Raw genomic sequence first — 228,942 nt, forward strand, 5'->3', positions numbered from 1 at the left:
CGACAACATCCCCGCCGACGAGGTGGAACGCGAACTCAAACTGGGGCCGGGCGGGCTGCGGGACGTCGAGTTCGCCGTCCAGCTGCTCCAGCTGGTGCACGGCCGCAGCGACACCACCCTGCGCAGCGGATCGACCCTCCAGGCCCTCGCCGCCCTCGCCCGGGGCGGCTACGTCGGCCGCGTCGACGCCGCCCAGCTCGACGACGCGTACCGCTTCCTGCGCTCCATGGAGCACCGGATCCAGCTGTACCGGCTGCGCCGCACCCATCTGGTCCCCGAGGACCCGGCCGATCTGCGCCGCCTCGGCCGCTCCCTGGGGCTGCGGATGGACCCCGTCTTCGAACTGAACCGGGAGTGGCGCCGGCACGCGGCGGTGGTGCGCCGGCTGCACGAGAAGCTGTTCTACCGGCCGCTGCTGGACGCGGTGGCGCAGCTCGCCCCCGGCGAGGCCAGGCTCAGCACCCGGGCGGCGGGCCAGCGGCTCGAAGCCCTCGGGTACGCGGACCCGTCGGCGGCCCTGCGCCATCTGGAGGCGCTGGCCTCGGGCGTCACCCGCAAGGCCGCGATCCAGCGGACCCTGCTGCCGGTACTCCTCGGCTGGTTCGCGGACTCCGCCGACCCCGACGCCGGGCTGCTGGGCTTCCGCAAGGTGTCCGACGCGCTCGGCAAGACCCCCTGGTACCTGCGGCTGCTGCGGGACGAGGGCGCGGCGGCCGAGAACCTGGCCCGGGTGCTGTCGGCGGGCCGGTTCGCCCCCGATCTGCTGCTGCGGGCCCCGGAGGCCGTGGCCATCCTGGGCGACCCCGGCGGTCTCAAGCCGCGCGGCCGGGGCCATCTGGAGCCGGAGATCCTGGCCGCCGTCGGCCGGGCGCAGAGCGCGGAGGACGCCGTCGCGGTGGCCCGCGGGGTCCGCCGCCGGGAGCTGTTCCGTACCGCCGCCGCCGACCTCATCGGCTCGTACGGCACCGAGGACCGGCCGGCCGCGAGCGACACCGGGGCCCTGGTCGACCAGGTCGGCCAGGCGCTGACCGACCTCAACGCGGCCACCGTCGCGGGCGCGCTGCGGGCCGCCGTGCGCGAGCGCTGGGGCGACGAGCTGCCGACCCGGTTCGCCGTCATCGGCATGGGCCGCTTCGGCGGCCACGAACTGAACTACGGCTCCGACGCCGACGTGCTCTTCGTCCACGAGCCGAGGGAGGGCGTGGACGAGCAGGAGGCGGCCCGCGCCGCGAGCACCGTCGTCTCCGAGATGCGCCGGCTGCTCCAGCTGCCCACCGCCGATCCGCCGCTGCTGATCGACGCGGATCTGCGGCCCGAGGGCCGCAACGGCCCACTGGTGCGCACGCTCTCCTCGTACGAGGCGTACTACCGGCGCTGGTCGCTGGTGTGGGAGAGCCAGGCGCTGCTGCGGGCGGAGCCGATGGCCGGCGACCGGGAGCTGGGTGCCCGCTTCATCGAGCTGGCCGACCCGCTGCGGTATCCGGCGGAGGGCCTCGGGGAGGGCGCGGTGCGGGAGATCCGCCGGCTGAAGGCGCGCATGGAGTCCGAGCGGATGCCGCGCGGCGCCGACCCCACGCTCCACACCAAGCTGGGGCGCGGCGGGCTGAGCGACGTCGAATGGACCGTCCAGCTGATCCAGATGCGCCACGGCTGGGCGGAGCCGGGGCTGCGGACCACCCGTACCCGCCCGGCGCTGGCCGCCGCGCACCGCGCCGGTCTGATCGCCACCGAGGACGCGCAGATCCTGGACGAGGCGTGGGTGCTGGCGTCCCGGGTGCGCAACGCGGTGATGCTGGTACGCGGCCGGGCGGGGGACACCTTCCCCTCGGACGGGCGGGAGCTGGCGGCGGTGGGCCGCTATCTCGGGTACGAGCCCGGGCACGTCGGGGACATGCTGGACGACTACCGCCGGACCACCCGGCGGGCGCGGGCCGTGATGGAGACCCTGTTCTACGACGCGTGACCCCGTCCGCCGCGGCGCGCGCGGGCGGTCAGGACCCCTCGTCCAGCAGCGCCCGGAAACGGTCCAGACAGGCGCCGAGGGCCAGCTCGAAGGAGGCTTCGCGCCCCTCGGGACCGGCGGCGAGCGCCCGCGCCAGCAGCGGCGTCCGTGCGGTGTCGTCGCCCAGCTCCCACATGGTGTCCGGGGCCGCGAGGTCGAGCGCCGAGCCCAGGACCAGGTTCTCCAGGGCGATGATCACCGTCAGCACGTCCCGGGCGGCGAAACCGGCGTCCAGGAGCGCGCGGACGGCCGCCTCGTACTGGCCCAGCACCCGGGGCGCGCGCACCGGCGCCGCCATCAGCAGGGGGATCGCCCGGGGGTGCGCGGCGAAGGCGGCCCGGTAGGAGCGGGCCCAGGCGGCCAGGGCGGCGTCCCAGGGGAGCGCCCCGAGCGCCGAGGCGTCGATCGCGGCGCAGACCCGTTCCCGCAGCAGCTCCACGATCCCGTCCCGGCCGTCCACATGGTGGTACAGCGAGGCGGTCCGCACCCCCAGCTCCCGGGCGATCGCCGGGACGCTGAACTCTCCGTGCTCGTCGACGAGTCGAAGGGCGACGGTGGTGATGCGCTCCCGGTCGATCAGTGGTGTGCGCGGCCTTCCCATGTGCCGACTCTCTCCCCGCCTCTCCCCGCGTCCGTCCCCGCGAGGTCTTCCCTGTCCTGTCCCGCGGAGGTTACATTGCCCGAACCGAAAGCCTTTAGGTTTCCTGGTCCGCTCCGCCGTGCCCGGGGACCGCCGGCCCGCCCCGGCCCGAGGAGTGCACCCGTGCCCACAGCCGACACCGTCCTGACCGGAGCGAAGATCCGCACCCTGGACCCCGGCCGCCCGCACGCCACCGCCGTCGCCGTCAGGGACGGACTGATCGCGGCGGTCGGCGACGACCGGGACGCACGCGAATGGCGCGGCCCCGGCACCCGCCACCTCGACCTCGCCGGAGCCACCCTCACCCCCGGCTGGACCGACGCGCACAGCCACCCCGTCTGGGGACTCGAACTCGCCACCGGTACGGACCTCTCCGGCATCGACCGCCTGGAACCGCTGCGGGCCGCCCTGCGCACGGCCGAGCGCGTCGACGGCTGGATCCTCGCGTACGGTCTCGACCACAACGCCTTCGAGGGCCGCGAGCCCCACCACACCCTCATCGAGGACGCCGTCGGGGGAGCCCCCGCGTACATCCGGCTCTACGACGGACACTCCGCCCTCCTCAGCGAGCGGGCCCTGCGCCTCGCCCGGATCGACGGGCCCCACGCCTTCGACCAGCGGGCGAGCGTCGTGTGCGACCCGCAGGGCCGGCCCACCGGCCATCTGATCGAGCACGCCGCCATGGAGCTGGTCACCCCGGTCCTGCCCAAGACCCCCTGGCGCGAGCGCGCCGACCGGCTCACCGCCCTGCTCTCCTCGATGGCCGCGACCGGACTCACCTCGGCCCATGTCATGGACCTCGGCGGGGACGCGCTGCGGCTGCTCGCCGCCGTCGAGTCGGCGGGCGACCTGCCGCTGCGGCTGCGGCTCTCGCCGTGGTGCATGCCCGGCGCCGACGCCGCCGAACTGGCCTCCCTGGTCGCGCTCCAGCGGGAGCGGGGCCGCGACTGGTACGTGGACGGCGTGAAGTTCTTCATGGACGGCACCGTCGAGGGCGGCACCGCCTGGCTGGACCACCCGGACTGCCACGGCCGGGGCACGGAGGCGTTCTGGCCGGACCCCGGGGCGTACAGCGCGGCGGTACGGGTGCTGCACGGCGCGGGCGTCGCGACGGCGACCCACGCCATCGGGGACGCCGCCGTACGGCACGTCCTCGACACGGTCGCCTCGCTGCCCGAGGCCGCCGGCGGGCCGCTCCGGCACCGGATCGAGCACATCGAGACCGTGCCCGACGACCAGATCGGACGGTTCGCCCCGCTCGGCGTCGTGGCGTCGATGCAGCCGCCGCACGCCGCGTACACCCGGGCGGACCACAGCGACGCATGGTCCCGGCGGCTCGGGGACGAGCGGGCCGCGCGCGCCTGGCGCTGCCGTGATCTGCGGGACGCGGGCGCGGTGCTGGCACTCGGCTCGGACTGGCCGATCGCCGGCTACGACGCCCGGGGCATCCTCGCGACCGCGCGCGAACCCCGGGGCGCCTCGCCGGGCCCCGGGCTCACCGGCCTCATGGCCCTGGAGGGCCTGACCTCGCACGCCGCCCTCGCCGCGAACGAGCCGGAGCGCGCGGGCCGGATCGCCCCCGGGTTCCGCGCCGACTTCACGGCCCTGGCCGTCGACCCGGTAGGCGCCCCGGCGGACGAGGTGGCCTCGGCCCCGGTCACCCTGACCATGGCCTCGGGCCGCGTCACCCATCTCCTGGGACGACCTGTCTAGACGCGGGGCCTGGGCGGGGCGAGCTGACCCGTCGCGGTCAGCGCGAGACGGGAGAAGAGGGTCCCCGAGAAGCCGAAGAGCAGGGCGATCGCCAGCGCCAGCGGCCGGGTCGGGGCGTCCCAGGAGTTGGCGAGGAAGACCTCGCCCAGCAGATTCAGCTCCGGGTCGGACAGCATCCGCACCAGCAGCAGACCGCCCGACGCGGCCAGCGCGCCGCCGACCGGCGCGAGCACCAGGACACCCCACGACGAGGGGCGCTGGGACCGCAGCACACCGATCACCGGGGAGAGGAAGCCGCCCAGCGCGCCCATCAGCATGGTCAGCCGGTGGTCGAAGACGAGACCGAGGAGGAGCACCGCGCCCAGGCCGGTGATCGCGAGCCAGAGGGCGATGCGCTGCTGCTCGTACTCCTGCTCCGCCGCCGTGTCGTCCCGCCGGTGCACATGCTCCGTCGCGGCGATCAGCAGGGCCCGGGCGGCGGGCCCCTCGGCCGTGGCCAGGGACGCCGCCAGCTCCGCGTCGTCCCGCTCCGGCGACGCGGCCAGCCGCAGCCGCAGCGCCAGCACCCGGGCGGTGGTCTCCTCCGGCGGTTCGAGCCGCAGCAGCTGCCGTTCCGCCGCGTGCAGCACCCGCCAGGCCGCCGCCAGCTTCGACAGCGGGATCGCCACCACCAGCGCGTTGGGCCGCAGCCGCCAGACCACCATGTGGCCGCGCTCCAGGTCGTCCAGCCGGGCGTGGACGGCCGTCAGCGCCGCCGTCCGCGCCGGGTCCTGCTCCCCGCCCCCAGACGCGCCCAGCACGTCGGCCCGCGCCCGGCAGTCGCGTATCCGCCCCTGGAGCTGGCGGTAGCGGGGCGCCGCGATCAGCCCCCGGCTGGTGATGTACACGACGATCAGATAGCAGGCGCACACCAGCGCCAGGTCCCAGTCGCCGCCGCGCGGCAGTAACCCGCCCATCCCGAACCCCCGTTGTCCGAACCCCTGTTGGCTGAATCCCCGTGATGACCCCCCGGACGTCCCGGACCCGGACGTCCCCTGGCGCCCTACCCATTTCGGCGCATCCGCCATCGCTTCCCGGCCAAGGTGTTTCCGTGGATCAACCCCCGCCCGAGTGCCCACGGTCCTCTCTGGTGACATCCGATCGCGACCGCACCACCGGCATCAGGGGAGCAGCGATATGACGGCAGGACGACGGGTACGGCGTACACGGCGGGCAGGGCTGGTCGGGGTGGTCGCGGCGGCGGTGGCCGCCACGGTGTTCACCGTCCCCGCGCAGGCCCGCGACACCGGCGGCACCCGGGGCGGCGGCGGGGGACACGAGGCGACCCAGCGGGCCTTCGACACCCTGGTCGCGCAGGGCATCCCGGGGGTCACCGGCGAGGCGAGGGACTCGAAGGGGGTGTGGAAGGGCACGTCCGGGGTGGGCGACCTCGTGACGGGCACCCCGCGCGGGGCGCACGACAAGTACCGCGCCGGCAGCATCACCAAGACCTTCGTGGCGGTGGTGCTGCTCCAGATGGAGGCCGAGGGCCGGCTCGATCTGGACGACAGCGTCGAGAAGCATCTGCCGGGGCTGGTGCGCGGCAACGGCAACGACGGCCGGAAGATCACCGTACGGCAGCTGCTCAACCACACCAGCGGCCTCTTCAACTACACCAGCGACCCCGACTTCCGCGCGCGCAGCCTGCTCGCCCCCGGGTTCTTCCACTACCGCTACCACACGTACACCCCGCGTGACCTGGTACGGACCGCCCTGGCGCACCGGCCCGACTTCGCGCCCGGAACCCATCACTCCTACTCCAACACCGGTTATGTCCTGGCCGGGCTGATCATCGAGAAGGCCGGCGGGAACAGCTACGAGCACGAGATACGGGAGAGGATCATCGAGCCGCTGAAGCTGCGCGGCACCAGCCTCCCCGGGCGCGACCCCCGGATTCCGGCACCGAGCGCCCGCAACTACGCCACGATGAGCGACGACCCGGCCGCGACCAGGTACCACGAGGTGACCGAGAACAACATGTCGTGGGCGTGGGGGGTCGGGGACATCATCTCCACCACGGCCGATCTCAACCGCTTCCTGGGCACCCTGCTGCGGGGCGGGCTGCTGCCCGCGCGGCAGCTCGCCGCGATGAAGACCGCCGTCGCCACCCCCGGTGACGCCCTGTACTCCAGCTACGGCCTCGGGATCTACACCGTCCGCAACGGCTGCGGGGCCACGCTGTGGAGCCACAGCGGCGGTGTGAACGGAGCGGTGAGCGAGATGGTCGCCACTCCCGACGGCCGCCATCTGTTCAGCTACAACCTCAACGGGGTACGGGGGATGCCCACCGCGAACCCGGTGGACGCGGAGTTCTGCCCGCCCACGGGTGCCCCGGGAGGCACGGCGGGCACTGCGGCCACTGAGAGGGCACACCGGGAGCGGGACGCGGCCGCCGACCGCTGGGCGGCCCTGTCCCGCTGACGCCGGGGAGCCGAAGACCCCCTGTCGATTGCCGCATATCCCTGTGGCATATGCACACGCGCGCGGAACACTCCGGCCGGCAGGGCCTGTACGCGGGCCCCGCCGGCCGGAGTTCCGGTCTCAGGCGTGTGCCTTCTCACGCGCCTCGCGCGCCCCATTCGCCTCGGGCGCCCCGCCCGCGCGCTCCGCGCCGGGGGTCTTCGGCAGCCGGTGCGGCAGCGCGCGGTACCAGCCGTACGACAGTGCGAAACCGGCACCGAGGCAGAGAATTCCGCCCACCGCGTCCAACCAGAAATGATTCGCGGTGGCCACGATGACGACCAGGGTCGCCACCGGGTACAACAGGCCCAGAATCTTCGCCCAGGGCGCCGAGGCCAGCGCGAAAATGATGAGGCCGGACCAGAGCGACCAGCCGATGTGCATCGACGGCATGGCGGCGTATTGATTCGACATGTTCTTCAGGTCGCCGGAGGCCATGGAGCCCCAGGTCTCATGGACCAGAACGGTGTCGATGAAATGCACGCCCTCCATCAGCCGGGGCGGCGCGAGCGGGAAGAGGTAATAGCCGACGAGGGCCACCCCGGTCGTCGCGAAGAGCACCAGACGGCCCGCCGCGTAGCGCCCGGGATGCCAGCGGTAGAGCCAGACCAGGACACCGATCGTCACGATGAAGTGCAACGTCGCGTAGTAGTAGTTCATGGCCACGATCAGCCATGTGACCGAGTTCACGGCATGGTTGACCGTCTGCTCGAAAGCCAGGCCCAGGGATTTCTCGAACTCCCAGATCCAGTCGGCATTGCGCAGCGCGGCCACTTTCTGCTCGGGCACCGCGTTACGGATCAGTGAATAGGCCCAGTAACTGATCGCGATGAGCAGGATCTCGAACCAGATATGGGGCCGCCGGGGCGACCGCAATCCCTGGAAACGCTCCCGGAAAAGCCCCTGGAAAGAGGTGGGGCGACGGAGTCGCACGGAGCGGCGGGGGCCGGAGTTCGCGGACGTGGCAGGAGGGGAATCGACTGCGCCGTCCGCCATGAGTGAGGAGTCGATGGCCCTGCCATCCTTTGTCCGTGTGTTCGTCTCACCCATGGAACGAGAGTCTGCCAGACGCACGCTCACCCACCGATCATCCCCCGGGCTCGTCACCACCGCGACCGCTCCACCCCAAGGAGGATACGGCCTGCCCTTACGGAGGGTTTACAAGCGGTGGTAACGGGCACTGGAGCCGAGGCCGGTGCCGGTGCCGGGGCCGGACCGGATCCGACTCGGGGGCGCTCAGCCGCGCGGGGCCACCTTCGGACCCGACGCCGTGGAACCCCGGACCACCAGCTCCGGCATGAAGACGAACTCCCCGTACGTACCGGAATCCTCCCGGTCCGCCCCCGGGGCCGCCGACCCCGACCGGATCTCCTCCAGGAGCGCCCGCACCGCCGCCTGCCCCATCGCCGGCACCGGCTTGCGGACCGTGGTCAGCGGCGGATCGGTGAAGGCGATCAGCGGGGAGTCGTCGAACCCCACCACCGAGACGTCGTCCGGCACCTCCAGACCGCGCTGCCGCGCCGCCCGGATCGCCCCCAGCGCCATCATGTCGCTGGCGCACACCACCGCCGTGCACCCCCGGTCCAGCAGCGCCGACGCCGCCGCCTGCCCGCCCTCCAGCGAATACAGGGAGTGCTGGATCAACTCCGACTCCACGACCCCCGCCGCCAGCCCCAGCTGGTCCCGGACCACCGCCACGAAGCCCTCGATCTTCCGGACCACCGGCACGAACCGGCGCGGCCCGAGGGCCAGCCCGATCCGGGTGTGGCCGAGCGCCACCAGATGCGTCACGGCCAGCCTCATCGCCGCCCGGTCGTCCGGCGAGATGAAGGGCGCGCGCACCTTCGGCGAGAAGCCGTCGACCAGGACGAACGGCATGCCCTGGGCGCGCAGCTCCTCGTAGCGCCGCATGTCGGCGGTGGTGTCCGCGTGCAGCCCCGAGACAAAGATGATCCCCGAGACCCCCCGGTCCACCAGCATCTCCGTGAGCTGGTCCTCGGTGGCCCCGCCCGGCGTCTGCGTCGCCAGGATCGGCGTGTAGTCCTGCCGGGTCAGCGCCTGCTGGATCACCTGCGTCAGCGCCGGGAAGATCGGGTTGTCCAGCTCGGGGGTGATCAGGCCGACCAGCCCCGCGCTGCGCCGGCGCAGCCGCACGGGTCGCTCGTAGCCGAGTACGTCCAGGGCGGCGAGGACGGACTGACGGGTGGTCGCGGCGACACCGGGCTTGCCGTTGAGCACGCGGCTCACCGTCGCTTCGCTGACCCCCGCCTGGGCTGCTATGTCGGCCAGTCGTGCGGGTGCGGTCACAGGGGTGGACTGTACCCGCCGCATGTCAGACTGCCCACCAGACGCAGGTCTCGCCGGGGATACGGACCGAGCCGCCGCCGAACTCCAGCGCCGCCGAGGAGATCACCGGACGCCCCGGAACCGCCATCTCGGCCTCCGTGGCCAGGGTGTTCAGGGTGCAGACCAGGCCCGTGCGGCCGAAGGACAGCACGCCCTCGGGGGCCGCGAGCCACTCCAGCTCCCCGTCGCCGAGGCCCGGCAACTCCTTGCGCAGCGCCAGCGCCGAGCGGTACAGCTCCAGCGTGGAGCGCGGGTCGCCGCTCTGCGCCGCCACCGACAGGCCCCGCCAGGACTCCGGCTGCGGCAGCCAGCTCCCGCCGGGGCCGAAGCCGTACGGGGCCTCGGTGCCCGACCACGGCAGCGGCACCCGGCAGCCGTCCCGCATCCCGTCCTGGCCGTCGCCCCGGAAGAACGCCGGGTCCTGGCGGACCGCGTCCGGCAGCTCCTCGACCTCGGGCAGCCCCAGCTCCTCGCCCTGGTAGACATAGGCCGAGCCGGGCAGCGCCAGGGTCAGCAGCGCCGCCGCGCGGGCCCGGCGCAGCCCCTGCTCGCCGCCGCCGTAGCGGGTGGTGTGCCGGACCACGTCGTGGTTGGAGAGCACCCAGGTGGTGGGCGCGCCCACCGACGCGGTGGCCGCCAGCGACTCGTCGATCACCTTCCGCATGGCGGTGGCGTCCCAGTCGCACGTCAGGAACTGGAAGTTGAACGCCTGGTGCAGCTCGTCGGGGCGGACATAGAGCGCCAGCCGCTCGGAGGTGGGCGCCCAGGCCTCGGCGACGCCGATGCGCTCGCCCTCGTAACCGTCGAGCAGGGTCCGCCACGAGCGGTGGATCTCGTGCACACCGTCCTGGTCGAAGAAGGGCAGCACCTGGGCGCCGATCAGCTTGGCCTGCTCGCTCAGCCCGATGTCCGGCAGTCCTTCGGCCTTGACCATGCCGTGGGCGACGTCGATCCGGAAGCCGTCCACGCCCAGGTCCAGCCAGAAGCGGAGGATCGAGTCGAACTCCTCGCGGACCTCGGGCCGGTTCCAGTCGAGGTCCGGCTGCTCGGGTGCGAAGAGGTGCAGATACCAGTCGCCGGCCTCGGTGCGGGTCCACGCGGGGCCGCCGAAGACGGACTCCCAGTCGTTCGGCGGGAGTTCGCCGTGCTCGCCCTTGCCGGGCCGGAAGTGGTACAGCTCGCGCTCCGGGCCGCCGGCGAGGGCGGCGCGGAACCAGGCGTGCTGGTCGGAGGTGTGGTTGGGGACGATGTCGACGATGACCCGCAGCCCCAGCCGGTGGGCCTCGCGGACCAGGTCGTCGGCGTCGGCCAGGTCGCCGAAGAGCGGGTCGACCACCCGGTAGTCGGAGACGTCGTAGCCGCCGTCGGCCTGCGGCGAGGCGTAGAAGGGGGTGAGCCAGACGGCGTCGACGCCCAGCTCGGCGAGGTAGGGCAGCCGGCGCCGGACGCCGCGCAGATCCCCGATCCCGTCGCCGTCGCTGTCGGCGAAGGAGCGTACGTACACCTGGTAGATGACGGCGTCCCGCCACCAGCCGGCCTGCTGGGCGGCGGACTGGTCACGGAGGGTGGGAGCGAGCTCCTGGGTCATGTACGTTCCCTTGAAAGTCATCAAATACGTTGTTGTGCTGGCATCTGCTGGGAGTTGTCCGCTGCGATACCGTCTGCTACGGAGTTGTCCCCGTACAGGATGTTTTCCCGGTACGGGAGTGTTCTCCCCGGTGTCCCCGTGCTCAACGCTTCCGGTACGGCCCCGGACACCAGAGCGGGCCCCCGGCCCGGGCACACGGGCGGGCCCCCGCCCGCGCCGGGCGCCTCGCGGCTCAGCCCTTGGTGCCGCCCGCCGTCAGCCCCGCGACCAGATGCTTCTGCGCGAAGAAGAACAGCAGCGCCGCCGGCAGCATGATCAGTACCGAGGACGCGGTCATCAGACCCCATTCGGCGCGGTGCGGTCCGACGAAGGTCTGGAGCCCGACGGCCAGCGTGTACTTGGTCTCGCTGCTCATGAACTGGGTGGCGAAGGCGACCTCGCCCCAGGCGGTGAGGAAGGTGTAGAACGCGGTCACCGCGAGCCCCGGCCGGGCCAGCGGCACGATCAGCCGCCAGAACGTGCCGAACGGAGTGAGCCCGTCCACCCGGCCCGACTCGTCGATCTCGACCGGGACGGTGTCGAAGTACCCCTTCAGCATCCAGGCGCAGAACGGCACCGACACCGAGCAGTAGGTCAGGATCAGACCGCCGTAGCTGTCCAGCAGCCCCAGCGCGCCGAGGATGTTGTAGAGCGGCACGATCAGCACCGCCACCGGGAACATCTGGCAGATCAGGAAGGTCCACATCAGCGGCGCGTGCCCGGGGAACCGCATCCGGGACAGCGCGTACCCGGCGCTCGCCGAGATCAGCACGCCCACCAGCATGGTGCCGACGGCGATGACGACCGAGTTCAGCATCCAGGTCGCGAACTCGGTCTCGCCCAGCACATGCGTGTAGTTGGAGAGCGTGAAGCCCTCCATCTCCATGGGGTGGGTCCAGCCGTTCTCGCCCCGGATCGACACCAGGAAGATGAAGACGACGGGGAAGACGGCGATCAGGCTGGCGACGGCCAGGGTGGTGTGCAGGGCTATGGAGGCGCCCCGGGAGCGCTCGTCGCGGCCGCGCACCTGAAGCGGTACGACGTCCGTCGTCCGGGCCCGCTCCCGCTGTTGCAGGGTGGTCACTTGGCGGCCTCCTGACGCTTGAGCATCCCTCGGTAGAACACGGAGAAGACCAGGAGCAGGGAGAGGATCACGATGCCGTACGAGGCGGAGCCCGCGTAGTCCCGTACGCCCTGGAAGGCGAGCCGGTACGCGTAGGTCACCAGGATCTCGCTCTCGGTGCCACCGGCCTGGCCGATCACCAGGAAGATGATCGGGAACATGTTGAAGGTCCAGATGGTGCCCAGCAGCACGATCGTGGAGCTGACCGGCCGCAGCCCGGGCAGGGTCACGTTCCAGAACCGCTGCCAGGGCGAGGCGCCGTCCATCTCGGCGGCCTCGTACAGCTCGCGCGGGATGGACTGGAGGCCGCCGAGGATGGCGACCATCATGAACGGCACCCCCAGCCAGGTGTTCACCGCGATGACGGACAGCTTCTGGACGAAGGGGTCGCCCAGCCAGTCCACCGGGGCGACGCCGATCTTCCCCAGCAGGGCGTTGAACACACCGTTGTTGGTGTTGTACATCAGCTTCCAGGCGAACGCGGCGACGAACGCCGGGACCGCCCACGGCAGGATCAGCAGCACCCGGTAGACCGAGCGGCCCCGCAGCTTGCGGTTGAGCAGCAGCGCCAGGGCGAGACCGATGGTGTAGTGCAGGACGACACAGCTCGCCGTCCAGGCGATCGTCCAGGTCAGCCGGGGGTAGAAGGAGCCCTCCCGGCCGGAGAGGATGTGCCAGTAGTTGTCGAGTCCGACGTACTGGTAGGTCGCCGGGACGGTGAAGTCGCCGATCGTCCGGCCGATGTTGGCCTCGTTGGCGTCGGTGAACGAGAGATAGATGCCCCGGCCCAGCGGATAGCCGACGAGCACGGCGAGGACCACCACCACGGGCAGGACCATGGCCCACGCGTACCAGTGGGTGGCGAAGGACCGTCTGGTCCTGACTATGAGGGTGCTCATCATTCTCCGGTTGTCTCCGGGAGGTGGCTTGCGGGGTCGTACGGGTACGGGCCCGGGGGTCCGGGCCGGGGGCCGGACCGGCCGGCTGGGCGCGTGGGAATCCGTCCCACGCGATGGCGGGGCGGCTCCCCCAGCCGGCCGGACCGGGGCCTGGGGGCCGCGCGCGTGGCGGCGGCCCGGTGCCCTTCCGGTGCGGCCCCCTGCTCCGGTGCGGTCCGGTGCGGTGCTCCGGGGGCCGGGGCGGGTGGGGTCAGCCGACCGTGTAGTCCTTCAGGAGCTTGGTGTTCCACTCCTTGGCCAGCGCGTCCAGGCCGTCCTTCGGGGAGGTGTCGCCGCGCAGGATCTTCACGTAGTGCTGGTCGAAGGCGACGAAGAGGTCACCGACGCCGGGGATCACCGGGCGGGACTTGGAGACGGTCAGGGCCTGCTGGAACGCCTTCTTCACCGGGTCGGCCACCACCTCGGCCGTGTACGCGGACTTCCGCGTCGGCAGGGTGTTGATCTCCTTCGCGGTCAGCTCCTGGCTCTTCGCGGAGGACATGAACTTCACGAAGAGGTAGGAGGCGTCCTTGTTCTTCGAGCCCCGGTAGACCGAGTAGTTGTGGCCGCCGATCGGGGCCGCCGCCGTACCGGAGGAGCCGCCCGGGATGTTGGCGATGCCCAGGTTGGCCTTGTCCGTGAACGCCTTGCCGCCGTAGCTGTCGCTCACCGACCACGGCCCGTTGACGATCATGGCGACCTTGCCGTCCTTGAACGCCGTCTGCGCCGCGACATAGCCGTCGGTGGTGGCCGGCTTCAGGGCGACGTCGGACTTGGTCAGCTGGAGCGCGGTCTCCATGGCCTTCACGGCCTCCGGCGAGTTGACCGTGATCTTCTTCTGCTCGACGTCGAGCATGTCCGCGCCCTCGCCGTAGAGGAACGCCAGCGAGAAGTAGCCCTCGGGGTTGAGCATGGTGCCGGTGACACCGGTCTTCTTCTTGATCGTCTTCGCCGTGGCGATGAACTCGTCCCACGTCGCCGGCGGCTTGGCGATCCCGGCCTTCTCGAACAGCTCCTTGTTGTAGAGGAGCCCCAGGGTGTCGGTGACCTGCGGGACACCGACGGTCTCGTTGTTCCACTTCGCGGTGGACAGCGGGCCGGGCAGGAAGTCGGCCGCGTCGTCCAGGGCGGGGGTGCCGTCGAGCGGCTGGAGGTAGCCGAGGTTCGCGAACCCGGCGGACCAGCCCACGTCCGTGCGGATGACGTCAGGGGCGCCCTTGCCCGACTGCGCCGCCGTCTTGAACTTCTGCTCCGCCTGGTCGAAGGAGACCGAGGTGCGGTTCACCTTGATCTTCGGGTACTCGTCCTGGAAGGCCTCGACCAGCTTGTCGTACGTGGGGCCCTCGGCCTCGTTGGACGTGTCCCACCAGGTGATGGAACCGGACACGCTCTGCGGGTCCTCGGCGGCCTTCTTCCCACTGCTGTCGCCGCCGCCCTCGCTGCCGCCGCAGGCGGTGGCGGTCAGAGCCAGCACGCCGGCTATCGCGGCGACGGTGATGCCCCTGCGCATGGTGATCTCCTCATTGAGGTCAGGCGCCTGGCCTGTCCTCGGGCCGGGCTGCGGCGTGAAGTTAACAGTCCTGCAAGACTTTGCGAAAGACCTTGCAGAACAAAATCGGCAAGATTTCGATGTTGTGACCTCCTCGTGTCCTGCGGATGTCGTAGCAGCTACCAGGCGGTGTGCTGCGGGGGTTGACCTGCCGACCGGGCTCTTTTACGGTCTGCTGCCAGGCAGTGAAGGAAGGTTGCCGCACCATCCGGCGAGCCGCCCGGACATGACAGGAAACCGACGTAAACGGCAGGAACCCGACAGGGTGACCGGCTGTCCGGCAGTCGGCTTGCAGAAAAGTTCAAGAGCCTTTCAGGGCACGGCGCGTTGTCTGACGAGGCTGTCCGCCCCCGGCCGAGAGCCCTCACAGGGCCGGGGGTGCCGCACACATCCCCCACCCGTGCACAGCGTTGTGCAGGAGGAGATATGGCCAGCAGACCTCTGGCGGCCGCGCTCGCCCTCGTGGCAGCCGTGGCGGCCGCCGTCATGGCGCCCGCGGGCACCGCGCAGGCGGCCCCGCCCGGAACGAAGGACGTCACCGCCGTCCTCTTCGAGTGGCGCTTCGACTCGGTGGCGAAAGCCTGTACCGACACCCTCGGCCCGGCCGGCTACGGCCAGGTCCAGGTCTCCCCGCCGCAGGAACACATCCAGGGGCCCCAGTGGTGGACCTCGTACCAGCCCGTGAGCTACCGGATCGCCGGACGGCTCGGTGACCGGGCCGCCTTCGCCTCGATGGTGAACACCTGCCACACCGCCGGGGTGAAGGTCGTCGTGGACGCCGTCATCAACCACATGGCCGCGGGCGACGGCACCGGCACCGGCGGAACGGCGTACCGCAAGTACGACTATCCCGGGATCTACTCCGGCGCCGACCTGGACGACTGCCGCCACCCCATCGTCAACTACCAGGACCGCTGGCACGTCCAGCACTGCGAACTGGTCGGCCTCGCCGACCTCGACACCGGCGAGGAGTACGTCCGGGGCCGGATCGCCGGCTATCTGAACGACCTGCTCTCCCTCGGCGTCGACGGCTTCCGGATCGACGCCGCCAAGCACATGCCCGCCGCCGACCTCGCGAACATCAGGTCCCGGCTCACCCGGCCCGGCGTGTACTGGAAGCAGGAGGTCATCCACGGCGACGGCGAGCCGGTGGGCCCCGGCGAATACCTGGGGACCGGCGACGTCCAGGAGTTCCGCTACGCCCGCGACCTCAAACGCGTCTTCCACCACGAGAACCTGGCCTACCTGCGCAACTACGGCGAGGGCTGGGGCTATCTGCCCTCAGGGCAGGCCGGCGTCTTCGTCGACAACCACGACACCGAACGCCTCGGCGACACCCTCAGCTACAAGGACGGCGCCCTCTACACCCTCGCGAACGTCTTCATGCTGGCCTGGCCCTACGGCGCGCCCGATGTGCACTCCGGTTACGAGTGGACCGACAAGGACGCGGGCCCGCCCAACGGCGGCCGGGTCGACGCCTGCTGGCGCGACGGCTGGAAGTGCCAGCACGCCTGGCCCGAGATAGCCGCGATGGTCGGCTTCCGCAACGCCGTCCGGGGCGAGCCGGTCGCCCACTGGTGGGACAACGGCGCCGACCGCATCGCCTTCGGGCGCGGTACCAAGGGCTATGTGGCCATCAACCGCGAGGCCGGGACGCTGACCCGCGAATTCCAGACCGGGCTGCCGGCCGGGACGTACTGCGACGTCCAGTCGGGCCGCGGCGTCACCGTGAACCCGTCCGGCCGCTTCACGGCGAGCCTCGCCCCGAACACCGCCCTCGCTCTCCACGTGGCCAAACGTTCCTGCTCGTAGTCGTACCCCCATCGACAACCCTCCGCACACGGGAGACAACCGTGATACGCCCCAGAACGGCGGCGGCCACCCTGGCCGCCGCCCTCTGCGCCACCCTCCTGCCCGCCACGCCCGCCCTCGCGGCGGCGCCCGGCGCCAAGGCCCCCCGTCCCCCCTCCGACGCCCGGCTCGCCGCCGAGCCCACGCGCCACGACCGGACCCGGGAGCAGTTCTACTTCGTCCTGCCGGACCGGTTCGCCAACGGCGACACCCGCAACGACCGGGGCGGCCTCACCGGCTCCCGGCTCGCGACCGGCTTCGACCCCGCCGACAAGGGCTTCTACCAGGGCGGCGACCTCAAGGGCCTCACCGCGAAGCTCGACTACATCAAGGGCCTCGGCACCACCGCCATCTGGCTCGCCCCGATCTTCAAGAACCGGCCCGTGCAGGGCGAGGGCAAGGACGCCAGCGCCGGCTACCACGGCTACTGGATCACCGACTTCACCCAGGTCGACCCCCACTTCGGCACCAACGCCGACCTGGAGCGCCTGATCGACGCCGCCCACGCCAAGGGCATGAAGGTCTACTTCGACGTCATCACCAACCACACCGCCGACACCATCGACTACGCCGAGAAGAAGTACGGCTACAAGCCCAAGGGCGCCTTCCCCTACCTCGACCGCACCGGCCGGCCCTTCGACGACACGGCCGACCGCGACGGCGTCCCGGCCGTGGACGGCGACACGTTCCCGTACACCCCGAGCCCCCGTGACACCGGCAAGGTGCCCGCCTGGCTCAACGACCCCACGATGTACCACAACCGGGGCGATTCCACCTTCGCCGGGGAGAGCGCCGAGCACGGCGACTTCTCCGGTCTGGACGATCTGTGGACCGAGCGGCCCGAGGTCGTGCGGGGCATGGAGCGGATCTACCAGAAGTGGGTGCGGGACTTCGACATCGACGGTTTCCGGATCGACACCGTGAAACACGTCGACATGGAGTTCTGGACCCAGTGGGCGACCGCCCTCGACGCGTACGCGGCGAAGCAGGGCCGGGACGACTTCTTCATGTTCGGCGAGGTCTACTCCGCCGACCCGGCGCAGACCGCGCCCTACGTGACCCGGGGGCGGCTCGACTCGACCCTCGACTTCCCCCTCCAGGACGCCGCCCGCGCCTACGCCTCCCAGGGGGCGCCCGCCGACCGGCTGGCCAGGGTCTTCGCCCAGGACCACCGCTACACCACCGACCGGGCCAACGCGTACAGCCAGGTCAGCTTTCTCGGCAACCACGACATGGGCCGGATCGGGACCTTCCTGAAGCAGGACAACCCGAAGGCCACGGACGCCGAACTCGTCCGCCGGGCCCGGCTCGCCAACGAGCTGATGTTCCTCTCCCGGGGCAACCCCGTCGTCTACTCCGGCGACGAGCAGGGCTTCACGGGCGCCGGCGGCGACAAGGACGCCCGCCAGCCCCTGTTCGCGTCGGCGACCCCCGACTACCTGGACGACGACCAGCTGGGCACCGACCGCACCCACGCCGCCGACGCCTACGACACCGCCCACCCCCTCTACCGTTCGATCGCCGCGCTCTCCGAGCTGACCACGGCGCACCCGGCGCTCCGGGACGGCGTCCAGCAGCAGCGGTACGCCGAGGGCTCCGTGTACGCGCACTCGCGCACCGACGCCAAGCGGCGCGTCGAGTACGTCGTCGCTGTCAACAACGCCACCGGGCCCCGCACGGTGGAGCTGACCACCGGCACCGCCCACGCCTCCTTCCGCGGCCTCTACGGCGGCCACGCGCCCGTCCGCAGCGGCGCCGACCGCCGGATCACCGTCACCGTGCCCGCGCTCTCCACCGTCGTGCTCCGGGCGGACCGGCCCCAGCCGCTGCCCACGGAGAAGCCCGTGGTCAGCCTGCAGACCCCGGCCGCCGGGGCCAGCGGCACCGTGGAGATCGGCGCGGACGCGGACGGCGGACAGCTCGGCCGGGTCGTCTTCGCCGCGCAGGTGGGCAACGGCCCCTGGCGGACGCTGGGCACCGCCGACCACGCCCCCTACCGGGTCACGCAGTACCTCGGCCCCGAGGTGAAGGCCGGGACGCCGCTGCGGTACAAGGCCGTCGCCGTCGACGCCGCCGGACGCACCGATTCCGCGACCGGTTCCACCACCGCCGGAGCCACCCCGCCGCCGCAGAAGCCGGTCGCCGTCGAGCGCGCGTACGCGGTCGTCCACCACCGCCGCGCCGATGGGGAGTACGAGGGGCTGCGGCTGCGCACCCCGTACGGCGAGGCCGCCTTCACGGGCCGGGACGCGTACGGCGCGTTCGCCTGGGTGAAGCTCCCCGAGGGCGCCGCGACCGTCCCGTACACGATCATCGGCGGGGACGGGAGCGCGGACGGACCCGAGCGGACCGTCGACCTCTCCCGCACCGGGCAGGTCTGGACCGAGCAGGGCAAGGACGGCCAGGCCGACCGCGCGCCCGCCGGGGTCTACCCGCCGCAGGACAAGTCCAAGGCGCTCCTGCGCTACCACCGCCCCGGCGGCGACTACGACGGCTGGGGGCTGCACACCTGGACCGGGGCCGCGAACCCCACCGACTGGGCGAAGCCGCTGATGCCCGTCAGCAAGGACTCCTACGGTGTCACCTTCGAGGTCCCGCTCGCGCCCGGCGCCACCTCGCTCAGCTACATCCTCCACAAGGGCGACGAGAAGGACCTGCCCGCCGACCAGTCCCTCGACCTCGCCACCCACGGCAACGAGGTCCATCTGCTCGCCGGCCGGCCGGGCTATCTCCTGCCCCAGGCGGGGGCCGTGCCCGCGCTCGACCTCGGCAGGGCCGAGGCCCAGTGGATCGACCGGGACACCGTCGTCTGGAAGGTGCGGGCCACCGACGCCACCAGCCAGCAGCTCGTGTACGCGCCCGGCGGCATCGACGTCGTGGACGGCGCCCTCAGCGACGAGGGCCGCTGGCTCCGCCTCACGACCGGCACCCTGACCGACGCGCAGAAGGCGAAGTTCCCGCACCTCGCCCAGTACCCGGCGTTCACCGTCGACCCGCGCGACCGCGACCGCGTGAAGGACGCCCTGCGCGGCCAGATCGTCGCCACCCAGCGGGCCGCGAACGGGGCGCTCCTCGCCGCGACCGGGGTGCAGATCCCCGGCGTCCTGGACGACCTGTACGCGGGCAGGGCCACGAAGGCCGCCCTCGGCCCGGCCTTCGACCGGCGCGGCGTCACCCTCTCCGTGTGGGCTCCCACCGCCTCCGCCGTCCGTCTCGAACTCGGCGGCCGTACGGTCCCGATGCGCCGCGACGACGCCAGCGGCGTCTGGTCCGTGACCGGCCCCCAGAGCTGGCGGAACAAGGCGTACCGCTACCAGGTCTCCGTCTGGGCGCCCAGCGTCCGCAAGAACGTCGTCAACAAGGTCACCGACCCCTATTCCACGGCGCTGACCACCGACTCCGTCCAGAGCCTCGCCGTCGACCTGCGCGATCCGAAGCTGGCCCCGAAGGGCTGGCGCACCCTGCGCAAACCCGCCGCGACCCCGCTGCGGAACGCGCAGATCCAGGAGCTGCACATCCGTGACTTCTCCATCGCGGACCGCACGGCGAAGCACCCCGGCCGCTACCGGGCCTTCACCGACCGGGGCTCCGACGGCATGCGGCACCTGAAGAAGCTCGCGGACGCGGGCACCTCGTACGTCCATCTGCTGCCCGCCTTCGACATCGGCACCATCCCCGAGCGCGAGCGGGACCAGCAGCGGCCCGGCTGCGACCTCGCCTCCTACGCCCCCGACTCCGACCGGCAGCAGGAGTGCGTGGCGAAGGCCGCCGCGAAGGACGGCTACAACTGGGGCTACGACCCGCTGCACTACACCGTCCCCGAGGGCTCCTACGCCTCCGACCCCGAGGGCCCCCGCCGGACCGTCGAATTCCGGGAGATGGTCGCCGGGCTCAACGCCACCGGGCTGCGGACCGTGATGGACGTCGTCTACAACCACACCGTCGCCGCCGGCCAGTCCGACAAGTCCGTCCTGGACCGGATCGTCCCCGGCTACTACCAGCGGCTCCTGGCCGACGGCTCCGTCGCCACCTCCACCTGCTGCGCCAACACCGCGCCCGAGCACGCGATGATGGGCAAGCTCGTCGTGGACTCGATCGTCACCTGGGCGAAGGAGTACAAGGTCGACGGCTTCCGCTTCGATTTGATGGGCCACCACCCCAAGGCCAACATGCTCGCCGTGCGCGCGGCCCTGGACGCCCTGACGCCCGCGAAGGACGGCGTCGACGGAAAGAAGGTCATCCTGTACGGGGAAGGCTGGAACTTCGGCGAGATCGCCGACGACGCCCGCTTTATTCAGGCCACCCAGAAGCACATGGCCGGAACCGGTATTTCCACCTTCTCCGACCGGGCCCGCGACGCCGTGCGCGGCGGCGGCCCCTTCGACGAGGACCCCGGCGTCCAGGGCTTCGCCTCCGGTCTGCACACCGACCCCAACCCGGCCGCCGACAACGGCACCCCCGCCGAACAGAAGGCCCGGCTGCTGCACTATCAGGACCTCATCAAGGTCGGACTGACCGGAAATCTCGCCTCGTACACCTTCACCGACACCCGGGGCCGGACCGTCAAGGGCTCCGACGTCGACTACAACGGCGCCCCCGCCGGCTACGCGCGGGACCCGGGCGACGCGCTCGCCTATAGCGACGCCCACGACAACGAGACGCTGTACGACGCCCTCGCCTTCAAGCTCCCGAAGGGGACGACGGCGGCCGACCGGGCCCGCGCGCACGTCCTCGCGATGGCGACGGCGACCCTCTCGCAGGGGCCCGCGCTCTCCCAGGCGGGCACCGACCTGCTGCGTTCCAAGTCGCTCGACCGCAACTCGTACGACAGCGGCGACTGGTACAACGCCATCCAGTGGGACTGCCGCTCCGGCAACGGCTTCGGCCGGGGGCTGCCGCCCGCCGCCGACAACCGCCCCAAGTGGGAGTACGCCAAGCCGCTGCTGACCGCGCCGACCCTCACCCCGGGCTGTACGGAGATCAACGGCGCGGCCGCCGCCCACCGCGATCTGCTCCGGATCCGCACCACTGAGAAGGCCCTCGGCCTGAGCACGGCGGAGCAGGTGCGCTCCGAGGTCTCCTTCCCGCTCTCCGGACCGGACGAGACCCCCGGTGTGATCACCATGCGCGCCGGTGACCTGGTCGTCGTCTTCAACGCCACCCCGGAGCGGCAGGTCCAGCGGATCGACGCGCTCGCGGACACCGCGTACGCGCTCCACCCCGTGCAGGCCGGCGGCGCGGACCCGGTGGTGCGGACCGCGTCGTACCGGAAGGGGTCCTTCGAGGTCCCGCCGCGGACGGTCGCCGTCTTCCAGCGCCGCTGACGCCTCCCCCGCACGGCAGGGCCCCGGGGCCCCGCCGTGCGGGGGATCAGCCGCTGCGGGGCCTCGGCACCCGGGCCATGGGCGACAGGGCCGCCGGGGCGATGGCCATCAGCCGCGACACCAGCACCCCCAGCGGGCCCTCCAGCGGCTCGTCCGCCAGCATCCCGGCGACGATCCGGGCCATCTCGTCGTCGTACACCGCGCTCACCGCGCACAGCGCCGCGAAGTCGTGCACGAGCTGCAACTCCAGCTCCGCGCGCGGTATCCGCCGCCCGTCCAGCCAGATCAGCGCCGTGGACTCGGCCAGCGACACCCACGAGCGCACCACCAGCGACAGCCGCACCGGCGGGTCGTCCACGTCCAGATGGGCGAGGATCTGCTCGTACCCCGCCTGCCGGACCTCGTCGATCATCGCGTTGGTGGTGGTCGACCCGACGGCGGGCCCGCCGCGCATCAGCGCCGAGAAACCCGGCCCGTGCTCGTCCACGAAGTCGAAGTACCGCCGCATCACCCGCAGCAGCCGGGCGCCCAGCGGCCCCTCGCACGGCTCCTCGAACCGGGCGGCCAGATCGTCGGCCGCCCGCCGCAGCGCCGCCTCGTACAGGCTCTGCTTCCCGGGGAAGTAGTGGTAGACCAGCGGCCGGGAGATCCCGGCCGCCGTCGCGATCTCGTCGATCGACACCTCGTCGGGGGAGCGGGCGCTGAACAGGTCCAGCGCCACACCGATCAGCTGCTGTCTGCGCTCCTCGACGCCCATCCTGCGGCGAACCCCGGTCGTCATGGGAACAGCCTACCGAGACGGCTCCGCACACCTGTTCCCCGCGTCGCGTACCGGCCGCACCGGACCCTCACCCTCACGGGAATCAGCCGCCGCTCACCGCCCACCGGCTGAAACGGACCGTGCCACGCGCCCCGCTGCCCCCGTTTATGGCCGTCATGAACAGGCCCACGTCGGCGACGGCGGCGGCCCCGGGCGCCGTCACCGTGCCCACCGCCCGCCAGGTGACGCCGTCGTCCACGGAGAAGGCACCGGTGAAGGAGGCACCCGTGCCCCGCGTCAGCCGCAGCAGCAGCGGCGCGCGGAAGCCCGTCACCCGGCGGTAGGTGTCCAGCGAGCCGTCGCCGTTCGAGTCGTACGAGAACACCACGCCCTGGCCCGGGGTCACCGCCAGATTGACGAAACCCGCGTCCCCGGGCGCCGCCAGGTCGTTGCGGGCGACGATCCCCGCCCGCGCCCACGAACCCGTGTTGTCCTGCGCGTCGACCCGCAGCACCACCGAGGTTCCCGGCCTCAGCGCGCCCTTGCGGTACGCGGTCCCGAAGTGCGCGGTGCCGCGCCAGAGGTCGTTGCCGGAGCCGTTGACCGCGAGCACGCCGCCGAGCTGGCCAAAGACGGCCGCGTTGTTCGTGTACGTGCTCCAGCCGGCGTCCAGCGGCGCCGTCAGGTACAGCGCCCCCGGCTGCGCGACCTTCACCCGGTCGGCGCCCTCGGGCCCGTACTCCACGCTCAGCTCGTACGGGACGGCCCGCAGCGGCTCCGTGAGCGCGTCGGCGGGCGCGGTCACCCGCCAGGACACCGAGCCGGTGCCCCCGGCCGGGACCGACGGGATCGACACCGGGCCCTCCGGCTCCGGTGTCACCCCGGTCGCGGTCAGCGCCAGGTCCACGCGGCCCGTGGCCCGCAGCCCGCTGAGGTTGCGGAAGGTCGCCGTCACCGTCCCCCGGCTGCCGGGGCTGAAGGCCGGCGGGTCCACCGCGACCGTCGTCAGCCCCTGGTAGGGCGCCGCCGCCAGGGTGTCGTGCACCCGCTGCGCCACCCGGTGGGCGTCACCGGTGGGCCGCGTCGGATAGGTCCGCCGCTGCTTCGTCCACGCCTCCTCGCCCGGGTACCAGTCGATGGCCCGGGGCGCGCGGCCCTCCTCCAGCGCGGTCGCCACCTCGGTCAGGTACTGCTCCCACTGCGGTACGTGGACATCGCTGATCAGGCCCTGCCAGTCGCGGTTGGCGTAGTTGCTCAGGTCGGCGGCCGCCACCCGGTCGCCCCAGGTGGTGATCAGCACCCGGGCGGTGCGTTCCAGTTCGACGGCCTCGTCGGTGCTCGTGGCGAATCGTTTGGCGTCCTCCAGCCACGGCCCGAGGAGGAACGCCCGGTGGCAGCCCGCGACCGTGTCCGCGAGCCGCATCAGTTTCAGCCAGAGCGCCGACACCCCCCGGAACGCGGTCACGTCCCGGGAGGCGTACGCGGCCCGCAGCGCCAGTTGCAGGGTCCGGGAGCGCAGCGCCAGCGCCTGGCGGGCCAGGTCGGTGATGTCGTAGCGGTACGCGTCGGAGGCCCGCAGCCCCGCGTCGACCCGCAGCAGCGCGGCGAGCGCCCGGTCGAAGCCCGCCTGGTCGAAGGCGGTCGCCACCGACGACCCCATGCCGGGGCGGCGCAGGAAGAGCGAGTCGACGGGCCGGCCGTCGGTGCTGGTCAGCTTGTACGCGGTGGCGGCCAGCGCCGCGAACGCCTCCTCGGCGGCCGCGTCCCGGGCGCCGTAGCGGATCTGCGCGTACCGGGTGAACCACGCACCGCGGTCGATCTTCTCCCGGCGCCAGGCCAGCTCGGTGAAGAGTTCCAGCGCCGCCGGGTCGCGCTCGGCGGCCTCCGGCATGTACGCGGTGCCGGCCAGGGCGCTGCCCGGCTTGTCGCGCCAGGCGGTGAACTTCTCCGTCCAGCGGTCGGTGTTGGCCCCGAGGGTGGTGCGCCCGCCGAAGTTGGGGATGGTGCCGAACGCGTACGGGGCGCCGCCCCACTCGGTGTCCCGGTCCTTCACCGTGTCCAGGTCGGAGAGCCCGTCCACGATGAGCACCTTGGAGGTGTCGATGGAGTCGAGGAGCGCCGGGCGGGGGTTGGACTGCCAGCCGAGGATGACCCAGGTCGCCCCCGGCCGGGCGGTCTGGAGCGCCGTCTCGACCGCGCGGGCCGCGTCGGGCACCGGGACGTCGCCCGGGGTGCCGCCCTCGTGCAGCAGATCCATCTTGAAGTGGTCGATCCCGCCGAACAGCTCCTCCTCGTAGCGGTAGTACGCGGCGGCGACCTCGGCGAAGACGGGGGTGCGCGGGTCCAGCCAGTCGGGGCGGCGCAGCCCGTTCCAGATGCCCTGGGGGACGACCCGGGCGCCGGGGTTGCGGGCGGTGAAGCCGTCGGGGACGGTGCCGAAGTACCCGGGGACCACGGGCCGCATGCCCAGCCGGCGCATCCGGGTCACGATCCGCTGCCCCAGCTCGGTCCGCTTGTCCAGCAGGGCGGGGGAGAGGGGACCGCCGAACTCGCTCATGTTCTGGAGCAGCCACCACGGCTGGTGCGAGGGGGCGGGCAGCCAGGTGCGGGCCTCGGAGTCGGTGTAGCCGAAGTCGAGGAGCAGCCGGTGGTAGACGGCCTCCTGGCCGGGGGTGACGAGCACCTCGTTGCAGCCGTGCAGGGCCAGGACGTCGATGAGCCGCTCCCAGCGGGCCCAGTCGGCGTAGGGGCCGGTGTAGCCGTCGTGGGTGTCGTTGTACGCGAAGCGGTGCGGCACGGTCGCGGACCGCTCCAGGGCGGGCCCGGGGGCGGGCAGCCGGGCGGGCAGGTCGAGCTGGGAGCCCGCCCAGGAGATCACCGCGTGGCAGACGTACTTGAGGTACCAGTGGACCCCGGTGAGCAGGACGGCGGGCGAGGTCCCCGCGACCTCGATCCGGCCCGCGGAGCCGGTCACCCGGAACCGCTCGGCGCCGTCGAGGGCCCGCAGCCGGAACTGGTCCTCGTGGCGGGGGAGCAGCCGCCGCAGCGCGGCGCGCGCGGGTGCGGTGTCGAACGGGACGGCGGAAACCGCCGCGCCGCCCGCGATCGCTCCGGCCGGTGCGGCCGTCGCGGCGGAGGTGTGGCCGGCGAGGGCCGTGCCCACGCCGATCGCCCCCGCGGTGCCCAGGATTCTGCGTCTCGACAGCTCGTACATCAGCGCCTCCGTGTTACCCACGTCACAGCCGGTGCATGCGTGGCGCAGGTTACCCGCCGTTCGGCCCCGCCGAACCATGTCCCGGGGGCACGATGGCCGGATGCGGACAAAGGTGTACCCGGGTGCCCTCCGTACTTCCGTCGCGGCGGGGGCAGTTGTGCTGCTGACGCTCACCGCGGCGTGTTCCTCCGGCGGCGGTGGCGACGGGCGTGGCGCGGACCGGAGCGCCACCCCGCCGGGGCCCTCCGTACGGGCCCCGGCGGCCGGCACCCTGGAGGAGCTGGCGGCCCTGGCGGGGTGCGTACCCGATCTCCAGACCGACGCCGACGAGCTGCGGCAGGCGAACTGTGCCACGGACGACGGGAGATATGTCCTGGTCACCTTTGCCACCGAGCGGGGGCGGCGGGCCTGGCTCGATGAGGCCGACGACTACGGCGGGACCCATCTGGTCGGCGGGCGCTGGGTGGCGGCCGGTCCGGAGCGGACGCTGACGGCGGTCCGCGCCCGGCTCGGGGGCGCGCTGGAGCGGGCGGCGGGCCATGGGAGCCCTGGTACGGGCGGGGAGCACGAGGGGCACGGGAAGAGCTGACCCGTACACCTGGTGACCTCGGATGGGCGTCCCGGTGCGGCGGCCAGAGGTGACCGAGAACAGACCTCGGCTCTTTCCGCCACACCGGCCTGATCCGTGCCCTGCGGCGGCGGTGCGGGTGCCGGTGCGGGTGCCCTGCGGCGGAGGTGCGGGTGCCGGTGCGAGCGGGCGTCCGGTCCGCGCCGGACGCCCGCCCGCGGAGCGTTTCGGTGGGTCAGCGGCAGCGCCGGCCGCTGTTGACGCACCGCACCACGCGGTCCATCAGCTGCTCGTCGAAGACGTTGATGAAGTCGCCGTGGTCGGTCACCGGCTTGTGCAGCTGCTCCGGGAACGAGTCGACCGCGAAACCGGGCCCCGGCGGCACGTCGTAGACGATCCGCTGCACCAGCCGCGGGATCGCCCGGAAACCGTCCCCGCACCGGCCCTCCCGGTCCGCGAAGGCGACATGGGAGCGGTGGTCGGCGCTGTCGGTGTTCCGCCCGTCCCAGCAGCTCTGGAAGCGGAACGTGCGCACCACCCGGCTGCCCCCGGGGCAGATCGGGTACTTGTCCCGCAGCTGCCGGTCCTCGAACCCGGTGCAGCTCCACGACGCGTTGGCGTTCGCCGGGCCGTTCACGAACGCCTTGGCGTCACCGGTGATGATCCGCAGCAGCCGGGGCATGGCGGTCACCTCGCCGACGGGGCTGCCGGTGAACTCCAGGGTGACCTCGGCGGGTGTCCGGATCTCGCCCACGTTCCCGTCCCGGCCCCCGCCGTCGGCGTCGGCGTCGCGCTCGGCCCGGCCGTTCCGGAGCCGCAGCACCGGCCAGTAGTACGAGGAGCGGTCGCCCGGGTTGCGGCAGGTGGTGCGGGCGGCGGCGAGGTCGTCGTCGCCCGCGAAGGCGTCGTTGGCCTGGTTGCCGATGTAGTCGTGCATGTGGTGGGCGCCGTTGGACACGCCCGGGGCGACGATCACATTGTCGGGATTGCGCAGGCCGTTGGCGTTGACCCCGCAGTCGCTGGTGAAGCTGCCGGTGGAGGCGGAATCCCGGGGCCGGGGCGGGGCGTCGGCCTGCGGCGCGGTACGGATGTCGGCGAAGTCGGAGGGGCCGGGTCCGTTGCCCTGCCCGGACTGGTCCGCCGCGCCGCCCGGCCCAGGTGGCCCGCCCACGTCCCCGTCGCCGTCCCCGTCGCCGCCGTCGTCGCCCGTCCCCCGTAACGAACAGTCGCCGAGCGCGGTCAGTTCCCCGCCGCCACCTTGGCCCACGGCGGCGGCGATCCGCCCCAGGGCCGCCCGCCGCTCCTCGTCCAGCGGACCGAGGACCTCCCGTTCCACGCGCCCCGGGTCGTCCCGGAGCGGCCCCGCCCGGCCGGCCAGCCGCCGGTAGGCGTCGGCGACGGCCGTGTCGATCAGGGCCAGTTCGCGGTCGACGGCGGCCCGGGCCCCCGGCGGCAGCTCGCGGGGCAGCGCCCGCGCGGCCTCCGGACAGTCGACGGTGGCGGGCCCGGCGGCGGCCGCGTTCCGGAGCCCGCCGCCCGGCGGCCCCGCGCCGTCCTCCCCGGCCACCGCGTACACCTGGACCGCGACGAGCCCGCCGCCGCCCAGGGCCAGCGCCAGCGAGGCGACGACGAGCCGGTGGGCGAGCCGGGAGCGTTTTCTCGTTCGGTGTCCCATGGAACTCCTTGCTTCGTCGCCGGGCACAGGGCCCGGGCGGAGGGAGAAGCGCGCCGTTCCATACGGCCGGAAGCCCCCGGAGGTTCAACGGGGTCCCCGACAACACATCTGGGACCCCGGCTCACCCCCGGTCGAGATAGGCCAGGACCGCGAGCACCCGCCGGTTGTCGTCGTCGGAGACTTCGAGACCCAGCCTGGCGAAGATGTTCGACGTGTGCTTGGCCACCGCCCGCTCGGTCACCACCAGCCGTTCCGCGATCGCCGCGTTCGACCGCCCCTGCGCCATCAGCTCCATGACCTCCCGCTCGCGCGGCGTCAGCCCGCCCATCGGCCGGTCCCGCTCCCGCCGGGTCAGCAGCTGCGAGATGACCTGCGGATCCATCGCCGTACCGCCCCCGGCCACCCGCCGGACCGCGTCGATGAACTGATCCGCGTCGAAGACCCGGTCCTTCAGCAGATAGCCGACCCCGCCCGTGCCGTCCGCCAGCAGCTCCCGCGCGTACAACTGCTCCACATGCTGGGAGAGGACCAGCACCGGCAGACCCGGCCGCGCCCGGCGGGCCGCCAGCGCGCACTGGAGGCCCTCGTCGGTGTGGGACGGCGGCAGCCGCACATCCACCACGGCGACGTCCGGCTCCAGCTCGGCCAGCGCCTTGGACAGCTCGGGCCCGCTCTCGACGGCGGCCAGGATCTCGCAGCCGTACGCCTCCAGCAGCCGCACCAGCCCGTCCCGCAGCAGGAACAGGTCTTCGGCTAGGACAACACGCAAGGGATCTCCATGGTGACCATCGTGGGACCGCCGGCGGGCGAGCCGACGGCCAGGACGCCGTCGAATGTACCGAGCCTGCGTTCGACCCCGCGCAGCCCGGTTCCGGAACCGTCCGAGCGCTCCGGGCCGACGACCGCGCCGCCCCGCCCGTTGTCGGTGACCGAGATCCGCAGCGCGCCCTCCACGTACGTCATGTCCACCCAGATCCGGTCCCCGCCCCCGTGCCGGACCGCGTTGGCCAGCGTCTCGCTCACCGCGAAGTACGCCGCCGACTCCACCGGGGCGTCCGCCCGGCCCGGCAGCTCCACCGTCACCTCGCAGGACACCGGCAGCCGCAGCGCCAGCGCCCGGACCGCGTCCCCGAGACCCCGCTCGGCCAGCACCGGCGGATGGATGCCCCGGACCAGGTCGCGCAGCTCGGTCAGCGCCTCCGCCGACGACTCCCTGGCCTGGGTGAGCAGGGCCTTCGCCTGCGCCGGGTCCTTCTCGATCAGCGCCTCGACCACCCCCAGGTTCATCCCCACCGCCACCAGCCGGGCCTGGGCGCCATCGTGCAGATCACGCTCGATCCTGCGCAGCTCGGCGGCCGACGTGTCCAGGGCGTCGTGCCGGGTCTCGGTGAGCCGGTCGATCCGCTCCACCAGCTCGCCGCGCCGGCCCGGGTCCAGGACCGCCGCGGTGATCCTGAAGTGGAGCCGGACCAGCGCCGGGTTGGCGCGGAGCGTCACGGCCAGCAGGACGATGCCGACCAGCGCCGCCAGCACGGCGGTGACCCAGCTGTCCACCGGGACGAACAAGTACCAGTAGGCGGCGCCGTCCTGCGCGTCCACGATCGGCCGCCACACCCCCGCCAGCAGCACCAGAGCGAAGACACCCTGGAGGATCAGCCCCGGCGCGAGGACCGCGACCGCCGGGCCCGCCGTCATGTCCGTGCACAGCCACAGCAGATCCCGCCAGGTGGCCGGATCCTTCAGCATCACCGCACAGCGCTCGACCTGGCCGATGATCCCGCTCCGCACATCCCGGGGGAGGGGCCGGTACGCGACCGGGATCCGCAGCGACTCCCAGCGCTCCGCCAGCCCCCGGCGGGCCATCGCGTGCGCCCGCACCAGCCCCAGCAGCGACGGAGTGGAAAGGACACCGATCCCGATCGGGATCAGCGAGATGGACACCACGGTCAGCACGAACAGGGTCACCGACCCCACCCACCCCAGCAGCGCCAGCCCGAACCCCCGGGCGCCGGCCACCGCCGCCGCACGTACCTTCATCGTGTCCACTTCCGTCCCCCTGATGTCCCGCCCGATGTTCCGCCGCGACACCGCTGCCCGGCCCGTCGGTGCGCCCAGTCTCTCCCGGCCGCCCCGCGCCCACACGCCCGCCCGCCCCCGGGCGGGGGTGTACCCAGCACCACCGTCGAATGCTCGCCCTGACCCTCCTGAGCAGGGGGCTTCGACGGCTGGGGCCGACGGGCGCCGCTTCCTACGGTCGTTCTCGACACCGAACGGGGGCCACCCCGGACGGATCGGATCCGGGAACGGGGGGCCATGAAGGGGAACATCGCGGCGCGCGTGGGGATGTGGAGCGCGCGCCACCGCAGAACGGCGATCATCGGCTGGCTGCTGTTCGTCGCGCTGACAGCGGGCATCGGCGGTGCCGTGGGCACGGTCAACATGAGCACGTCCGAGATGGGCGCCGGCGACTCCGCCCGCGCCGACAGGATCCTGGAGGACGCCGGACTCGACCGCCCGGCGGGGGAACTCGTCCTCGTCGCCGCCGGCCGGGAAGGCGGCTGGCGGCAGGCCGCCGCGGAACTCGCCGACGTGGTCGAACGGACCGGCGCGGTCGCCGACATACCGCCGCCCGTGCCGTCGGCCGACGGCCGGGAAGCCCTCGTCAGCCTGGAGATCACGGGGGACGCCGACACCGCGCCCGACCGGGTGGGCCCGGTCCTCGACGCCGTCCGGGCGGTCGACCGGCGCCACGAGGACATCGAACTGCACCAGTTCGGCAGCGCCAGCTCCCAGAAGTGGGTGAACGACCTGCTCGCGGACGACCTGCTGAAGGCCGAACTCACCGCCGTCCCGCTCGCCCTCGGGATCCTGCTGGTCGCCTTCGGCGCCGTCGTCGCCGCCCTGCTGCCGGTCGGCCTCGCGCTCACCGCCTGCCTCGCCGCCTTCGGGGCGCTCTCGCTCATCAGCCACCAGCTGGCGCTGTCCCCGACGACGAACTCCGTGATGTTCCTGATGGGGCTCGCCGTCGGCGTCGACTACTGCCTCTTCTACCTGCGCCGCGAACGCGACGAACGGGCCGCCGGACGGGACGCGGACACCGCGCTGCGGATCGCCGCCGCCACCAGCGGCCGGGCCGTCCTGGTCTCCGGCGTCACCGTCATGGTCGCCATGGCCGGAATGTTCCTCTCCGGGCTGATGCTCTTCGAGGGCTTCGCCGTCGCCACCATCACCGTCGTCCTCATCGCGATGACCGGCTCGGTCACCGTGCTGCCCGCGCTGCTCGCCTCGCTGGGGGACCGGGTCGAAGCGGGCCGGATCCCCTTCCTGGGCCGCCCGCGCGGCAAACGGGCCAACGCCCCCGCCCGCTCCGGCCGGGAGAGCGGCGCCGTCGCCGGGGCCGTGCTCCGCCCGGTCCTCGCCCGCCCCCGGCTCTTCGCCGCCCTCGGTGCCGTCGTCCTCCTGGCACTCGCCGCGCCCGCCACCGGAATGCGCACCGAACAGCTCGGCTGGCAGAAGCAGTTCGGCGCCGACAACCGGATCGCGGTCGCCCACGAGCGGATCACGGACGCCTTCCCGGGCGGCCCCGAACCCGCGCGGGCCGTGGTCAGGGCCGACGACATCGACGCCGCACCGGTCCGCGACGCCCTCGCCGGCTTCGACAAGGACGACGTCACCGTCCACCCGCGGCACAACATCGCCGAGATCGAGATCAAACTCGCCGGGGACGGCACCGGACAGCGCTCCGTCGACGCGCTGACGAAGCTCCGCACGAAGACCCTCCCCGCCGCCTTCGACACCACCGGCGCCGAGGTCAGGGTCACCGGCGAACTCGCCAGGTCCGTCGACTTCAACGAACAGCTCCAGGACGGCATCGTCCCCGTCTTCGTCTTCATCACCGCCGTGACCTTCCTGCTGATGCTGTTCTGCTTCCGCTCCTATGTCATCGCGGTGACGTCGATCGTGCTCAACCTGCTCTCCGTGGGCGCCGCGTACGGGGTGATGGTCGCCGTCTTCCAGCACGGCTGGGGCGCGTCCCTGCTGGCCACGGAGAAGGTCGGCGCGGTCCAGAGCTGGCTGCCGCTCTTCGTCCTCGTGGTGCTCTTCGGACTCTCCATGGACTACCACGTCTTCGTGGTCTCCCGGATCCGCGAGGCCCGCGACCGGGGCGCCACCACCCGGGACGCGATCCGGGAGGGCGTGTGCCGCACGGCGGGCGCGGTCACCGGAGCTGCGGCGATCATGGTGGCGGTCTTCGCGGTCTTCGGCACGCTCTCCATGCAGGACATGAAGCAGATGGGGGTGGGGCTCGGGGTCGCGGTCCTGCTGGACGCGACGGTGGTCCGGATGGTGCTGCTGCCGTCGGTGATGGCGCTGCTGGGCGAACGCAACTGGCACACGCCGAGGGCGCTGCGACGGCTGCCGGCGCCGGGATCCCACTGAGCGGCGGGCCGCTTCCCCGGGGGAAGCGGCCCTGTCCTCACCCCTTTGTCCTCACCCCTTTGCCCTCACCCCTTTGCCCTCACTCCTTGTCCGCGAGGATGCGTTCCTCCACGGCCCGGTCCAGCCCCACGGTCCGGCGCGGGGCCCGCCGGGGCCGGTCCGGGTCCTCGGTCCGCATCCACGCCCAGGTGTCCGCGACCGTCTCCGCCACGGGCCGGCACCGCAGCCCGGCCGCGACCGCCTTGCTCACGTCCTGCCGGTAGACGGCGTTGAACAGCTCCGGCGTCTCCTCCCGGGGCACCCAGACCGGCAGCTCCGTCCACGGCTCGACCCCGGCGTCCAGAACCGTACGGGCGTCGACCCAGCGCAGCTCCGCGTCCGACCCGGTCACCCGGACACAGGCCGTCAGCAACTCCTCCATGGTGGCGTGCCCCTGTTCGCTCACCATGTTGTACGGGCCGTGCAGCCCCGCCGCGGCCGCGTCGAGCGTCCACGCCGCCAGGTCCCGGATGTCGATGTACTGGAGCGGATTGCCCCCCGGCCCCGGGGCGAGCACCGGCCCGCCCTCGGCGACCCGCCGCAGCCACCACGGCAACCGGTCCACGTTCTCCCACGGCCCCAGCAGCAGCCCGGCCCGCACCAGCAGCGAACGCTCCGCACCGAACACATCCAGCACGGCCAGCTCACCACCCCGCTTGGCCTGCGGATACTCCACCTCCCCCGCATCCGGGTCGCCCGCGACCAGCGGCGCCGACTCGTCGAACCCGACCGGCTGCGGAAACGCGTACACCGAACAGCTCGACACATACACATACCGCCCGACGCGCCCCTGCAGCAGCCGCGCGGTGTCCCGGACGGCCCGCGGCTGCGCCGCCCAGGTGTCCACGACGACATCCCACTCACCCGCTTCGAGCGCGGCGAGCCCACCCGGCTCCGTACGATCCCCGACGAGCGTCTCCACGCCCGCCGGGACGGGGCGCGTCCCCCGGTTGAAGACCGTCACCTCCCAGCCGCGCTCGACGCCCGCTGCGACGAGGGCCCTGCCCGCGAACTCGGTTCCACCCAGCACCAGTAGTCTCATGCGTCGAGCTTGCGTGTCGCGTCGCCGCGGGGCCAGTGGGTTTCGCTCGCGGACGAAGTAATCAGCTCTCGGGCGAACGGGGAACCACCCGTCTCCCCCGTCCCGGTGGTACGGGTCGCCCTTGCGGTGTCCGCCTGCGGCGGTTCGGGCGGGGCGCGCTCGTCCGGGCTCCCGGTGGCCCGCCCGCGTCGGTACGTTGGCCAGCACCCGCGCGAGGTGGCCTCGCCCTGCCTGGCCCGCGTCGGTACGAGGACGCCGCGCTCGTCCTGGGCCCCGCCCTGCCTACCCGTGTCGGTACGGGTTGCTCGCGCTCGTCCGGGGTCCCGGCTGCCTGGCCCGTGTCGGTACGGGGTCCCGCACCTTCCCTCCCCCCCCCCCCGCCGGGGGTACGGTCCGCCTTCGCTGACTGTGTGGGTGGGGGTGCAGGGTCGCCCCCGCAGGGGATCGGCGGAGGCCGACCCGCACAAAACCCCGTGAGTACGCTCGCCGACCCCGAGGAGGTGAGCCCGGAGGCCCCGCCAACCCGCACCACTACCCGGGCCGGGTCGACCCGCACAAACCCGTCTCGCCGTCGACCCGAGCAAAATCCAGCCTCTTGGGGGTCCCCCCGGACGAAGTCTGGGGGAGTTTGAGGCGCGGGGGCTCGGGGGCTGGCCCTCGACACGGGCCCGCACATGCCATGTGCCCGAGAACCTGTCCGCCCCTGCGGCAAGCTGGACAAAATTCAGCCCCGCAGGCGTTTGAGGCGCAGGGGTTCGGGGACTGGTCCCCGACGAGGGCCCGCAGGTTCGCCTGTGCGGCGGGGCAGGGTGCGGGTCCGTCCTCAATCGCCGGACGGGCTGGTTTTGCTCGGGTTGTCGTCGGGGGCCAGCCCCCGAGGCCCCCGCGCCTCAATCGCCGGCGAGGCTGGTTTTGTTCGGGTGGTTCCGGGACCGGGTGTGGTGCGGGTTGGTGGTGGCCTCCGGGCTCACCTCCTCGGGGTCGGCGGACCGAGGGCTTATGGTCAGCGCAAGCCGGACTTACCGCCGATCCCCTGCGGGGGCGACCCTGCACCCCCCACCCACGCAGCCAGCACAGGCGGACCGGTACCCCAAGCCGGGGGAAAAAGGGTGCGGCCCCCGTACCCACGGGCCAGGCAGCCGGGGCCCGGACGAGCGCGATGTACCCGTACCGACGCGGGCGGGCCACCGCAAGGCCCCGGACGAGCGCACCGCACACGTACCGACGCGGCCCGGACACCGCAAGTCCGAACCCGTACATGTGCGGGCAAACGGTCACCCCGGCCGGCGAGAGGCCCGGTCACCCCTCCCGCCCGCCCCCACCCAATGGCAACATGTCCGCACCATGACAGATGCCCGGTCGCCCCTGCGCACCCTCCGCGCCGCCCTCTTCGCGGCGATCTGCATCTCTCTGGCCGCGATGGGTCATTCGTACACATCCGGGCACGACCTCCCCCTCACCGTCCTCCTCCCCGCCTTCCCGGTGACGACCGCCCTCGCCTGGGTCGCCGCCCGCCGCCGCCGGGGAACGGCCACCATCGGCCTGGGGCTGCTCGCCGTCCAGGGCGGGCTGCACCTCGTCTTCGCCCGGGTCCAGAGCCACGGCCCGGCGCCGGCCGCGCATGGCGGCACCGGCCATGAGCCAGGTCCCGCCATGGACCTGCTCGGCCCGTCGCCCGTCGCCATGGTCACGGCCCATCTGCTCGGCGCCGCCTTCTGCGCCCTCTGGCTGGCCCGGGGCGAGGCCGCCTTCCTGCGGCTCGCCGGAGCCGTGGGCGCTCTCGCCTTCACCCCGCTGCGGCCGCCGGTCACCGCCGTGCCGCTGCCGGGTGCCCCCCGGCTCCCGGTGCGCACCCGGACCGCCGCCCGGCTCCGCCCCGGGGTGCTCCTCGGCCACACCCTGGTGCGCCGGGGTCCGCCCGCGTCCGCCGTATTCCGTGCCACGGTCCCCGGAGTGACTGTCTGACCTGGGGGCCGCTTCCCCATGTCGACCTCCCACACCGAGGACCACCATGTCCATCGACACGTCCGCCGACAGCGGACCCGCGAACGACGCGGACACCAGAGCCGGTATCAGGACCGAGACCGAGCAGGAGACCGCCCGGGAGACCGCCGGCTCCACCCGGCCGCCCGGCGTCTGGACCGCGCTGCGGCCCCTCGTCCTCCGTATCCACTTCTACGCCGGCCTGCTGGTCGGCCCGCTGCTGCTGATCGCGGCGGTCAGCGGACTGCTGTACGCCCTCTCCATCCCGGCCGAGAAGTTCGTCTACCGCGAGGAGCTGACCGTCTCCGCCGGGGAGCGCGCCCTGCCGCTCTCCGCGCAGGTGGACGCCGCCCGCGCGGCCCACCCCGACGGCACCGTCACCGCCGTCTGGCCCGCCGCGTCCGACGACGCCACCACCCGGGTGCTGATGAGCGCGCCCGGCGTCGAGGAGGGCAAGTCGCTCGCCGTCTTCGTCGACCCGTACACCGCCGAGATACGCGGCGAGCTGCCGTCCTTCGGCAGCTCCGGCGCCCTGCCGCTGCGCACCTGGCTGGACGAGCTGCACCGGGATCTCCACCTCGGCGAGTCCGGCCGTCTCTACAGCGAACTCGCCGCCAGCTGGCTGTGGATCGTCGCTCTCGGCGGTCTGCTGCTGTGGCTCGGCCGCCGGCGCGCGGCGAAGCGGGCCCTCGTCCTCCCGGACCGTTCCCTGCCGAAGGGCCGCCGCCGCACCCTGTCCTGGCACGGCTCCGTCGGTCTGTGGGCCGTGATCGGTCTGGTGCTGCTCTCGGCCACGGGCCTGACGTGGTCGAAGTACGCGGGGGAGAACATCGGCACCGTCCAGGACCGCCTCGGCGGGGCCACTCCGGTGCTGTCGGTCACCGTGGGCGACGCGCCCGCCGGTGCCGGGGGCGGCGGCGACCACGCGGAGCACGGCGCCGGGCACGGCGGCACCCACGAGGGCGCGGACATCGGGATCGACCGGGCGCTGGTGGCGGCGCGCGGCGCCGGGATCGACAGCGGCATGATCGCGATCTCGCTGCCCGCCGAGGGCACCGGCTATGTCGTCAAGGAGCGGGACTCCACCGTCCCGGTCGAGCTGGACGCGGTCACCGTCGACCCGGCGAACGGCAAGGTCGTCGACGAGCTGCGCTTCTCCGACTTCCCCGTCCTCGCCCAGCTGACCCGCTTCGGCATCGACGCGCACATGGGCCTGCTGCTGGGGCTGCCCAACCAGCTCGCCCTGGCCGCGCTCACGCTCGGACTGATCGTGCTGATCGTCTCCGGCTACCGGATGTGGTGGCTGCGGCGGCCGACCCGGGGCCGGGCGCTCGGCGGCCGGCCGGTGCCGCGCGGCGCCTGGCGCAGGGTCCCGGTGACGGCGCTGCTGCCGCTGGCGGCGGCGGCCGCGTTCGCGGGCTGGTTCGTCCCGCTGCTGGGGTGGTCGCTGCTGGCGTTCCTGGTGCTCGATCTGGCGCTCGGGGCGGTGGCCCGTTTCCGCGCCCGCGTGCCTGGGTGATCCGGCGGGGCCGATGACCGTGGCCCGGTCCACCCTCGGGGGTGGGCCGGGCCACGGCCGTTCTGCCAGGTGTCAGGGGGTGTACTTGTAGCCGACGCGCCGCACGGTCTGGATGGTATGCCGGTAGCGCTCGCCCAGTTTCCGCCGCAGCCGGGCGACATGGACGTCGACGGTCCGCCCGTCGCCCACGTGTCCGTACCCCCAGACCGTGGTCACCAGCTGGTCCCGGGTGTGCACCCGGTGCGGGTGGGCCACCAGGTGCGACAGCAGCTCGAATTCCAGGTAGGTCAGGTCCAGCGCCCGCCCGTCGACATGGGCGACCCGCTCGGCCGCGTCGATCCGTACCGGACCGGGGTCCGTGGCCTCCGCCGCCTCCGCCGCCTCCATGGACGGCCGCTCCACGACGGCGGTCGCGGCCGTGGCGGGGCGGACCGCCGGGACGAGGAGGAGATAGCCGAGCATCGGCGGCCGCCCCGGCAGGCTGGGCAGGTTGTGCTGGGGCGCGGGCACCCAGGTGGCCCCCGGCGGCAGCAGCTCGACCACGTCGGCGAGGCCGCCCGGCGGCACCACCTCGTCGCGGTCTATCGCGCGCAGCCGGTGCCGGCCGCGGTTCGGTGCCGCCGTGCCGCCGGCCGCCGTCGCGGTGGCGTGGGCCGCGTGGGTGGCCTGGGCGGGAACGGCGTGGAAGGGGCGGGAGTTCGCCATGAGAGGTCAGCTCTCTTTCGCGCTGAGGAGTCGTCGAACCGAGGAGGGCGGGACGTACGTCGTGCGCGCCGGGCCGAAGGCCGGTGGGTGACCGGCTTTAGTGGGCCCGCGCGTTCAGCGCGTGGCAACACTCACGGTCGAAATCATGGTGCTGACGGGAAGGCCAGAACGGCTCCAGGTCACAACGACCTGCCGCGGGGTTCTCATAGCCGACCATGGCCCTCATTGAAGCAGACCGGCCGGGCCGGAACGAGCCTTGCTCTCACGGTTCGAGACGGCGATCTCATCACACCGCACTCTTCCCGCACGGCGGCCGGGGGAAACGCCGGGAATGCCCGAGGGGCGCCCGCCGGGTCGGCGGGCGCCCCTCGGGGCCGTGCGGTCCGGTCCGGTGGTCAGACCTGGCCGGCCTTCTCCAGCGCGGTGCAGCAGGTGTCCACGATCAGCCGGGTCACGAGGTACGGGTCGACGTTGGCGTTGGGGCGGCGGTCCTCGATGTAGCCCTTGCCGTCCTGCTCCACCTGCCAGGGGATCCGGACCGAGGCACCCCGGTCGGAGACGCCGTAGCTGTACTCGTTCCACGGCGCCGTCTCGTGCAGCCCGGTGAGCCGGTCGTCGATGCCCGCGCCGTAGTTCTTGACGTGGTCCATCGGCTTGGAGCCCTCGCCCAGCGACTCGCAGGCGGTGATGATCGCCGGGTAGCTCTCCCGCATCGCCCGGGTGGAGAAGTTGGTGTGCGCGCCCGCGCCGTTCCAGTCGCCCTTCACCGGCTTCGGCTCCAGCGTGGCGGAGACGCCGAAGTCCTCGGCGGTGCGGTAGAGCAGCCAGCGGGCCACCCACAGCTGGTCGGCGACCTCCAGCGGGGAGAGCGGGCCGACCTGGAACTCCCACTGGCCGGGCATCACCTCGGCGTTGATGCCGGAGATCCCGAGACCCGCCGCGAGGCAGTTGTCGAGGTGCGCCTCGACCACGTCACGGCCGTGGATCTCGTCCACGCCGACGCCGCAGTAGTAGCCGCCCTGGGGCGCCGGGAAACCGCCGGCCGCCGGGAAGCCGAGCGGCCGCCCGTCCTTGAAGAAGGTGTACTCCTGCTCGATGCCGAAGATCGGCTCCTGGGCGGCGAACCGCTCCGCCACCTCGGCCAGCTCGGCGCGGGTGTTGGACTCGTGCGGGGTCATGTCCGTGTTGAGGACCTCGCACAGGACGAGGACGTCGCCCTCGCCGCCGCGGACCGGGTCCGGGCAGGAGAAGACCGGCTTGAGGACGCGGTCGGACGCGTGCCCCTTGGCCTGGTTGGTGCTGGACCCGTCGAAGCCCCAGATGGGCAGCTCCGCCCCGGCGGCGAGGATCTTCGTCTTGGAACGGAGCTTCGCCGTCGGCTCGGTGCCGTCGATCCAGATGTACTCAGCCTTGAAGGTCACGGGTCTCATCCTTTGCGGGTCGTGCGGTATGCCCCGCAGCTTCGCAATGCCCCATTTCCCGGCCGTTGCCCGTTTGTGAACCCTGTGTTACGAGGTACCTCAGGTGCTTGTGTGACGATCCGCTGTCTGCTGCCGACGGTGACGGTGTCGGCGACGGCGGCCCGCGGCTCAGCGGCCCGCGCCCGCGTCCGGCCTCAGCAGCTCCCCGAAGCCCGCGTCCCGCAGCCTGCGCACCAGCTCCGCCCGGTCCGTGCCGATCGCCTCCGCCGTCCGGTCCAGCCGCCAGTCGTGCTCGTGCAGCCGCCGCAGCAGATACGCCCGCCCCGTCTGCGCCTCCGACAACCGGAACGTCTTCAGATACGCCACCCGCCCCTTGTGGTCCGTGATCGTCTCCCCGATGTGCTGCTCCGGCTCCCCCCGCCGGAACGACGGCAGGAACCGCCACAGCGTGAACGACCCCAGCGCGTACACCCGCTCGAAGGCGTACGAGGGCTCCAGCAGCCGCCCCGCCATCAGCGTGTCGTGCCGCTCCCGCCACAGCCGCTCCTGGGCCACCGCCGCCGACCGCAGCTCCGCCACCGAACGGATGTACCGCCCGTCCCCCAGCGACGCCGTGAACTCCGCCACCGGCCGCCCGTAGTACGCGTACTGGTGCACCAGTTCCCCGTACAGATCCTCCACCAGCGACGGATGCAGAGCCCGGTAGTCCGCCGGATGCGGCACCACGAACGCCCCCGCGAGCGCGTCCGACACGTACACCAGCACCCCGCACTGCCGCGGATCGATCTCGAAGACCCGCAGCGCCTCGGCGAGACCCGGCACCGCACGGCCCGTGTACGCCGCCTCCGCGCGCGGCGACAGACCCCGCCGCACCGCCCGCCGGGTCCACGCGTCCCAGACCACCGACGGGCCCCTGAAGTGCAGCGACAGATAGCCCTCCAGCGCCAGATGGAGCGGCAGGAACCGCAGCCTCGGCTCCGGGGCGCCGGAGCGCGCCCGGCCGCGCTTCGCCAGCCGGTGGTGCTCCCGCAGCGGAATGCGCACCGGCGGCCCGCACCCGCCGGGGCCGTCGCCGCCGGCCTCGGCGAGCTGCGTCCCGTACACCGCCGTCGGAGCGCCGCCGCCCCCGGCACCCTCCCGCGGCCCCCAGTCCGCGACCAGGCCGTGCGGTACGTACGACACATAGCGCTCGCGCGGGCCGGTCCGCACCGACGCGTACTCCCGCCCGTACACCTCGGCCCGCAGCCGCAGCCCCGCGACCGGCTCCGAACGCAGCAGCGGCACCAGCCGCACACCGCCCCACACCTGCGCGGGACCGGCCGTCAGACCGGTCAGGTCCAGCTTGTTCACCGTGCCTCCCGCCGTCCGTGCCGGGCCAGGAAATCCGCCGTCCGGCGATCCAGATAGGCCCGCAGCCCGGCCGCCCCGGTCCGCCCCTCCGCGAACCGCGCGATCTCCACCAGCGCCGGCAGATCCTCCGCGTCCCGGATCCCCGCCGTCGGCACCCCGGGCGCCAGCCGGCGCACGTCAAAGCCCTCCGCGTCGTATACAGGGTTCAGATGCACTACGGCCGTACGCCGCAGCGGATCCAGCCGCGTCCGCCAGATCCGCAGCACCTCGCCCGCGAGCCCCGGCGGCGCGTTGTCCCAGCCGTCCGAGACGATCACCAGCCGCTCCGGGGAGCCCTCCAGCGCGTCCAGGACCCGCATCCCCAGCGGGGTCGCCCCCCACGGACGCACCAGCAGCGGATCCTTCGCACCGGACGTCCAGTACGCGCGGTACGACCCCGCCAGCGCCTCCAGCAGGAAATGCGCGCCCAGCGCCACCGCCAGCGGCCGGCGCCGCTTCACCGCCGAACCCGACGACGAACAGCTGTCGTCCAGCACCGCCGCCACCCGGCCCCAGCTCCCGGCGGCCGGACCCGCCGCCCGCCGCGCCGCCGACCGCAGCGCACCCGTCAGCTCCGCCCGCCGCTCCACCCGCTCCGCGTACGGCAGCGACAGCACATACAGCGCGAGACGGGTCAGCGGCATCACCGACAGATCCGTCCGGCCCGCCGGAACGGCACCGGCACGCTGGGTACGCAGCCGCTCCAGCCGCGTCATCCGGGGCGCGATCCGCTCCAGGAACTCCGCCCGGTCCACCCCGCGCCGGGCCGCGACCCCCTCGGCCACCGTGAACGGCAGCTCGTACAGGGCGTCCTTCTCGTAACGGCTCCGGCGGTACGCCTCCAGCAGCGGATGCCCGTAACGGGTCCGCGCCCCCGGCCGGAAGAGGAAATCACCCAGCTCCTCCGTGGCGGCCCGGTGGTGGCCGTGCCGCAGCGCCGACCGCAGCCCGCCCCGGTACTTCACCGCGTCCAGCGCCGGATCGGGCCGGGCCGCCAGCCACTCCCGCTGGATCGCCCGCGTCCGCCGGTTGTTGACCCCCGCCGCGCGCAACGCCCTGAAGAGCCGGTACACCCGCTGCGGCGGCAGCGCCGCCAGCCGGGCCGCGATCAGCGCACCCTCCCGGCGCCGCTGCTCCGGCCCCGCCTCGCCCGCCGCGCACAGCAGCCCCTCGACGATCAGGGCCGCGTTGTGGTCGTTGATGTCCAGGGCCAGCGCCGCCGCGTACAGCGGCCGGTGGTTGACCCGTACGTACTCGTGCAGGAAGGCCAGGGACAGCCGCTGCTCCCCGGCGCCGGAGCGGAACTCCCGCTGCCCGGTGGCGGTGACGGCCGCGTTCACGAACAGCAGGACGTCCTCGGCGGCCACCAGCTCCGCCCGGTCCCGATCCGCCCGGTCCCGACCGTGGCCCGTCCCCTCGACGTGCTCCATCGCTCTCCCCCCGGAAACCGTGAACCGGCCGGGGAATGAGGGCGCGAACAGCGAAATCGATTGCTGACAGGCAAGTCCCGGAAGTCGCGCCGGAGTCCCGCGGCCGGCCCGATGAACATAACACCCGGTCGGGTACGGCTCCCCGGGTTTTCCTGCCGTGCGCGGCCCACGGCGGCACACTGGGCCCATGACCACCCACACCCCTCCTCCGAAGCTGCGCTGCGGACTCTTCGGCGCCGGGCCGTGGGCGCGACAGGCCCAGGCCCCCGCGCTGAGCGCCCATGGCGGAGTGGCCTTCACCGGCGTCTGGGCCCGGCGGCCCGAGGCGGCGGCGGAGCTGGCCACCGCCCACGGCGTCACCGCCTACTCCGGCGAGGCCGGGGTGGCGGCGCTGCTCGCCGACTGCGAGGCCGTCGCCTTCGCCGTGCCCCCGGACATCCAGGCCCCGCTGGCGGCCCGCGCGGCGGCGGCCGGCCGCCATCTGCTGCTGGACAAGCCGGTCGCCACCACCGTGGCCGCCGCGCGCGCCACCGCCGACGCGGCCCGGGACGCGGGCGTCGCCTCGGTGGTCTTCTGCACGCTGCGGTTCGCACCCGACACGGAGGGCTGGATCGCCGAACAGATCGCGGCGGGCGGCTGGTTCACCGGGCACGTCCGCTGGCTGGGCGCACGGTACGCCCACGGCGTCGACAGCGCGGGCCCGCCCTCGCCCTGGCGGCAGGCGAAGGGCGGACTGTGGGACGTCGGGCCGCACGCCCTGTCCGTCCTGATCCCGGTCCTGGGCGACGTGACCTCGCTGACGGCCGTGCCGGGACCTGCGGACACCGTCCATCTGACGCTGCGGCACTCCTCGGGGGCGTCGAGCACGGTCACGCTGGGCCTGAGCGCACCGGCGGGCGCGGCCGGGACCCGGGTCGAGCTGGTGGGGGAGCACGGCAAGGCGGTGATGCCCCGGTGGAACGACCCCGTCACCTCCTTCCGGGGCGCCGTGGACGAACTGCGCGCCACGATCCGTACCGGGCGGGCCCATCCGTGCGACGCGCGGTTCGGGCTGCGGCTGACGGAGATCCTGGCGGAGGCGGAGGCGCAGCTCGGATGAGGCCGGGCCCCGGCCCCGGTTCCGGCTCCGGTTGCGGCCCGGGTGCGGTCGTACAGGTTTACGTACGGGTTTACGCACAGGCTTACGTACGGGCTTGTGTACGGGTGGCGACGCCCGCCGTCCCACACGCAGGGGCTCTCCCGCCCCGGGCCCGGCGGCCGGACGCAGGCCGGGAGGCAGGGCCCGCGGGTCAGCCGGGCGGCAGGGCCCGGCAGAGCGTGTCCAGGGCGTCCGGGTAGCCGTGGTCCGGCGGGGTCGCGTAGCCGACGACCAGCCCGTCCCGCTCCTTCGCGCACTCCGGGTGCCGGTACTCGCCCAGCCCTTCGACCGCGAGACCCTGCCAGGCCGCCGCCTTCACCACCGACCGCTCGGTGCCGGGCGGCAGCTCCAGGACGGCGTGCAGCCCGGCCGCGATCCCGCTGACGCGGACGCCCGGGGCCCGTTCCGCGAGTGCCTGCGTCAGCCGGTCCCGCCGCCGCCGGTAGCGCTGCCGCATCCGCCGCACATGCCGGTCGTACGAGCCGGAGGCGATGAAGTCGGCGAGCGTCAGCTGTTCCGTGGCGCTCGACCACTGCTCCCGCTCGCCCTTCGCCGCCACGACCGGCGCCACCAGCCGCTCCGGCAGCACCATCCACCCCAGGCGCAGCGTGGGGGAGAGGCTTTTGCTCACCGACCCCAGCAGGGCCACCGCCTCCGGGGCGAGGGACTGGACGGCCCCCACGGGCCGGCGGTCGTACCGGAACTCCCCGTCGTAGTCGTCCTCCACCACCAGCGCGCCCGTCGTCCGCGCCCACTCGACCACGGCCGCCCGCCGCCCCGGCCCCAGCGGTCCGCCGGTGGGGAACTGGTGGGCGGGGGTGAGCAGGACGGCGTGCTCCCGCCGCAGCGCGGAGACGTCCGCGCCGTGCGCGTCGACCGCCAGCGGCACGGTGGTCACCCCGGCGGACGTCAGCAGCCCCCGGTGGAAGGGGAGCCCGTACGCCTCCACCGCCCAGCGGCGGCCCAGCACCCCGGAGAGCAGCCGCAGCCCGTGGGCGGCGCCCGAGCAGACCACGATCCGCGCCGGGTCGGTCCGCACGCCCCGCACGCGGGCCAGATACTCCGCCAGCGCCTCGCGCAGCTCCGGGCGCCCGTGCGGATCGCCGGGGCCGAAGGCGTCATGGGGCGCCGACGACAGTGCGCGGCGGGCGGACGCGAGCCACGCGGAACGGGGGAAGGCGGACGGGTCCGGGTTCCCCTGCACCAGGTCGTGCGGGGGCCGCCGGGCCGGGGGCGGCAGCGGCACCGGGCGCGCGGGCGTGGACGCGGCGGATCCGGCGGATCCGGTGGATCCAGCGGGTCCGGAGGGTCCGGCGGGTCCGGCGGAATCGGTCCGCCGCGCGACCCGGGTGCCCGACCCCTGGCGGGCGGCGAGCCAGCCCTCGGCGACCAGTTCCGCGTACGCGTCGGCCACGGTGTTCCGGGCGATGCCGAGATCGGCGGCGAGCGAGCGGTACGGGGGCAGCCGGGAGCCCGGCGCGAGGCGGCCGCCGCGGATCGCGTCGCGCAGCACCCGGGTCAGGGCGGCCCGCCGGCTGCCGGCGCCCGACAGCTCCAGATGGAGGTCCGCGCCCAGGACCTCCGCCGAATTGACCCATGATTTCGCCATGGAAATGCACCCCCCTGACAGTCGCCCGCGATTCTAGAGTCGTACCCATGACGACGACAGAGCAGCCCGCACCGGCCGGACAGCAGCCGAAGGCCACGGCCCGGATCGACTTCGCCCGGCAGGCCCCCAAGGTGTTCCGCGCCGTGATCGGCCTGGACGCGGCCGCCCGCGAAGGGCTCGACCCGACCCTCGTGGAGCTGGTGCAGATCCGCTCCTCCCAGCTCAACCACTGCGCCTACTGCCTGCACATGCACACCACCGACGCCCGCGAGGCCGGCGAGAGCGAGGAGCGCCTGCACATGACCGGGGTGTGGCGGGAGGCCCCGCACTTCTTCACGGAGCGGGAGCGGGCCGCCCTGGCGCTGACCGAGGCGATCACCCTGATCGCGGACGGCGGCGTTCCGGACGCGGTGTACGCGCAGGCGGCCGCCCACTTCGAGGAGAAGGAACTGGCACAGCTGATCGCCCTGATCCTCACCATCAACACCTGGAACCGGATCGCCCTGGCGACGGGGAAGGTCGCGGGCACGGACGAGCGCTGAGAGCCGGGTGAGGGGACCGGCGGCCCCTGGCGTACCGTACGCGGGTGCAACTGCTGGAAATATCCGACCTGGTCGTCTCCCACGACCCGGTCACCCGTGAACGCCTCCCGGTCCGCCGTGACGCCGTCGTGGCCCGGCTGGCGGCGGCGGGCGACCGGCACGGCGCCCGGATCGCGGCCACGCTCCCCTGCGACGGGGACGGGGTGCTCGACCCCGTCGCCACCGACCGCCGGCTGGTCGCCGTCCACACCGAACTCCAGCGGCTCAACGAGGAGCTGCGCATCGGCGACCGCATCACCGAACTCCTCCGCCCGGTCCTGGCCGCCATCCGCGCCGCCGAACCCGGCCGGCCGCTCCGGGTCGTCGACATCGGCTGCGGCCTCGGCTATCTGATCCGCCGGCTCGCGGCCTCCGGTCCGCTCCTCGCCCCCGGTACGTCTGCCGCCCCCGGGACGCCCACGGCCCCGGGCGGCGGGCCCGGCGTCGAACTCGTCGGGGTGGACCACCACGCCGCCCTCGTCGCCGAGGCCGACCGCCTCGCCCGCGCCGAACACCTGCCGTGCCGCTTCGTCCGGGGGGACGCCTTCCGGCTCGACCAGCCCGCCACGGTCTACATCTCCAGCGGGGTGCTGCACCACTTCCGGGGGCCCGACCTGGACACCTTCTTCGCGGCGCAGTCCGTCACCGGGTCCGGGGCGGCGGCCTTCTGCCACTTCGACATCGCCGCCACCGGACTCGCCCCCGTCGGCGCGTGGATCTTCCACCGGGCGCGGATGCGGGATCCGCTGGGCCGCCACGACGGGGTGGTCTCGGCCCTGCGGGCGCACGACGACGGCACGCTGCTGCGCGCCGCCGCGCACGCGGAGGGAATGGTGCCGCTGGTGTACGAACCGCGCGCCCGCAGCAACCCCTTCTGCACCACGATCCGCCCGGTCCTGGGAATCCGTCCGGACCTCCTCCCGGCCCTGCGCACGGCCCTGGGCCGCCGCCCGTCGAACCGCCTGGCGACCCCGGACACCCTGCCGCCGCGCCCGCGCCCACCGTGGAACCCCTGGCTCCCGGGCACGCCCCGCCGCCGGGCCGCGACGGAGCCCGTGGAACGGTCGGCCGTACCGGAGGCGGCCGTACCGGAGCCCGTCGTACCGGGGCCGGGCGGCGACGGGGGCCGGCCCGCCCCCGTGGGTCCCGGCGTACAGGAGCCCGCCGTGGTGCGGCGGCCGCCGGGTGCGACAGGGGCCGGCCGGGCGCGGTCCGCACCGCCGCTGACGGCGGATGGTCCCAAGCCGGCCGTACCGGGTACTGGGCGTGCGGGGGAGAGCCGGACTGCGCCGGAGCCCGGCGTACGGTCCGGTACACCCCGGTCATCGGCGGCACCGGCCGCCACGGAGCCACGGTCCGCGCCGCGGCCCCTGGGCGCCGCCCCCGGTTCCGTACCCGCGCACGGCACCGCGGCGCCGGAACCGGCCGTACCGGACAGGGAGCCTCCGGGCGTCCCCGGTCGCGTCCCGCGCGGACGGAGCCCCCGGTGAGTGCCGTCCTGCTGCTGCTCCTCGGCCTCGCCGACGCCGCCTTCGCCGGGTTCCGGGCGTCGGCCGGCCGGGACGGGCGGATCCGCCGGGCCGCCGCCCACGCCCGGGCCGCCCGCCGGGGCGTCGCCCTCGGTGCCCCCGGGCTGCTGCTGACCGCGCTCGTCGCCGGGACGCTGCTGCTGACGGCCGGCAGCCCGGCGGACCGCTACGCCGAACTGGACGCGGCGGCCCGCCGGATGCTGCTCGTCCTCGCCCCGTACACCCTGGCCGTGGCCGTCTCGCTGGTCGCCTACCTCTGGGCCCCGCACCGGGTCGGCACCCTCGCCGTGGTCATCGGGCTCGGGCCGCTGACGCTGCTGCGTCCCCTGGTCGTCGCGGCCGGAGCCGTCGCCGCCGCCTGGGGTTCGCCCGCCGCCGGAGCGGTCGCGGTGACGGCGGCGGCGGGGGTGCTGCTCGTGGAGCCGCTGGTCCACCGCCGCTGGTACGCGACCCCGCTCTGACACCTCGCGGGCGGGCCCGCCGGTTCAGCGGCGGCCGAGCGCGTCCCGTACCGCCTCCTCCGTACGCGCCACCACCGCCGTCCCGTCGTCGGCGGTGATGATCGGCCGCTGGATCAGCTCGGGCCGCTCCGCCAGCGCCGCGATCCAGCGCTCGCGCGCGTCCGCGTCCCGGGGCCGGCCGGCGAGCCCCAGTTCGGCGGCGGCCGGCTCCTGGAGGCGGGTGATGTCCCAGGGCTCCAGGCCGAGCCGCCCCAGCAGCTCCCGGATCTCGCCCGCGCCCGGGGCGTCCGCCAGATAGTTCCGTACGGTGTACGTCGCGTCGGCCTCGTCCAGCAGCCGGAGCGCGCTCCGGGACTTGGAACAGGCCGGGTTAACCCAGATCTCCATGTCCCGACCCTACCGCCGCGACCCGCCCCGCTTACCCCGGTAAATACGGCCTGGCCAGGGCCGATTGTCAGTGCCGGGACCTAGAATGGGCAGTAGTTCGAGACGGTCCCGAGAGGGTCCGCGCAAGCCCGAGAAGAGCCAGCGAAGGGTCCGAGAAGAGCCCTGAGAAGGGTCCGCGAAGGCCCGCGAAGAGTCCGAGAAGGTTCCGCCACCGTGCCCGGAGGTTTGCCGATGGCCGCTGCCCACCTCACCACGATGCCCGCGTCCACCACCACCCGGCCGCGCCGGACCACCCGGTCCCGCCGGCCGGCCGAGACGGTCGTCACCGCCACCGTCTGCGCCCCGCTGCTGAAGCAGCCCCTCCCGCCGGGCCGGCCCCGGGAGTGGTACGTCACCCACAACCGGCGGCTGAAGGCGATGCGGCTGGCCATCGCCCTGCTCGACACGGGCGTCCACCACCCGGCCACCGCCGACAACGCCCGGATACGGGACACGGCGGAGCGGATCGGGATCCACCCGCCGTCCGACACCACCTGCCGGATGGTGCGGGCGCTGATCCGCTACGGCTGCTGATCGGGACCGGTGTGCCCGTACGGGTTCGCTCGTACGGGCACACCGGGCACACCGGGCATGACGGGTGTTCCTGCCCGTGTGCCCCGTACGGGGTTGCCGCGTGCCCGTATGGCGGCAGCCCGCCGTGTTGCGCACGGGCCGGGGCACCGCCCCGGGGCATCCTGGCCGCACCGGTCCACGCCACGCCACACCCCGGGGGTCCCATGCGGCTGACGCACCCTGCCCCACCGCCCGCCTCCCGGCACCGCAGCCCCGGCCGGCTCGCCGCCCTCGGGACGGCCGCGCTGCTGCTCGCCGCCTCGGGCCCGCCCGCCGCCGCGCAGCCGGCCACGTCCGTCGCCTACCCGGCGGGTGCGACCGCGACCCGGTTCACCGGCAGCGCCTTCGACACCTGCACCGCGCCCTCGCTCACCGCGATGCGGGCCTGGCGGGCGTCCCCGTACCGCGCCGTCGGCGTGTACGTCTCCGGCGTCAACCGCACCTGCGCCCAGCCCCGGCTGACGGCCTCCTGGGTGCGCTCCGTGTCCGCCGCCGGCTTCCGGCTGCTGCCGATCCACAAGGGGCTCCAGCCGCCCTGCGGGGCCCGCGCCCGCGACGCGAAGATCAGCCGGACCCCGGCGAAGGCCCGCGAACAGGGCACAGCGGCGGCGCAGGACGCGGTGGCCCGGGGCCGGGCGCTCGGGATGCGGCCGGGCAGCGCGTTCTACAACGACATCGAGCACTACGCCCAGACCGACACCGGCTGCCGTACCGCCGTGCTGTCGTACCTCTCCTCCTGGACGCGGGAACTCCACCGCACCGGCCATCTGTCGGGCGTCTACATGAACCTGGGCCAGGGCGCGAAGCAGCTCTCCGACGCGTACACCTCGACCCGGTACGCCCGCCCGGACGCCCTCTGGGTGGCGCGGTACGACAGGGTCGCGTCCCTCACCGGCTGGCGCGGCGTCCCCGCCACCCGGTGGGCTGCGCACCAGCGCGCCAAGCAGTACCGGGGGACGCACGACGAGCGCCACGGCGGGGTGACGATCAGCATCGACGGCAACCGGGTCGACGCGCCGGTCGCGACCGTCGCCCACACCTACCGGGTGACGGGCGCGGGCCCGCTGCTCGTGCGCTCCGGCCCGTCCCCCGCGTACACGGTGCTCCGCAGCCACGCGGCCGGGGCGTCGCTGGCGGTGGTCTGCCAGACACCGGGGCCGGCGGTGGGCCGCACCCGGGTCTGGAACCTGCTCGCCGGGGGCGGTTATGTCACCGACCACCAGGTCACCACACCGTCGGCCACCGGCTACAGCGCGCCGCTGCCGCGCTGCTCCCACCCGTACCAGACGACGGAGCCGGGCGGCGGTCTGGCGGAACGGACCGGTCCGGGGGTGTCGTACCCGGTCCGGGCGCGGCTGCCGCAGGGGTCGCTGGCCTGGGTGACCTGCCAGCGGACCGGATCGGATGTGGGCGGGACCCGGGTCTGGAACCGGCTGGCGAACGGCCGTTACGCGACCGACCGCCATGTGGCCACCCCCGGCACCACGGGCTTCAGCGCGCCGCTGCCCCGCTGCTGAGCCCCGTGAGGCCCGCGCTCCCCGCATGCCAGGCGACGGTGACGGTGTCGCCCACGGAGAGGACGCCGGGCCGGACGACGGCCGCCTTCGCCCCGAAGGTGACCTTGTTCTGGAGCCGGGCGTCGCGCCGGTAGGTGGAGAGGGTACGGACGGGCTCCGGCCCGTCCCGCTCGCCGGTGACCTGGTCCACCATCGGGACCGCGCACCGGGCCGCCGGGGTCGCGTGGGCGAAGGCGGCCGTACCGATCTCCATCCGCCGCATCACGTCCTCGGCGTGCGGCGCGGGGCAGCCGTCGAGCACGACGTTCGGCCGGAAGCGGTCCATGGGCACGGGCCGGCCGCCGTTCGCCGCGATCCGCGCGTTCAGGTCGTCCAGGGACTCCTGGGAGGCGACGAGGAGGGCGTGGGCGTCGGCGAAGGCGACCTTGCCCGGGGTCTCGCCCCAGCCGTCCCGGTCGAACCCGGGCACCACCCGCACCAGCCGGGCGCCGACCCCGAGCACGCCGGAGAACCACGCCGCGACCTCGTCGCCCTGGTCGACGGCCTCGCCGAGGGGCCTGCCGAAGAGGCTGACCGCACGCCGGGGCCCGTCCGGGACGACCGGCAGGAACAGGCTCTCCGTACCGTCGGCGGACAGCCGCAACCCGGCGCCGCCGTCCACGACCTCAGGCCGGACGGCGGCCATCCGGGGCAGCGTCCGCTGGCTGTGGAAGGTGCCCTCGGCCGGGTCCACGACCATGAAGGTCCGGTCGTGCTCCAGCCCGGTCTCCCCGACCCGCGCGGTGGGGACGTCCGTACCGGCGCAGCCCTTGACGGGGAAGTACGTCAGCCGCCGTACGGTGATCACGGCCTCGGCGCCCCTCATGCGGCCGCTCCCCGACGGCGGGCTTCCGCATCCAGCCGCTCCCTGACGGAGGGCCACTCGTCGGCGAGGACCGAGAAGTAGACGGTGTCCCGCCAGGTGCCGTCGGGCCGCCGCACATGCCGCCGCAGCACCCCCTCGCGCCGGCCGCCGATACGGGCGATGGCGGCCTGGGAACGCTCGTTGAGATGGTCGGTCTTCAGCTGCACCCGGCCCATGCCGAGTTCGTCGAAGGCGTGCGTGAGCAGCAGCAGCTTCGCCTCGGAGTTGACGGCGGTGCGCCAGTGGGCGCGGCCGTACCAGGTCCAGCCGATCTCCAGCCGCTCGTGCGCCGGGTCGATGTCGAGGAAGGTCGTCCAGCCGACGGCCCGGCCGGTCTCCAGCAGCACGACGGCGAAGGCGACGACCGCGCCCCGCTCGGACTCGGCCAGCAACTGCCGGACGGTTTCGGCCAGCTCCTCGGGCGTCCGGGGGGCCGGGGTGCTCAGCCAGCGCCAGACCTCCTCGTCGCCGCCGCCTGCGGCGAAGAGATCGGGGACGTGCGCCGGGGTGAGGGGTTCCAGCCGGATATGGCGTCCGGTGAGGACAACGGGCAGGGGAGTCTTCGCGGGCATGCTCCCGAAAGTAACCCGAATCTGCACTAGCCGCAACGATATTCGCACTAGTGCAAAGCTCTCACCTGGGGTGTCACCGTGTCGCCTCAGTGCGGGATGCCGTCGATCAGCTCGCGGGCGCCCTGGCGCAGCAGCGCCACCGCCACCGACGTCCCCAGGGTCGCGGGATCGAGCGGACCGGCCCACTCGTGGGCGTTCAGGACCCGCTTGCCGTCGGGCGTGAAGACCTTGGCGCGCAGCGACAGATCACCACTCGGCTCCGCCCGCGCGTACCCGGCGATGGGGGAGTTGCAGTGCCCCTGGAGCACATGGAGCAGCATCCGTTCGGCGGTGGTCTCCCGGTACGCGGCCCGGTCGCCGAGGGCGCTCACCGCCTCGATGGTGACCTCGTCGTCCTCCCGGCACTGGAGCGCCAGCACCCCGGCCCCGATCGGCGGGCACATCGCCTCGACGGACAGCACCTCGCTGACGACGTCCATGCGCCCGATCCGCTCCAGACCCGACACGGCGAGCAGCAGCGCGTCGGCGTCCCCGGCGGCCAGCTTCTCCAGCCGGCGGTTCGCGTTGCCCCGCATCGGCACGCACTCCAGCTCCGGATGGGAGGCGGCGAGCTGTGCCACCCTGCGCACGGACGAGGTCCCGATCCGGGTCCCGGCGGGCAGTTCGTCCAGGGTCAGCCCGCCGGGGTGCACGAGCGCGTCCCGGATGTCGTCCCGCCGCAGGAACGCGGCGAAGGTGGTCCCGGCGGGCAGCGGCCGGTCGGCGGGGATGTCCTTCACGCAGTGCACGGCGAGATCGGCTTCCCCGGCGAGCAGCGCCGCGTCCACCTCCTTGGTGAACGCCCCTTTCCCGCCGAGCGCGGCGAGGTCCCCCATCCACCGGTCCCCGGACGTGGTCACGGGCACCACCTCGGTCCTGACCCCGAGCCGCAGCACGGCCAACTCAGCGCGGACGCGCTCGACTTGGGCGAGGGCCATGGGGGACGACCGGGACACGATCCGCAGCACTTCAGCGTCAGACATGCCGAACACCCTAGAGGGTCCCCGGGCCCACTTCCGGCCCCCGCGCCGGGCCCCGGCCCGGGCCCGTCAACCTGGCGGTCCGCCTACCTCGGGCGATACGAAAGGACCGCTCTTACACGTGATTTCAGGACAATCTCGCGGGAGGGGTTCCGGGGGCGGTCGGTGCGTGCTGCTCGGTGCCCCAGGTCTCCCTGGCAACGCCGCGGATCCCCGTCCCCGGGCCTGGATCGATCACGCCGGTGGTGCCGACCACTCCTTGATCCGTTGTGCCAGACGGGCGATATTGGCCAGGGCGCTGTCACGGTCGGCAACGAGCTTGGCGAGGTACTCGTCGACCTGCTCGCGGTCGTAGCCCCGCCGCACCAGCTCGAACCCGAACCGGTCGGCACGGCTCCTATCCGCACGCTCGACCCGGTTGTTGACCTCGGCGATGATGTCCTCGACCTGGTGCCGTGCGTCCGCGTACCGGTCGTCGTTCTGCGCGACGTCCGGCGAGGCGAGTTGCAGCTCTTGCGTGAGCCTTTCCAACCTGTCGATCAGCACGAGCGCGGCGTCGCGGTCGCTGACGAGGAGGGTGATGTACTGGTCCACTTGCCCGCGGTCGTAGCCCCGCCGAACCAGCTCGAATCCGAAGGGTGAACTCCGGTCCCCGGTGGCACGGTCCATGCCGACCGTGCGCTGATGCCCGGCTTCGGCGCGGGGAGGGGCCGCCTTGGCGTCGGCCGCGACGATCTGTTCCGCCTGACGTCGCGCCGCCTCCACGGTCCTGCGTGCGTCCCGCTCGGCGTCGTTGCGCAGTTTCACGGCCTCCAGACGGAGCTCTTCGCACCGGTGCTCGACCTCGGCCAGCCTCTGCATGGCCTTGGCCTCCCGAGCGGCGAGGTCACGGGCGGTCTGTTCGCGGCGCTTGGCGAGGTTGGTCTCGAAGTCGGCGGCGGCTCGCGCCGCTTTGGCCCGGGTCTCCTCGAAGTGAGCGTCGGCGGCCTGTCGCCTGGCCGCGCCGTGCTCCTCCGTATCCCGCCAGACCTGCCATGACTTCCTGAGGATCCGACCGGCGAGGGAGTCCTCGTGCCCCAGGTGGACAACGTTCAGAACGTCTCCGCCGGACAGTGCGGCGGCGTGGTCGATCAAGAGCGTGGTCAGCACATCGTGGACGGCGGCGGCATCAGCCGGCCGGTCCTCCGGTCGCTTGGCGAGCAGGCCCATGATCAGATCGTTCAGCGCTCCGGGGATGCCCTCGGCCAGAGCGCTCGGCTCGACCGGTGTCTCCTGCACCTGCATGCGGAGCACCGCCAGCATGCTGGTCCCGGTGAAGGGCGGCCGACCGGTCACCGCGTGGTAGAGGAGGCAGCCCAGGGAGTAGAGGTCACTGCGGTGATCGATCTCCCGGACACCCTCGGCCTGTTCCGGAGACATGTACGGCGGGGAGCCGAGCAGGGCACCGGTGGCGGTGAGGTCGTGGGAGGACAGGGTGTCGCCGACGAACTTGGCGATACCGAAGTCGAGAACCTTGACCGTGCCCTCGGGGGTGAGCAGGACATTGGCCGGCTTGATGTCCCGGTGGACCACACCGTGGCCGTGCGCGGTGTGCAGGGCCTGGGTGATCTGCGCGGCCCATCCGACAGTGAGCGGCCAGGCGGGCACGGACGTCTTGAGCCGGTGGTGGAGAGAGGTACCGGGGACCAGCTCCATCACGAGGTAGAGGGTCTGGCGCCCGTTGACCGGGACCTCGCCCCAGTCGTGGACGGTCACGATGTTCCGGTGGGCGAACCGCCCCGCCGACTGCACCTCGCGCTGGAACCTGGCCTTCGTCCCCGCCTCGCTCGTGCGGGGCAGCGCGTCGACGAGTTTGACCGCCACGTCGCGCCGCATCCGCTCGTCCTGCGCGGACCAGACCTCGCCCATGCCGCCCGCACCGAGACGTTCCATGATCCGAAACCGTTCGGCGAGCAGAATGCCCCGCACGTGCGTCCTCCCCAGTCGGCCTTGTGTTCCCGCCGCGCGGCGGTCTGTGACGCGGAATCCCCTGGAAGGCGTCCGTTCGATGCCCCGGGAGTCAGTATCCCAACGAGTTGCCCGAGCTGCCGAAGGAGCCGCCCGCCACGCGGCGCAGGCGCCTGGCCTCCTCCTCGATGCGGTGGGCGACGCCGCCGGTGCCCGAGGCGTCGTCCAGCCCACTGGCGAGGAGCTGCGCGGCGAGGGCGGTGAAGTAGTGGGCGGTGGACAGGAGATGGCCGTCCGCGTCGAAGGGGCCCCCACTCGTGGAGAGGCCCTGGGCATCGTCGAGGACCCGGCCGATCTGCTGGGTGATCTCGTCCCGGGCATCCGGTGCCAGGTCCACCGCCCGGCCGACCTGGGAGAGGATGGAGTGGCAGGAACGGGTGAGCTCACGCAGCAGTCGGTGATCCCGGTTGAAAGCCGTCGTCCCCGCCGACCTGACATTTCCCTGGGCGATGCGATGGCTTGCCAGAAGCGGCTCGTAGCGGCGCAGATCGATCGCGCTGGTGGCACCGAGCGCCTCGCGGAAGCAAGGGTGGACGTGGAACTCCGGTTCGTGCGGCTGCACCGGCAGGTCGTCGTCGCCGGCGAACACCACGTCGTTTCCGCGCCGCACCCCGAGGAAGCCCACCCCATACAGGACGTCGATCACTCCGGAGAGCGTCAGCGCGTCGGCATACGCGGGAAACAGCCGGTGGAGCGTCTCGGCCGCCGCGTCGAAGCGGCTGCTGAGAGCCGAGCGGGTGACCACGTATCCGGTGTTCTGGAAGAGAGGGAAGAGATGCTTGAGGAACGGATGGGCGACCAGGTACTCCAGGGACAGATCCTTGAGCTTCCACGCGGAGAACTGCCGGCCGGCCTGGAGGACGTCGGCCTCCGTGATCCGGTCCCGGGCGTGGACCAGCCAGGCCGTCTCCTGGCAGAGGTTCAGGAACTGGATCGCGTCCCGCGGCCGGGGCAGACAGCGGCTGAAGAGGTACTGTGCGGTCTCCTCGCCCCGGACCCTCTCCGGGAAGATCTCCCGCCACAGCTGCCGCGCGGTCAGCTCCGCCCCGGCGGAGGCCCGCGCCCGGGCCAGGGCGAGATCGCGCAGGGTCTGTTCCGTCCAGGCGATCCGTAATTCGTCGCCGTGGAATTTGTCGCCTTCCCCGAACGACAGCGAATCGTAGATGTCGGAGCGCAGGAACAGCGACAACCGCACGTTCCGCCCGTAGACGCCCGCCGCGTACTTCGCCGCCAGCAGCAGTCCGATCACCATCGAGTTGCTGTCCGGCTCGGCGGACCACACCTGCTCCAATTGGTCGACCATGAGCAGCAGGGGCCCGTGGCTCTCGCAGCCCAATTCGACAAAGGCCCGCGCCGCCCCTTGCTCGACGACCTCCAGCTGCCGGGCGGCCCGTGCGCCCTCGGACAGCGGCTGTGCCATGTCCAGGCTGGCCTTGACGCCGAACGCCTCCAGCGACATGGAGGTCTGCAGGGCCCTCGCCCCCTGCGCCAGGCGGTCCCCCAGCCGTCCACCGGTCAGCTGCTCGTTCTGCTTGAGGAAACGCTCCAGCGCCTTCACCGATCCGGGCTTGCGGCCGTGCGCGGCCTTCGCGTGCGTCACCAGGTGGCGCGCGGCGTGCACGGCGAAGACGTAGCGCCAGATCAGTGCTCGCGCCGAGTCCCCGGGCAGCCCCTGGAGCTCGAACCGCCTGATCTCCTCCCCCGCGGCCTCGTCCGGAGTGACCAGGATTTTCCCCTCGTGGGGAACGCCGTCCGCCATCAATTGCATGCAGATGGCGCTCTTGCCGGAGCCCTTACGGCCGATGATCAGCATCTTCCGTCCGGTCACCGCCGCCCGGTAGGCGGCGGTGGACAGGAACCCGCCCCGTAACAGCAGCCCGTCCGTCACATCCCGCTCGGCGTCCTCGCGCCCGAAGTGCAAGTCCGCGAGAGCTGATCGCTCAGCCACCCTTGTCCCCCTGATGTCCTGCCACCGGCCCCGCACCGGTCCACAGCCCACACCGTATCCGTACGGACCGACACCGGAGTCCTGAACTCCCGCTCCAGGGGGTGGAGATGGTGGCAGAGGCCGTCGGCCGGCCCCCGTGTCCGGCACGATGAACCACGGAGAGTTCGGCTGCCGGCCGTCCGGCCCGGCCGGCGGGTGCGGGCCCCGGCCCCGGAATCCGTCCGCTTCGCCGGCACGGTCCGCACAGGAAATGACTCAGGAGGAAATGCGATGACCAGTTCCGTGCCATGGCAGGAGCGTCTGTCCACCGGTACCGAGGCGATCCAGGACGAGGTGGTCCGCCGGTACCAGGAGACGCGCGAGGGTGTGGCGTATGTGCCCGCCATGATCTGGGGGACGCTTCAGACGGAGGCGTACGCCACGGTGATCCTGGGCCAGGTGGTCGAATTCCTGGGAGTCCCGAACGACGTGCCGGCGGGTGTCGCCAAACGTATGCAGCGCCAGCAGGTGCTGTACGACGGTGAGCACAGCTACGACGTCGTTCTCGGGGAACAGGCGCTCTACACGGACATCGGCGGACCCGAGGTCATGTGCGAGCAGATCGACCGGATCCTCCGCGATATCGACCTGCCTTCGCTCACGCTCGGGATCGTTCCCGCGTCGGCCCGAGTGAACATGCATCCCGTCCACGCCTTCAACATGTACGGCGACGAGGTCCATGTGGAGTTGGTCTCCTCGGGCGTGACCGTCACCGAGCCGGACGAGCTGGCCCTCTACCGCAAGGCGTTCGCCAGGATGCGTGAAGCGGCCCTGCACGGCGATGCCGCCAAGGAACTCCTGCGGAAGGCCCTGTCCTTCTGGACCGGCGCCCCGTCCCGCGATCAGGGCATTCGCTAGAAAACATGGCACATGGCCTACAGGTCGCAGGGGGCGATCAGGGGCACTCAGCCTTGAGTGTGCCGGGCTGCGGCCAGTGCTGTCAGGAGTGCCTCCTGGTCTCCGGTGTGGACGATGACTTCCTCGTCCTCCGCCGGGGTGTCGAAGCGGGCGAAGAAGTCGTCGAGGGCTTCGGGAGTGACGGTGAGGGCGTTGGCGTCCTCGCGCTGGTTGCGTTCGGCCAGGCGTCGTAGCAGTTCGTCGCGGTCGGCGGGGAGATAGACGACGACGGGGTGGCCGCCTGCTTGACGGGCGGCCTCCCGCCATGCGTCCCGGTCGGTGCGGCGCCACAGCCCGTGGTCGAGGACGACGTCGTTCCCGGCCTGGAGTTCCTTGGTGAACCGTTCCCGGATGGTCTCGACGGCGGGTCGCTCGCGCTCGAAGTAGGTGTGCTCGGGGTAGTCCACGCCGTACCGGCCGTGGAGGCGGTGGACCTCTTCGTCCACGGACAGCCGGACGTAGCCGTGGCGGGTGAGCGTCTGGGCGACGGTGGTCTTGCCGGAGCCGGTGAGGCCGGCCAGGAGAACGGCGAGGGGCACGGGGTCATCCCTTCCGCGACGGGCGTGCACGAGCGCGGTCATTTTCCCCGATCCCGGGTGGAGCCGGCGGACGGCCGCCAGGCGGTGACGATGTCGCGGGCCTCGGCGGGCCAGGTGTCCGGCATCCGGTCCAGGCTCACCCGCCGGAACGCGAACCGTGGATCGCCGGTGTCGATCGAGCCGCTGTGCTGGCGAACGTGTGACAGGAGACGAGCGGCTTCGTCGCGTACAGCCGGGGTCTGCTCCTGCCAGGTGCCCGTCGAGAAGTGCTGGACCCTGCGGCGGAGGTCGTCCAGGACGCCGGAGCGCCACTTGAAGTGGTGAACGGCGCAGAGGCGGTCCGGGTCCGGTCGGTGTCCGGGGGATCGGTGGTTGCCGGAGGAGACGGGGATGTCGTGGCGGACCAGGACGATCTTGCGGGGGTCACCGTGCAGGAGCCGGTGGGTGAGATGGCCGCCGAGGGGGTACGCGTGATCCAGCCCGTCTTCGGGGCGCCAGCCGGTCAGATGCCCAGTCGCGGTGACGCGGTCGAGCATCAGCCCGCCCACGGCCCGGTGTCCGGAGTGTTCGGCCTGGTCGATTACCTCGGGGAGAGGTGCGGCGTACTGCTGGAATTCGTCGGCGTCAGCGAGCAGATGCCAGCCGCGTCCGGCGTGGTGCCGCAGGGCGTCGCGGAGCTGTGTGTTCGTGTGCTCGTGCCAAGGGCCGGTCGAGGTACCGGTGGGAACGATGCCCAGCTCCCGGCAGGCTGCCTGGAGCCGGTGCTGCTGGGCGTCGGGAACATGCTCGGGGAAGTGGAAGGCGATCAAGAAGCGTTCGGCGCCGAGCTTCCGGTAGTGGTGGACCCATGCCTCGAACAGAGAGGGCTCGACGGGCCCGACGACGGCGATCAGAGCCGGAGGTGTGTTCAGCATCGGGACTCCGTGCTCGTGAGCGAGGCGAACGTCCGAGTGAGGAAGTCGGCCTGATCTGCGCCGGTGGGCATCCCCAGAAGGCCAGGCGCCTCGGGGCCGGGGCGCTCGGGCGGGTGGCGGATGACGCTGTGCAGAGCGTGGGCGAGGCCGTCCGGGTCGCCCGTGGGGAACGTGAGGGCCCACGGCCGGCCCCGGAGCCGGCCGGTGAGCGCGGGGTCGTGATCAGAGACGATCAGTGGGACGCCGAGCCGGGCGGCGTCCATCACCAGGCCGGACTCCTTGCCGACCCCGGGGCGCCGCGCGACGAGGGCAGCGTCGGCCGCGCCGTAGACGAGCCGTAGCGCGCACTCCGCGACGGGTCCGGGGATCACGTGCAGGTGGAGGAAGGGGAGGCTCCGCCAGCGCGCGAGCACCGAATCGTCCAGCGGATCGCCCGTGACCACGAGGTGCAGCGGTTCCCTCAGCCGGGCCAGGGCGGTGTCGATGACATCGAGGTCCTTGTACGGCCACCAGCCGCCGACCAGGCAGACCACGGCACCGGTGCCCGGGATCCCGAAGGCCGTCCGACCACTTTCGCGTTCGGTATCGGTCAGACGGCGATCGTCATCGACCGCGAAGGGCCGGATCACGGCCAGCAGGCCGGGGAAGTCATCGGCGAACTGATCACAGACCGCCTGGGTCGGATACATGGCGATCACTCGCTGCTCGCCCCTGCGGGCCAAGCAGCCGATGAACCGCACGAAGGCGTCCTCCGTCGTCACAGCCTCATGAACGAATCGCAGATGCGGTTGGCCGCCGAGGAGCGCTGCCGCGCCGTGAAGGGCTTCGCTCGCGGTGAGGATCACGACCGCGCCGGCGTCATGCTGTAGCCGACGGGCGGTCCGCAGCGCTGAGGCTTCGGCCAGGCAGCGGGCGATGAGGGTGATCTGGTGTGGCAGCCGCCGCAGCCGGTCCGGCCATCGACGAGAGCGAAAGACCCGCCGGACGACCGTCGAAACACCAGCGAGGAGGCGTGATGCGGCGAAGAATCCGGCGGAGACACGCCCCACGGGCACGGTCACCGTTCGCGCTTCCGTCTCCCGGAGCGCGGCCACCACATCGGGTGCGATTCCGTTCAGGGCGACGACCAGGCTGCCGGGTCGTGCCTGGGCGAGCGCCACCAGAGTGCGCTGATGATGCCCTCCCAACCGATCGGCGTACGGCTCGATCAGGACGAGTGGCCTGGTCATCCGGAAATCGCCTGATCCCCGTGGTCCGTAGTGAACCTGTGCCGTAGCCACGACGGGTCGTTCAGCCGCTCGAACCGGTCCGGGTGACGGGCGGCCTCGTTCGCGAAGGCGACGCCCTCCCGAGCCCCTGCTGCGGCGAAGGCGGCGAACTCGCCGTCGCTGCTGCGCTGCCAGGCCTCCACCCGCCAGCGGGCGTCGCCGTCGGCCATGCCGTACTCGCTGCCGCGGGTGAGCATCGCGCACTCCCGGAAGCCCGCCTTCCAAGAGTGAAAAGGGCTCTGGTTGAAGCGGGTGACGCCGGCGGCCTGTTCGGCGAACTCGACGCGTCCGGGCAGTGCGGCGAGGACGTCCACCGCCTCGCCCATCTCCCGCAGAGCGCTGCGGCGGATGAGCTTGAGCCCGCCGTAGCCGTAGGTCAGGCCGTTGACGGGGTTGACCGCGCGCCACACGCGCATGGAGACGCCCTCGTCCAGGGGCTCCACAGCGGTCGGGGCGAAGCCCGGGTCGAGGGCGAAGTCGCCGTCGGCGAGGAAGAACTGCTCATGGTCGACGGCCTCGGCGCACAGTCGGTAGGCCCGACGCATCCCGTGCACTCCGTGTAGGCGCTTCACAGCGCCCCCGAGGGTCCGCTGGAGGCGGGAGTGGAGGGAGTCGGCCATCGGTTCGTCGTACGAGAGGAAGACGGCATCGAAGCCGGTCACGAGATCGCCTCCAGATAGCGGGCGGCGACCAGCTCGGGGGTGAAGTCGGCCGTGGAGGCATGGGCGCGCTTGGCATGCAGGGCGTGGAACGCGTCGTCGGAGGCCAGCCGCTCGGTCAGGGCGACCGCCTCGGACGTGGTGGTGAAGCACAGCTCGGGGTCGATGTGCTCGGCGAGCCAGCCCAGGCGGGGCGAGATGACGGGCAGGCCCATGCCCTGGCAGTCGATCACGCTCATCGACCACGGGCAGCCGGGCCGGAACGGAGCGATGCCGAAGCGCCCGCCGGCCAGCAGATCCCGGTAGCGGACCCGGTCGCCCCGGTCCGAGACGATCTGGACGTGGGGCAGGGCGGCCAGCTTCTCCCGCATCCTCTCGGGGCTGTCGTTCAGCCCCGTTCGGGCCGCGCTGCGCTGCCCGAACAGGTCCATGACCCGAAGCCGCACCGAGCCGGAGGCCGTGAGATCGCGCGCCAGGTCCACGAATTGTTCGGTGCCGTAGTGCGCGTACAGCCTGTGGTTGTAGATCCCGATGGACTCGCCGCCGCTGGTGGTGATGGGGGCCCGAACCAGACGCTCGTCACGCGGAGCTGGCACCTCCCGCAGCCGATCGCCCACGTCCACGGTCAATCGGTCAGCGGCGGCCGAGACCCAGGAGGCGGCCGTGGAGGAATGCACCAGGACTCGGTCACACGCGGCCAGGCCGGCGGCGAACGCGAGCAGCACCGGCCAGCCGAGCCCGGCGTCGTCCAGGGACGGGTCGGCCAGGAGCTGTCCGTCGTCGAAGGAGAACGGCAGATAGTGGCAGTACCCGGCCAGCAGCGCGCCGGAGCCCGCTTCCAGCAGGGCCGTACGGATCGCGGGTGCCTCCTCGACCTGGTTGGCCACCACGACATCCGGCTTCTCGGCCCGGATGAGGGCCACCAGCTCGTCGATGTCCGCCGAGAAGCGGGCGCGGTACTTCGTTCCGGGCAGCTTCGTCTGCCGGAAGCCGCACCGGTCGTCCCCGGCCGGTGCCGGCGCGGCGATTGTCACCTCGGCTCCGGCGTCCGCGAGCGCCGGGGCGAGCAGGTCGGCGAAGATCCAGCCGGAGTCCGAGGACAGCCGGTCGGGGTTGGAGATGTTCAGCAGGTACAGCACGCGCATGATGCGTCGCCTCCGTCATCCGCCCGGGGATCGATCCGGGCCGCTGAGGGAAGGAAAGCCGCGACGTGGCCCATGACGGGATGATGAAGTGGGATCACTCACGGTTCATTCATGCTCACCGAAGATGACACGGGGCGAGGGTTTGATGGACACCCAGGACGAGGAGATCACCGCCGAACAGGCAGCCGAGGACTTCGCAGCCGAGGTGGCCCGCTGGCGTGAGGTACGGGGTCTGTCCAAGCGGGCGTTAGCGCAGGCCATGGGTTTTGATCCCTCCTACGTCAGCCACGTGGAATCCGGTCGCCACAAGCCCAGCGCGGAGTTCGCCCGGCTCGCCGACGAGGTCATGAACTCGGGCAAGGCAATCTGGCGCCGCTGGCTCGACTACGAACAGGCGAAGTCCAGAGAGATCCGAGCACGGCGCCCACCCGCAGCCCCGCCGGCCCAGCGCAGGCCCGAGCAGCCATACGCCGCAGGCTCCGCCCTCGTCGTCGAACACGACGCCGCCCACCTCCACTACGACGGCCGCGCCTACCGGCTCACGATGCGACGACGGCTCCGGAACACAGGCACCGAACCGGTCACCCGCTACCTGATCCGCATCTCAGTCGACCGCTACCCCGGCGACCCGGAACAGTCCAACGCCCACTACCGAGCCCATCCGCTCACCTGGGACGAACTCGACCTCACCGCCACCTGCCGGGGTGAGGCAATGCGCTGGCAGGCCAAGCACGACCGCGATGCCTTCAAGGAGATCTGGCTGCTGTTCGACAACGAACACGGCCGCTTCCCCCTCTACCCCGGCGAATCCGTCTGGATCGAATACGCCTACACCGTCGGCGACGACAAATGGGGCAACTGGTTCCAGCGCGCCGTCCGCCTGCCCACCGAACAGCTCGAAGTCCAGCTCGCCTTCCCCGCCGCCCTTGACCCCGTGGTCTGGGGCACCGAGACCTCCATGACCGCCGAAGCCTCCCCGCTCCGCACCCCACCCGTCCGCCGTGACGATGGCGCGGAGCGGACTTTCACCTGGATCACGACCACACCCGCCTTGCACGCTCGGTACCGTCTGGAGTGGCGGTTCCGCGCGCGACCCGAACACGATATGGAACAAGGGGAGTTCAGTTGACGGACGTTCGACCCAGCCGACAGATGCGCGACCTTGGTGTTGTCCAGGAGGGTGCCGCCATCCTCGTAACCCCGGCCCGTCCCTTTGATCTGCCCGCCGAGCGCGACGAGGCCGAGCGCATCGTGGACGAACTGTTCGCCGCCCTCCACCGCATCAGCCAGGTCCACCCCTTCGCCAAGGGCATGGGCATCGCGGCCCCCCAGATCGGCATCGGCCGCGCCGCCGCCGTCGTTCAGCCGCCGGGAGTTGCGCCGGCGATCATCATGCTCAACCCACGGATCACAGCGCGCGTGGACGCGAGCGACGAGCAGTACGAGGGCTGCCTGAGCTTCTTCGACGTCCGCGGCCTCGTCCCCCGCCCCCTGGAGATCACGGCGGAGACCACGACCCTGAGCGGCGAGACCGTGACCACTGTGTACGAACGTGGCCTCGCCCGCCTGATCCACCACGAGATCGACCACCTTGACGGCCTGTTGTACACCGCCCACATGCGAGCCGGAGTGACGCCGATTCCCGTGGAGGAGTACCGGCAGGGCGGACAGGCGTGGTCGTACAGCCGGTCATGAAATGCGAGGGCGGAATCCGTCTGCTCGAACAGACGGAGGCGTACGCCACGGTGATCCTGGGGCAGGTGGTCGAAATCCTGGGCGTTCCGAACGACGTTCCGGCGGGGTCGCCAAGCGCATGCAAAGCGATGTTCTTCTGGACCGACACCCCACGCGGCTGACTGCACGACCGAGGGCCGCCACCTCCAAGAGACTAGGCGATGCCGACCGCGCTGGCACCTGGCGGAAGCCCCGCGCGCGGTGCATGATCCCGGCAAGGCGGTGCTGGATAGACAGGCAGGATGACTCATCCATGCACAACCACGACGCGCACGGGCAGGAGGGAGCCCGAATCGCTCAAGTCGTCACTAAAGCCGTCGGAATTATCGATTTGACGCTCAGGGTCGTAAACAAGCGCAAAGAGGCCTCGAACCTCAGAATGTCGTCCGTATCCGAAAATGTCATCGACAAGCTGTGTCTTCACCTTGGCCCGTGTCAACGAGCGATTCATCATCTTCGCTTCGACTGCAATGCCCTCTTTTCGCAGCAAGAAGTCGATCCGATAGGAATTACCGGCCCAGCTGGGAGTGGTTTCCTCCGCTCGCACGTCATCAAAATGGATCACCAGCAGGGCATGGAGGATCCGCTGAAGATCATACTCGTCACCCATGGGAAGACCTGGCCGGCCGTGAATGGGGCGTTGTAGGACGCTCATCGCGGCGGGGAGGCGGCGCGACATTTTGGATAGAGCTTCGAACGTGCCAAATGTCTCGGAGGGGTAAACCCGGCGACCAGAGGCTCGTTTGAGTATATTCTTTTGCTCTCGGAATGGCTCACGAAAGCACGTCTCGAACGGATATTGCCAGATGCCGTGACTCTTCAGAGGTCTGGGCATCCAATCGTAGAGCGCCCACTTTTTGTGCGGATCTTGCACGTATTGTTTAATGCGGGGTTTGATGAGGGTTCCTTCGTACTGCTCACGAAACCTCTCCAGGGATGAATCCGGAAGAAAGGTCAACGCTTCCGCGTACCACTGCTGATATCGATCCCGTAATTCAATCGCGCCCTCCTGTGTCGATTCCTCGCTCTGTGCGCGCTGTGCAATATTCTCCAAGGCGTCGCTTTCTCCGAGGAGATCATCAATCTTATTACTGCTCAACACGGCTATGTGTACTGCCTTTTACTTGAATACCCGTCGTCCAAGACGATTCGGGCACGAGGGCGGCGTAGAGGGATCCATCAAGGGCGACTCGATGGTGGAGGGTCAGCGCAGGTCAGGCAGAGTTGTGGTGCTCGATCGGGCGACGCCACCACTCCGTGGACTTGAAGCAGCTCATCAGCCAGTGGGCTTCCGCGGTATCCAGGATGATGTGGCCGATCGTCGCGATCGGATGGAAGCGGAGCATCCCTTCCTGGATACGTACCGGCTCCCAGTCCAAGTCGTGGTGCAGCAGGACGGCGTGCGGCTCCCCACGGCGCTGCCAGAAGACCATGGGCTCGGAGACTTCGTTCTCGAAGGGTTTGACGATGTCGCCCGGAGTGAACTCGACGTTCGCCATATCGGCCCATCTGCCGACTCCCTCGCGTTCCCGGATGAGATAGCCCCGCATGGCTTGCACGAACAGGTCGAGGCTCGTGTCGTCCAGCACGGACTCCCGGGAAACGACGATCGACCTGACCGTTTTACGCAGCGCCTGTGCCCGCCGGAGTTGACGGGTGGCATTTGCCCAGAAGAGACCGCCGCGCTCAGGGTCATGGATCACACAGAGCACCGGGAGGCTGCCGTCGCGCCAGTTCCCTCCATGGTCACCGACCTTGACCCGGTGCCCACGTCCAGTGCGAGTCGACGTCCCGCCTTTCACCTGCATGAACACGGAGTCCTCCGTGCGCTGCCCGTCATGGACGAACGTCACATGAAGGTCCTCGCCATGGTCATTACCGCCGTCGATCTCCTGCACGATGTGGCCGTGGCGTTCCAGCAGTGCACGTACCTCGTTCACCGCCATGCGTCCGATGCGACGGCTCTCGGTCACCTTTGGCACTGAATCCCCCTCGTAGTGAGCGACATTCAGGTTACCGCTGGCCACTGACAGACCAGGGGGCTTCGGTGAGTCATGGCTTGGCTCCGGGCCCCGCGGAGACTCTGTCCGGGCGCGAGCCGACCTTGATCGAATCGTCGCAGCCCGGACAGCCGACGAGGGCCGCTGCCCTCGTACGGGGTAGCGGCCCTCGTGGTGCGCTGGCGTGGCGTCAGGGAATCGGCCGGGCGGTGCACACGCGGTGCACAAGGGAGGTAGAAGTCAACGGTGACAGCGAGAACTGTTGAGAACAGTTTTCGCAGGTCAAAGCCCGTTTACAGGACTTCCGCCCAGGTCGTCCCGCCCTGCCTCTTAGATGTCGAAGTACAGCTCGAACTCGTGCGGGTGCGGACGCAGCTGGATCGGGGCGATCTCCTGCGTGCGCTTGAAGTCGATCCAGGTCTCGATCAGGTCGGCCGTGAAGACGCCGCCCGCCTGGAGGTACTCGTTGTCCGCCTCCAGGGCGTCGAGGACCGCCGGGAGGGAGGTCGGGACCTGCGGGACGCCCGCGTGCTCCTCCGGGGCCAGCTCGTAGAGGTCCTTGTCGATCGGCTCGGCCGGCTCGATCTTGTTCTTGACGCCGTCGAGGCCGGCCAGGAGCAGGGCCGAGAAGGCGAGGTAGGGGTTGGAGGACGGGTCCGGGGCGCGGAACTCGACGCGCTTGGCCTTCGGGTTGGAGCCCGTGATCGGGATGCGCATCGCGGCGGAGCGGTTGCGCTGCGAGTAGACCAGGTTGACCGGCGCCTCGAAGCCCGGGACCAGGCGGTGGTACGAGTTCACCGTCGGGTTGGTGAAGGCCAGCAGCGACGGGGCGTGCTTGAGGATGCCGCCGATGTAGTAGCGGGCGGTGTCCGAGAGGCCCGCGTAGCCCTGCTCGTCGTAGAAGAGCGGGAGGCCGCCCTGCCACAGCGACTGGTGGACGTGCATGCCCGAGCCGTTGTCACCGAAGATCGGCTTCGGCATGAAGGTCGCGGTCTTGCCGTTGCGCCAGGCGACGTTCTTCACGATGTACTTGAAGAGCATCAGGTCGTCGGCGGCGGCGAGCAGCGTGTTGAACTTGTAGTTGATCTCCGCCTGGCCGGCCGTGCCCACCTCGTGGTGCTGGCGCTCGACCTGGAGGCCCTGCTTGTCCAGTTCGAGGGAGATCTCGGCGCGCAGGTCGGCGAAGTGGTCGACCGGGGGAGCCGGGAAGTAGCCGCCCTTGTAGCGGACCTTGTAACCACGGTTGTCCTCGACCGCACCGGTGTTCCAGGCGCCCGCCTCGGAGTCGATGTGGTAGAAGCCCTCGTTCGCGGAGGTGTTGAAGCGCACGGAGTCGAAGACGTAGAACTCCGCCTCCGGGCCGAAGTACGCGGTGTCCGCGATGCCGGTGGAGGCGAGGTAGGTCTCGGCCTTCTTGGCGATGTTGCGCGGGTCACGGCTGTACTGCTCGCCGGTGATCGGGTCGTGGATGAAGAAGTTGATGTTGACCGTCTTGTCCCGGCGGAACGGGTCCAGGCGGGCGGTCGACAGGTCCGCGCGCAGCGCCATGTCGGACTCGTGGATCGCCTGGAAGCCACGGATCGACGAGCCGTCGAACGCCAGCTCCTCGTCCGGGTCGAACGCCGCGGCCGGGATCGTGAAGTGCTGCATCACACCGGGCAGGTCGCAGAACCGGACGTCGACGAACTTCACGTCCTCGTCGGCGATGTACTTCTTCGCGTCGTCGGCGTTCTGGAACATCCAACTCCTCCTACTCCCGTCCCCGGGTCGGTGGGGCGGGGTTGCGGCTGTCGCGGCCAGTGCGGTGGCACACGCGGGACCGACCTTAGGCAGACGGGATTTCTCCAGCATGACCCATTTGTTTCGCTCAGGTTAACCAGGAGGTCGGAGCCCTCGGCGACGCGGCCACCGGTACCGCCCGGGCCGCCGGAAAGATCCGAAACGGGCACAGTACCGTGGACGGGTGGACAACAGGCAAGCAATCGGATCGTGGCTCTCCGGGCCCCGTGCGGCGGCCGAGGACATGGGTGTCGAATTCGGACACCGGGGCAAGCGGCTCGGCCTGCCGGAGGCAGGACCGGGCTCCATCGCCCCCCTCGGACGGCGCTTCGGTGCCCTCTTCATCGATTGGGGGCTCTGCTTCCTGATCGCGTACGGGCTGCTCGCCCGCGGTGAACCCGCCCAGACGCAGTCCAACTGGGCGCTGGGCATCTTCCTCGCCCTCCATGTGCTGACCGTCGGCACCGTCGGCTTCACCCCCGGAAAGCGGCTGCTCGGCATCTGGGTCGTCGCCGCCGACGGGGGCCGGCTCACTCTCGGCCGGGCCGTGGTGCGGAGCGTTCTGCTCGCCCTGGCGCTCCCCGCCCTGATCTGGGACCGCGACGGGCGCGGTCTCCACGACCGCCTCTCCCGTTCCGTCCAGGTCCGGATGTAGAGAAAACTCCAGCGAGCAGAAGACAGCAAGACACGGCAGAGGGGCCTCCGGACGGAATCCGGAGGCCCCTCTGGCATGCAGTCTGCGTCGCGCGATCAGCGCATCTTCGGGCCGCCGCGCGGCATCCGCATGCCCTTCGGCATCGGACCCTTCGGCAGCGGCATGTTGCTCATCAGGTCGCCCAGCGCCTTCAGCCGGTCGTTCGCCGCCGCCACCTGCGCGCCCGAGAGGATCCGGGGCAGCTTCAGCATCGTCGTACGGACCTTCTTCAGCGGCACCTGGCCCTCGTCCGTGCCGACGACGATGTCGTGCACCGGTACGTCGTAGACGATGCGCGCCATCTTCTTCTTCTCGGCGGCCAGCATCGGCTTCAGCCGGTTCGGGTTGCCCTCGGCCACCAGCACGATGCCCGCCCGGCCGACGGCCCGGTGGATCACGTCCTGGCTGCGGTTCATCGCCACCGCCGGCGTCGTGGTCCAGCCGCGCCCCACGTTCTGGAGCACCGCGGCGGCCGCGCCCGGCTGGCCCTCCATCTGCCCGAAGGCCGCCCGCTCGGCGCGTCGTCCGAAGACGATCGCGACCGCGAGGAAGGCGATCAGGAAGCCCAGAATGCCCAGGTAGACCGGGTAGCCGAGCCAGAACCCCAGGCCGAGGAAGGCACCGAAGGTGACGATTCCCACAGCCGCGAGGATCAGCGCGACCTTGGGGTCGGCCTTCCGGGTCATCTTGTACGTCAGAGCGATCTGCTTCAGTCGCCCCGGATTCGCAGCGGCATCAGCGCTGTCAGAGTTAGCCTTCCTCGCCATAAAGCGAAGTTTACGTGGCCTTCGGGCCCCGGACAGCCACGGCCTCCAGTACGTGCTGGGTCTCGACCCGGTCCCTGGCCCGGCGCCGGTCCTCCAGGACCGCCGTCCAGGCGTTCCGCCGGGCGGTCCGCTGACCCCCGCCGAGCAGCAGGGACTCCATGGCGCGCAGTGCTCCGGTGACGGACGGGATGGCATGGGCGCGCACCAGGCGCGCCGAGCTGAGGGACGGACGGATCGGGCGTACTGGCGCCGCCTGCATGGCTGTGGCCCCCTCGGGACGGTCGGTCGGTCGACAGGTGGTGGGTGCTCTCCGCCCCGGCCGGTGCGGACGGCGTCGGGCGGGCGTGCGGTCCCCGGTGGTGCGAGGTGCAAAGCTCGGTGGTGCAAAGCTCAGTGGTGCGGCGGTGCGGCGTAGTGCGACGTGCGGCGGTGCGTGAAGCAACGGTTACTCGTCGGTGTTACCAGTGCGTGTCCGGGGGGTCAAACCCCAATGAAACCTATACGCGCCCCCGCTAAAGCCTGACGCGACCCGTACATCCCCCTCGACCTGCGGGGGAGTACGGGCCGCGCCGTGAGCAAGCGGTTACCGATGGGTAAGTGCTTGTGCTTCAATTCACAGACTGCCCGGGATCCGGGCGTACGCGGACGTCAGACCGCCTGCGCCGCCGCGACCTGCTCCGTGCGCCGCTCGATGGCCTGCCCGTAGAGCCGGCCCGCGCGGTACGAGGACCGCACCAGCGGCCCCGACATCACACCGGAGAAGCCGATCTGCTCGGCCTCGTCCTTCAGCTCCACGAACTCCATCGGCTTCACCCACCGCTCCACCGGGTGGTGCCGCACCGAGGGCCGCAGATACTGCGTGATCGTGATCAGCTCGCACCCCGCCTCGTGCAGCTGCCGCAGCGCCTCGCTGACCTCCGCGCGCTCCTCGCCCATGCCCAGGATCAGATTGGACTTGGTGACGAGCCCCGCCTCGCGGGCACGGGTGATGACGTCCAGCGAACGCTCGTAACGGAAACCGGGGCGGATCCGCTTGAAGATCCGGGGCACGGTCTCGACGTTGTGCGCGAAGACCTCGGGACGGGAGTCGAAGACCTCCGCCAGCAGCTCCGGCACCGCGTTGAAGTCGGGCGCCAGCAGCTCCACCTTGGTGCGGCCCTCCGCTCGCCCGGCGGTCTGCTGATGGATCTGCCGCACGGTCTCCGCGTACAGCCAGGCACCGCCGTCCGGGAGGTCGTCCCGGGCCACACCGGTGATCGTGGCGTAGTTCAGGTCCATCGTGACGACGGACTCGCCGACCCGGCGGGGCTCGTCACGGTCGAGCGCCTGGGGCTTGCCGGTGTCGATCTGGCAGAAGTCGCAGCGCCGGGTGCACTGGTCGCCACCGATGAGGAAGGTCGCCTCGCGGTCCTCCCAGCATTCGTAGATGTTGGGACAGCCCGCCTCCTGGCAGACGGTGTGCAGGCCCTCGCCCTTCACCAGATTCTGCATCTTGGTGTACTCGGGGCCCATCTTCGCCCGGGTCTTGATCCACTCGGGCTTGCGCTCGATGGGGGTCTGGGCGTTCCGGACCTCCAGGCGAAGCATCTTGCGTCCGTCGGGTGCGACAGCGGACACGTCGGCGCCCCTTTCTGCTATCGCGGCATTCGAATCTGCGGCGTCCACCAGGGTACGCCCGTCATTTGTTCGGCTTTCCCTCCGGCCAACCCGGGGACCTCGGGACCCATTCCCCCGAACGGCCCGGACTCCCGGCTGTGAAGGGGGGCTACGCCGGAGTGCCCACCGGGCGCGGCCTCAGATCCGCCGCCTCCAGGATCTCCCGCAGCCTGCGCTCCACCACCGGCAGCGTCTGTTCGATCGTGATCTCCCGCCCCAGCTCCGCCGAGAGCGACGTCACACCCGCGTCCCGGATTCCGCACGGCACGATCCGGTCGAACCAGGTGTTGTCCGGGTTCACATTGAGCGCGAAGCCGTGCATCGAGACGCCCTTCGCGATCCGGATCCCGATCGCGGCCAGCTTGCGGTCCTCCCGGCGCTGCCCGGCGTTGGACGGCGCGTACTCGGGACCGTTCAGCCGGGGGTCGAACTCCTCGTCGTGCAGACGCGGGTCGAAGTCGAGCGAGAGCCCGCCGGCCGCCGGCCGCTCCGCCACCGGGTCGCCCAGCACCCACACCCCGCTGCGGCCCTCCAGCCGGCTGGTCTCCAGGCCGAGGTCCGCGCAGGCGAGGATCAGCGCCTCCTCCAGCCTGCGGACATGGGCCACCACGTCCACCGGCCGGGGCAGCTTCATGATCGGGTAGCCGACGAGCTGGCCCGGACCGTGCCAGGTGATCTTGCCGCCCCGGTCCACGTCGATCACGGGGGTGCCGTCCAGGGGACGTTCGCTGTCCACCGTCCGCCGGCCCGCCGTGTACACCGGCGGGTGCTCCAGCAGCAGACAGGTGTCCGGGACCTCGTCCGCGAACCGGGCGGCGTGCACCTCGCGCTGCTTCTGCCACGCCTCCTGGTACTCGACCGCTTCCTCGCCGAAGCCCAGCCGGACGAACCGCAGCTCACTCACGGCACTGCCTCCCTAACGCGTTCACCATGCACTGATCGAGCCCCAGCCACTGTACGGCGGCACCGCCACGGACGACCGGCCGGAGTGGCCGGGAGACGACCCGGAGCCGGCCCCGGGGGACGACCCGGCGGCGAGCCGGAGCCGGCCGGGGGACGGCCGGGGGACGGATCACCCCGCAGGGCTGCGGCGCATCCCCCGCAGGAGGGGCGCGAACCGTCAGTACCACCCCCGATCCTCACACGATCGGATGAAAGTGGGGTCACGGCGGCGGTACTCACGGTAAGGGCCGCTACATTCACGCCGTTCCTTGAGGGCCACCAGGGCTGTGACCGGCCCGGAAGGCAGGAGACCGCATAGCTGATGACGGAACGACCCTCGCCGCGCATGCCCAACCGCCAGCTCGCCGCGCTCATCCAGGAAGCCGGATTCTCCCATGCGGGCCTGGCCCGGAGGGTGGATCAGCTCGGCCTGGAACACGGCCTGGACCTGCGCTACGACAAAACGTCCGTGACACGGTGGCTGCGGGGCCAGCAGCCGCGCGGGACCACGCCGGCGCTGATCGCCGAGGTCTTCACCCGCCGGCTGGGCCGCCGGCTCTCCGCCCAGGATCTCGGCCTCGACGCCTGTGCCCCCGTCTACGCGGGCCTGGAGTTCGCCGCCACCCCCGAGGAGGCCGTCGACATCGTCAGCGGACTGTGGCGGAAGGACTCCGGCAGCCACACCGAACTCCGCAAGATCGCTTTCACCCCGGCCGGTCTGGTGGTCCCCAGCCGGGACTGGCTGATCGGCCGGGCCGACGACCGCGTGGGCCGCAGCGAGGAGCGCTACGGCCGGGTCGGGCACACCGCGACCCGGGTACCCGCCCAGGGCCTCGGCAACGTCCCCCGGCAGCGCGATCGACTCCTTGAAGGCGCAGCAGGCGCAGCAGGTGCAGCCGGCGCAGCAGGTGTCGGCGGTGCCGCCGGACACGTCGGCCCGGCAGCGCCGGGGCTTGGCGCCGACCGGGGCCCCGGGCAGCGCGTCACCAGCGGTGACATCGCCGCGCTGCGCTCCGTCGGCGAACTCTTCCGCACCCTCGACCACGCCTACGGCGGCGGCCACGCCCGCCAGGCCCTGGTGCGCTACCTGGAGCACGAGGCCGAACCGATGCTCCGGGGCACCTACGGCGAGGCCGTCGGCCGCCGGCTCTTCGGCGCCGTCGCCGACCTCACCCGCCTCGCGGGCTGGACCTCGTACGACATCGCCGCCCACGGCCTCGCCCAGCGCTACTTCGTCCAGGCGCTGCGGCTGGCCCAGGCGGCGGGCGACCGGGCCTACGGCTCGTACGTCCTCGTCACCATGGCCCGCCAGGCCGTCCACCTCGGCCACGGCCGGGAGGCCGTCCAGCTCGCCCGGGTCGCCCAGCAGGGCGTCGGACCCGCCGCGCCCCCGGTGGTCCAGGCCCTCCTGCACGCCGTCGAGGCACGCGGGCACGGGGTCCTCGGCGAGGCCCGCGCCTGCACCGCGTCCCTGCTCCGCACCGAACGGGCCTTCGCCGCCGCCCGCCCCGCCGACGAGGCGCCCTCCTGGGCGCGCACGTTCGACGAGGCGCAGCTCAGCGACGAGTTCGGGCACTGCCACCGCGATCTCCAGCAGTACCGGCAGGCCGTCCAGTACGCCGAGCGCTCGCTCCAGCTGCGCCCGGTGGCGATGGCCCGCAGCCGGCTCTTCTGCCGGGTGGTCCTCGCCTCGTCCCGGCTCGCCCTCGGCGAGCTGGACCAGGCGTGCGCACTGGGGGCGGAGGCCGCCCTCCAGGCCGCCGAGATGCGGTCGGCGCGGGCCCTGGAGTACATCCAGGACTTCGAACGCCGGCTGGAGCCCTACCGGGACGCGGCGGCGGTACGGGGGTACCGCGACCGGGTCGCCGCCCTCGGCTGACCGTTCGGGGGCCGGTCCCGTGGACAGTCCGGCCCCCGGTACGAGCACCGGCCCCCGGACAGGCCGGTCCCGGTATGAGCACCGGCCCCCGGCGGTCCGGGTCAGGCCGCCTCCGGGCGGGCCGGCCGGGCCTCCGGCGGCCGGACTGCGAAGTCCCGCAGGATCGCGCTCGCCGTGCGCCGGGCCGACAGCAGCGCCCCCTGCACCGTGCTCGTCGCCCGGTGGTCCCCGCACACATAGAGCCCCGCGAGGACCCGCACCGGCCGGTGCACATCGTGCGGCGCGTCCATCGCGGGTACGGCGTACGGGTCGTGGTGCACCGCCAGCAGCTCCCAGTCGTCCGTGCCCACCCCGTACAACCGCGCCAGCTGCCTGCGTACCGCCAGGTCCAGACCCGGCGCCGGCGGTCCGAGGACCGTCGAGGAGATCAGCGCACCGCCCCGGGGCGCCCGCGCCGGGTCCACCTCGCTCATCACCGCCGTGTGCGACACCGGACCGCCGCCCTCCCCGTCCAGCACCAGCGACGCCCCCGTCGGCGGCGGCTGCGGCGCGCTGTGGTGCACCACCGTCACCGGGTGGAACCGGGGCACCCGCAGCCCCGGCAGCACCTCCGCCGCCTCCCGCGCGCCCGTCGCCAGCACCAGCGCCCGGCAGGACAGCGTCCCGTACTGGTCCGTGGTGACCCGGTCGATCGACGCGTCCCGCACCCGCACCCCGCAGCTCACCGTCCCCTCCGGCAGCGCCGCCGCCAGCCGCTCCGGCAGCAGCGACGCACCCCCGGCGGGCACACACAGCCGCCCCCGCGCGAAGCCCCGCAGCGCCAGATCGGCGCACCGGCTCGACGTCGTCAGCTCCGGGTCGCACAGCAGCGCGGACAGCAACGGGCGCAGAACCCCCTGCGCGGTACGGAACGGCAGGCCCCGCGCGGTCAGACTCTGTGCCGCCGTCCGCTCAGGGCGGGCCATCAGCCGCTCCACCGACGTCCCCGCGAGCCGGGCCAGCGACGCGCTCAGCCGGGCCTCGTCCAGCGGCCTGGGGGCGCTTGCCAGGGCGCGCGCCATGGTGAGTGCGCTCCTCGCGCTCCCCGCCTCGCCGGGGCGGCGCACGCTCTCCCCGGTCCGCTGGAGCCGCCCGCCACTGTGGACCAGCACCCCCGGCGCGAACGTCCGCAGCGGCACGTCCACCAGGCTCGCGGTGCGCCGCAGTTCCGTGTACGAGGTGCTGAGCAGCTGGCCCACCCGGTCCAGCCGGAACCCGTCGATCTCCTCCGTCGAGAGTCTGCCGCCCGGCCGATCGGCCGCCTCCAGAACGCTGACGCTGATGCCGGCCCTGGTCAGCCGATGGGCCACCGAGAGACCGGAGATACCGGCCCCGACGATGACGACGTCCGCGTGGTCCGCGATATGAGCGGTGCTGATGAGCACGTGCCCCTCCCCGAGGTCGGCGTGCGCGGCGTGCCGCTGTGCGGGGGACATGCCCCCGGCGGGCGCGTGGGATGCCCGCGTTCGCATCGAGCGTAGGGAGGGGGAACCCGTGTGCGACGCGCGCACGGAGCGGGGCACCGGAGCGCGGGGGCGCACTGGCGGAGGGGGCCGCCGGACGGCGGTGGGGGCGGGTGTTCCGGCTGGGCCCGGGGGGCCGTCCGGGGCGTCTGCGCCATGGATTCGGCGGGGGGTGGGCGGGCGTGGGCGGGTGGCCGCGCCCCCCCCGCGTGCCCTGGGGGGTGTTCCCGTGCCGGCGTCGGCGGGCAGCCGGCGGGCTGCTTGCGCCCCCCCCGCGCAGCCCGGTAGGCGTTCCCGCGTCAGCCCTGCGCCAGCGCCGCTCCGATCGCCTCCTCGATCCCCGGGAACGCGAACGTGAACCCCGACTCCAGCAGCTTCGCCGGGACCGCCCGCTGACTGCCCAGCACGTCCCCCGCCATCTCCCCCAGCACCGCCCGCAGCGCGAACTCCGGCACCGGCAGCAGCGCCGGACGCCGCAGCACCCGCCCCATCGCCGCCGTGACCTCCCGATTCGTCGCGGGCGCCGGCGCCGACAGATTCACCGGCCCCGCCAGCGACTCCGTGTCGATCAGCTGCCGCAGCGCCGCCACCTCGTCGTGCAGCGCGATGAAGCTCCAGTACTGGCGGCCGTCCCCCAGCCGCCCCCCGAGCCCCGCGCGGAACAGCGGGAACATCCGCCCCCACGCCCCACCGTGCCGCGCCACCACCAGACCCGTGCGCGCGTACGCCGTCCGGATGCCCGCCTCCTCCGCCGGAGCCGCCGCCTCCTCCCACTCCACGCACACCCCCGGCAGAAAGCCGTCCCCGGGCGGAGCGCTCTCGTCCACCGCCCGGTCCCCGGTCTCGCCGTAGTACCCGATCGCACTCCCGGACACGAACACCCGGGGCAGCGGATCCAGCGTCGCCGCCGCCTCCGCCAGCGCCGCCGTCCCCAGGACCCGGCTGTCCCGGATCTGCCGGCGGTACGCCTCCGTCCACCGGTGGTCGCCGATGCCCGCGCCCGCCAGATTCACCACGGCCTCGCACCCGACCAGGCCCGCCGCGTCCACGTACTGCCCCAGCGGGTCCCACTCCACCTCGTCGCCCGACCGGGACGGGCGCCGCACCAGGCGGACCACCTCGTGTCCGTCCGCCCGCAGGGAGCGGGTGAGTGCCGTGCCAATGAGACCGGAGGAGCCGGAGATCGCGATCCGCATGAAAACCAGTCTGCCCCGCGACCCCCGCGTGACACAGTTGCCGCATGGAAGAGTCGTATCCGCGCCCCGCCCGGCTCACCGACGACGCGGCGCTCGCCCAGCTCGACCACGACACCTGGTCGTCCCTGCACGCGGTCACCCCCCGCGCCGAGCCGCCCTTCGAGCCCTTCTTCCACGAGCGCACCCGGCCCGAGAACGTCCTCGTCGCCGAGGACCCGGCCGACCCCGCCGCCGGGCTCCTCGGCTACATCAGACTGGTCCCGCCCACCCCGCTCGCCTGCAACCGCCACGTCCTCCAGATCCAGGGCTTCGCCGTCGCCGAAGCGGCCCGGGGGCGCGGCGTCGGCCGCGCGCTGCTGCGTGCCGCCGCCGACGAGGCCCGGCGGCGCGGCGCGGTCCGGATGACCCTGCGGGTCCTGGCCCACAACGCGCCCGCGCGTGCGCTGTACGAGGCGGAGGGGTACGTGGTCGAAGGCATCCTGCCGGGTGAGTTCCTGCTCGACGGGGAGTACGTGGACGATGTCCTGATGGGGCGCGCGCTCTAGGTCCTTCGGGTGTCTCGGAGGGTGGGTCAGCCGGCGGTTCCGAACCGCTCCCACAGCAGCGGGAACCGCCGGGCCAGCTCCGCGTCGTCCTCGAAGTCGACCGGCGTGCCCAGCGGCTCCTCCGGCCCCGGCGGAAGCCCCAGATCCGGCGCCATCACGCCCGTGAGCTGCTCGTACGCCTCATCCGCTGCGAACCCCAGGTCCTCCCCGTCCCCGTCGATCTCCGGGTCGAACTCGTCCAGCAGCCCCGCGAGCGAGTCCGGGTCGTGCACCCCGCCCTCGAAGACGTCCCGGCCCTGCCCGATCAGCCAGCACCGGAACCAGTCGAATACGTCGTCACTCGCCCCGTCGAGCAGCACGGCCGCCGCGCCCCACAGGTCCCACGTGTACGCACGGATGTAACGGGCCTCGAAGTGCCGGGCGAAGTCCAGCACGGAATCCGGATCGAGCCGGGTCAGCCGCTCCACCAGCAGATCGGCGTGCTCCTCGGGGTCGCCCTCGGCGTCCTCGCGGGTGCGGTCCACGATCTCCCAGAACTCCGTCTCGTCCATCACGGGTCCAGCATCCAGGGTGCGGGCGGGTGGCGCGAGCGGAGGTGGTGCGGGTGGTTGTCGGGGGCCAGCCCCCGAGGCCCCCGCGCCTCAATCGCCGGCGGGGCTTGGTTTGTGCGGGTTGCCTGTGCCCGGCGGTGCGGGTCTGTGTTTCTGCGCCCTGGGCGGGGTGCGGGTCCGTCCTCAATCGCCGGACGGGCTGGTTTTGTGCGGCCTGTCCCGGGCGCGGGTGGTGGTGCGGGTTGGCGGGGCCTCCGGGCTCACCTCCTCGGGGTCGGCGAGCGTACTCACGAGGTCCGGTGCGGGCGAGTCTCCGCCGATCCCCTGCGGGGGCGACCCTGCACCCCCGCCCTCGTCCACGGCGCGGGCGACCGGTACCCCGCGCCGGGGGAAAAGAGGCGACCGGTACCCCGCGCCGGGGGAAAAGAGAGGTGGCCCCGGCCGCCTGTGCGGGGGAATGGAATGGCGACCGGGGCCGGGGGCCGCTTCCGCGCGGTGGTGCGCAGTGGCAAGGGACCACTGCCGCGCGAAAGCGGAGTCTGGGAGTTTCTTAGATCTGGTCGCGCGCTGCGGATATCAGCAGCCCGACTATGGAGAGATAGGCGGCTATGAGGACCGCCGTCGCGGCGCCTTCCTTGAGCTTTTTCATAGGGCACCTGCCGCGCTGCTGCGTTTGTTCGTCTCGGTCAGCTCGGGCCTGATCTGATCGGTGACGGTGGCGGGCCGGATGTCGCCCCGGGGCGCGTCCCACTCGCACCCGCCGTGCGGCGGACGGAGGTAGTAGCGCGTGCCGTACTCCGCCATCACCACGCCGATTGACCTGGTCACCGTGTCGAACGCCAGTGCACCGACGGCGAGTTGGGGATCCTGTCGTTTTGTGGGACCGTTCCCATCATCCACAACGGCTCCTCTCCGTAGTGGGCTCACTACCAAGTGACGTCAGCGTGGCCCATCAGGCAGGGCCCTTCAACTTGCTGGAAGTGAAGGAAGGAATGGTCATCCGGTGGTAAACCGTAAGGAGTTGAATCCGGACGCAGGGCCGGTCGCAGCGTTTGGCGTGCGTCTGCGCAGTTTGCGCGAGGCGCGTGAATGGACGCAGGAGAGACTTGCCGAGCGGTTGGACTACTCCAGCCAGCACATTTCGGCGGTCGAAACTGGTCGTAAGCCTCCGACCCGGCGTTTCTCGCGTGATCTGGACGCGTGCTTCGGGCTCGAAGGATTGGCCGATTCATTCGAACGCGCGTGGGGCGAGATCCGGCACGGCAACCTGCTCCAGGGCTTTCCGGAGTACCTGAGGTACGAAGGCCGGGCGGTGGAGATCCGGTTGTTCGAGGTCGGGATCATCCCGGGGCTTCTTCAGGCGCCGGGCTACGCGCAGGCGCTGGTGAACGGCGCCGTTCATCGCGGTGCCATCACGGAGGAACAGGGCGTTGAGCGAGTGGAGTTCCTGGCTGAGCGTCAGGCCGCGCTGGTGCGTCCTCGTCCCCCCATGGTGACGGTGGTGATGGACGAGAGCTGCATCCGCCGACCCGTCGGTGGCCGTGAGGTCATGGATGCTCAGCTGGCCCGGCTGGTGGAGTTCGCCGCGCTCCCCAACACTGTGCTGCACATCGCCCCGTACGACATCGGGGAACGCAGGACGTTCAACCGGCCGGTCAACTTGCTCACCTTGCCCGATTGCTCTTTGGTCTCGTACGTCGAGTCTCAGACCCAGGGGCACATGGAGCGTGAAACAACAGCTGTCAGGCCCCTGTTGACGGCCTACCATCAGCTGCAAGCCGTCTCGCTGGCGCAAGCGGCATCGGTGGACATGATCAATGAGGTACGAAAGGGCACCCCGTGATGACCACGATCGAACCCCTCCGCTGGGTCAAATCCTCCTACAGCGACAACGGCGGCACCTGTGTCGAATGGGCCCCTGCGTACGCGTCCGCCACCGGCGTGGTCCCCGTCCGGGACAGTAAGAGCCCGGCCGGTCCGGCCCTGATGGTCTCGGCAGACGCCTTCGCCGGGCTCGTCGCCCTCGCCCGCTCCACTCAGCTGTAGCCCCTCTCCATGATCCGCGAGTTACGAAAGGGCACCTCGTGACGACCGAATCCCCTCGCTGGTTCAAGTCCTCCTACAGCAACAACGGCGGCACCTGTGTCGAATGGGCCCCCGCCTACGCGTCCGCCACCGGCATCGTCCCCGTCCGGGACAGTAAGAGCCCGAGCGGCCCGGCCCTCATGGTCTCCGCAGACGCCTTCGCCGGGCTCGTCGCCCTCGCCCGGCACGCCGCCCGCTAGACCCCCGCGACGCCTCCGAGCCCCGCCGCCCCGAACGCCGGAGCGGCGGGGCTCAACCCCGTCCCACGCCCGCGCGCCGCCGAAGGGCTGACATCCCCGTACCGCCGGGGAATGCCGGACAGAAGCTGTCGGGTATCCGTGCGAGCGTCGCCCGTATGACACAGACACCGAACACCCCCCTCGCCGGACAGGTCGCCCTCGTCGCCGGAGCGACGCGTGGCGCAGGGCGGGCCATTGCCGTGCAGCTCGGGGCGGTGGGGGCCACCGTGTATGTGACCGGGCGGACCGCCCGGGGGAAGGTCAGTGAGATGGGGCGGGCCGGGGAGACCATCGAGGAGACCGCCGAGCTGGTCGACGCCGCCGGTGGGCAGGGGATCGCCGTGCCCACCGACCACATGGAAGCGGACCAGGTACGGGAGCTGGTCGCCCGGATCGACCGGGAGCAGGGGCGGCTCGACATCCTCGTCAACGACGTCTGGGGCGGTAACGCCTACCTCGACTTCGACACCCGGATGTGGGACGTCGACCTCGACCGGGGGCTGCGGATGCTCGACCTCGGGGTGCGGACGCACATCGTCACCAGCAGCATCGCGCTTCCGCTGCTCGTCCGGCGGCCCGGTGGGCTGGTCGTGGAGGTCACCGACGGGACCGCGCGGACCAACCGGGAGCCCCGGGAGAACTTCTACTACGACCTCGCGAAGAACGCGCCCATCCGCATGGCCCGGCTCCTCGGGGACGAGCTGATGGTGCTCGGCTGCACGGCCGTGGCGGTCACCCCCGGCTTTCTGCGGTCCGAGGAGATGCTGGACCACTTCGGGCTCACCGAGGAGAACTGGCGCGAGGGCACCCAGGCCCAGCCGCACTGGTCGCTGTCCGAGTCGCCCGTCTATCTGGGGCGGGGGGTCGCAGCGCTCGCCGCCGACCCGGGGCGGCACCGGTTCAACGGGCAGTCGCTGGACAGCGGGGAGCTGGCGCAGGAGTACGGCTTCACGGACAGCGACGGCAGCCGGCCCGATGTCTGGGGGTTCATCCTCGCGGAGAAGGCCGGCGGCGAGCCCGACCCGAAGGACTACCGGTGAGCGGAGCCGTACAGATCGGCCGTCCGGCGGGCCGCGTCCGCGAACCGGTCCCGTAGCTCTGCGGGCTCCAGTACTTCGAGGTCCGGACCGAGGGCGAAGAGTTGCGCGAAGGCCACGTCGGGGGACTCGACGGGCAGGGTCAGGGTGAGCCGTCCCGCCGAGTCGGGCGGGCCGGCCGCCGCGAGGGCCTCGCGGGCGGTGGACCGCTCGGTCAGGTACGGCAGCCGCCGCGCGCCCTCGGGGGTGACCCGGACGACGGCCTCCGAGCGGAGCAGGGAGCGGTTGAACTCTTCCGCGCGCTCCGACCAGAAGCCGGGCAGGTCGAATTCCTCGTTCCGTTCGAAGGGATCGTCCGGCGCTGGCTCGGTGGCCGATACGAGACGGTCCAGCCGGTAGACCCGGTACGAGCCGTCCACCCGCGCGCACAGGTACCAGACGCCCGCCTTGAGGACGAGCCCGTACGGCTCCAGGTCCCGTTCGACGGGCTCGTCCCGGCGGTTGCGGTACTCCACCCGCAGCCGCCGGTCCGCCCACACCGCCCGCGCCACCACCGGCAGCAGCTCGGGCGTCTGTGGCTCCTGGAACCAGCCCGGGGCGTCCAGATGGAAGCGCTGGGCCGCGTTCGCCGGGGCGTCGCTGAGGGACGGCAGCAGCGCCGCCGACACCTTCAGCCGCGCCGCCGACGCCGCGTCCTCCAGGCCCATGTCACGCAGGGCCTGCGGCAGACCGGAGAGGAACAGGGCCTCCGCCTCGCTGCGCCCGAGGCCCGTCAGCCGGGTGCGGTAGCCGCCGAGGAGGCGGTAGCCGCCCGCGCGGCCCCGGTCCGCGTAGACCGGGACCCCCGCCTCCGACAGGGCCAGCGCGTCCCGGGTCACGGTCCGCTCCGACACCTCCAGCTCGCGGGCCAGCTCCGCCCCCGTCATCGAGGGCCGGTTCTGGAGCAGGAGCACCATCTTGATCAGCCGGGCAGCGCGCATCCCCCCATCATGGCCGAGGGGGCCGCGCGCGGCCGTGGGGGATCACACCAGGGGTTCCTGGAGTTCGACCACCCACGCGGAACGGTCCTCCGGAGCCTCCAGGTAGACCTCGCGGGAGTACCCGGCCGACCGGTGGCCGCCGGCCTCGATCCAGCGGGCAAGGATCTGCTCCGTGGCCACGACGTTCTCGATCGGGCCCCGGTGCACGATCGTCGCCGCGTGCTCGACGGCCGGCAGGTCCACGACGGCGAAGTCCCCGCCGGCGCGGAGCGGCACGTCCGCGCCGACGGTGAGGGCCGCGTGCACCACGACCCTGCCCTCGCCGCCGGGGACCTCCTCGTAGTACGCGACCGACGGCCCGGTGGGCACCACTCCGGCGGTCTCCAGCGCCGTGCACAGCCGGTCGTACAGCGGCTGGATCACCGGGCCGATGTCCTCGGGGGAGTAACTCGCCGCCTCGGCGGACAGCTCCGCCACCCGGACGGCCGGGACGGACTTCACAACGATCTCGTCGCTGGGCATGTGCCCCTCGCTCTCGATGGACCGGAGCCTCGCCTCGACCTGGCCGAGCAGCGCCGCCGACCGCGCGACGGCCTGCGCCAGCTCCGCCCGGCGCAGGACCAGCATCCCCCGCAGCTCCTCCGTGGTCACCTGGTCCGCGAGGATCCGGCCGACCTGTTCCAGGGAGAGGCCGAGATCCTTGAGGGCGATGATCCGGTTGAGCCGGGAGAGCTGATCCGCCGTGTAGTGGCGGTAGCCGGTGAAGGGGTCGGTACGGGCGGGCCGCAGCAGCCCGATGGCGTCGTAGTGCCGCAGCATGCGCGGCGACACCCGGCCGTGCCGGGCGAAGTCTCCGATGGTGAACATGACTCCCTCAGTGCACCGGTTCACACAGTGTCAAGGTCAACATCCGCGGCGGGTGGCGCCCGGACAGGCCCTCAGGGCTACGCACCGGTCCGCGTGACCGGGGACCACACGCCGAACCACTGCTCGGCGCCGTACGCCTCGAACCGCTCCACCTCGGTGAACCCGAGCCTCGCCGCGAGGCGCATCGAGCGTTCGTTGGCGGTCTGGGTGGCGAGCACCACCGGCTCGCCGGGGAGCGCGCCGGCGAACCAGCCGAGTGCCGCCGTGCACGCCTCCGCGGCGTACCCGTGTCCCCACGCCTGCGGCAGGAACAGATAGCCCAGCTCGGCCCGCCCGGCGGCCTGAGGAAGATGTCCCGTGTCCTTGGCGAGGGTGATCCAGCCGATCATCTCTCCGCCGAGATCGACGATGAAGAGGCCGGGGCGCCGACCGGGCGCCCCGGGTATCTCGCGCTCGACCTCGTCACGCGGCCTGGGGCCGCCGAGGTAGGTGTTCACCTCCGGCGAGGCCAGCAGCTCGATGACCGCCGCCCGGTCCTGGGCCCCGGGCTCGCGGAGCACGAGCCTCTCGGTCCTGATCGGGGCGGGTGGCCAGGTGACGGGTCCGAGATCGGTCATACCGGCCAGCCAAGCAGCGGACCCCGCAGCGATCAAGGCCCGGGGGCCGGTCGACCGCGTCCGAGCGACCGGGTACGGGAAAGCCCCGCCGGGCGGACCGCGAAAGGGTCCGTCCGGCGGGGCTCAGCCGGGGGATCAGAGGCCGTAGCGCTCCCGGGCCTCCTTCACTGCCGTGGCCGGGACCTCGCCGCGCCGGGCGAGCTGCGCCAGCGCCGCGACGACGATCGACTGCGGGTCGACGCCGAAGTGGCGGCGGGCGGCCTCACGGGTGTCGGAGAGGCCGAAGCCGTCCGTGCCCAGCGAGGACCAGTCCTGCTCCACCCACTGGCTGATCTGGTCCGGGACCTGACGCATCCAGTCGCTGACCGCGAGCACCGGGCCCGGGGCGCCCGCGAGCGCCTGGCGGACGTACGGGGTGCGCTCCTCGCCGCGCAGGAGGGCCGCGTCGGCCTCCAGCGCGTCACGGCGCAGCTCGCCCCAGGAGGTGGCGGACCAGACGTCGGCCGTGACACCCCACTCGGCGGCCAGGATCTCCTGCGCCGCGAGGGCCCAGTGGATCGCGGTGCCGGAGCCGAGCAGCTGGATACGGGGGGCGTCGGCCGAGGCGGGGACGCCCTCCTTGAACCGGTACAGGCCCTTGACGATGCCCTCCTCGACGCCCTGGGGCATCGCGGGCTGCGGCTTCGGCTCGTTGTAGACGGTGAGGTAGTAGAAGACGTCCTCGGGGCTCTCGCCGTACATCCGGCGCAGACCGTCCTTGACGATCACCGAGATCTCGTATGCGAACGCCGGGTCGTAGTTGAGCGACGCCGGGTTCGTGGACGCGATCAGGTGCGAGTGGCCGTCCGCGTGCTGGAGGCCCTCACCGGTCAGGGTGGTGCGGCCGGCCGTGGCGCCGACGATGAAGCCCTTGCCGAGCTGGTCGGCGAGCTGCCACATCTGGTCGCCGGTGCGCTGCCAGCCGAACATCGAGTAGAAGATGTAGAACGGGATCATCGTCTCGCCGTGCGTCGCGTACGACGTGGCGGCGGCGATGAAGTCGGCCATGGCGCCGGCCTCGGTGATCCCCTCGTTGAGGATCTGGCCGTCCTTGGCCTCCTTGTAGTACATCAGCTGGTCGCGGTCGACCGGCTCGTACGTCTGGCCCAGCGGCGAGTAGATGCCGGCCGACGGGAACAGGGACTCCATGCCGAAGGTACGGGCCTCGTCGGGGACGATCGGCACCCAGCGGCGGCCGGTCTCCTTGTCCCGCATCAGGTCCTTCATCAGCCGGACGAAGGCCATGGTGGTGGCCATCTCCTGCTTGCCGGAGCCCTTCTCCAGGGCCTGGAAGGCACGCGGAGAGGTGGCCGCCGGGTCCGGCAGCGCCACCGCGTGGACGCGGCGGGCCGGGGCGGGGCCGCCGAGGGCCGCGCGGCGCTCCTGGAGGTAGCGGACCTCGGGGGAGTCGGCGCCGGGGTGGCCGTAGGGCACCACACCGGAGTCGAAGGCGCTGTCGGCGATCGGGAGCCCGAGCAGGTCGCGCATGCCCTTGAACTCGTCGATCGACAGCTTCTTCATCTGGTGGTTGGCGTTCTTGGACTCGAAGCCCTTGCCGAGGGTGTGACCCTTGACCGTCTGCGCCAGGACCACCGTCGGGGCGCCCTTGTGGGCGAGGGCCGCGCGGTAGGCCGCGTACACCTTGCGGGCCTCGTGGCCGCCGCGCGAGGTGTAGAAGCACTCCGCGATCTTCGCGTCGGTGAGCAGCCGGCCCAGCTCCGCGAGGGCGGGCTCGGCGCCGAAGAAGTGCTGGCGGATGTAGCCGATGTCGCGGGTGGCGTACGTCTGGAACTGGGCGTCCGGGACCTCGCGCAGCCGGCGGACCAGCGCACCCGTGGTGTCGAGCTGGAACAGCTCGTCCCAGGCGGAGCCCCACAGGGTCTTGACCACGTTCCAGCCGGCGCCGCGGAACTGGGCCTCCAGCTCCTGCACCACGCGGAAGTTGGCGCGGACGGGGCCGTCGAGGCGCTGGAGGTTGCAGTTGATGACGAAGGTCAGGTTGTCCAGCTGCTCGCGGGACGCGAGGGCCAGGGCCGCCGTCGACTCGGGCTCGTCCATCTCGCCGTCGCCGAGGAAGGCCCAGACGTGCGAGTTCGCCGTGTCCTTGATGCCGCGGTTGTGCAGGTAGCGGTTGAACCGCGCCTGGTAGATCGCGGAGAGCGGGCCGAGGCCCATGGAGACGGTGGGGAACTCCCACAGCCAGGGCAGCCGGCGCGGGTGCGGGTACGAGGGCAGTCCGGCGCCGCCCGCCTCCTGGCGGAAGTTGTCGAGGTGCGCCTCGGTGAGGCGGCCGTCGAGGAAGGCGCGGGCGTAGATGCCGGGGGAGGCGTGGCCCTGGATGTAGAGCTGGTCGCCGCTGCCGTCCGCCTCCTTGCCCCGGAAGAAGTGGTTGAAGCCGGTCTCGTACAGCCAGGCGGCGGAGGCGAAGGTGGCGATGTGGCCACCGACGCCCAGCTTGGAGCCGCGCGTCACCATGGCGGCGGCGTTCCAGCGGTTCCACGCGGTGATACGGGACTCCATCGCCTCGTCGCCGTCGAACGCGGGCTCGGCGGCGGTGGGGATGGTGTTGACGTAGTCCGTTTCCAGGAGCCGGGGCACGGGGACCCCGGCGGCTTCGGCGTGCTGGAGCGTGCGGCGCATCAGGTATGCGGCGCGGTGCGGGCCGGCGTGGTGGGCGACGGCGTCGAGAGATGCCGTCCACTCGGCGGTCTCATCGGCGTCGCGGTCCGGGAGCTGGTCCAGCTCGCTCGGAAGCAGCTTGGCTACGGGGTCGGTCATGTCGCCGCCTTCCGGAGTGGAGTGGGGAGTAGGGGGTGGGGGTGGTGCGGGTGCCTTGTCGGGCAGGACAGGGCGACGGGTGGGTGAACCCGAGGATGACTGTAAGCCGCTGATCGATGATCGATCAAAGTATTCGCACATAAAAGTTCTCCGGAGGGCGAAATTGGCATTCCGTGCCGTGAAATGGGGCACCCGATGCCAAGATGCGCACTTCTCCGGCGCTCATCTGTGGCGGGGTTGCTGCGGCTGGGCGATGCGTCGGCCTCGGCCCTGTCGCGAGTGAGCCGAAGGGGCGCCGCGGGTGTCGAAAGGGAGAACGCGCGGAAGGTCCGAGGTACGAGGACCAGAGCACGATCGACCGTCGACACTCGCTCCAGCGCCCCGGAGGCGAACCGAGCTGAAAAAATCATGGCCGAGGCGCACAGCCGAGGACGTGGGCCTTCACGAGGGCGCCGATCTGCGGGTCGTGCCGCTGGAACGCCTCCACCAGCGCCTGGTGCTCCTCCGCGTAGGACTGCTGGACCGTGCCCAGCCAGCGGATGGACAGCGCGGTGAAGACCTCGATGCCCAGCCCCTCCCAGGTGTGCAGGAGCACCCCGTTCCCGGCGGCGCGGACCAGTTCCCGGTGGAAGCCGACCGTGTGGCGGACCTGGCCGGCGGAGTCGCCGGTGCGGTCGGCCTCGTACAAGGCGCTGACGTGCGGTTCCAGCGCCGAGCAGTCCGTGGCGAGACGGTCCGCCGCCAGCTCGGCCGCGATCTGCTCCAGACCGGCCCGGACGGGATAGCTCTCCTCCAGGTCGGCGGCGGTGAGGTTGCGGACCCGTACGCCCTTGTTGGGCGCCGACTCGATCAGGCGCAGGCTCTCCAGCTCCCGCAGGGCCTCGCGGACGGGGGTCTGGGAGACCTTCAGCTCGGTGGCGATGCCCCGCTCCACGATCCGCTCGCCGGGCTTCCAGCGGCCGCTGACGATGCCCTCCACGATGTGGGCACGGATCTGTTCCCGCAACGACTGGACGACGGGCGGGGTCATGTGGGGGCTCCTTCGGGGGGACGAGGCCCGTCGATTATCCCCTCCGGGGCCGGTGGACACCGTAGGGGGACACCGGAGAGCCGCGGAGGTACGCCGGGGGGAGGGCGGGTCGGACACCAGAGCGCCCCGCCCGGTCTCGCCGGGCGGGGCGCCTGTCATATCGCTGGGGCCGGGGCTCAGAGGCCCAGGTCGACCTCGAATTCACCGGCTTCGAGGATCGCCTTGACCGCCGTCAGGTAGCGGGCGGCGTCGGCGCCGTCCACCAGACGGTGGTCGTAGGAGAGCGACAGGTAGGTCATGTCACGGATGCCGATGACCGTGCCCTCGGCGGTCTCGATGACCGCCGGGCGCTTGACCGTGGCACCGATGCCGAGGATGGCGGCCTGGTTCGGGGGCACGATCACGGTGTCGAACAGCGCGCCGCGCGAGCCCGTGTTGCTGATCGTGAAGGTCGCGCCCGACAGCTCGTCCGGCGTGATCTTGCTGCCCCGGACCTTGGCGGCCAGGTCGGCGGTGACCTTGGAGATGCCCGCCAGGTTGAGGTCACCGGCACCCTTGATGACCGGGGTCATCAGGCCCTTCTCGGAGTCGACGGCGATGCCGATGTTCTCCGAGTCGAAGTAGGTGATGGTGCCCTCGTCCTCGTTGATCCGGGCGTTGACGACCGGGTGGGCCTTCAGCGCCTGGGCGGCGGCCTTGACGAAGAACGGCATCGGGGACAGCTTGACGCCCTCGCGGGCGGCGAAGCTCTCCTTGGCACGGGCGCGCAGCTTCATGACCTTGGTGAGGTCGACCTCGACCACCGTGGTCAGCTGCGCCTGGCCGTGCAGCGCCTTCATCATGTTGTCGCCGATGACCTTGCGCATGCGGGTCATCTTGACGGTCTGGCCGCGCAGCGGGGAGACCGCGAGGGCCGGGGCCTTCGCGGCGGCCGGAGCTGCTGCCGGAGCGGCGGCGGGGGCCTGGGCGGCGGCCTTGGCGGCCTGCGCGGCGTCGATGACGTCCTGCTTGCGGATGCGGCCGCCGACGCCGGAGCCCGACACGGTGGTCAGGTCGACGCTGTTCTCGGCGGCCAGCTTGCGCACCAGCGGGGTCACGTACACGTCGCTGCCGGCGGGAGCCGGAGCGGCGGGCGCGACCGGCGCCGGGGCGACGGGGGCGGGCGCCGGGGCAGCGGCGGCCGGAGCCGGAGCCGGAGCAGCCGGAGCCGGGGCAGCGGCGACGGGGGCCGGAGCCGGAGCGGGCGCGGCGGCGGGCGCCGGAGCGGCCGGGGCGGGGGCGGCGGCAGGAGCGGCACCCGGGGCGCCGATCACGGCCAGCTTGGCGCCGACCTCCGCGGTCTCGTCCTCGCCGACCACGATCTCCAGCAGCACACCGGCGGCCGGGGCGGGGATCTCGGTGTCGACCTTGTCGGTGGAGACCTCCAGCAGCGGCTCGTCGGCCTCGACGTGCTCGCCCTCTGCCTTCAGCCAGCGGGTGACGGTGCCCTCGGTGACGCTCTCGCCGAGCGCGGGGAGAACGACGTCGGTGCCGACGGCGCCGGCGGCAGGGGCCTCGGCGGCGGGCGCGGCGGCCGGAGCCGGAGCCGGAGTCTCGGCCACCGGAGCCGGGGCGGCGACCGGCTCGGGAGCCGGGGCCGGAGCGGGCGCCTCGGCGGCGGCCGGGGCAGGGGCCGCGGCGGGAGCACCGGTGCCGTCGTCGATGACGGCCAGCTCGGCGCCGACCTCGACGGTCTCGTCCTCGGCCACCTTGATGGACGCCAGGATCCCGGACGCGGGCGCGGGGATCTCGGTGTCGACCTTGTCGGTGGAGACCTCCAGCAACGGCTCGTCGGCCTCGACGTGCTCGCCCTCTGCCTTCAGCCAGCGGGTGACAGTGCCCTCGGTGACGCTCTCGCCGAGCGCCGGAAGGGTTACGGAAACCGCCATGGTTTCACTTGCTCCTAACGGATGGTGTCTCCCCGGCCCGGATGAAGCGCGGGCCGGGGAGGTGCGGAATGGTCGGCGTGCCCGGGGGCTGCTCAGTCGTGGGCGTGGAGGGGCTTGCCCGCGAGGGCGAGGTGGGCCTCGCCCAGGGCCTCGTTCTGGGTGGGGTGCGCGTGGATCAGCTGCGCGACCTCGGCCGGCAGGGCCTCCCAGTTGTAGATGAGCTGCGCCTCGCCGATCTGCTCGCCCATCCGGTCACCGACCATGTGGACGCCGACCACGGCACCGTCCTTGACCTGGACGAGCTTGATCTCGCCCTGGGTCTTCAGGATCTTGCTCTTGCCGTTGCCCCCGAGGTTGTACTTGAGGGTGACGACCTTGTCCGCGCCATAGACCTCCTTGGCTTTGGCCTCGGTGATACCGACGGACGCGACCTCGGGGTGGCAGTAGGTCACGCGGGGCACGCCGTCGTAGTCGACCGGCACCGGGCTCAGGCCCGCCAGCCGCTCTGCCACCAGGATGCCCTCGGCGAAGCCCACGTGCGCGAGCTGGAGGGTCGGGACCAGGTCGCCGACCGCGGAGATGGTGGGGACGTTCGTCCGCATGTACTCGTCGACGAGGACATAGCCGCGGTCCATCGCGACGCCCTGCTCCTCGTAGCCGAGACCGGCGGAGACCGGGCCGCGGCCGACGGCGACGAGCAGCACCTCGGCGTCGAAGGTCTTGCCGTCCGCCAGGGTCACGCGGACACCGGACTCGGTGTACTCGGCCTGCTGGAAGAAGGTGCCCAGGTTGAACTTGATGCCGCGCTTGCGGAAGGCGCGCTCCAGCAGCTTGGAGCTGTTCTCGTCCTCGACCGGGACGAGGTGCTTCATGCCCTCGATCACGGTGACGTCGGTCCCGAAGGACTTCCACGCGGAGGCGAACTCGACACCGATGACGCCGCCGCCGAGCACGATCGCGGACTGCGGGACGCGGTCCAGCTTCAGCGCGTGGTCGGAGGAGATGATCCGGTTGCCGTCGATCTGGAGGCCCGGCAGGGACTTCGGCACGGAGCCGGTCGCCAGCAGGATGTGGCGGCCCTCGACGCGCTGGCCGTTGACGTCCACGGAGGTGGGGGAGGCCAGCCGGCCGGTGCCCTCGATGACGGTGATCTTGCGGGAGGCGATCAGCCCCGTCAGGCCCTTGTACAGGCCGGAGATCACGTCGTCCTTGTACTTGTGGACCGCCGCGACGTCGATGCCCTCGAAGGTGGCGCGGACGCCGAACTGCTCGGACTCGCGCGCCTGGTCGGCGATCTCGCCGGCGTGCAGCAGCGCCTTGGTGGGAATGCAGCCGTAGTGCAGGCAGGTGCCGCCCAGCTTGTCCTTCTCGATCAGGGCGACGTTCAGACCCAGCTGGGCACCGCGCAGCGCCGCAGCGTAACCGCCGCTACCGCCGCCGAGGATCACTAGGTCGAAAACGGTGCTGGCGTCGTTCGCCACGTCACGTCCTCCATGCATGAGCGCCGGTCGCCGGGGTCCCCTCACCCGGGGGGATGTCCGGCCCTTCGGCTGGTGTTCGGCCGATGTCTCGTCGGCCCTCTGGTCGGGGCCCTGTCCTGCCGAGGACCCATCTTTGCACTTGTTGCGGAAAGACGGGACGCGGGGCGGGGCTCTGAGGGAGTCTGATCGATCACCCCAAGGGTTACCAGTCGGTAAGAACGAGCTGTGCCGACCCCTGATTCCCTGGTGATACGGGGTTTCGTCCAGAGCGAACGCCGGGGGTGCCCGGCGGCCGGTCGCACGATACGGCCCGGCCCTGGAGAGCGGCCGGACCGTATCGAGTGACGGAGAGTGATCAGCCGAGTTCGCCGTCGGCGATCTTCTCGGCCAGCCGGACCAGGGTGCGGACCGAGGAACCGGTGCCGCCCTTGGGGGTGTAGCCGTACGGGGCGCTCTCGTGGAAGGCCGGGCCCGCGATGTCCAGGTGGGCCCAGGTGATGCCCTCGCCCACGAACTCCTGGAGGAAGAGACCGGCGACCAGGCCGCCGCCCATCCGCTCACCCATGTTGGCGATGTCGGCGACCTGCGAGTCCATGCCCTTGCGCAGCTCGGCGGGGAGCGGCATCGGCCAGGACTGCTCGCCGACCTCCCCGGCGGTCTCGTGGATCGCGGTACGGAACGCCTCGTCGTTGGCCATCACGCCGAAGGTGCGGTTGCCCAGCGCCAGCACCATCGCGCCGGTCAGGGTCGCGACGTCCACGATCGCGTCGGGCTTCTCCTCGGACGCCTTCCACAGTGCGTCCGCCAGCACGAGCCGGCCCTCGGCGTCGGTGTTCAGCACCTCGACCGTCTTGCCGCTGAGCATCCGCAGCACGTCGCCGGGGCGGGTCGCCGAACCCGACGGCATGTTCTCGGCCAGCGCCAGCCAGCCGGTGACGTTGACCCCGAGGCCCAGGCGGGCGGCGGCGATGACGGCGGCGAAGACGGCGCCGGCGCCGCTCATGTCGCACTTCATCGTCTCGTTGTGGCCGGCCGGCTTGAGCGAAATGCCGCCCGAGTCGTAGGTGATGCCCTTGCCGACCAGGGCGAGCGTCTTGGCGTCCTTGCCGGCGGTGTAGGTGAGCTTCACCAGGCGCGGCGGGTTCTGCGAGCCCTGGCCGACCCCGACGATGCCGCCGTAACCGCCCTTGATCAGCGCCTTCTCGTCCAGGATCTGGACCTTGACGCCGTGCTCCTTGCCGGCGGCGGCGGCCACGGCGGCGAAGGCCTCGGGGGTGAGGTCGTTCGGCGGGGTGTTGATGAGGTCGCGGCAGCGGTTCAGCTCCTCCGCGACCACCTGGGCACGCTCGGCGGCGGCCTTGAACGCCTTGTCGCGCGGCTTGGCGCCCAGCAGGGCGACCTCGGCCAGCGGCAGCTTGACGCCGCCCTTCCCGCCCTTGCCGCCGTCCTGGTAGGCGGTGAACGCGTACGCGCCGAGCAGCGCGCCCTCGGCGATCGCCTCGGCGTCCTCGACGGCCTCGATCGGCAGCGCGAACCCGGCCTTCTTCGATCCGTGCAGCACCCGGGCGGCGGTGCCCGCCGCGCGGCGCAGGGCCTCGGCGTCGTACGCCTCGCCCTCCTCGGGGACGACACCGAGGCCGACGGCCAGCACGACGGGGGCCTTGAAGCCCGCCGGCGCGGCCAGCTTGGTGGCCTCACCCTCGGCGCCGGTGGCCCCGAGGGTCTCCAGGACGGCGGCGAGCTTTCCGTCGAACGCCTGGTCCACGGCCTCCGCGCCCGGTGCGACCACCGGGCCCTTGGCGCCCTTCGCGACCCCGACGACAAGGGCGTCGGCGCGCAACGTCGCAGCGCCGGCAGTGCTGAGAGTGAGAGCAGTCACGGTGGTGAAATCTCGCTTCCATTGAGTTCCGGGGCCTTTGGCGGCCGTTGGGGGATAGGTCGACATCCCCGCGCTGGAAAGCGTACGCGCGCCCGCGCCGCCCGCTCACGGCGGCAGTCGTTCACCCGGGCGTGATCACCGGTGGCGTGAACCCGCCCGGCGCGGAACTCCCCAGCATGGGATGGCCGTTGCCCCGGCGCACGGAGGGCGGAGACGGGGGGCGGGCGCACCCGGACGGGTTCGCTTCCGTCCGCTTCCGGTTCCGGTCGGGGGCGCCGCGAGCCCGCCGGTCCGGGCAGCCACCGGGTGCCGGAGGGGTGTCGGGGCGGCCGATCCGGGAGGGAGTTATGCCCGCATTGGGTAGGGAATGGTTGCCGGGCTCGATGCGGGGTCGCGGCCCTGTCCGGCCACGGACGGGTCCTGTGCGCTCAGCCCACGACGAGGACGGGTCCTGTGTGCTCAGCCCACGACGAGGACGAGCAGGCAGGCCGTCGCCGCCGTCTCCGCCAGCGCCCCGAAGACATCCCCGGTGACCCCGCCGAAGCGCCGCACGCACCGCCGCAGCAGCGCCAGCGCGGCCACCAGCGCCAGGGCCACGGCGAGCCCGTACCGCAGTGCCCCGTACCCGCCCAGGAGCGCGCCCACGCCGGCCGCCGCCAGCGTGACCAGTACGGCGAGGGCCCACGCGGTCCGTACGGGCACCACCTCCGCGACGGCGGCGCCCAGGCCCTCGGGGCGGGCCGCCGGGACGCCCGAGCGCGCGGCCAGCGTGAGCGCCAGCCGGGCGCTCACCCCGCTCACCAGCGCCCCGAGCGCGCCTTCGGCCCAGCCCGCCCCGTACAGCTGCGTCAGCGCCGCGATCTGCGCGAGCAGCGTGAACAGCAGGGTGACCACCCCGAACGGGCCGATGTCCGACTGCTTCATGATCCGCAGGGCGTCGTCGGCGGGCCGGCCGCTGCCGAGGCCGTCGGCCACATCGGCGAGGCCGTCCAGATGGAGCCCCCGGGTCAGGACGGCGGGGACGGCGGCGGCGGTGACGGCCGCGAGCAGCGGGCCGGTGCCGAGCAGGAGGGCCACGGCTCCCGCCGCCCCGGCGAGCGCGCCCACCACCAGCCCGGCCAGCGGCGCGCAGAGCATCCCGGCGCGGGCCGCGTCCCGGTCCCAGCGGGTGACCTCGACCGGCAGCACCGTCAGGGTGCCGAAGGCGAAACGTATTCCGGGCAGACCGCGCAGCTCACTCACCGCCGCAGGGTAGCCCGCCGCAGGCCGCGCACCGCGATACATTGCCCGCAAATAGCGCGAAAAGAGGTGATAGCGGGATGGGGGTCTGGTTCAACGAGAACATCGTGGTGCCGGGCAAGCTGCCGATGCTGCTCGCCCTCACCGCCTTCGTCGTCACCTTCCTGGTCACCCGGCTCGTCACCCGGCTGATCCGGGCCGGGCGCGGCCCGTTCCGGAACATCAGCGCCGGGGGCACCCATATCCACCATGTGGTGCCCGGGGTGGTCCTCACCCTCGTCGGCGGCTTCGGCGCGGTCGGCGCCGGGCGGCACGGGCTGGGCGCCGCCGTCTGCGCGGTGCTCTTCGGCATCGGCGCGGGGCTGGTTCTGGACGAGTTCGCGCTGATCGTCCACATCGACGACGTGTACTGGACGGAGGAGGGGCGCCAGAGCGTCGAGGTGGTGATCCTCGCCGCCGCCCTCGCCGCCCTGGTGATCAGCGGGTTCTCCCCGCTCGACGTCTCCTCGCTCAGCCCCGGCGAGCGGCAGAACCGGGCCGTACTCGTCGTCTCCCTGCTGCTGAACTTCCTCTTCGCGCTGATCGCGCTGGCCAAGGGCAAGGCCCGGATGGCGCTCATCGGGACGCTCGTACCGCTGGTCGCGCTGGTGGGGGCGGTACGGCTGGCGCGGCCCGGCTCGCTCTGGGCCCGGCGCTGCTACCGGGCGAGGCCCCGGGCGCGGGCCCGCGCCCGGATCCGCTCGTACCGCCACGACCGGCGCTGGGGCCGGCCCCGCCGCTGGTTCCAGGACCTGATCGGCGGGGCACCGGACCGGCCGGATCCGCCCCGGCGGTAGGGGGCATGGCATGGTGCCGGGGCGGCCGCGTCGGGGTGTCCGTCAGGCCGTGGCACTCCCGGCGGGACGGCTGCCGTCGGCTTCCACTTCCGCTTCCGTTTCTGCGTCCTCTGCGTTTCCCGTTTCCTCTGCGTCCTCTGTGTCCTCCGCGTCCTCTGTGTCCTCTGCGTCTTCCGTCCGCTCCGGCAGCTCGGCCGCCAGCGCGGACGCCGCCTGGAGCAGGGGGAGCGCGAGCAGTGCCCCGGTCCCTTCCCCCACCGTGACACCGTGGTCCAGCAACGGGTTGAGCACCATCCGGTCCAGCGCCTTCGCCGCCGCCGGCTCCCCGCTCACATGCCCCGCCAGCCACCAGTCCGGCGCCCGGAACGCGGCCCGCTGCGCCACCAGCGCGCACGCCGCCGACACCACACCGTCCAGGATCACCGGCATCCGCCGCACCGCCGACTGGAGCAGGAAGCCCGTCATCGCGGCCAGATCCGCACCGCCGACCGCCGCCAGCAGCTCCAGCTGGTCCCCCAGGACCGGCCGGGCCCGCCGCAGCGAGTCCCGGACCGCCGCGCACTTGCGCATCCACGCCAGATCGTCGATGCCCGCGCCGCCGCGCCCCGTCACCACGGAGGCGTCCGTCCCGCACAGCGCCGCGATCAGCGTGGCCGCGGGCGTCGTACCGCCGACGCTCAGATCGCCCAGGACCACCGCGTCCGTACCGGAGTCGGCCTCCTCGTCGGCGATGGCCATGCCGAGACGGACCGCGCGCTCGGCCTCGTCCGCCGTCAGCGCGTCCTCGATGTCGATCCGTCCGCTGCCGCGCCGGATCCGGTGGCGCACCACCTCGTCCGGCAGCAGCGCCGGATCGCAGTCGAGACCCGCGTCCACGATCCGCAGCGGGACCCCGGCCCGGCGCGCGAGCACCGCGACGGGGCTCGCGCCCTCCAGCGCGGAGCGCACCAGCAGATGCGTGGAGCCCGCCGCGCGGCCGGAGACATCGAGGGAGGCGACGCCGTGGTCCCCGGCGAACAGCACCACCTTGGGGCGTTCGATCGGGCGCACCGGCACCGACGCCTGAGCGGCCGCGAGCCATTCGCCCAGCTCGTCCAGGCGCCCCAGGGCCCCGAGGGGGACTCTCAGACGCTCCCGGTGCTCCTCGGCGTCACGCCGGACGCCGCTGTCGGGTCGCTCGATCAGTTCGGAGAAGTCATCGAGATTCAGCCTGCTCATTCGCCGAACAGTACCGGGTGGCCCCGGGTCAGTTCCGCAGGATCAGTGCCTGCCCCGCCACCACCAGCACCACCTGTTCGCACTCGGCGGCGAAGGCCGCGTTCAGCCGCCCCAGCTCGTCCCGGAAACGGCGGCCCGACGCCGTCGCCGGCACCACCCCGGAACCCACCTCGTTGGTCACCGCGACCACCGTGCGCCCACTCTCCCGTACCGCCGTCACCAGCTCCGCGACCCGCTCCCGCAGCTTGCGGTCGCCGCCCCCGTACCAGCGCTCGTCGTCCCAGGCGCCCACCCGGTCCATCGCGTCCGTCAGCCACAGCGACAGACAGTCCACCAGCAGCGGCGGGCCCTGGGCGCGCAGCAGCGGCACCAGGTCGCAGGTCTCCTCCGTACGCCACGAGTTCGGCCGGCGGTCCCGGTGCAGGTCCACGCGCTGCGCCCACTCCGTGTCGCCGTCCCGGCCGCCGCCGGTGGCCACGTACACCACACCGGGGAACGTCTCCAGCCGCCGTTCCGCCTCCACGGACTTGCCCGAACGGGCCCCGCCGGTGATCAGCGTGCGGCGCGGTACGTCCGGTACGGCGTGGTACTCGCCCACGATCAGCGTCGTCCCGTCGGGCACCGCCCGCGCGCCCGCCGCCGCGAGCCGCCGGTCCAGCTCGGGGCCGCCGGGCACGTCGTGGTCCAGATGGGCCGCGATCACATCGGTCGTCGCCCCGATCCCGCCGGACGCGCGCAGCCGGGCGACCGCGTCGGGCCGCCCCACGACATCGGCGACCACCATGTCGTACGGGTCCTGCGCGGCCCCGTTCGCGAGCCCGGCGGGGGCGCCCCCGGGCGGCAGGTACAGCAGCCGGTCGCCCTCCGGCGAGGACACCTCGTACCCCGTCCCCGGGGTGTCCATCGACACCGCCCGCACCCGGTGCCCGCTGATCAGCGTCAACACCCGCCCGTCGGGCACCCGGCCCGCCGCCGGCAGCCCGGCCGGCACGTCCACGGCGGGTCCGTCGTGCGGATGCGTCAGCAGCACCTGCCGCACCCCCACCAGCGAATGCCCCGCGCGGGCGGCGGCCAGCGCCGCCCCCGGGGTGAGATCGAGCAGCAGCGCCCCGTCCACGAGCAGCGCCGTCGCGGCCCGGGCCCGGGGCCCCCGGGCGGCGGCGCACACGGCACACGGGCAGTCGGGACGGGGGAGACCGGAGGGGGCGCCGGTACCGAGCAGTGTCACTTCCACACCCCGATCCTCCCGCGTCACCGCGTGCCGTGCGCGCCCGGCTACGCTGCGGGCAGGACGAGAGATCACTTCAGGACCCTGGGAGGCGGACATGGCATGGACGTGGCGGTTCGAGAAGTCCGACGGGACGGAGGTCCGGCCGGCCGTGGAGCCGGAGGAGTTCACCACACAGGGGGACGCCGAGACCTGGCTCGGTGAGAACTGGAAGGAGCTGCGCGAGGGCGGCGCGGACCAGGTCCACCTCTCCGAGGACGCGACCGTGATCTACGGCCCGATGAGCCTGCACCCCGCCGAGTAGCACGCGTCTTCGTTCGAGGCCCCGGCCACCGGGGCGGGATTCCGGTGGCCGGGGCCGGCGGGACGGGAGGCGTATTCCGTCCCGCCCTTCCCGGGCGGTGCCCGGGGGTCCGCCCGCCCGGCGGGGCGCCGTACGGGCGGGGTCTTCAGAGCCGGGCCGCTATGCCGTGGCTGAGACAGCTGACAGCGACGCACCACACGACGACGGCCCAGACGGCCCGGGGGCTCATACGGGCCCCCGCCGCTGCTCGTCGTTCACCTGCCGGATCCGCTCGCGCAGCCGGGCGACGGCGGGACTGTCGGCGAACCCGTCCCGCGCCCGGCCGCCGGGCCGCTTCAGCGAGCAGTCGGGATCGGGACACGCGCAGGGCCCGAAATCGAACGGATTGAAATCGATCCCGGCTCCCGGGCGGGCCCCGGATCCGTTCCCCGCTCCGCTCATCACTGCCCTGCCCTTCTCCGCAGCCCCGGTGGGCCTCGGCTCTCACTCCAGGCAACGCGATGACTACGCAGAGCGGTACGGTGGTGTCCGAGGTGCCCTTTCAGTGGCTTAAGTGCTTGATCGGCACAGGGAGTTGATGACCATGGGAGCGCTGCGCCCGAACCAGGGTCTCCAGCGGCTGTTCATGGAGTCGGGGTGGACGCTGCGGCAGTTCGCGATGGCGGTCAACCGGCTCGGTACGGAGCAGGGGACGCCGCTGCGGTACCGGGAGGTCTCCGTCCATCAATGGCTTCGCGGCTCGATTCCGAAGGAATCCGTGAGACCGCTCGTGGTCGAGGCTCTGGCCCGCAGGCTGAACCGGACTGTCACGCGCGGCGAAGCGGGATTCCCTGAGCTGCCAAAGGACAGCGGACCCCGTCCGGGTTCGACGGCGGCGCTCATCGAGCTGGGTACCCAGGACATGCTTCCCTCGCGGCGCGGAATACTGGGCGTGACCCTTTTCTCGGTCGCGCTGAACGTGCCGGAGTGGCCCGAAGTGGTCGGCCGGATGGAAGCCGTCCAGTCGGGCACGACCCGGCGCATCGGCATGAAGGAAGTCGAAGCGGTCAGAGCGATGACCGAGCACTTCTCAAAGATCGACGACCTTTTCGGAGGCCGGTACGGACGGCCTTCCGCAGCCGCTTTCCTGGTGAACGTGGTGGCGCCCTGCCTGCGCGCGGAAGGCCCCGACGCCGTACGCAAGGCGATGACGTCCGCCGCCTCCGGCCTGTGCTATCTCGCCGGCTACATGGCCGTGGACGAGGGTCTGCAAGGGCTCGCCCAGCGGTACTACCTGAGCGCGCTCGACCTCGCGGGAGCCGCCGAGGACCATCTCGCCTTCTGCACCACCCTGCGGGGAATGAGCGTCCAGGCGGTCGAACTCGGCCATGGCCGCAAGGCCCTGCGCCTGGCGGATTCCGCTGCTGCCGCACTCCCCAAGGCGGGCCCCCGGATGCGCGCCTTCCTGGCGGGCCAGCAGGCCCACGCGGCGGCGCAGAACGGTGACCGCGTGCCCGCCCTGAAATACCTCCAGGAGGCGGAGATCGCCCTGGAGAAATCGGCGGCGCAGGCACAGGAATTCGGCTTTGGATCGTACAACTCGTCTTATTTGCACTACCACACCGGTCAGGTCCGTTTCGAATTGGGAGATGTGGCCGGATCGGTGCGCGCGATGGAGGAGTCGGACCAGGTACGTGAATCGGCTTTCCGGCGCAGCCGGGTGCGCCACCGCGCCATCCTCGCCGAACGGCAATTGCAGATCGGCCACCTGGAAAAGGCGTGCCACACCTGGCACCTGGCCCTTGACGACTACCCTTCGGTCGACTCGGGCCGGGTGGACGAGCGCATCCGGTTCATGTTCGCGTCGCTGCGGCCCTATCTGAGGAACCCGGCCGCGAGGCAACTCCACGAGCGGGGCCGCGAGGTCGCCTCGAAGGCCCTCGCGGCCTGACCACCCCGTACCAACGACGCTGGTCGAGCCCAGGAGGCCGCTGATGGACCCGTCCCGCCGCCGTCTGCTCGGGGCAGGATTCTTCCCCGCAGCCGGCACCTTTCCGGCCTGGGAGGACATCGACGGGAGGGCGGCGGTCGCCCAGGACGGCACGGCATGGCGTATCGGCGAGGGAGATGTTTCCGCGGTCACCGACATGACCCGGAGGCTCTCCGACTTCGACTACGAGTTCGGTGGCCGGATCACCCACGCGATGGCGGTCGCGTTTCTGACGCACACGGTGATCCCGGATCTCTCCGCGCCCGGTACCGAGGCCGTCAGGAAAGCGATGCTCTCCGTCGCCTCCGAACTCAGCTATCTGATCGGATACATGGCGGTCGACGCGGGTCTGCACGGGGCCGCGCAGCAGTACTACCTCCAGGCGATGGAATGGGCCGGGGCCGCGTCGGACCCGGGCGCCTACTGCCTGGCCCTCCATGGCGTGGGCTCGCAGGCCCTCCAGCTGGGGCACGGCCGGGCCGCGCTGCGGGCGGCGGTGGCCGCGCGGAGTACGGCGGTGTCGGTCGAGCCGAACCTGCGCGCCTTCATCGCCGGGCAGCACGCCCGGGCGAGCGCTCTGGCCGGTGACCGCAGGGAAGCGCTCTCCCTCCTGAAGGAGGCCGAACGGGAGATGTCGCGGGCGGAACCGTCCGGCCGGGCCGTGGTGGGTCACTACCGGGAAGCGACCCTGGAGCTGGACATCGCGCAGGTCGCCTACGCCTTCAAGGACATCGAAGGGTCCGTGGCGTCCCTGAAGCGATACAGCGACCTCCAGAGGGGCCGGTGGAAGCGTCGGCGGAAGGTTCTCGACAGAGGGACCCTGGCGGAACGCCAATTCCGGCTGGGCCACCTGGAGGAGGCGTGCGCGACCTGGCGGCAGGTGCTGGCGGACTATCCGCACATCAAGTCGGCCCGCGCGGACCAGCGCATCGTCTCCATGGGCAGGGCGCTCCGGCCGCATCTGAGGAACCGCCTGGCCCGGCAGCTCTACGAGCGGGGCCGCGAGGTCGCCCCCGGGCTGCTCGCGGTCTGACCGCGTTCGTGACCCGGACCCGCGACGGGTCGTTGTGAGGGGTGCGTCGTCCGACGACAGAGGCGCGGGGCATGGGTCAGGTGAACGCCCCCGGCCTTCCCTCACCGAGCCGGGAGGCATCCACCCGTGAAGTCCGCACGTTCTTCCCCGGGCGCTGTGATGACGGTCCTCGCGATGCTCGGCCTGTCCCTGGCAGCGGCCCCGTCGGCGAGTGCGACGACCCATGGCTGCGGGGACCTGTCGAACGGGCTGCTGTGCAACACCGGCGGCACCCTCGGCAGGTCCGGTACCTACACGTTCACGACCAAGTACCACCGGTTCCGTGGTGGTGAGGTCACGGTCAAGCTGGGCACGCAGCGGAAGAACAGCCGGATCACGGCACTCCCGCTGTGGTTCGGTTCGCAGAGGACCGCCAACGGCCACGCCTCCCTGTCCCGGAGCCACCCTCTGGACGCCGACAACTGTGTCCGAGGGGTCATGGAGCACGACGACACCATGTACGTCACCAAGTGGCGTTGCCCCTGACCGGCACCGGCTGCCCAACCCGGGGGGACCCGGGCGTCCGTCGTCCACGCGTACCGGAAAGCACCCCATGTGGCAGATCGTCCTCTTCGTCAGCCCGGTCACCGTGGCCCTGTTCCTCCTCGCCTCCCTCGCGCTGGCGCTCGTACTGGCCCGGTGGCGGGAGCGTGCCGACGCGCGGCGGGTCGCCGATGTGACACGGGGGATGCTGGCGGTGTGTGTCGCCGTCGTCCTCGTCGCCACCGTGCTGCCGACCCAGCCGCTCGGCAGCGGCGGGCACTCCGTCTCCTGGGTCCCGGGTGGGGGCCTGTGGGGCACCGGGGGTGGCTACGGCGGTGCCGGGCTCTTCGCCGAGGAGGCGGACATGATCCAGCGCCTTCAGATCGCGAACGCCGCCATGTTCGTGCCGCTCGGGACCCTGCTCGCCTTCCTGGGGCGACGGATCCGCGTGGCGGAGGCCGTGTTCTGGTGCTTCGCGGGGAGCCTCGCGATCGAAGCGGCCCAGTTCGTCATGGCTGCCGGCCGCACCGTCGATGTGGACGACATCCTCTGCAACACGCTGGGCGGAGCACTGGGCGCTGTCGCCGCCCGGGTCGCCATCGCCATCGCCCGCTGCCGACCGGTGCCGACCGGGCTGTCCGCGAGCACCCGGAAGGAGACCGGACCCCATGGCCACCGGCGCTGACAGCGGCCTCGCCCGCTTCCTCGTCCGCGTCGGGGACGTGGCCTTCCGCGCCGGGCCTCGCGGAATCGAGCTGTGCCGGATCGACTGCGAGGAGCGGCACGTCACCTTCCGGGATGCCGGGGACCCCGACCCCCGGCTGCCGGTCTTCCCCGTCGGGCCGGTGCCGGACGACGACGAGGAACGCAAGGACTGGGTGTGGATGCCCGCCGCGCCGTCGCCGGCCTGGGCGCATCTGGCCTGGCTGGTCGGGGAGCTGGGGGACCAGTTCGGGGCGCTCCGGGACCATGGTGTGCGGCTGGTCGACGTCGACATCCCCGGGAGGGCCTGGGCCGACCTCGGAGTGACGCACGGTGGTGAGCGGTGGCGGGTCCGGGTGGCGCTGGAGGGGGGCGCGGAGCCGATCGAGTTCCCCGCGTGCTTCATCGGGGAGTTGTTCACGGAGCGACGGCACACCCGGTATCTCGTCCCCGTCGCCGGGAATCTCGTGGACCTGACGGACGTGCTGTGACCGGGCGCGGCCCGACGGCCCCACCGCGCCGGGCCAGCCACGATTTCGCGCCCTTTCCCCTACCGCCAGGACGCGCGGTGACAGGCCGGAAGGAACAGGTGTGCCCATCTGGCCGGAGACTTCCGGTCAATGTCCGCTTCACGGACAGTGGCAGACCGTGACCCACCCCGCCATCATGGCCGGGCACTCGCTCGCACAAGGAGGTCAGCCGATGGGGAAGCACGAGAAGCCGCCCGCCGACCTGTCCAAGGGGAAGCCCCCGCCGGGCAATTCGGATGGACAGGTTCCGCCGCCGCCACCCTCTGACGGCAAGCACAAGAAGTAGTGGGCGGTCTCGACGGACGACGCGGAGACCTCGCACGGAGGATGCAGGAGCGCGGGGACTGGCCGGAGCGGTCCCCGTGGATCCGGCAGGCGGTCGACCGCCTGCCGCGCGATGTCTTCGCCCCCGACCGGCTCTGGCACTGGAACGGTCACGCCTACCTCCCCGCCGACCGGGCAGCGGACCCGGACGAGTGGGCCGAACTGCTCTACGGCGACCCCGACACGGCAGCGGTCACCCAGGTCACCGACGGGGTGGCGACCTCCAGTCTGTCCTGCCAGGCCATCGTCGTGGACATGCTCGACTCGCTCCTCCTGGAGCCCGGCCACCGCGTCCTGGAGCTGGGCACCGGAACCGGCTGGAACGCGGCGCTCGCGGCAACGCGTGCGGGAGGCGACCGGACCACCACGGTCGAGGTGGACCCCGTGGTGGCCGAGGCAGCCGGCAGCCGCCTGGCCGTGCACGCCCCAGGGATCCGTCTCGAAATCGGTGACGGGGCCCTCGGACTTCCCTCGGGCGCACCGTACGACCGGGTGATCGCGACCTACGCCGTCGAGCGCGTGCCCTGGGCGTGGATCGAGCAGACCAGGCCCGGCGGCCGGATCGTCACCCCGTGGGGACGGCTCGGGCATGTGGCGCTCACCGTCGCCGACGACGGGCGCTCCGCGAGCGGCTGGGTCCAAGGGCTGGCGCAGTTCATGCCCGCTCGCGGTACCACCACGGAACCGGACTTCTCGTCAGTGCGCGGTGCCGGACCGGCCGAGGACGAACGCCCTTGGCTGCGGGACCTCGCTCCCCTTCAGGAGGACTGGGACCTCCGGTTCGCGCTGCGTGTCGCCCTGCCCGGCCTCCGGGTCGCCGTCGCGGAGGACGAGGACGGACTCAACGCGTGGCTCCACGACCACACGTCGTGGGCCATGGTCTCCGCAGTGGGGGACGGCACCGCCATCGCCTACCAAGGAGGCCCCCGCCGCCTCGCCGACGAACTCGACCGCGCCTGGGCCGTCTGGACGGAGGCAGGCGCTCCGAGGCGATTCGACTACGGCCTCACCGTCACCCGGGACCGGCAGTACGCCTGGGCGAAGGACCCCACCGGGCCGTGCTGGTACCAGCCCTGACGGGCGTGCCGCGACCCGGCGCGGCCCGACGGCCCCACCGCGCCGGGGGCCGTCAGATCTCCCCCAGCGTCACCCGCACCGTCCGCGCCTCCCCGTCCCGCAGATACCCCACCACCACCTTCTCGCCCGGACTCTCCGGAGCCAGCGCCTCCGCGAGCGAGGTGATCGTCGTGATCTCCTGCGAGCCCACCTTCGTGATGATGTCGCCCGCCCGCAGGCCCGCCTTGTCCGCCGCGCCGCCCGCGACGACCTCCACGATCGCCACGCCCGCCGGCTGGTAGTTGTCGTCCAGGACCGTACGGCCGGTGATCTCCAGGGCGGCGCGGCCCGAGTCGGTGACCCTGCCGGTGGAGATGATCTGGTCGGCGACCGTCGTCACCATCGAGACGGGGATCGCAAAGCCGATGCCCGGCGCCGCCGCGTCCCCGAGGCCCGGGTCCGTCGCCGCCAGGGTCGGGATGCCGATGACCTCGCTGTCCAGGTTGACCAGGGCACCCCCGCTGTTGCCGGGGTTGATCGCGGCCGAGGTCTGCACCATGTTGCCGATGGTCGCGCCCGTGCCGCCGTCGGCCGCGCTCTCCGTCACCGTGCGGCCGATGCCCGAGACGATGCCCTGGGTGACGCTGCTGGAGAGCCCCAGCGGCGAGCCCATCGCCAGGACGATCTGGCCGACCGTCACCTCCGACGAGTCGCCGAACTTGGCCGGTTTCAGGCCGACCGGGAGGCTGTCCAGTTTGATGACGGCGAGGTCCTGTTCCGGGTACGAGGACACCAGCTTCGCCGTCAGCGGCTCCTCGCCCGTGGCGACGGTGACGAGGAACGAGCGGCCGCTGCCCACCACATGAGCGTTGGTGATCACATGGCCCTTGCTGTCGTACACCACGCCCGAGCCGAGGCTGTTCCCCGACTCGATCTGCACCACCGACGGCAGGACGTTCCTGATCACCGTCTCGTAGTCGGTCTGGAGATCGTTCAGGGCCTGCGGCGCGGGCACCGGGCGGGTCGACGTCGAGTTGCGGGACTGCTCCCAGGCGGCGGCCTGGTCCGGTCCGCCCGGGGTCTCGGCACAGCCGGCGGTGGTGGCCAGGACGGCCGCGCAGAGGAGGGCGGTCAGGGGCAGCAGCCGGCGTGGCGATATCTCCATGTACGGAGTCTCACCGCGTACCGCCCTACCGGCATGCCGTGCGCGCCCGAACAGGTGGCCCCGGGAGGCCCTACGCGGTCGCCGTGAGGAACTGCGTCGCCGCCAGCTCCCCGTACAGCGGGTCCGCCGCCACCAGTTCGTCGTGGGTGCCCACCGCGCGGACCCGGCCCGCGTCCATGACCACGATCCGGTCGGCGAGGGTCACCGTGGAGAGCCGGTGGGCCACCACCAGGACGGTCACCTCGCGGGAGACCTCCGTGACCACGTCCCGCAGCGCCAGTTCGTTGACCGCGTCGAGCTGGGACGTGGCCTCGTCCAGCAGCAGGAGGCGGGGTCTGCGCAGCAGCGCGCGGGCGATCGCGACGCGTTGGCGTTCGCCGCCGGAGATCTGCGAGCCCCGGTGGCCGACCAGGGTGTCAAGACCGTCCGGCAGCCGCTCCACCAGCGCCTCCAGCCGGGCCCTGCCCACCACGTCCCGGATCTGTTCGTCGGTGGCGTCGGGCGCGGCGAAGACCAGGTTCTCGCGGAGGGTGCCCGAGAGGACCGGGGAGTCCTGCTCGACGTACCCGATCGAGGCCCGCAGTTCGGCCAGGGGCCAGTCGCGGATGTCCCGGCCGTCCACGAGGATCCGGCCGCCGGTGGTCTCGTAGAACCGTTCGATCAGGCCGAAGACGGTGGTCTTGCCCGCGCCGGAGGGGCCGACGAACGCGGTCATCCCGGGGCCGGGGACCTCGAAGGAGACCCCGTGGTGGACCGGCGGCAGCTCCTCCCGGTAGCGGAAGGTGACGTTCTCGAACGTGACGGAGGCGCCCCCGGCGGCCGGCGAACCGGTCCCGGCGGGCGCGGGTGTCCCAGCCGGTTCCTCGGTCTCCAGCCGTTCCGCCTCCACGATGCGGGCGATCGCGGCCGAGCCCTCCTGGTACTGGGTCGCCGCCTCCACCAGCTTGTTGACCGGGTCCATCAGATAGAAGAGGAAGAGCAGGAACGCCACCAGGGTGCCGATGGAGATCGCCCCCGAGGCCACCCGGGCGCCGCCGATGCCCAGCACCGCCAGGAAGGACACCTGGACGGCGAGGCCCACCGAGGACCACGCCACCGACTCCCACTTCGCGGTCCGCACACCCTGGCGCCAGGCCTCCTCGGCGGCGCGGGCCACGATCTCGGTCTCCCGCTCCTCCGCGCCGGACGCCTTGACCGTGCGGAAGGCGCCGAACGCCCGCTCCAGCCGGGTGGATATCTCCGCGACCGCCTCCTGGGCGCGCTGGGTCGCCTTCGAGATCCGGGGCATGATCAGCCCGACGGCGCCGCCGATGACGACCAGGACGCCGAAGGTCACCGCGAGCAGCACCAGATCCATCAGGGCCAGCATCACCATGGTGGCGACGAAGCCGACGATGCCGGTGGCGGCGGAGACGATGGCCTGGGTGGTCACCGCCCGCAGCAGGGTGGTGTCGGAGGTGACCCGGGACATCAGGTCGCCGGGCTGGGTCCGCTCCATCTCGGTCAGCCGCAGCCGCAGCAGCCGTCCGATGAGGCCGCGCCGGGCGGCGAGCACCACGGACTCGGCGGAGCGGGCCATGATGTAGCCGCCCAGCGCCTCGATGGCGGTGCCCAGCACCACCAGCGCGGTCAGCCCGACGATGATCCCGGCGATCGACTCGTCGTCGCCGAGCCGTTCCACCAGCTCACGGGCGGCCAGCGGCTGGAGCAGCGCGGTGACCGTGCCGAGGAGCGCGAAGAACGCGCCCAGGGCGACGCGGCCGCGGTGGGGGCGGAAGTGGCCGTAGAGCGCGCGCCAGGTCTCCCTGGCGGGCAGCCTGGCGATGGGTTTCTCGTTCGTTTCGGTGGTTTTGGGTGTGGTCACTTGGGTACGGACGCACAATCCGCGCCGTTGCCTGAGCCGTCACGGTGATACGGCCGGAAATCACGCGTGAGGGGCCCGGTGGTCGGGACGGTTCAGGCCCCGGGCCCCGCTCTCGGGTCCCGCTCTCAGCTGTCCCGGGCGCCGCAGAGGTGCAGCAGCGCGGCGATGCCCCGGTACGGGTCGGTGCGCCCGGCCCGGTCCTCGGTCGCGAGCAGTTGTTCCAGCTCGGCGGCGGCCGGCAGCTCGGAGTCGGGGCCCCAGGGGGTGAAGACCTGGACGCCGTACCAGGCGTGCAGGGGTGCCGCGATCCCCGCGAGCGTGCCGGTGAGCGCGTCGAGCCGGTGGGCGCGGTGAGCATGGTGGGCATGGACAGCGCCGCCGGTGCCGGCCGGGCCGCGGTCGGCGGCCGGATCCGGCTCCAGGGCCGCCAGCGCGGTGGGCCAGTCGCCCGCCAGGCCGGGACCCATGGCCAGGGCCTCCGCGTTCCGTACGGTCAAGGAGAGCAGTCCGCCGGGGGCGAGCATGCGGGCCAGCCCGGCGAGCAGGTCGTCGGGCTGTTCCGAGGACATCAGGACGCTGTGGCACAGGACCACGTCGAAGCTTCCGGGGAGGAAGTGCACCCCGGTCTCGCGGCACTCGCCCTGGATCAGCCGGAAGCGTTCCCGGATCCCGGCGGGCTCGGTGGCCAGCGCCTCCTGGACCCGGCGCAGCGGCGCGGGGTCGGACTCCAGGCCGGTGATCTCGTGCCCGGCCCGGGCCAGGCGCAGTGCCTGGGTGCCCCGGCCCATGCCGACGTCGAGGATCCGCAGGCGCTGGCCGACCGGGTAGCGCGCGGCTATCTGCTCGTCGAGCTGGCGGGCGAGCAGCTCCTGGCGGATGGTCTCCTGGAGCCCCCCGCCGGCCCCCGGGCCGCCGAAGGGCGGTCCCGCGAGGCCGACGGATTCCGTGCTCAGGGTCGCTCTCCGCGCTTGACCTGCGGCTTCGGCAGCCGGAGCCGGCGCATCTGGAGCGTACGCATCAGGGCGTAGGCGACCGCGCCGCGCTTGGGCTCGTCCGGGAAGCGCTCGTTGAGCTGCTTCTTCAGCCGCACGCCGAGGCCGATCGAGTCGATGACGATCATGACGATCACACCGAGCCAGATCAGCAGGGCGATGCTCTGGAGCTGGGCGGCCTGGATCATGCTCATGATGAGGATCAGGACCGCCAGCGGAAGGAAGAATTCCGCGATGCAGAAGCGGGAGTCCACGAAATCCCGGGCGAAGCGGCGCACCGGGCCGCGGTCCCGGGCCGGGAGATAGCGCTCGTCGCCGCTGGCCAGCGCCTCGCGCTGACGCGCCAGGTCGGCGCGGCGGGCGTCCCGCTGGCGGCGGATCGCCTCCTTGCGGTCGAGGGGCTGGGTGGCGGCCCGCCGGCGCTGCGTCTGGGCCGCACTCCGCTTGGGAGTGGGGCGGCCCTTGGGCGCCTGGGGGTCGCGGGACTGGGCGGCGTCCCCCGTCACCTTCTCGGTGGGGGTGGCCTTCTCTGTCTTGGCACGGCTACGGAACACAAAGCCCAAGGGTACGGGGTGAGTGGCGGGGACCCAACGCCGGAGGGGAACGATCCCGCAACACCATGCGTCTTTACGGACAGACCGGTCCGAGTCGGGACGACCCTGAGGCTCGTGTACTCCTTGGGCCGGAGTGGTGGCGGTGAGCAGTCGTTCTTGGGGATGAGCGCATCGGCGTCCGACAAGTGCGGTAATGGATGCAGGGCCCGTACTGTGGGTTCTGTTGGAGTGCAGGATCCGGAGTCCGTCAGAAGGGGGCGCGCGAAGCCCATGAGCGGTGTCATGAAGCGTATGGGGATGATCTTCCGCGCGAAGGCCAACAAGGCCCTGGACCGGGCCGAGGACCCGCGCGAGACCCTCGATTACTCGTACCAGAAGCAGCTGGAGCTGCTCCAGAAGGTCCGCCGGGGCGTCGCTGACGTGGCGACCTCCCGCAAGCGTCTTGAGCTTCAGCTCAATCAGCTCCAGGGGCAGTCCGCCAAGCTGGAGGACCAGGGCCGCAAGGCGCTGGCGCTGGGCCGCGAGGACCTGGCGCGGGAGGCGCTGTCCCGGCGGGCCTCGCTCCAGCAGCAGGTCACCGATCTCCAGACCCAGCACCAGACCCTCCAGGGCGAGGAGGAGAAGCTGACCCTCGCCGCCCAGCGGCTCCAGGCCAAGGTCGACGCCTTCCGCACCAAGAAGGAGACGATCAAGGCCACCTACACCGCCGCCCAGGCCCAGACCCGGATCGGCGAGGCCTTCTCCGGCATCTCCGAGGAGATGGGCGACGTCGGTCTCGCGATCCAGCGGGCCGAGGACAAGACCGCCCAGCTCCAGGCCCGGGCCGGCGCCATCGACGAGCTGCTGGCCTCCGGCGCCCTGGACGACCCGTCCGGGATGGCGAAGGACGACATCGCCGCCGAGCTGGACCGGATCTCCGGTGGCACGGACGTCGAGCTGGAGCTCCAGCGGATGAAGGCCGAGCTGGCCGGCGGCACCGGCGGCTCGCAGCAGGCCATCGAGGGCGGTGCCGGCGCGCAGGACGCCTCCCGGCAGCAGACCGGCCGGCCCAACTTCGACAAGCAGTGACCCGGCGGCACCGGCCGTGTGCCGGTGCCCGAGCGACAGGGGCCCGTCATGATCGTACGGATCATGGGGGAGGGGCAGGTGGAGTTGGCGGACCGCCACTTCGCCGAGTTGAACAGACTGGACGACGAACTGCTGGCCGAGCTGGAGCAGGGTGACGAGCCCGGCTTCCGCCGGACTCTCGCCGCACTGCTGGCGAGGGTCCGCGAGGTCGGAGAGCCACTTCCGGACGACGTACTGGAGCCGTCCGAACTGATCCTCCCGGCCCCCGACGCCACCCTGAGGGAGGTCCGGGCCATGCTGGGCGACGAAGGGCTGATCCCCGGGCTCCCCGGCTGACGCCCGGCCCGCGCCGGTACGAGTGGCCCGCACCCTTTCCCCGTCCGGGGCTGGTTCTCTTCGTCCCGTGTCGGTACGGGTTCCCGCGCCCTTCTTCCCCCCGGCTCGGGGTACCGGCCACCCTCCGGCTGTTCCGTGGGTGGGGGGTGCAGGGTCGCCCCCGCAGGGGATCGGCGGGAAGTCCTGCTCGCGCTGACGGTAGGCCTTCGGTCCGCCGACCCCGAGGAGGTGAGCCCGGAGGCCCCCACCAACCCGCACCACACCCGGTCCCGGAACCACCCGAACAAAACCAGCCCCTGGGGGTCCCCCCGGACGAAGTTTGGGGGAGATTGAGGACGGACCCGCACCCCGGCCCGGGGTGAACGGCACAACCAACCCGCACCACCCGGGCCTGCCCCCCACCGCACCCCACGCCGTAACGTTTCCCGACGTGACCCCCTTCGTCAGCGGCCTCGCCCGCACCCGGTGCTGGGTCGGCGCGCATCCGCTCGCGCTCGACGGAGCCATAGCCGCCCTCTCGCTGGCCGCGATGGTCGTCGGCTCCTTCGCCGTCAACGGGGTGCACGGCCCCGAGTTCGGCGCCCGGACCCCCGCCGCGCGCAGCGTCATCCTGATGGTGCTCGTCGCCGCCGCGCTGCTGTACCGCCGCCGCAACCCCATGGGCGTCCTCGCCCTCACCAGCGTCCTCGCCGTCGTCGAGCTGAGCTACGGCGACCCCTCCGCGCCGGTCGCGATGAGCGCGGTCATCGCCCTCTACACCGTCGCCTCCCGCACCGACCGCCCCACCACCTGGCGCACCGGCCTGCTCACCATGGCCGGCCTCACCGGCACCGCCATGTTCTTCGGCTCCACCCCCTGGTACACCCAGGAGAACATCGGCATCTTCGCCTGGACCGGGATGGCCGCCGCCGCCGGCGACGCCGTCCGCAGCCGCCGGGCCTTCGTGGACGCCATCCGGGAACGCGCCGAACGGGCCGAGCGCACCCGCGAGGAGGAGGCCCGCCGCCGGGTCGCCGAGGAGCGGCTGCGGATCGCCCGCGACCTCCACGACGTCGTCGCCCACCACATCGCCCTCGTCAATGTGCAGGCCGGGGTCGCCGCCCACGTCATGGACAAACGCCCCGACCAGGCCAAGGAGGCCCTGGCCCATGTCCGGGAGGCCAGCCGCTCCGCGCTCAACGAACTCCGCGCCACCGTCGGGCTGCTCCGCCAGTCCGGCGACCCCAGGGCCCCCACCGAGCCCGCGCCCGGCCTCGGCGTCCTCGACGAACTCGTCACCACCTTCCGCAAAGCCGGACTCCCCGTGGAGGTGGCCCGCGCCGACGACGGCGTCAAACCCCCCGCCGCCGTCGACCTCGCCGCCTACCGGATCATCCAGGAGGCGCTGACCAACGTCCGCAAACACGCGGGCGACCAGGCCCGCGCCGAGGTCAGCGTCGTCCGCGTCGGACTCACCCTGGAGGTCACCGTCCTCGACAACGGCATCCCCGCCCAGGGCGCCGCCGCCCGCACCCCCGCTCCCGACGGCGGCCACGGCCTCGTCGGCATGCGCGAACGCGTCAGCGCCCTCGGCGGCCGGCTCAGCGCGGGACCCCGGTACGGGGGCGGCTTCCGCGTCCAGGCGATACTGCCCCTGAAGGCCCGCACGGGGGAGGACCGATGACCATCAGGGTGTTGCTCGCCGACGATCAGACGCTGCTGCGCAGCGCGTTCCGGATCCTGGTCGACTCCGAACCCGACATGGAAGTGGTCGGGGAGGCCGCCGACGGTGCCCAGGCCGTCGCCCTCACCCGCTCCGAACAGGTCGACGTCGTCCTCATGGACATCCGGATGCCCGGCACGGACGGCCTCGCCGCCACCCGCGAGATCACCGCCGACCCCGCCCTCTCAGCCGTCCGCGTGGTCATGCTGACCACCTTCGAGGTGGACGAGTACGTCGTGGAGTCGCTGCGCGCCGGGGCCTCCGGCTTCCTCGGCAAGGGCGCCGAACCCGAGGAACTGCTCAACGCCATCCGGATCGCCGCCGCCGGCGAGGCCCTGCTCTCCCCGGTCGCCACCAAGGGCCTGATCGCCCGCTTCCTCGCCCAGGGCGGCGACACCCGCGAGGCGACCGCCGCCGCGTACAGCGCCCGGCTCGACGCCCTCACCGGCCGGGAGCGCGAAGTCCTCGTCCTCGTCGGCGGCGGGCTCTCCAACGACGAGATAGCCGACCGGCTCGACGTCAGCCCGCTCACCGTCAAGACCCATGTGAACCGGGCGATGGCCAAGCTGGGCGCCCGCGACCGCGCCCAACTCGTCGTCACCGCCTACGAGTCGGGACTCGTACGCCCCCGGACGGAGTGACCCCCGCCACCGCGTACTCCAGACGCGGTATGGGCGGCGTAAAGAACGGGACCTGGGGCCGACGGGACCCCCCTTCTGATGGCTGATCATAGGCGGGCACCGCTCTCCACCCTGTTCGCGTACGCCACAGAAGAGAGAACTCATGTCCTGGCTGTCGAAGTTCAGCCTGTCGCAACGCGCACTCGTCGGGCTGATGTCGATCGTGGCGATCGTCTTCGGCGCGATCGCGATACCCCAGCTCAAGCAGCAGCTGCTGCCCTCCATCGAACTCCCCGTGGTCTCGGTCCTCGCCCCCTACGAGGGCGCGTCCCCCGACGTGGTCGAGCAACAGGTCGTGGAACCCCTCGAAAGCACCATCGAATCCATCGAGGGCGTCAAGAGCGTCACCGCCACCGCCAGCGAGGGCAACGCGGTGATCATGGCCAGCTTCGACTACGGCGACCAGAGCGGCAAACAGCTCGTCTCCGATGTCCAGCAGGCCGTGAACCGGGCCCGCGCGCTGCTCCCGGACACCGTCGACCCCCAGGTCGTGGCCGGATCCACCGACGACATCCCGACCGTGGTCCTCGCGGCCTCCTCCGGCGAGGACCCCCAGGCCCTCGCCGACCGGCTGGAACGCGTCGTCGTCCCCGCCCTGGAGGACATCGACGGCGTCGGCCAGGTCACGATCGACGGCGTACGCGAACTCCAGGTCTCCGTCACCCCCGACGAGCGGGCCCTCGCCCGCGCCGGCCTCACCACCGCCGCCCTCGCCGAGACCCTGCGCGCGGGCGGCGCGACCGTACCCTCCGGCGCCTTCAGCGAGGACGGCCAGAGCCGCACCGTCCAGGTCGGCGGCGGCTGGAGCGACCTGAAGCAGATCGAGGACCTGCGGCTCGCCCCCGCACCCCCCGCGAAGGGCCGCCCGGTCCGCCTCGGCGACATCGCCACCGTCCGCCAGGAACCCACCGCCCCCGCCTCCCTCACCCGTACCAACGGCAAACCCAGCCTCGCGGTCTTCGCCACCATGGACAACGACGGCAGCGCCGTCGCCATCTCCCGCGCCGTCGAGGACGAACTGCCCGCCCTCCGCCGCGACCTGGGACCCGGCGCCGAGCTGACCGTCGTCGCCGACCAGGGCCCCGCCGTCGCCAAGGCGATATCCGGGCTCACCACCGAGGGCGCGCTCGGCCTGGTCTTCGCCGTCCTCGTGATCCTGGTCTTCCTGGCCTCGCTCCGCTCGACCCTGGTCACGGCGGTCTCCATCCCGCTCTCCGTCGTCCTCGCCCTGATCGTGCTCTGGACCCGCGACCTCTCCCTGAACATGCTCACCCTGGGCGCGCTCACCATCGCCATCGGCCGGGTCGTGGACGACTCGATCGTGGTCCTGGAGAACATCAAACGCCACCTCGGCTACGGCGAGGAACGCCAGAGCGCCATCGTCGCCGCCGTCCGCGAGGTCGCCGGGGCGGTCACCGCCTCCACCCTCACCACCGTCGCCGTCTTCCTCCCGATCGGCCTGGTCGGCGGCATCGTCGGCGAGCTGTTCGGCTCCTTCTCGCTCACCGTCACCGCCGCGCTCCTCGCCTCCCTGCTGGTGTCGCTGACCGTGGTGCCGGTGCTGTCGTACTGGTTCCTGCGCCCGCCCAAGGACGTCCGGGACAAGGACCCCGACGAGGCCCGCCGGATCGCCGAGGAGAAGGAGGAGCGCAGCCGGCTCCAGCGCTCGTACATCCCGGTGCTGCGGTTCGCGACCCGCCGCCGGATCACCAGCGTGCTGATCGCCTTCGCCGTCCTCGCCGGTACGTTCGGACTCGCCGGGCTGCTCAAGACCAACTTCTTCGACCCCGGCGAGCAGGACGTCATGTCGCTGCGGCAGGAACTGCCCGCCGGCACCGCGCTCGACGCGTCCGACGCGGCCGCCCAGCGGGTCGAGAAGGTCCTCGCCGGCATCGACGAGATCGAGACCTACCAGGTCACCGTGGGCTCCTCCGGCTGGATGGCGGCCTTCGGCGGCTCCACCGGCGCCAACCAGGCCCAGTACCAGATGACCCTGAAGGACTCCGGCGACTTCGAGAAGGTCCGCGACCGGATCGAGGACGAACTCGACGGGCTCGACGGCGTCGGCGACACCACCATCGCCGCCGGCGACGGCTTCGCCAACCAGGACCTGAGCGTCGTCGTCAAGGCCGCCGACCCCGCGACCCTCCAGGAGGCGGCCGAGGCCGTCCGCGCGGAGATCGCCGAACTGGACGACGTCACCGACGTCCAGAGCGACCTGGCGCAGAGCGTCCCCCGCATCTCCGTCCGGAGCAACGAGCGCGCCGTCGCCGCCGGATTCACCGAGGCCGCCCTCGGCATGGCCGTCACCCAGGCCGTCCGGGGCACCCCCGCCGGGAAGGCGATCCTCGACACCACCGAACGCGATGTCGTCGTCACCTCCGCCCGGCCCGCGAAGACCCTCGCCGAGCTGCGGAACCTGCCGATCGGCCCCGGGAAGCTCAGCGACATCGCGACCGTGGAACAGGTCCCCGGACCGGTCTCCCGGACCCGTATCGACGGCGCCCGCGCCGCCACCATCACCGCCAAGCCCACCGGCGACAACACCGGCGCGGTCAGCTCCCAGCTCCAGACCCGGCTGAACGGGATCGACCTCCCGGCGGGCGCGGAGGCCTCCATCGGCGGGGTCTCCGAGGACCAGGAAGAGGCCTTCGCGGCCCTGGGCCTGGCGATGCTGGCGGCCATCGCGATCGTCTTCATGCTGCTCGTCGCGACGTTCCGCTCGCTGATCCAGCCCCTGATCCTGCTGGTGTCCATCCCCTTCGCGGCCACCGGCGCCATCGGCGGCCTGCTCGTCACCGACACCCCCCTCGGCGTCCCCGCCCTGATCGGCATGCTGATGCTGATCGGCATCGTGGTCACCAACGCGATCGTGCTCATCGACCTGATCAACCAGTACCGGAAACAGGGGTACGGGGTGGTCGAGGCCGTGGTCGAGGGCGGCCGGCACCGGCTGCGCCCGATCCTCATGACGGCGCTGGCCACGATCTTCGCGCTGCTGCCGATGGCCCTCGGCGTCACCGGCGAGGGCGGCTTCATCGCCAAACCCCTCGCCGTGGTGGTGATAGGCGGTCTGCTCACCTCCACCCTGCTCACCCTGCTGCTGGTGCCGACGCTGTACGCGACGGTCGAGCTGCGCAAGGAGCGCCGGGCCGCCAAGCGGTCGGAGCGGCGCGAGAAGCGGGAGCGCGAGGCGGGCGGACCCCCGGCGGAGCCCGCGAACGCCTGATCCACAGTCGGAACGCCCCCGGCCCCGGTCCCGCAGCACGGGATCCGGGCCGGGGGCTTTCCGTCGGCTCACACCGTGCGTGCGGCTGTGGCTGTCACGCTGCCCGCGTGACCCGGCCCCTCACACCGCTCGTACGGCCGCATCCGGGCCGGCCGTGCCCGCGCCGCCGGCCGCCCGGAACGCCAGCCGTGCCGCCCCCAGCGCCAGCACCGCACAGACCGTCATCCCGGTGAAGAGCGGCACCGCCGTGTCCGCGCCGCCCAGCCCCACCAGCGGGGCGACCACCGCGCCGAGCGCGCTCTGCGCCGTCCCCAGCAACGCCGATCCGGTGCCCGCCGCCCGGGGCACCCGCCCGATCGCGAGGGCCGCCGCGTTGGCGAACGCCAGCCCGATCCCGGCGGTCACGACGGCGATCAGCGTCAGGCACACCACCACCGTCAGCACCCCCGCCACCGTGGCCACCAGCAGCGCCGCACACCCCGAGAGCATCGCCCACAGCCCCACCCGCAGCAGCGGCTCGGGGCCGGTCCTGGTGACGAGCCGCGCGCTGACGGTGCCGGTGACGGCCGCCACCAGCGCCCCGCCGCTGAAGGCGACCGACGAGACGCCGACGCTCAGCCCCAGGACGTTCTGGAGCAGGAACGGCGACCCGGCTATGTAGCAGAAGAGCGCGCCGAAACCGAAGGTGAAGGAGAGGGTGTAGCCGGTGTAGGCCCGGTCGGCGACGACCTCGCGCACCGAGCGCGCGAACGCCCCGAAGCCGCCCGCCAGCCGCCGTTCGGCGGGCAGGCTCTCCGGGATCCCGGCCACCACCGCCGCCGCGACCAGCACCGCGACCACCGTCAAGACCCAGAAGACGGCCCGCCACCCGGCCCGCTCGATGATCGCGCCCCCGGCGAGGGGCGCCACGATCGGGGCGATCGTGCTCAGCGTCATCAGCAGCGCCAGCAGCCGCGCGGCGGCGGCCCCCGCAGCGACGTCGGACACCACCGCCCGGCTGATCACCACCCCGGCGGCGCCGCCGAACCCGGCCAGGAAACGGGCGGCCACCAGCCACTCCAGCGAGGGCGCCAGCGCGCACCCGGCCGTGGCGAGCGCACAGACCGCCGCGCCGGCCAGCAGCGGCCACCGGCGCCCGTACCGGTCGGAGAGCGGCCCGAAGACCAGATGCCCCAGGGTCATGCCGACCAGGAAGGCGGTCAGGGTCAGCTGCACCCCGGACGCGTCCGTCCCCAGCTCCCCGGCCATCCCGGGGAACGCGGGCAGATACATGTCGGTCGACAGCGGACCGACGACACAGAGGAGCGCGAGCGCGCCCGTCAGCACCGGCACAGCGGATATCCCCATCCAGAAGAGAAGAAGAGCGCCCTCGGCGGGCGGGCGGGAGCGCGGCAGAGCGGCCACGGCCACGGCCGGCGGAGCGGGCAGGACACGCGTCCGGCGGACGGTCACACGCGATCACACGCTAGAGGGACCGTACGGGAATGCCAAGGGGCGCCCCCCGGCGGGGGACGCCCCTCATGACCGGACACGGCCTACGGCAGGGCGAGCATCCGCTCCAGGGCCAGCTTGGCGAAGCTCTCCGTCTCCTGGTCCACCTGGATCCGGTTGACCAGCTTGCCGTCGGCCAGCGACTCCAGCGCCCACACCAGGTGCGGCAGGTCGATGCGGTTCATCGTGGAGCAGAAGCAGACCGTCCGGTCCAGGAAGACGACTTCCTTGTCCGGGTGGGCGTTGGCGAGCCGGCGCACCAGGTTCAGCTCGGTGCCGATGGCCCACTTCGAACCGGCCGGGGCCGCGTCCAGCGCCTTGATGATGTACTCCGTCGAACCGACCTGGTCCGCCGCCGCCACGACCTCGTGCTTGCACTCGGGGTGCACCAGCACCTGGACGCCGGGGATCCGGGCCCGTACGTCCGCCACCGACTCCAGCGAGAACCGGCCGTGCACCGAGCAGTGGCCGCGCCACAGGATCATCTTCGCCGCGCGCAGCTGCTCCGTGGTCAGCCCGCCGTTCGGCTTGTGCGGGTTGTAGAGCACGCAGTCGTCCAGGGACATCCCCATGTCCCGGACGGCCGTGTTCCGCCCGAGGTGCTGGTCCGGCAGGAACAGGACCTTCTCGCCCTGTTCGAAGGCCCAGTCCAGCGCCCGCTTGGCGTTGGAGGAGGTGCAGATGGTGCCGCCGTGCTTGCCCGTGAACGCCTTGATGTCGGCGGACGAGTTCATGTACGAGACGGGCACCACCTGCTCGGCTATGCCCGCGTCGGTCAGCACGTCCCAGCACTCGGCGACCTGCTCGGCGGTGGCCATGTCGGCCATGGAGCAGCCCGCCGCCAGGTCGGGGAGGACGACCTTCTGGTCGTCGGAGGTCAGGATGTCGGCGGACTCGGCCATGAAGTGCACACCGCAGAAGACGATGTACTCGGCCTCGGGTCGCGCGGCCGCGTCCCGGGCCAGCTTGAAGGAGTCGCCGGTGACATCGGCGAACTGGATGACCTCGTCGCGCTGGTAGTGGTGGCCGAGGATGAAGACCTTGTCCCCCAGCCGCTCCTTCGCCGCGCGGGCGCGCGCCACCAGGTCCGGGTCGGAGGGGGAGGGCAGGTCGCCGGGGCATTCCACACCGCGCTCGCTCCGGGGGTCGGCCTCCCGTCCGAGCAGCAGCAGGGCGAGCGGTGTCGGCTGTACATCGAGCACGTCACGCGACTCCACGGGGGGCTGGGCGGTGGTCACCACACACACCCTTTCTCTTTCAGCACAGATTCGGCAAAGCCTTTTCGTCTATTTGACGCTATCTATGATAACGGCTTCACGTCACTTTGACGATGGCCATAGCGTCGATGTGACGCACCCCCGCCCACCGGCCGTGCCCCGCCGCGGGGTGGTGTGCGAGCATGAAGGGGTACGAACGCCACGGCATGCCAGGGTCCGGAATGAAACCGCGGCCACACCGGTTGCACTGGTCGGCAAGCAGTCTCCGTAGCTTCCCCTGCCCTCGCGTGGGGAGACACATCCCGGGAGTGATGAAGCAGATGTCCGTATCGGACGAGACCACCACCGCGAACGACGGCATCCTCCTGTCCGACGCCGCCGCGTCCAAGGTCAAGGCCCTGCTCGACCAGGAGGGCCGGGACGATCTGGCGCTGCGTGTCGCCGTTCAGCCCGGTGGCTGCTCCGGCCTGCGGTACCAGCTCTTCTTCGACGAGCGCTCCCTCGACGGCGACGTGGTCAAGGACTTCGACGGGGTCAAGGTCGTCACCGACCGCATGAGCGCGCCCTACCTCGGCGGCGCGTCCATCGACTTCGTCGACACCATCGAGAAGCAGGGCTTCACCATCGACAACCCGAACGCCACGGGTTCCTGCGCCTGCGGCGACTCGTTCAACTAAGGTCTCCTGACCTCACACACAAGGCGGCGGCCCGCGTACCGCGGACCGCCGCCTTCGTGCTGCCCGGGAGCCCCCGGGACCGGGTCAGGACCGGGCCAGCGCCTTGCCGGTCTCCGCGTCCACGACCTTCCGGTCGCCCAGCGGCCGGTCGAGCACCGCCGACTCCCGCAACTCCTTCGCGACGGCGGCACAGACCTCACCGGGATCGGGGGTCCGCACCACCTCGGCCACCACCCGGTCGTCGCTCTCCTTCACCGTCAGCCGGTGGTCGTCGCAGATCCCGCCCCAGAACGTGACCGTCAGCTTCCGCCCGGAGACGCTGTACGAGGGGGAGCCCGGCACGGCCTCCGGCGGGTTCGGGGGCTCCTTCGCGGCCGGCGGCTCGACCGGCTCGACCGGTTCGGACGGCTCGTCGGGAACGGGCGCGGCCTCGCGGCCCTTGCCCGACGAGGACAGCGCCGGCCAGCTCGCCGGCGCGGGACGGGCCAGGGTGTACGGCTGCTGTCCGGCCTGGCGGGGCTCCACCCGGAAGAGCCAGGACGGCACCAGCGCCGGAGTCCCGTCCGGGTACTGGAGCGACAGGCCGAGCACGGCCGAGGTGACCGTCAGCCGCCGGGGAGCGGCCGGCGGCATCGCCTTCGAGCAGGTGATCTCCGCGTCGCCCTGGCCGTCCGCCGGGAGATCGGTGGCGCAGTGCCCGCACGGGATCCGGGGCGGCGACTGGGCGCCCCGCGCGGTCGTCCTGGCCGAGGTGGCCGCGTGCGGCACGGCCCCCGGCTTCAGCGCGGGACCGGTAGCGTGCGGCAGGTCGATGCCGCAGGGGGCGAGGATCCGCGACTCCCTGTTCAGCCCCTCCAGGGTCTTCGCCGCCGACAGGACCTTCTCCGCGCCGGCCTTTTCGACCTCGGTGAACCGGCCGGAGCCGCCGACCACCGCGCCGCCCGCGCCGATCCGCAGCTCGGTCGACCAGCCGAACGTCACCGACCCGCCGACCACCGGGTCCGCGGTGACGACCCGGACCGCGCCGACCGCCTGCCGCGCGGAGACGGAGGCGTTCGCCAGGCCCAGCGCCCGCAGCACCGGACCGGCGGCGTCCGTCGCCGCCCGCTCCCCGGGCGCGTCCCCGGCACCGGCACCCGGCGTCTGCGCCGGGCAGTCCCGGCCGCGCCGGCAGTCGTCCGAACCGGACCCGCCACCGAACGCGCTGTACGACCACGTCCCCGGGGCCGCCTTCGCCACCCGCAGGCTCGGCTCCGCGCCGTCCTTGCCGGCGCCGATCACCCACTCCGCGCCGGACGACCGGGGCACCTCGCCGGTCAGCCCCAGGGCCCGCGCGAGCCGGGTGGCCTCGGCCGCGGAGACCGAACCCACCGGGCGGTACACCGTCGCGCGCGCCGGCCCCTCGGGCAGCTCGCCCGCCGCCCGGTAGACCGTGCCACCGGAGGGGCCGGGCCCGCCCGGAGCGGGGGTGGCGAGCGATTCGGGCGACTCGGGCGGTACGGAGAGCGCGGGCGGCGGCGCGGCGGCACCGGTGTCCCCGCGTGTCCCGGCCGCCTCGCCCGCCGTGGTGGTGCGGTCCTTTGCCGGCCCGTCGCCGCCCCGGTCGGCGGCGGCGATGTACGTCCCGGCGCCGCTCGCCACCAGGACCACCGCGACCGCCACGCCGATCAGCGGGCCGCGCCGGCGGGCACCCCGCCGGCCGTCGGCCCGGTCCAACTCGCTGCTGTCCACCGGATCGCTCCTTCCCTCCCGCCCCCGCGACGCGTGGGCAGGGATGGGACGGAACAGCGGCCCCGGCGGTTCCCCCACGGCTCCGCGCCCTTCCGCGCGCCGGCCCGCCCGCCCGCGCCCGCGCCGGTCCGCGACAGGTGCGCCGTGGCCCGTCGCCGGCTCGCACGAGGGGTCCACCCGGTGCTCGCGCCCGCCGGCCCCGGGTGGGCGCGGGTGGGCGCGACGGCTCCCGAACCGGGCGCCCGGTGCTCGCAGGGGTGCTCGTACGAGGGACCGGGCTACGCCTCGCGGGCGGTCCGCCCGCAGGCGCCCGGGACCCGCCCGCCGGGGGCCCGGCCCGCGACAGGTGCGCCTGCCACCGGCTCGCACCGGCGCGCCGGCCGTGCGGTGCTCGTACAGTCACCGGGCCGTGCCCCGCCGCCCGCCGGTGCTCCGGCGACCCGGGCGCGGGTCCCGGCCCGCGCGGCCGCTCAGCCCCCGTACTCGGACATCGCGTCGATCAGCCGGTCGGCGGCGGCGGGCACGGTCACCCCCCGGATCCGGGACGGCGGCACCGGCGCCGGAAGTGGCTCGGCGGGCACCGCCCAGTGCGGAGCCATCCGCACGCAGTCGCCCCGCAGCTCCGCCAGCGAGTACTCGTACCCCCGTGGCTGCTGTGCCTCCTGTGGTGTGGTGGGCCAGTGGTACGGAAGGGGGGAGGTGTACCGGTTCATATCTGCACCGTACGCAGCCGGAAGCGCGGCAAAAAGACCTACTATCGGGTAGTTTCGTATGCCTGCCTCACGCTGCCCGACCAGGTAGCGTGAGGTGTCATGTCCGCCGCCTCCTCGGGAGCACCCACCGCCGTGCGCATCGCAGTCACCGGCTCCATCGCCACCGACCATCTCATGACCTTCCCCGGCCGTTTCGCGGACCAGCTGGTCGCGGACCAGCTGCACACGGTGTCGCTGTCCTTCCTGGTCGACACCCTCGATGTGCGCCGGGGCGGGGTCGCGGCCAACATCTGCTTCGGAATGGGACAGCTCGGCACCACCCCCGTCCTCGTCGGCGCCGCCGGCTCGGACTTCGCCGAGTACCGCGCCTGGCTCGACCGCCACGGCGTCGACACCGGATCCGTCCGCATCTCCGAGGTGCTGCACACCGCCCGCTTCGTGTGCACCACCGACGCCGACCACAACCAGATCGGCTCCTTCTACACCGGCGCCATGAGCGAGGCCCGGCTGATCGAGCTGCACTCCGTCGCCGAGCGCGTCGGCGGCCTCGACCTGGTCCTCATCGGCGCCGACGACCCCGAGGCGATGCTCCGCCACACCGAGGAGTGCCGCTCCCGGGCGATCCCCTTCGCCGCCGACTTCTCCCAGCAGATCGCCCGCATGAGCGGCAACGACATCCGGGTCCTGCTGGAAGGCGCCACCTACCTCTTCTCCAACGAATACGAGAAGGGGCTCATCGAGTCCAAGACCGGCTGGAGCGAGGAGGAGATCCTCTCCCGCGTCGGCCACCGGATCACCACCCTCGGCTCGCGCGGTGTGCGCATCGAGCGCACGGGCGAGGACGCGATCGAGGTCGGCTGCCCCGACGAGGACGCCAAGGTCGACCCGACCGGCGTCGGCGACGCCTTCCGGGCCGGCTTCCTCTCCGGCCTCTCCTGGGGCGTGGGCCTGGAGCGCGCCGCCCAGCTCGGCTGCATGCTCGCCACGCTCGTCATCGAGACCCTGGGCACCCAGGAGTACACCCTGCGCCGCGCCCACTTCATGGAGCGCTTCGTCAAGGCGTACGGCGAAGAGGCCGGCGCCGAGATCCAGCGCCACCTGGCCTGATCCGGCCGCATCCCGGACGACGCGGGGCCCGCACCGATGATGGTGCGGGCCCCGCGCCGTATCCGCCGCCACGCTCACACCAGCCGGCGCACCCCGTACGCCGAACCCCGCTCCCGGCGCTCCTCGCCCAGGTACTCCTGCCCCCGCATCCCGCACCACGCCGGGATGTCCAGCCGGGCCGCCGCGTCGTCCGACAGGACCGTCACCGTCCCCCCGACCGGCACCCCGCCGATCACCTTCGCCAGCTCGATGACGGGGATCGGACACCGCTTCCCCAGCGCGTCCACCACCACCGGGCCCGCGCCCGGAGCCGCGGCGGACGCCGCCCCCGGGGCGCCCAGCCGCTCCCGTACCGAGGACACCACGCCGGGCAGCACCCCGAGGAAGCGCTCCACCTCCTCCTCCGTGGCCCCCGCCCCCAGCGACACCCGCACATTGCCCTCGCTCAGGACGCCCATCGCCCGCAGCACATGGCTCGGCGTCAGCGTCCCCGACGTGCACGAGGAACCCGACGACACCGAGAACCCCGCCCGGTCCAGCTCGTGCAGCAGCGCCTCACCGTCGACATAGAGACAGGAGAAGGTGACGACATGGGGGAGCCGGCGCACCGGGTCGCCCACCACCTCCACGTCCGGCACCAGCGCGGGCACCCGCGCCCGGATCCGGTCCACCAGCGCGGACAGCCGCAACCCGCCCTCGGCTGCCTCCGCCCGCACCGCCCGCAGCGAGGCCGCCGCCGCGAGGACCGCCGGAATGTTCTCGAAGCCGGGGGACCGCCCCGACTCCCGTTCGTCCGCCGGGTCCTGCGGGGCGAACCGGGTCCCCTTCCGTACGGCCAGCAGCCCCACACCGGCGGGCCCGCCCCACTTGTGGGCGCTCGCCGTCAGCAGCGACCAGTCCCCGTCCACCGGACCCCACCCCAGTGACTGGGCCGCGTCCACCAGCAGCGGCACCCCGGCCGCCCGGCAGGCCTCGGCGGCCTCGGCCACCGGCTGGACCGTCCCCACCTCGTGGTTGGCGGACTGGAGCGCGGCCAGCGCGGTATCGGCGGTGAGCGCGCCGGCGAAGACGGCGGGGTCCACCCGGCCGAAGCGGTCCACCGGCACCTCGGCCGCGTCGTCGCCCGCCGCGTGCAGGACCGACGAGTGCTCCACGGCCGACACCACCACCCGGCTCCCGACCCGCCGCCGCGCCGCGCGCACCCCGGCGACCCCCAGATGCACCGCCCGGGTACCCGAAGGAGTGAAGATCAGCTCGTCCGGGCGGCAGCCGACCGCGTCGGCGGCCGTCTCCCGGGCGGCGTCCAGCAGCAGCCGGGCCCGGCGCCCCTCGCGGTGGAGCCGGGCGGGGTCGGCCCACCCCTCGTCCAGGGCGGCGATCAGGGCCTGACGGGCCACGGGGTGCAGCGGGGCGGAGGAGGCGACATCGAAGTAGGACACGCCGCCAAAGCTAACCCCCGGTACCCGAGGGGGCGTCAGACGCCCGCGCCCGACCCGCTCCGGCGGGTGCCCCGCACCCTGCCCGACCCCCCGCCCAGGACCCCTCTCCCACCCCCGTAAACCTGTGCCCACCCCCGCTCTGTCCAGCGGAAATCCACCCCTTCGGGGTGTCGGACGGCGCGTTGGGCACCCTCCCCGCGCGACCCCAAATAGCGTCCAGTAGGGTTTGGTCCGCATAAACATCCAAACCCCCTGCCCGCGTCAGGGCCGGCGACCGACCAGCGAGACGGCCGCAGCCCGCCGCGCGGGCCGAGACTCTCGGGAAGGCGCTACGTGAGTCCCAACGGCTCCGACCGCTCGTCGCGGCGCCCGATGCGGCGGAAGCTGCCGCAGGTGCTGACTGCGGGCCTGATCCTGGTGACCGCCACCGGTTGCGAATACACATACAAGGACTTCCCCCGCCTCGGTATGCCAACGCCGGTGACGGAAGAGGCGCCGATCATTCTCTCCCTCTGGCAGGGCTCGTGGGCGGCTGCGCTCGTCACGGGCGTGCTGGTGTGGGCGCTGATCCTGTGGAGTGTCTTCTTCCACCGGCGTACGCGTTCCAAGGTCGAGGTTCCTCCGCAGACCCGGTACAACCTGCCCATCGAGGCGCTGTACACCGTGGTTCCGCTCATCATCGTCTCGGTGTTCTTCTACTTCACCGCGCGTGACGAGTCCCGGCTGCTCTCCCTGTCGAAGAAGCCCGCCCACACCATCAATGTGGTCGGCTACCAGTGGAGCTGGGGCTTCAACTACATCGAGAACGTCCCCGGCGTGACCGGTGACGCGAAGACGGACAAGAACCTCAAGGCCATTCCGGACAAGTACCTGAAGGCCCTGCCGGAGAACGCGGGCGGTGTCTACGACTACGGCATCCCGGGCACCCGGAACCCGCAGAACGGCAACCCGGGCCCCACGCTCTGGCTGCCGAAGGGCGAGAAGGTCCGCTTCATCCTGACGTCCCGAGACGTGATCCACTCCTTCTGGGTGGTTCCCTTCCTCTTCAAGCAGGACGTGATCCCCGGTCACACCAACGCCTTCGAGGTCACCGCGACCAAGGAGGGGACCTTCATGGGCAAGTGCGCCGAGCTGTGCGGTGTCGACCACTCCCGGATGCTCTTCAACGTCAAGGTGGTCTCCCCGGAGCGCTACCAGGCGCACCTGAAGCAGCTGGCCGAGAAGGGCCAGACCGGCTACATCCCGTCCGGCATCAAGCAGACGGACCCGGCCAAAAACGCGGAGAAGAAGCAACTGTGAGCATCCTCAACGAATCCCAGGGTGCCGCCGCAGCAGCTGACGACTCATACGAGAACGAGCTGCCGGTACGGCGCAAGCAGCCGGGCAATGTGGTGGTGAAGTGGCTGACCACCACCGACCACAAGACGATCGGTACGCTCTACCTGGTCACGTCGTTCGCCTTCTTCTGTGTCGGCGGCCTCATGGCGCTCTTCATGCGCGCCGAGCTGGCCCGTCCGGGTACGCAGATCATGTCGAACGAGCAGTTCAACCAGGCGTTCACGATGCACGGCACGATCATGCTGCTGATGTTCGCGACGCCGCTGTTCGCCGGATTCGCGAACTGGATCATGCCGCTCCAGATCGGTGCGCCCGACGTGGCGTTCCCGCGGCTGAACATGTTCGCCTACTGGCTCTACCTCTTCGGCTCGCTCATCGCGGTGGCGGGCTTCCTGACCCCGCAGGGCGCGGCCGACTTCGGCTGGTTCGCCTACTCCCCGCTGTCGGACGCCGTCCGCTCGCCGGGTGTCGGCGCCGATATGTGGATCATGGGTCTGGCCCTCTCGGGCTTCGGCACGATCCTCGGTTCGGTCAACTTCATCACCACGATCATCTGCATGCGCGCCCCCGGCATGACGATGTTCCGGATGCCGATCTTCACCTGGAATGTGCTGCTGACCGGTGTGCTGGTCCTGCTCGCCTTCCCGGTGCTGGCCGCCGCGCTCTTCGCGCTGGAGGCGGACCGCAAGTTCGGCGCCCAGATCTTCGATCCGGCCAACGGCGGTGCCCTGCTCTGGCAGCACCTCTTCTGGTTCTTCGGCCATCCCGAGGTGTACATCATCGCGCTGCCGTTCTTCGGCATCGTCTCGGAGATCATTCCGGTCTTCAGCCGCAAGCCGATGTTCGGTTACATGGGCCTGGTCGGCGCGACCATCGCCATCGCCGGCCTCTCGGTGACCGTGTGGGCGCACCACATGTATGTCACCGGCGGTGTGCTGCTGCCGTTCTTCTCCTTCATGACCTTCCTGATCGCGGTCCCGACCGGTGTGAAGTTCTTCAACTGGATCGGCACCATGTGGAAGGGCTCGCTGTCCTTCGAGACCCCGATGCTCTGGACGATCGGCTTCCTGATCACCTTCACCTTCGGTGGTCTGACCGGTGTCATCCTGGCCTCGCCGCCGCTGGACTTCCACGTCTCCGACTCGTACTTCGTCGTCGCGCACTTCCACTACGTCGTCTTCGGCACCGTGGTCTTCGCGATGTTCGCCGGTTTCCATTTCTGGTGGCCGAAGTTCACGGGCAAGATGCTGGACGAGCGACTCGGCAAGATCACCTTCTGGACGCTTTTCCTCGGATTCCACGGCACATTCCTCGTCCAGCACTGGCTGGGCGCGGAGGGAATGCCGCGGCGTTACGCGGACTATCTCGCGGCCGATGGATTCACCGCCCTGAACACCATCTCCACCATCGCCTCGTTCGTTCTCGGCGCCTCGGTCCTGCCCTTCTGCTACAACGTCTGGAAGACGGCGAAGTACGGAAAGAAGATCGAGGTCGACGACCCGTGGGGTTATGGCCGTTCGCTCGAATGGGCGACGTCCTGCCCGCCGCCGCGGCACAACTTCCTCACGCTGCCCCGGATCCGTTCCGAATCGCCGGCCTTCGACCTCCACCACCCCGAGATCGCGGTCGTCGACCAGCTCGAAAACCGTGGTGAGGTCGACAAGGCCCTCATCGCCGGGAAGGAGGCCGCGAAGTGAAGATCCAGGGAAAGATGTTCCTCTGGCTGAGTGTCTTCGTCCTCGCCGTGGCCATCCTCTACGGCGTCTGGTCGAAGGAGCCGGCCGGTACCACCGCGCTGTTCCTGGCCTTCGGCCTCTGCATCATGGTCGGCTACTACCTGGCCTTCACGGCCCGGCGCGTGGACGAGATGGCGCAGGACAACACCGAGGCCGACGTCGCCGACGAGGCGGGCGAGCTGGGATTCTTCTCCCCGCACAGCTGGCAGCCGCTCTCGCTGGCCTTCGGCAGCGCCCTCGCCTTCCTCGGCGTGGCCGTCGGCTGGTGGCTGATGTACTTCTCCGCCCCGCTGATCTTCATCGGCATCTTCGGCTGGGTGTTCGAGTACTACCGCGGTGCGAACCAGAACCAGTGATCCGGCGGTAGCCCCGCCCCGCTGACACCGCGTCCGGACCCGGGTTCCTCCCAGCGAGGGGCCCGGGTCCGCCGTTTGCACGCGCTCGGCGCGCGGCCCCGGGCCGGTCTTCCTACCCTGGTGACCATGAACCACAAGCCGCACCGGAGCGCCGTTCTCCGCTGTACCGCGCTGGTCCTCGCCCTGGGGGCGGTCGTCACAGCGTGCGGTGAAGAGGAGGGCCCTCACCCGCTCGCGGGCAAGCCCTTCGACGCCGCCGGGCACATCGCGTTCAACACCCCCAGGGGAGGCGCCAAGGCCGACCCGGACAAGCCCTTCGAGGTCACCGCCAAGGGCAAGGAGGCGCGGATCACCGATGTGACCGTCGTCGACCACACCGGACACCATCTCGACGGGGAACTCGCGGCCGACGGCAGCCGCTGGCGTTCCACCGCGGCCCTGTCGGCCGGGGCCCGCTACACCGCCAAGGTCATCACGGAGAGCAAGGAGGGCGCCCCGGGCAGCCGGGTGCACGCCTTCGCCACCTCACCGGCGAAACGCCTGCTCAAAATCGCCTTCCTCCCGGAGGAGGGCACCTTCGGCGTCGGCCAGCCACTGGTGGCCGAGCTGAGCCACCCCGTGCCCGACCGCGCCGGCCGGGCCGTGGTCGAACGCGCCCTGAAAGTCGAGTCCACCCCGTCCGTCGAGGGCGCCTGGCACTGGCTCAACGACGACGCCCTGCACTACCGGCCCAAGGAGTACTGGCCCGCGAACTCCAAGGTCCGGATCGTCAACAACCTCAAGGGCATCAAGATCTCCCACCAGCTCTACGGCGGCACCAACAAGGGTGCGTCGATCACCATCGGGGACCGGATGGAGGCCATCACCGACGCCTCCTCGCACTGGATGACGGTCTTCCGCAACGGTGAGGAGCTGACCAGCATCCCCATCACCACCGGCAAGCCCGGCTTCGCCACCCGCAACGGCATCAAGGTGGTCCTCGGCAAGGAGTACTTCGTCCGGATGCGCGGCTCCAGCGTCGGCATCGGCGGCTCCGAGGCGTACAACCTGCCGGTCTACTACGCCACCCGGGTCACCTGGAGCGGTGAATACGTCCACGCGGCGCCCTGGTCCATCGACTCGCACGGATACGCGAATGTCAGCCATGGCTGCACCGGGATGTCCACCTCGAACGCCGCCTGGTTCTACGAGACCTTCAAGGAGGGCGACATCGTCCAGGTCGTCAACAGCATCGGCGAGTACATGGACCCGTTCGGGAACGGCTACGGCGACTGGAACCTGGACTGGGACGAGTGGCGCGAGGGCAGCGCCCTGGTCTCCGGCGTCAGGGACGGCAGCAAGCCCGACGACGCCGCCCGGCTGCGCCCGCGCATCTGAGCGCCGCGGCCCGGACCGGCATCCCCGCCGGTCCGGGCCGGGCCCGCACGGCCTCCCAGGGGCCCTCAGGCCCCTATGGCCTGCCGTCCGCGCAGCAGACCGGCCAGCGCGCCCGCGAACTCCACCGGGTCCACCGGAAGCGTCACAGCGGCCTCCGCCCGGCTCCAGGTGGCCAGCCAGGCGTCCTGCGGACGGCCGATCAGCAGCAGCACCGGCGGGCAGTCGAAGACCTCGTCCTTGATCTGCCGGCAGACGCCCATGCCCCCCGCGGGGGTGGTCTCCCCGTCCAGTACGCAGATGTCGATCCCGCCCCGCTCCAGCTCCTTCAGGACCGCCGGCAGGGTCGCGCACTCGATGAACTCGACCGGGGGAACGTCCGCCGCCGGCCTGCGCCCCGCCGCCAGCCGGACCTGCTCACGGGTGGTGGCGTTGTCGCTGTAGACCAGCACGGTGGCGGTCGGCTGCATGGTTCCTCCGCGTCGTCGTACCCCGGCGGGCCCCTGACGGGCGCCCCGGGGGATCAGGTACCGATGGGCCGGATGGTACTCGCTCCAACTGCCGGTAAACAGCCGTTCGGACCCTCGCGCGCTGGGCCGAACGGGCCGCGGGGCACCCATGGACACACCGAACGGCACCCCCCGGAGTGAGGGCGGGATAAGCGACCGACATAATGTCGGTCGTGGCGACAGCAACGACAGTAGAAACCGGGCACGCGCACCCGTCGGTCAATCGGCCGAACCTCGTCAGCGTCGGAACCATCATCTGGTTGAGTTCCGAGCTGATGTTCTTCGCGGCCCTCTTCGCGATGTACTTCACTCTGCGCTCGGTTACGGGTGCCGAGTACTGGTCCTCCAGGGCCGACCTTCTGAACTTCCCGTTCTCGATGACGAACACCACGATCCTGGTGCTCTCCTCGCTCACCTGTCAGCTCGGCGTTTTCGCCGCCGAGCGCGGTGACGTGAAGAAGCTCCGCACCTGGTTCATCGTCACGTTCATCATGGGCGCGATCTTCGTCGGAGGCCAGGTCTACGAGTACACCGAGCTGGTCCAGCACGGGGTCTCCCTCTCCTCCGACCCGTACGGCTCGGTGTTCTATCTGACCACCGGCTTCCACGGACTGCACGTGACAGGCGGTCTGATCGCCTTCCTGCTGGTCCTGGGCCGGACCTACGCGGCCAGACGATTCACCCACGAGCAGGCAACCTCCGCCATCGTCGTGTCCTACTACTGGCACTTCGTCGATGTGGTCTGGATCGGCCTCTTCGCCACGATCTACATGATCAAGTAACCGGCGCGGGCTCCGACGCCCGAGCAGACTCAGTCCAGCAAGCATCGACGCAGAAAATCCTGACACCGGGGTAATCCGTGAAAAAGCTCTCCGCACGACGACGCCATCCGCTGGCGGCGGTCGTCGTCCTACTCCTCGCGCTGGCGGCCACCGGGGGGCTGTACGCAGCGTTCGCGCCCGCGGACACGGCACAGGCCGACCAAACCTCCCAGTCCCTCGCCATCGAGGAGGGCAAGAAGCTCTACACCGTCGGCTGTGCCAGCTGCCACGGAACCGATGGTGAGGGCACCACCGACGGGCCGTCCCTGGTCGGTGTCGGGTCCGCCGCCGTCGACTTCCAGGTCGGCACGGGCCGGATGCCCGCCCAGCAGCCCGGTGCCCAGGTGCCGAAGAAGAAGAACATCTACACCCAGGCTGAGATCGACCAGCTCGCGGCGTACGTCGCCTCGCTGGGCGCCGGTCCGATCACGCCGACCGAGAAGCAGTACAGCCCCACCGGCGCGGACGTCGGCAACGGTGGCGAGCTCTTCCGTACCAACTGCGCCCAGTGCCACAACTTCACCGGCAAGGGCGGCGCACTGACCGAGGGCAAGTACGCCCCCACGCTGGAAGGCGTCAGCGCCAAGCACCTCTACGAGGCCATGCAGACCGGCCCGCAGAACATGCCCTCCTTCCCCGACGGGGTCATGCCCGAGCAGGAGAAGCGGGACATCATCGCGTACGTCGAGGCCATGAACGACCCCAAGGTCGCGTCGAGCCCCGGTGGTCTCACGCTGGGCGGGCTCGGCCCGGTCAGCGAGGGTCTGTTCGCGTGGATCTTCGGACTCGGGGGGCTGATCGCCGCCGCCGTCTGGGTCGCGGCCCACACCGCTAAGGCCAAGAAGTCATGAGTAGCCAAGACATTCCAGAAGAGAACCTGCCCGAAGAGCAGGCCGCCGCGCACGGCGCGGCAGGTCACGGCGGCACCACCGCCCTGGCCAAGCGGGTGGACGACGACCCGTTCCACGACCCGGGACTGCCGGCCCACAAGCCGCGCATACAGGACATCGACGAGCGGGCCGCCCAGCGGTCCGAGCGCACGGTCGCCCTGCTGTTCACGCTGTCGATGCTGGCCACCGTCGCCTTCATCGCCTGCTTCGTGATCTTCCCGGTCGACAAGCTCGTCTACATCTGGCCCTTCGGCCGGGTGAGCGCCCTGAACTTCTCGCTCGGCTGGACGCTCGGCGCGGCCCTCTTCTTCATCGGCGCGGGCGCGGTCCACTGGGCCCGTACCCTCATGTCCGATGTCGAGGTCGCCGACGACCGGCACCCGATCGAGGCGTCCCCCGAGGTCAAGGCCAAGGTCCTGGCGGACCTCGCGGCGGGCAACGAGGAGTCCGGCTTCGGCCGCCGCAAGCTGATCCGCAACACCATGTTCGGCGCGCTGGCCCTGGTGCCGCTCACCGGCGTGGTCCTCCTGCGCGACCTCGGTCCGCTGCCGGAGCGGAAGCTGCGCGAGACCCTGTGGGCCAAGGGCAAGCAGCTCATCAACATGAACACGCATGAGCCGCTGCGCCCCGAGGACATCACCGTGGGCTCGCTCGTCTTCGCCATGCCCGAAGGGCTGAAGGAGGACGACCACAACTTCCAGATCGAGATCGGCAAGGCCGCGCTGATGCTCGTCCGGATCCAGCCGGAGGACATCAAGGACAAGCGCGAGCTGGAGTGGTCGCACGACGGCATCGTCGCCTTCTCCAAGGTCTGCACCCACGTCGGCTGCCCGATCAGCCTCTACGAGCAGCAGACCCACCACGTGCTCTGCCCGTGCCATCAGTCCACTTTCGACCTCTCCGACGGGGCCCGGGTCATCTTCGGCCCCGCCGGCCACGCCCTTCCGCAGCTGCAGATCGGTGTGAACGCGCAGGGCAACCTCGAAGCGCTCGGCGACTTCGAAGAGCCCGTCGGTGCGTCCTTCTGGGAGCGCGGATGAGTACAGCAACTGACACCAGCAAGCGCGACGAGCGCAAGGCACCCGCCGGTGAGCGGGTCGCCGACTGGGCCGACGGCCGCCTGGGGATCTACACCCTGGCCAAGGCCAACATGCGGAAGATCTTCCCGGACCACTGGTCCTTCATGCTCGGTGAGATCTGCCTCTACAGCTTCATCATCATCATCCTCACGGGTGTGTACCTGACGCTGTTCTTCACCCCGTCGATGAACGAGATCACGTACCACGGCAGCTACATCCCGCTCCAGGGTGTGCGCATGTCGGAGGCGTACGCGTCGACGCTGGAGATCAGCTTCGACGTCCGCGGCGGTCTGCTCATCCGGCAGATCCACCACTGGGCCGCGCTGATCTTCGTCGCCGCGATGATGGTCCACATGATGCGCGTCTTCTTCACGGGCGCCTTCCGCAAGCCGCGCGAGGTCAACTGGCTCTTCGGCTTCCTGCTGCTGGTCCTGGGCATGTTCACCGGCTTCACCGGTTACTCGCTCCCGGACGACCTGCTCTCCGGCACCGGTGTCCGCTTCATGCAGGGCGCGATCCTGTCCGTGCCGATCGTCGGCACGTACATCTCGATGTTCCTGTTCGGCGGCGAGTTCCCCGGCCACGACTTCGTGTCCCGGTTCTACTCGATCCACATCCTGCTGCTGCCCGGCATCATGATGGCGCTGCTCGTCGGCCACCTGATCCTCGTCGTGTACCACAAGCACACGCAGTACGCGGGTCCCGGCCGCACCGAGAAGAACGTCGTCGGCATGCCGCTGCTGCCGGTCTACATGGCCAAGGCGGGAGGCTTCTTCTTCCTGGTCTTCGGCATCATCTCGGTGATCTCCGCGATCGCCACGCTGAACCCGATCTGGGCACTCGGCCCCTACCGGGTCGACCAGGTCTCCACCGGCGCCCAGCCCGACTGGTACATGGGCTTCGCCGAGGGCCTGATCCGGGTGATGCCCGGCTGGGAGATCAACTTCTGGGGTCACACCCTGGCGCTGGGTGTCTTCATCCCGCTGATGATCTTCCCGCTGATGCTGGGCGCCATCGCGGTCTGGCCGTTCCTGGAGTCCTGGGTCACCGGCGACAAGCGCGAGCACCACATCCTGGACCGCCCGCGCAACGCCCCGACCCGGACCGCCTTCGGTGTGGCCTGGCTGGTCGCGTACTTCATCATGCTGATCGGCGGTGGCAACGACATCGTCGCCACCCACTTCAACCTGTCGATCAACGCGATCACCTGGTTCGTCCGGATCTTCTTCTTCGCCGGACCGGTCATCGCGTTCATCGTCACCAAGCGGATCTGCCTGGGCCTCCAGCGCCGCGACCGCGACAAGGTGCTGCACGGCCGCGAGACCGGCATCATCAAGCGGCTGCCGCACGGTGAGTTCATCGAGGTGCACGAGCCGCTGTCGCAGGGCGAGCTGCACACGCTGACCTCGCACGAGCAGTACAAGCCGCTGGAGATCGGCCCCGAGGTCGACGAGAACGGCGTCCGGCGCAAGGTGTCGCTGATCAAGAAGACCCAGGCCAAGCTGAGCCAGGGCTTCTACGGCGAGGGCCACCAGATCCCGAAGCCGACGGCCGAGGAGTACCAGGAGATCACCAGCGGCCACGGCCACCACTGATCGCCTGACCTGATCGTTCACGATCGCCACAGCGGGAGCCCCGTCCACTGCCTGGACGGGGCTCTTCGCCGTTCCCGGCGGCTGGATAGGGTGTAAGTCCCCTTGACCGATGGACCCAGGAGCGGACCATGAACGTTGTGACCCCGGCCGGCGGCGACAGCGTGGCGGACTTCTCCTGGCCCGGCGTGCTGAACTCGCTCCTGGAGAACCACGACCAGAGCGCGGACGCCACGGCCTGGGCGATGGACCGGATCCTCTCCGGGGAGGCCACCGACGCCCAGATCGCCGGGTTCGCGGTGGCGCTGCGGGCCAAGGGCGAGACCGTCCAGGAGATCGCCGGCCTGGTGCGCACGATGTACCGGCACGCCCGGCTGATCGAGGTCCCCGGCCCCAGCGTCGACATCGTCGGCACCGGCGGCGACGGCGCGCGGACGGTGAACATCTCCACGATGTCCTCGATCGTGGTGGCCGGCACCGGCGCCAAGGTCGTCAAGCACGGCAACCGGGCCGCGTCGAGCGCGTCGGGGGCCTCCGACGTCCTGGAGAAGCTGGGCGTCAATCTGGAGCTGGCGCCGGAGCGGGTCGCCGAGGTCGCCGAGGAGGCCGGGATCACCTTCTGCTTCGCGGTACGGTTCCACCCCGCGCTGCGGCACGTCGCCGCCGCCCGCAAGGAGCTGGGCATCCGCACCACGTTCAACTTCCTCGGCCCGCTGACCAACCCGGCCAGGGTCCGCGCGCAGGCGACCGGCGTGGCCGACGCCCGGATGGCGCCCATCATGGCGGGCGTGCTCGCGGAGCGCGGCTCCTCCGCGCTGATCTTCCGGGGCGACGACGGTCTCGACGAGCTGACGACGACGGCGACCTCCCGGGTCTGGAGGGTCCGCGACGGCGCCGTGCGCGAGGAGTCCTTCGACCCCCGGGACGTCGGGATCCCCCTGGTGCCCGTGGAGGCGCTGCGGGGCGCCGACGCCTCCTACAACGCCGATGTCGCGCGCCGGATCCTCGCGGGCGGCACCGGTCCGGTGCGGGACGCCGTCCTGCTGAACTCGGCCGCGGCGCTGGTGGCCCTGGACCCGAGCGACGCGCCCCTCACCGAGCAGATCGCCGCCGGTATCGCCCGCGCGGCCGAGTCCATCGACTCCGGCGCGGCCCGGGACGTCCTGGCCCGCTGGGTCGCGGCGACCAACGCCTGAGGCCCCTGCGCCCCTACGGGACCGGAGTACGAGCTTCCGGTCCCGTGCAACCCTCCGGCCCGTCCCTGCGTCCTACCGGGCAGTAACGGTGAAACGAAAGGGACAGGCGCGATGGAAGCGTTGGGACAAGCGGTGATGACGGCGGGCGGATGGGTCCTGCGTGAGGCCCGCGCGGCCGTCGAGTTCCTGAAGCTGCGCCCCCGCACCCGGCGCTGACCGGCCCGCCGCCGTGCCCCCGTCCCCCCGGACCCCCTCCCACCGGTCCGGGATACGGGACGGGGTTGCGCGCGGCTGATCCACTGGCATACGGTCTCCGCAGGTCATGAGCGACAGCGACTACGGCCCCGGCCCGCTGTCCGGCAACCCTCCGTCCGTGGCGGGGTGCCCCGGGTGAAGACCAGGCCGTGGGCAGCGAGGCCCGCGGCAAGCGCGGACCCCTGCGAACCCTGGGGTCCTGGTCCTCAAGGGAGCAGTCTCGTGAGCAAGCGAATGCGTTAGGGCGAACACCGCCCCTTCTTCGTACCCTTCCGCACTTCTTCGTGCACCCCCGCACCGCGGCACAGCCGCGCGCCCGGGGCATCCCCGTACCCCTTGAGTGCCCCGCGCCCACCCCGGCAGTGACCGGGCCGCGCCGCGCTCCCGTACGGGTCCACGACGCCACTTCGCCCTGTCACACCCGGGAGACTCCGCCATGTCCGCATGCCCGAACACCGCCGCCGCCACCGTCACCGCCCCTGACTTCGCCGCCGCCGTGGGCGCCCCGCTCCCCGTCCTCGGCCGCGATGTCACCGTCCCGCTCGTCACCGGCGGCGAGGTCACCTACGCCGCCCTCGACTACGCCGCCAGCGCCCCCGCGCTCCAGCGGGTCTGGGACGACGTCGCCGCGTACGCCCCGTACTACGGCAGCGTCCACCGGGGCGCCGGCTACCTCTCCCAGCTCTCCACCGACCTCTTCGAGAACAGCCGCGCCACCATCGCCGCGTTCCTCGACTGCCGCGACGACGACCAGGTCGTCTTCACCCGCTCCACCACCGACTCGCTGAACCTGCTCGCGTCCGCGCTCCCCGCCGACTGCCAGGTCTTCGTCTTCGAGACCGAGCACCACGCCTCGCTGCTGCCCTGGAGCGACGCCCGGGTGACCTACCTCAACGCGCCCCGCACCCCGGAGCAGGCCGTCGCAACGCTGGAGCGCGCCCTCGCCGACCGCGACCCGTATGGCCCCGCCCTGGTCTGTGTGACGGGCGCGTCCAATGTGACCGGCGAGCTGTGGCCGGTGCGGGAACTGGCCGCCGCCGCCCACGCGCACGGCGCCCGGATCGTGCTGGACGCCGCCCAGCTCGCCCCCCACCACCCGGTCTCCGTCCGCGACCTCGACGTCGACTGGGTCGCCTTCTCCGGGCACAAGCTGTACGCGCCCTTCGGCTCCGGTGTGCTCGCCGGCCGCGCCGACTGGCTCAAGGACGCCGAGCCCTACCTCGCGGGCGGCGGCGCCTCCCGTACGGTCGCCCGGCGGGCCGACGGCGGCGTCGAGGTCGAGTGGCACACCACCGCCGCCCGCCACGAGGCCGGCTCCCCCAACGTCATCGGCGGCTACGCCATCGCCGCCGCCTGCAAGGCCCTCACCGAGGCCGGCTTCGACTCCCTCGTCGCCCGCGAACAGCACCTCGTCGCCACCGTCCGGGCCGGCCTCGCCGAGGTCCCCGAGGTCACCGTGCTCTCGCTCTTCGGCGACGACGCCCCCCGGGTCGGGGTGATCTCCTTCGTGGTCGAGGGGTGGAACAGCTCCCACTTCGCCGCCGCGCTCTCCGCCGAGTACGGCATCGGCGTCCGCGACGGCCTCTTCTGCGCCCACCCCCTCGTCCGCACCCTGCTCGGCAGCGACCCCCGGGACCCGGGGGAGTGCGGCGCCCCCGACGCCGCCCCCGGCGAGAAGTCCCTCAACGCCATCCGGGTCAGCTTCGGCGCCGGCACCCCCGACGAGCACGTGGAGCGGTTCCTGAACGCCGTGCGCGAACTGGTCGCCCACGGCGCCCGCTGGACCTACCGCACCGAGGACGGCCGCTGCGTCCCCGACACCACCGGCTGAGGCCCGCGGGGGCCGCCCGGCAGCCGGGTCCCGATGAGGATCATCCGCAGGGCCCGCTCGGTGGCGTCGGCGAGGAACTCCCCGCCCCGCCCCAGCGCCTCCGTCAGCGACACCGGCGCCGGCAGGATCGCGCTGTACGCGTCGACACCGGCCGACCGCACCTGGTTCGCCCCCTCGCCGATGGTCCCGGCGAGGACCAGCACCTGACGGTCGTACCGCTTGGCCCGGCGGGCGACCTCGGCGGGCACCTTGCCGCGCGGGGTCTGGTGGTCGAGCGCGCCCTCGGCCGTCACCACCAGGTCGGCGCGGGCCAGCCGCTCGTCCAGGTCCAGATGGTCCAGGAGCACGTCGAAGCGGGGCAGCAGCCGGGCGCCGAGGGCCGCGAGCCCCGCGCCCAGGCCGCCGGACGCCCCCGTACCCGGGCCCTGGCACAGGTCCGCCGTCACCCGCAGATCGCGGGTGAGGACCGCGGCCCACCGCTCCAGCCCCGCCGCCAGCTGCTCCACCTGCGCCGGGGTCGCGCCCTTCTGCGGGCCGAAGACCCGGGCCACCCCGCGCTCCCCGCAGAGCACGTTGAACGGGTTGCAGGCCACCCGGATCTCGGTCTCGGAGAGCCGGGGGTCGAGACCGCTCGCGTCGATCCGGTCGATCCGGGTCAGCTCCCGGCCGCCGAAGGGCAGTTCGCGGCCGTCCGCGTCCAGCAGCCGGGCCCCCAGCGCCTGGAGCGCGCCCGCGCCGCCGTCGGAGGTGCCGGAGTCGCCGCAGCCGACGAGGATCCGCCGTACGCCGGTGTCCAGCGCGGCCGAGATCAGCTCGCCGACGCCGTACGTGGTGGTCGCGCCCGGGTCCCGCAGCTCGCGGGGGACCAGCGAGAGCCCGGCGACGGCGGCCATCTCGACCACCGCGGTCTCCGCGTCGCCGCCCAGGAGCGCGAAGTGGGTGCCGATCCGCTCGCCGGTGGGGCCGGTGGCCCGCAGCGGGACCAGCCGTCCGCCGGACGCGGTCGCCAGCGCGCGGGCCGTGCCCTCCCCGCCGTCGACCAGCGGGATCAGATCGATCTCGGCGTCCGGCACCACCCGCCGCACCCCCTCGGCGATGGCCTCGGCCGCGGACTGCGCGGAGAGGGACTCCTTGAAACCGCTGGGGGCGATGGCGAATCGGGTGAGCATATGCGTACTCCTGACGAACGGAGGGACGGACCGGACGTATGAGGGGGGTGGGGGAGGGGGCGGCCCGGCTCAGCGGAGCGGGACACCCAGCAGGGGCCAGACCGCGACCGCGAAGAACAGCACCAGCGCGGCGGTCATCGGCGCCAGGACGGCGGAGAGCCGCAGCAGGTCGCGCGGGGTGTACGTGGGCACCCCCGGGATCTCGGCGAAGAGGGTGACCGGCTTCGCGGAGGCGGGCAGCGTGTGGCAGAAGCCCGCGGCGGCGGTGGAGGCCAGCGCGGCGGCCACCGGGTTCACCCCGGCGCCCACGGCGGCCGCGACCACCAGCGGCACCAGGACCGACGATCTCGCCGAACGGGACTGGAGCACCAGGTGCGCCAGGGTGGAGACCACCACCACGACCGAGAGGAAGGCCCACGGCGGCAGATCCAGCGGTATCCCGCCGACCAGGTACTTCGCCGCCCCCGAGTCGGCCAGCGCCACACCCATGGCCATCGTCGCCGCCATGAACAGCAGCAGCGACCAGGGCACGGTCTTCAGCGCGTCCTTGAGCCGTACGGTCCCGAGCGCGGGCGACGCGGCCACCACGGCGCCGATGAGGGCGACCACCGCCGGCGGCACCCGGTGCAGGGGCTCGCTGCACCACAGCGCGACCACGGTCGCGAGCAGCAGGGCGCACCGGGTCTCGGCCGGCTCCCACGGACCGGTCACCGGCTTGTCGCTGTGCTCCTGGATCTCCTCGGCGGTGATGTGCACCTCGCCCTTGCGGTCCGCGCGCTTCGTGGTGGTGAAGAGCACGGCCTCGGCGGCGAGATGGGAGGAGACCACGGCCAGCGGCAGCCCGATGAGGAGCCACTCGGTGAAGCCGATGCGCTCCCCGGCGGCCTCCCAGAGCACGGAGACGGTGATCAGATGGGCGCCCGCGCCGATCAGGGTGGCCACCGCCGACAGCAGGATGACGGTGGGGAAGAGGAGCGCGAGCATCACGACCAGCCGGGTCCGGCCGGCCAGGGCCTTCGCCAGGGCGAGGAAGACCGGCATGGCGAGCGCGGCCCGCCCGGAGGTGGCCGGGACCGCGAACGCGGTGACCACCAGCGCGGCGGTGGTCAGATGGACCAGCTGCCGCACCGTGCGCGCCCCGCCGACCAGGAAGGCGGCGGCCCGCCCCGCGAGCCCGGTCCTGGCCACCGCGGCGGCCAGGACGAAGGCACAGATCAGCAGCCACACCGTGTCGTCGCCGAGCGTCCCGAACAGCTCATCGCTGCTGATCACCCCGGTCGCCGTGAGCGCGAGTCCCGCGCCCAGGGCGATGTAGGTGTCGTCTATCGGGGTGCCGATCCAGGCACAGGTCGCGATGGCGAAGATGGCCAGGGTGAGCCGGGCGTCGCCGCTCAGCCCCGGGAAGTTGGTGGGGACCACGAGCAGCGCGCAGATGCTCAGGGCCACGCAGAGGGTGGTCGCTTGTCGCAGGTTCAAGGTCACATGAGAAGGCTTCACCCGGGCGGTGAGCGCTCCATGAGCCCTTCATGAAGGAAACTTCACCCGCCGTGCCCCGGGTGGCCCAACGTTCCCACGGACGAGGGCGGGGGCACCGGTCGTGGTGCCCCCGCCCTCGTACGGTCGTGCGCCCCGCTCACTCGGGGAGCCGGTACCCCATGCCCCGCACGGTCTCGACCCGGCTCGCGCCCAGCTTCTTGCGGAGCGAGCGGACGTAGACGTCGACGATGTTGGACCCGGGGTCGAAGTCGTACCCCCAGACATGGGAGAGGATCTGCTCGCGGGAGAGCACCTGGCCCGGGTGGCGCAGGAAGAGTTCGAGGAGGACGAACTCACGGGCGGTCAGATCGACGGTCCGCTCGCCCGAGCGGGCCCGGCGGGTGCGCAGGTCCAGCGACAGTTCGCCGTTGCGCAGCACCGTGACCTCGGGGGCGCGGGCCGCCGTGCGCAGCCGCAGCCGGACCCGTGCCAGCAGCTCCTCGAACCGGAACGGCTTGGTCATCCAGTCGTCCGCGCCGCCCTCCAGGCCGGCGACGGTGTCCCGGACCGAGTCCCGCGCGGTCAGGATGATCACGGGTACGGAGATCCGGGCCTCGCGCAGCTGCCGCAGGACGGTGAAGCCGTCCTTTCCGGGGAGCCCGATGTCGAGCACGATCAGATCGAAGCCGCCGGTGACGGCGTAGTCGAAGGCGGCGTCGCCGTCGGGGACCACCGTGGTGGTGAAGCCGTTGGCGCGCAGTCCCTTCTCCACGAAGGAGGCGATGCGTTCCTCGTCCTCCACGATGAGTATCCGGTTCACAGGGTGGCCTCTTTCTGGAGTACGAGCACGAAGGTGGCTCCGCCGCCCTCGGTGGGGCGCAGTTCGACCCGGCCGCCGTGTCCCTCGGCTATCGCCTTCACGATGGCGAGGCCCAGGCCCGCCCCGGTGGCGCGGGCGCCGCGCCGCGCGGTGCCCCGCCGGAACCGTTCGAAGATCACTTCGGCGTCCTGGGGCTGGACCCCGGGGCCGCTGTCGGCGACGTACAGCTCGATGCCGTCCTCCAGGCTGCGGGAGCCGATGGCGACCCGCTGCCCCGGGATGGTGTGCTGCACGGCGTTCTGGGCGAGTTGCACCATGGCCTGGGTGATCCGCTGGGAGTCGAGCAGCACTTCGGCGTCGACGGTCTCCGCGAGCTGCCAGGTGCGGTCGCCCAGCGCCCGTGCCTTGACGAAGACATCGGCCGTCAGCTCGCCGAGCTGGACCGCCTCGGGGGTGACGAAGTCGGGCCGCTCGGCCTTGGCGAGCAGCAGCAGATCCTCGACGATGCGGCTCATCCGGTCCAGCTCCTCCATCACGATCCGTACGGTCTCCTCGCGTTCGGCCGGATCGTCGCCCATCAGCTCCAGATGGCCGCGGACGATGGTGATGGGGGTGCGCAGCTCGTGGCCGGCGTCGTCCACGAACTCCCGCTGGGCGGCGAAGGCCCGCTCCAGCCGGTCCAGCATGGCGTTGAACGTCTCGGCGAGAGCCGCTATGTCGTCCCGGCCCTGGACCGGGATACGGCGGGTCAGGTCCTGTTCGGTCAGCTGCTCGGCGGTGGTGCGCACCAGCCGTACGGGCTGGAGGATCCGCCCGGCGACCGCCCAGCCGATGCCGGTGGTCATCAGCAGGGCCACGCCCGAGATGGCGAGCAGCATGGCGAAGATGTCGTTCGCCTTGCCCTGCTCGGCCTCGGGGTGGATGGCGACGACGAACGCCGACCGGGGGATGCCGGGGCCGGTGCCGATCTCCATCTTCGCCCAGCGGATGTCCCCCTGGGCACGGCTGACCGTGCCGGTGGCCTGCGGCGAGTTGAAGACCTCGATCAGGGCGAGCCGGTCCTTGGCCAGCGGGTGGTAGCCGACGGCCTCGCGCACCTGCTCCCGGGTGGCGGGGTGCGAGCCGGGCCGCTCCACCAGACCCAGCAACTCCTCGTCGGGGTCGGCGTACTGGCGGACGAGGAAGGTCTTCAGCAGCCGGTCGGGGTCGGTGAAGTGGCCCCCGGTCTCCGGGTCGACGCCCTGTTTGACAAAGTTCTCGAACTCGGTGGCCTCCTGCACCAGCAGGCCGTTGATCCGGTGGTCCACATCGCGCAGCAGTACGGAGCGGGTGGCCGTGGCGACCGCGCCCAGGGCGACCGCCATCACGAGCAGCAGCCAGAGCAGGATGCGCAGACGTGCGGAGACCCGGCGGCGTACCGGGTCAGCCGTCGTCACCGGAGTCGTCGCCGCCCGCGCCGCCGTCGTCACCACCAGGGCCGTCGTCGTCGTTGTCGTCGCCGGGCGGGTTCTCCTTCACCGGCGGCGGGGCCACGGTCTCGTCCACGGGCGTCTTGGGGGTCTTCTTCGGCGACGTCGGGCGGACCGTCTCGTCGCGCGGAGTGGGCTCCGGGGAGCCGGACGGGGCCGGCGAGGAGGCCGACTGCCCCGGCTCGGAGGGCTCGGAGGGCCCGGGGGACGACGGTGTGCCGTCGGACGGGCTGCCGGCGGGCGGGCTCGTCTGGAGCTCCACCTTCGGCGGCACCTTGCGGTCGTCGGGGCTGTCGGTGAGGGCGTAACTCGTCACCGCGATCCCCAGGGGGATCGCGACGACCGCGGCCAGGGCCGCTATGCGATGAGAGAAGACCATGTACTCAAGGGTGGCGAGGCCAGTGGGGGCGCCGGATGAGACCAGGATGAGGAATTCTTCATCTTGGCCTCATTTCGGGTCGGAGTCGGGATCGGCGGACCGGGCCGGACGGCGGCGGGCCCGGCGGCCGGCGGACCGGGCCGGACCTGCTGGTCGCCGGGCCGGGTCAGGAGTCCAGGCCGATGGCGAACGCCGCCTCCAGGTCGTGCTGGGAGTAGGTGCGGAAGGCGACGTGCGTGTCGGTGCCCTCGACGCCCTCGATCCGGCTGATCCGGCCGGGGATCACCTCGGCCAGCTCGTCGTGCCGGGCCACCCGGACCATGGCGATCAGGTCGTACGTCCCGGTGACCGAGAAGACCTCGCTGACACCCTCCAGCGCGGCGATCGACTCGGCGATCTCGGGAATGCGGTCCACGCTGGTCTTGATGAGCACGATCGCGGTGATCACGGCTGGCTTTCTCCCTCGGTGGCCGCTGCTGGGACCTTCACTCTAGTCCTACGCCACGGCCGTCCGGCCGTGCGCCCGAGCCGCCGCGCCAGGTGCGCGAGCGGCCCTGTTCCGCGCCCGGACCGCGCCCACGCGTAGAGGAACCCCAGGGCGAAGCCGACCAGATGGGCCAGATAGGCCACCCCGGCGCCGCCCGTGCCCGCGCCGGTCGCCGCCATCCCTTGCAGGACAAACCAGAAAATCAGCACAATCCACGCGGGGAAGCGCAGCGGCAGGAAGAAGAGGAACGGAAAGAGACTGGTCACCCGGGCCCGGGGGAAGAGAAAGAGAAAGGCCCCCAGTACCCCGGAGATCGCCCCCGACGCCCCGACGAGAGTCTGCTGGGACCCGGCATGGGCCGCGGCGTAGGCGGACAGCGCCAGACCGCCCGTGACGGCGTAGAAGAGGAAGAACTCCACCCGGCCCATGCGCTCCTCGGCCATCGCGCCGAAGACGTAGAGAAAGAGCATGTTCCCGAGCAGATGCAGCCAGTTCCCATGGATGAAGAGAGCGGTGAACGGCGTCAGCAGCGCGCCGGGGTCCCCGCTCATCAGTTCGGCCGGGACCACCCCCCACCGCTCGAAGTACGCGGTCTGCGCCGCGAGCAGCTGCTCACCGTCCAGGCGCCCCCGGGGCGGATTCAGCCCCGAGACCGGCCCGGCCACGAAGAGCGCGCAGCACACGGCGATCACCGCCGAGGTCACGGCGGGTCCCCTCGCCACTCCCCGGGCCAGGGCCCGCCACTCGATCATGGGCAGATCATGGCGTAGCGGAGGAGAACGGTACAGAGTGCCTCGCCGTGCCCCCGGGGACCCGCGAGGCCATAGAGTTACAGGGAGTACACCCGCAGTTCGACGGCGCACCGCGGGGCCCGCACCCCGCACGGCGACCGTGCGCACGGCGAGACCCGGAGTGCCGTGCCGGAGCGGTGGTGCGTGCGACCAGACAGTCGTACGCCCGACTACGTCCCCGCCGGGATGTACCGGACGTACGGAATGTACGACGGAACGTACGAGATGTACGACGGAAGAGGACGACACTGATGACGACGGTTCCCGCACCGACGGCCGAGACCCGCTGGCGCTGCACGCTCTGCGGCAATCTCACCCGCTTCGATGTCACCCGCTCCTCCAAGGTCGTCGAGTACGTCCATCTGGACCTCGCGGGGGAACCCAAGGTCGAGGAGCGCGAGGTGCTCAGTGAGACCATCGAGTCGGTGCGCTGCCGGTGGTGCAACGCCCAGGACAAGATCGAATTGGTGGACAGGCCGGGTACGGACTCCTGACGGAGCCGGCCGCAGGGTATTGGGGTGACGGATCGTGGAGCAGCCGGGGAGCGGCGCCGAGCCGGCCGGTACGGCCGGTGATGCCGCTGAGGCGCTCGACCGGCCGTTGCCGGAAGGCGTACGGCGCAGGGTCGTCGCGCTGGTCGCGGACGCCTTCGGCGGGTTGACCGTCGCGGAGCTGCCCGCGCAGCTGCGCCAGTACGCACGTTTCACCCCCTCCCGGCGCGCCCGGTTCGCAGGCAACGCGATGGCGGCGGCCCTGGAGAGCGATCCCGTCTTCCGCCAGCGCGTCGGCGAGCGCCTCGCACTGGCCCAGCCGGAGCTGTGCGCGGCGCTGGTCGCCGGGGCGCCGCCGGCCGCCGCCGACCCCCTGGACGTGGCCGCGACCGCCTATGTGCTGCGCCCGGCGGGCTGGGTGAAGCTGGTGGCGGCCGCCGGCGAGGAGGCCCAGCGCGCGGACGCCGAGCGCGCCGACGACGCCGGGCGGCGCGAGCTGGAGCGGCTGCGCGAGGAGCTGACCGAGGTCCGCGACCACACCCGCGGCGAGTCCGACCGGCTCCGCGGCGAACTGGAGGCCGTCCGCAAGGAGGCCGAGTCGCTGCGGCGCCGGATGCGCTCCGCGCAGAGCGACATCAAGCGCGGCGAGGCGGCCCTGCGGCGGGCCCTCGCGGAGGTCGAGACCGTACGGGCCGAGGGCGCGGGCCAGCTGTCGGCCGCGGAGAGCGAGAACCGGCGGCTCAAGGCGCGGCTCGCGGAGGCCGAGGCCGCCGTCGAGGCCGGCCGCCGGGCCGCCCGCGAGGGCCGCTCCGTCGAGGACATGCGGCTGCGGCTGCTGCTCGACACCGTGCTGGAGGGCGCGCAGGGGCTCCGCCGGGAGCTGGCGCTGCCGCCGGTCTCCATACATCCCGCCGACACCGTGGACGCGGTCGCGCCGGGCCGGATGTCACCCAAGGACATCGCCGCCCGCGCGCTCTCCGAGACGGATCCGGCCCTGCTGGACCAGCTGCTGGCCCTGCCCCAGGCCCATCTGGTGGTGGACGGCTACAACGTCACCAAGACCGGCTATCCGACCATGCCGCTGGAGAAGCAGCGGCTGCGGCTCCTGGGCGGGCTCTCCGTGCTCGCCGCGCAGAGCGGCGCCGAGATCACCTGCGTCTTCGACGGGGCCGAACTGGCGGCCCCCGTGCTGCTCGCCCCGCCGCGCGGGGTCCGCGTGCTCTTCTCCAAGCCGGGGATCACGGCGGACGAGCTGATCCGCCAGCTGGTCCGCGCCGAACCGCCGGGCCGGCCGGTGGTCGTCGTCTCCACCGACCGCGAGGTCGCGGACGGCGTCGCCCGGGCGGGCGCCCGGCCGGTGGCCTCCGCGATGCTGTTGAAACGCCTCTCCCGAGTCTGACCCGGCTCGTGGCGATGTGTCACGTAACGCCGTCACTGTAGTGATGGGTACACCACTGGGCGACTTGGGCGGAAATCCAGCGGGACGGGGCGTCAAACACCCATGACGCCCTGTGTGATGTGAGTAAAGAATGCTCTCCCGGCCGGATTTTTTCCCGGTGGGATTTGAAGTGATCACAAGAACGTCACTAAGGTCAGGCGTCGAACCTTCGCGCGGTCGATCATCCATCCGGGATGGCGGCGAAGGACCGCCGAGTCTGCGCACGTCAGCCAAGTCGCGGGGGCCTGAGTGCACGGAGCCGGGGACACCAACCCTGCCCGGTAGGCGGCTCAGAGGAAGAAGGAGCCGTCCTTCGTGGCATCCCACCGTCGTCCCAAGCAGCCCAACCGGGCCCGCGTCACCGTGCTCACGGCGACCGCGGCGGCCGCCGTCGCCCTGACCTCCCAGACCGCGCAGGCCGACCCCAAGCCGACCAAGAACGAGGTCAAGGCCAAGGTCGACAAGCTCTACGAGGAGGCCGAGAAGGCCACCGAGAAGCTCAACGGCGCCAAGGAGCAGCAGGGCAAGCTCCAGAAGCAGATCGACACCCTCCAGGACAAGGTCGCCCGCGGCCAGGACGGCCTGAACGAGCTGCGGGACGCGCTCGGCTCGGTCGCCAGCGCCCAGTACCGCTCCGGCGGCATGGACCCGGCACTCCAGCTCTTCCTCTCCTCCGACCCGGACGACTACCTCGACCAGGCCTCCGCGCTGGACCAGATCGGCTCGAAGCAGGCCGAGGCGATCAGCGACATCCAGGCCAAGCAGCGCACCCTCGCCCAGCAGCGCAAGGAGGCCCAGGAGAAGCTGGGCGACCTCGCCGACACCCGCGAGCAGCTCGCGTCCAAGAAGCGCGAGGTCCAGGGCAAGCTGAACGAGGCCCAGCGGCTGCTGAACTCGCTCACCGCGCAGGAGCGCGCCGAACTGAAGCGGGCCGAGCAGCAGCGCGCCGACCGCGCCGAGGAGCGGGCCAAGCTCACCCCGCCCGGGAAGCCGCAGGCCGGACAGGGCGAGTCGGCGGCCAAGCCCGCATCCGGCCGGGTGTCCTCCGCGTACGCCGCCGCCCAGAGCAAGATCGGCACACCGTACGTCTACGGCGCCTCCGGCCCCAACTCCTTCGACTGCTCCGGCTTCACCTCCTGGGCCTTCGCCCAGGCCGACGTCTCGATACCGCGCACCTCGCAGGCACAGGCCACCATCGGCACCCGGATCAACTCGCAGTCCGATCTCCAGGTCGGCGACCTGGTCTTCTTCTACTCCGACCTGCACCACGTCGGCTTCTACGCCGGCAACGGGCAGATCCTGCACTCGCCGCGCACCGGCGCGGTCGTGCGGTACGAGTCCATCAACAACATGCCGTACATGTTCGGAGTACGGGTCTGACGCACCCTCCGGCCCTCTCGCCCGGCGCCTCCCCGGGCCGGGCGGCCCCCTCCGATCGGGGGAATTCGCGTCCCTCATACTGACGCCGCGCCCCACCGGTGACCTGTGGTCCTACCGGTGGGGCGCGCTCGCGCGCGCCCTTTGGGGTCTTTGGCCGCCCTGTGTCCGCCCGGCTACTGTCTGCGGCGCACCAGCCCAGCCCTTGTCCTCGCGGAAGGGAGCGCTATCCGTGGCGTCCCATAGACGGCCCACCCACCCCGGTTCCACCCATCGCGCCGCCGTACTGTCCGCCGCCGCGGCGACGGCCGCCGCGGCACTCGGACCCGCCCCGGCGGGCGCGGACCCGGGCGACTCCCCGAGGGAGGCACGGGCCGCCGTGGACCGGCTTTTCACCGAGGCCGAACGGGCCACCGAACGCTTCAACGCAGCCGGCGAACGGGTCGCCCGGCTGCGGACCTCGGTCGCCCGCGCCCGCGACGGCGTCGCCCGCGGCCAGGAACGCATCAACCGCATGCGGCAGGGACTCGGCGCCGTCGCGATGGCCCAGTACCGCTCCGGCAGCATGGACCCCACGCTCGACCTGCTCTTCTCCGCCGACCCCGACAGCTACCTCGCCGGGGCGGAGATGCTCGAACGCATCGGCGAACGCCAGCACTTCGTCCTCCGGGACTTCCAGCACGCCCAGCGCGAGCTGCGGCAGACCCGCGCCGAAGCCGTACGCGACCTCGCCGAACTCGAACGCGGCCGGCGCGACCTGGCCCGGCACAAGCGCGCGGTGGAGCGGCGGCTCGCAGCCGCCCGCACCCTGCTGAACTCCCTCTCCGCGCAGGAACGCGCCGCCTACACCCGCGCCTCCCGCGACGACGGGCGCGGCGAACTCCCCGACCTCCCCGGCAACGGCGTCCCCGCGTCGGCCCGCGCCGGCGTCGCCCTGCGCGCGGCACAGACCGCGCTCGGCCGCCCCTACGTCTGGGGCGCCACCGGCCCCGGCGGCTTCGACTGCTCCGGCCTCGTCCAGTGGTCCTACGCCCAGGCGGGCGTGTCCCTGCCCCGCACCTCCCAGGCCCAGCGCTTCGCGGGCCGCCCGGTGCCCCTCGCGCAGGCCCGCCCCGGCGATCTGGTCACCTACCGTGCCGACGCCAGCCATATCGGGTTGTACGCGGGGAACGGGCGGGTGCTGCATGCGCCGTACCCGGGGGCGGCGGTGCGATACGACCCGGTGGGCATGATGCCGATCACGTCCGTGACCCGGGTCTGACGCCCCCGCCCGCCCCATCCGCCGCCGGGTTCGGCCTTGCGCTGTCCGACCCGCGTCGGTACGGGGGCGTTGCGCTCGTCCGGGGCCCCGCCCTGCCTGACCCGCGTCGGTACGGGGTCCCGCACCTGTCTTTCCCCCGCCCGGGGGTACGGTCCGCCTGTGCTTACTGTGTGGGTGGGGGTGCAGGGTCGCCCCCGCAGGGGATCGGCGGAGGCCGACCCGCACTCAACCTGGTGAGTGGGCTCGCCGACCCCGAGGAGGTGAACCCGGAGGCCCCGCCAACCCGCACCACCAACCCGGGCCGGGTCGACCCGCACAAATCCGCCCCGTCAACGTTGACCCGCACAAACCCGCCTCGCCGACGATCACCCGGCAAAATCCAGCCTCGTGGGGGTCCCCCCGGACGAAGTCTGGGGGAGATTGAGGCGCGGGGCCTCGGGGGCCGGCCCCCGACGACGACCCGAGCAAAACCAGCCTCGCCGGCGATTGAGGCGCGGAGGTTCGGGGGCTGGCCCCCGACGATCACCCGAGCAATTCCAGCCGGTCCGGCGCTTGAGGACGGACCAGCACTCTGTCCCGCCGCACAGGCGAATGTCCCGCAGTGTGCGGGCCGGTCGTCGGGGACCAGTCCCCGAACCCCTGCGCCTCAATCGCCGGCGGGGCTGGATTTTGCCCAGGTCGCCGCAGGGGCGGATGGGTCTCGGGCACATGGCATGTGCGGCCCCGTGTCGAGGGCCAGCCCCCGAGCCTCCGTGCCTCAAACGCCGGCGAGGCTGGTTTTTGTGCGGGTCGACGGCGAGGCGGGATTTGTGCGGGCCAACGTTGGCGAGGCGGGTTTGTGCGGGTCGGCCCGGCCCGGGTGTGGTGCGGGTTGGCGGGGCCTCCGGGCTCACCTCCTCGGGGTCGGCGAGCGCAAAGCGGACACGACACTGGGCCGGTAGGTCCGCCGATCCCCTGCGGGGGCGACCCTGCACCCCCGCCCACGGATCAGCCGGAGGGTGGCCGGTACCCCCGGGCGGGGGGAAGGAAGGTGCGGGACCCCGTACCGACGCGGGCCGGACAGCCGGGGCCCCGGACGAGCGTGACGTCCTCGTACCGACGCGGGTCGGGCAGCGCGAGGCCACCCTCGCACGGGTGCGGGTCGACTCGTGGCGGCAGGGCGTACGTGGGTTCGGGGGCTGAAGGGGCGGCGGGCGCGCCGGGGCGCCCCGTACGGGGGGCGCGCCAGGGACACGCGGCCCCGCCGCGACCCGTTCCGTACGATCGGCACCGTGGCGGTTCACCGGCGCGGCGCACGCGCGAGAGGACGGGCGGCGGCGGGGATCCTCGCCGCCGTGGCCGTGCTGGCTCCGGCGCTGCTCGCCGGGTGCGCGCCCCCGCCCCGGCCCGATACCACCGCCGCCGATGTGCAGCGGCTCCTGGATCTGCGGGCGCGGGCGCTCCTGGACCGGGACGAGCGGGGCTATCTGGAGGTGCTGGATCCGGCGGCGACGGGGCTGCGGGCGGCCGAGCGGCGTCAGTTCACGCGGCTGGCCCGGGTGCCGCTGGGTTCCTGGGCGTACCGGCTGGGGCCGGTCGGGCACCGGGCCGGGGGGCGGGTGGTGGCCGGTGCGGAGCTGAGCTACCGGCTCGCGGGCCACGATCCCGGCCCGGTGACCACCGGCCGCGAACTGGAGCTGGCCCGCGACGCCGGCGGCGGCTGGCGGATCACGGCCGACCGGCCCGCGCCGGGCGCGGCCGAGCAGCTGTGGCAGCAGGGCGATGTCCAGGTCGTGCGGGGCGGCGCCAGTCTGGTGCTGGGGGTCGGTCAGCCCGCGGCGCGGCTGCGGGCGATCGCGCGCACGGCCGACCGGTCCGTGCCGGCCGTGGCGCGTTCCTGGCCGTCGCCCTGGGCCGGGCGGGTCGTCGTCCTCGTCCCGCGCACCCTGGACGACATGGGCGCGCTGCTGGGGGCGCCGGCCGCCGGCTACCGGGGGATCGCGGCGGTGACCACGGGCGCGACCGGCACCCGGGAGGAGGTGCCGGCGGACCGGGTGATCGTCAATCCGGCGGCGTACGGGGCGCTCGGGGACTTCGGCAAGCAGATCGTCCTCACCCATGAGACCGCCCATGTCGCCACGCGCACCCACACCTCGGGTACGACGCCCATGTGGCTGTCGGAGGGCTTCGCCGACTGGGTCGCCTACCGGGGGAGTGGTCGCACGGCGGGCCGGATCGCCCCCGAGCTCCAGCGTGCGGTGCGGCGCGGCCAGCCGCCCGCGGTGCTGCCCGCCGATGCCGACTTCTCCTTCACGGGTGACGCCGACGCCCTGGCCCGCGCGTACGAGGGCGGGTGGCTCGCCTGTGAGCTGATCGCCGGGCGCTGGGGCGAGCGGAAGCTGATCGCGTTCTACCGCGAGGCGGCCCGCAGTCCGCTGCCGGTCGCGTTCTCGCGGGTCCTGGGCACCACGCCCGAGTCGTTCACGACGGCCTGGCGGGCGTATCTGACGGACCGGCTCAGCCCCTGAGCCGTCGGACGGGCCCCGGCCCGCGAACCGGACGCCCGCCGGTTTCCGTTACTGTCGGCAGGGATGCACAAGACCTTGATCGTGACCAACGACTTCCCGCCCCGTCCCGGTGGCATCCAGGCGTTCCTGCACAACATGGCGCTGCGGCTGGACCCGGAGCGTCTCGTCGTCTACGCCTCCACCTGGAAGCACGGTGCCGAGGGGCGGGAGGCGACCGCCGCGTTCGACGCGGAGCAGCCGTTCACCGTCGTCCGCGACCGTACGACGATGCTGCTGCCGACGCCGCGTGTGACCCGCCGGGCGACGGACCTGCTGCGTGAGCACGGGTGTGAGTCGGTCTGGTTCGGGGCCGCCGCGCCGCTGGGGCTGATGGGGCCCGCGCTGCGCCGGGCCGGTGTCCGCCGGATCGTGGCCACCTCGCACGGGCACGAGGCCGGCTGGGCGCAGCTGCCCGCGTCCCGGCAGCTGCTGCGCCGGATCGGCGAGGGCACGGACACGATCACCTATCTCGGCGAGTACACCCGTTCCCGGATCGCTGCGGCCCTCACGCCGGCCGCCGCCGCGCGGATGGTCCAGTTGCCGCCGGGCGTGGACGAGAAGACCTTCCATCCGGGCTCCGGCGGGGACCTGGTCCGTGAGCGGCTCGGGCTCAGCGACCGGCCGGTGGTGGTCTGCGTCTCCCGGCTGGTTCCGCGCAAGGGCCAGGACACCCTGATCCGGGCGCTGCCCGCGATCCTGGCGAAGGTCCCGGGCACGGCGCTGCTGATCGTCGGCGGCGGACCGTACGAGCGGGATCTGCGGGCCCTGGCCCGGGACACCGGCGTCGCCGCCTCCGTGTACTTCACCGGCGCGGTGCCCTGGTCGGAGCTGCCCGCGCACTACGGCGCGGGCGACGTCTTCGCCATGCCGTGCCGTACCCGGCGCGGCGGGCTGGATGTCGAGGGGCTGGGGATCGTCTATCTGGAGGCGTCCGCGACCGGTCTGCCGGTGGTCGCCGGTGACTCGGGGGGCGCTCCGGATGCGGTGCTCGACGGGGAGACCGGCTGGGTCGTACGGGGTGGCTCGCCCCAGGAGTCCGCCGAGCGGATCGTCGCGCTGCTGAAGGACCCGGAGCTGCGGGCCCGGATGGGCGAGCGGGGCCGGCGCTGGGTCGAGGAGCGGTGGCGCTGGGACCTGCTGGCGGGGAACCTTCGCGCGCTGCTGTGACCGCCGGGAGCACAACCGGCTGATCCTAGTGGGTCGACGGGGTCGTTTTTCGCGTTGGACACTTCGCTGAGCTGCGTAAAGTCATTTATTGACGGGAATTCAACCTTTTCCTCGACGAGGCTGGGCGCGCGGCCGGATGTCGTCCAGCATCGAGACATGACCCCACAACTGACGCGTCGTCATCTCCTGGGTGCCGCCGCGCTCCAGACCGCCGCCGCCCTCGGCTTCACCCGGGTCGGCCTCGCCTCGGCCCAGGCCGTCCAGCCGCCCGCCGCCGACCACGCCCCCGCCCTGGTGATCGGTTCCGGTTACGGGGCCGCCGTCGCCGCGCTCCGGCTCGCCCGGGCCGGGGTGCGCACCGTCGTCCTGGAGATGGGCAGGCTGTGGGAGACCCCGGGGCCCGACGGGAAGGTCTTCTGCCGCACCATCGCCCCGGACCACCGGTCCATGTGGTTCCGCACCCGGACCGAGGCCCCGCTCGCCACCTTCCTCTGGCTCGACGTGGTCAACCGGAACATATCCCCGTACCCCGGCGTCCTGGACCGGATCGACTACGGCGACATGGCCGTCTACGTCGGCAGGGGCGTCGGCGGCGGCTCCCTCGTCAACGGCGGCATGGCCGTCACCCCGCCGCGCTCCTACTTCTCCGAGGTGCTGCCCCAGGTCGACGCGGACGCCATGTACGGCACCTACTTCCCGCGCGCCCGCAGCGCGCTGGGCGTCAACAGCATCGACCGGGCCTGGTTCGAGTCGACGCCGTGGTACCGCTACTCCCGGGTCTCCCGCGCGCACGCCGCCCGCGCGGGCATCGGCACCGTCTTCGTCCCCAACGTCTACGACTTTGACCACATGCGGCGCGAGGCGGCGGGCACGGCCCCGAAGTCGGCGCTCGCCGGAGAGGTCCTCTACGGCAACAACCACGGCAAACGCAGCCTCGACAAGACCTATCTGGCCGCCGCGCTCGCCACCGGCCTGGTCACCGTGGAGACCCTGAGCCGGGTCCGCGCGGTGCGGCCCCACGCGCGGGGCCATGTCGTCACCGTGGAGCGCCTGGACCTGCGCGGGCGGGTCAGGGCGACCGACGAGATCACCACCTCCCGGCTCTTCCTCGGCGCGGGCAGCCTCGGCACCACCGAACTCCTGCTGCGGGCCCGGGAGACCGGCGCGCTCCCGGACCTCAGTCCCGAGGTGGGGCGCGGCTGGGGCCACAACGGCAATGTGATGGCCGCGCGCGCCAACCATGTCTGGGACCCGGTCGGGGCCCGCCAGTCCACCATGCCGGTCCTCGGCATCGACGACTGGAACAACCCCACCCACCCGGTCTTCGCGGAGGTCGCCCCGCTGCCGATGGGCCTCGAACACTGGATCAGCCTCTACCTGGCCATCACGAAGAACCCGGAGCGCGGCCACTTCGTCTACGACGCGGTCCGCGACCGGGCCCGGCTGCGCTGGAGCAGGGACCAGAACGGGCCGTCGGTGGCCGCCGCCCGCTCCCTCTTCGGGCGGCTCAACCGGGTGAACGGGACCGTCTACCGGCACGACCTGTTCGGCGGCAACCGGGCGATCGCCGACGACTTCACCTACCACCCGCTCGGGGGCTGTGTCCTGGGGCGGGCCACGGACCTGTACGGGCGGGTCAGGGGCCACCGGGGGATCTATGTCGTCGACGGCTCCCTGATCCCCGGCTCCCTCGGGGTGAACCCGTTCGTCACCATCACCGCGCTCGCCGAGCGGAACATGGAACGGATCATCCGCGAGGACGTCCTGAGGGACCCGCGGGGCCGGTGAGACCAGTGAGGCCGGTGAGGACCCCGCCGGCCCCGCCGGTGTTCGCGGCGCGGGGGCCTCAGCCCCGGTAGATCGCCTCGATCTCGTCGGCGTAGTCCTTGGCCACCACATTGCGCTTGAGCTTCAGCGACGGCGTGATGTGGCCGGCCTCCTCGGTGAACTGCCCCGGCAGCACCCGGAACTTCCGCACCGACTCGGCCTTGGAGACCGCCGCGTTGCCGTCGTCCACCGCCCGCTGGATCTCCGCCAGCAGCTCCGGATCGTCCCGCAGCGCGGCCGCCTTCGACCCGGCGGGCTTCCCGCGCTCCGCCGCCCAGCGGCCGAGGAACTCCTCGTCCAGGGTGATCAGCGCGCCCACGAAGGGCCGTCCGTCGCCCACCACCATGCACTCGGCGACCAGCGCGTGCGCCCGGATCCGGTCCTCGATCACCGCCGGGGCGACGTTCTTGCCGCCCGCGGTGACCAGGATCTCCTTCTTCCGGCCGGTGATCGTCAGATAGCCGTCCTCGTCCAGGGTGCCGATGTCCCCGGTGCGGAACCAGCCGTCGGTCAGCGCCTCCGCCGTCGCCTCCGGGTTGTTCCAGTACCCCGCGAACAGGTGCTCGCCGTGGAGCAGCACCTCGCCGTCGTCGGCGATCCGCACCACCGACCCCGGCAGCGGCTGGCCCACCGTGCCGATCTTCTGCCGGTCCGGCGGGTTGAAGGCGGTCGCCGCGCAGGACTCGGTCAGGCCGTACCCCTCCAGGACGGTGAAGCCCACGCCCCGGAAGAAGTGCCCCAGCCGCTCCCCCAGCGGGGCGCCGCCCGAGATGGCGTGCTCGATCCGCCCGCCGAGGACGGCCCGCAGCTTGCCGTAGACCAGCTTGTCGAAGACGGTGTGCTTCAGCCGCAGCCCCAGCGACGGGCCCCGGGAGGTGTCCAGCGCCCGGCTGTAGTCGATCGCGGTCTGCGCCGCCCGGTCGAAGATCTTCCCCTTGCCGTCGGCCTGGGCCTTCGCCCGCGCGCCGTTGTAGACCTTCTCGAAGACCCGGGGCACCCCGAGGACCAGCGTCGGCTGGAAGCCGGCCAGCTCGTCGGTGAGCTGCCGGATGTCGGGGACGCAGCCCAGCTTGATCGGGGCCATGATCGAGCCCACCTCGACCAGCCGGCCGAAGACGTGCGCCGCGGGCAGGAAGAGCAGCACCGAGCACTCGCCCGTCCGGAAGAGCGGCTTCAGCCGCGCCACCGCGTTGCCGCACTCGGCGAAGAAGTTGCGGTGGGTCAGCACACAGCCCTTGGGGCGGCCCGTGGTGCCCGAGGTGTAGACGATCGTCGCCGGGTCGTCGGCGCGCGCGGCGGCGCTGCGCTCGTCCACGGTGGCGTCGCTGATCTCCGCGCCCGCCGCGACCAGCGCGTCCACCGCGCCCGCCTCGATCTGCCACAGCTCCCGCAGCGCGGGCAGCCGGTCCCGTACGGACCCGACGGTCGCCGCGTGGGCCTCGCTCTCCACGAGGGCCGCGACCGCGCCCGAGTCGGAGAGGATCCACGAGACCTGCTCGGCCGAGCTGGTCTCGTACACGGGGACGGTCACCGCCCCCGCGCTCCAGATCGCGAAGTCGAGGAGCACCCACTCGTAGCGGGTGCGCGACATCAGGGCCACCCGGTCGCCGGGCAGCACGCCCGCCGCGATCAGGCCCTTGGCCGCGGCCCTGACCTCGGCGAGGAACTGGACGGCGGTGACATCGGTCCAGGTGTCCCCGACCTTTCTGCCCATGACCGCGACATCGGGGTGCTGGGAGGCGTTGCGGCGGATCAGGTCCGTCAGGTTGCCGTCCGTGGGGACCTCGTACAGGGCCGGAAGGCTGAACTCGCGCAAGACTGCTGCTCCTCATCGGGCGCCGGCGCCACGGCTCTGTGTGATGCACCGGCTGCTGTCCTCGTCGGGCCGTGCTCCTGGGGATGAGCACGGCAGGACTGCCCGGACGTTACCCACCAGTACTCAATTCCGGATAGGGGTCCCGACCAGATGTTCGCTGCGTCACACGTATATGACAGTACTTCGCGCAGGGTAGTCCACGTGCCCGGTCGGTCGGAAGAACGACCGGTCCGCCACCATTCGTCCACCAGGTCCGGACCAGTCCCGCACCAGGGTCCCGGCTCCCCGCCCGGGCGGGCCGCGGCCACACGAAACAGGTGATCGGAGGCGGGTCCCCGCTCCGCACGGACGCGCCTGTCCACCCGCCGGGGCGGCGTTTTAGGGTGGCCGTCATGCGACGCACCCGAGTGAACGTGGTCAGCGACGTCCATGGCAACGCCCGGGACCTCGCCCGCGCCAAGGACGGCGCCGACGCCCTGATCTGCCTCGGTGACCTGGTCCTCTTCCTCGACTACGCCGATCACTCACGCGGGATCTTCCCCGACCTCTTCGGCACCGCGAACGCCGACCGGATCGTCGCGCTCCGCACCGCCCGGCGCTTCCCCGAGGCCCGCGAACTCGCCCGCCGGCTCTGGGCCGACCTCGGACTCGACCGGGACGCCGCCATCGCATCGGCGGTGCGCAAGCAGTACGCCGAGCTGTTCGCCGCCTTCCCCGCCCCGACGTACGCCACCTACGGCAATGTCGACATTCCCGCCCTCTGGCCGGAGTACGCCCAGGAGGGCACCACCGTCCTCGACGGGGAACGCGCCGAGATCGGCGGCCGCGTCTTCGGCTTCGTCGGCGGCGGGCTGCCCTCGCCCTCCCGCACCCCCTACGAGATCCCCGACGAGGAGTACGCCGCCAAGGTCGAGGCCATCGGCGAGGTCGACGTCCTGTGCACCCACATCCCCCCGGACGTGCCCGAACTGCTCTACGACACCGTCGCCCGCCGCTTCGAACGCGGCAGCCGGGCCCTCCTGGACGCCATCCGCCGCACCCGCCCCCGGTACGCCCTCTTCGGCCATGTCCACCAGCCGCTCGCCGCCCGGATGCGCGTCGGCTCCACCGAGTGCGTGAACGTCGGCCACTTCGCCGCCACCGGCCGGCCCTGGACCCTGGAGTGGTGACGGCCCCCGCCCCGCCCGCGCGGCCGCCCGGGAACGGACGCCGCACCCGCTCGCGATAGCCTGCACACCACACAATCACCCGGTCCGTACCCCGCAGTCCGTACCGCACTGTTGAGGAGCCGCAGCGATGGCGGAACACACCAGCTCAAGCATCACCATCGAGGCGGCACCGGCCGACGTCATGGGAGTGATCTCCGACTTCGCCCGCTACCCCGAGTGGACCGGCGAGGTGAAGCAGGCCGAGGTGATCTCCCGGGACGACCAGGGCCGCGCCGAGCAGGTCCGGCTCGTCCTCGACGCCGGAGCGATCAAGGACGACCACACCCTCGCCTACACCTGGCACGGCCCCGACCAGGTCAGCTGGACCCTGGTCAAGTCCCAGATGCTCCGCGCCATCGACGGCTCCTACACCCTCACCCCCGTCGGCGGCGGCGACCGCACCGAGGTCACCTACCGGCTCACCGTCGACGTCAAGATCCCCATGCTCGGCATGATCAAGCGCAAGGCCGAGAAGGTCATCATCGACCGCGCCCTCGACGGCCTGAAGAAGCGCGTCGAGAGCGGGCCCGCCGCCTGATGCGCCAGGTCCTCGTCACCGGCCTCGGCGGCGCGGGCCGCACCACCGTCGCCGCGGCCACCGCGCTCGCCGCGGCCGGCCCCGGCCGCCGGGTCCTGCTCCTCGGCACCGACCCCCACACCCTCTTCGGCACCCCGCTCACCGGGACCCCGCAGGAGGTCGCCGAGGGCCTGTGGGCCGCCCGCGTCGACTCCGGGGACGCCTTCCGGGCCGAATTCCTCGCCCTCCAGGAGCGCGCCGGGGCCGCCCTCGACCTCCTCGGCGCCGTACCCCTCGCCGCCGAGGAACTGACCGAACTCCCCGGCACCCTCCAGTTCGCCCTGCTCAAAGCCGTCGCCGGGGCCGCCGACGGAGGCTTTGACCTGCTCGTCCTCGATCTGCCGCCGGTCCGCGAGACGATCGAACTCCTCGCCCTGCCCGAACGCCTCCGCCGCTATCTGCGCCGGCTGCTGCCCCCCGAACGACAGGCCGCCCGCGCGCTGCGCCCCGTCCTCGCCCAGCTCGCCGGGGTCCCGATGCCCGCGCACTGGCTGTACGAGACCGCCGGCCGCTGGGAGAGCGACCTCGCCGCCGTCCAGGAGCTGATCGAGGCCCCCGGCACCACCCTGACGCTCGTCGCCGAACCCGGCCCGTCCGCCGCCGACGCCCTGCGCACCGCCCGCACCGGGCTCGCCCTGCACGGGCTCCCCGTCGGCGAACTGATCGCCAACCGGGTCCTGCCCCGCCACTCCGCCGACACCTGGCTCGCCGCGCTCGCCGCACAGCAGGAGAAGACCCTGCACGAGTGGTACGGGGAATGGGGCGCCGGGACCGCCGTCCGGGAGCTGCCGCACCTCGGGCACGACCCCCGCGACCGCGACGACCTGGAACGGCTGGCCACCGCCCGCACCGCCGACGCGGACCGCCCTCTCGACGCGAGGAGCACGGCCGTCCCGGTGGTGGACCGCCGCGACGACGGCACCTTCGGGTGGTCCTTCGCACTGCCCGGCGCGGACAAGAAGGACATCGGCCTGGTCCGCCGGGGCGACGAACTGCTCCTGCGCGCCGGACCGTTCCGCAGGATCGTTCCCCTGCCGTCGGTGCTCCGCCGCTGCACGGTCTCCGGCGCGGCCCTCACCGACGGGACGCTGACCGTCCGCTTCACCCCCGACCCGGGCCTGTGGCCACGCCCCACCGACGAATCCCCCTGAGCCGGGGGGCCTGCAAAGCCCTTCAGGTACCTTCGAGGTATCCAGAGCCCCCCAGCGCAGGAGTACGCCATGAGTGACGCCACCGAGCGTCCCGCAGCAGACACGGACGCCTGGGCCGAGGCATGTGCCGAGGACCTGGCGGAGGAGCGGGCCCGGCGCCGGGCCCAGTACGGTACGCCGCCCGGGTCCGCCGCAGACGAGTTGCGCAAGCTGTTCGGCGCGGTCGCGGACAAGGTGTCCGAGTTCCAGGGCACGCTGCCCGGGGTGGCCGCGCAGAGCGCCGTACAGCAGTTCGTGAAGCAGGCGCGGTCGGCCGTGGAGCCCGTCATCGAGCGCAATCCCCAGGTCTTCGATCATCTTGCGGCGGCCGGCGGGGAGCTGCTCGCCGCCTACCGCTCCGCCGTCGCCGGCCAGGAGAGCCGGTGGACCAAGGGGCCCGCCGATCCCGCGGCCCCCTCCGGTACGGCGGAATCCCCGCGTGATGACCGGCGGGACGGTGACGACGGTCCGGGCGAGCGCATCGACCTGGACTGACCCGCCCGGTCCGGCCGGCGGATCTCCCGGCGCCGCCGACTCCGCGTCGACCGGCGCTCCAGGCACCCTCGGGTACGGTTTCCCCTGGCGGGGCACGATCGGAACCGAGGGGCACATGGGACTCACCATCGGCGTTGACATCGGCGGCACCAAGATCGCGGCCGGTGTGGTGGACGAAGCGGGCACCATCCTGGAGACGCACACCGTCGCCACGCCGTCGACGCCCGACGGCATCACCGACGCCATCTGCGCGGCCGTCGGCAACGCGGCCGAGGACCACACCGTCGACGCCGTCGGCATCGGCGCGGCGGGCTACGTCGACGACAAGCGTGCCACCGTCATCTTCGCGCCCAACATCGACTGGCGGCACGAGCCGCTGAAGGACAAGGTCGAGCAGCGCGTGGGCCTGCCGGTCGTCGTGGAGAACGACGCCAACGCCGCCGCCTGGGGCGAGTACCGCTTCGGCGCGGGCAAGGGCCACGAGGACGTCATCTGCATCACCCTCGGCACCGGTCTCGGCGGCGGCATCATCATCGGCAACAAGCTGCGGCGCGGACGCTTCGGCGTGGCCGCCGAGTTCGGGCACATCCGGGTCGTCCCGGACGGTCTTCTCTGCGGCTGCGGCAGCCAGGGCTGCTGGGAGCAGTACGCCTCGGGCCGGGCCCTGGTCCGGTACGCCCGGCAGCGGGCCGCCGCCACGCCGGAGAGCGCGGGCATCCTGCTCGGCCTCGGCGACGGGACCCCGGAGGGGATCCAGGGCCGCCATGTCAGCGCGGCCGCCCGCCAGGGCGACCCCGTGGCCGTCGACTCCTTCCGGGAGCTGGCCCGCTGGGCCGGCGCCGGCCTGGCCGATCTGGCTTCCCTCTTCGACCCCTCCGCGTTCATCGTCGGCGGCGGTGTCTCCGACGAGGGCGAGCTGGTCCTCGGGCCGATCCGGAAGTCGTTCCGGCGCTGGCTCATCGGCGCGCAGTGGCGGCCGCACGCCCAGGTGCTGGCGGCCCAGCTCGGCAACCGGGCCGGCCTGGTGGGCGCCGCCGACCTGGCCCGCCAGGGCTGAGCACACCGCCGGGGCCGGGCACCGCCGGGCCCGCGTAGGGTGCCGCCATGGTCACCCAGCTGCCCGGCTCCGGCACGGATTCCGACGGCTCCGAGATCGTCCGCGTCCTCGGCTACAACCTGCGCTCGCTCCGTGACGACGAGGACGCCCTCGCCCGGGTGATCCGGGCGACGGCCCCCGATCTCGTCCTCGCCCAGGAGGCCCCGCGCTTCTTCCGGTGGCGGGCGCACGCCGCCCGGCTCGCCGCGAAGAGCGGTCTGCTCGTCCTCGGCGGGGGCGCCGGGGCGAGCGGACCGCTGGCGCTCTGCTCCCCGCGGGCGACCGTGGAACACGCCGAGGACGTCTCCCTGCCCCGCACCCCGGGTCTGCACCGGCGCGGCCTCGCGACCGCCGTCGTCCGGCTGGGCGCGGCCCGGCTCGGGGTGGCCGCCTTCCATCTCGGGCTGCGGGCCGACGAGCGGTACGCCCACGCGGGGCTGCTCCTCGACCGGCTCGCGGCCCTGGGCACGGAGCACACCGTCGCGGCGGGCGATGTCAACGAGGGCCCCGGCGGACGCGCCTTCCGGCGGCTGGCGGGCGCGCTCCAGGACGGCTGGGCGCACGCGCCCCGGGGCGGCGAGCACACCTTCCCGGCGGCGGCTCCGGACCGCCGGATCGACGCCGTGTTCGCCGGTCCCGGCGTGACCGTCCTGGGCTGCGGCGTCCCCGTGGACGTCCCCGGGGTCGGCGGCGCGGACCTGCGCGCGGCCACCGACCATCTGCCGGTGCTCGCCGTGCTGCGGGTCCCGGCCGCTCCGTGACCGGGACGCCGCCCCCCTGAGGGGTCAGACCACCGCGCCCCGGCCCGGGTCCTCGTCCTCGTCGTCACCGGACGACATCCGCGCCACCAGCGTGATGAAGCCGCCCAGGAAGCCGCCGACGCAGAGCGTCGTCAGCCACCAGGTCATGTGCCAGCCGAAGAGCACGGCCAGCAGCATCAGCACCGGCCCGCCGATGACACCCAGCCAGGCGAACTTGGCGGTGGTGTCCGCCTCCGGCAGCGGCGGCGGCTCCGGCGGGACGAAATGGCCCTCGTCGCTCGCGTCCAGGTCGTCGTCCTTGGCCTCGGCGACCTGGTAGTCGCGGGGCCCGGCCCCGCCCACGCCGGGCGCGAAGACGATCGAGCTGCCGAGCGCCGGCGGCTGGCCGGCCGCGCCGGGCCCCTGCGCCGACTCCGCATCCGACGCGGACTCCGGCTCCGGCTTCTCCGGCTTGTCGGGCTTGTCCGGCTTCTCGGACCGCTCGGATCGCTCAGGCTTCTCGGGCTTCTCGGGTTTCTCGCGCTTCTCCAGGCTCGCCGGCTTCTCCGGTGGCTTCGGGGCCTCCAGCCGGGCCAGGTCCTCCACCGATCTGAACGGCTTCGCGCCCGGCGGGTCCACGGGCTCCTCGCCGTACCCCGCGACGATGGCGGCCCAGGCGGCCTCCTCGTCGATGGGCTGCGGCTCTCTGTCGGCGTCGTGCTGCTCAGCCACCGGTCCTGCTCCCCTTCTCCTCGGCATCGGGAGCGAACCGGCAGACAAACGCGTAACTCTCCTTGAAGATCCGCTCCGCATCGTGGTCCAACGTCGCGACGTGGTAGCTCTGTTCCAACAGGATCTCGGTGATGTCCGTCGAGGAGACCCGGCCGAGGATCCGGGCCGAGTCGGCCGGGGGCACCACATGGTCCTGCGGGCTGTGCAGCAGCACCATCGGCTGGGTGACCTGCGGCAGCTCGCCGTCCACCAGCCGCAGGAAGGTCCGCAGCGAGTGCGCGGCGTGCAGCGGGACCCGGTCGTACCCGACCTCGGTCGCCCCCGGCTTGGCGATGTCGCTGGAGATACCGGGGGTGGACGGCACCAGATGCCGCACCACCGGCAGCAGGGCGGCGGACGGCCCGTGCACCTTGTTCGCCGGGTTGACCAGCACGATGCCGGTGACGGCCGCCCCGTGCCGGGCGGCGAGCCTGAGGGTGAGCGCACCGCCCATGGAGAGCCCGAAGACGAAGACGCGGGAGCACCGGGCGCTCAGCGCCGTCAGCTCGCGGTCCACCTCCGCGTACCAGTCCTGCCAGCCGGTGAGCTGCATGTCCTGCCAGCGGGTGCCGTGTCCGGGGAGCAGCGGCAGGGAGACGGTGAGCCCCCGGTCCGCCAGATAGTCGGCCCACGGGCGCAGGGACTGGGGGGAGCCGGTGAATCCATGACAGAGAAGGACGCCGACCTCTCCGCCCTCGTGGCGGAAGGGCTCGGCTCCGGGAAGGACCGGCACCGGGGTCTCCTGTTCTTCGGGGGGCTGCGGGGGCTGCGGGGGCTGCGAGGAGTTGCGGGGGATTCTCGGGGGAGCTGTGGGGGCTTCGGCGGGGACGGCGCGCGGGGCGCACAGGGCGTACGGGCGGATCCACCTCACGGTACGCGACCGGGCTGACACCGGCCAGATCCGCACGGCCTCCGACGCGGAGATCCCCGGTCACCTCGGGTTAAGGTCTGTTCGACAGCAATAGGAGGCATTCGAGTTGATCTACGGCGCAATGAAGCTCTCGATCGGGAGCGGTCTGAAGCTGGCCTTCAGGCCCTGGGTGGAGGGTCTGGAGAACATTCCGACCTCCGGGCCGGCGATCCTCGCGAGCAACCACCTCTCGTTCTCGGACTCGTTCTTCCTCCCCGCCGTGCTCGACCGCAAGGTCACCTTCGTGGCGAAGGCGGAGTACTTCACCTCCCCCGGGGTCAAGGGCAGGCTCACCGCCGCCTTCTTCAAGGGCGTGGGGCAGCTTCCGGTGGACCGCTCGGGCGGGCGCGGGGCGGCCGAGGCGGCGATCAAGGCCGGTATCGAGGTGATCGAGGGCGGCGGCCTCTTCGGGATCTACCCCGAGGGCACCCGTTCCCCGGACGGCCGGCTCTACCGGGGCAAGCCCGGCGGCCTGGGGCGGGTGGCGCTGGCCACCGGCGCCCCCGTGATCCCGATCGCCATGATCGACACGGAGAAGGTCCAGCCGCCCGGCAAGCTGGTGCCCAAGCTGCTGCGCCCGGGGATCCGGATCGGCAAGCCGCTGGACTTCACCCGCTACCAGGGCATGGAGGAGGACCGCTACATCCTCCGCTCGGTGACCGACGAGGTCATGTACGAGATCATGAAGCTGTCCGGCCAGGAGTACGTGGACATCTACGCCACGGTCGCCAAGCGCCAGATCGCCGAAGCGGAGAAGGCGGAGAAGGCCGCGGCCAAGGCGGCGGAGAAGGCCGAGAAGGCCGAGAAAGCGGAGAAAGCCGAGCAGGCCGAGCGGTCCGCCGGGCAGGCGGAAGAGGCCCCCGGGGCTGATGGCACCGGTACCGGCTCCGGCGGCGCCGAGCGGCGGGATCCGGGGACGACCGACCGGCCGGCCGCCTGACGGAGCACATCACACGGGGGGAAGCGCGTGGGGAGAACGGTCAAGCGCGAACGGGTCGTACGAATGTCGGTCGAGCAGCCGCTGTGGCGCGCGCTCGCCGGCTACCGGGTCCTGACGCTGATCTACGCCGTGCTGATCCTGGTCTACAACCAGGAGCGGTACGAGCGGATCTGGGTGGGGATCCTGTTTCAGTCGGTGCTGGTGGTGTGGACGCTGGCCACCCTGCCCCGGGTACTCGGCGGCGCCGTCCGGTGCACCAAGCGCTTCCTCGGTGTGGACCTGACGATCGCGCTCACCGGGATACTGCTGACGGTCATCGCCGACGACGACGCCCAGCGCATCGACAGCCCCACCCTGCCGTCGATCTGGACGGCCGGCTCGGTGCTGGCGTTCGCCCTGCGGGGCGGCTGGCGCTGGGCCGCGTTCGCCTCCTCGCTCGTCGCCGCCGCCAATCTCGTCCAGCGCGGCGAGCCCAGCGGCGAGACCATCCACAACGTCCTGCTGGTCTGGATCGCCTCGATCGCGATCGGCTACGTGGTGGAGGTGGCGCGCGCGTCGGAGCGCACGCTCGCCCGCGCGCTGGAGATCGAGGCGGCGACCCGGGAGCGGGAGCGGCTGGCCCGGGACATCCACGACAGCGTGCTCCAGGTACTGGCGATGGTCCAGCGGCGCGGCACCGCGCTGGGTGGCGAGGCGGCGGAGCTGGGCCGGATGGCGGGGGAGCAGGAGATCGCCCTGCGCAGCCTGGTCGCCGGCGGCCTGGTGCCCCTCTCCCGTGCCGGTGGTGGCCCGTCCGCCCGCGGTGGCGACGGTGCCGACGACCTTCCGGGCGCGGTGGCCCGTACCGTCATCGAGTACATCGACCACCCGGACGACGACGGCGACGACGAAGCCGCTCCCTTGGATCTGCGGCCGCTGCTGGCCCGGTACGCCGGGCCCGGGGTGACCCTCTCCGAGCCGGGGGCGCCGGTCACGCTGGCGCCCGGGGCCGCGCGGGAGCTGGCCGCCGCCGTCGGGGCGGCCCTGGACAACGTCGAGCGGCACGCCGGGCCGGACGCCAGGGCCTGGATCCTGGTGGAGGACTGGCCGGACGAGGTGATCGTGACGGTCCGCGACGACGGCCCCGGCATCCCCGAGGGGCGGCTCGCGCAGGCCGAGGGCGAGGGGCGGCTCGGGGTCGCCCTGTCGATCCGGGGCCGGCTTCGGGACCTCGGCGGCACGGCCGAACTGATCTCGGTCCCGGGACAGGGCACCGAAGTGGAATTGAAGATTCCGAGGATTCCGGCGACGGGGTCCGCACGGCGGAGCACGGTATGAGCGCCGACATGAGCGCAGGGCATGGCGGGGGCAGACGGAGCATGGGCATGACGGAGCAGGGGCGGGGGACGGCAGCGGTGGGCACGGTGAAGGTGATGGTCGTCGACGACCATCCGATGTGGCGGGACGCGGTCGCCCGCGATCTGGCGGCGGCCGGCTTCGACATTGTGGCGACGGCGGGCGACGGCCGCCAGGCGGTGCGCCGCGCGCGGGCCGTCTCCCCGGACGTCCTCGTCCTCGACCTCAACCTGCCGGAGCTGCCGGGCGTCCAGGTCTGCAAGGAGCTGGTCGGCGCGCTGCCCGGACTGCGGGTCCTGGTCCTGTCGGCCAGCGGCGAGCACGCCGATGTGCTGGAGGCGGTGAAGTCGGGCGCGACCGGCTATCTGCTGAAGTCGGCGAGTACGGAGGAGCTGGTCGATGCCGTCGGGCGGACGGCCGTCGGCGACGCGGTCTTCACGCCGGGCCTGGCCGGTCTGGTGCTGGGGGAGTACCGCAGGCTCGCCGCCGAACCGGCCCCCGTCGCGGGCGCCGCCGAGCCGAGGACGCCCCGGCTCACCGACCGCGAGACCGAGGTGCTGCGGCTGGTGGCCAAGGGGCTCTCGTACAAGCAGATCGCCGAGCGGCTGGTCATCTCCCACCGCACCGTGCAGAACCATGTCCAGAACACCCTGGGCAAGCTCCAGCTGCACAACCGGGTGGAGCTGGTGCGGTACGCGATAGAGCGCGGCCTCGACGATCCCGCCGACCCCGCCGATCCCGTGGCCCCCGCCGGCGGCTGACCTCCGGACAGCCCCGGAGGGGAACACGCGAGGGGAACAGGTGCCGCACGGGCTCACCCGCAGGGGTGAATCGGCCCGCCGCGCCCTCTCCGCGCCCCGCCGCGCGCCGGGCCCCCCGTGTGCTTCCATGCCCGGCCCGGAGCGGGTTTTTGGCCACAAGCAGCGGGCAAAACCACCGACAGCGGACAGAATTCGCCCTTCCCGCCCATCCCGAAGTGACCTGGATCACCATTAGCGTGACGGTGTCCCAGGACTCAACAAGGCGAAGGGAAGTATCCATGCGCGTCGGAGTACTGACCGGGGGCGGCGACTGCCCCGGCCTCAACGCCGTCATCCGAGGCGTCGTCCGCAAGGGCGTCCAGGAGTACGGGTACGAGTTCGTCGGTTACCGCGACGGCTGGCGCGGCCCGCTGGAAGGCGACACGATCCCGCTCGGCATCCCCAATGTCCGGGGCATCCTGCCCCGGGGCGGCACCATCCTCGGCTCCTCGCGGACCAACCCCCTCAAGGTGGAGAACGGCGTCCGCCGGATCAAGGAGAACCTGGTCAAGGACGAGGTCGACGCGTTGATCGTGATCGGCGGTGAGGACACCCTCGGCGTCGCGGCCGAACTGCACCAGGCGTACGGCGTCCGCTGCGTCGGCGTACCGAAGACCATCGACAACGACCTCTCCGGCACCGACTACACCTTCGGCTTCGACACCGCCGTCTCCATCGCCACCGAGGCGATCGACCGGCTGCACACCACCGCCGAGTCGCACATGCGCGTCCTGGTGGTGGAGGTGATGGGCCGGCACGCGGGCTGGATCGCCCTGCACTCCGGGCTCGCCGGCGGCGCCAATGTCATCCTCATCCCCGAACAGCGCTTCGACATCGACCAGGTCTGCACCTGGGTGACCTCCCGGTTCCAGGCCACGTACGCCCCGATCGTGGTGGTCGCCGAGGGCGCGATGCCCCAGGACGGCGATGTGGTGCTCAAGGACGGCTCCCTGGACTCCTTCGGCCATGTCCGGCTCTCCGGCATCGGTGAATGGCTGGCCAAGGAGATCGAGCAGCGCACCGGCAAGGAGGCCAGGACCACCGTCCTCGGGCATGTGCAGCGCGGCGGCACCCCGACCGCGTTCGACCGCTGGCTCGCGACCCGGTTCGGGCTGCACGCCATCGAGGCGGTCAGGGACGGCGACTTCGGCACGATGGTCGCGCTCCGGGGCACGGACGTCGTGCGGGTCCCGATCGGTGACGCCACCGCCCGGCTGAAGACGGTCGATCCCGCGCTGTACGCGGAGGTCGGCGTGTTCTTCGGCTGACCCGCACCCCCTCATGGGCCGATCCCGCCCAGGGTCGGCCCCCCGTCGGACGGCCGGTCGCCGCTGTTCCTGTCCCCGCCGTCACCGCCGGGCGAGGGGCGGCACGACCGGCCGCACCCCCGCCCCGCGGTACTCCCGCCCGGCGGACTCACACCCGGGGCAGGACCGCCTCCGCCAGCAGGCTCCGCACCAGCCGGGGCCCGTCCAGCGTCAGCACCGACTCCGGGTGGAACTGCACCGAGGCGAAGCCCGCCGCCCGCAGCGCGTGCACCTCCCCCGAGGCCGCGTCCCGCGCCACCGCCACCGCCACCCCCCGCCCGGCCAGCCGCCGCTCCGCCTCCCCGTCGCAGCGGGCGGTGAAGCTGTTGTAGAACCCGACCGTCTCCACCCGCCCGAACAGCTCGATCCGCTCCTGCGCCCCCTGGTACGGCTCCCGCTTGCGCACCAGCGGAAGCCCCAGCTCCGCCGCGATCAGCTCATGGCCCAGGCAGACGCCCAGCACCCCGTGCGGATGGCCGCGCAGCAGCTCGGCCGTGAGCGGGCGCAGCAGCCGCATCCGCGGATCGGCCATGTCCTCGGGATCCCCCGGCCCCGGCCCCAGGACCACGGGACCCGGGTGGGCGAGCGCCGCCTCGTACAGCCCCGGCTCGTCGTACCGCCGTACGGTCACATCGAGCCCCGACGCGCGCAGCAGATGCGCCAGCATCGTGGTGAAGGTGTCCTCCGCGTCGATCACCAGCGCCCGCGCGGTGGCCTGCGGCGGCTCGTCCTGGAGCCGCAGCCAGAACGGCGCGAGCGAGGTCCGGCGCGCGTCCAGCGCGGCCCGTACCCGGGGGTCGTCGGCGAGCCGGGGCGCGTTCGACGGCCCGGTGGGCCGCCCGGGGACCACGCCCAGCGCGGCCAGTACCCCCGCCGCCTTCGCATGGGTCTCGGCGACCTCGCCCGCCGGGTCGGAGTGGCGCACCAGCGTCGCCCCGACCGGCACCCGCAGCCCGCCCGCCGGGTCGATGTCGGCGGTACGGATCAGGATGGGCGAGTCCAGCGTCTGCGCACCCCCCGGATCCCGGCCGATGAGCGCCAGCGCCCCCGCGTAGTAGCCGCGCCCGCCCACCTCGTGCCGCTCGATGACCCGGCAGGCGTTCTGCACCGGCGAGCCGGTGACGGTCGCCGCGAACATGGTCTCCCGCAGCACGTCCCGGGCGTCCAGCGAGGTCCGGCCGCGCAGCTCGTACTCGGTGTGGGCGAGGTGCGCCATCTCCTTGAGCCGGGGCCCGACGACGACCCCGCCCCGGTCGCCGACCGCGCACATCATCTTCAGCTCCTCGTCCACGACCATGGACAGCTCGTCCCGCTCCTTGGGGTCGTCGAGGAAACGCAGCAGCGCGTCGGCGTCCGGGCCGCCCGGGGGATAGCGGAAGGTGCCGCTGATCGGGTTCATCACCACGGTGCCGCCGCTCATCCGCACATGGACCTCGGGGCTGGCGCCGACGAGGACCCGCTCGCCGGTGTGGACCACGAAGGTCCAGTACGCGCCGCGCTCGCCCGCCAGCAGCCGCCGGAAGAGGGCCAGCGCGTCCGCCCGCCCGAAGCCGGGGATCCGCCCGGCCCAGGTGCGGCGGATGACGAAGTTGGCGCCCTCGCCCCGGCCGATCTCGTCCGTGATCACCCGGCGGACGATGTCGGCGTACGCGTCGTCACCGACATCGAAGCCGCCGTCGGTCACCCGTACGGGACGGTCGGGGAGAGCCGCCAGGACGTCCGCGAGCGGCAGCTCGGAGACCTCGTCGGCCAGCAGCACACTCAGCGGGGTGCCGTCGTCGCGGACGTCGAAACCGCGCTCCCTGATCTGCCGGAACGGGACCAGCGCGAGCGCGGGCGTGTCACCGGACGGCAGGTCGGCGAGGGTGTCGCAGGTGTGGACCGGGCCGGTCAGCAGCTCGACGGCGTCCGGGGCGCGGCCCGGGGTCCGCCGGTGCAGCAGGGCGAAGGGGCGGTCGTCCGCGAGCAGCCGGGCGACGGCGGCCTCGGCGGCAGAAGCAGCAGAAGCAGCAGGAGCAGCAGGAGCGGCCTCGGCGGCAGAGGCGGTGATGGGCGGGGTGTCGGGCAGGGACATCCGGGGTCCTTCCGGTGCGTTCCAGGGCGGTGGTGCTCAGTCCGCGGGGGGAACGGCCGGCCGGGTGCTCCGGTGGAAGTGCTCCGGAAAAGCAGGAAGGCCGCCCCCTGGGCGGCCTTCGCGAGATCGTGCGCGCGCTCGGTCAGTGGGCCGCCGGATATGCGGTCCACCACCAGTTCCGGTTCTGCTGCCGGTTTGCAAGCGCGTGCATGCGGCGAACCCTACCCCAGTCCTCACCCCAGTCCTCGCGGACGGCGGAGCGACGGACGGGGTGTCTCATTTACTGGGCGGCCCGCTGGGAGGCCGCTCCGACCCCGTACTGTTGTCCGTGTGACCGTGAACGCTAAGACCACCGCTGCCGGTGGCAACACCTGGCGAGACCTGCCCGCGGCGCAGCAGCCCGAGTACCCGGATGCCGAGGCTCTGCGCGATGTGATCGCGGACCTCGAATCGTATCCGCCGCTCGTCTTCGCGGGCGAGTGCGACCAGCTGCGCGCCCGGATGGGAGCCGTCGCCAGGGGCGAGGCGTTCCTGCTCCAGGGCGGCGACTGCGCCGAGTCCTTCGACGCGGTCGGGGCCGACGACATCCGGGCCAAGCTGAAGACCCTGCTCCAGATGGGGGCGGTGCTCACCTACGCCGCCTCCGTGCCCGTGGTGAAGGTGGGCCGCATCGCCGGCCAGTACTCCAAGCCGCGTTCCAAGCCGACCGAGACCCGCGACGGCGTGACCCTGCCCACCTACCGGGGCGACTCCGTCAACGGCTTCGCCTTCACGGAGGAAGCCCGGATCCCGGACCCGCAGCGGCTCAAGCGGATGTACAACGCGTCCGCGGCGACGCTCAACCTGGTCCGCGCCTTCACCACCGGTGGCTACGCCGACCTGCGCCAGGTGCACGCCTGGAACCAGGACTTCGTGAAGTCGTCGCCCTCCGGCCAGCGCTACGAGCAGCTGGCGCGCGAGATCGACAACGCGCTGAACTTCATGGAGGCGTGCGGCACCGACCCGGCGGAGTTCCGTACGGTCGAGTTCTTCGCCTCCCACGAGGCGCTGCTGCTGGACTACGAGTCGGCGCTGACCCGGGTCGACTCCCGGACCGGCCATCTGTACGACGTCTCCGGCCACATGGTCTGGATCGGCGAGCGCACCCGCCAGCTGGACGGGGCGCACATCGAGTTCGCCTCGCGGATCCGCAACCCGATCGGGATCAAGCTGGGCCCCACCACGACCGTGGACGAGGCCCTGACCTACGTGGACCGGCTGGACCCGGACCGCGAGCCCGGCCGGCTGACCTTCATCGTCCGCATGGGCGCCGACAAGGTCCGCGACAAGCTCCCCGAGCTGGTCGAGAAGGTCACCGCGTCCGGTGCCACGGTCGCCTGGGTGACCGACCCGATGCACGGCAACACCTTCGAGGCGGCCTCCGGCCACAAGACGCGCCGGTTCGACGACGTCCTGGACGAGGTCAAGGGCTTCTTCGAGGTGCACAAGGCGCTCGGCACCCACCCCGGTGGCATCCATGTCGAGCTGACCGGTGACGACGTCACCGAGTGCGTGGGCGGCGGCGACGAGATCTTCGTCGACGATCTGCACCAGCGCTACGAGACCGCCTGCGACCCGCGGCTCAACCGCAGCCAGTCGCTGGACCTCGCGTTCCTGGTCGCGGAGATGTACCGGGACCAGTGAGGCAGCGGGCCGCCGAGCGCGGCCCGCGATGGCACGGCCGGTGGGGCGTGGATCCATGTGATCCGCGCCCCACCTGCGTTCTGCCCGCTTTGTCGGGGCGGGTGGGCCGGGTAAGGTTAGGTTAGCCTCACCGATTGACGGGAAGGCCCAGAGCAAGCCCACCCAGCGAAACCCTGACCGCGAGGCCCCCGGGAGGTGACCGGCGTGTACGTCTGCTCATGCTTCGGCATCACCGAGCAGCAGGTGAAGGAGCACGCGGACGCCGGTGCGTGCACCCCCCGGCAGATCGCGTCCGCCTCCAAGGCGGGCACCGACTGCGGGTCGTGCGTCCGCAGGATCCAGGCGCTCCTGGGCCGGGGCAGCTGTCCCCGCCGTGATCTCGCCGACCAGGGCGAGCCGGCCCTGTCGGCCGCCGTTCCCGGCCCGTCGGCTTCCGCTTCCGCTTCCGTCCCCGCCGCTGCTTCCGTTTCCGGGCTGTCTGCGTTGCGCGAGGCCGCCTGACGGTGCCGCCGTCCGCTGTGGGCCGGTACTGCCGGGCGGGTCAGCTGCCGGGCTGTTCGATCTGCTGGGCCAGATAGAGCGGCTCACCGAGGGATTCGATCAGCTCCAGCTGGGTGTCCAGGTAGTCGATGTGGTGCTCCTCGTCCGCGAGGATCGTCTCGAAGATATTGGCCGAGGTCACATCGCCCTTGGCGCGCATCACCTCGATACCGCGCTTGAGCCGGTCGATCGCCTCCACCTCGATCTGCCGGTCCGCCTGGAACATCTCCGTCACCGTCTGGCCCACCCGGACATGGAACAGGCGCTGGTAGTTCGGCAGCCCGTCCAGGAAGAGGATCCGCTCGGTGATCACATCCGCGTGCTTCATCTCGTCGATGGACTCGGACCGGGTGTAGGCGGCCAGCTTGGACCAGCCCCGGTTCTCCTGGATGCGGTAGTGGAGCCAGTACTGATTGATCGCGGTCAGCTCACCGGTCAGCTGCTCGTTGAGGAACTCGATGACCTCGGGGTCGCCCTGCATCGCGGGTGCTCCTTCCACGCGTCGATTAGCGGTGGGTCAGGTGCGCGCATCCTCGCATCGCCATCGGGACCCGTCCAGTAAGTGCCTCCTTAGTAGGAGTTGCCCGAATCCGCCCAGACCTGGTCATGACCACCCCTCCTGGTCTGTCACCATGGAGACATGGGTCAGGCGGAGAGCCGGGGACACCGCGTACCAGAGGAGTCCGCGCTTCCCCCCGGGCAGCGAGTGCAGCGCGGCTGGCCCGTCACCCACTACGGCCCGGTGCCGAAGTTCCGGCCCGAGCGATGGGAATTCCGGGTGTTCGGCGCGACCGCCGACGGGGAGAAGCACTGCTGGAACCACGCGGATTTCTCCGCCCTCCCGTACTCCAGCGTCGTCGCCGATCTGCACTGCGTGACGAAGTTCAGCATGCTGGGGGCCGAATGGGGTGGGGTGCCCGCCCGTGCGGTCGGGGAGCTGGCCCCGCCGGCGCCCGGCGTCACCCATGTCATGGTCTGGGCCGAGTACGGCTACAGCGCCAATATGCGGCTGGACGACTTCCTGGGGGAGCGCACGATCTTCGCGACCCACAAGGACGGGGAGCTGCTCACGGCCGAGCACGGCTTTCCGCTGCGGCTGATCGTACCGACGCTCTACGCCTGGAAGGGGCCCAAATGGGTCCGCGGCGTCGAGTACATGAGCGCCGACCGCCGTGGCTTCTGGGAGGAGCGCGGCTACCACAACCTCGGTGACCCGTGGCGGGAGCAGCGCTACTCGTACCAGGAGGAACCGGGCGACGGCCCGGAGCTGTGACCGGCTTCTCCGGAGCCGGAAGCCGACCCCCGATCCGTCAGTCGTCGTCGCGCAGCCGCTTCAGCAGCGCCACGTCCGCGCGGTGCCCCGGCGTACCGCCGGGCGTCTCGATGATCAGCGGCACGCCCTCGGTCGCGGGATGGCGCATCAGCTCCGCGAAGGGCTCCGCGCCTATGTGACCGGCGCCGATATTGGCGTGCCGGTCCTTGTGCGCGCCGGCCGCCTCCTGCGAGTCGTTGGCGTGGACCAGCTTCAGCCGCCCCTCGCCCACCGTCTTCACCAGCAGATCCAGCGTCCGCGTCATCCCGTCCGGCGCCGCCAGGTCATGGCCCGCCGCGTGCACATGGCAGGTGTCCAGGCAGACCCCGAGCCTCGGATGCGACTCCAGCACCTCGAAGTACGGCCCCAGGTCCGTCACCAGGGAACAGAGCGAGAAACCCTGGCCGGCCGTCGGCTCCAGCAGCAGGAACGGATCGTCGTCCCGGTCCAGCTCGTCCAGCAGCGGCAGCATCAGCTCCCGCGCCTGCGCCAGCGCCACCTCGCGCGGGCGGCCGCCCGTCGCCGAACCGGTGTGCACGACGACCCCCAGCGCTCCGATCGCCCGCGCCCGGTGCAGCGAATGCCGCATCGACTCCACCGACCGCTCCGCCGTGGCCTCCGTGTGCGAGCCGAAGTTGATCAGATACGGGGCGTGCACCCACGCCGACAGGCCCGCGTCCGCGCAGCCCGCCCGGAACGCCTCGTCCTGGGCCGGGTTCCCCGGGGGTGTCGCCCAGCCGCGCGGATTGGCGACGAAGACCTGCACCGCCTCGGCCGCCAGCTCCTTCGCGTAACCGAGCCCGGTGGTGGCGAGCCCGCCCGCGACGGGGACATGTCCGCCGACGGGATTGCGCGCCCGTGCGACCGGGGGGCCGGGGACATCGGGGCCGGGGGAGCCGGGGCCGAGAGGGTCGGGCATGAGCGGTTCTACAGTCCCTTGATCTTGATCGTGACGGTACTGCCCTCGGGCGCCCGGTTGTCCCCGCCGGGGGACTGCTTCTCCACCGTGTCGCCCAGGTAGGGGAAGTTCTTCTCCGCCTTCACCCCGAATCCGGCCTCCTCCAGCACCGAGCGGGCCTCGCTCTCGCCGAGCCCCACGACATCGGGCACGGCGGCCATCCGCGGCCCCTTCGACACGGTCAGCGTGACCGTGTCCCCGGCCGCCAGCTCGCTGTCCGCCGGCGCCGACTGGCGGGCCACGGTCCCCGCCTCGTGCGCGGAGTGCACCCGGCCGGGGGCCAGCTCCACGTCAAAGCCCGCGCCCTCCAGCTCGGCCCGCGCCTCCTCGGGCGACGCGCCGGTCACCTCCGGGACCGCGACCGGGGCGCCCTTGCTGACGACCAGCGCCACCGCCGACTCCGGATCGCGCCGCACACCCGCCTCCGGATCCGTCCGGATCACCGAACCCTGCGGCACCGTCGCACTGAACTCCCGGGTCGTCTTCCCCGGGGCAAGACCGACCCGCTCCAGCTCCCGTTCGGCGGCGGCCAGCGACTCCCCCGTCACCGACGGCACCCGGACGATCTCCGGGCCGCGCGAGACGACCAGCGTCACCGAGGCATTGCCCCGGACGCGGTCCCCCGTACCCGGATCCGTCGTGACCACCGTGCCGCGCTCGGCCGTCGCGCTGTACTCCCGCCGCACCGACCGCACGTCCAGACCCGCCGACTCCAGCGCCCGCCGGGCCTCGCTCTCGCTCTTCCCGATCACCGGCGGCACTCGCGTGAACTGCCCCGAATTGATGTACCAGACACCCGTGCCCGCGCCCAGGACCAGCAGCAACCCCACCACGACCGCCAGCACCCCGCGCCGGGGCAGCGCGGGCACCCGTACGCCCCGGACCGGCCCCGACGGCTCCTCCAGCGGCTCCGGCGGACGCGTCAGCCGCGCCGTACGCCCCGGAACCTGCGACTCCAGCGGCAGCGGGCGGGCGATCACATCCGTACGCTCCGCATCGCCGTCGGCGCCCGGCGCCCGGCTCAGCGCCCCCGGCGGCAGCAGATCCAGCTGCTCGTCGTCGAGCGCGGCCCGCGCCTGCCGGGTCAGCGCCAGCAGCGCCACCGCGTCATGGGGCCGCACCAGCGGATTGCGCGCGGTCGCCGACGCGACCAGCTCGTCCAGCTCCAGCGCGAGCCCCGGCACCGAGGCCGACGGCGCCGGGACGTCCTCGTGCAGATGCCGGTGGAGCACCTGCGCCGCCGTGTCCCCCGTGTGCGGCTTGGCGCCGGTCAGCATCTCGTACAGCACCACACCACAGGCGTACACATCGGTACGGGTGCCGCAGACACCGTCCTCGATCTGCTCCGGCGCCAGATAGGAGGCCGTGCCCAGCAGCGCCCCCGAACCGCTGGTCTGCGAGCCCACCGCCCGCACCAGACCGAAGTCGGCCACCTTCACCCGGCCGTCGTCGCCGATCAGCACGTTCTCCGGCTTGACGTCCCGGTGCACGAAACCCGCCCGGTGCGCCGCGCCGAGCGCCGCCAGCACCGGCTCCAGGACGTCCAGCGCCGCCCTCGGCCGGAGCGCCCCGCGCTCCCGCAGGACGTCACGGAGGGTGCACCCGGCGACGTACTCCATCGCCAGATAGACGTACGAGCCGTCCGTGCCCTGGTCGAAGACGCCCACCACATTGGGGTGCGCCAGCCGGGCCACCGACTTGGCCTCGCGGATGAAACGCCGTACGAACTCGGCGTCCACGGCGAGGGACGGGTGCATGACCTTGAGCGCCAGCTCACGGTCGAGCCGGGTGTCGACGGCCCGGTAGACCGTCGCCATGCCGCCGACGGCGATCCGCGCGTCCACGCGGTAGCGGCCGTCGAGCACCTGCCCGACGAGAGGGTCCTGGAGGGTCGTGTCCACCCCGCGATTCTACGAGCCGCCTCCGGGCGGGCCGCCGCACCCGACGGCGGACCGCCCGAAAGGTGCCGAGCTGTGACACGCCCCGCGGGCCCGGGAAGCGTTACGGGGGGTGATGACGGGCAGGTGATTCCGGGGCGGGCGGCGAACGCCGGCCGTTCAGAACGCCGGCCGCTCAGAACGCCGGCCGTACAGAGCGTCGGCCGCTCAGAACGCGGGCCGCTCCGGATCCAGCTCCGCCATCCCCGAGGCGGGCGACGACGCCCGGGCGAAGTGCCGCCGGGGAATCCGGCCCGCCCGGTGGGCGAGCCGGCCGCCCTCGACCGCGTGCCGCATCGCCTCCGCCATCAGCGCCGGCTCCTGCGCCCGCGTCACCGCCGACGCCAGCATCACCGCCGCGCACCCCAGCTCCATCGCCAGCGCCGCGTCCGACGCCGTACCCGCCCCCGCGTCCAGGATCACCGGCACCCGCGCCTGCTCCGCGATCAGCTGGAAATTGTGCGGATTGCGGATCCCGAGACCGGAGCCGATCGGCGAGCCCAGCGGCATCACCGCCGCACACCCCACGTCCTGGAGCCGCCGCGCCAGCACCGGGTCGTCGTTCGTGTACGGCAGCACCGTGAAACCGTCGTCGACCAGCACCTCCGCCGCGTCCAGCAGCTCGATCGGATCGGGCAGCAGGGTCCGCTCGTCCGCGATCACCTCCAGCTTGATCCAGTCGGTGCCCAGGGCCTCCCGCGCCAGCCGGGCGGTCAGCACCGCCTCACCGGCGGTGAAACACCCCGCCGTGTTCGGCAGCACCCGGATCGACAGCCGCTCCAGCAGCGACAGCACCGAGCCCCGCACCGTCGGGTCGATCCGGCGCATCGCCACCGTCGTCAGCTCGGTGCCGCTCGCGACCAGGGCCCGCTCCAGCACCTCCAGGCTGGGCGCCCCGCCCGTACCCATGATCAGCCGGGAGTCGAACGTCGTGCCGCCGATGGTCAACCGGTCGTCGGACATGGCTCAGCCTCCCTGTACGGCGGTCAGGACCTCGACCCGGTCGCCGTCCCCGAGCGCCACAAGACCCCAGCGGCCGCGCGGCACCACCGTCTCGTTCACGGCCGCGGCCACCCCGCTCGCCGCCGGGGTGAGCTGCGCGACCAGCGCGCCCAGCGTGGTCCCCCCGGCGACTTCACGCCGCTCGCCATTGACGCTCACGGTCACCACGGCCGGATGCGTACTCATACGGGCTGCTCCTGTCCCACGAGTTCTCCAGGTTCTACGGGTTGTTCCCGGCGGGATGCGGGCACGGAGAAGCGGCGGGGGGTGAAGGGGGCCGCCTCCCCGGGCAGCGCGCCCCCGGTCAGCGCGTCCGCCAGCGCGTCCCCGGTCACCGGGGCCAGCAGCACCCCGTTGCGGTGGTGGCCCGTCGCCAGCGACAGCCCCGGCAGCTCCGTCGGCCCGAGCAGCGGGGCGTTGTCCGGCGAACAGGGCCGCAGCCCCGCACGGGTCTCCGTCAGCGGCAGCTCGGTGATGCCCGGCACCAGCTCATGGGCGTCCCGCAGCAGCTCGTACACCCCGCCGGCGGTGACCGTGGTGTCCCAGCCCAGCTCCTCGCTGGTGGCGCCGACGACGAGTTCCCCGCCGGCACGCGGTACGAGATAGACATGACTGCCGCGCACCACGGCCCGCACGGTCCGGGACAGGAGCGGCGGCCGGCCGGCGCTGTGGCCCGGCGGGGTGAGGGAGAGCCGCAGCACCTGGCCCTTCACCGGGCGGATCGGCACCGCGACCTCCTCCGGCACACCCGCGAGCCGGCCGCTCAGGCTGCCCGCCGCCAGGACCACCGACCCGGCCCCCGGCGCCGTACCGTCCGAGAGCACGGCCCCCGTCGCCCGGCCCCGGGCGACGGTCAGCCGCTCGGCGCGGGCCCGGTGGAAGCGGACCCCGGCGCGCTCGCAGGCGGTGAGCAGGGCCGCGATCAGCCGGCGCGGATCGACCTGGTGGTCGCCGTCCACCCGCAGCCCGCCGCGCACCCCCGGCGCCAGCATCGGTTCGAGCCGACGGCACTCCCGGCCGGTCAGCCACTCCGACTCCAGACCGCAGCGGAGCTGGAGCGCATGCAGTTCGCGCAGGTGGGCGCGGTCGTCGGCGTCGAGGGCGACGGCGAGCGTGCCGGAGGCCCGGTAGCCCACGCGCTGTCCGGCCGCCTCCTCCAGCTCGGCGACGAACGCGGGGTAGCGGCGGGCGGAGGCGAGATTGAGCGCGAGCAGCGTCTCCTCGCCGTAGTGGAGTTCGGTGACGGCCGCGAGCATCCCGGCGGCGACCTGGGCGGCACCACCGCCGGGCGCCGGGTCGGCGACGGCCACGGACAGCCCGCGCCCCGCCGCGCGCCAGGCCGTGACCAGGCCGATGAGTCCGCCCCCGATGATCAGGACGTCCGAGGTGGCTTCCCGTGATTCCCGAGTGGCTTCCCGTGTGCAGGGGATCGGTGGCATGGGTGTTCGGCTCCTCCCTTCGCCGGCATGACCCGGATCAGGTTCGTACGGTCGGAGGCCGGCCAGCCTCCCTCTCAGCCCGGTGCGTCCGGGCTCCCGCGAGTGCTTTACGGTGGCCACCCTAACCCCAGGGCTCCGCGGCCGTTAAGTACGGTGTGCCCCCGGCGGGTTCACCGGGCGGCCTGCCGTCGGCCTGTCGGCGGTCCGCCGGCGGCTCGGTGCCCGGACACGGAACACGGCGCGAGGAGTACGGACATGGCACGGTCGCTCGACGGAATCGTCCTGGCCCCGGTGGTGGACCAGGCCCCCGGACAGGTGGGCACCGGGACCCGGTTCGTCTACCACGAGCGGGACGGCCGGATCTGGGCCGAGTACACGGGCGGCGACATCGTCCGCGGCTACCTCGTCGGCACCCGCGCGGGCGACCGCATCGACTTCCGCTACGTCCAGCTGCGCACCGACGCCACCACGGCCACGGGCCACTGCGTCTCCGAGGTGACCGAGCTGCCCGACGGCCGGATCCGGCTGGCGGAGAGCTGGGAGTGGGAGTCGCGGGAGGGCAGCGGCACCAGCGTGGTCGAGGAGGTGCGCTGACGCCGGGGGATCCGTCCCGTCTGACGTACGGTCAGGTGCGAGTGCGTAAGGTTGACGCGTGAGCGAGCAGCCGGAACAGACAGAGCGGACGGCACCGGCAGAGCCGGCCGGGGGCCCGACGAAGGGGTGGCGCGTCGTCGTCGCCGGCGCGGGCATGGCCGGCGTGCAGACCGCCGTCGCCCTGCGCGGCCAGGGCTTCACCGGGGCGATCACCCTGATCGGCGCCGAACCCCACCAGCCGTACGACCGGCCCCCGCTCTCCAAGGCGGTCCTCCTCGGCACGGCCGAGGGCTCCGCGTTCGACGTCGACTTCGAAGGACTCGGCATCGAGCTGCGGCTCGGCCTCGCCGTGACCGGGGTGCGCCCCGGCGCCCACGAGCTGGACACCGAGGCCGGTCCGGTGCCGTACGACACCCTGGTCGTCGCCACCGGCGCCGAACCGCTCACCCTGCCCGGCGCCGCGGCCGTACCCGGCGTCCATCTGCTGCGCACCCTGGACGACGCGGCCCGGCTCCGGCCCGTCCTGGAGCGCAAGCACGACATCGTGGTCGTCGGCGCGGGCTGGATCGGCGCCGAGTTCGCGACCGCCGCCCGGGAGGCCGGATGCGCGGTCACCGTGGTGGAGGCCGCCGACCGGCTGCTCGCCGGGATCCTGCCCGCCGAGGTCACCGCCCCCATGGCCGACTGGTACGCCGAGCGCGGCGTGGATCTGGTCCTCGGCGCCCGGGTCGAGAGCGTCGAGGAGGGCACGGTGGTCCTCGCGGACGGCCGCCAGATCCCCGCCGACGCGGTCGTCGTCGGGATCGGGGCCCGGCCCGCCACCGGCTGGCTCGCCGGTTCCGGGATCGCGACCGGGCCCGACGGGGCGATCACGGCCGACGCGTCGCTGCGCACCTCGCTGCCGGACGTGTACGCGGTGGGGGACTGCGCCTCCTTCCCGTCGGCCCGCTACGGGCGCAGGCTCCTCGTCCACCACTGGGACAACGCGCTCCAGGGGCCGAGGACGGTGGCCGCGCAGGTCGTCGCCGATGCCGATGCCGATGCCGCGGCCGGTGGGGTGCGGGAGGCGCGGGACGCCCCGGCCGGTCCGCCGCCGTACGACCCGGTGCCGTACTTCTGGTCCGAGCAGTTCGGCCGCTTCGTGCAGTACGCGGGCGACCACGCGGGGGCCGACACCCTGCTGTGGCGGGGCCGCCCCGGGGAAGGTCCTGCCTGGTCGGTGCTGTGGCTGCGGGACGGCGCCCTGGTCGCGCTGCTCACCGTCGACGCCCCCCGGGACCTCGCCCAGGGCCGCAAGCTCATGCTGGCCGGCGCACGGCTGGATCCGGGGCGGGCGGCGGACCCCTCCGTACCCCTGAAGGCCGCGTCCATCTGAACGGCCGATTTCGCGAGAACGCGGCCCTGAGCTGCGTGGACGGCGGGGCGGCCGGAAGCGGGCGCGGGCGTCGCACGGCCCCCCGGCTACCGGCTGTCAGTCCTGGATGGCACGCTTGTCCTGTGACCGAGATTGACGCAAAGACCGATGCTCTCGTCCCTGCCTGGCTGACCCTTCCCGATATCGCGGAACGGCTCGATGTCGAGGTGACGCGTGTGAGACAGCTGGTCAAGGAGGGCCAGCTGATCGCCGTGCGCCGGGGAGAGAACAGGGCGCTGCACGTGCCCGCCGCCTTCATCAGCGGCGACAAGGTGGTGAAGGGGCTCTCCGGGACCCTGACGCTGCTGAAGGACGACGGCTTCACCGACGAAGAGATGCTGGAGTGGCTCTTCACCCCGGACCCGTCCCTGCCCGGCACCCCGGCGCAGGCACTCGCGGAGAACCGCGGTACGGAGGTGAAGCGCAGGGCGCAGGCCCTCGCCGTCTGACGATCGCGGGCGCCGCCGGCCGGCCGCCCCCACCGCGGGGTGGCCGGCCGGTGGACCCGGCGCGGCCGTGCCCTTCTTGCCTGCGCCCCTTCCGCCCGACAGCCCGAAGACCTGCTGCACCGACGTACGACGCTCGACGCTCGATGTTCAACGCTTGACGGACGACGCTCGACGCTCGACGGACCGACCCGGGGGGACCCATCACCATGTCTACGGCGCGCGCCTCGCTCACGGACGCCCGGCTCTACCTCTGCACCGACGCCCGCAGACGCCAGGGCGACCTGCCGGACTTCCTCGACGCCGTCCTCGGCGCCGGGGTCGATGTCGTCCAGCTCCGCGACAAGGGCCTGGAGGCCGCCGAGGAACTGGACCACCTGCGGGTCTTCGCCGACGCCTGCCGCCGCCACGGCACCCTCCTCGCGGTGAACGACCGGGCGGACATCGCCCACGCCATCGGCGCGGACGTGCTCCACCTGGGCCAGGGCGACCTGCCCGTCCCGGCCGCCCGCGCCATCGTCGGCGACGGCCCCCTGATCGGGCGCTCCACCCACAGCGCCGCCGAGGCGGCCGCCGCGGCCGCCGAACCGGGCGTGGACTACTTCTGCACCGGGCCCTGCTGGCCCACCCCCACCAAGCCCGGCCGCCCCGCCCCCGGCCTCGACCTGGTCCGCTCCACCGCCGCGCTGGGCACCGACCGCCCCTGGTTCGCCATCGGAGGCATCGACGCCGGCAATCTCGACGCCGTGCTCGACGCCGGGGCCCGCCGGATCGTCGTCGTCCGCGCGATCACCGAGGCCGACGACCCCGCCGCCGCGACCGCCCAGCTCAGCGCCCGGATCAGAGCCCTGCCCCTGCCCGTTGCGGCCGGATTCTGACCTGTTTCCCGCCGGTGTGACGATCACGCTCTCGGCGAACATCACCTGTCCGAAAGGTGGACTCCGGTTGGGTGACCCCCAGAGGCTGGATAGCCTGGCGTTCATGGCCCTAGGAACCCCCTCCACCAGGACGGATCGCGCACGTACCGTGCGCGAGATGCTTGCGACCGGACGCACGACCCACTCGTTCGAGTTCTGGGCCCCGAAGACGGAAAAGGGCGAACGGAACCTCTGGAACGCCCTGCGCCGGGTCGAAGCGGTGGCCCCCAGCTTCGTCTCCGTGACCTACGGCGCCGGCGGCTCCACCCGCGAGGGCACCGTCCGCGCCACCGAGCAGATCGCCGCCGACACCACGCTGACGCCCGTCGCCCACCTCACGGCCGTCAACCACTCCATCGCCGAACTGCGCAACATGGTCGGCCAGTACGCCGACGCCGGGATCCGCAACATCCTCGCCGTCCGGGGCGACCCGCCCGGGGACCCCATGGCGGAGTGGGTCGAGCACCCCGAGGGCGTGCGGTACGCGGCGGACCTGGTCCATCTCATCAAGGAGTCCGGCGACTTCTGCGTGGGCGTCGCCGCCTTCCCGGAGATGCACCCCCGCTCGACGGACTGGGACACCGACATCCGCCACTTCACCGACAAGTGCCGGGCCGGAGCCGACTACGCCATCACCCAGATGTTCTTCCGGCCCGAGGACTACTTCCGGCTGCGCGACCGGGTCCAGGCGGCCGGGTGCGACACCCCGATCATCCCCGAGATCATGCCGATCACCAGCGTCAGACAACTGGAGCGCTTCGCCCAGCTCAGCAACGCCCAGGTGCCCGAGGGACTGAAAGAACGGATCCTCGGAGTCAAGGACGACCCGGCGGCTGTACGCTCCTTGGGAATCGAGTTCGCGACAGAGTTCTGTGCCGAACTGCTCGCCGAGGGTGTTCCCGGTCTGCACTTCATCACGCTCAACAACTCCACCGCGACACTGGAGATATACGAGAATCTCGGGCTGCACCAGCAGCCCTGACCGGCCGTGCCCGCCCCGGGTCGGGGCGACGGCCGCAGGAGAGGGGCGGGCATGGGCTGGACGGTCCTCTACATCGCGTTCGGCGTCGTCGCGCTGTGGCTGCTCGGCGAAGTGCTGTTGCAGTACAAGGCACGGCTGCGCTGGCGGCTGCTCGCCTTCTGCGGATTCCTCGGCGTGGTCGCCGGGGTGCTGATGTCCTCCGTGGTCGTGATCGGGCTCGGCGCGATCGCCTTCGCGGCGGGACAGACCTTCGTGACCCTCTCCTTCCGGAAGGGTTACTCCACCGGCTGGGCCATCGGCGGCCGCCCCGGCGCCAGCCGGCGCCGCAGGGGCCGGGAGGAGGCCGCGCAGACCGACGGCCCGCGCGGCCCCGCCCTCCAGGTCTCCGGCCTGGAGGAGACACCCGCCGGCCCGGACGGGACCGGCGTCGACCCCGTCTACCAGCCGCAGCCGATGCCGGACGACACCAACGGCTACGGCGTCTACACCGGCGGCTTCGACGACCCCGCCGCCGGACCGGGCGACCACCACCCCCGCCAGGACGACGACTTCCCGCCCTACGACCCGTACGCGAACGGCCCGTCCCACCCGGGCGGCCCGGACGGCATGCCCACCCCGCCGTACGACATGCCCGACATGCCCGGAGTCCCGGCGGAGACCCAGCAGTTCCCCGCGTACGCCGACCCCTACGGCGACGGCCGCCCCTTCCAGACCGGCACGTACGACCCCGTCGACAGCTTCGGCAACCCCCAGCCGTACGAACCCGACCCGTACTACCCCCAGCAGCCCCCGCACCCGTCGGCCCCGTCCTACCTGACCGACACACCCCCCGGCGGAGTCTGGGTCCCCCAGCAGCGCGACGCGGACCTCCCGCAGCCGCCGGTGGACCACCCGTTCGACTACGACCAGGGCCCCAACGAGCAGCGCTACCCGCAGTATTAGTTTTTCGCGGGCCCGGTTCGCCTCCGGGGCGCCGGTGCGAGTGCCGACGGTCGATCGCGCTCCGGGCATCGTTGTCGGCGTACCGGTGGTCGGCTCACTCGCACGGAGGGCAGCGTTCTCGGGGCGGAGGCGAACGCCCGGTACGGCACTCGGCGCATCCGCACGGGGCCGGGCAAGCCGGGGCCTCGGCTCACTGGGAGCCCCGGAAGTCCGCCCCTTCCACGATCAGGCCCGCGACCAGGGCGCCCGACATTCCGGCGTGGGCGAGACCGCCCCCGGGGTGGGCGTGGCCGCCGGCCAGATACAGGCCCGGCAGGCGGGTCGTGTTCGCCGGGTGGAGATGGCGGCCGCCCGGTCCGGCGAGGGCGGGGGCCGGGGTCGACCCGGTCTCGGCGGGGGTCAGGACCTCCCGCCACAGCAGCCGCTCCCGCAGCGCGCCGGGGCTCTCGCCCAGCGCCCGCGCCGCCGCGTCCACCAGCGTCTCCGCGTACCGCTCCCGCAGGGCGCCGTCGCTCCAGTCGACCCCGCCGGACGGGCCCGCGACCGTCGCCGAGAGGGTCACGGCCTCGTGGTCCCCGTCGGGCCGGCCGGCCGGATCGTCCGGCCGGGACACGGTGACCGTGGGCCGGTCGGCGAGCCGGCCGCCGAAGACGGCCTCCGCCTCGGCCCCGGTGTCGGGGGAGTGGACCACCGTGCGGTGCGCCGCCGACCGAGGGCGCGCGCCCCGCAGCGCCAGCAGCACCGTGAACCGGCCCGGAAGCCCCCCGGCGGCCTCCGCCCGGGGCCGTACATCCCCCGCGGCCCACAGCTCGCGGCCCGCCGGCGGCACCGCTCCCGTGCAGGCCACCACATGATCGGCGGGCACGACCTCGCCGCCGGCCAGCTCCACGCCCGCCGCCCGGCCGTCCTTCTCCACGACCGAGACGACCTCGGCGCCGAAGACGAACTCCACCCGGCGGGCCACGCACCGCTCGTACACCGCGCGGGCCAGCTCGCGCAGCCCGCCCGTCACATACCAGCTGCCGAACGTCTGCTCCATGTACGGCAGCAGCGACGCGCCCGCCGGGGCGTGCCGGGGATCGAGCCCGTACCCCAGGACACAGCCGTCGAGGAGGGCGGCGAGCCGGGGGTCGGCCAGCTCCCGGGCGCCGACCTCGGCCACCGTGGACGCCTGCCGGGTGCGCAGCAGACGGCGCTGCCGGAGGGCGGGGTAGGGGTCGCGCTCCAGCAGCTGCCGGTCGGGCCGGAGCGGCTCCTCCAGGAGCGGCCGGCGGGAGCGGTCCCAGGCGTCGCGGGCGCGGCCCAGGAAGTCCCCCCAGCGCTCGCCCGCGCCCCCGCCGAGCGCCGCGTCCAGCGCGGAGACGATCCCCGCCCGGGAGGCATTGGGGAGGGTGACCCGGGTGCCGTCGGCGAAGAGATGGCTGCTCGCCGGGTCGACCTGGACCAGGCCGACGCACTTCTCCAGCGGCTCGCGCCCGGTCTTGAGGAACAGATCCCGCCAGACGGCGGGCAGATGCACCAGCCCCGGGCCCGTGTCGAAGACGAAACCGGCGCGCTCGAAGGAGCCCACCGCGCCGCCGTATGTCGCCGCGCGCTCGTACACCGCCACCCGGTGGCCTGCCACGGCCAGCCGGGCGGCGGTCGCCATCGCGCCCATCCCGGCGCCGATCACCGCAATCCGTGCCATGCCGAAGACTCTAGCGACCGCCACTGACAGTCACCCCAGGGCGGGGTGCCGGGCCGGTCTCAGCCGGGCGGCCCGCCCGTCGACGCGATCCGCCTCTCCTCGCGGAGCTGGGCCCTGCGGCGCAGATACCGCCGGATCCGCGCCGCGAGCAGCGCCACCGCGACCACGCCCAGCACCAGCAGCACACCGGCGACGCCCGCCGCCGCCACCGGGTGGAACATGGCGAAGGTGAGCACCCCGGCGACCCCCAGGTCCTCGGCGGTGCTCACCCCGATGTTGCTGAAGGGCTCCGGTGAGGTGTTGACGGCCATCCGGGTCCCGGCCTTGACGAGATGGCTGGTCAGCGCGGTCGTACCGCCCACGGCACCGGCGGCGAGTTCCGGCAGCGAACCGGACTCCCCGGCCAGCAGAGCGGCCACGACGGCGCCCGTGACGGGCCGGATCACCGTATGGACCGCGTCCCAGGCCGAATCCACGTACGGAATCTTGTCCGCGACCGCCTCGCAGAGGAAGAGCACCCCGGCGGTGATCATCACATCGGTGCGCTGGAGGGCCTGCGGCACTTCGTCGGAGAGCCCGGTCCGACCGAAGACACCGAGCAGCAGCACGGCGGCGTACGCGTTGATTCCGCTGGCCCAGCCGCTGGTGAAGACGAGGGGGAGGACGGACACGGACGCGATCGTAGCCAGCGGGACCGGCCTGCGGCGGGTGCACACGCTCAGGTCTGAGTACGGGTACCCAGGCGGCGAGATGAGTACGGGGACGGATGGGAACAGGGCCGTCCGGAGGGGAAAGTGGACTCCACCGAAAGGGCCGCGGCGCCGGGACCGCCGACACGGGGTGGCGGAGACGGCGCGGCTCCCCGGAGGTGACACGGGGGAAGGGCCGGGGAGTACCGGGAGATCCGGGAGACCCCGGATATCGGGGGAAAATCGGGGGAAAATCGGGGGAACAGAGAAAACAGGGGGAACGACCGTACGGGGGAACACGGGGGAACGGAAGGTGCCGGTCCGGTCACGACTCGGGGGGATCGAGTCATGCCGGACCGGCACTTTTTCGTAGTCGGTCCCCGGTCCCCGGACGCACGCCGTGGCGGTGTGTGGTCCCGGGGCCTGGCGTCCCGTCGTCAGCGGCCGCTCACCCGGCCGTGCAGCAGCCGCGACAGCGCGGCGTGCACATCGTCCAGGGACCGTTCGCGCTGGAACGACTGCCAGTCCAGCGCCGCCACGAGCACCATGCCCACCAGCGCCGCCGCCGTGAGCGAGATATCGATCTCCTCGCTCAGTTCCTCGTTCTCGACGGCCTCTCGCAACACCGTCTCGACCACCGCGACCGCCTGCTGACGGACCCCCATGAGGGTCGACTGCCAGGCCCGGTTGGTCCGCCACAGCTCGGCGACGAACAGCTGGGTGAAGGCCGGGTAGGTGTCGATGAAGACCAGACCGGCCCTGATCATCGCGTCCAGGGCCGCGACCTTCGTACCGCCGCGGCGGGCGGTCTCGTCGGCGGCGTTCTGGAGCGACGCGGTCAGCAGGCCGACCCCGTACCGCAGCAGCTCCTCAAAGAGTTCGGTCTTGCTCTTGAAGTTGTAGTAGACCGTGCCCTTGGCGACACCGGCGCGCTCGGCGATCTCGTCCACCGTGGTCGCGGAGAAGCCCTGCTCGGCGATGAGCGTCACCGCGGCCTCGTAGAGCTTCGCCCGGGTGGCCCGGCGTCTGGTGCTGCTGCTGTCCGTCACGTCCATGGTGTCGATTCTCACAGGTCTCGGGGGTTTGCCGGGCCTCGTTCGGCCCATGGGCGGGGCTCATGCACGGAACGGAACGGGTGGCCCCGGGCGCACGGCCCGGGGCCACCGGATCACAGGCTCAGTTCGGGATGGAGCCGGTCGAAGGTCCACACCTGCTTGCGCCGGGCGGTGAGCGCGGTGAGGGCCAGCGCTCCGGCGGTGAAGGCGACCAGGACCGCGCTCGCCTGCCACACCGGGTCGAGCCCGCCGCCCGTGATCAGCCTGCGCAGCGCCTCCACCACGTAGGTCATGGGCAGGAAGGGATGGATCGCGTTGAAGAAGCCCGGACTGGTCTGGACCGGGTAGGTGCCGCCGGCCGAGGTCAGCTGGAGCATCAGCACCGCCAGGACGAGGATCCGTCCCGCCGCGCCGAAGCGGGCGTTCAGCCACTGGACGATCGCGGCGAAGCAGCCGATGGTCAGGGCGAGGAAGGCCACCGTGGCGGCGGCGTGTTCCACGTGCAGCCCCAGCGACCAGCGCAGCACCGCCATCAGAGCGCCGACCTGCACCAGGCCGATGGCCAGCACCGGCAGCCAGCCCGCGAGCGCGATCCGCCAGGCCGAGGCGCCGGCCGCGAGTGCCCGCCGGTTCATCGGCTGGATGATCATGTACGCGACCATCGCGCCGACCCAGAGGGAGAGCGGGATGAAGTACGGGGCGAAACCGGTGCCGTAGTTGGCGGCCTTGTTGAGGGTCTTGCTGGCCAGCTGCACCGGGTCGGCCATGACCTCCGTGCGCCGGTCGCGGTCCTTCTCGTCGTAGTCGGGGATCTTCGCCGCGCCGTCGTGCAGCCCGCCCGCGAGGTCCGCCGACCCGTCGGCCAGCTTGAACAGGCCGCCGTCCAGGTCGCCCGCGCCCTTCTTGAGCCGGGCGACACCGCTGTCGATCTCCGTGGAGCCCGACTTCGCGTCGGCCAGGCCGGTGTGGACACCGGCCGCGCCCTGGGCGACCTGCCGCGCCCCGGTGTTGAGGGCGTTCATCCGCTCGACGGCGGCCTTCAGGTCCTTCCGCAGGGCGGGCGCCTGCGCGGCGAGGTTCCGCGCGGTCTCCGCGGCCTCGGTGAGACGGCTGTCGATCCCGTCGAGGCTCGCGGCGTTCTCCTTGGCCGCCGCACCGGCCTCGGTGGCGGCCTGGGCGGCGCCGTCCAGGGCGGTCCTGGCCCGCTCCAGCGCGGGGCAGACGGGGTCCGGCTCCGCGGCCCCGGGGGCGCAGCGTTCCGTGTGCGTCCGGGTCAGCTCGGCGGCGGCCTCCTGGGCCTTCGCCGCCGCGGCGGGGGCGGACGCGGCCTGGCCGTCCAGCCGGTCGCGGAGGGCCTGTGAGAGGTCGCCCGCGGGCTTGCCGTACTCCTGGAGGTAGGGGTCGATCCGCTCGTTGATCCTGTTGACGCGGTCGACGGCGTACTGGGTGCCGTCCGCGACGTGGCGGGCGCCGCTCTCCACGGCGCCGGCCGCGTCGGTGAGCCGGGTCAGCCCGCCGGTGAGCCTGCCGGTGCTGTCCTTCGCGTTCCTCAGCCCGTCGGCGAGGTCCCTGGAACCCTCCTTGGCCTGGCCGATGCCGCCCTTGAGGTCGTCGGCGCCCCTGGCCGCCTTCTCCGTGGCCTCGTGGATGTCGGCGAACGAGATGAAGATCCGGTCCAGGAAGGAACGGGACGCCTTGGTGGACGCGGCCGTGCGCACCTCGGCGAAGACCGTACGGGACATCTGGCCGACGATGTAGTTGTTGGCGTCGTTGGTCCGCACCTGGAGCGCGCCCGTCTCCGGGGAGGCGCCCGCGCCGGAGGAGACGCGCTCGCTGAAGTCGGCGGGCATGGTGAGCGAGAGGTAGTACGAGCCGTCCTCGACGCCCTCGCGCGCCGTGGCCGCGCTCACCTCGTGCCAGTCGAAGACATCGCTGTCGCGCAGGCTCTTGGCGATCTCGTCGCCGGCCCTGACCTTCTCGCCGTCGGCGGTGGCGCCCTTGTCGGCGTTGACGAGGGCGACGGGGATGCGGTCCAGCCGGCCGTACGGGTCCCAGAACGACCACAGGTACAGCGCCCCGTACAGCAGGGGCAGCAGCACGATCGCGACGACGGCGGCGCGGGGGAGGCGGCCCCTGCCGAATCGCTTCAGCTCAAGAGCGGCCAGTCTCGGCGAACGCATCGGCCTTCTTCCCCTCGTGGTCGGCGGTGCCGGTCGGTTCGGCGGGTTCGGTTTCCCCGGCGGCTGCGCCCGGGGTGCCCGGGTCGGTCGCCGTGATGTGCCCGGGGGCCTGGGTGCGGACGACGACGGCGCCCTCGGGTGCCTGGCTGCACACGGCCAGGACGGTGGTGCCCGCGTCGGCGAGTGCGCGCAGCAGCCGCCAGGCCTCGGCCCGTTCGGTGTCGGAGAGCTTCAGATCGGTGTCGTCGACGGCGAGCAGCCGGGGCCGGCCGATGAGGGCGAGGGCGAGGGAGAGCCGGAGGGCTTCCATCCGCTCCAGTGCGCGCACCGGGGTGCGGTCCCCCTTCGGCAGCGCGGCGAGGTCGAGCCCGGCCGCCCGAAGGGCCTCCTGGACCCGTGCGGCGGCCTCGGCCCGGGCGGTGCGGGGGTGCAGCAGAGCGCGCAGGGTGTCCCCGAACCGGCGCTGGAGCAGCGCGCGTTCCCGCAGGTGCTCGGCGACGGTCAGGGCCGGGTCCAGCTCGCTGACGGAGGGGACGGGGCCGAGCGCGCTGAACTTCCGTACGGCGGCCATCCTGCGCGGCAGCGGCAGCCCGCCGACCTCGCAGCGCCCCTCGGTGGGCTTCATCCGGCCGGTGAGGGCGAGCAGGAGGCAGGTGCGGCCGGAGCCGGAAGCGCCCTCGATGGTGATGAGCGAGCCGGGCGCGGCGTCGATGTCGATGGAGCGGAACGCCCAGCCGCGGGGGCCCTTGAGCCCGAATCCCCCGGCGATGACGGCCGCCCCGTGCGGGCTGTCCACGTACCCCTCCGCGTTTTTGTACTGACCAGTCAGTGCAAAAGGTAGCGACGGGTGGGGCGTTGTGGCAAAACCGCAGGTCAGAGCCGATTGTCAGTGGTGGGCCCCAAGATGGACACATACGGCCACAGTGCCGTCACACGACGACAGGAGGTTCGTCATGGCCAGCAAGAACACGGCGGCCGCACACCGGCGCCGTGCCCCCGGCCCTGTCCCCTCACTGAACGGCCCCGCGAGCGACGTCCACCCCGTCCAGGGCCGCGCCTCGGCCCCGCCCGCCGCCCTCGACCTGCTCGCCCAGGCCCGCGCGGGGCTCGACGAGGCGGCCGGTCTGTCCACGCCCAACGAGCGGTACGCCACCGCCCATCTCGCCGCCATCCGCACGGCCGCCGCCGTGCTCGCCGCCCGGGGATATCCCGACGCCCCCACCACTCCCCGGCGGGCCGGCCCGGCACCGGCCCGCCGGGGGCGCCGCGCCGCCATCCGCAGCGTCTGGGAGCTGCTGCCCGAGAGCGCACCCGAACTGGACGAGTGGAGCGCCCACTTCGCCGCCGGCGCCCAGCGCCGGGCCCGGGCCCAGGCCGGCATAGCCGGCGCGGCCACCGGCCGCGACGCGGGGGACCTGCTGCGGGACGTGGCGATGTTCCTCCGCCTGGTGGAGCGCATGCTGCTCCCCGGGCCCGAGCTGCCCCGCCCCCGCGAGGCCCGCCGCGAACCGGAGGACGCCGTGTGACCGCCCCGGCCGGCCCGGGGCACCCCACCGCCGGGCCGGCCCGCGGGCCTGTCGGGAGCGGCACATGGGTTCTCTCCGGGCCCGCCCGGCGGAGGCCGGAGTTGCCGCACGGGTTTCGCCGGGAGCGCCGCCGCCCGGCCGCTGGGGCAGGCGCGAGTGCGGGGGCGGGCGGGAGGCCCCGGTCCGGTGTGGGGCGGAGGGTGCCGCGGGCGCGGGGCCGCTGGTGGGAGCGGGGAGCGGGAGCGAGAGGTTCGCCGGTGGAGGCAATAGGGTGGGTGCCGCCCGCCGGTGGCCCGGGGGCGCAGTCGCCCGGCCGCCGCCCACCTCCGCCCCGTTCGCGCCCGCGCGGCCCGGGGCGGCTCGCCCGAGGAGTCAACCGCCGTGCCGGACCCGTCCCCCCGCGGGGCCACCCCGCCGCGCCCGCCCCGCGCCTCCCTGCGCACCTCCGTGGTCTGGGAGGTCCTGCGGGACGCCCTCGACCGCCGGGCCGAGGCGACCGGTGGCGAGACCCTGGACATCCTCGACACCGGCGGCGGCAGCGGCTCCTTCGCGGTGCCCGTCGCCCAGCTCGGTCACCGGGTGACCGTCGTCGACCCCAGCCCCAACGCGCTCTTCGCGCTGGAGCGCCGGGCCGCCGAGGCGTCGGTCGCCGACCGGGTCCGGGGCGTGCAGGGCGATGTCCACGGCCTCTTCGACGTGGTCGAGCGCGACGGCTTTGACGCGGTGCTCTGCCACGGCGTCCTGGAGTACGTGGACGACCCCGCCGAGGGCCTGCGGAACGTGGTGGCGGCGCTGCGGCCCACCGGCGTCCTCAGCCTGCTCGCGGCCGGCCTCGGCGGCGCCGTGCTCGCGCGGGCCCTCGCCGGTCACTTCACCGAGGCCCGCCAGGCCCTCGCCGACCCGGCCGGCCGCTGGGGCGACGCCGACCCGGTGCCCCGCCGTTTCACGGCCGAGCAGCTCACCGGGCTCGCCTCGGACGCGGGGGTGGATGTCGGCGCCGTCCACGGTGTCCGGGTCTTCGCGGATCTGGTGCCCGGCGCGCTGGTGGACACCGAGCCGGGCGCGCTGGACGCCCTCCTCCGCCTGGAGGCGGCCGTCGCCGAGCTGCCCGCCTTCCACTCGGTCGCCACCCAGCTGCACGTCCTCGGCGTCAAGCACCGCTGATCAGCGACGCAGCAGCGGATGGAGTAGGCCACAGACCGCCCGGTCGGCTCCTTCGCCCCGTATGATCGAGGGACAGCATCCGGCATGACGGATCGGAGGTTGGGGAATCTACGCCTCAGCAACCAAGCCGCCGTGGCGGCCGGGAGTGGCGAAACTGGCGTAGAGGGCGGGTTTCACGGGGGCGATTCCCTGCCTATCCTGAAAGGGCCGCATACGGTCGCCTCCGCGGCCGACGACTAGGAGGACTCCGTGCCGCTCTCGGAGCACGAGCAGCGAATGCTTGAGCAGATGGAGCGAGCGCTGTACGCCGAAGATCCCAAATTCGCGACAGCGCTTGAGGGAAGCGGGCTGCGTACGTACACCCGGCGACGGGTCTACCAAGCGGTTGCCGGCTTCCTGGTGGGTATCGCGCTCCTGATGGCCGGAATGGTCTCACAGCTGGTCTGGGTCAGCGTCGTGGGCTTCCTGGTCATGCTGGGCTGTGCGGTCCTCGCGGTCACCGGCTGGCGCAAGGCGCCCAAGCCGGGTGAGCAGCAGACCCAGGGCGACCCGGCGGTCGGCGGCCGGCCACAGGCACGGCAGTCGCGCCAGCGCCGGTCGGTCATGGACCGGATCGAGCAGCGGTGGCAGCGCCGCCGCGACGAACAGGGCCACTGAGCGCACTCTCGCCCCTGACCTTCGCATTTCCCTGAACTTCGCGCCCGGCGGGTGCGGGCATGTCCGTCCCGGACGCACCCGCCGCCGGGCGCTTCGGTTTTCCCCCCGGGATGTTCCCCGGCCGCCCCGGTGACCATGGGGTGACACCCCGCCGTCCGCCGCCGCACCCGTCCTGAACAGCGATGTCGCCGGACCGCCGGAGCCGTGCTCCGCCGTGCCCAGGGGGCCGCACTCGCTCCCGAAACCCCCCGCCACCATCGCGCCGCCTCTCTCCGGTAGCGGATCCGCTGACGGACCCCTCTGCCCAGCCGGGAGAAGGCCGGGCGCGTGTCCTCGTCCCTGGAGACCCCCTCCGGTCGGCCCCGGCCCCGGCATCCGGGTGATGGCCGCTCGATACCCCCTGATCGGCGCTGCGGCCTGCTGGTTCTTCCAGGTCGCCGGTGGGCGGGTCTCGTGGAGGGGGCCCGTCGGTCCCCCTCCGGGGCTTGTTCACCGGGTGAAGGACGGTGGGCGCCCCCAGTGGGCGCTGTCCCGTGCGGGTGCGCCTGCCTCCCGGGGGCTGTGCCGCCGGGAGGTAGCCGGTGCACAGCCCCTGACCAGGGGCGGCGCCAGGACCCGGCCCTGGTCAGGGGCAGGTGGGGCCGTCCCTGGGGTCGCCCGGCCTTCCCGGGCCCCGCGGGACTTCTCCCACACCCCCTCAGGCCCGGGGAGCCGATACGGATGGGGCCGGGCGGTGCTGCCCGGTCGGGCGGGAGTAACCCGGAGCGCGGGGAGGGGAAACGGGTGGTCCCTGAAGGAGCCGGTGCTTCACCGTCGCACCCGGTCGCCGCGCTCGTGTACGCAGTCGCAGCCCGGGCCGGGAGGGAGCGGCACCGCCACGGGGGCAGGGAGGCTCCTGGGGGCCTGCGGCTCCCGTGGGGTACCCGGGGCCCGGGAGGCGGACGGGGCGGTCCTGGAGGCTGTTTTCGGCCGCCCTGGAGCGTGGCACGGCCGGGGCTGCCCCGCCGACGGCCCGCCGCCCCGGCCCGGGGCGACGGGCCGGAGCCGGTCGCGTCAGCCCCGCTGGCGGGAGGGGCGGCGGAGCAGGGCCGAGAGCCATGCCTGCCGGCGAAGGGTCCAGCGGTCCAGGAAGGAGGACCAGGACGCCGACGCGGCCCACACCACCCGGACGGTCGAGCGCGGCAGCAGCAGGGCCCGCAGTCGCGCGCCCCGGCCCGCCGAGGCACGCAGACCGTCGCGGATCAGCCGGATGTCACCGGGCTCCGTGCCGGGGCCCGGCCGGGGCGAGTACAGCACCTGTTCGACGGCGGAGGCGACCCGGTGCACGGCCTCGGCCGCCGGGCCCTCCAGCCGGCCGAGCAGGACGGTGCGCCCGGCCGTCCCGCGCGGGGTCAGGGAGTCGTCCGGCGGAATGCCGTGGTCCCAGGCCGTGTCCACGACCTCCGCCCAGGCCGCCAGGGTGCCGGCCCCGGCGTCCGCCGTGCCGGGACCTCTCGGCCGCAGCCGCCGCCCGGTGGTCCGCACCCGTATCAGCAGGGGTGTCAGGGGCAGGACCACCGCGGCCACCGCTCCCAGCGCGATCAGCAGCACCGACCCCAGGGAGCCGCCCGAGCCGTCCGACACGGCGGTGTCCACGGGGGCGGCGGGCCCGCACTCGTTGAGCCGCCGCAGCTCCGGCGCGCAGCTGTCGGACGCCGTCGGCCCCGTCACCGGGGATTCGGAGGCGCTCTGGGTGGGCGACGGCGGGCTGCTGGGGCCGTCGCTCGCGGTGTCCTCCAGCGTGTAGGGCGGCTGGCTGCCCCGGCTCGGGGTCGGCTCGAAGCGGGTCCAGCCCACGCCCTCGAAGTACAGCTCGGGCCAGGCGTGCGCGTCCCGCTGGCCCACCGACATGCTGCCGTCCCCGCGCAGGGTGCCCGGGGTGAAGCCGATGGCCACCCGCGCCGGTATGCCCAGGGTCCGGGCCATCGCCGCCATGGAGAAGGAGAAGTGGACGCAGAAGCCCTCCTTCTGCTCCAGGAAGCGGGTGATCGCGTTGACCCCGGTGCCGGACTGCACCTGGGTGTCGTAGACGAAGCCGCCGTCGCGGGAGAACCAGTTCTGGAGCATCACCGCGCGCTGGTGGTCGTTGCTCGCGCCCCGGGTGATCCGGCGGGCCGTCTCCCCGACGACGTCGGGCAGGTTCTCGGGGACCCGGGTGTACTCGCGCCGCAGCGCGTCCGGCGGGGGCGGCGCCTCGGCGAGCTGCCGGGCCGTCGGGTTCACCAGCAGACTGGTGATGTTGTACTGCGTGCCGCCGGTGTCCTGGCCGTCGTCGCCGACGACGGTCCGGCCGTCCGGCTCGAACCGCCACCGTCCCGTGACGGACACCCGGGTCGCCGGATACGGCATCGGCAGCCAGTTCTGCTGGTAGTAGTCGGCGGCCGAGATGTTGGTGCGCACTTCCTCCGTGTCCACCAGCGGGTCCAGGCCCTCGGGCTGCGGCAGCCGGTCCGGTACGTCCACGACGTCGCGCTCCGACGACCGCCAGCTCGCCCCGTCGAACTTGTCCAGGGCGACGATCCGCAGATAGAGGCCCTCGGTGTCCCCGGCGTCGGTGATGTAGCGCAGCACTTCGCGGTTGGTCGGCTGGTTCAGGCTGTCCTGGAGGGAGACCAGCGGATTCACCGCCGATATGGTGCCGCTCCCGCTGTTGCCCCCGCCGCCGCCCCCGGTGCCCACGCCGGAGAGCAGCCCGCCGTCCATCGCGGGCAGCGCGGCGGGCACCGCCAGCGCGACGCCGAGCGCCACCACCCCGATGCGCCGCCCGGTGCGCAGGGGCGCTCCCGGGGCCCGGCCGCCCGGTTCGAACGCCTTCGGCCCGCGGGCGCGCGGGTCGGGCGCGGTGAAGATCCGGCCCCACCGGGAGAGCCGTTCCCGGCCCTCGGCCAGCAGGAGCAGCAGATAGCCGGAGGCGGCGAGGAGGAACCAGAGCCAGCTGGCGTCGCCGCCGGAGAGACCGGCGGCGATCGAGTAGAGCGCGAGCAGCGGCAGCCCGGCCGGGGCCGCGCTGCGGAAGGTGACCGCGATCGCGTCCACCAGCAGGCCGATCACCAGGACGCCGCCGACCACCATCAGCGTGATGCCGTCGGTCATCGGGGCGGGGACCGCGAACTTGCCGATGTCCTCGCCGCCCGTGGTGAGCAGATCGGCGAAGTGCTGGAAGGTCCCCGGCCCGGGCAGCACGCCGAACAGCGCGCGCTCCTGGGCGAAGAACCAGGTCAGCAGCGCCAGTCCGGTGAGCGTCTGCACGAGCAGCGTCAGCGGGCGGGCCAGCGGCAGCCGCCGGGCCAGCGCCCCCGCGCCGCTCTGCGCGGCCAGCAGCAGCGCCGCCTGGACCAGCCAGCCGACGCCCTCCAGCAGTGGCAGCAGCGCGCAGGCCGCCATCAGCGTGGCCGCGTACGCGCTCAGGGCGAGCCGCCCCCGACCGCTCATGACCTTCTCCCCCCGTCCACGGCCGTGCTCCCCACGACCGGGACCTCCACCGCCGGAGCCTTTCCGGCCGCGCTGTTCATGACCATGCCCCGAAGGCGGCGCCGAAGGAGTCGGAGCGCTGCCCGTCGGCCTGCTGCCACACAGCCGGCAGCGAGCCGCCCTGCGGCACCGCCACCGCCGTCCAGCCCGCCTCGCGCAGCTGCCGCAGCCGGGCCGCCACCAGGCCGTCGCGGGCGCTTTCGTCGGCCCAGTCCGACGAGTCCAGCACCAGGGCCACCGCCGTGCCGTTGCGCGGCCGCAGCCGGGCCACCTCCGCCGCGCTCCGCTCGTCCAGATCGCCCAGGAACGCGATCAGCAGTCCCTCGCCGGTGCCGCGCAGCGCGCCCAGCGCCGCCGTGAACCCCTCGCCGGCCGAGTGGTCGACGACCGCGAGGGTGTCCAGCAGCAGACCCGCGAGGTCCGCCGAGTCGGCGCCGGAGGCGTCGTCGGCGCCGATGGCGGGCACCGCCGCCCCGGTGTCCGTCAGCAGCCGTACGGAGAAGCCCCGCTCCAGGATGTGCAGGAGGACGGAGGCGGCCCCGGAGACCGCCCACTCGAAGGCGGAGCCGGGCCCCACCCCCGCGTAGGCGATGGACCGGGTGTCCAGCAGGACCGTGCAGCGGGGCCGCTGGGGCTGCTCCTCGCGCCGCACCATCAGCTCGCCGTACCGCGCGGTGGAGCGCCAGTGCACCCGGCGCAGATCGTCACCGTGGCGGTAGGTGCGCGGGATCACGTCGTCGTCGCCGGAGAGCGCCAGGGAGCGCTGCCGGCCCTCCCCGTGGCCCGGGGACTCGCCGGTCAGCCGCACCGGCGGCAGCGGCTCGGTGCGGGGCACCACGGTGAGCGTGTCGAAGGCGCTGAAGGAACGGGTCAGCTCGCACATGCCGAACGGGTCGGACAGCCGCAGCTGGAGCGGGCCCAGCGGATAGCGCCCGCGCAGATCCGAGCGGACCCGGTAGGACACCTCCCGGCGGCCGCCCGCCTCCACCCGGTCCAGGACGAACCGGGGCCGGGGGCCCAGGACATAGGGCACGTGGTCCTGGAGCATCAGCAGCCCGGTGGGCAGCCGGGACACATTGTCCATCCGCAGATGCACCCGGGCCTCGGACCCGGCGGGCACCCGCTGGGGCGAGAGCCGGCGGCTCGCCGACACCCGGTAGCGGGTGCGGTGCAGGACCACCACCGCGACCAGCGGCAGCACCGAGAGCAGCAGCCCCACCCGCAGCAGATCGCTCTGCCCGAGGACGTAGGCGCAGACGGCGGCGGCCACCCCGGCCGCGAGGAAGGAGCGGCCACGGGTGGTGAGCCCGCTCAGCGCGGCCCGCGCCCCGGCGGCGTCCCCGCCGTCCGCTCCCCCCGGGTCGTCGGCGGGGTCCTGCCCGGGCGGCACAGCCATCACAGGCGCCGCGCGTCCGGCAGCCGGCCGGCGGCCGGGGGCACGGGAGGAACGGACGGCAGGGGCGGACCGGGCGGAACCTGCGGGCCGGCCGCGCCGCCCGCCGTGGGTACGGGAGTGCGCTGAAGGATCTCCAGCAGCACCTGCTCCGCCGTCCGCCGGTTCAGCTGGGCCTGGGCGGTGGGCAGCAGCCGGTGCGCGAGCACCTGCACCACCAGGGCCCGTACGTCGTCCGGCAGGGCGTAGTCGCGTCCGGCGAGCGCGGCGGTGGCCTTGGCGGCGCGCAGCAGATGCAGGGTGGCGCGCGGCGAGGCGCCCAGTCTGATGTCGGGGTGGTTGCGGGTGGCGGCGACCAGCTCCACCGCGTACCGCCGGACGGGCTCGGCCACATGGACCTGGCGCACGGCGTCGATCAGCTTGAGGATGTCGTGGGCGTGGGCCACGGGCTGGAGGTCGTCCAGCGGGGAGAGGGCGCCGTGCGTGTCGAGCATCTGGAGCTCGGCCTCGGCGCTGGGGTAGCCGATGGAGACCCGGGCCATGAAGCGGTCGCGCTGGGCCTCGGGCAGCGGATAGGTGCCCTCCATCTCCAGCGGATTCTGCGTGGCGACCACCATGAAGGGGCTGGGCAGTTCATAGGTCCGGCCGTCGACCGTGACCTGGCGCTCCTCCATCGACTCCAGCAGCGCCGACTGGGTCTTGGGCGAGGCGCGGTTGATCTCGTCGCCTATGACGATCTGCGCGAAGATCGCACCCGGCTTGAACTCGAATTCGCGCTGCTGCTGGTCGAAGACCGACACACCGGTGATGTCCGACGGCAGCAGGTCGGGGGTGAACTGGATGCGCTGTACGGAGCAGTCGATGGACCGGGCCAGAGCCTTCGCCAGCATGGTCTTGCCGACCCCGGGCACGTCCTCGATGAGCAGATGTCCCTCGGCGAGAAGCACGGTCAGCGAGAGCCGCACGATCTCCGGCTTGCCCTCGATCACGCTCTCCACCGATCTGCGGACCCGATCCGCGGTGGTGGTCAGATCCGTGAGGCTCGCTCGATCGTCATAGGTCGTCACCCGGCCCTCCTCGGCCCATTGCACGGGCCGACGGTCCGGCCCACCCCGAATACACGAACACCGGCGCCGGGAGGTTCCGGAGCGGGCGTCGTATCCCCGCATTCTTGTTGGCCCGACGGCGCCGTGTCACTTGCCTGTGGATAACCACGGGGAGTATGAGCGTCTTGTCGGATTTATCCCGTACGGGTCGCCCTTGAGGGGGATCGGAGGAGGGGGCAGGGGAGAGGGATCGGGGGAGGGGGCTCGGGAGGCCCACGGGGGGATTCGGGGGAGGGCGGCGCCACGGCCCCGCCCTCCCCGGCCGTCTCACTCCGCCGGGTCGATCTCCCGCAGCAGACCCTGCTTCACATCGAAGACAAAGCCCCGCACATCGCTGGTGTGCAGCAGGAACGGCGAGGTCCGGACCCGCTGCATCGACTGTCGTACGTCCTGGTCCACATCGCGGAACGCCTCCACCGCCCACGGCGGCCGCTGCCCCACCTCGTCCTCCAGTTCGTGCCGGAAGTCCTCGGTCAGCGCCTCCAGGCCGCACCCGGTGTGATGGATGAGGATCACGCTCCGGGTGCCCAGCGCGCGCTGGCTGATGGTCAGTGAGCGGATCACGTCGTCGGTGACGACGCCGCCCGCGTTCCGGATGGTGTGGCAGTCGCCCAGTTCCAGGCCGAGCGCGGCGTGCAGGTCGAGTCGGGCGTCCATGCAGGCGACCACGGCCACCCCGAGGACGGGGCGGGCGTCCATCCCCGGGTCCTCGAAGCCGGCCGCGTAGCGCTGGTTCGCCTCGACGAGGCGGTCGGTGACCGTACCGCCGGTGCTCGGGGCATCGGCGGAGTGGTGCGCGGAAGTCGTCATGTCGACGACGGTAGTGGGCACGGGCCCCGGCGGCCTGCTGTGAGACGGCACAAAGAACATCAACGTCCGTTGTTGTGAGGTAACCCACAGGGATGATCGTCCATCGCCCGTACGGGTGAATCACCCTGGTGATGACCCCGTCCGCCACGCCGTCGGCCGGTTGATTGACCGCACTGGCCGGTGGACTAGAGTGACGCGGAGCCCATGGGGCACGCGTCCTTTTCCGTGTCCCCATGTGTATCCCCCAACCACGATCTTCCCCGCGCGTGCGGCGGTGCGCACCGCGTGTGCGGCGTACGCACGGCCTCGGCCACGCAGGCGGCCGGGCCCCGCGCCGGACCTGAGAGGGCTCTGTGAGCAATACCCGACACGTCCCGGTGATGCTCCAGCGGTGCCTGGACCTGCTGGCGCCCGCGCTCCGGGAGCCGGGAGCGGTCGTCGTCGACTGCACCCTCGGGCTCGGCGGCCACAGCGAGGCCCTGCTCACCCAGTTCCCCGAGGTCCGGCTCATCGGCCTCGACCGGGACACCGAGGCGCTGCGGCTCTCCGCCGAACGGCTCGCGCCCTTCGGTGAGCGCGCCACCCTGGTCCACGCGGTCTACGACGAGCTGCCCGCCGTGCTGGAGCGGCTGGGGCTGCCCCGGGTCCAGGGCGTCCTCTTCGACCTCGGTGTCTCCTCCATGCAGCTCGACGAGGCCGACCGGGGCTTCGCCTACGCCCAGGACGCCCCCCTCGACATGCGGATGGACCAGACCACCGGCATCAGCGCGGCGGAGGTCCTGAACAGCTACCCGCCCGGCGACCTGGTGCGGATCCTGCGCGCGTACGGCGAGGAGAAGCAGGCCAAGCGGATCGTCTCGGCGATCGTCCGCGAGCGCGGGAAGGAGCCCTTCGCCAACAGCGCCCGGCTGGTCGAGCTGATCCGCGACGCCCTGCCGCAGGCCGCCAAGCGCACCGGCGGCAACCCCGCCAAGCGCACCTTCCAGGCCCTGCGCATCGAGGTCAACGGCGAGCTGAGCGTCCTGGAGCGGGCGATCCCGGCGGCGGTCGCGGCGCTGGCCGTCGACGGCCGGATCGCGGTCCTCTCGTACCAGTCGCTGGAGGACCGCCTGGTCAAGCAGGTCCTCGCGGCGGGCGCCGCCAACACGGCGCCGCCCGGGCTGCCCGTCGTCCCCGAGGAGTTCCAGCCCCGGCTGAAGCTGCTGACCCGCGGCGCGGAGCTGCCCACCGACGAGGAGATCGCCGAGAACCGCAGGGCCGCCCCGGCGCGTCTGAGGGGAGCCATGCGCATCCGGGAGGACGTGCGGTGAACCACCAGGCGGGCGCCGCCCGGCGGGCGGCGCGCACGGGGAGCCGGGAGACGATCGGGAGGACCGGGTGAGTCCAGCGGCCCAGCAGCTCAAAGGACGTGCGGGCCGGTTCGCCCGGCTGATGCCGGCGGGCTCCGCCGGTGCCGCCCGTACCCCCTTCGTCCTGCTGGTCGTCCTCCTCCTCGGCGGCGGCCTGATCGCCCTCCTGCTGCTCAACTCCGCCCTCAGCGAGGACTCCTTCGAACTGAGCGAACTCAAGCGCACGACCACCTCGCTCACCGACGAGCAGCAGGCCCTCCAGCGGGACGTCGACGGCTTCCTCGCCCCCGACGCGCTGGAACGGCGCGCCCGCGAGCTGGGCATGGTCCCCGGCGGCAACCCCGCCTTCCTCGACCCGGACGGCACCGTGCACGGGGAACCCGAGACGGCCACCAGGCCCACCGGAGCCGCCGCACCCACTGCGCCCGCCGCCGGGACATCGCCGCAGACCGCCGGGCGGACCACCGCGGGCGCCACCGCCACCGGGCCGGATCCGGCGGGCGCTCCCCAGGCCCCCCAGGCCCCGCAGCAGCAGCCCCCGCCCGGCGCCACAGGCACGGACAGCACGGACAGCGCGCAGAGCACAGGCGGCGCGGACAGCGCAGACAGTACGGAGAGTACGGACGGCACGGAAGCCACCGCGGGCGCCGCCGGCACCGCGGCCCCCGGATCCGGCGCCGTGCCCCCGCCCGCGGCCCCCGGATCCCCTTCCGGCCGGTCCCCGACGCCCACCGGCAGGTGACGCAGTGCCGCCCAAGGAAAACCCCGCCCGGCCCGCGCGCCCCTCGGCGCGTCCCCCCTCCCGCCGTGTCCCCGCGCCCGCCCGGCGGCCCCCCTCCCGTCCCGTGCCCCGGACCAAGTCGCCCGCCCCGAAGGCCATCCGGCTCGGCAGCCCCCGCCCCCGGCTGCGCCTGGTCAGCCTGGGCCTGACGCTGGTGATGCTGGCGTTCGTCGTCCGTCTGCTCCAGGTCCAGGCCGTCGACGCCGACGCCTTCGCCGCCAAGGCCGAGCAGCAGCGCTATCTGAGCGTGGTGCTCGCGGCCGAGCGCGGCGAGATCACCGACCGTTCCGGCACCCCGCTCGCCACCAGCGTCGACGCGTACGACATCACCGCCGACCCCAAGCTGTTCACGCCCGCGGAGAGCAAGTCGCCCAACGCGCCCGAACAGGCCGCCGCGCTGCTCGCCCCCATCCTCGGCAAGGACGCCGGGGACCTCGCCAAGAAGCTGCGGACGCCCGATTCCCGCTACACGGTGCTCGCCCGCCGCCAGACCCCGCAGGTCTGGAACCAGATCAAGGACGTCAAGAAGGTCTTCGCGGAGAAGGCCCGTGCCGACCGGGCCAGGGGCGGCCCCGGCGCCAATGTCCTCGCGGGCGTCCTCAACGAGCCCAGCAGCAAGCGCGTCTACCCCAACGGCGAACTCGCCGCCGGGATAATCGGCTACGTCAACGCCGACGGCAAGGGCGGCGGCGGCATCGAGTCCATGCTGGAGCGGACCCTGGCCGGCCGGGACGGCGAGATCACCTACGCCCAGTCCGGCGGCCGCCGGGTGCCCACCGCCGACGGCACCCGGGAGACGCCCGCCGTCCCCGGCTCCGATGTCGAGCTGACCCTCGACCGCGACATCCAGTGGGCCGCCCAGCGCGCCATCACCGACCAGGTCGCGAAGTCCCGGGCCGACCGCGGCTATGTGATCGTCCAGGACACCCGGACCGGCGAGATCCTGGCCATGGCCAACTCGCCCGGCTTTGACCCGAACGACATCTCCCGGGCGGACGCCACCGCCCTGGGGAACCCCGCGCTCCAGGACGTCTACGAACCCGGCTCCACCGCCAAGGTGATGTCGCTGGCCGCCGTCCTGGAGGAGAAGGCCGCGACCGCCGGCACCCATGTCGTCGTCCCCAACCGGCTGCACCGGGGCGACCGGCTCTTCAAGGACGACATCGACCACCCCACCTGGTACCTGACCCTCAGCGGCGTACTCGCCAAATCCAGCAATATCGGGACGATCCTCGCAACCGGTCAGCTGGGTGACACCCAGGCCGAGGCCAACCGGGTGCTCCACTCGTATCTGCGGAAGTTCGGCATCGGCAGCCCCACCGGCCTGCGCTATCCCGGGGAGACCCCCGGCATCCTGGCCCCGCCGGGCAAGTGGTCCACCTCCCAGCAGTACACGATCCCCTTCGGCCAGGGCTTCTCGCTCAACGCGCTCCAGGCGGCCTCCGTCTACCAGACGATCGCCAACGGAGGGGTACGCGTCGAACCGACCCTGGTCCGCGGCGTCCGGGGACCTGACGGCCGGTTCACCGCCGCGCCCGCCCCCAGGAAGACCCGGGTGGTGGGCGAGGAGACCGCGCGCACCCTCTCCGACATGCTCCAGTCCGTCGTCGACAGCGACGAGGGCACCGGCGTCAAGGCCCGCATCCCCGGCTACCGGGTCGCGGGCAAGACCGGCACCGCCGACCGTGTCGACCCCGAGCTGGGCCGCTACCGGGGCTACACCGCGTCCTTCGCCGGCTTCGCCCCCGCCGACGAGCCCCGGATCGCCGTGTACTGCGCCATCCAGAACCCGACGAAGGGCAGCTACTTCGGCGGCCAGATCTGCGGCCCGGTCCACCAGGAGGTCACCCGGTTCGCGCTGAAGACCCTCCGGGTCCCGCCGACCGGGGCGAAGGCCCCCGATCTCCCCGTCACCTTCGGCTCCGGCCCATGAGCCCGTCCCCGGCGGCCCCGTGCCCCGGCACCGCCGCCGGATCCCGCCCGAAGACCGGGCACCCGCCCACCGCACCCGAAGGAGCCGCCGGACGCCCGCCGACGCGCCGACAGACCGGCCCGTGACCGACCCGAGGAACCATCAGTGACGACCATCACCCCCGACTCCGGGAACCAGAACACCACCCCCGCCTCATTTCGCCCCGCGCCGGGTGGGCCCGGTACGCTCACCGCCGTGCCACACGCTGATCAGTACCGAACCACCCCGCAGGACACCCCCGGGCGACAGCCGGGAGCCCCCCGGCCGGCCCGGCCGCACCCGACGCCGCTCGGGGACCTGGCCGCCCGTCTGGGGGTGAGCGCTCCGGCGGCGGACGAGCGGATCCACGTCACCGGCATCACCCACGACTCCCGGGCCGTGCGCCCCGGCGACATCTACGCGGCCCTCCCCGGCGCCCGCGTGCACGGCGCCGACTTCACCGCCCAGGCCGCGGGCCTCGGCGCCGCCGCGATCCTCACCGACCCCGCCGGTGCCGACCGCGCCGCCGCGACCGGCCTGCCCGTCCTCGTCACCGGCGACCCCCGCGCCCGCATGGGCGAACTCGCCGCCGCGATCTACGGCCACCCCGGCGAGCGGCTGCTCCAGATCGGCATCACGGGCACCTCGGGCAAGACCACCACCGTCTATCTGATGGAGGGCGGCCTGCGCGCCGCCGGCCGCACAACCGGCCTGGTCGGCACCGTCGAGACCCGGATCGGCGACGAGCGGATCAAGTCCGAGCGGACCACCCCCGAGGCCACCGACCTCCAGGCCCTCTTCGCCGTCATGGGCGAGCGCGGGGTCGACGCCGTCGCCATGGAGGTCTCCAGCCACGCCCTGGTCCTCGGCCGCGTCGACGGCTGCGTCTTCGACGTCGCCGTCTTCAACAACCTCAGCCCCGAGCACATGGAATTCCACTCCGGCATGGAGGACTACTTCCAGGCGAAGGCACAGCTCTTCACCCCCGCCCGCAGCCGGCACGGCGTGGTCAACCTGGACGACGAGTACGGCCGCAGACTCGCCGCGGAGGCGACCGTACCGGTCACCACGTTCTCCGCCGAGGGCCACCCGGACGCCGACTGGCGGGCCGAGGACGTCGAGGTCGGCCCGCTGGGCTCCACGCTGACCATCGCCGGGCCCGCGGGCGTCCGCGTGAGCGCGCGCGCCCCGCTGCCCGGCCCGTTCAACGTGGCCAACACCCTCGCCGCCGTCGTCGCCCTCGCCGCCGCCGGGATCGACCCGCAGACCGCCGCCGACGGCATCGCCGCCGTCCCCGGCGTCCCGGGCCGCCTGGAGCGCGTGGACGAGGGCCAGCCCTACCTCGCCGTGGTCGACTACGCCCACAAGACCGACGCGGTCGACTCCGTGCTGCGCTCCCTGCGCAAGGTCACCGAGGGCCGGCTCCACATCGTCCTCGGCTGCGGCGGCGACCGCGACACCACCAAGCGCGGCCCCATGGGCGCCGCGGCCGCACGCCTCGCCGACACCGCCGTCCTGACCTCGGACAACCCCCGTTCCGAGGACCCGCTCGCGATCCTCGCGGCCATGCTCGCCGGAGCCGCGGAGGTCCCCGCCCACGAGCGCGGCCAGGTCCTGGTCGACGCCGACCGGGCCGCCGCCATCGCCACGGCCGTCGCCCGCGCCGAGCCCGGGGACACCGTGCTGATCGCGGGCAAGGGCCATGAGCTGGGCCAGGACATCGCCGGAGTCGTCCGCCCCTTCGACGACCGCCAGGTACTGCGGGAGGCCATCCGTGCCTCCCGCGCCGACAGCCACCGAAACCCCCGGGGATGACCAAGTGATCGCCCTCTCCCTCGCCGAGATCGCCGCCATCGTCGGCGGGCAGTCGTACGACATACCGGACCCGGACCTCCTCGTCACCGGGCCCGTCGTCACCGACTCCCGCCAGGTGCGGCCCGGCGCCCTCTTCACCGCCTTCGCCGGCGAACACGCCGACGGGCACGACTACGCGGAACGCGCCGTCGCCGACGGGGCGGTGGCCGTACTCGCCACCCGGCCCGTCGGGGTGCCCGCTGTCGTCGTCCCCGACGTCACGGCGGCCCTCGGCGCGCTCGCCCGCCATGTCGTGGAACGCCTCGGCACCACGACCGTCGCGCTCACCGGCTCCGCCGGGAAGACCAGCACCAAGGACCTGATCGCCCAGCTGCTCCGGCGTCAGGGGCCCACCGTCTACCCGGAGGGCAACCTCAACAACGAGATCGGGCTGCCGCTCACCGCGCTGCGGGCCGACGCGGACACCCGGCACCTGGTGCTGGAGATGGGCGCCCGGTACGTCGGCGACATCCGCTATCTGACCGGCCTGGTGCCGCCGCGCGTGGGACTCGTCCTCAACGTCGGCACCGCCCACGTCGGCGAGTTCGGCGGCCGGGACCGGATCGCCCTGGCCAAGGGCGAGCTGGTGGAGGCCCTGCCGCCGGCCGACGAGGGCGGAGTGGCCGTCCTCAACGCCGACGACCCCCTCGTACGGGCCATGGCCTCGCGCACCCGCGCGCGGGTGGTCCTCTTCGGCGAGCACGAGAGCGCCGCCGTCCGTGCCGCGAATGTCCGGCTCACCCCGCAAGGACAGCCCGCCTTCACGCTTCACACCCCCACCGGGTGCAGCGATGTGACCATGCGGCTGTACGGTGAGCACCACGTGTCGAACGCGCTCGCCGCGGCCGCCGTCGCCCATGAGCTGGGCATGCCCGTCGACGAGATCGCCCTCGCGCTCTCCGAGGCCGGCACCCTCTCCCGCTGGCGCATGGAGGTCACCGAGCGTCCGGACGGCGTGACGATCGTCAACGACGCCTACAACGCGAACCCCGAATCCATGCGGGCGGCGCTGCGCGCGCTGGCCGCGATGGGCCAGGGCGCGCGGTCCCGGGGGGGACGGACGTGGGCGGTGCTCGGCCTGATGGCCGAACTCGGTGACGAAGCGCTCGCCGAGCACGACGCCGTCGGACGGCTCGCCGTCCGGCTCAACGTCAGCAAGCTCGTCGCGGTCGGGGGCAGGGAAGCCTCCTGGCTGCAACTGGGCGCATATAACGAGGGTTCGTGGGGTGAGGAGTCGGTGCACGTGTCCGACGCGCGGGCGGCGATCGACCTGTTGCGCAGTGAACTGCGTCCGGGAGACGTCGTACTGGTGAAGGCATCGAGATCGGTCGGGCTCGAACGGGTCGCTCAGGCGCTGCTCGACCCCGCTGCCGCCACCGATGGGCAGGGTGCCGGTCGATGAGGCAGATCCTGTTCGCGGGGGCCATCGGCCTCTTCCTGACCCTCATCGGCACCCCGCTGCTGATCAAGTTGCTGGCCCGCAAGGGGTATGGCCAGTTCATCCGGGACGACGGCCCGCGCACCCACGGCAGCAAGAAGGGGACGCCCACCATGGGCGGTATCTCCTTCATCCTCGCCACCCTGATCGCGTACGCCTGCGCCAAGCTGATCAACGGCGAGACGCCCACGGTCTCCGGACTGCTGGTCCTCTTCCTGATGACCGGCATGGGCCTGGTCGGCTTCCTGGACGACTACATCAAGATCGTCAAGCAGCGGTCGCTGGGCCTGCGGGCCAAGGCGAAGATGGCGGGACAGCTGATCGTCGGCATCACCTTCGCGCTGCTGGCGCTCCAGTTCGCCGACAACCGCGGCAACACCCCCGCGTCCATGAAGCTCTCGTTCGTCAGCGACTTCGGCTGGACCATCGGCCCGGTGCTCTTCGTGGTCTGGGCGCTCTTCATGATCCTGGCCATGTCCAACGGCGTGAACCTCACCGACGGTCTGGACGGCCTGGCAACCGGCGCCTCCGTGATGGTCTTCGGCGCGTACACCTTCATCGGCCTGTGGCAGTTCCAGGAGTCCTGCGCCAGCGCGGGCGACCTGATCAACCCGGCGGCCTGTTTCGAGGTACGCGACCCGCTCGACCTCGCGGTCGTCGCCTCCGCCCTGATGGGAGCCTGCTTCGGCTTCCTGTGGTGGAACACCTCGCCCGCCAAGATCTTCATGGGTGACACCGGCTCGCTCGCCCTCGGCGGCGCGCTGGCGGGTCTCGCCATCTGCTCCCGCACCGAACTGCTCCTCGCCGTCCTCGGCGGACTCTTCGTCCTGATCACCATGTCCGTGGTGATCCAGGTCGGCTCGTTCCGCCTGACCGGCAAGCGCGTCTTCAGAATGGCCCCGCTCCAGCACCACTTCGAACTCAAGGGGTGGTCCGAGGTCCTGGTGGTGGTCCGGTTCTGGATCATCCAGGGCATGTGCGTCATCGTGGGCCTCGGCATCTTCTACGCAGGGTGGGCGGCCGCCAAGTGAGCACGGAGCAGTGGCAGGGCCGACGGGTCACCGTCGCCGGACTCGGGGTCTCCGGCATGCCGGCGGCCCGGGTCCTGCACGGGCTCGGAGCGCGCGTCACCGTCGTCAACGACGGTGCCGACGAGCGCTCCCGGGCCCAGGCCGCCGAGCTGGAGGCCCTCGGGATCACCGTCCGCCTCGGCGACGGCGACACCCTCCCCGAGGGCACCGAGCTGGTCGTCACCGCCCCCGGCTGGCGCCCCGACAAGCCCCTCTTCCTGGCCGCCGCCGAGGCGGGCGCGGAGATCTGGGGCGATGTCGAGCTGGCCTGGCGGCTGCGCGGCCCCGGCGCCGCCCCCTGGCTCGCGGTCACCGGCACCAACGGCAAGACCACCACGGTCCGCATGCTCGCCTCGATCCTTCAGGCGGCGGGCCTGCGCACGGCCGCCGTCGGCAACATCGGCGTCTCCCTCCTGGACGCCGTCCTCGGCGAGCAGGAGTACGACGTACTCGCCGTGGAGCTGTCCAGCTACCAGCTGCACTGGGCGCCCTCGCTGCGCGCCCACTCCGCCGCCGTCCTCAATCTGGCGCCGGACCACCTGGACTGGCACGGCTCGATGGAGGCGTACGCCGCCGACAAGGGCCGGATCTACGAGGGCAACACCGTCGCCTGCGTCTACAACGCCGCCGACCCGGCCACCGAGGACCTGGTGCGCGAGGCGGACGTGGTGGAGGGCTGCCGGGCCGTCGGCTTCACCCTGGGCACCCCCGGCCCCTCCCAGCTGGGTGTGGTCGACGGCATCCTCGTCGACCGCGCCTTCGTGGAGAAGCGTCACCAGCAGGCCCAGGAGCTGGCCGAGGTCGCCGACATCGACCCGCCTGCCCCGCACAACATCGCCAACGCCCTCGCGGCGGCGGCCCTCGCCCGCGCCTACGGCGTCTCCGCGACCGCCGTCCGGGACGGCCTGCGGGCCTTCCGGCCCGATCCGCACCGGATCGAGAAGGTCGCCGATGTGGCCGGTGTGGCGTACGTGGACGACTCCAAGGCCACGAACACCCACGCCGCCGCCGCCTCGCTCGCGGCCTACGATCCGATCGTATGGATCGCCGGCGGCCTGGCGAAGGGCGCCACCTTCGACGAACTCGTCGGACAATCGGCCGGGCGGCTGCGCGCGGCCGTGCTCATCGGGGCGGATCGCGCGCTGATCCGGGAAGCCCTGGCACGACACGCCCCCGAGGTCCCGGTCGTGGACCTCGACCGGACCGACACTGGGGCGATGCCGGCGGCGGTCCGGGAGGCGGCCCGGCTCGCCCGGCCCGGGGACACGGTGCTGCTCGCCCCGGCGTGTGCCTCGATGGACATGTTCGTCAACTACAACAAGCGGGGCGAGGCGTTCGCCGACGCGGTCCGAGCGCTCGCCGCCGAGGGCGCCTGACCGGCCCGGGCTCCGCGCCGTGCCGTGCGTCCCGGGAACCTCCGGGGCGCACGGCGGCGCGCGCCAGGCACGACTGGAGGGGACAGCGCCCATGCCGGCCGACGACACCACCGCGGGGCCCCGCCGCCCCGCCGGCCCCGGCCGGCGCGGCGGACGGGCGCCCGGGCCCCCGCATGGCCCCGGGCCACGGCCGCGGAGCACCGGGGCCACCACCGGCCCCCCGCGCGGCGGTGCGCCCCGCCGGCTGTACGAGCGGGTCCGCAGGGCCTGGGACCGTCCGCTCACCGCGTACTACGTCATCATCGGCAGCGCCCTGCTGATCACCGTGCTCGGTCTGGTGATGGTCTACTCGGCCTCGATGATCAAGGCGCTCTCGCTCTCGCTGCCGAGCACCTATTTCTTCCGCAAACAGTTCCTGGCGGCGGTCATCGGCACCGTCCTGCTGGTGATCGCGGCCCGGACCTCCTCCCGGCTGCACCGGGCGCTGGCCTATCCGCTGCTGATCGTCACCGTCTTCCTGATGGCGCTGGTGCAGGTCCCGGGGATAGGGGAGTCCGTCGGCGGCAATCAGAACTGGCTCTCGCTCGGCGGCCCCTTCCAGCTCCAGCCCAGTGAGTTCGGCAAGCTGGCGCTGATCCTGTGGGGCGCGGACCTGCTCGCCCGCAAACAGGAGAAGCGGCTGCTGAACCAGTGGAAGCACATACTGGTCCCGCTGGTCCCGGTCGGCTTCACCCTGCTCGGTCTGATCATGCTGGGCGGGGACATGGGTACGTCGATCATCCTCACCGCCATCCTGTTCGGCCTGCTCTGGCTGGCCGGTGCCCCGACGAGGCTCTTCGCCGGCGTCCTGGGCATCGCCGGTCTGGTCGGCTTTATGCTGATTCGTACGAGTGAGAATCGGATGTCCCGGCTGTTCTGCGTGGGCGCCGAGGATCTGGGGCCCCAGGGCCAGTGCTGGCAGGCGGTCCATGGACTCTATGCGCTGGCCTCCGGCGGATGGTTCGGTTCCGGGCTCGGTGCGAGTGTGGAAAAATGGGGTCAACTGCCCGAATCGCATACCGACTTCATCTTCGCCATCGCCGGGGAGGAACTGGGCCTGGCGGGGACACTGTCGGTCCTCGGCCTGTTCGCGGCTCTAGGCTATGCGGGTATCCGCGTGGCCGGACGCACGGAGGACCACTTCGTCAGGTACGCGGCGGGAGGCGTGACCACCTGGATCATGGCCCAGGCCATGGTCAACATCGGTGCGGTGCTCGGACTGCTGCCGATCGCCGGTGTTCCCCTGCCGCTGTTCTCCTACGGAGGGTCGGCCCTGCTGCCGACCATGTTCGCTATCGGGCTGCTGATCGCCTTCGCGCGAGAGGAACCCGCCGCGAAGGCGGCCCTGGCCATGCGTCGGCCAGGGGTGAGATGGAAGTCGATGAGACGGCGCGTCGTGAAGCGTCCGTCCGGAGAGCGGTGAATTTCGGTGCATGTCGTACTCGCCGGCGGGGGGACCGCCGGCCACATCGAGCCGGCGCTCGCCCTCGCGGACGCCCTGCGCAGGCAGGACCCGACCGTGGGGATCACTGCCCTGGGCACGGAGCGCGGACTGGAGACCCGGCTCGTCCCCGAGCGGGGCTACGAGCTGGCGCTCATCCCCGCCGTGCCGCTGCCCCGCAGGCCGACCCCGGAGCTGATCACCGTCCCCGGCCGGCTGCGCGGCACCATCAAGGCGGCCGAGCAGGTACTGGAGCGGACCAAGGCCGACTGCGTCGTCGGCTTCGGCGGCTATGTGGCGCTCCCCGGCTATCTCGCGGCCAAGCGGCTCGGGGTGCCGATCGTGGTCCACGAGGCCAACGCCCGGCCCGGCCTCGCCAACAAGATCGGTTCCCGGTACGCGGCCGGCGTCGGCGTCGCCACCCCCGACAGCAAGCTGCGGGGCGCCCGCTACATCGGCATCCCGCTGCGGTACTCCATCGCCACGCTGGACCGGGCCAGGGTCCGCCCCGAGGCGCGCGAGGCCTTCGGGCTCGACCCCCAGCTGCCGACCCTGCTCGTCTCCGGCGGCTCCCAGGGCGCCCGGCGGCTGAACGAGGTCATCCAGCAGGCCGCCCCGGCCCTCCAGCGCTCCGGCATCCAGATCCTGCACGCGGTCGGCCCCAAGAACGAGCTGCCGTATGTGGAGAACATGCCCGGAATGCCGCCGTACATCCCGGTTCCGTATGTGGACCGGATGGACCTCGCGTATGCGGCGGCCGACATGATGCTCTGCCGCGCGGGCGCGATGACCGTGGCCGAGCTGTCGGCGGTCGGCCTGCCCGCCGCGTACGTACCGCTGCCCATCGGCAACGGCGAACAGCGGCTCAACGCCCAGCCGGTGGTCAAGGCGGGCGGCGGACTCCTCGTGGACGACTCCGAGCTGACGGCCCAGTGGGTGCAGGAGAACGTCCTTCCGGTGCTGGCCGATCCGCACCGGCTGTACGAGATGTCCCGCTCCGCCGCCGAGTTCGGCCGCCGGGACGCCGACCATCTGCTCGTCGGCATGGTGTACGACGCGATCGCCGCACGCCGGTAGGGTCCCGCGTTCCCGCGGTACCCCCAGCGTGCGAACCGTCAGGCGGGAGATCCGCCCGGCCCGGGGCCGCCCGGCCCCGGGCACTGGCCGGAAGGAGACCGGAGCGTGGCCGGACCCACCACCGCCGAACGCGGTGCTCGCGGCACCCCGCGCCGCCCGCGGCAGGAGTCCGGCCCACCGCCGGCCCCGCCCGCCGGGGGCCGGTTCCGCTTCCGCCCCGGCCGCCGCGGTCTGCTGATCGCACTGGCCGCCGCCGCGCTCGCCGCCGGGGCCGGCTGGCTGCTCTACGGCTCGTCCTGGCTGCGGGTGGAGAGCGTCCGGGCCTCCGGTACGGATGTGCTGACGACCGCCCAGGTCGTCCGCGCGGCCGAGGTGCCCGTCGGCGAACCGCTCGTCTCCCTGGACACCGACGCCGTCGAGGAACGGATCCTGCGGCGGCTGCCGCGCGCCGACACGGTGGAGGTCTCCCGCTCCTGGCCCCGGGGCGTCACCCTGGAGGTGACCGAGCGTCAACCGGTGCTCCAGCTCGTTCAGGGGAGGCGCTATGTCGAAGTGGACGACGACGGTGTCCGTTTCGCGACGGTGGACCGGCCGGTCCGGGGCGTACCCCGGCTGGAACTCGCCGTCGAGCGCTCCCCCAGTCTGCGCCGTTTCCCCTTGGCGCGCCTGACGCGGGAGGCGGTCCGGGTCCGGGAGGGGCTGCCCGGGAAGGTCGTGGCCGACCTGCGCACGCTCGTAGTGCGTTCATATGACGACATGGTCCTGGAGTTGACGGGGGAGCGCAGGGTGGTGTGGGGGAGCCCGGAGGAGGGCGAGGCGAAGGCGCGCGCCCTCACCGCGCTGCTGAAAGCCGCTCCACGGGCCCGTCACTTCGATGTGAGCGCTCCCACCGCCCCCGCGGTGTCCGCGAGTTGACGCCGTAACGCGTCTCTCGGGGCCCTGGCTGGTCAGCGCAACGGCTGATCACATAGGGTGAAAAGAAAAACGGGAGGTTCGGCGTGTTCATTGAACGCGCCCCGCTTGTCGACTTAGTGTCCTGTTCGGGGAGTCCAGCGAACAGACGCACTGGTAACCCTAAACTTCAACGTTAGGGTTCGGGTCGGCAATTCGGACCGCCCCATCGGCATCAGCCGCGACCGCGCGGGCAACGCGCGGCGACGGCACGTATTTCGAGGCGAGAGGCCTTCGACGTGGCAGCACCGCAGAACTACCTCGCAGTCATCAAGGTCATCGGTGTCGGCGGCGGTGGTGTCAATGCCATCAACCGAATGATCGAGGTCGGTCTCAAGGGCGTCGAGTTCATCGCCATCAACACCGACGCTCAGGCGTTGTTGATGAGCGACGCCGACGTCAAGCTCGACGTCGGCCGGGAACTGACCCGGGGTCTCGGCGCCGGCGCCAACCCCGCCGTCGGCCGCAAGGCGGCCGAGGACCACCGCGAGGAGATCGAGGAGGTCCTCAAGGGGGCCGACATGGTCTTCGTGACCGCCGGCGAGGGCGGCGGCACCGGCACCGGCGGCGCCCCCGTCGTCGCCAACATCGCGCGCTCCCTGGGCGCGCTCACCATCGGCGTGGTGACCCGCCCCTTCACCTTCGAGGGCCGCCGCCGCGCCAACCAGGCCGAGGACGGCATCGCCGAGCTGCGCGAAGAGGTCGACACCCTCATCGTCATCCCCAACGACCGGCTGCTGTCCATCTCGGACCGCCAGGTCAGCGTGCTCGACGCGTTCAAGTCCGCCGACCAGGTGCTGCTCTCGGGCGTCCAGGGCATCACCGACCTCATCACCACGCCCGGCCTGATCAACCTGGACTTCGCCGATGTGAAGTCCGTGATGTCCGAGGCCGGCTCCGCGCTCATGGGCATCGGCTCGGCCCGCGGCGACGACCGCGCGGTGGCCGCGGCCGAGATGGCGATCTCCTCCCCGCTGCTGGAGGCGTCCATCGACGGCGCCCGCGGGGTGCTGCTCTCCATCTCCGGCGGCTCCGACCTCGGTCTCTTCGAGATCAACGAGGCGGCCCAGCTGGTCAGCGAGGCGGCCCACCCCGAGGCGAACATCATCTTCGGTGCCGTCATCGACGACGCCCTCGGCGACGAGGTCCGGGTCACCGTCATCGCCGCCGGGTTCGACGGCGGCCAGCCGCCCGCCCGCCGGGACACCGTCCTCGGCTCGGCGGGCAAGCGCGAGGAGCCGCAGCCCCCGGCGCAGCGCCCCGAGCCCCCGGCCCGCTCGGTCGGCTCGCTCGGTTCACTGGGGTCCGTACCCGTGCGCGAGGAGCCCCCGGCCGAGCCGGCCCCCTCCGTGCACGACCACGGCCCGTCCCACACTCCGCAGGTCCCGCAGGCCCGTCCCTACCCGGACACCTCGGCCGAGGAGCTGGATGTCCCGGACTTCCTGAAGTGACCGTGGGGCACGACGCGATACACGCGAACGGCGCGCACTTCGCCTTCACCGACCGGTGGGGCGGGGTGAGCGCCGTTCCGTACGAGGAGCTGAATCTCGGCGGGGCGGTCGGCGACGACCCCGGAGCCGTCCGGACCAACCGGGAGATCGCGGCGAAGGCCCTGGGCCTGGACCCCGCGCTGGTGGTCTGGATGAACCAGGTGCACGGCCGGGACGTCGTCGTGGCCGAAGGGCCCTGGGGCGAGGGGCCCGTACCGGCGGTCGACGGGGTGGTGACCGCCCGGCGCGGACTCGCCCTCGCCGTCCTGACCGCCGACTGCGTCCCCGTCCTGCTCGCCGACCCGGTCGCCGCCGTCGTGGGCGCGGCCCACGCCGGCCGCCCCGGGCTGGTCGCGGGCGTGGTCCCCGCGACGGTCGCGGCCATGGTGGAGCTGGGGGCCCGGCCCGAGCGGATCACCGCCCGCACCGGCCCCGCCGTCTGCGGCCTCTGCTACGAAGTGCCCGAGGAGATGCGGGCCGAGGTGGCCGCGGTGGAACCGGCCGCATGGGCGACGACCCGCGCGGGCACCCCGGCCGTCGACGTCACCCGGGGCGTGCTCGCCCAGCTCGCCGCCGCCGGGGTGACGGACGCCGCCGCCTCGCCCGTGTGCACGCGGGAATCCCCGGACCACTACTCGTACCGCCGCGACCGCACCACCGGGCGGCTCGCCGGATATGTCTGGATGGAGCCGCTCCGCGGAGAGGCGGACGCCGCTTCCCCGGCAGGAGAGACAGCAGCATGACGGAGCGCCACGACCTTCCGGACCCGGCACGCCGGGCCGAACTCGCCGAAAATCTGGCGAAGGTGGAGGAACGTATCGCCGCCGCCTGTGCCGCCGCCGGCCGCGCCCGGGACGAGGTGACCCTGATCGTGGTCACCAAGACCTACCCCGCGAGCGATGTCCGCCTTCTGCATGAACTCGGTGTGAGGAATGTCGCCGAGAACCGTGACCAGGACGCCGCCCCCAAGGCCGCCGCCTGCGCGGACCTGGACCTCCGCTGGCACTTCGTCGGCCAGCTCCAGACGAATAAGGTCCGTTCTGTACTGGGTTATGCCGATGTGGTGCAGTCCGTCGACCGTATGAAGCTGGTCACGGCGCTCTCCGCCGGGGCGGTCCGCGCGGGCCGCGAGGTGGGGTGCCTGATCCAGGTGGCGCTGGACGCGGACGCCGGCGCACGCGGGGAGCGCGGCGGGGTCGCGCCGGACGGCGTCGCGGAACTGGCCGCCGCCGTCGAAGCGTCCCAGGGGTTGCGGCTCGACGGTCTGATGACGGTCGCGCCGCTGGCCGGAGCCTATGCGGGGCGGCAACGGGCCGCGTTCGGGCGGCTGCTGGAAATCTCATCCGGCCTGCGCGTGCGGCATCCTGCTGCGAACATGGTGTCGGCGGGGATGAGTGCGGACCTCGAAGAGGCCGTGGCGGCCGGGGCGACACATGTACGCGTCGGTACGGCGGTACTCGGAGTCCGTCCCCGGCTCGGGTAACGTCGCCAGGAAGTCGGACCACAGCAGAAAATATGGTCATTCCCGCAGCAAAGCGGGCAGACCCAGTGGATCGCGGGCACTTGGTGGCTGTGCGACATAGGCGAACAGTGCGATCCACCACAGAGCGGAGGACTCAGAGCATGGCCGGCGCGATGCGCAAGATGGCGGTCTACCTCGGCCTCGTGGAGGACGATGGGTACGACGGCAGGGGCTTCGACCCCGACGACGACTTCGAGCCCGAGCCGGAGCCCGAACGGGAGCACCGCCGGCACCCGCCGGCGCACCCCGTGGAGCGTGAGGAACCGGTGCGCGCGGTCCAGCCTCCGCCGCAGCGCGACCCGTTGCCGCTGCCGACTTCGCTACCCGCAGAAAACGGGCGTCCTGCGCGAATCGCCCCCGTGGCATCCATCACACCTGAACGTCCCAGCCTGGAGAAGAACTCACCGGTGATCATGCCCAAGGTCGTGTCCGAGCGGGAGCCGTACCGCATCACCACGTTGCACCCGCGGACCTACAACGAGGCCCGTACCATCGGGGAACACTTCCGCGAGGGCACTCCGGTGATCATGAATCTCACGGAGATGGACGACACCGACGCGAAGCGACTTGTCGACTTCGCTGCGGGACTCGTCTTCGGTCTCCATGGCAGCATTGAGCGCGTGACACAGAAGGTGTTCCTGCTGTCTCCTGCTAACGTCGATGTCACGGCGGAGGACAAGGCCCGTATCGCAGAGGGCGGTTTCTTCAACCAGAGCTGAGAAGAGCAGTACCGCGGGCACGTGAGTGCGCGCACAGGACAACGACACGCCCGCCGGCCCGTTGGGGGCCAGGCCGTGGACGTGACAGGGGAGAGGGAAGCGCAGGATGAGCGTCGCACTACAGGTGGTCTATATCGCGCTGTTGTGTTTCCTCGTCGTGCTCTTCTTCCGGCTCGTCATGGACTACGTCTTCCAGTTCGCCCGTTCATGGCAACCCGGCAAGGCGATGGTGGTCCTCCTGGAGGCCACCTACACTGTCACCGATCCACCGCTCAAGCTCCTCCGGCGGTTCATCCCGCCGTTGCGTCTCGGGGGCGTGGCACTGGACCTGTCCTTCTTCGTTCTGATGATCATCGTTTGGATCCTGCTCAGCATCGTGGGTCGTTTCGCGTGATGAGAAGGGTAGGAGTGGACGATACGGTCTTGCCGACTGCCGACGACTACGTAGAGGTGAAGAAGAGATGCCGCTGACCCCCGAGGACGTGCGGAACAAGCAGTTCACGACCGTCCGCCTCCGAGAAGGCTATGACGAGGACGAGGTCGATGCCTTTCTTGACGAGGTCGAAGGCGAATTGACCCGGTTGCTCCGGGAGAACGAGGACCTCCGCGCCAAGCTGGCGGCGGCGACTCGCGCGGCCGCACAGAACCAGCAGCAGCAGGGGATGCGCAAGCCCCCGGAGCCGCAGGACGGCCGGGGTGCCCCGGGGGCCCCGGTACCCGCCGCCATATCGGGCCCGCCGGTCCAGCAGCAGCCTCCGCAGATGGGTCCCCCCCAGCTGCCGGGTGGAGCGCCTCAGCTGCCGGCCGGTCCCAGCCACGGTGGCCCGATGGGTCCCGGTGGTCCGATGCAGGGTGGCCCCATGGGCGGCCACGGCGGTCCGATGCAGGGTGCGCCCATGGGCGGTCACCCCGGTCATGGTGGCCCGCAGATGCCGCAGCCCGCTCAGGGCCCCGGCGGCGACAGCGCGGCCCGTGTCCTCTCGCTGGCCCAGCAGACCGCCGACCAGGCGATCGCCGAGGCCCGTTCCGAGGCCAACAAGATTGTCGGCGAGGCCCGTTCGCGCGCCGAGGGCCTGGAGCGGGACGCCCGCGCCAAGGCCGACGCGCTGGAGCGGGACGCGCAGGAGAAGCACCGCGTCGCCATGGGCTCCCTGGAGTCCGCGCGGGCGACGCTGGAGCGCAAGGTCGAGGACCTGCGGGGCTTCGAGCGTGAGTACCGCACCCGTCTGAAGTCGTACCTGGAGAGCCAGCTGCGTCAGCTGGAGACCCAGGCCGACGACTCGCTGGCGCCGCCGCGCGCGCCGTCGGCGGCCTCGCTGCCGCCGTCGCCGTCGATGGCGTCGGCCGGTGCTCCGGCGATGGGCCACTCCATGGGCGGCGCCCCCGCGATGGGCCAGCCCATGGGCGGCAACCCTCCGATGGGCGGGGCTCCTTCGTACGGCGGGCAGCAGCAGATGTCCCCGGCGATGACCCAGCCGATGGCACCGGTGCGGCCGCAGGCGCCGCAGCCGATGCAGCAGGCGCCCGCGCCGATGCGGGGATTCCTGATCGACGAGGACGACAACTGAGGCGCGACGCGCCGTGAGCGCGTAGCCGTCGGCAGCGGTGATGGGCCGGGCCGGGACGAGAGTCCTGGGCCCGGCCCATCGTCGTTCTTGGCTGTCGTCCTTGTTGCCCGGACCTGGTTGCCACAGAGGGCGGGCCCGTACTGGGCGATCGCCTCGGCCCTGGCCTGCGCCCTGCGCGAGTGAGCCGAAGGGGTGCCGCGGGTGTCGAAAGGGAGAACGCGCGGAGGCCGTGAGGAACGAGCGGTCGAGCACGATCGACCGTCGACACGCGCACTAGCACCCCGGAGGCGAACCGAGCCTGCAAAAGAGGAGGCGGCTGTTCGGGTGTTCTTGGTGTGGCAAAAGGGGGACAGGGGGTCGGTCCCGGAGGTGGGGCCGACCCCCTGTCGGGGGGATGATGATCAGACCTTGCGCAGGTGGAAGGTGAGCGCCAGGGACTCGTCCGTGAAGGCCGGTCCGAACGTGTCGTCCGGAGTCGAACGGGTGAACTCCGTCGCGAGGACCTCGTCGGCGATCAGCGTGGTGTGCTCCGTCAGTGCCTCACCCGTGGCCGGGTCGTCCGACCCCCACACCACGGCGATCCGGTCGGCGACATCGAGGCCGCTGTTCTTCCGGGCCTCCTGGATCAGCCGGATCGCGTCCCGCGCCAGTCCGGCGAGGCGCAGCTCGGGCGTGATCTCCAGGTCCAGTGCGACCGTGGCGCCCGAGTCCGACGCCACCGACCAGCCCTCGCGCGGGGTCTCGGTGATGATGACCTCGTCCGGGGCGAGCGTGACGCTCTCGCCCTCGACCTCGACCGAGGCCGTGCCCTGGCGCAGGGCCAGGGAGAGCGCGGCGGCGTCCGCTTCGGCGACCGCCTTGGCCACGGCCTGGACGCCCTTGCCGAACCGCTTGCCCAGCGCCCGGAAGTTGGCCTTGGCGGTGGTGTCCACCAGCGAGCCGCCCACCTCGGAGAGCGAGGCCAGCGAGGAGACGTTCAGCTCCTCGGTGATCTGGGCGTGCAGCTCCGGCGAGAGGTGATCGAAGCCGGACGCCGCGACCAGGGCGCGGGAGAGCGGCTGACGTGTCTTGACGCCCGACTCGGCGCGGGTCGCCCGGCCCAGTTCGACCAGCCGGCGCACCAGGGTCATCTGCCGCGACAGCTCGGTGTCGATGGCGGAGGGGTCGGACTCGGGCCAGGTCGACAGGTGCACCGACTCCGGCGCGTCCGGGGTCACCGGGACCACCAGGTCCTGCCAGACCCGCTCGGTGATGAAGGGGGTGAGCGGGGCCATCAGCCGGGTCACGGTCTCGACGACCTCGTGCAGCGTGCGCAGCGCGGCCTTGTCGCCCTGCCAGAAACGGCGCCGGGAGCGGCGCACGTACCAGTTGGACAGGTCGTCCACGAAGGACGAGAGCAGCTTGCCCGCGCGCTGGGTGTCGTACTTCTCCATGGCCTGCGTGACCTGGTCCACGAGCGTGTTCAGCTCGCCGAGGAGCCAGCGGTCCAGGATGGTGCGGTCCGCCGGCGCCGGGTCGGCCGCGGACGGGGTCCAGCCGGAGGTCCGGGCGTACAGCGCCTGGAACGCCACCGTGTTCCAGTAGGTCAGCAGCGTCTTGCGGACGACTTCCTGGATGGTGCCGTGGCCCACCCGCCGCGCCGACCAGGGCGAGCCGCCGGCCGCCATGAACCAGCGGACGGCGTCCGCGCCGTGCTGGTCCATCAGCGGGATCGGCTGAAGGATGTTGCCCAGGTGCTTGGACATCTTCCGGCCGTCCTCGGCGAGGATGTGGCCCAGGCAGACGACGTTCTCGTAGGAGGACTTGTCGAAGACCAGGGTGCCCACGGCCATCAGGGTGTAGAACCAGCCCCGGGTCTGGTCGATGGCCTCGGAGATGAACTGCGCCGGGTAGCGCTTCTCGAACAGCTCCTTGTTCTTGTACGGGTAGCCGTACTGCGCGAACGGCATCGAGCCCGAGTCGTACCAGGCGTCGATGACCTCCGGCACACGGACGGCGCTCAGCGCGCAGCCCTCGTGCGGGCAGTCGAAGACGACATCGTCGATGAAGGGCCGGTGCGGGTCGAGCGCCGACTGGTCGCTGCCGGTCAGCTCCGACAGCTCGGCGCGGGAGCCGACGCAGGTGAGGTGGTTGTCCTCGCAGCGCCAGATCGGCAGCGGGGTGCCCCAGTAGCGGTTGCGGGAGAGCGCCCAGTCGACGTTGTTGTTGAGCCAGTCGCCGAACCGGCCGTGCTTGACGGAGTCGGGGAACCAGTTGGTGCCCTCGTTCTCCTCGATCAGCCGGTCCTTGACCGCGGTGGTGCGGATGTACCAGGACGGCTGGGCGTAGTACAGCAGCGCGGTGTGGCAGCGCCAGCAGTGCGGGTAGCTGTGCTCGTACGGGATGTGCTGGAAGAGCAGGCCGCGGGCCTGGAGGTCGGCGGTCAGCGCCTCGTCGGCCTTCTTGAAGAAGACGCCGCCGACCAGCGGCAGGCCCTCCTCGAAGGTGCCGTCCGGGCGGACCGGGTTGACCACGGGCAGCCCGTAGGCGCGGCAGACCAGGAGGTCGTCCTCGCCGAAGGCGGGGGACTGGTGCACCAGACCGGTGCCGTCCTCGGTGGTCACATACTCCGCGTTGACCACGAAGTGGGCCTCGGCGGGGAACTCGACCAGGTCGAAGGGGCGCTCGTAGGTCCAGCGCTCCATCTCGGCGCCGGTGAAGCGCTCCCCGGTGACCTCCCAGCCTTCGCCGAGGGCCTTCTCCACCAGCGGTTCGGCGACGACCAGCTTCTCGGTGCCGTCGGTGGCGACCACATAGGTGACGTCCGGGTGGGCGGCCACGGCGGTGTTGGAGACCAGGGTCCACGGGGTCGTCGTCCACACCAGCAGCGCCGCCTCGCCCGCGAGCGGGCCGGAGGTCAGCGGGAAGCGGACGAAGACCGAGGGGTCGACGACGGTCTCGTACCCCTGGGCCAGCTCGTGGTCGGACAGGCCGGTGCCGCAGCGGGGGCACCAGGGGGAGACGCGGTGGTCCTGGACCAGCAGCCCCTTGTTGAAGATCTCCTTCAGCGACCACCAGACGGAGTCGATGTACTCGGGCTCCATCGTCCGGTAGGCGTCGTCCAGGTCGACCCAGTAGCCCATCCGGTCGGTCAGCTCGGCGAAGGCGTCCGTGTGGCGGGTCACCGACTCACGGCACTTGGCGTTGAACTCGGCGATGCCGTACGCCTCGATGTCCTTCTTGCCGGAGAAGCCCAGCTCCTTCTCGACGGCCAGCTCCACGGGCAGGCCGTGGCAGTCCCAGCCCGCCTTGCGGGCCACGTGGTAGCCGCGCATGGTGCGGAAGCGGGGGAAGACGTCCTTGAAGACCCGGGCCTCGATGTGGTGGGCGCCGGGCATGCCGTTGGCGGTCGGCGGGCCCTCGTAGAAGACCCACTCGGGCCGGCCCTCGGACTGGGTGACGCTCTTGGCGAAGACCTTGTTCTCGCGCCAGAAGTCGAGCACGGCGTGCTCCAGCGCGGGCAGGTCGACCTGGGCGGGCACCTGACGGTACTGCGGGGGTGTCATGGAACTCCTCCGGCGGACAGCTTCTCTTCCGTCGGAGGGACGAGAGCCTGCTGCTCCCGCGGTACCACCCTCCTTGGCGGCGCAGGGCGCGCCGCCCCCTCATTGGGGTCGCGAAGCCGGTTCTACTCGCCCGATGGCTTTCTTCCGGCGGCTCCGGGGTGATTCTTCACTTCGCGCTCGCCCCCGGGCTCGCACCGTCCCCGGGTCGCTCATGGCTGCGTACGACGCTACTCGTCCCCATCCAAGCCTTTCGCTCCGCCCAGTGTAAGGGCCCGGACGGCTCTCCTGGGACCGAGTATTCCCGGCCTCGGGGGCGGGGCGGGGACGGCGCTCCGGCGGGTCGCGCGGGGAGGGGGGAAGGGGGCGGCCGTATGACCCGAATGGCCAGATGCGCGCCGGTACGGTCCAGGGGCCCGGCGGGGGACGGATTACCCGGCGGGGAGCTGGGCACAACGGTTGCAGGTCCGTTCCACCGAGGCCGGGGCGGGCCCGCGGAGGCGGTCTGCCCCGTTTGCCGCCGGGCCTGGGTCGATTTATCGTCCCACCACGAATCGCGAGCAAGATCACAATATGTGAAGGGGCCGCGGCCATGGTGGCGAAGAAGACCGCCGAGAGCGATCAGGCGTCCACGGAATCCGCCGCCGGGGAGGCCGTGGTCCGCGAGGGCGCCGCCGCCTCGCAGGCGCCGGAAGAAGCCGCGGCGGAGGCACCCGCGAAGAAGGCCGCAGCGAAGAAAACCGCAGCCAAGAGAACCGCAGCCAAGAAAACCGCGGCGAAGAAGACCGCGGCCCAGAAGGTTCCGGCGAAGAAGGCCGCGGCCAAGAAGACGGCAGCCAGGAAGACCGCGGCGGAGAAAACCGCGGCGGAGGAAACCGGGGCCGGGCAGGCTCCGGCGAAGAAGGCCGCTGCCAGGAAAGCCGTCGCGAAGAAGGCCGCCCCGGCGAAGAAGGCGGCCGGCAGCACCGCGGCCGGTGAGGCCGCGCACAGGGCCGCACCCGCGGCCAAGGGGGCGGCGAAGGCCGCGAAGCAGACAGGAGCACGGACGGTGGGAGCGAAGAATTCTGTGGCCGCCGACGACGGCGCGGCGGTGCCCACGGCCCGCACGGCGGCCGCCGGGACCCCCGGTGAGCTGGCGGTCCGCCCCGGCGAGGACCCCTGGACCGCCGCCGAGGTCGCCGAGGCCCGTACCGAGCTGGAATCGGACATCGCCCGGCTCAACGCCGAGCTGGCGGCCTCCGAGGCGGCCCTCGCCGGGCTGATGCGGGACTCCGGCGGCGGCTCGGGCGGTGACGACGCCGACACCGGCAGCAAGAACATCACCCGCGAGCACGAGCTGGCGCTCGCCGCCAACGCCCGCGAGATGCTGGAACAGACCGAGCGGGCCCTCCAGCGGCTGGACGCCGGCACCTACGGCGTCTGCGAGAACTGCGGCAAGCCCATCGGAAAGGCCCGTATGCAGGCATTTCCGCGCGCCACGCTCTGTGTGGAGTGCAAGCAGAAGCAGGAACGCCGAGGCTGAGTCCGCAGGTGTGTGTCGTACCCTCGTGGTCAGTCAGGCACCTAGGTTTGAGGGACTCACGTGGCAGAGGCGGAGCGCATCATCGGTACGCCGGATCCAGCAGAGGCCGACGAGGCCGCGGCCGCCGCCGAGCAGCCCCGGGGCAGGCGCCGGATCGCCGTCCTGTTCTCGGTCGCGGCGGTCGCCTATCTGATCGATCTCGTGACGAAGATGCTCGTGGTGGCGAAGCTGGAGCACCACGAGCCCATCGAGGTCATCGGCGACCTGCTCCGCTTCGAGGCGGTACGGAACGCGGGCGCGGCGTTCGGCATCGGCGAGGCGTTCACCGTGATCTTCACCGCCATCGCCACCGTGGTGATCGTCGTGATCGTCCGGCTGGCGCGCAAGCTCTACAGCCTGCCCTGGGCCATCGCGCTCGGGCTGCTCCTGGGCGGTGCCCTCGGCAATCTCACCGACCGGATCTTCCGGGCCCCCGGCGTCTTCAAGGGCGCGGTGGTCGACTTCATCGCCCCCGCGAACTTCGCGGTCTTCAACCTCGCCGACACCGCGATCGTCTGCGGTGGCGTGCTGATCGTGATCCTGTCCTTCAAGGGTCTCGACCCGGACGGCACGGTCCACAAGGACTGACGGCGCCCGCCCCGGGGAGCCGCCGCCCGGACCGGCCGCGTGATCATGGCAGGCCCCGGGTCCGGACCGGCGGTCTGCCCGGACAAGGCATACTCGACGGGTGAGCACCCTTCCCGAGATCCGCACCCTGCCCGTACCCGATGGCCTTGAGGGCGAGCGCGTCGACGCCGCCATCTCCCGCATGTTCGGGTTCTCCCGCACCAAGGCCGCCGAGCTGGCCGCCGCCGGGAAGGTGCTGGTCGACGGCGCTGCCGTGGGGAAGTCCGAGCGGGTCCACGGCGGTGCCTGCCTGGAGGTCGAGATGCCGCGGGCCGCGGCGCCCGTCCAGATCGTCGCCGAGCCCGTCGAGGGCATGGAGATCATCCACGACGACGACGACATCGTCGTGATCGTCAAGCCCGTCGGCGTGGCCGCGCACCCCAGCCCCGGCTGGACCGGCACCACCGTGATCGGCGGCCTCGCCGCCGCCGGGTACCGGATCTCCACCTCCGGCGCGGCCGAGCGGCAGGGGATCGTGCACCGGCTCGATGTCGGCACCTCCGGGCTGATGGTCGTCGCCAAGTCGGAGCGCGCGTACACCCTGCTGAAGCAGCAGTTCCGGGAGCGGACGGTGGACAAGCGCTACCACGCCCTGGTGCAGGGCCACCCGGACCCGATGAGCGGGACCATCGACGCCCCGATCGGCCGCCACCCGAACCACGACTACAAGTGGGCCGTGACCGCCGAGGGCAAGCCCTCGGTCACCCACTACGACCTGATGGAGGCGTTCCGCGCCGCCTCGCTGCTCGACATCAAGCTGGAGACCGGGCGCACCCACCAGATCCGGGTGCACATGGCGGCCCACCGCCACCCCTGCGTGGGCGACCTGACCTACGGCGCCGACCCGACGATGGCCAAGCGGCTCCAGCTGACCCGGCAGTGGCTGCACGCGGTGCGCCTCGGCTTCGAGCACCCCTCGGACGGCAGCTGGGTGGAGTTCGAGAGCGCCTACCCCGACGATCTGCGGCTCGCGCTGGAGAAGATCGCCGAGGAGAGCCGGTGACGACCGGCTCCACGGCCGTCGGTGACGGCTCCGCCACCGACGGCTCCGCCACCGGCCAGGGCTCCACGACGATCGGCGGCCCCGCCCCGTACACCGTCCGCGTCGCCGTGGGCGAGGCGGACCGTTCCGCCTGCTTCGACGTCCGCGCGGACGTCTTCATACGGGAGCAGAAGGTCCCCGGGGAGCTGGAGTACGACGAGCACGACGCCCCGGACGCCGCCACCGTCCATGTGCTCGCGGTCCGCGCCGACGGCACCCCGGTGGGCACCGGGCGGCTGCTGCACGGGCCCGTCGTGGCGGCGCTGACCGGCGGCGACCCGGCCGTGGGGGTCCTGGGGCGGCTCGCCGTCACCGGCGCGGCCCGCGGCCTCGGGGTCGGCGCGGCCCTCGTCCGCGCGATCGAGTCCGCCGCCCGCGAGCGGGGGCTGACCGCGCTGGACCTGCATGCGCAGACCCAGGCCCTCGCCTTCTACGAGCGGCTGGGCTACACCGCGTACGGGCCCGAGCTGGTGCACGTGGACATCCCGCACCGGGCGATGCGGCGCGCCCTCCCGTAACGCGCACCTCCCGTAACGCGCACCTACCGTCACGCGCGCCTCCGGGATCCGGCTCCAGGACCCGGCAGGGGCAATCCGGGCATAGCGCCCCCCTGCGTGGCAGGCTGACCCACGGACCGTGTGGCTCGGCATCCCCGGAGGGCGCCCGTGGACCAGTTGGCGCTGCTCCTCGCGCTGCTGTTCGGAGCCGTCGTCACGGTGCCCCTCGCCGAACGGATCGACCTGCCGGCGCCGGTGCTGATGACGCTGGTCGGCGCGGCGGTCGCGTTCCTCCCGTTCACCCCCACCGTCGAGATCCCGCCCGAGTTCATCCTGCCGCTGGTGCTGCCGCCCCTGCTGTACGCGGCGGTCCAGCGCACCTCCTGGCGCCAGTTCACGGCCAACGTCCGGCCGATCCTGCTGCTCGCCGTCGCGCTGGTCCTCGTCACCACGGCGGCGGTCGCGTCCGTCGCCCAGGCCGTCGTCCCCGGGCTGCCGCTCGCCGCCGCCGTCGCCCTCGGCGCGCTCGTCGCACCACCCGACCCGATCGCCGCGACCGCCGTGGCCGGACGGCTCGGACTGCCCCGCCGGCTCGTCTCCATCCTGGAGGGCGAGGGACTCTTCAACGACGTCACGGCGATCGTCGTCTACCACATCGCCATCGCCGCCGTGGTCAGCGGCACCTTCTCCTGGCCCGGTGCCGCCACCCAGTTCGTCCTGTCGGCGTCCGTCGCCGTCGCCGTCGGACTGGCCCTCGGCTGGATCTCCGACCAGCTGCTGAGCCGCCTCGGCGACGCCACCCTCCAGGTCGGGCTCTCGCTGATGGTCCCCTACGTCGCCTATGTCCTCGCCGAGGAACTGCACGGATCCGGCGTCCTCGCCGTCCTCACCGTCGCGCTCTTCCTCGCCGAACACGCCGTGGACCCCGACGACGTCCTGGGCCGCCTCGCCGGCACCACCTTCTGGCAGATCGTCGACACCCTCGTCACCGGCGTCGCCTTCGGACTCATCGGACTGGAGCTGCGGACCGTCCTGGACACCGTCGACGGCCGGATGAGCCGGCTCCTCGCCTGGGGCGCCCTGATCACCGTCGTGGTCGTGGTGGTCCGGCTGTTCTGGCTGCTCCCCGCCACCTGGCTGGCCCAGCGCCTGCACCGGCGCCGGGACTACGACGAGGACATCCCCGTCAGCTGGCGGGAGACCGTCGTCATGTGGTGGTCGGGGATGCGGGGGGTCGCCTCCGTCTCCCTCGCGCTCGCCATCCCGCTGCACACGGACAGCGGCGAACCCTTCCCCGGCCGGGACGAGATCCTGTTCATCGCCTTCGTCGTCATCCTGGCCACCCTCGTCCTCCAGGGGCTCACCCTGCCCGCCCTCGTGCGGCGGCTCGGCGTACGGGCCGACGCCGGCGCCGAACGCGAACTGGAACACCGGCTCGCGCTGCGGGCCGCGCGCGCCGCCCGGCACCGGCTCCGGGAGATCGAGGAGGTCGAGGAACTCCCCGACGACCTGGGCGAACGCCTGCTGAGAGGGGTGTACGAGATCGGGGCGCGGATCAGCCCCGCCATCGTGGACGAGGACCGCCGCGAGTGGTACTCCCACCGGGCCGAGCGGGCGCGGACCTTCCGCCGGATCCAGCGCGAGATGCTGTCGGCCGCCCGGCACGAGGTGCTGTCGGCCCGCAGCGAGCCCGGCACGGACCCCGAGGTGGTCGACCGCGTACTGCGGCAACTGGACGTACGCAGCCTGCGCTGACACTCCCCCGTCGTCGTACGATCCGGACATGACACGCACCGTGGTGATCAGCGGTGGGGGGACGGGCATCGGCCTGGCGGCGGCACGGGCGTTCGCCGCCGACGGTGACCGGGTGGTCCTGCTCGGCCGCCGCGAACCGGTGCTGGCACGGGCCGCCGAAGGGATCCCCGGCGCCGCACACCACGCCGGGGACCTCAGCCGGCCGGGGGACGTCCGCCGGGTGGCCGCCGCCATCGGGCAGGAGTACGGGGCCGTCGACGTCCTGGTCCTCGGCGCCGGCGGCAACGGCGCCCTGGAGCCGCCCGTGGCCCATCTCGACGCCCTTGCGGCCGCCGCCCATGAATGGACCACGACGTTCCGGCTCAATGTCCTCACCGCCGTGCTGCTCACCGAGGCCCTGCGGGACCATCTCGCGACACCCGGCGGGCGGGTGCTCTTCCTCGGCTCCATCGCCGCCTACCGGGGCTCCGGCACGGCCCCCGGGTACGGGGCGGCCAAGGCCGCGCTCCACCCGTACGCCTTCCGGCTCGCCCGGGAGCTGGGGCCGCGCGGGATCACCGTGAACGTCGTCGCCCCCGGGCTGGTCGAGGAGACCGGGTTCTTCGGCGGCGAGCCCTTCCCCGCCGAACGGCTGCGGGAGCGGATCGCCGAGACCGCGACCGGGCGGATCGGGCGGCCCGGCGATGTCGCGCAGGCCCTCCACTGGCTGGCCTCCCCGGCCGCCGGGCACATCACCGCCCAGGTGATCCAGGTCAACGGCGGAGCGGAACACGGCCACTGAGACCTCCGTGGGGATCGTCCCCGCTCAGCCCCGGCCGGTCCGGGGCTTGTCGCCGGTCCGGGGCGCCGGGACCGGAACGGACTTGTCCTCCTGTGCCTCCGCCTTCGCCTCCGCCTCCGCCTCCGCCTCCGCCTCCGCCTCCGCCTCCGCCTCCGCCTCCGCCTCCGCCGGAGCACCGGGCGCCGGGGCCGTCGCCACCCTCGGCAGCGCGTACGGATGGTGCTCGCCCACCCAGGCGATCAGCCGCTCGCGCACCGCGCACCGCACGGTCCACAGATCGTCCGCGTCCTTCGCGGTGACCACCGCCCGCACCAGGACCGTCGTCGGCGTGGTGTCCGTGACCGCCAGCGAGAAGTCCCGGCCGTCCCACTCGGGGCACTCGGCCAGGACCTCCCGCAGCCGCTCCCGCAGCGCCGCCACCGGAGCCGCGTGATCCAGATGGAACAGGACGCTCCCCGTCATCCGCACCCCGCCGCGCGACCAGTTCTCGAACGGCTTGCCCGTGAAGTACGACACCGGCATGGTGATCCGGCGCTCGTCCCAGGTCCGCACGGTCAGGAAGGTCAGGGTGATCTCCTCGACGGTGCCCCACTCGCCGTCCACCACCACCGTGTCGCCGATCCGCACCATGTCGCCGAACGCGATCTGGAGCCCGGCGAAGAGATTGCCCAGGGTGGACTGGGCGGCGACACCGGCGACGATGCCCAGCACACCGGCCGAGGCCAGCACCGACGTGCCCACGGTCTTCATCGCGGGAAAGGTCAGCAGCATCGCGGCGGCGGCCACCACGCCGACGACCGCGACGACCACCCGCTGGATCAGGGTGACCTGGGTCCGGACCCGGCGCACCCGGGCGGGATCGCGGGTGGCCGCCGCGTACCGCGCGTACACCGACTCCACGACGGCCGCCGCGATCCGCACCACCAGCCAGGCCGAGGCGCCGATCAGTACCAGGGTCAGCAGCCGGTCGAGCCCCGCGCGGTGCTCCGCCAGGCTCGCGACGCGGGCCTGCGGCCAGCTCGCCGCCAGCACGGCGGTGCCCAGCACCACCTGGAGGGGGACCCGGGCGCGGCGCAGCAGATTCCACAGCGGGGTCTCGGGATGCCGGGCCCCGGCCCGGCGGAGCAGCAGATCGGCGAGCCATCCCGCGAGCAGCGGGACGACGGCGGATCCGCCCAGGACGATCAGGGGGCGCAGTACGTTCTCCATGTTCCGCACGTAACCTGACCGCATGCACATCATGCTTTTCCATTCCGCGTACGGCCCGCGCCCGGCCGTGCGGGCCGCCGCCGAGCGGCTGCGGGCCGCAGGTCACGAGGTGTGGACGCCCGACCTCTACGACGGAGAGACCTTCGACACGGTGGAGGAGGGGATGGCGAAGAAGGACGCGATCGGCATGGACGAGCTGCTGAAGCGGGCCGTCCTCGCCGCCGCGCCCCACTCCGACAAGGGACTGGTGTACGCGGGGTTCTCGCTCGGCGCGGCCGTCGCCCAGAATCTGGCGCTCGGGGACGCGAAGGCCCGGGGGCTGCTGCTGCTCCACGGCACGTCCGACATCGCGGACGGCACCTCGGTGGACGGGCTGCCGGTGCAGCTGCACGTCGCCGACCCGGACGCGTTTGAGCCGCACGACTGGCTGACCGCCTGGTATCTGGGCATGGGCCGGGCGGGCGCGGACGCGGAGGTCCACCACTACCCCGGCGCCGGGCACCTGTACACCGATCCGGAGCTGCCGGACTGGGACGCGGAGGCGGCGGCGCGGACCTGGCGGGTCGCGCTGGACTTCCTCCAGTCGCTGGAGTCCGACGGCTCCTGAGCCCGGCACGGGCCGAGCGGGCGGGCGCTCGGTGAGCGCCCGCCCGCTCGCTTTCCCGCCGTGCGCGCCGGATCAGCCCGCGAGGGCCTTGTCCACCGCCGCCCGGAACTGCTCCGCCGTCTGCGGCGCGCTGTCCGAGCCCTCGGCGGTCACGTTCTTGCCGTCCATCCGCACGGTCGGGGTGCCCTTGACGCCGCTGTCGTCGAAGGCGGCCGACATCTTCATCGCCCACGCGTCGAAGGTGCCCTCCTCGACGTCCTTCTTGAACTGGGCGTTGTCCTTCAGCGCCGGCACCTTGTCGGCGATCTTCAGCAGGTAGGAGTCGTCCGCCAGCTTGTCCTTGCCCTCGGTCGGGTGCAGCTCCTTGGAGTAGAGCGCGGACTTGAACCCGAGGAACGCCTCCGGGCTGACGTTGACGGCGGCGCCCAGCGCGCTCAGCGCGTTCTTGGAGCCCTCGCCGTCGTCGCGGCCGTCCAGGAAGGTCGCGCCGACGTACTTCAGCTTGTACTTGCCGTCCGCGATGTCCTTCTTCATCACCTCGCCGGTCGCCTGCTCGAAGGTGGCGCAGGACGGGCAGCGGGAGTCCTCGTACAGCTCCAGCGTCTTCTTCGCCTCCGGCTTGCCGATGACCAGCTCGGTGCCGTGGGTGCCGGTGGTGTTCGCGGGCTTGGTGACGGTCTTGGCGTTCTTCGCCTCGTCCCAGGCGCTGGGCTCGGTGGCCTTCTGGAAGACGAAGGCGGCACCGGCCACCAGGCCGAGGACACCGAGGGTGGAACCGGCGACGACCAGCTGCCGGCGGGTGCGCTCCTTCTTGGCCTGCTGCTCGCGCTCCAGGCGCAGCCGCTCGCGCGCAGCCGCCTTGTTCGCCTTGTTGTTCCGTGCGCTCATGCTGATCCACTCCGGGGATGTTCGGTGTGCCGGCGGTCCCGGGCGCGCGGTGGCGCGCGGGAGGGCGGCACGAAAGACAGAGGAATACGTGAAGGGGTACGGGGGTGTCCCTGGTGGCCTGCCGGGGGAGGTGCCGCCGGACCGGGGGTCCGGGGCGGCCGGGCCGTCAGGCGCGGGCGAGGGCGGGCGGTCCGCGCCGTCCGACGGAGTGCGTCAGCAGCCGCAGCGGGGAGACGGCGTCGGCCCCGGCGGTGCGG

The 228,942-nt window shown here is 72.5% G+C and carries 195 protein-coding genes, 1 pseudogene and 2 riboswitches (2 of these 198 cut by a window edge); of the genes and pseudogenes, 102 read left to right on the top strand and 94 right to left on the bottom strand.

From position 1 onward, the window contains the following. A protein-coding gene (locus SYYSPA8_RS07050) for a bifunctional [glutamine synthetase] adenylyltransferase/[glutamine synthetase]-adenylyl-L-tyrosine phosphorylase (RefSeq protein ID WP_323446078.1) crosses the window boundary here: on the top strand, window positions 1–1,963 show its 3' portion. Its footprint begins 1,028 nt before the window's first position; only the last 1,963 of its 2,991 coding nucleotides appear in the window; its start codon lies off the left edge, out of view; its stop codon occupies window positions 1,961–1,963. A gap of 28 nt (window positions 1,964–1,991) precedes the next feature. Here the strand turns inward: SYYSPA8_RS07050 and SYYSPA8_RS07055 are convergent, their stop codons facing one another. Further along, window positions 1,992–2,603 carry a TetR/AcrR family transcriptional regulator gene (locus SYYSPA8_RS07055; protein WP_323446079.1) on the bottom strand — a complete coding sequence of 204 codons (612 nt, stop codon included), beginning with the start codon at window positions 2,601–2,603 and terminating at the stop codon, window positions 1,992–1,994. 162 nt (window positions 2,604–2,765) lie between these two features. On the opposite strand from SYYSPA8_RS07055, the gene SYYSPA8_RS07060 reads away from it, so the two are divergent. Continuing rightward, window positions 2,766–4,355 (top strand): amidohydrolase, encoded by a 1,590-nt coding sequence (locus SYYSPA8_RS07060; RefSeq protein WP_323446080.1) that lies wholly within the window; start codon window positions 2,766–2,768, stop codon window positions 4,353–4,355. On the opposite strand, the gene SYYSPA8_RS07065 is transcribed toward SYYSPA8_RS07060, so the two are convergent. Next, window positions 4,352–5,311, bottom strand: coding sequence for a hypothetical protein (locus tag SYYSPA8_RS07065; protein WP_323446081.1), 960 nt, complete (start codon window positions 5,309–5,311; stop codon window positions 4,352–4,354). The two genes, SYYSPA8_RS07060 and SYYSPA8_RS07065, sit on opposite strands and share 4 nt — an antisense overlap. A 220-nt stretch (window positions 5,312–5,531) precedes the next feature. Between SYYSPA8_RS07065 and SYYSPA8_RS07070 the strand changes: the two genes are divergently transcribed. Continuing rightward, entirely contained in the window at window positions 5,532–6,815 is a 1,284-nt protein-coding gene (locus tag SYYSPA8_RS07070; RefSeq protein WP_323446082.1) for a serine hydrolase domain-containing protein, read from the top strand. Window positions 6,816–6,935: 120 nt separating this feature from the next. Here SYYSPA8_RS07070 and SYYSPA8_RS07075 read toward each other — a convergent pair whose 3' ends face one another. From SYYSPA8_RS07075 to SYYSPA8_RS07100, 6 genes are all read right to left on the bottom strand, one after another. Further along, complete coding sequence (locus SYYSPA8_RS07075) at window positions 6,936–7,904, bottom strand: phosphatase PAP2 family protein (protein WP_323446083.1); 969 nt, start codon at window positions 7,902–7,904, stop codon at window positions 6,936–6,938. A 186-nt stretch (window positions 7,905–8,090) separates the two neighbouring features. Then, entirely contained in the window at window positions 8,091–9,185 is a 1,095-nt protein-coding gene (locus tag SYYSPA8_RS07080) for a LacI family DNA-binding transcriptional regulator (protein WP_323446084.1), read from the bottom strand. Between the two features lies 1 nt (window position 9,186). Continuing rightward, window positions 9,187–10,788 (bottom strand): glycoside hydrolase family 13 protein, encoded by a 1,602-nt coding sequence (locus SYYSPA8_RS07085; RefSeq protein ID WP_323446085.1) that lies wholly within the window; start codon window positions 10,786–10,788, stop codon window positions 9,187–9,189. Window positions 10,789–11,020: 232 nt separating this feature from the next. Then, window positions 11,021–11,911, bottom strand: a complete 891-nt coding sequence (locus SYYSPA8_RS07090; protein ID WP_323446086.1) for a sugar ABC transporter permease — start codon at window positions 11,909–11,911, stop codon at window positions 11,021–11,023. After that, window positions 11,908–12,849 carry a carbohydrate ABC transporter permease gene (locus SYYSPA8_RS07095; protein ID WP_323446087.1) on the bottom strand — a complete coding sequence of 314 codons (942 nt, stop codon included), beginning with the start codon at window positions 12,847–12,849 and terminating at the stop codon, window positions 11,908–11,910. The genes SYYSPA8_RS07090 and SYYSPA8_RS07095 overlap by 4 nt, the downstream gene beginning before the upstream one ends. A 250-nt stretch (window positions 12,850–13,099) precedes the next feature. Continuing rightward, window positions 13,100–14,398 (bottom strand): extracellular solute-binding protein, encoded by a 1,299-nt coding sequence (locus SYYSPA8_RS07100; RefSeq protein ID WP_323446088.1) that lies wholly within the window; start codon window positions 14,396–14,398, stop codon window positions 13,100–13,102. A gap of 465 nt (window positions 14,399–14,863) precedes the next feature. Between SYYSPA8_RS07100 and SYYSPA8_RS07105 the strand changes: the two are divergent. Further along, window positions 14,864–16,243 (top strand): annotated as a pseudogene (locus tag SYYSPA8_RS07105) (alpha-amylase); the annotation flags it as partial. Between the two features lie 47 nt (window positions 16,244–16,290). After that, entirely contained in the window at window positions 16,291–21,612 is a 5,322-nt protein-coding gene (gene pulA, locus SYYSPA8_RS07110; protein WP_407705922.1) for a pullulanase-type alpha-1,6-glucosidase, read from the top strand. A gap of 46 nt (window positions 21,613–21,658) precedes the next feature. Here pulA and SYYSPA8_RS07115 read toward each other — a convergent pair whose 3' ends face one another. After that, window positions 21,659–22,393: a TetR/AcrR family transcriptional regulator gene (locus SYYSPA8_RS07115; RefSeq protein WP_323446089.1), complete on the bottom strand. Its 735-nt coding sequence runs from the start codon at window positions 22,391–22,393 to the stop codon at window positions 21,659–21,661. Between the two features lie 82 nt (window positions 22,394–22,475). Continuing rightward, window positions 22,476–25,586 (bottom strand): alpha-N-acetylglucosaminidase, encoded by a 3,111-nt coding sequence (locus tag SYYSPA8_RS07120; RefSeq protein WP_323446339.1) that lies wholly within the window; start codon window positions 25,584–25,586, stop codon window positions 22,476–22,478. Between the two features lie 100 nt (window positions 25,587–25,686). Between SYYSPA8_RS07120 and SYYSPA8_RS07125 the strand changes: the two genes are divergently transcribed. Beyond that, window positions 25,687–26,175: a hypothetical protein gene (locus SYYSPA8_RS07125; protein WP_323446090.1), complete on the top strand. Its 489-nt coding sequence runs from the start codon at window positions 25,687–25,689 to the stop codon at window positions 26,173–26,175. A 214-nt stretch (window positions 26,176–26,389) separates the two neighbouring features. Here the strand turns inward: SYYSPA8_RS07125 and SYYSPA8_RS07130 are convergent, their stop codons facing one another. The 3 genes from SYYSPA8_RS07130 to SYYSPA8_RS07140 form a co-directional block, all read right to left on the bottom strand. Then, window positions 26,390–27,829: a DUF1996 domain-containing protein gene (locus tag SYYSPA8_RS07130; RefSeq protein WP_323446091.1), complete on the bottom strand. Its 1,440-nt coding sequence runs from the start codon at window positions 27,827–27,829 to the stop codon at window positions 26,390–26,392. A 121-nt stretch (window positions 27,830–27,950) separates the two neighbouring features. Then, on the bottom strand, window positions 27,951–28,598 hold the full coding sequence (locus SYYSPA8_RS07135; protein WP_323446092.1) for a response regulator transcription factor: 648 nt from the start codon (window positions 28,596–28,598) through the stop codon (window positions 27,951–27,953). Then, a complete protein-coding gene (locus tag SYYSPA8_RS07140) occupies window positions 28,583–29,866 on the bottom strand; it encodes a sensor histidine kinase (RefSeq protein ID WP_323446093.1) in 1,284 nt (427 codons plus the stop codon). The genes SYYSPA8_RS07135 and SYYSPA8_RS07140 overlap by 16 nt, the downstream gene beginning before the upstream one ends. 306 nt (window positions 29,867–30,172) lie before the next feature. Between SYYSPA8_RS07140 and SYYSPA8_RS07145 the strand changes: the two genes are divergently transcribed. After that, entirely contained in the window at window positions 30,173–32,269 is a 2,097-nt protein-coding gene (locus tag SYYSPA8_RS07145) for an MMPL family transporter (protein ID WP_407705937.1), read from the top strand. A 79-nt stretch (window positions 32,270–32,348) separates the two neighbouring features. Here the strand turns inward: SYYSPA8_RS07145 and SYYSPA8_RS07150 are convergent, their stop codons facing one another. Continuing rightward, on the bottom strand, window positions 32,349–33,350 hold the full coding sequence (locus SYYSPA8_RS07150) for an NAD-dependent epimerase/dehydratase family protein (protein ID WP_323446095.1): 1,002 nt from the start codon (window positions 33,348–33,350) through the stop codon (window positions 32,349–32,351). A 1,344-nt stretch (window positions 33,351–34,694) separates the two neighbouring features. Here SYYSPA8_RS07150 and SYYSPA8_RS07155 point away from each other — a divergent pair. Together SYYSPA8_RS07155 and SYYSPA8_RS07160 are read left to right on the top strand one after the other, a co-directional pair. Next, the gene (locus SYYSPA8_RS07155; RefSeq protein WP_323446096.1) at window positions 34,695–35,315 is read left to right on the top strand and encodes a hypothetical protein; all 621 of its coding nucleotides are present in this window, start codon (window positions 34,695–34,697) and stop codon (window positions 35,313–35,315) included. Window positions 35,316–35,361: 46 nt separating this feature from the next. Beyond that, window positions 35,362–36,852 (top strand): PepSY-associated TM helix domain-containing protein, encoded by a 1,491-nt coding sequence (locus SYYSPA8_RS07160; protein WP_323446097.1) that lies wholly within the window; start codon window positions 35,362–35,364, stop codon window positions 36,850–36,852. A 72-nt stretch (window positions 36,853–36,924) separates the two neighbouring features. On the opposite strand, the gene SYYSPA8_RS07165 is transcribed toward SYYSPA8_RS07160, so the two are convergent. From SYYSPA8_RS07165 to SYYSPA8_RS07180, 4 genes are all read right to left on the bottom strand, one after another. After that, window positions 36,925–37,557, bottom strand: a complete 633-nt coding sequence (locus SYYSPA8_RS07165; RefSeq protein ID WP_323446098.1) for a winged helix-turn-helix domain-containing protein — start codon at window positions 37,555–37,557, stop codon at window positions 36,925–36,927. Between the two features lie 395 nt (window positions 37,558–37,952). Next, window positions 37,953–38,978 (bottom strand): glutamine synthetase, encoded by a 1,026-nt coding sequence (gene glnII / locus SYYSPA8_RS07170; protein WP_323446099.1) that lies wholly within the window; start codon window positions 38,976–38,978, stop codon window positions 37,953–37,955. Window positions 38,979–39,146: 168 nt separating this feature from the next. Next, window positions 39,147–40,328, bottom strand: coding sequence for an ARPP-2 domain-containing protein (locus SYYSPA8_RS07175; protein ID WP_323446100.1), 1,182 nt, complete (start codon window positions 40,326–40,328; stop codon window positions 39,147–39,149). Beyond that, window positions 40,325–41,797 (bottom strand): hypothetical protein, encoded by a 1,473-nt coding sequence (locus SYYSPA8_RS07180; protein WP_323446101.1) that lies wholly within the window; start codon window positions 41,795–41,797, stop codon window positions 40,325–40,327. The genes SYYSPA8_RS07175 and SYYSPA8_RS07180 overlap by 4 nt, the downstream gene beginning before the upstream one ends. A 187-nt stretch (window positions 41,798–41,984) precedes the next feature. On the opposite strand from SYYSPA8_RS07180, the gene SYYSPA8_RS07185 reads away from it, so the two are divergent. Then, window positions 41,985–42,896, top strand: a complete 912-nt coding sequence (locus tag SYYSPA8_RS07185) for a Gfo/Idh/MocA family protein (protein WP_323446102.1) — start codon at window positions 41,985–41,987, stop codon at window positions 42,894–42,896. 190 nt (window positions 42,897–43,086) lie between these two features. Here SYYSPA8_RS07185 and pdxR read toward each other — a convergent pair whose 3' ends face one another. Beyond that, complete coding sequence (gene pdxR / locus SYYSPA8_RS07190) at window positions 43,087–44,544, bottom strand: MocR-like pyridoxine biosynthesis transcription factor PdxR (protein ID WP_323446103.1); 1,458 nt, start codon at window positions 44,542–44,544, stop codon at window positions 43,087–43,089. Window positions 44,545–44,591: 47 nt separating this feature from the next. On the opposite strand from pdxR, the gene SYYSPA8_RS07195 reads away from it, so the two are divergent. Genes SYYSPA8_RS07195 through SYYSPA8_RS07205 form a run of 3 tightly spaced genes read left to right on the top strand, consistent with a single transcriptional unit; the run spans window position 44,592 to window position 47,115 of the window. Beyond that, entirely contained in the window at window positions 44,592–45,086 is a 495-nt protein-coding gene (locus SYYSPA8_RS07195) for a carboxymuconolactone decarboxylase family protein (protein ID WP_323446104.1), read from the top strand. 44 nt (window positions 45,087–45,130) lie between these two features. Further along, complete coding sequence (locus SYYSPA8_RS07200; RefSeq protein WP_323446105.1) at window positions 45,131–46,615, top strand: class I SAM-dependent methyltransferase; 1,485 nt, start codon at window positions 45,131–45,133, stop codon at window positions 46,613–46,615. Further along, on the top strand, window positions 46,612–47,115 hold the full coding sequence (locus SYYSPA8_RS07205) for a hypothetical protein (protein WP_323446106.1): 504 nt from the start codon (window positions 46,612–46,614) through the stop codon (window positions 47,113–47,115). The genes SYYSPA8_RS07200 and SYYSPA8_RS07205 overlap by 4 nt, the downstream gene beginning before the upstream one ends. A gap of 24 nt (window positions 47,116–47,139) precedes the next feature. Here SYYSPA8_RS07205 and SYYSPA8_RS07210 read toward each other — a convergent pair whose 3' ends face one another. After that, window positions 47,140–47,502 (bottom strand): ArsC/Spx/MgsR family protein, encoded by a 363-nt coding sequence (locus SYYSPA8_RS07210; RefSeq protein ID WP_323446107.1) that lies wholly within the window; start codon window positions 47,500–47,502, stop codon window positions 47,140–47,142. Between the two features lie 231 nt (window positions 47,503–47,733). Here SYYSPA8_RS07210 and SYYSPA8_RS07215 point away from each other — a divergent pair, with 231 nt between their 5' ends. Both SYYSPA8_RS07215 and SYYSPA8_RS07220 read left to right on the top strand, forming a co-directional pair. Beyond that, complete coding sequence (locus SYYSPA8_RS07215) at window positions 47,734–48,075, top strand: hypothetical protein (protein ID WP_323446108.1); 342 nt, start codon at window positions 47,734–47,736, stop codon at window positions 48,073–48,075. A 203-nt stretch (window positions 48,076–48,278) separates the two neighbouring features. Further along, window positions 48,279–49,631: a glycoside hydrolase domain-containing protein gene (locus SYYSPA8_RS07220; protein ID WP_323446109.1), complete on the top strand. Its 1,353-nt coding sequence runs from the start codon at window positions 48,279–48,281 to the stop codon at window positions 49,629–49,631. Here the strand turns inward: SYYSPA8_RS07220 and SYYSPA8_RS07225 are convergent. The 5 genes from SYYSPA8_RS07225 to SYYSPA8_RS07245 form a co-directional block, all read right to left on the bottom strand. Beyond that, a complete protein-coding gene (locus SYYSPA8_RS07225) occupies window positions 49,606–50,496 on the bottom strand; it encodes an MOSC domain-containing protein (protein ID WP_323446110.1) in 891 nt (296 codons plus the stop codon). The genes SYYSPA8_RS07220 and SYYSPA8_RS07225 overlap by 26 nt on opposite strands. Further along, complete coding sequence (locus SYYSPA8_RS07230) at window positions 50,493–51,107, bottom strand: GNAT family N-acetyltransferase (RefSeq protein WP_323446111.1); 615 nt, start codon at window positions 51,105–51,107, stop codon at window positions 50,493–50,495. Before SYYSPA8_RS07230 ends, SYYSPA8_RS07225 begins: the two co-directional genes overlap by 4 nt. Window positions 51,108–51,193: 86 nt before the next feature. After that, window positions 51,194–52,129 carry a hydroxymethylbilane synthase gene (gene hemC, locus SYYSPA8_RS07235; protein WP_323446112.1) on the bottom strand — a complete coding sequence of 312 codons (936 nt, stop codon included), beginning with the start codon at window positions 52,127–52,129 and terminating at the stop codon, window positions 51,194–51,196. Window positions 52,130–52,360: 231 nt separating this feature from the next. Continuing rightward, complete coding sequence (locus SYYSPA8_RS07240; protein ID WP_323446113.1) at window positions 52,361–54,058, bottom strand: serine/threonine-protein kinase; 1,698 nt, start codon at window positions 54,056–54,058, stop codon at window positions 52,361–52,363. 127 nt (window positions 54,059–54,185) lie between these two features. After that, window positions 54,186–56,081 (bottom strand): P-loop ATPase, Sll1717 family, encoded by a 1,896-nt coding sequence (locus SYYSPA8_RS07245; RefSeq protein WP_323446114.1) that lies wholly within the window; start codon window positions 56,079–56,081, stop codon window positions 54,186–54,188. Window positions 56,082–56,351: 270 nt separating this feature from the next. Between SYYSPA8_RS07245 and SYYSPA8_RS07250 the strand changes: the two genes are divergently transcribed. Then, a complete protein-coding gene (locus SYYSPA8_RS07250; protein ID WP_323446115.1) occupies window positions 56,352–56,978 on the top strand; it encodes a DUF5753 domain-containing protein in 627 nt (208 codons plus the stop codon). A 47-nt stretch (window positions 56,979–57,025) separates the two neighbouring features. On the opposite strand, the gene SYYSPA8_RS07255 is transcribed toward SYYSPA8_RS07250, so the two are convergent. From SYYSPA8_RS07255 to SYYSPA8_RS07275, 5 genes are all read right to left on the bottom strand, one after another. Further along, window positions 57,026–57,556: an AAA family ATPase gene (locus SYYSPA8_RS07255; RefSeq protein WP_323446116.1), complete on the bottom strand. Its 531-nt coding sequence runs from the start codon at window positions 57,554–57,556 to the stop codon at window positions 57,026–57,028. Between the two features lie 38 nt (window positions 57,557–57,594). After that, a complete protein-coding gene (locus tag SYYSPA8_RS07260) occupies window positions 57,595–58,470 on the bottom strand; it encodes a glycosyltransferase family 2 protein (RefSeq protein WP_323446117.1) in 876 nt (291 codons plus the stop codon). Then, window positions 58,464–59,630 carry a glycosyltransferase family protein gene (locus SYYSPA8_RS07265; protein WP_323446118.1) on the bottom strand — a complete coding sequence of 389 codons (1,167 nt, stop codon included), beginning with the start codon at window positions 59,628–59,630 and terminating at the stop codon, window positions 58,464–58,466. Before SYYSPA8_RS07265 ends, SYYSPA8_RS07260 begins: the two co-directional genes overlap by 7 nt. Before the next feature lie 65 nt (window positions 59,631–59,695). Then, a complete protein-coding gene (locus SYYSPA8_RS07270; RefSeq protein ID WP_323446119.1) occupies window positions 59,696–60,400 on the bottom strand; it encodes a hypothetical protein in 705 nt (234 codons plus the stop codon). Continuing rightward, on the bottom strand, window positions 60,397–61,542 hold the full coding sequence (locus tag SYYSPA8_RS07275; protein WP_323446120.1) for a glycosyltransferase: 1,146 nt from the start codon (window positions 61,540–61,542) through the stop codon (window positions 60,397–60,399). Before SYYSPA8_RS07275 ends, SYYSPA8_RS07270 begins: the two co-directional genes overlap by 4 nt. 145 nt (window positions 61,543–61,687) lie before the next feature. Between SYYSPA8_RS07275 and SYYSPA8_RS07280 the strand changes: the two genes are divergently transcribed. After that, the gene (locus tag SYYSPA8_RS07280; RefSeq protein WP_323446121.1) at window positions 61,688–62,671 is read left to right on the top strand and encodes a helix-turn-helix domain-containing protein; all 984 of its coding nucleotides are present in this window, start codon (window positions 61,688–61,690) and stop codon (window positions 62,669–62,671) included. Between the two features lie 23 nt (window positions 62,672–62,694). Next, complete coding sequence (locus SYYSPA8_RS07285; RefSeq protein WP_323446122.1) at window positions 62,695–63,237, top strand: peptide deformylase; 543 nt, start codon at window positions 62,695–62,697, stop codon at window positions 63,235–63,237. A gap of 286 nt (window positions 63,238–63,523) precedes the next feature. Here the strand turns inward: SYYSPA8_RS07285 and SYYSPA8_RS07290 are convergent, their stop codons facing one another. The 3 genes from SYYSPA8_RS07290 to glnA all read right to left on the bottom strand — a co-directional run bounded on the left by SYYSPA8_RS07290 (window position 63,524) and on the right by glnA (window position 67,016). Then, entirely contained in the window at window positions 63,524–64,375 is an 852-nt protein-coding gene (locus SYYSPA8_RS07290; protein WP_323446123.1) for a PD-(D/E)XK nuclease domain-containing protein, read from the bottom strand. Between the two features lie 115 nt (window positions 64,376–64,490). Continuing rightward, a complete protein-coding gene (locus tag SYYSPA8_RS07295) occupies window positions 64,491–65,249 on the bottom strand; it encodes a DUF4365 domain-containing protein (RefSeq protein ID WP_323446124.1) in 759 nt (252 codons plus the stop codon). Window positions 65,250–65,606: 357 nt separating this feature from the next. After that, window positions 65,607–67,016 carry a type I glutamate--ammonia ligase gene (gene glnA / locus SYYSPA8_RS07300; protein ID WP_323446125.1) on the bottom strand — a complete coding sequence of 470 codons (1,410 nt, stop codon included), beginning with the start codon at window positions 67,014–67,016 and terminating at the stop codon, window positions 65,607–65,609. A gap of 223 nt (window positions 67,017–67,239) precedes the next feature. Here glnA and SYYSPA8_RS07305 point away from each other — a divergent pair, with 223 nt between their 5' ends. Then, the gene (locus tag SYYSPA8_RS07305) at window positions 67,240–67,710 is read left to right on the top strand and encodes an RDD family protein (protein WP_323446126.1); all 471 of its coding nucleotides are present in this window, start codon (window positions 67,240–67,242) and stop codon (window positions 67,708–67,710) included. A gap of 95 nt (window positions 67,711–67,805) precedes the next feature. Here SYYSPA8_RS07305 and SYYSPA8_RS07310 read toward each other — a convergent pair whose 3' ends face one another. The 4 genes from SYYSPA8_RS07310 to lipB form a co-directional block, all read right to left on the bottom strand. Next, a complete protein-coding gene (locus tag SYYSPA8_RS07310) occupies window positions 67,806–68,516 on the bottom strand; it encodes a DUF4191 domain-containing protein (RefSeq protein ID WP_323446127.1) in 711 nt (236 codons plus the stop codon). 10 nt (window positions 68,517–68,526) lie between these two features. Next, window positions 68,527–68,775 carry an SCO2195 family GlnR-regulated protein gene (locus SYYSPA8_RS07315; RefSeq protein ID WP_323446128.1) on the bottom strand — a complete coding sequence of 83 codons (249 nt, stop codon included), beginning with the start codon at window positions 68,773–68,775 and terminating at the stop codon, window positions 68,527–68,529. A gap of 389 nt (window positions 68,776–69,164) precedes the next feature. Then, window positions 69,165–70,133, bottom strand: coding sequence for a lipoyl synthase (gene lipA / locus SYYSPA8_RS07320; protein ID WP_323446129.1), 969 nt, complete (start codon window positions 70,131–70,133; stop codon window positions 69,165–69,167). 148 nt (window positions 70,134–70,281) lie between these two features. After that, complete coding sequence (lipB, locus tag SYYSPA8_RS07325) at window positions 70,282–71,076, bottom strand: lipoyl(octanoyl) transferase LipB (RefSeq protein WP_323446130.1); 795 nt, start codon at window positions 71,074–71,076, stop codon at window positions 70,282–70,284. A 360-nt stretch (window positions 71,077–71,436) separates the two neighbouring features. On the opposite strand from lipB, the gene SYYSPA8_RS07330 reads away from it, so the two are divergent. Then, complete coding sequence (locus SYYSPA8_RS07330) at window positions 71,437–72,993, top strand: regulator (RefSeq protein WP_323446131.1); 1,557 nt, start codon at window positions 71,437–71,439, stop codon at window positions 72,991–72,993. Window positions 72,994–73,094: 101 nt separating this feature from the next. Here SYYSPA8_RS07330 and SYYSPA8_RS07335 read toward each other — a convergent pair whose 3' ends face one another. Then, window positions 73,095–74,417 carry an NAD(P)/FAD-dependent oxidoreductase gene (locus SYYSPA8_RS07335; protein WP_323446132.1) on the bottom strand — a complete coding sequence of 441 codons (1,323 nt, stop codon included), beginning with the start codon at window positions 74,415–74,417 and terminating at the stop codon, window positions 73,095–73,097. 377 nt (window positions 74,418–74,794) lie between these two features. Then, a complete protein-coding gene (locus SYYSPA8_RS07340) occupies window positions 74,795–75,691 on the bottom strand; it encodes a TIGR01777 family oxidoreductase (RefSeq protein ID WP_323446133.1) in 897 nt (298 codons plus the stop codon). A gap of 44 nt (window positions 75,692–75,735) precedes the next feature. Between SYYSPA8_RS07340 and SYYSPA8_RS07345 the strand changes: the two genes are divergently transcribed. Next, a complete protein-coding gene (locus SYYSPA8_RS07345; RefSeq protein WP_323446134.1) occupies window positions 75,736–76,236 on the top strand; it encodes a GNAT family N-acetyltransferase in 501 nt (166 codons plus the stop codon). A gap of 26 nt (window positions 76,237–76,262) precedes the next feature. Here the strand turns inward: SYYSPA8_RS07345 and SYYSPA8_RS07350 are convergent, their stop codons facing one another. Both SYYSPA8_RS07350 and SYYSPA8_RS07355 read right to left on the bottom strand, forming a co-directional pair. Continuing rightward, on the bottom strand, window positions 76,263–76,787 hold the full coding sequence (locus tag SYYSPA8_RS07350) for a DUF4240 domain-containing protein (RefSeq protein ID WP_323446340.1): 525 nt from the start codon (window positions 76,785–76,787) through the stop codon (window positions 76,263–76,265). A 645-nt stretch (window positions 76,788–77,432) separates the two neighbouring features. After that, window positions 77,433–77,615 (bottom strand): hypothetical protein, encoded by a 183-nt coding sequence (locus tag SYYSPA8_RS07355; protein ID WP_323446135.1) that lies wholly within the window; start codon window positions 77,613–77,615, stop codon window positions 77,433–77,435. Window positions 77,616–77,790: 175 nt separating this feature from the next. Between SYYSPA8_RS07355 and SYYSPA8_RS07360 the strand changes: the two genes are divergently transcribed. The 4 genes from SYYSPA8_RS07360 to SYYSPA8_RS07375 all read left to right on the top strand — a co-directional run bounded on the left by SYYSPA8_RS07360 (window position 77,791) and on the right by SYYSPA8_RS07375 (window position 80,151). Then, window positions 77,791–78,630: a helix-turn-helix domain-containing protein gene (locus SYYSPA8_RS07360; RefSeq protein WP_323446136.1), complete on the top strand. Its 840-nt coding sequence runs from the start codon at window positions 77,791–77,793 to the stop codon at window positions 78,628–78,630. Further along, window positions 78,630–78,833, top strand: a complete 204-nt coding sequence (locus SYYSPA8_RS07365) for a DUF397 domain-containing protein (protein ID WP_323446137.1) — start codon at window positions 78,630–78,632, stop codon at window positions 78,831–78,833. The genes SYYSPA8_RS07360 and SYYSPA8_RS07365 overlap by 1 nt, the downstream gene beginning before the upstream one ends. A gap of 38 nt (window positions 78,834–78,871) precedes the next feature. Next, window positions 78,872–79,072, top strand: coding sequence for a DUF397 domain-containing protein (locus SYYSPA8_RS07370; RefSeq protein WP_323446138.1), 201 nt, complete (start codon window positions 78,872–78,874; stop codon window positions 79,070–79,072). A 155-nt stretch (window positions 79,073–79,227) separates the two neighbouring features. Continuing rightward, a complete protein-coding gene (locus tag SYYSPA8_RS07375; protein ID WP_323446139.1) occupies window positions 79,228–80,151 on the top strand; it encodes an SDR family oxidoreductase in 924 nt (307 codons plus the stop codon). Here SYYSPA8_RS07375 and SYYSPA8_RS07380 read toward each other — a convergent pair. From SYYSPA8_RS07380 to SYYSPA8_RS07420, 9 genes are all read right to left on the bottom strand, one after another. Next, window positions 80,142–81,128 carry a helix-turn-helix transcriptional regulator gene (locus tag SYYSPA8_RS07380; RefSeq protein WP_323446140.1) on the bottom strand — a complete coding sequence of 329 codons (987 nt, stop codon included), beginning with the start codon at window positions 81,126–81,128 and terminating at the stop codon, window positions 80,142–80,144. The genes SYYSPA8_RS07375 and SYYSPA8_RS07380 overlap by 10 nt on opposite strands. Before the next feature lie 42 nt (window positions 81,129–81,170). Beyond that, entirely contained in the window at window positions 81,171–81,995 is an 825-nt protein-coding gene (locus SYYSPA8_RS07385) for a MerR family transcriptional regulator (RefSeq protein ID WP_323446141.1), read from the bottom strand. Between the two features lie 77 nt (window positions 81,996–82,072). Further along, window positions 82,073–82,612: a GNAT family N-acetyltransferase gene (locus SYYSPA8_RS07390; protein WP_323446142.1), complete on the bottom strand. Its 540-nt coding sequence runs from the start codon at window positions 82,610–82,612 to the stop codon at window positions 82,073–82,075. 135 nt (window positions 82,613–82,747) lie between these two features. Continuing rightward, on the bottom strand, window positions 82,748–85,429 hold the full coding sequence (gene aceE, locus SYYSPA8_RS07395) for a pyruvate dehydrogenase (acetyl-transferring), homodimeric type (protein WP_323446143.1): 2,682 nt from the start codon (window positions 85,427–85,429) through the stop codon (window positions 82,748–82,750). A 406-nt stretch (window positions 85,430–85,835) separates the two neighbouring features. Beyond that, a complete protein-coding gene (locus tag SYYSPA8_RS07400) occupies window positions 85,836–86,459 on the bottom strand; it encodes a GntR family transcriptional regulator (protein WP_323446144.1) in 624 nt (207 codons plus the stop codon). Between the two features lie 176 nt (window positions 86,460–86,635). Beyond that, entirely contained in the window at window positions 86,636–88,387 is a 1,752-nt protein-coding gene (gene sucB / locus SYYSPA8_RS07405; protein ID WP_323446145.1) for a 2-oxoglutarate dehydrogenase, E2 component, dihydrolipoamide succinyltransferase, read from the bottom strand. Window positions 88,388–88,479: 92 nt separating this feature from the next. After that, a complete protein-coding gene (gene lpdA, locus SYYSPA8_RS07410) occupies window positions 88,480–89,868 on the bottom strand; it encodes a dihydrolipoyl dehydrogenase (protein ID WP_323446146.1) in 1,389 nt (462 codons plus the stop codon). 355 nt (window positions 89,869–90,223) lie between these two features. Beyond that, window positions 90,224–91,747, bottom strand: a complete 1,524-nt coding sequence (locus SYYSPA8_RS07415) for a leucyl aminopeptidase (RefSeq protein WP_323446147.1) — start codon at window positions 91,745–91,747, stop codon at window positions 90,224–90,226. Window positions 91,748–92,206: 459 nt separating this feature from the next. Continuing rightward, the gene (locus tag SYYSPA8_RS07420; protein ID WP_323446148.1) at window positions 92,207–93,031 is read right to left on the bottom strand and encodes an adenosylcobinamide-GDP ribazoletransferase; all 825 of its coding nucleotides are present in this window, start codon (window positions 93,029–93,031) and stop codon (window positions 92,207–92,209) included. A gap of 35 nt (window positions 93,032–93,066) precedes the next feature. Between SYYSPA8_RS07420 and SYYSPA8_RS07425 the strand changes: the two genes are divergently transcribed. Beyond that, window positions 93,067–93,822, top strand: coding sequence for a hypothetical protein (locus tag SYYSPA8_RS07425; RefSeq protein ID WP_323446149.1), 756 nt, complete (start codon window positions 93,067–93,069; stop codon window positions 93,820–93,822). 42 nt (window positions 93,823–93,864) lie between these two features. Here SYYSPA8_RS07425 and cobT read toward each other — a convergent pair whose 3' ends face one another. After that, window positions 93,865–95,040, bottom strand: coding sequence for a nicotinate-nucleotide--dimethylbenzimidazole phosphoribosyltransferase (gene cobT, locus SYYSPA8_RS07430; RefSeq protein WP_323446150.1), 1,176 nt, complete (start codon window positions 95,038–95,040; stop codon window positions 93,865–93,867). A 28-nt stretch (window positions 95,041–95,068) separates the two neighbouring features. Then, a complete protein-coding gene (locus SYYSPA8_RS07435) occupies window positions 95,069–96,274 on the bottom strand; it encodes a bifunctional adenosylcobinamide kinase/adenosylcobinamide-phosphate guanylyltransferase (RefSeq protein WP_323446151.1) in 1,206 nt (401 codons plus the stop codon). Window positions 96,275–96,365: 91 nt separating this feature from the next. On the opposite strand from SYYSPA8_RS07435, the gene SYYSPA8_RS07440 reads away from it, so the two are divergent. After that, the gene (locus tag SYYSPA8_RS07440) at window positions 96,366–96,572 is read left to right on the top strand and encodes a hypothetical protein (protein WP_323446152.1); all 207 of its coding nucleotides are present in this window, start codon (window positions 96,366–96,368) and stop codon (window positions 96,570–96,572) included. Window positions 96,573–96,797: 225 nt separating this feature from the next. Here SYYSPA8_RS07440 and SYYSPA8_RS07445 read toward each other — a convergent pair whose 3' ends face one another. Continuing rightward, window positions 96,798–97,013 carry a hypothetical protein gene (locus SYYSPA8_RS07445; protein WP_323446153.1) on the bottom strand — a complete coding sequence of 72 codons (216 nt, stop codon included), beginning with the start codon at window positions 97,011–97,013 and terminating at the stop codon, window positions 96,798–96,800. Window positions 97,014–97,155: 142 nt separating this feature from the next. Here SYYSPA8_RS07445 and SYYSPA8_RS07450 point away from each other — a divergent pair, with 142 nt between their 5' ends. The 6 genes from SYYSPA8_RS07450 (at window position 97,156) to SYYSPA8_RS07475 (ending at window position 102,729) form a co-directional block, all read left to right on the top strand. Continuing rightward, complete coding sequence (locus SYYSPA8_RS07450) at window positions 97,156–98,502, top strand: tetratricopeptide repeat protein (protein WP_323446341.1); 1,347 nt, start codon at window positions 97,156–97,158, stop codon at window positions 98,500–98,502. A 43-nt stretch (window positions 98,503–98,545) separates the two neighbouring features. Beyond that, window positions 98,546–99,574 (top strand): tol-pal system YbgF family protein, encoded by a 1,029-nt coding sequence (locus tag SYYSPA8_RS07455; protein WP_323446154.1) that lies wholly within the window; start codon window positions 98,546–98,548, stop codon window positions 99,572–99,574. Window positions 99,575–99,700: 126 nt separating this feature from the next. After that, entirely contained in the window at window positions 99,701–100,099 is a 399-nt protein-coding gene (locus tag SYYSPA8_RS07460) for a hypothetical protein (RefSeq protein WP_323446155.1), read from the top strand. Window positions 100,100–100,166: 67 nt separating this feature from the next. Next, on the top strand, window positions 100,167–100,781 hold the full coding sequence (locus SYYSPA8_RS07465) for a VanZ family protein (RefSeq protein WP_323446156.1): 615 nt from the start codon (window positions 100,167–100,169) through the stop codon (window positions 100,779–100,781). Then, entirely contained in the window at window positions 100,765–101,289 is a 525-nt protein-coding gene (locus SYYSPA8_RS07470; protein WP_323446157.1) for a hypothetical protein, read from the top strand. The genes SYYSPA8_RS07465 and SYYSPA8_RS07470 overlap by 17 nt, the downstream gene beginning before the upstream one ends. A 366-nt stretch (window positions 101,290–101,655) precedes the next feature. Continuing rightward, window positions 101,656–102,729 carry a methyltransferase domain-containing protein gene (locus SYYSPA8_RS07475; RefSeq protein WP_323446158.1) on the top strand — a complete coding sequence of 358 codons (1,074 nt, stop codon included), beginning with the start codon at window positions 101,656–101,658 and terminating at the stop codon, window positions 102,727–102,729. Between the two features lie 52 nt (window positions 102,730–102,781). Here the strand turns inward: SYYSPA8_RS07475 and SYYSPA8_RS07480 are convergent, their stop codons facing one another. The 4 genes from SYYSPA8_RS07480 to SYYSPA8_RS07495 all read right to left on the bottom strand — a co-directional run bounded on the left by SYYSPA8_RS07480 (window position 102,782) and on the right by SYYSPA8_RS07495 (window position 107,283). Then, window positions 102,782–103,873 carry a S1C family serine protease gene (locus tag SYYSPA8_RS07480; protein WP_323446159.1) on the bottom strand — a complete coding sequence of 364 codons (1,092 nt, stop codon included), beginning with the start codon at window positions 103,871–103,873 and terminating at the stop codon, window positions 102,782–102,784. A gap of 70 nt (window positions 103,874–103,943) precedes the next feature. After that, on the bottom strand, window positions 103,944–105,737 hold the full coding sequence (locus SYYSPA8_RS07485; RefSeq protein ID WP_323446160.1) for an ABC transporter ATP-binding protein: 1,794 nt from the start codon (window positions 105,735–105,737) through the stop codon (window positions 103,944–103,946). Between the two features lie 125 nt (window positions 105,738–105,862). Beyond that, the gene (locus SYYSPA8_RS07490) at window positions 105,863–106,615 is read right to left on the bottom strand and encodes a class I SAM-dependent methyltransferase (RefSeq protein WP_323446342.1); all 753 of its coding nucleotides are present in this window, start codon (window positions 106,613–106,615) and stop codon (window positions 105,863–105,865) included. Window positions 106,616–106,686: 71 nt separating this feature from the next. Then, complete coding sequence (locus tag SYYSPA8_RS07495) at window positions 106,687–107,283, bottom strand: DUF3043 domain-containing protein (RefSeq protein ID WP_323446161.1); 597 nt, start codon at window positions 107,281–107,283, stop codon at window positions 106,687–106,689. Window positions 107,284–107,565: 282 nt separating this feature from the next. Between SYYSPA8_RS07495 and SYYSPA8_RS07500 the strand changes: the two genes are divergently transcribed. From SYYSPA8_RS07500 to SYYSPA8_RS07520, 5 genes are all read left to right on the top strand, one after another. Beyond that, on the top strand, window positions 107,566–108,351 hold the full coding sequence (locus SYYSPA8_RS07500; protein ID WP_323446162.1) for a PspA/IM30 family protein: 786 nt from the start codon (window positions 107,566–107,568) through the stop codon (window positions 108,349–108,351). Window positions 108,352–108,399: 48 nt separating this feature from the next. Beyond that, window positions 108,400–108,687: a PspA-associated protein PspAA gene (pspAA, locus tag SYYSPA8_RS07505; protein WP_323446163.1), complete on the top strand. Its 288-nt coding sequence runs from the start codon at window positions 108,400–108,402 to the stop codon at window positions 108,685–108,687. A gap of 430 nt (window positions 108,688–109,117) precedes the next feature. Beyond that, on the top strand, window positions 109,118–110,350 hold the full coding sequence (locus SYYSPA8_RS07510) for a sensor histidine kinase (protein WP_323446164.1): 1,233 nt from the start codon (window positions 109,118–109,120) through the stop codon (window positions 110,348–110,350). Continuing rightward, on the top strand, window positions 110,347–111,030 hold the full coding sequence (locus tag SYYSPA8_RS07515) for a response regulator transcription factor (RefSeq protein ID WP_323446165.1): 684 nt from the start codon (window positions 110,347–110,349) through the stop codon (window positions 111,028–111,030). The genes SYYSPA8_RS07510 and SYYSPA8_RS07515 overlap by 4 nt, the downstream gene beginning before the upstream one ends. Window positions 111,031–111,172: 142 nt before the next feature. After that, complete coding sequence (locus tag SYYSPA8_RS07520; RefSeq protein ID WP_323446166.1) at window positions 111,173–114,298, top strand: efflux RND transporter permease subunit; 3,126 nt, start codon at window positions 111,173–111,175, stop codon at window positions 114,296–114,298. A gap of 120 nt (window positions 114,299–114,418) precedes the next feature. On the opposite strand, the gene SYYSPA8_RS07525 is transcribed toward SYYSPA8_RS07520, so the two are convergent. Together SYYSPA8_RS07525 and nadA are read right to left on the bottom strand one after the other, a co-directional pair. Further along, window positions 114,419–115,750 carry a multidrug effflux MFS transporter gene (locus SYYSPA8_RS07525; RefSeq protein ID WP_323446167.1) on the bottom strand — a complete coding sequence of 444 codons (1,332 nt, stop codon included), beginning with the start codon at window positions 115,748–115,750 and terminating at the stop codon, window positions 114,419–114,421. Window positions 115,751–115,833: 83 nt separating this feature from the next. Beyond that, window positions 115,834–117,036 carry a quinolinate synthase NadA gene (gene nadA / locus SYYSPA8_RS07530; protein WP_323446168.1) on the bottom strand — a complete coding sequence of 401 codons (1,203 nt, stop codon included), beginning with the start codon at window positions 117,034–117,036 and terminating at the stop codon, window positions 115,834–115,836. A 290-nt stretch (window positions 117,037–117,326) separates the two neighbouring features. Between nadA and SYYSPA8_RS07535 the strand changes: the two genes are divergently transcribed. Next, window positions 117,327–117,683, top strand: coding sequence for a HesB/IscA family protein (locus SYYSPA8_RS07535; RefSeq protein ID WP_323446343.1), 357 nt, complete (start codon window positions 117,327–117,329; stop codon window positions 117,681–117,683). Window positions 117,684–117,767: 84 nt separating this feature from the next. Here SYYSPA8_RS07535 and SYYSPA8_RS07540 read toward each other — a convergent pair whose 3' ends face one another. Together SYYSPA8_RS07540 and SYYSPA8_RS07545 are read right to left on the bottom strand one after the other, a co-directional pair. Further along, window positions 117,768–119,414, bottom strand: coding sequence for a hypothetical protein (locus SYYSPA8_RS07540; RefSeq protein WP_323446169.1), 1,647 nt, complete (start codon window positions 119,412–119,414; stop codon window positions 117,768–117,770). A 470-nt stretch (window positions 119,415–119,884) separates the two neighbouring features. Further along, window positions 119,885–120,127: a hypothetical protein gene (locus SYYSPA8_RS07545; RefSeq protein WP_323446170.1), complete on the bottom strand. Its 243-nt coding sequence runs from the start codon at window positions 120,125–120,127 to the stop codon at window positions 119,885–119,887. Window positions 120,128–120,259: 132 nt separating this feature from the next. On the opposite strand from SYYSPA8_RS07545, the gene SYYSPA8_RS07550 reads away from it, so the two are divergent. Continuing rightward, window positions 120,260–121,234: a carbohydrate kinase family protein gene (locus SYYSPA8_RS07550; RefSeq protein WP_323446171.1), complete on the top strand. Its 975-nt coding sequence runs from the start codon at window positions 120,260–120,262 to the stop codon at window positions 121,232–121,234. A gap of 74 nt (window positions 121,235–121,308) precedes the next feature. Here the strand turns inward: SYYSPA8_RS07550 and SYYSPA8_RS07555 are convergent, their stop codons facing one another. Continuing rightward, window positions 121,309–122,673, bottom strand: coding sequence for a cysteine desulfurase/sulfurtransferase TusA family protein (locus SYYSPA8_RS07555; RefSeq protein ID WP_323446172.1), 1,365 nt, complete (start codon window positions 122,671–122,673; stop codon window positions 121,309–121,311). A 333-nt stretch (window positions 122,674–123,006) separates the two neighbouring features. On the opposite strand from SYYSPA8_RS07555, the gene ctaC reads away from it, so the two are divergent. The 4 genes from ctaC (at window position 123,007) to SYYSPA8_RS07575 (ending at window position 127,480) form a co-directional block, all read left to right on the top strand. After that, window positions 123,007–123,972 (top strand): aa3-type cytochrome oxidase subunit II, encoded by a 966-nt coding sequence (gene ctaC, locus SYYSPA8_RS07560; protein ID WP_323446173.1) that lies wholly within the window; start codon window positions 123,007–123,009, stop codon window positions 123,970–123,972. After that, a complete protein-coding gene (gene ctaD, locus SYYSPA8_RS07565; RefSeq protein WP_323446174.1) occupies window positions 123,969–125,708 on the top strand; it encodes an aa3-type cytochrome oxidase subunit I in 1,740 nt (579 codons plus the stop codon). The genes ctaC and ctaD overlap by 4 nt, the downstream gene beginning before the upstream one ends. After that, window positions 125,705–126,103: a cytochrome c oxidase subunit 4 gene (locus SYYSPA8_RS07570; protein WP_323446175.1), complete on the top strand. Its 399-nt coding sequence runs from the start codon at window positions 125,705–125,707 to the stop codon at window positions 126,101–126,103. Before ctaD ends, SYYSPA8_RS07570 begins: the two co-directional genes overlap by 4 nt. A 126-nt stretch (window positions 126,104–126,229) precedes the next feature. Next, on the top strand, window positions 126,230–127,480 hold the full coding sequence (locus tag SYYSPA8_RS07575) for a L,D-transpeptidase (protein WP_323446176.1): 1,251 nt from the start codon (window positions 126,230–126,232) through the stop codon (window positions 127,478–127,480). Window positions 127,481–127,545: 65 nt separating this feature from the next. Here SYYSPA8_RS07575 and SYYSPA8_RS07580 read toward each other — a convergent pair whose 3' ends face one another. Then, on the bottom strand, window positions 127,546–127,947 hold the full coding sequence (locus tag SYYSPA8_RS07580; RefSeq protein WP_323446177.1) for a hypothetical protein: 402 nt from the start codon (window positions 127,945–127,947) through the stop codon (window positions 127,546–127,548). 203 nt (window positions 127,948–128,150) lie between these two features. Between SYYSPA8_RS07580 and ctaE the strand changes: the two genes are divergently transcribed. From ctaE to SYYSPA8_RS07610, 6 genes are all read left to right on the top strand, one after another. Then, window positions 128,151–128,768 (top strand): aa3-type cytochrome oxidase subunit III, encoded by a 618-nt coding sequence (gene ctaE / locus SYYSPA8_RS07585; protein WP_323446178.1) that lies wholly within the window; start codon window positions 128,151–128,153, stop codon window positions 128,766–128,768. A 77-nt stretch (window positions 128,769–128,845) separates the two neighbouring features. Next, complete coding sequence (gene qcrC / locus SYYSPA8_RS07590; RefSeq protein WP_323446179.1) at window positions 128,846–129,658, top strand: cytochrome bc1 complex diheme cytochrome c subunit; 813 nt, start codon at window positions 128,846–128,848, stop codon at window positions 129,656–129,658. Next, window positions 129,655–130,737 (top strand): cytochrome bc1 complex Rieske iron-sulfur subunit, encoded by a 1,083-nt coding sequence (qcrA, locus tag SYYSPA8_RS07595; protein ID WP_323446180.1) that lies wholly within the window; start codon window positions 129,655–129,657, stop codon window positions 130,735–130,737. The genes qcrC and qcrA overlap by 4 nt, the downstream gene beginning before the upstream one ends. Further along, window positions 130,734–132,371, top strand: coding sequence for a cytochrome bc1 complex cytochrome b subunit (gene qcrB / locus SYYSPA8_RS07600; RefSeq protein WP_323446181.1), 1,638 nt, complete (start codon window positions 130,734–130,736; stop codon window positions 132,369–132,371). Before qcrA ends, qcrB begins: the two co-directional genes overlap by 4 nt. A 128-nt stretch (window positions 132,372–132,499) precedes the next feature. After that, window positions 132,500–133,564 (top strand): anthranilate phosphoribosyltransferase, encoded by a 1,065-nt coding sequence (gene trpD, locus SYYSPA8_RS07605; RefSeq protein WP_323446182.1) that lies wholly within the window; start codon window positions 132,500–132,502, stop codon window positions 133,562–133,564. 318 nt (window positions 133,565–133,882) lie between these two features. Continuing rightward, window positions 133,883–134,000: riboswitch (SAM riboswitch) on the top strand. A 255-nt stretch (window positions 134,001–134,255) separates the two neighbouring features. Beyond that, window positions 134,256–135,650: an aminotransferase class V-fold PLP-dependent enzyme gene (locus SYYSPA8_RS07610; RefSeq protein ID WP_323446183.1), complete on the top strand. Its 1,395-nt coding sequence runs from the start codon at window positions 134,256–134,258 to the stop codon at window positions 135,648–135,650. On the opposite strand, the gene SYYSPA8_RS07615 is transcribed toward SYYSPA8_RS07610, so the two are convergent. The 7 genes from SYYSPA8_RS07615 to SYYSPA8_RS07645 form a co-directional block, all read right to left on the bottom strand. Further along, entirely contained in the window at window positions 135,605–136,819 is a 1,215-nt protein-coding gene (locus SYYSPA8_RS07615; RefSeq protein ID WP_323446184.1) for a glycerate kinase family protein, read from the bottom strand. The two genes, SYYSPA8_RS07610 and SYYSPA8_RS07615, sit on opposite strands and share 46 nt — an antisense overlap. Before the next feature lie 69 nt (window positions 136,820–136,888). Continuing rightward, complete coding sequence (locus SYYSPA8_RS07620) at window positions 136,889–138,301, bottom strand: SLC13 family permease (protein WP_323446185.1); 1,413 nt, start codon at window positions 138,299–138,301, stop codon at window positions 136,889–136,891. A 151-nt stretch (window positions 138,302–138,452) separates the two neighbouring features. After that, window positions 138,453–139,115 carry a response regulator transcription factor gene (locus SYYSPA8_RS07625; protein WP_323446186.1) on the bottom strand — a complete coding sequence of 221 codons (663 nt, stop codon included), beginning with the start codon at window positions 139,113–139,115 and terminating at the stop codon, window positions 138,453–138,455. Continuing rightward, window positions 139,112–140,551 carry a sensor histidine kinase gene (locus SYYSPA8_RS07630; protein ID WP_323446187.1) on the bottom strand — a complete coding sequence of 480 codons (1,440 nt, stop codon included), beginning with the start codon at window positions 140,549–140,551 and terminating at the stop codon, window positions 139,112–139,114. The genes SYYSPA8_RS07625 and SYYSPA8_RS07630 overlap by 4 nt, the downstream gene beginning before the upstream one ends. After that, on the bottom strand, window positions 140,538–140,963 hold the full coding sequence (locus tag SYYSPA8_RS07635; protein WP_323446188.1) for a hypothetical protein: 426 nt from the start codon (window positions 140,961–140,963) through the stop codon (window positions 140,538–140,540). The genes SYYSPA8_RS07630 and SYYSPA8_RS07635 overlap by 14 nt, the downstream gene beginning before the upstream one ends. 166 nt (window positions 140,964–141,129) lie before the next feature. Beyond that, entirely contained in the window at window positions 141,130–141,411 is a 282-nt protein-coding gene (locus SYYSPA8_RS07640) for an Lrp/AsnC family transcriptional regulator (RefSeq protein WP_323446189.1), read from the bottom strand. Further along, complete coding sequence (locus SYYSPA8_RS07645; RefSeq protein WP_323446190.1) at window positions 141,408–142,202, bottom strand: rhomboid family intramembrane serine protease; 795 nt, start codon at window positions 142,200–142,202, stop codon at window positions 141,408–141,410. Before SYYSPA8_RS07645 ends, SYYSPA8_RS07640 begins: the two co-directional genes overlap by 4 nt. A 290-nt stretch (window positions 142,203–142,492) precedes the next feature. Here SYYSPA8_RS07645 and SYYSPA8_RS07650 point away from each other — a divergent pair, with 290 nt between their 5' ends. The 7 genes from SYYSPA8_RS07650 to SYYSPA8_RS07680 all read left to right on the top strand — a co-directional run bounded on the left by SYYSPA8_RS07650 (window position 142,493) and on the right by SYYSPA8_RS07680 (window position 152,309). After that, entirely contained in the window at window positions 142,493–142,735 is a 243-nt protein-coding gene (locus SYYSPA8_RS07650) for a hypothetical protein (protein ID WP_323446191.1), read from the top strand. A 34-nt stretch (window positions 142,736–142,769) separates the two neighbouring features. Continuing rightward, entirely contained in the window at window positions 142,770–144,131 is a 1,362-nt protein-coding gene (locus tag SYYSPA8_RS07655; RefSeq protein ID WP_323446192.1) for an NYN domain-containing protein, read from the top strand. A gap of 354 nt (window positions 144,132–144,485) precedes the next feature. After that, window positions 144,486–145,550 (top strand): C40 family peptidase, encoded by a 1,065-nt coding sequence (locus tag SYYSPA8_RS07660; protein WP_323446193.1) that lies wholly within the window; start codon window positions 144,486–144,488, stop codon window positions 145,548–145,550. Window positions 145,551–145,779: 229 nt separating this feature from the next. Next, window positions 145,780–146,808 (top strand): C40 family peptidase, encoded by a 1,029-nt coding sequence (locus tag SYYSPA8_RS07665; protein ID WP_323446194.1) that lies wholly within the window; start codon window positions 145,780–145,782, stop codon window positions 146,806–146,808. 1,271 nt (window positions 146,809–148,079) lie between these two features. After that, window positions 148,080–149,315, top strand: coding sequence for a hypothetical protein (locus tag SYYSPA8_RS07670; RefSeq protein ID WP_323446195.1), 1,236 nt, complete (start codon window positions 148,080–148,082; stop codon window positions 149,313–149,315). Window positions 149,316–149,378: 63 nt separating this feature from the next. Continuing rightward, a complete protein-coding gene (locus SYYSPA8_RS07675) occupies window positions 149,379–150,521 on the top strand; it encodes a glycosyltransferase family 4 protein (RefSeq protein WP_323446196.1) in 1,143 nt (380 codons plus the stop codon). A 156-nt stretch (window positions 150,522–150,677) separates the two neighbouring features. Further along, the gene (locus SYYSPA8_RS07680; protein ID WP_323446197.1) at window positions 150,678–152,309 is read left to right on the top strand and encodes a GMC oxidoreductase; all 1,632 of its coding nucleotides are present in this window, start codon (window positions 150,678–150,680) and stop codon (window positions 152,307–152,309) included. Window positions 152,310–152,367: 58 nt separating this feature from the next. Here SYYSPA8_RS07680 and SYYSPA8_RS07685 read toward each other — a convergent pair whose 3' ends face one another. Further along, window positions 152,368–154,164, bottom strand: coding sequence for an AMP-dependent synthetase/ligase (locus SYYSPA8_RS07685; RefSeq protein ID WP_323446198.1), 1,797 nt, complete (start codon window positions 154,162–154,164; stop codon window positions 152,368–152,370). Between the two features lie 392 nt (window positions 154,165–154,556). Here SYYSPA8_RS07685 and SYYSPA8_RS07690 point away from each other — a divergent pair, with 392 nt between their 5' ends. The 6 genes from SYYSPA8_RS07690 (at window position 154,557) to SYYSPA8_RS07715 (ending at window position 159,491) form a co-directional block, all read left to right on the top strand. After that, entirely contained in the window at window positions 154,557–155,333 is a 777-nt protein-coding gene (locus SYYSPA8_RS07690; protein WP_323446199.1) for a metallophosphoesterase family protein, read from the top strand. 127 nt (window positions 155,334–155,460) lie between these two features. After that, window positions 155,461–155,910 (top strand): SRPBCC family protein, encoded by a 450-nt coding sequence (locus tag SYYSPA8_RS07695; RefSeq protein WP_323446200.1) that lies wholly within the window; start codon window positions 155,461–155,463, stop codon window positions 155,908–155,910. Next, the gene (locus tag SYYSPA8_RS07700; protein WP_323446201.1) at window positions 155,910–157,100 is read left to right on the top strand and encodes an ArsA family ATPase; all 1,191 of its coding nucleotides are present in this window, start codon (window positions 155,910–155,912) and stop codon (window positions 157,098–157,100) included. Before SYYSPA8_RS07695 ends, SYYSPA8_RS07700 begins: the two co-directional genes overlap by 1 nt. 69 nt (window positions 157,101–157,169) lie before the next feature. Continuing rightward, entirely contained in the window at window positions 157,170–157,634 is a 465-nt protein-coding gene (locus tag SYYSPA8_RS07705) for a DUF5304 domain-containing protein (protein ID WP_323446202.1), read from the top strand. 115 nt (window positions 157,635–157,749) lie between these two features. After that, window positions 157,750–158,691: an ROK family glucokinase gene (locus SYYSPA8_RS07710; RefSeq protein WP_323446203.1), complete on the top strand. Its 942-nt coding sequence runs from the start codon at window positions 157,750–157,752 to the stop codon at window positions 158,689–158,691. Window positions 158,692–158,738: 47 nt separating this feature from the next. Then, the gene (locus SYYSPA8_RS07715) at window positions 158,739–159,491 is read left to right on the top strand and encodes an endonuclease/exonuclease/phosphatase family protein (protein WP_323446204.1); all 753 of its coding nucleotides are present in this window, start codon (window positions 158,739–158,741) and stop codon (window positions 159,489–159,491) included. Window positions 159,492–159,515: 24 nt separating this feature from the next. Here the strand turns inward: SYYSPA8_RS07715 and SYYSPA8_RS07720 are convergent, their stop codons facing one another. Together SYYSPA8_RS07720 and SYYSPA8_RS07725 are read right to left on the bottom strand one after the other, a co-directional pair. Then, window positions 159,516–160,202 carry a hypothetical protein gene (locus SYYSPA8_RS07720; RefSeq protein WP_323446205.1) on the bottom strand — a complete coding sequence of 229 codons (687 nt, stop codon included), beginning with the start codon at window positions 160,200–160,202 and terminating at the stop codon, window positions 159,516–159,518. Continuing rightward, a complete protein-coding gene (locus SYYSPA8_RS07725) occupies window positions 160,195–160,974 on the bottom strand; it encodes an alpha/beta hydrolase (RefSeq protein WP_323446206.1) in 780 nt (259 codons plus the stop codon). The genes SYYSPA8_RS07720 and SYYSPA8_RS07725 overlap by 8 nt, the downstream gene beginning before the upstream one ends. Before the next feature lie 259 nt (window positions 160,975–161,233). On the opposite strand from SYYSPA8_RS07725, the gene SYYSPA8_RS07730 reads away from it, so the two are divergent. The 4 genes from SYYSPA8_RS07730 (at window position 161,234) to SYYSPA8_RS07745 (ending at window position 165,494) form a co-directional block, all read left to right on the top strand. Further along, window positions 161,234–162,091 (top strand): lysophospholipid acyltransferase family protein, encoded by an 858-nt coding sequence (locus tag SYYSPA8_RS07730; protein WP_323446344.1) that lies wholly within the window; start codon window positions 161,234–161,236, stop codon window positions 162,089–162,091. A 63-nt stretch (window positions 162,092–162,154) separates the two neighbouring features. Then, window positions 162,155–163,408 carry a MacS family sensor histidine kinase gene (macS, locus tag SYYSPA8_RS07735; protein ID WP_407705938.1) on the top strand — a complete coding sequence of 418 codons (1,254 nt, stop codon included), beginning with the start codon at window positions 162,155–162,157 and terminating at the stop codon, window positions 163,406–163,408. Window positions 163,409–163,455: 47 nt separating this feature from the next. Beyond that, window positions 163,456–164,187 (top strand): response regulator transcription factor, encoded by a 732-nt coding sequence (locus tag SYYSPA8_RS07740; protein WP_323446208.1) that lies wholly within the window; start codon window positions 163,456–163,458, stop codon window positions 164,185–164,187. Between the two features lie 278 nt (window positions 164,188–164,465). Beyond that, on the top strand, window positions 164,466–165,494 hold the full coding sequence (locus tag SYYSPA8_RS07745) for a 6-phosphofructokinase (protein WP_323446209.1): 1,029 nt from the start codon (window positions 164,466–164,468) through the stop codon (window positions 165,492–165,494). 148 nt (window positions 165,495–165,642) lie between these two features. Here the strand turns inward: SYYSPA8_RS07745 and SYYSPA8_RS07750 are convergent, their stop codons facing one another. After that, window positions 165,643–167,607 carry an anthranilate synthase family protein gene (locus SYYSPA8_RS07750; RefSeq protein WP_323446210.1) on the bottom strand — a complete coding sequence of 655 codons (1,965 nt, stop codon included), beginning with the start codon at window positions 167,605–167,607 and terminating at the stop codon, window positions 165,643–165,645. Window positions 167,608–167,749: 142 nt separating this feature from the next. Then, window positions 167,750–167,887, bottom strand: coding sequence for a trp operon leader peptide (locus SYYSPA8_RS38320; RefSeq protein WP_407705924.1), 138 nt, complete (start codon window positions 167,885–167,887; stop codon window positions 167,750–167,752). Between the two features lie 50 nt (window positions 167,888–167,937). On the opposite strand from SYYSPA8_RS38320, the gene SYYSPA8_RS07755 reads away from it, so the two are divergent. Continuing rightward, complete coding sequence (locus SYYSPA8_RS07755) at window positions 167,938–169,290, top strand: class II 3-deoxy-7-phosphoheptulonate synthase (protein WP_323446211.1); 1,353 nt, start codon at window positions 167,938–167,940, stop codon at window positions 169,288–169,290. Between the two features lie 195 nt (window positions 169,291–169,485). Then, window positions 169,486–169,791 (top strand): (2Fe-2S)-binding protein, encoded by a 306-nt coding sequence (locus SYYSPA8_RS07760; RefSeq protein ID WP_407705925.1) that lies wholly within the window; start codon window positions 169,486–169,488, stop codon window positions 169,789–169,791. 40 nt (window positions 169,792–169,831) lie between these two features. Here the strand turns inward: SYYSPA8_RS07760 and bfr are convergent, their stop codons facing one another. Further along, complete coding sequence (bfr, locus tag SYYSPA8_RS07765; protein ID WP_323446213.1) at window positions 169,832–170,311, bottom strand: bacterioferritin; 480 nt, start codon at window positions 170,309–170,311, stop codon at window positions 169,832–169,834. Window positions 170,312–170,470: 159 nt separating this feature from the next. Between bfr and SYYSPA8_RS07770 the strand changes: the two genes are divergently transcribed. After that, the gene (locus tag SYYSPA8_RS07770; protein WP_323446214.1) at window positions 170,471–171,103 is read left to right on the top strand and encodes a sulfite oxidase-like oxidoreductase; all 633 of its coding nucleotides are present in this window, start codon (window positions 170,471–170,473) and stop codon (window positions 171,101–171,103) included. 37 nt (window positions 171,104–171,140) lie between these two features. Here the strand turns inward: SYYSPA8_RS07770 and SYYSPA8_RS07775 are convergent, their stop codons facing one another. The 5 genes from SYYSPA8_RS07775 to thiO form a co-directional block, all read right to left on the bottom strand. Further along, the gene (locus SYYSPA8_RS07775) at window positions 171,141–172,061 is read right to left on the bottom strand and encodes a deoxyribonuclease IV (protein ID WP_323446215.1); all 921 of its coding nucleotides are present in this window, start codon (window positions 172,059–172,061) and stop codon (window positions 171,141–171,143) included. Window positions 172,062–172,069: 8 nt separating this feature from the next. Beyond that, complete coding sequence (pknB, locus tag SYYSPA8_RS07780; protein ID WP_323446216.1) at window positions 172,070–174,001, bottom strand: Stk1 family PASTA domain-containing Ser/Thr kinase; 1,932 nt, start codon at window positions 173,999–174,001, stop codon at window positions 172,070–172,072. Between the two features lie 204 nt (window positions 174,002–174,205). Next, window positions 174,206–175,000 carry a thiazole synthase gene (locus SYYSPA8_RS07785; RefSeq protein WP_323446217.1) on the bottom strand — a complete coding sequence of 265 codons (795 nt, stop codon included), beginning with the start codon at window positions 174,998–175,000 and terminating at the stop codon, window positions 174,206–174,208. Between the two features lie 3 nt (window positions 175,001–175,003). Next, entirely contained in the window at window positions 175,004–175,225 is a 222-nt protein-coding gene (thiS, locus tag SYYSPA8_RS07790) for a sulfur carrier protein ThiS (RefSeq protein WP_323446218.1), read from the bottom strand. Next, complete coding sequence (thiO, locus tag SYYSPA8_RS07795; RefSeq protein ID WP_323446219.1) at window positions 175,222–176,478, bottom strand: glycine oxidase ThiO; 1,257 nt, start codon at window positions 176,476–176,478, stop codon at window positions 175,222–175,224. The genes thiS and thiO overlap by 4 nt, the downstream gene beginning before the upstream one ends. Next, window positions 176,475–176,588, bottom strand: a riboswitch (TPP riboswitch). (Overlaps the previous gene by 4 nt.) A 145-nt stretch (window positions 176,589–176,733) precedes the next feature. On the opposite strand from thiO, the gene SYYSPA8_RS07800 reads away from it, so the two are divergent. The 6 genes from SYYSPA8_RS07800 (at window position 176,734) to SYYSPA8_RS07825 (ending at window position 181,773) form a co-directional block, all read left to right on the top strand. Then, window positions 176,734–177,072, top strand: a complete 339-nt coding sequence (locus SYYSPA8_RS07800; RefSeq protein WP_323446220.1) for a hypothetical protein — start codon at window positions 176,734–176,736, stop codon at window positions 177,070–177,072. A gap of 58 nt (window positions 177,073–177,130) precedes the next feature. Next, window positions 177,131–178,447 carry an NAD(P)/FAD-dependent oxidoreductase gene (locus SYYSPA8_RS07805; protein WP_407705926.1) on the top strand — a complete coding sequence of 439 codons (1,317 nt, stop codon included), beginning with the start codon at window positions 177,131–177,133 and terminating at the stop codon, window positions 178,445–178,447. A gap of 122 nt (window positions 178,448–178,569) precedes the next feature. Then, a complete protein-coding gene (locus tag SYYSPA8_RS07810) occupies window positions 178,570–178,935 on the top strand; it encodes an Rv2175c family DNA-binding protein (RefSeq protein WP_323446221.1) in 366 nt (121 codons plus the stop codon). 206 nt (window positions 178,936–179,141) lie between these two features. Beyond that, window positions 179,142–179,810, top strand: a complete 669-nt coding sequence (thiE, locus tag SYYSPA8_RS07815) for a thiamine phosphate synthase (RefSeq protein ID WP_323446222.1) — start codon at window positions 179,142–179,144, stop codon at window positions 179,808–179,810. Between the two features lie 103 nt (window positions 179,811–179,913). Next, window positions 179,914–180,831 (top strand): methylenetetrahydrofolate reductase [NAD(P)H], encoded by a 918-nt coding sequence (gene metF, locus SYYSPA8_RS07820; RefSeq protein WP_323446223.1) that lies wholly within the window; start codon window positions 179,914–179,916, stop codon window positions 180,829–180,831. 51 nt (window positions 180,832–180,882) lie between these two features. Beyond that, window positions 180,883–181,773 carry a hypothetical protein gene (locus SYYSPA8_RS07825; protein ID WP_323446224.1) on the top strand — a complete coding sequence of 297 codons (891 nt, stop codon included), beginning with the start codon at window positions 180,883–180,885 and terminating at the stop codon, window positions 181,771–181,773. A 190-nt stretch (window positions 181,774–181,963) separates the two neighbouring features. Here the strand turns inward: SYYSPA8_RS07825 and SYYSPA8_RS07830 are convergent, their stop codons facing one another. The 5 genes from SYYSPA8_RS07830 to SYYSPA8_RS07850 form a co-directional block, all read right to left on the bottom strand. Next, window positions 181,964–183,460 (bottom strand): phytoene desaturase family protein, encoded by a 1,497-nt coding sequence (locus SYYSPA8_RS07830; protein WP_323446225.1) that lies wholly within the window; start codon window positions 183,458–183,460, stop codon window positions 181,964–181,966. A gap of 59 nt (window positions 183,461–183,519) precedes the next feature. After that, window positions 183,520–184,131, bottom strand: coding sequence for a DUF4126 domain-containing protein (locus SYYSPA8_RS07835; RefSeq protein WP_323446226.1), 612 nt, complete (start codon window positions 184,129–184,131; stop codon window positions 183,520–183,522). A gap of 455 nt (window positions 184,132–184,586) precedes the next feature. After that, window positions 184,587–185,204 carry a TetR/AcrR family transcriptional regulator gene (locus SYYSPA8_RS07840; protein WP_323446227.1) on the bottom strand — a complete coding sequence of 206 codons (618 nt, stop codon included), beginning with the start codon at window positions 185,202–185,204 and terminating at the stop codon, window positions 184,587–184,589. Window positions 185,205–185,317: 113 nt separating this feature from the next. After that, window positions 185,318–187,384 carry a YhgE/Pip domain-containing protein gene (locus tag SYYSPA8_RS07845; protein ID WP_323446228.1) on the bottom strand — a complete coding sequence of 689 codons (2,067 nt, stop codon included), beginning with the start codon at window positions 187,382–187,384 and terminating at the stop codon, window positions 185,318–185,320. Further along, window positions 187,356–188,180 carry an ATP-binding cassette domain-containing protein gene (locus SYYSPA8_RS07850; protein ID WP_323446229.1) on the bottom strand — a complete coding sequence of 275 codons (825 nt, stop codon included), beginning with the start codon at window positions 188,178–188,180 and terminating at the stop codon, window positions 187,356–187,358. Before SYYSPA8_RS07850 ends, SYYSPA8_RS07845 begins: the two co-directional genes overlap by 29 nt. A gap of 157 nt (window positions 188,181–188,337) precedes the next feature. On the opposite strand from SYYSPA8_RS07850, the gene SYYSPA8_RS07855 reads away from it, so the two are divergent. From SYYSPA8_RS07855 to SYYSPA8_RS07865, 3 genes are all read left to right on the top strand, one after another. Further along, window positions 188,338–188,910, top strand: a complete 573-nt coding sequence (locus tag SYYSPA8_RS07855) for an SAV_6107 family HEPN domain-containing protein (protein ID WP_323446230.1) — start codon at window positions 188,338–188,340, stop codon at window positions 188,908–188,910. Window positions 188,911–189,291: 381 nt separating this feature from the next. Then, entirely contained in the window at window positions 189,292–190,074 is a 783-nt protein-coding gene (locus SYYSPA8_RS07860; RefSeq protein ID WP_323446231.1) for a methyltransferase, read from the top strand. 249 nt (window positions 190,075–190,323) lie between these two features. Next, window positions 190,324–190,731, top strand: a complete 408-nt coding sequence (locus tag SYYSPA8_RS07865) for a DUF3040 domain-containing protein (RefSeq protein WP_323446232.1) — start codon at window positions 190,324–190,326, stop codon at window positions 190,729–190,731. A gap of 1,053 nt (window positions 190,732–191,784) precedes the next feature. On the opposite strand, the gene SYYSPA8_RS07870 is transcribed toward SYYSPA8_RS07865, so the two are convergent. The 4 genes from SYYSPA8_RS07870 to SYYSPA8_RS07885 form a co-directional block, all read right to left on the bottom strand. Beyond that, on the bottom strand, window positions 191,785–194,202 hold the full coding sequence (locus SYYSPA8_RS07870; protein ID WP_323446233.1) for a transglutaminase TgpA family protein: 2,418 nt from the start codon (window positions 194,200–194,202) through the stop codon (window positions 191,785–191,787). Between the two features lie 76 nt (window positions 194,203–194,278). After that, window positions 194,279–195,637, bottom strand: a complete 1,359-nt coding sequence (locus tag SYYSPA8_RS07875) for a DUF58 domain-containing protein (protein ID WP_323446234.1) — start codon at window positions 195,635–195,637, stop codon at window positions 194,279–194,281. Next, a complete protein-coding gene (locus SYYSPA8_RS07880; RefSeq protein ID WP_323446235.1) occupies window positions 195,637–196,701 on the bottom strand; it encodes an AAA family ATPase in 1,065 nt (354 codons plus the stop codon). The genes SYYSPA8_RS07875 and SYYSPA8_RS07880 overlap by 1 nt, the downstream gene beginning before the upstream one ends. A gap of 306 nt (window positions 196,702–197,007) precedes the next feature. Further along, the gene (locus SYYSPA8_RS07885) at window positions 197,008–197,550 is read right to left on the bottom strand and encodes a beta-class carbonic anhydrase (RefSeq protein WP_323446236.1); all 543 of its coding nucleotides are present in this window, start codon (window positions 197,548–197,550) and stop codon (window positions 197,008–197,010) included. Window positions 197,551–197,903: 353 nt separating this feature from the next. On the opposite strand from SYYSPA8_RS07885, the gene rsmH reads away from it, so the two are divergent. The 16 genes from rsmH (at window position 197,904) to SYYSPA8_RS07965 (ending at window position 216,176) form a co-directional block, all read left to right on the top strand. After that, a complete protein-coding gene (gene rsmH / locus SYYSPA8_RS07890; RefSeq protein ID WP_323446237.1) occupies window positions 197,904–198,860 on the top strand; it encodes a 16S rRNA (cytosine(1402)-N(4))-methyltransferase RsmH in 957 nt (318 codons plus the stop codon). A 67-nt stretch (window positions 198,861–198,927) separates the two neighbouring features. Then, window positions 198,928–199,641 (top strand): septum formation initiator family protein, encoded by a 714-nt coding sequence (locus SYYSPA8_RS07895; RefSeq protein ID WP_407705928.1) that lies wholly within the window; start codon window positions 198,928–198,930, stop codon window positions 199,639–199,641. Between the two features lie 4 nt (window positions 199,642–199,645). Continuing rightward, on the top strand, window positions 199,646–201,613 hold the full coding sequence (locus SYYSPA8_RS07900) for a peptidoglycan D,D-transpeptidase FtsI family protein (RefSeq protein ID WP_323446238.1): 1,968 nt from the start codon (window positions 199,646–199,648) through the stop codon (window positions 201,611–201,613). Between the two features lie 144 nt (window positions 201,614–201,757). After that, window positions 201,758–203,446: a UDP-N-acetylmuramoyl-L-alanyl-D-glutamate--2,6-diaminopimelate ligase gene (locus SYYSPA8_RS07905; protein ID WP_323446239.1), complete on the top strand. Its 1,689-nt coding sequence runs from the start codon at window positions 201,758–201,760 to the stop codon at window positions 203,444–203,446. 4 nt (window positions 203,447–203,450) lie between these two features. Then, entirely contained in the window at window positions 203,451–204,887 is a 1,437-nt protein-coding gene (locus tag SYYSPA8_RS07910; protein WP_323446240.1) for a UDP-N-acetylmuramoyl-tripeptide--D-alanyl-D-alanine ligase, read from the top strand. Beyond that, on the top strand, window positions 204,884–205,954 hold the full coding sequence (gene mraY / locus SYYSPA8_RS07915; protein WP_323446241.1) for a phospho-N-acetylmuramoyl-pentapeptide-transferase: 1,071 nt from the start codon (window positions 204,884–204,886) through the stop codon (window positions 205,952–205,954). The genes SYYSPA8_RS07910 and mraY overlap by 4 nt, the downstream gene beginning before the upstream one ends. Beyond that, window positions 205,951–207,369, top strand: a complete 1,419-nt coding sequence (gene murD / locus SYYSPA8_RS07920) for a UDP-N-acetylmuramoyl-L-alanine--D-glutamate ligase (protein WP_323446242.1) — start codon at window positions 205,951–205,953, stop codon at window positions 207,367–207,369. The genes mraY and murD overlap by 4 nt, the downstream gene beginning before the upstream one ends. 91 nt (window positions 207,370–207,460) lie before the next feature. After that, complete coding sequence (gene ftsW, locus SYYSPA8_RS07925; protein WP_323446243.1) at window positions 207,461–208,831, top strand: putative lipid II flippase FtsW; 1,371 nt, start codon at window positions 207,461–207,463, stop codon at window positions 208,829–208,831. Window positions 208,832–208,837: 6 nt separating this feature from the next. Further along, the gene (gene murG / locus SYYSPA8_RS07930; protein ID WP_323446244.1) at window positions 208,838–209,926 is read left to right on the top strand and encodes an undecaprenyldiphospho-muramoylpentapeptide beta-N-acetylglucosaminyltransferase; all 1,089 of its coding nucleotides are present in this window, start codon (window positions 208,838–208,840) and stop codon (window positions 209,924–209,926) included. A gap of 105 nt (window positions 209,927–210,031) precedes the next feature. Further along, window positions 210,032–210,841 (top strand): cell division protein FtsQ/DivIB, encoded by an 810-nt coding sequence (locus tag SYYSPA8_RS07935; protein WP_323446245.1) that lies wholly within the window; start codon window positions 210,032–210,034, stop codon window positions 210,839–210,841. A gap of 275 nt (window positions 210,842–211,116) precedes the next feature. Beyond that, window positions 211,117–212,328 (top strand): cell division protein FtsZ, encoded by a 1,212-nt coding sequence (gene ftsZ, locus SYYSPA8_RS07940; protein ID WP_323446246.1) that lies wholly within the window; start codon window positions 211,117–211,119, stop codon window positions 212,326–212,328. Next, on the top strand, window positions 212,325–213,110 hold the full coding sequence (gene pgeF / locus SYYSPA8_RS07945; RefSeq protein WP_323446247.1) for a peptidoglycan editing factor PgeF: 786 nt from the start codon (window positions 212,325–212,327) through the stop codon (window positions 213,108–213,110). Before ftsZ ends, pgeF begins: the two co-directional genes overlap by 4 nt. Then, entirely contained in the window at window positions 213,107–213,850 is a 744-nt protein-coding gene (locus tag SYYSPA8_RS07950) for a YggS family pyridoxal phosphate-dependent enzyme (RefSeq protein ID WP_323446248.1), read from the top strand. The genes pgeF and SYYSPA8_RS07950 overlap by 4 nt, the downstream gene beginning before the upstream one ends. A gap of 140 nt (window positions 213,851–213,990) precedes the next feature. Then, entirely contained in the window at window positions 213,991–214,608 is a 618-nt protein-coding gene (locus tag SYYSPA8_RS07955; RefSeq protein WP_323446249.1) for a cell division protein SepF, read from the top strand. A 106-nt stretch (window positions 214,609–214,714) separates the two neighbouring features. After that, window positions 214,715–215,002, top strand: coding sequence for a YggT family protein (locus tag SYYSPA8_RS07960; protein WP_323446250.1), 288 nt, complete (start codon window positions 214,715–214,717; stop codon window positions 215,000–215,002). Window positions 215,003–215,069: 67 nt separating this feature from the next. Beyond that, window positions 215,070–216,176: a DivIVA domain-containing protein gene (locus SYYSPA8_RS07965; RefSeq protein WP_323446251.1), complete on the top strand. Its 1,107-nt coding sequence runs from the start codon at window positions 215,070–215,072 to the stop codon at window positions 216,174–216,176. A 401-nt stretch (window positions 216,177–216,577) separates the two neighbouring features. Here the strand turns inward: SYYSPA8_RS07965 and ileS are convergent, their stop codons facing one another. Continuing rightward, window positions 216,578–219,721, bottom strand: a complete 3,144-nt coding sequence (gene ileS, locus SYYSPA8_RS07970; RefSeq protein WP_323446252.1) for an isoleucine--tRNA ligase — start codon at window positions 219,719–219,721, stop codon at window positions 216,578–216,580. 589 nt (window positions 219,722–220,310) lie between these two features. On the opposite strand from ileS, the gene SYYSPA8_RS07975 reads away from it, so the two are divergent. The 6 genes from SYYSPA8_RS07975 (at window position 220,311) to SYYSPA8_RS08000 (ending at window position 225,981) form a co-directional block, all read left to right on the top strand. Further along, window positions 220,311–221,240 (top strand): TraR/DksA family transcriptional regulator, encoded by a 930-nt coding sequence (locus SYYSPA8_RS07975; protein ID WP_323446253.1) that lies wholly within the window; start codon window positions 220,311–220,313, stop codon window positions 221,238–221,240. 60 nt (window positions 221,241–221,300) lie between these two features. Next, window positions 221,301–221,867 carry a signal peptidase II gene (gene lspA / locus SYYSPA8_RS07980; protein ID WP_323446254.1) on the top strand — a complete coding sequence of 189 codons (567 nt, stop codon included), beginning with the start codon at window positions 221,301–221,303 and terminating at the stop codon, window positions 221,865–221,867. A 100-nt stretch (window positions 221,868–221,967) separates the two neighbouring features. Beyond that, window positions 221,968–222,909: an RluA family pseudouridine synthase gene (locus SYYSPA8_RS07985; protein WP_323446255.1), complete on the top strand. Its 942-nt coding sequence runs from the start codon at window positions 221,968–221,970 to the stop codon at window positions 222,907–222,909. A 71-nt stretch (window positions 222,910–222,980) separates the two neighbouring features. Beyond that, window positions 222,981–223,466, top strand: coding sequence for a GNAT family N-acetyltransferase (locus SYYSPA8_RS07990; protein ID WP_323446347.1), 486 nt, complete (start codon window positions 222,981–222,983; stop codon window positions 223,464–223,466). 147 nt (window positions 223,467–223,613) lie between these two features. Then, window positions 223,614–225,200, top strand: coding sequence for a Na+/H+ antiporter (locus SYYSPA8_RS07995; protein ID WP_323446256.1), 1,587 nt, complete (start codon window positions 223,614–223,616; stop codon window positions 225,198–225,200). A 28-nt stretch (window positions 225,201–225,228) separates the two neighbouring features. Continuing rightward, on the top strand, window positions 225,229–225,981 hold the full coding sequence (locus SYYSPA8_RS08000) for an SDR family NAD(P)-dependent oxidoreductase (RefSeq protein ID WP_323446257.1): 753 nt from the start codon (window positions 225,229–225,231) through the stop codon (window positions 225,979–225,981). Between the two features lie 24 nt (window positions 225,982–226,005). Here SYYSPA8_RS08000 and SYYSPA8_RS08005 read toward each other — a convergent pair whose 3' ends face one another. Further along, window positions 226,006–227,190, bottom strand: a complete 1,185-nt coding sequence (locus tag SYYSPA8_RS08005) for a mechanosensitive ion channel family protein (protein ID WP_323446258.1) — start codon at window positions 227,188–227,190, stop codon at window positions 226,006–226,008. 22 nt (window positions 227,191–227,212) lie between these two features. Here SYYSPA8_RS08005 and SYYSPA8_RS08010 point away from each other — a divergent pair, with 22 nt between their 5' ends. Then, on the top strand, window positions 227,213–227,797 hold the full coding sequence (locus SYYSPA8_RS08010) for a dienelactone hydrolase family protein (protein WP_323446259.1): 585 nt from the start codon (window positions 227,213–227,215) through the stop codon (window positions 227,795–227,797). A 72-nt stretch (window positions 227,798–227,869) separates the two neighbouring features. Here the strand turns inward: SYYSPA8_RS08010 and SYYSPA8_RS08015 are convergent, their stop codons facing one another. Together SYYSPA8_RS08015 and SYYSPA8_RS08020 are read right to left on the bottom strand one after the other, a co-directional pair. Then, window positions 227,870–228,685, bottom strand: coding sequence for a DsbA family protein (locus tag SYYSPA8_RS08015; protein WP_323446260.1), 816 nt, complete (start codon window positions 228,683–228,685; stop codon window positions 227,870–227,872). A 166-nt stretch (window positions 228,686–228,851) separates the two neighbouring features. Beyond that, window positions 228,852–228,942, bottom strand: partial view of a hypothetical protein gene (locus SYYSPA8_RS08020; protein WP_323446261.1) — the final stretch only. 602 nt of this gene lie beyond the right edge of the window; the window shows 91 of its 693 coding nt (coding positions 603–693); the start codon falls outside the window, past its right edge — the gene reads right to left on this strand; its stop codon occupies window positions 228,852–228,854.

This window comes from Streptomyces yaizuensis (assembly GCF_034961445.1).
Lineage (GTDB): Bacteria > Actinomycetota > Actinomycetes > Streptomycetales > Streptomycetaceae > Streptomyces > Streptomyces yaizuensis.

What these genes read in the sequence shown, in the direction of transcription:
- SYYSPA8_RS07445 (WP_323446153.1), bottom strand. Translation starts at nt 97,013, where the DNA reads ATGAGCGGAGCGGGGAACGGATCCGGGGCCCGCCCGGGAGCCGGGATC.
- SYYSPA8_RS07680 (WP_323446197.1), top strand. Translation starts at nt 150,678, where the DNA reads ATGACCCCACAACTGACGCGTCGTCATCTCCTGGGTGCCGCCGCGCTC.
- SYYSPA8_RS07250 (WP_323446115.1), top strand. Translation starts at nt 56,352, where the DNA reads ATGACCAGTTCCGTGCCATGGCAGGAGCGTCTGTCCACCGGTACCGAG.
- SYYSPA8_RS07750 (WP_323446210.1), bottom strand. Translation starts at nt 167,607, where the DNA reads ATGTCCCTGCCCGACACCCCGCCCATCACCGCCTCTGCCGCCGAGGCC.
- SYYSPA8_RS07260 (WP_323446117.1), bottom strand. Translation starts at nt 58,470, where the DNA reads ATGCTGAACACACCTCCGGCTCTGATCGCCGTCGTCGGGCCCGTCGAG.
- SYYSPA8_RS07965 (WP_323446251.1), top strand. Translation starts at nt 215,070, where the DNA reads ATGCCGCTGACCCCCGAGGACGTGCGGAACAAGCAGTTCACGACCGTC.
- SYYSPA8_RS07845 (WP_323446228.1), bottom strand. Translation starts at nt 187,384, where the DNA reads ATGCGTTCGCCGAGACTGGCCGCTCTTGAGCTGAAGCGATTCGGCAGG.
- SYYSPA8_RS07885 (WP_323446236.1), bottom strand. Translation starts at nt 197,550, where the DNA reads ATGACGACTTCCGCGCACCACTCCGCCGATGCCCCGAGCACCGGCGGT.
- SYYSPA8_RS07075 (WP_323446083.1), bottom strand. Translation starts at nt 7,904, where the DNA reads ATGGGTGAGACGAACACACGGACAAAGGATGGCAGGGCCATCGACTCC.
- SYYSPA8_RS07615 (WP_323446184.1), bottom strand. Translation starts at nt 136,819, where the DNA reads ATGCTCACCCGATTCGCCATCGCCCCCAGCGGTTTCAAGGAGTCCCTC.
- SYYSPA8_RS07775 (WP_323446215.1), bottom strand. Translation starts at nt 172,061, where the DNA reads ATGCCCGACCCTCTCGGCCCCGGCTCCCCCGGCCCCGATGTCCCCGGC.
- SYYSPA8_RS07285 (WP_323446122.1), top strand. Translation starts at nt 62,695, where the DNA reads ATGCGCGACCTTGGTGTTGTCCAGGAGGGTGCCGCCATCCTCGTAACC.
- SYYSPA8_RS07365 (WP_323446137.1), top strand. Translation starts at nt 78,630, where the DNA reads ATGACCACGATCGAACCCCTCCGCTGGGTCAAATCCTCCTACAGCGAC.
- aceE (WP_323446143.1), bottom strand. Translation starts at nt 85,429, where the DNA reads ATGACCGACCCCGTAGCCAAGCTGCTTCCGAGCGAGCTGGACCAGCTC.
- SYYSPA8_RS07180 (WP_323446101.1), bottom strand. Translation starts at nt 41,797, where the DNA reads ATGGAGCACGTCGAGGGGACGGGCCACGGTCGGGACCGGGCGGATCGG.
- SYYSPA8_RS07215 (WP_323446108.1), top strand. Translation starts at nt 47,734, where the DNA reads ATGGCCGCTGCCCACCTCACCACGATGCCCGCGTCCACCACCACCCGG.
- SYYSPA8_RS07785 (WP_323446217.1), bottom strand. Translation starts at nt 175,000, where the DNA reads ATGTCCGACGACCGGTTGACCATCGGCGGCACGACGTTCGACTCCCGG.
- SYYSPA8_RS07420 (WP_323446148.1), bottom strand. Translation starts at nt 93,031, where the DNA reads ATGTATCGCGGTGCGCGGCCTGCGGCGGGCTACCCTGCGGCGGTGAGT.
- SYYSPA8_RS07520 (WP_323446166.1), top strand. Translation starts at nt 111,173, where the DNA reads ATGTCCTGGCTGTCGAAGTTCAGCCTGTCGCAACGCGCACTCGTCGGG.
- mraY (WP_323446241.1), top strand. Translation starts at nt 204,884, where the DNA reads ATGAGGCAGATCCTGTTCGCGGGGGCCATCGGCCTCTTCCTGACCCTC.
- glnA (WP_323446125.1), bottom strand. Translation starts at nt 67,016, where the DNA reads ATGTTCCAGAACGCCGACGACGCGAAGAAGTACATCGCCGACGAGGAC.
- sucB (WP_323446145.1), bottom strand. Translation starts at nt 88,387, where the DNA reads ATGGCGGTTTCCGTAACCCTTCCGGCGCTCGGCGAGAGCGTCACCGAG.
- SYYSPA8_RS07710 (WP_323446203.1), top strand. Translation starts at nt 157,750, where the DNA reads ATGGGACTCACCATCGGCGTTGACATCGGCGGCACCAAGATCGCGGCC.
- SYYSPA8_RS07085 (WP_323446085.1), bottom strand. Translation starts at nt 10,788, where the DNA reads ATGACCCAGGAGCTCGCTCCCACCCTCCGTGACCAGTCCGCCGCCCAG.
- SYYSPA8_RS07975 (WP_323446253.1), top strand. Translation starts at nt 220,311, where the DNA reads ATGGTGGCGAAGAAGACCGCCGAGAGCGATCAGGCGTCCACGGAATCC.
- thiE (WP_323446222.1), top strand. Translation starts at nt 179,142, where the DNA reads ATGTCTACGGCGCGCGCCTCGCTCACGGACGCCCGGCTCTACCTCTGC.
- SYYSPA8_RS07695 (WP_323446200.1), top strand. Translation starts at nt 155,461, where the DNA reads ATGGCGGAACACACCAGCTCAAGCATCACCATCGAGGCGGCACCGGCC.
- SYYSPA8_RS07140 (WP_323446093.1), bottom strand. Translation starts at nt 29,866, where the DNA reads ATGAAGGTACGTGCGGCGGCGGTGGCCGGCGCCCGGGGGTTCGGGCTG.
- SYYSPA8_RS07115 (WP_323446089.1), bottom strand. Translation starts at nt 22,393, where the DNA reads ATGACGACCGGGGTTCGCCGCAGGATGGGCGTCGAGGAGCGCAGACAG.
- SYYSPA8_RS07155 (WP_323446096.1), top strand. Translation starts at nt 34,695, where the DNA reads ATGACAGATGCCCGGTCGCCCCTGCGCACCCTCCGCGCCGCCCTCTTC.
- SYYSPA8_RS07650 (WP_323446191.1), top strand. Translation starts at nt 142,493, where the DNA reads ATGACGACGGTTCCCGCACCGACGGCCGAGACCCGCTGGCGCTGCACG.
- SYYSPA8_RS07855 (WP_323446230.1), top strand. Translation starts at nt 188,338, where the DNA reads ATGGCCAGCAAGAACACGGCGGCCGCACACCGGCGCCGTGCCCCCGGC.
- SYYSPA8_RS07390 (WP_323446142.1), bottom strand. Translation starts at nt 82,612, where the DNA reads ATGACCGATCTCGGACCCGTCACCTGGCCACCCGCCCCGATCAGGACC.
- SYYSPA8_RS07440 (WP_323446152.1), top strand. Translation starts at nt 96,366, where the DNA reads ATGGCATGGACGTGGCGGTTCGAGAAGTCCGACGGGACGGAGGTCCGG.
- hemC (WP_323446112.1), bottom strand. Translation starts at nt 52,129, where the DNA reads ATGTCTGACGCTGAAGTGCTGCGGATCGTGTCCCGGTCGTCCCCCATG.
- SYYSPA8_RS07125 (WP_323446090.1), top strand. Translation starts at nt 25,687, where the DNA reads ATGCGGACAAAGGTGTACCCGGGTGCCCTCCGTACTTCCGTCGCGGCG.
- SYYSPA8_RS07950 (WP_323446248.1), top strand. Translation starts at nt 213,107, where the DNA reads ATGACGGAGCGCCACGACCTTCCGGACCCGGCACGCCGGGCCGAACTC.
- bfr (WP_323446213.1), bottom strand. Translation starts at nt 170,311, where the DNA reads ATGCAGGGCGACCCCGAGGTCATCGAGTTCCTCAACGAGCAGCTGACC.
- SYYSPA8_RS07385 (WP_323446141.1), bottom strand. Translation starts at nt 81,995, where the DNA reads ATGTTCACCATCGGAGACTTCGCCCGGCACGGCCGGGTGTCGCCGCGC.
- SYYSPA8_RS07955 (WP_323446249.1), top strand. Translation starts at nt 213,991, where the DNA reads ATGGCCGGCGCGATGCGCAAGATGGCGGTCTACCTCGGCCTCGTGGAG.
- SYYSPA8_RS07070 (WP_323446082.1), top strand. Translation starts at nt 5,532, where the DNA reads ATGACGGCAGGACGACGGGTACGGCGTACACGGCGGGCAGGGCTGGTC.
- SYYSPA8_RS08010 (WP_323446259.1), top strand. Translation starts at nt 227,213, where the DNA reads ATGCACATCATGCTTTTCCATTCCGCGTACGGCCCGCGCCCGGCCGTG.
- SYYSPA8_RS07220 (WP_323446109.1), top strand. Translation starts at nt 48,279, where the DNA reads ATGCGGCTGACGCACCCTGCCCCACCGCCCGCCTCCCGGCACCGCAGC.
- SYYSPA8_RS07470 (WP_323446157.1), top strand. Translation starts at nt 100,765, where the DNA reads ATGGCCACCGGCGCTGACAGCGGCCTCGCCCGCTTCCTCGTCCGCGTC.
- SYYSPA8_RS07675 (WP_323446196.1), top strand. Translation starts at nt 149,379, where the DNA reads ATGCACAAGACCTTGATCGTGACCAACGACTTCCCGCCCCGTCCCGGT.
- SYYSPA8_RS07400 (WP_323446144.1), bottom strand. Translation starts at nt 86,459, where the DNA reads ATGACCCCGCCCGTCGTCCAGTCGTTGCGGGAACAGATCCGTGCCCAC.
- pdxR (WP_323446103.1), bottom strand. Translation starts at nt 44,544, where the DNA reads ATGGCGAAATCATGGGTCAATTCGGCGGAGGTCCTGGGCGCGGACCTC.
- SYYSPA8_RS07690 (WP_323446199.1), top strand. Translation starts at nt 154,557, where the DNA reads ATGCGACGCACCCGAGTGAACGTGGTCAGCGACGTCCATGGCAACGCC.
- SYYSPA8_RS07380 (WP_323446140.1), bottom strand. Translation starts at nt 81,128, where the DNA reads ATGCGCGCTGCCCGGCTGATCAAGATGGTGCTCCTGCTCCAGAACCGG.
- SYYSPA8_RS07840 (WP_323446227.1), bottom strand. Translation starts at nt 185,204, where the DNA reads ATGGACGTGACGGACAGCAGCAGCACCAGACGCCGGGCCACCCGGGCG.
- SYYSPA8_RS07800 (WP_323446220.1), top strand. Translation starts at nt 176,734, where the DNA reads ATGGCACGGTCGCTCGACGGAATCGTCCTGGCCCCGGTGGTGGACCAG.
- SYYSPA8_RS07195 (WP_323446104.1), top strand. Translation starts at nt 44,592, where the DNA reads ATGACGACGACAGAGCAGCCCGCACCGGCCGGACAGCAGCCGAAGGCC.
- SYYSPA8_RS07745 (WP_323446209.1), top strand. Translation starts at nt 164,466, where the DNA reads ATGCGCGTCGGAGTACTGACCGGGGGCGGCGACTGCCCCGGCCTCAAC.
- qcrA (WP_323446180.1), top strand. Translation starts at nt 129,655, where the DNA reads ATGAGTAGCCAAGACATTCCAGAAGAGAACCTGCCCGAAGAGCAGGCC.
- SYYSPA8_RS07475 (WP_323446158.1), top strand. Translation starts at nt 101,656, where the DNA reads ATGCAGGAGCGCGGGGACTGGCCGGAGCGGTCCCCGTGGATCCGGCAG.
- SYYSPA8_RS07120 (WP_323446339.1), bottom strand. Translation starts at nt 25,586, where the DNA reads ATGTACGAGCTGTCGAGACGCAGAATCCTGGGCACCGCGGGGGCGATC.
- SYYSPA8_RS07350 (WP_323446340.1), bottom strand. Translation starts at nt 76,787, where the DNA reads ATGGACGAGACGGAGTTCTGGGAGATCGTGGACCGCACCCGCGAGGAC.
- thiO (WP_323446219.1), bottom strand. Translation starts at nt 176,478, where the DNA reads ATGCCACCGATCCCCTGCACACGGGAAGCCACTCGGGAATCACGGGAA.
- SYYSPA8_RS07240 (WP_323446113.1), bottom strand. Translation starts at nt 54,058, where the DNA reads ATGGAACGTCTCGGTGCGGGCGGCATGGGCGAGGTCTGGTCCGCGCAG.
- SYYSPA8_RS07870 (WP_323446233.1), bottom strand. Translation starts at nt 194,202, where the DNA reads ATGAGCGGTCGGGGGCGGCTCGCCCTGAGCGCGTACGCGGCCACGCTG.
- SYYSPA8_RS07740 (WP_323446208.1), top strand. Translation starts at nt 163,456, where the DNA reads ATGACGGAGCAGGGGCGGGGGACGGCAGCGGTGGGCACGGTGAAGGTG.
- qcrB (WP_323446181.1), top strand. Translation starts at nt 130,734, where the DNA reads ATGAGTACAGCAACTGACACCAGCAAGCGCGACGAGCGCAAGGCACCC.
- ftsW (WP_323446243.1), top strand. Translation starts at nt 207,461, where the DNA reads ATGCCGGCCGACGACACCACCGCGGGGCCCCGCCGCCCCGCCGGCCCC.
- SYYSPA8_RS07645 (WP_323446190.1), bottom strand. Translation starts at nt 142,202, where the DNA reads ATGATCGAGTGGCGGGCCCTGGCCCGGGGAGTGGCGAGGGGACCCGCC.
- SYYSPA8_RS07275 (WP_323446120.1), bottom strand. Translation starts at nt 61,542, where the DNA reads ATGCGCGTGCTGTACCTGCTGAACATCTCCAACCCCGACCGGCTGTCC.
- trpD (WP_323446182.1), top strand. Translation starts at nt 132,500, where the DNA reads ATGAACGTTGTGACCCCGGCCGGCGGCGACAGCGTGGCGGACTTCTCC.
- SYYSPA8_RS07065 (WP_323446081.1), bottom strand. Translation starts at nt 5,311, where the DNA reads ATGGGCGGGTTACTGCCGCGCGGCGGCGACTGGGACCTGGCGCTGGTG.
- SYYSPA8_RS07225 (WP_323446110.1), bottom strand. Translation starts at nt 50,496, where the DNA reads ATGAGGGGCGCCGAGGCCGTGATCACCGTACGGCGGCTGACGTACTTC.
- SYYSPA8_RS07825 (WP_323446224.1), top strand. Translation starts at nt 180,883, where the DNA reads ATGGGCTGGACGGTCCTCTACATCGCGTTCGGCGTCGTCGCGCTGTGG.
- SYYSPA8_RS07230 (WP_323446111.1), bottom strand. Translation starts at nt 51,107, where the DNA reads ATGCCCGCGAAGACTCCCCTGCCCGTTGTCCTCACCGGACGCCATATC.
- SYYSPA8_RS07345 (WP_323446134.1), top strand. Translation starts at nt 75,736, where the DNA reads ATGGAAGAGTCGTATCCGCGCCCCGCCCGGCTCACCGACGACGCGGCG.
- SYYSPA8_RS38320 (WP_407705924.1), bottom strand. Translation starts at nt 167,887, where the DNA reads ATGAGACACCCCGTCCGTCGCTCCGCCGTCCGCGAGGACTGGGGTGAG.
- SYYSPA8_RS07160 (WP_323446097.1), top strand. Translation starts at nt 35,362, where the DNA reads ATGTCCATCGACACGTCCGCCGACAGCGGACCCGCGAACGACGCGGAC.
- SYYSPA8_RS07455 (WP_323446154.1), top strand. Translation starts at nt 98,546, where the DNA reads ATGGACCCGTCCCGCCGCCGTCTGCTCGGGGCAGGATTCTTCCCCGCA.
- ctaE (WP_323446178.1), top strand. Translation starts at nt 128,151, where the DNA reads ATGTCGGTCGTGGCGACAGCAACGACAGTAGAAACCGGGCACGCGCAC.
- thiS (WP_323446218.1), bottom strand. Translation starts at nt 175,225, where the DNA reads ATGAGTACGCATCCGGCCGTGGTGACCGTGAGCGTCAATGGCGAGCGG.
- SYYSPA8_RS07580 (WP_323446177.1), bottom strand. Translation starts at nt 127,947, where the DNA reads ATGCAGCCGACCGCCACCGTGCTGGTCTACAGCGACAACGCCACCACC.
- SYYSPA8_RS07375 (WP_323446139.1), top strand. Translation starts at nt 79,228, where the DNA reads ATGACACAGACACCGAACACCCCCCTCGCCGGACAGGTCGCCCTCGTC.
- SYYSPA8_RS07280 (WP_323446121.1), top strand. Translation starts at nt 61,688, where the DNA reads ATGGACACCCAGGACGAGGAGATCACCGCCGAACAGGCAGCCGAGGAC.
- macS (WP_407705938.1), top strand. Translation starts at nt 162,155, where the DNA reads ATGTCGGTCGAGCAGCCGCTGTGGCGCGCGCTCGCCGGCTACCGGGTC.
- SYYSPA8_RS07150 (WP_323446095.1), bottom strand. Translation starts at nt 33,350, where the DNA reads ATGAGACTACTGGTGCTGGGTGGAACCGAGTTCGCGGGCAGGGCCCTC.
- SYYSPA8_RS07165 (WP_323446098.1), bottom strand. Translation starts at nt 37,557, where the DNA reads ATGGCGAACTCCCGCCCCTTCCACGCCGTTCCCGCCCAGGCCACCCAC.
- SYYSPA8_RS08005 (WP_323446258.1), bottom strand. Translation starts at nt 227,190, where the DNA reads ATGGAGAACGTACTGCGCCCCCTGATCGTCCTGGGCGGATCCGCCGTC.
- SYYSPA8_RS07480 (WP_323446159.1), bottom strand. Translation starts at nt 103,873, where the DNA reads ATGGAGATATCGCCACGCCGGCTGCTGCCCCTGACCGCCCTCCTCTGC.
- SYYSPA8_RS07575 (WP_323446176.1), top strand. Translation starts at nt 126,230, where the DNA reads ATGAACCACAAGCCGCACCGGAGCGCCGTTCTCCGCTGTACCGCGCTG.
- ileS (WP_323446252.1), bottom strand. Translation starts at nt 219,721, where the DNA reads ATGACACCCCCGCAGTACCGTCAGGTGCCCGCCCAGGTCGACCTGCCC.
- SYYSPA8_RS07210 (WP_323446107.1), bottom strand. Translation starts at nt 47,502, where the DNA reads ATGGAGATCTGGGTTAACCCGGCCTGTTCCAAGTCCCGGAGCGCGCTC.
- SYYSPA8_RS07515 (WP_323446165.1), top strand. Translation starts at nt 110,347, where the DNA reads ATGACCATCAGGGTGTTGCTCGCCGACGATCAGACGCTGCTGCGCAGC.
- cobT (WP_323446150.1), bottom strand. Translation starts at nt 95,040, where the DNA reads ATGAGCAGGCTGAATCTCGATGACTTCTCCGAACTGATCGAGCGACCC.
- SYYSPA8_RS07100 (WP_323446088.1), bottom strand. Translation starts at nt 14,398, where the DNA reads ATGCGCAGGGGCATCACCGTCGCCGCGATAGCCGGCGTGCTGGCTCTG.
- SYYSPA8_RS07425 (WP_323446149.1), top strand. Translation starts at nt 93,067, where the DNA reads ATGGGGGTCTGGTTCAACGAGAACATCGTGGTGCCGGGCAAGCTGCCG.
- SYYSPA8_RS07545 (WP_323446170.1), bottom strand. Translation starts at nt 120,127, where the DNA reads ATGAACCGGTACACCTCCCCCCTTCCGTACCACTGGCCCACCACACCA.
- pspAA (WP_323446163.1), top strand. Translation starts at nt 108,400, where the DNA reads ATGATCGTACGGATCATGGGGGAGGGGCAGGTGGAGTTGGCGGACCGC.
- SYYSPA8_RS07700 (WP_323446201.1), top strand. Translation starts at nt 155,910, where the DNA reads ATGCGCCAGGTCCTCGTCACCGGCCTCGGCGGCGCGGGCCGCACCACC.
- SYYSPA8_RS07730 (WP_323446344.1), top strand. Translation starts at nt 161,234, where the DNA reads ATGAAGCTCTCGATCGGGAGCGGTCTGAAGCTGGCCTTCAGGCCCTGG.
- SYYSPA8_RS07535 (WP_323446343.1), top strand. Translation starts at nt 117,327, where the DNA reads ATGTCCGTATCGGACGAGACCACCACCGCGAACGACGGCATCCTCCTG.
- SYYSPA8_RS07310 (WP_323446127.1), bottom strand. Translation starts at nt 68,516, where the DNA reads ATGGCGAGGAAGGCTAACTCTGACAGCGCTGATGCCGCTGCGAATCCG.
- SYYSPA8_RS07315 (WP_323446128.1), bottom strand. Translation starts at nt 68,775, where the DNA reads ATGCAGGCGGCGCCAGTACGCCCGATCCGTCCGTCCCTCAGCTCGGCG.
- SYYSPA8_RS07705 (WP_323446202.1), top strand. Translation starts at nt 157,170, where the DNA reads ATGAGTGACGCCACCGAGCGTCCCGCAGCAGACACGGACGCCTGGGCC.
- SYYSPA8_RS07500 (WP_323446162.1), top strand. Translation starts at nt 107,566, where the DNA reads ATGAAGCGTATGGGGATGATCTTCCGCGCGAAGGCCAACAAGGCCCTG.
- SYYSPA8_RS07610 (WP_323446183.1), top strand. Translation starts at nt 134,256, where the DNA reads ATGTCCGCATGCCCGAACACCGCCGCCGCCACCGTCACCGCCCCTGAC.
- SYYSPA8_RS07055 (WP_323446079.1), bottom strand. Translation starts at nt 2,603, where the DNA reads ATGGGAAGGCCGCGCACACCACTGATCGACCGGGAGCGCATCACCACC.
- SYYSPA8_RS07130 (WP_323446091.1), bottom strand. Translation starts at nt 27,829, where the DNA reads ATGGGACACCGAACGAGAAAACGCTCCCGGCTCGCCCACCGGCTCGTC.
- SYYSPA8_RS08000 (WP_323446257.1), top strand. Translation starts at nt 225,229, where the DNA reads ATGACACGCACCGTGGTGATCAGCGGTGGGGGGACGGGCATCGGCCTG.
- SYYSPA8_RS07465 (WP_323446156.1), top strand. Translation starts at nt 100,167, where the DNA reads ATGTGGCAGATCGTCCTCTTCGTCAGCCCGGTCACCGTGGCCCTGTTC.
- SYYSPA8_RS07145 (WP_407705937.1), top strand. Translation starts at nt 30,173, where the DNA reads ATGTGGAGCGCGCGCCACCGCAGAACGGCGATCATCGGCTGGCTGCTG.
- SYYSPA8_RS07185 (WP_323446102.1), top strand. Translation starts at nt 41,985, where the DNA reads ATGACCACCCACACCCCTCCTCCGAAGCTGCGCTGCGGACTCTTCGGC.
- SYYSPA8_RS07080 (WP_323446084.1), bottom strand. Translation starts at nt 9,185, where the DNA reads ATGCGGCGGGTACAGTCCACCCCTGTGACCGCACCCGCACGACTGGCC.
- SYYSPA8_RS07095 (WP_323446087.1), bottom strand. Translation starts at nt 12,849, where the DNA reads ATGAGCACCCTCATAGTCAGGACCAGACGGTCCTTCGCCACCCACTGG.
- SYYSPA8_RS07635 (WP_323446188.1), bottom strand. Translation starts at nt 140,963, where the DNA reads ATGGTCTTCTCTCATCGCATAGCGGCCCTGGCCGCGGTCGTCGCGATC.
- SYYSPA8_RS07330 (WP_323446131.1), top strand. Translation starts at nt 71,437, where the DNA reads ATGACGGAACGACCCTCGCCGCGCATGCCCAACCGCCAGCTCGCCGCG.
- SYYSPA8_RS08015 (WP_323446260.1), bottom strand. Translation starts at nt 228,685, where the DNA reads ATGAGCGCACGGAACAACAAGGCGAACAAGGCGGCTGCGCGCGAGCGG.
- SYYSPA8_RS07715 (WP_323446204.1), top strand. Translation starts at nt 158,739, where the DNA reads ATGGTCACCCAGCTGCCCGGCTCCGGCACGGATTCCGACGGCTCCGAG.
- metF (WP_323446223.1), top strand. Translation starts at nt 179,914, where the DNA reads ATGGCCCTAGGAACCCCCTCCACCAGGACGGATCGCGCACGTACCGTG.
- SYYSPA8_RS07450 (WP_323446341.1), top strand. Translation starts at nt 97,156, where the DNA reads ATGGGAGCGCTGCGCCCGAACCAGGGTCTCCAGCGGCTGTTCATGGAG.
- SYYSPA8_RS07960 (WP_323446250.1), top strand. Translation starts at nt 214,715, where the DNA reads ATGAGCGTCGCACTACAGGTGGTCTATATCGCGCTGTTGTGTTTCCTC.
- SYYSPA8_RS07875 (WP_323446234.1), bottom strand. Translation starts at nt 195,637, where the DNA reads ATGGCTGTGCCGCCCGGGCAGGACCCCGCCGACGACCCGGGGGGAGCG.
- SYYSPA8_RS07830 (WP_323446225.1), bottom strand. Translation starts at nt 183,460, where the DNA reads ATGGCACGGATTGCGGTGATCGGCGCCGGGATGGGCGCGATGGCGACC.
- SYYSPA8_RS07340 (WP_323446133.1), bottom strand. Translation starts at nt 75,691, where the DNA reads ATGCGGATCGCGATCTCCGGCTCCTCCGGTCTCATTGGCACGGCACTC.
- SYYSPA8_RS07770 (WP_323446214.1), top strand. Translation starts at nt 170,471, where the DNA reads ATGGGTCAGGCGGAGAGCCGGGGACACCGCGTACCAGAGGAGTCCGCG.